The sequence below is a fragment of the Tepidimonas sp. HKU78 genome, assembly GCF_049860815.1.
Lineage (GTDB): Bacteria > Pseudomonadota > Gammaproteobacteria > Burkholderiales > Burkholderiaceae_C > Tepidimonas.
Window position 1 is genome coordinate 1,779,088 of record NZ_CP187547.1, and the last position, 222,996, is coordinate 2,002,083.

Here is a 222,996-nt window from a genome sequence, read left to right on the forward strand (position 1 = left end):
GGGGCGTTGGTCTTCACGCTCGCCCACCAGGGCGAACCGGTGTTGGGCAGCCGCTTCGAAGTACGCATCGACGAGTTTGCCGAGGCCTGGCAGCGGCATCCGGACCCCGCGGTCGATTTGGCCGCGCTGCCCTTGGCCCCACTGCAGCAGGCCGCCGAGCAACAAGGGGCGACGCTATACGTGCAGCCGATCGCCAGTGATCGCCTGGCCGACGCGGCGCGCCTGGCGCAGCTTGACGCGCTGGAGGAAGTGTGGCTCGTCGGCTATCCCAGCGGCGTATGGGACAGCGTGCACGCGCTGCCGATCCTGCGCCGTGGTACCACCGCCACGCCGCTGGCGGTCGATTTCGAGGGACAGCCCGCCTTCCTGGTGGACGCGGCCGTCTACCCCGGCTCCAGCGGCTCTCCGGTGTTCGTGCGCGCGGCCGATGGCTCGGGGTTGTGGCTGGCCGGTGTGGTGGCGGCCGTGTTTTTTCGCGAGGAATCGCTACGCCTGACGCCCGCGCCAGTTCCGGCGGCGGCTGGACTGCAGGCCATGGGGTCCGAGATGATCGACCTGGGGCTGGTCATCAAGGCCGAGGCCCTGCAGACCCTGCTGCACGAGATGCTGCGGGCTGGTCCGGGTTAGGTTGCGCCGGATACCATTCGGTCTGCCGTGCACGACGCGTGAATCCTAGGAGCTGAGCAATGACGTTTGACCCGATCGTCCTGTTTTTTCTGCTGGGCATTGTGGCGGGACTGAGCAAGTCCGACCTCAAGATCCCTGCCGCCATCTACGAGGCCTTGTCTATCTATCTGCTGCTGGCCATCGGGCTCAAGGGCGGCGTCGAGCTGTCCAAGTATCCGTTGAGCCAACTGGTGTCCGCGAGCGCCGTGGTGCTGGCGGTGGGCATGGTCATTCCGCTCGTTGCGTTTCCCGTATTGCGTTTTTTGGGGCGGCTGTCGCACTACGATGCGGCGTCGATCGCGGCGCACTACGGCTCGGTCAGCGTGGTGACGTATTCGGTGGCGGTGGCCACGCTCGCCGAGCGCGACGTGTCGCACGACGGCTACATGGTCGTGTTTCTGGCGCTGCTGGAGATGCCAGCGCTCATTTTGGGCGTGGTATTGGCGCGGCTGGGCGATCAGCGCGAAGGCGGCGCGGGCGGGGGGCTGGCGGCACTGGCGCGTATCCATTGGGGACGACTGGCGCACGAAGTGTTCTTCGGCAAGAGCATTTTGCTGCTCATCGGCGGGCTGCTCATCGGGCTGGTCGCCGGCGAACGCGGCTACGAGCCGATCGCACCCGTCTTCAAAGAAGCGTTCAAGGGACTGCTGGCGCTGTTTTTGCTGGAGATGGGGTTGGTGGCCGCATCGCGCATCGCCGCGTTTCGCTCCTACGGGGCGTTTTTGGTCGGTTTTGCGGTGGTCATGCCGCTGTTGTCGGCCATGCTGGGTATTGCCACCGCGCGCTATCTGGGCTTTTCGGCGGGCAATGGCGCCTTGCTCGCCACGCTCTACGCCAGTGCGTCGTACATCGCGGCGCCCGCTGCGATGCGCATCGCCGTGCCGCAGGCCAACCCCGCGCTGTCCATCGGTGCCTCGCTTGGCGTAACATTCCCGTTTAATCTGTTCGTAGGCATCCCGATTTACCTGTGGATGGCCCAAACCTTTTTGCCCGCGTGAGGTGCTATGGCCAAGGCATACAAACTGGTGACGATCTACTGCGAGGCGGTGCTCGAATCGCTCGTGGTTCGGGAGTTGGACAAGCTGGGTATCGTGGGCTATACCGTGAGCGACTGCCGCGGCCGTGGTACGCACGGCGTGCGCAGCGGCAATTGGCGCATGAGCTCGAACGTGCGCATCGAGGTGATGTGCGACCTGCCTACCAGCGACCGGCTGTTGGAGGCGTTGCAGCCCTACGACCGCGACTACGGTTTGCTGGTGGTGCGCAGTGACGTGGAAGTTTTGAACTGACGCGGGAGTCGCCACCGCGCGCTCAGAGTTGGTCAATGCGCTGCCGGACATGGGCAGCGTGCGCGCGCAGCGCGTTTAGCGCGTCGGGCACCATGCGGTCGAGCTGGCGTACGCATGACGGCCATGCGCGGGTTGGCGGCCAGGCGCTCGCGGTGGCGGGCCAGAAAATCCCAGTACAGCGCGTTGAACGGGCAGGCCGTGGGGCCGGTGCGGGCCTTGGGGTCATAGGGGCAGGCACGGCAGTGGTCGCCCATGCGCTGCAGGTAGGCCGCGCTGCTCACATACGGTTTGGTGGCCATCAGGCCACCGTCGGCCCACTGGCTCATGCCTAGCGTGTTGGGGGCTTCCACCCACTCCACCCTGTGTGCCCTGCGTGAACGGCTGCCCCCGGCGGTCGAATTGTGGGTCGGTGGGGCGGGGGTGCGTCGCGAGCAGCGGCGGCTGCCGCCCGGCGTGTCGGTGCTGGCGCGGGCGTCGGATGTCGCGCTGCAGGTGCGCGCGTGGCGTCAGCGGCGCGGTGTGGCTCAAGTCGGCGGCGACAGCGGCAGCAGCGCGCCGTAGCGCTCGGCCAAGAAGCGCTCGCCTTGCTCCAGCACGAAGTAGCGAAACGCCTCGGCCGCGGGCGACAGCAGCTTGGCCAGCGTGTGCACGATGTGCCAGGCGCGCACGATGGGAGTGCCTTCGACGTCCAGGCGGGCGATCAGGCCATGCTCGAGCTCCAGGCGCAGGGTGTGTAGCGACAGCAGGCCCAGTCCCAGCCCGGCCATGACCGCCTGTTTGATGGCTTCATTGTTGGACAGGGTCATGGCGATGCGCGGCTCGGCGCGGTGCCGCTCGAAAAATCCGTTGAACACGGCGCGCGTGCCAGAGCCGGGCTCGCGCACGATGAAGCCGTAGGGCAGCAGCGCCTCCACCGTCGGGTGGCCAATCCGCAGCAGTGGATGGTCGATGGATGCAACGAAGACGTGTGGGTGCGCGCCGAACGGCTCGGCGCGCACGTTGAGCTCGGTGGGCGGGCGGCCCATGATGGCGATGTCCACTTCCGCGTTGCGCAGCATCTGCACCAGTTGCTCGCGGTTGCCAATGGCCAGGCGCACGTCCAGTCCGGTGTGCTCGCGCGTGAATTCCGCCAGCAGCGCCGGCACGAAATATTGCGCGGTGCTCAACAGACCGATGGTCAGCGTGCCGGTCTCCAGCCGCTGCAGGCGCGCCGCGGCGTCTTCGGCGTCCTTGAGCGTGGCCAGCACCTTGCGCGCGTAGACCAGCATGTACTCGCCCGCCGTGGTCAGCGACACGCGGCGGCCCTGGCGCTCGAACAGCGGCAGGCCCACGTGGCCTTCCAGCTCCTTGATCTGCATGGTCACGGCCGGCGGCGTCAGGTGCAGCGCCTCGGCGGCGCGCGCAAAGCTCAGGTGGCGCGCGACCTCGGCAAACACCCGCAGCTGGCGAAAAGTGGCGTTGCGCATAGCTTCAGTAAAAGCTGAAGTGAAAGTCAAACAATCGTGAATTTACCTTATGTAAGCCTGTGCTTATAGTGAGCGGCATCGCCACCCGGACGGGGTGTCCGGGATTCGAGGCGCAATGGAGTCCGCACCATGCTGTCTGCGCTGATCTTCGATGTCGATGGCACGCTGGCCGACACCGAGCACGCCCATCTGGCGGCGTTCAACGCCGCCTTCGCCGCCGAAGGCTTGGGCTGGCAGTGGGATGTGCCGCTCTACACCGAGCTGCTGACCGTCTCCGGGGGCAAGGAGCGCATCCGCCACTACTGGCAGCAGGTCAACGGCGACGTGCGCGACATCGACGGCACGGCGCTGGATGCCTTGATCGACCATTTGCACGCTGTCAAGACCGCCGCCTACGAGCAGGCGGTGCGTGACGGGGCGGTGCGGCTGCGCCCCGGCGTGCTCGAGCTGCTCGAGCAGGCGCGCCGCGAGGGGCTGACGCTGGCGATCGCCACCACCACCTCCCCCGTCAACATCGCCGCGTTACTGCGCACCGCCATCGGGCCGGATTGGTCATCGTATTTCGCCGTCATCGAAGACGCCTCGACCGCCCCGCTCAAAAAGCCCCATCCGCAGGTGTACCGCCAGACGCTGCAGCGCTTGGGCCTGCCAGCGGCACAGTGCCTGGCGTTCGAAGACTCTGCCAACGGTCTGCAAGCCGCGCGCGGTGCTGGACTGGCCACGATCGTCACGCCCAACGATTTCACGGCGCACCACGACTTCACCGGGGCGCTGCGCGTGCTGCCGTCGCTGGCTGGCGTATCCGTCGCCCAGCTGCGCAATTGGCATGCGCAGGCGCGCCGATGAGACCCCCATTCGACCGATAAAACGAGACCCGAGGAGAATCCCGATGCCATTGGACCGTCGCACGACCTTGACGCAGTTCCTGATCGAGCAACGCCGCCGCTACCCGAGCGCCAGCGGCGATTTCAACGCGCTCATCCTGGACGTAGCGCTGGCGTGCAAAGCCATCGCGCGCAGCGTGGCACTGGGGGCGCTGGGTGGCGTGCTCGGCGCCCAGGCCGGCTCGATCAACGTGCAGGGCGAAGAGCAAAAAAAGCTCGACGTGCTCAGCAACGACTTGTTCGTGCGCGCCAACGAGTGGGGTGGGCACCTGGCCGGTATGGCGTCCGAGGAGATGGACGAGCCCTACAACATCCCCTCGATGTATCCGCGCGGTAAATACTTGCTGGTTTTCGATCCGCTGGATGGCTCGAGCAACATCGACGTCAACGTCTCGGTGGGCAGCATCTTTTCGGTACTGCGTGCGCCGCAGGCCGTCATCGACAGTGGGCGCGATGTCACCGCGCAGGACTTTTTGCAGCCCGGCTGCCAGCAGCTCGCCGCCGGCTATGCGCTCTACGGCCCGTCGACGATGTTGGTGTTGACCGTGGGCACTGGGGTGCACGGTTTCACGCTCGACCCGAACCTGGGCGAGTTCTTTCTGTCCCACCCCGATATCCGCGTGCCCGAAGACACGCAAGAGTTCGCCATCAACGCCTCCAACAGCCGCTTCTGGGAGCCGCCCATCCGGCGCTATGTGGACGAGTGCCTGGCGGGCAAGACGGGGCCGCGTGGCAAGGACTTCAACATGCGCTGGATCGCCTCCATGGTGGCCGAGGCGCACCGCATCCTGATGCGCGGCGGGGTGTTCATGTACCCGCGCGACACCAAGGACCCGACCAAACCGGGGCGGCTGCGCCTGCTGTACGAAGCCAACCCGGTGGGCTTTCTGATGGAGCAAGCCGGTGGGCGTGCCAGCACCGGGCGCGAGCCGATCCTGCAGGTCCAGCCCACGTCGCTGCACCAGCGCATCGGGCTGGTATTCGGCTCGCGCAATGAAGTCGAGCGCATCGAGCGCTACCACCGCGAGCCCGCGCCGCTCAAGGACGACAGCCCGTTGTTCGGCGAGCGCACCCTGTTTCGTGATTGACCGCCGTCTGGAGTTTTGACCCATGTCCGAAAAACACCCCATCATCGCCATCACCGGTTCCTCGGGCGCTGGCACCTCCACCGTCACGCGCACGTTTCAGAACATCTTCCGCCGCGAGGGGGTCAAGGCCGCCATCATCGAAGGCGACAGCTTTCACCGCTACGACCGCAAGGAAATGCGCCAGCGCATGGCCGAGGAGGAGGCGCGCGGCAACCGCCACTTCAGCCATTTTGGGCCGGAGGCCAACCTGTTCGAGGAGCTGGAGGCGCTCTTTCGCACCTACGCCGAGACGGGCCGCGGGCGCTGCCGCAAATACCTGCACAACGAGGAGGAGGCCGCCCCCTACGGCCAGGAGCCCGGCACCTTCACGCCATGGGAAGACCTGCCCGACGACACCGACATGCTGTTCTACGAGGGCTTGCACGGCGCGGTGGTGACCGACAAGGTCAATGTGGCACAGTACCCGGACCTGCTCATTGGCGTGGCCCCCTCGATCAACCTGGAGTGGATCCAAAAGCTCATTCGCGACAAGACGCAGCGCCGCTACAGCCAGGAGGCAGTGGTCGACACCATCCTGCGCCGCATGCCCGACTACGTCAACTACATCTGCCCTCAGTTCGGCGTCACCCACGTCAATTTCCAGCGCGTGCCGGTGGTGGATACGTCCAACCCCTTTATCTCGCGCGATATCCCCACTGCCGACGAGAGCGTGTGCGTGATCCGCTTCGCCAAGCCCAAAGGGATCGACTTTCCCTATCTGTTGTCGATGATCGATGGCTCGTGGATGAGCCGCGCCAATACCATCGTCGTGCCGGGCGGCAAAATGGAGCTCGCCATGCAGCTCATCTTTACGCCGTTCATCTGGCGCATGATGGAGCGCCGCAAGCGCGCGCTGGGCGTGGCCTGAAACGGCGTCAACACGAGAGACAATAGGGCATATGAACAACGATACCCTCTACATCCGACCGGCGCCGAAGCCCGAGACCCAGCGCCGCATGAGCAACGCGATCCGCATGCTGGCCATCGACGCGGTCGAGCAAGCCAAGAGCGGCCACCCAGGCGCGCCCATGGGCATGGCCGAGATCGCCGAGGTGCTGTGGAACCGGCACTTGCGCCACAACCCCACCGACCCCGCCTGGCCCGACCGTGACCGCTTCGTGCTCTCCAACGGCCACGGCTCGATGTTGCTGTACGCGCTGTTGCACCTCACAGGCTACGATCTGCCGATCGAGGAGATCAAGGCCTTTCGCCAGTTGCACAGCAAAACCCCGGGCCACCCCGAGGTGGGCATTACCCCCGGCGTGGAGACCACGACTGGGCCGCTGGGGCAGGGCATCGCCAACGCCGTGGGCATGGCCCTGGCTGAAAAGCTGCTCGCGGTCGAATTCAACCGACCGGGCCACACCATCGTCGACCACTTCACCTACTGCTTCTTGGGTGATGGTTGCATGATGGAGGGCATCAGCCACGAGGTGTGTTCGCTCGCCGGCACGTTGCGTCTGTCCAAGCTGATCGCGATTTATGACGACAACGGCATCTCGATCGACGGCCACGTCGAGGGCTGGTTTGCCGACGACACGCCGGCACGCTTCGAAGCCTACGGTTGGTACGTGATTCGCGACGTCGACGGGCACAACCCGGACGCGGTGGACGCGGCGCTGCGCCTGGCGCGCACGCAGGCCCTGCGTCCGGACGGCAAGCCCACGCTGATCTGCTGCAAGACCGTCATCGGTCAGGGTTCGCCCAACAAGGCCGGCACGCACGACGTGCACGGCGCGGCGTTGGGCGCCGCCGAGGTGCAAGCCACGCGCGAGGCGCTGGGCTGGCCCTACGGGCCGTTCGAGATCCCGGCCGACATCTATGCCGCGTGGGATGCGCGCACCCATGGCCAGCTGCTGCAGGCGCAGTGGCAGCAGCGCTTCGACGCCTATGCCCAGGCCTACCCCGATCTGGCCGCGGAATTCACGCGTCGCATGCGCGGCGAGCTGCGCGGTGATTTGGCCGAGCGCCTGCCCGCGCTGCTGGACGCTGCCGCGCAGCGCACCGACGCGGTGGCCACGCGTAAGGCCAGCCAACTGGCGCTCGATGCGCTGGCGCCACTGGTGCCCGAATTCTTCGGCGGCAGTGCCGACCTGACCGGCTCCAACCTCACCAACTTCAAGGGCTGCACGATCGCTGGGCGTGACCGTTGGGGCAACCACCTCAGCTATGGCGTGCGCGAGTTTGGCATGGCCGCCATCATGAACGGCATCGCCCTGCACGGCGGCTACATTCCCTACGGCGGCACGTTCCTGACGTTCAGCGACTACTCGCGCAACGCCATCCGCATGGCGGCGCTCATGCGCCAGCGCGTCATCCACGTCTTCACGCACGACTCCATCGGGCTGGGCGAGGACGGCCCCACCCACCAGAGCGTGGAGCACGTGCCCAGTCTGCGCCTCATCCCGCAGTTGGACGTGTGGCGCCCGGCCGATGGGTTGGAGACGCTGGTGGCGTGGGCCGCGGCCGTGCAGCGGCGCGATGGGCCATCGGCGCTGTGCCTGTCGCGGCAAAACCTGCCGGTGGTCACACAACGTGCGCACGCCGAAGGCGCGGCACGCGGTGGCTACATCTTGAGCGACATGCCGGGCGCACGCGCGGCCATCATCGCGACCGGGTCGGAGGTGTCGATCGCGCTCAAGGCGCAGGCGGCGTTGGCGGCCGAGGGGGTGCCCACGCGCGTGGTGTCCATGCCCAGCACCAGCGTTTTTGACCGCCAAGATAGGGTGTGGCAAGACGCCGTGCTGCCTCCCGATTTGCCCGCCGTGGCCGTCGAGGCGGCGCACCCGGACGGTTGGTACAAGTACGTGGGGCGGCGCGGCCGCGTGGTGGGTATCGACCGGTTTGGCGAATCTGCCCCGGCGCCGGCGCTGTACAGCTATTTCGGCATCACCCCGGAAGCCGTGGCGCAGGCCGTGCGCGAGGTGCTGGTGTGAACGCGGCGGACATGACGGGCGCAGCGGCACTCCCGTTCGACCTCATTTTGTTCGACTTGGACGGCACCCTGGTGGAGACCGCGCCCGAGATCGCCGATGCGGTCAACGACACCCTCGCCGAGCTGGGGCTGCCGGCGGCGACGTTGGATGAGGTGACGCGCTGGATCGGGCACGGTACGCGCGAGCTACTGGTTCAGGCGTTGGCGTCGCGGCGCGGCAGCTCGGCCGATGCCGTGCGCGCGGACCCCGACTTCGCAGCGGCCGAGGCCATTTTCCAGCGCCACTACGAGGCGCGTTGCGGCACGCGTAGCCATCCCTACCCCGGTGTCATCGATGTCCTGCAGGCGCTGCAGGCCGCGGGTGTACGCCGCGTGGTGGTGACCAACAAAGAAGACCGCTACACCCAGCGCGTGCTGCAGGCGCACCAGATGCAGGCGCTGTTCGACCGCGTCATCAGTGGCGACACGCTGCCGGTGAAGAAGCCCAATCCGCTGGCCGTGGCCGACAGCCTGTTACGCTACGGGGTGCAGCGGCAGCGCGCGCTGTTGGTGGGCGACTCCAGCATCGACGTGGCCACGGCCCGCAACGCCGGCATCGCCGTGTGGTGCGTGCCCTACGGCTATAACATGGGGCAGCCCATCGAGGCGTGCGCCCCGGATCGCGTGATCGCCGACTTTTCGGCGCTGTTCCCCCAGGCATTGACCCAGATGGCCCCTGCCGCCTGACCCCTTGGGCGCGGCGGTGATCTGACGGACGAGATCGTCAACTTTTGCAAAACAAGGAGAACCTTCCCATGACCCTGCGCGTTGGTATCAACGGTTTTGGCCGCATTGGCCGCATGGTGTTTCGTGCTGCGGTGCGCCACTTCGACGACATCGAGATCGTCGGCATCAACGACTTGCTCGAGCCCGACTATCTGGCCTACATGCTCAAGTACGACAGCGTGCATGGGCGCTTCCAGGGGCAGGTGGCGGTGGAGGGCAACGAGCTGGTCGTCAACGGCCGCCGCATCCGCCTGACCGCCGAGCGCGATCCCGCCAACCTGCGCTGGGGGGACATCGGTGCCGACGTCATCATCGAATCCACCGGCATCTTTCTGGATGACGCGGGGGCGCGCAAGCACCTGCAGGCGGGCGCCAAGCGCGTCATCATGAGTGCGCCAAGCAAGGACGACACACCGATGTTCGTCTACGGCGTCAACCACACGGCCTACCAGGGTCAGGAAATCATCTCCAACGCCTCGTGCACCACCAACTGTCTGGCCCCGCTGGCCAAGGTGGTGCACGACCAGTGGGGTATCAAGCGCGGCTTGATGACCACCGTGCACGCCGCCACCGCCACGCAAAAAACCGTCGACGGGCCCAGCAACAAGGACTGGCGCGGTGGCCGCGGCATCCTGGAAAACATCATCCCCAGCAGCACCGGCGCCGCCAAAGCCGTGGGCAAGGTCATCCCCAGCCTGAACAAAAAGCTCACCGGTATGGCGTTCCGCGTGCCGACCAGCGACGTGTCGGTGGTGGATCTGACCTGTGAGCTCGAGCGCCCGGCCAGCTACGATGAGATCTGCGCCGCCATGCGTGCCATGGCCGCCAAACCCGTGGCTGAGGGCGGTTTGGCCGGCGTGCTGGGCTATACCGAGGACAAGGTGGTGGCCACCGACTTCCGCGGTGAGGTCTGCACCAGCGTGTTCGATGCCGAAGCCGGCATCCAGCTCGACCCGACGTTCGTCAAGCTGGTTTCCTGGTACGACAACGAGTGGGGCTATTCCAACAAGTGCCTGGAGATGGCACGCGTGGTGGGCCGCTCGCTGTAAGCCGACGTGATTTCGAAGATCCCGGTGGCGGTGCCCCGTCGCCGCCACCCCACCGCCTGACCGACCATGGACTTCATCCGCTTTGCCGATCTGTGCGCCCAGGGTCAAGCCCAGGGCAAACGCGTCTTCATCCGCGCTGACCTGAACGTGCCGCTCGCCTTCGAAGACGGGCGCGCGCGCATCACCGAGGACACCCGTATCCGCGCCTCGATTCCGGCCATCCGCATGGCGCTCGACGCTGGTGCGGCGGTGATGGTGACGTCGCATCTGGGGCGCCCGACCGAAGGCGCGCCGAAGCCCGAAGACACGCTCGCCCCGGTGGCCGAGCGCCTGAGCGAGCTGCTGGGCCTGCCGGTGCCGTTGATCCAGCGCTGGGCCGATGGCGGCTTCAGTGTCGCGCCCGGCCAGGTGGTGCTGCTGGAGAACTGCCGCCTCAACAAAGGCGAGAAGAAAAACGACCCGGCGCTCGCGCGCAAGATGGCTGCGCTGTGCGACATCTTCGTGCACGATGCGTTTGGCACCGCCCACCGCGCCGAGGCCAGCACCTACGGGGTGGCCGAATACGCCCCCGTGGCTTGCGCCGGCCCGCTGCTGGCAGCCGAGATTGATGCGCTCACGCGCGCACTCGAGCAACCGGCGCGGCCGCTGGTGGCCATCGTGGCGGGCTCCAAGGTGTCGACCAAGCTCACCATTTTGCAGTCGCTCGCGCAAAAGGTCGATCGCCTGATCGTGGGCGGCGGCATCGCCAACACGTTCATGCTGGCCGCGGGGCTGCCCATCGGCAAAAGCCTGGCCGAGCCCGACCTGGTGGGCGAGGCGCGTGCGGTCATGGACGCGATGGCCGCGCGCGGCGCCCAAGTGCCCATCCCGACGGACGTGGTGGTGGCCCCCGAGTTCAAGCCCGACGCGCCGGCCACCGTCAAGGCGGCGACCGACGTCGGCGCCGACGACATGATTCTGGACATTGGTCCGCAGACCGCGCAGGCGCTGGCTGCGCTGCTGGAGCAGGCAGGCACCATCGTCTGGAACGGGCCCGTGGGGGTGTTCGAGTTCGACGCCTTCGAGCACGGCACCCGCGCGCTGGCACAGGCGATTGCGCGCTCGAGTGCGTTTTCTATCGCCGGCGGTGGCGACACGCTGGCGGCGATCGCCAAATACGGCATCGAGGCCGACATTGGCTACATCTCCACTGGCGGCGGCGCCTTCCTCGAGGTGCTCGAAGGCAAGACGCTGCCGGCGTTCGAGATTCTGGCGCGGCGGGCGAAGGGCTGACGCGTCACCGCAGCCCCAACCCCGCTTTTTTCGTCCTGTTTTACCCTGAGGAGACTCCATCATGGCACTGATCACCCTGCGACAGCTGCTGGACCACGCGGCCGAACATGGCTACGGCTTGCCGGCCTTCAACGTCAACAACATGGAGCAAATCCACGCCATCATGCAGGCGGCCGACGCGGTGAACAGCCCCGTCATCCTGCAAGGCTCGGCGGGTGCGCGCTCTTACGCGGGCGAGCCGTTCCTGCGCCATCTGGTGGCGGCGGCAATCGAGATGTATCCCCATATTCCCGTCTGCATGCACCAGGACCATGGCGCGTCGCCCGGCGTGTGCATGCGCTCCATTCAGTCGGGCTTCAGCTCCGTGATGATGGACGGCAGCTTGTTGGAAGATGGCAAGACGCCGGCCGACTATGAGTACAACGTTCGCGTGACCCGACAGGTCGCCGACATCGCCCATGCCTGCGGCGTGTCGGTCGAGGGTGAGCTAGGCTGTCTGGGCAGCCTGGAGACCGGCAAGGCCGGCGAAGAGGACGGCCACGGTGCCGAGGGCGAGCTCGACCACTCGATGCTGCTGACCGATCCCAACGAGGCGGCCGATTTCGTGGCCAAGACGCAGGTGGATGCGCTGGCGATTGCGATTGGCACCAGCCACGGCGCCTACAAATTCACCCAAAAGCCCACGGGCAAGGTGCTGCGCATCGACCGCGTCAAGGAAATCCATGCCCGCATCCCCAACGTCCATCTGGTCATGCACGGCAGCTCCAGCGTGCCCGAGGACTGGCTCGCCATCATCAACAGCTACGGCGGCGATATGGGGCAGACCTACGGGGTGCCGGTGGAAGAGATCGTCGAGGGCATCAAGCACGGCGTGCGCAAGGTCAACATCGACACCGACCTGCGCATGGCGGCCACGGGCGCCATCCGCAAGCACCTGGCCGAGGACCGCAAGAACTTCGACCCGCGCAAATTCCTCAAGGAAGCCACCAAGGCCATGAGTGCGATCTGTAAGGCGCGCTATGAGGCGTTCGGCAGCGCGGGCATGGCCAGCCGCATTGGCAAGATCTACAGCCTCGACGAGATGCGCCGCCGCTACGAGAAAGGCGAGCTCGCGCCGCGGGTGTCGTGAATCGCTTTTGGCAAGCTCGCGCGGTTTCGGTGACAATCGCGGGATGATCCCGATCAAGACCGAATCCGCTTGGCGTGGCACGGCCGACTGCAAATCGTGCGGGATCCGCGACATGGTGCTGTTCGCGGATCTGAACGAACAGGATTTCAACCTGATTCACGCCCCCATCGATGACTTGGTCTTCTCGGCGGGGCAGTCGCTGTATCAGGAGGGGGACGCCGCCTTCGGCGTCTTCACCCTGCGCTCGGGGCTGATCAAGTTGGTGCGCAGCACACCGGGCGGGCGCCAGCGCGTGCTGCGCGTGCTGCGCCCCGGCGACGTGGTAGGGCTGGAGGCGCTGGCCACCAGCCGCTACGACAGCGAGGCGGTGGCGCTGACCGAGGCGTCGCTGTGCCGCATTCCGACTGACGTCATCCACCGGCTGGCACAAAACTCGCCACGCCTGCACTGGCGGCTGCTGCAAAAATGGCAGCAAGCGCTCAAGGAGGCCGACGATTGGCTGGCGGCCCTCAATTTTGGCACCGCGCGCCAGCGTGTGGCCAACTTCATCCTGAAGATGCGTCATGCGACCGATCCCTCGGTCGTGACGCTATTCTCGCGCGAGGACATGGGTGCCATGATGGATCTCAAACTCGAGACCGTCAGCCGCGAGATCAGTGCGTTGGTGCGCGCCGGCGTGATCGAGCCGCTGGACCGCGTCGGGCGGCTCTATCGCATCGTGGACGAGGCGGCGCTCGGCGCCGTGGTGGCGGGATGAGGGCCGGCGAACGTCGCGCATGCCTTGCCGTGCGCCGCGCGGCGGCGCTCACAGCTCCTCGATGCGGCGTGGGGGATAGGTGTCCCAGCCTTGGCAGCCGGGGCAGTGCCAAAAATACTGGCGCGACTCGAAGCCGCAGGCGGCACACCGATAGCGCTTGAGGGGCTCGCACGCGCGCTCGAGCGCCCGCCGCACCAGCCGCTCCTCGTCACTCGTGCCCAGGGGGGCACCGGCCAGCCACAGGGTGGCCGCCACCAACGACGGCTCCTGACGCAAATGATCGATGTAGCGCTGCCGCGCCAGCGCTGGGTCGTCGTCGAGCGTGGCCAGTGCCTGTGTCACATCCAGCGACGCGGGGTGGTCGGCCGCCCACGCCTGCAGCCGGTCACGGGCACGCTGTGGCGCGCCGATGCGCTGTGCCCATTGGGCCAGGCTGTGCGCGACCAGTGGCACGTGGGTGGGACAGTGATCGGCCAGCGCCTCCAGCGCGGCCAGCCCGCCCTCGACATGGCCCAGGGACTGGCGCAGATCCGCCAGGGAGGCCCAGGCATGGGCGGATGTCGGCACCTGCGCCACGGTGGACTCCAACACGGCTAGCGCCTCGGTCGTGTGCCCGTGGCGTTGCAGGTCGGCGGCTTGCTCGCAGCGGTGGTGTGCCCAGCGCAGCCGAAAACTGCCCCGCTCACCACCGTCGAGCGCCTGCGCCATCTCGGCCGCCCGCACCCAGTCGCGCGAGCGTTCATAAATACCCAGCAGCGCGAGCCGGGCGTCGGTGTCGTAGCGCGTGCCCAGCAGGGCGGTGAACGCGGCTTCGGCCCGGTCCAGCAGCCCCGCCTTCAGAAAATCGAAGGCCAGCGCGTGCTGGGCCCGCTCGCGCTCGGCCGCTGGCAAATCGGCGCGGGCGAGCAAGTGCTCATGCACCCGCACGGCGCGGTCGTAGTCCCCCCGCCGGCGAAACAATCCCCCCAGCGCGAAGTGCAGCTCGGCCGCGTCCGGGTCGTGCCGCACGGCTTCGATGAAGGCGTCGATGGCTTGGTCCTGCTGCTCGTTGAGCAGGTGATTGAGCCCGCGAAAGTACGCGCGCGGTGCCTGCCGCCCCTCCAGGCGCCATTGCCGCACGTCCCAGCGCGAGGCCAGCCAGCCCAGTGCAAACGCCAGTGGCAGCGCCCACAGCAGCCAGGACAAAGAAAGATCAAATCCCATGGGGCGGTTCGTCGGCAGTGGCTTGAGGCGGGGCGGGCTGCGCGGCGGTGCTCGCGGGCTTGCGCCGGGCCGCTTGCCGCGCACGCCACCACAGCGGTGCCATCACCGCCATGCCTAGCAGCACCCCGGCAAACAGCGCCATCAGCAGCACCAGTACGAGCGGCGCCTCCCACTGGGTGCCAAAGAGGCCGTGCACACGAACCGGTGCCTGGTTGTTGAGCGCCAGCGCAAAGATCAGCAGGAACACGGCCGCCTTGAGCAGCCAGCCCAGCACCTTCATGCCCGACTCCGGGCGGCTTGGTCCACTGCTTCGCGTAAGGCCTTGCCGGGTTTGAAGTGGGGCACGCGTTTCGGCGGCACGGCGACACGCTCCCCGGTGCGGGGGTTGCGCGCCTGGCGCGCGGCGCGCTCGGCGACGCTGAAACTGCCAAACCCACGGATTTCGATGCGCTGACCCGCGATCAGGCTCTCGGCCATGGCTTCCAGCAGGGTCTTGACGGCGACTTCGGCATCGGTCGCGGTCAGATGGGGGTGGCGCTCGGCGAGCGCTTCGAAGAGGTCGCTGCGGTTCATGGCGTCATTATGCCCAGCTGCGCGTGACACGAGCAGCCGTCGGCCGTGCGGAAGCGGCGGCGCCATGAAAAAAGCCCGGCAGGGATTCCCGTCCGGGCTCCGGCTTCGCCCCGGGTCGAACCGGGGGCGAGAGGCGGCGTCAGCCGTTGTTTTGGCTGTCGAGCTTGGCACGCAGCAGCGCCCCCAGGTTGGTGGTGCCAGCGTTGCCCGTGGCTTGGCTCAGGCTGGCCATCGCTTCTTGCTGGTCGGCGGCGTCCTTGGCCTTGATCGAGAGCTGGATGTTGCGGTTCTTGCGGTCGACGTTGACGATCACGGCGGTCACTTCGTCACCGACCTTGAGCACGTTGCGCGCATCTTCCACGCGGTCACGCGAGATTTCGGAGGCGCGCAGGTAGCCCACCACATCGTTGCCCAGGTCGATTTCCGCACCCTTGGCATCGACGCTCTTGACGGTACCGGTGACGGTGGCACCCTTGTCGTGAACCGACACGAAGGTCGTGAACGGATCGGCGTCGAGCTGCTTGATCCCGAGGCTGATACGCTCGCGCTCGACGTCCACGCCCAGCACCACCGCCTCGACTTCCTGGCCCTTCTTGTAGTTGCGCACGGCCACTTCGCCCGGCTCGTTCCACGACAGGTCGGACAGGTGCACCAGACCGTCGATGCCGTTTTCCAGGCCGACGAAGACACCGAAGTCGGTGATCGACTTGATCGGCCCTTTGACCTTGTCGCCACGCTTGTGCGTGTCGGCAAATTCTTGCCAGGGGTTGGGCTTGCACTGCTTCATGCCCAGGCTGATGCGGCGCTTGTCTTCGTCGATGTCGAGCACCATGACCTCGACTTCGTCGCCGATGGAGACGACCTTGTTCGGGGCCACGTTCTTGTTGGTCCAGTCCATCTCGGAGACGTGCACCAGGCCCTCGATGCCGGGCTCGAGCTCGACGAACGCGCCGTAGTCGGCGATGTTGGTGACCTTGCCGAACAGGCGTGTGCCGGCCGGGTAGCGGCGCGCCACACCCAGCCAGGGGTCGTCACCCATTTGCTTGAGGCCGAGGCTGACACGCTGGCGCTCGGCGTCGAACTTGAGCACCTTGGCGGTGACTTCTTGGCCGACCTGCACCACCTCGTTGGGGTGGCGCACACGGCGCCAGGCCATGTCGGTGATGTGCAACAGGCCATCGATGCCGCCCAGATCGACGAAGGCACCGTATTCGGTGATGTTCTTGACCACGCCGGTGACGATAGACCCTTCCTTGAGGGTCTCGAGCAGTTTGGCGCGTTCTTCTCCCATCGAGGCCTCGATCACCGCGCGGCGCGACAGCACGACGTTGTTGCGCTTACGGTCGAGCTTGATGACCTTGAACTCCATGGTCTTGCCCTCGTAGGGCGTGAGGTCCTTGACCGGGCGCGTGTCGACCAGCGAGCCGGGCAGGAAGGCGCTGATGCCGTTGACCATGACCTTGAGGCCGCCCTTGACCTTGGTCGTCGTGGTGCCGGTGACGAACTCGCCCGACTCCAGCGCTTTTTCCAGCGCCATCCACGAGGCCAGGCGCTTGGCCTTGTCGCGCGACAGAATGGTGTCGCCATAGCCGTTTTCGACGGCCTCGACGGCCACGGCGACGAAGTCGCCGACCTGGACCTCGAGTTCGCCCTGATCGTTCTTGAATTCGCTCAGCGGGATGTAGGCTTCCGACTTCAGCCCGGCGTTGACGACCACATGGTTGTGGTCGATGCGCACGACTTCGGCGGTGATGACCTCGCCGGGGCGCATTTCGGCGCGCTTGAGCGATTCTTCGAACAGGGCGGCAAACGATTCAGACATGCAAGTTTCCTGGGTGCCGCGGTCGTCCGCAACCGGCGGCGGTTGGGTGTTCACCCGAATGGATTCCGGGTGGTGGGTGGATGATCCCGCGGGCGCGCGAAGACGGGTTCGGCGGCGCCGTTGGGGCCCTCGTGGGGCCAGCCCGAGCGCCCGAGGCGGACGTCCTCAGGCGGCAAAAGGCCGGCGGCTCTGCCACCACGACAGCACGGTTTGCACCGACTCGTCCAGCGACTGGTCCGAGTTGTCGAGCAGCAGCGCGTCTTCGGCTGGCTTCAGGGGCGCACTCGCGCGCGCTTGGTCGCGCGCATCGCGCGCCTCCAAATCAGCCAAAAGACTGTCAATGCTAGCAGCTTCGCCGCGCGAAATCAACTGCTCGTAGCGCCTGCGCGCGCGCGTGGCGGCGCTGGCGGTCAAAAAGATCTTCAGCGGTGCATCGGGAAAGACCACCGTGCCCATGTCGCGCCCGTCGGCCACCAAGCCAGGCAGGCGACGAAAGCCGCGCTGCAGCGCCAGCAGCGCCGTGCGCACCGCCGGCAGCGCCGACACGCGCGACGCCGCCATGCCGATCGCCTCGGTGCGTACGTCAGCGGTCACATCATCTCCTGCCAACCAGATGCGGCCGTCGGCAAACCGCACGGGCAGCGTCTCGGCCAGCGTGGCCAGCGACTGCACGATCGCCGGATCGGCCAGGGCAGCATCGTCGGTCGGGATGCCTGCACGCTCGGCGGCCAGGCCCACCAAACGGTACAAGGCGCCCGAGTCGAGCACGTGGTAGCCCAACCGCTGCGCCACGGCGGCGGCCAACGTGCCCTTGCCCGAGGCGGTAGGCCCGTCGATGCAGATCACGGGGATGTGCGCGGGCTCGGTTTTCACCACCGACCACAGGGTTTCGAAATAGTCCGGAAAGGTCTTGCCTACGCACTGCGGGTCGAGAATGCGCACCGGCAGCCGTGCTGGGTTGAACGCCGCCAGCGACCCGCACATCGCCATGCGGTGGTCGTCGTAGGTGTGCAGCGCCACTGCACGCCAGCCCTGGCCATCGGGGGGCAGGGGGTGCACACGCAGCCAGTCGGGTCCCTCGTCGACCGTTGCGCCCAGTTTGCGCAGCTCGCAGGCCATGGCCGCGATGCGGTCGGTTTCTTTGACGCGCCAGCTGCCGATATGGCGCAGCGTGCACGGCCCGTCGGCATACAACGCCATCACCGCCAGCGTCATCGCCGCGTCGGGGATGGCGTTGCAGTCCAGATCGATGGCGCGCAGCGGCCAGGCATCGCGGCGCACGTGCAGCCGGTTGGCTTCGCCCTCGACCTCGGCGCCCATCGCGCGTGCCGCGTCGACGAAGCGAATGTCACCCTGGATCGATGCCAGCCCCACGCCCTCGATGGTGACGGGTGCCTGTGCGGCCGCCAGCGCCCCGAGCGCGATGAAATAGCTGGCCGACGACGCATCGCCCTCGACGTGGATGCGGCCCGGCGTCGTGTAGCGCGCGCCCGCCGGGATGGTGAAGCGCTGCCAGCCGTCGCGCTCCACCTCGACGCCAAAGCGTTGCAGCAGGCGCAGCGTGATCTCCACATACGGTTTGGAGATCAGCTCACCCTCGACCTCGATGACGATCGGCTGGTGCTCGGCGGCCAGCGGCAGCGCCAGCAGCAGCGCGGTCAGAAACTGGCTGGAGACGTCGCCGCGCACGCGGATCGGTGCGGCCAGTTGCAGCGCGACGGGCTCGCCTCCGCCCACTGCCAGCGGCGGATAGCCGGGCTGCCCCAGGTAGTCGATGACACCACCCAATTGCCGCAGCGCATCGACCAGGTCGCCGATCGGGCGCTCGTGCATGCGCGGCACGCCCGACAGTTCGAAGCGTCCCCCGTGGCGCGCGGTCAAAACGGTCAGCGCGGCCGTCAACGGTCGCATGGCCGTGCCCGCGTTGCCCAGAAAGAGCGCGGCCTCGCGCGTGGCCAGCCGCCCACCCAGGCCACGCACGCGCACCGTCGCTGGGCCCAGGCGCTGCAGCCCGCAGCCCAGCGCGGCCAGCGCATCCAGCATCACGCGCGTGTCGTCCGAGTCCAGCAAGTCCTCGATCACCGTCTCGCCGTCGCACAGGGCGGCGAGCAGCAGCACGCGATTCGAGATGCTTTTGGAGCCCGGCAGGCGCACCGTGCCGGCGGCCCGCATCAGCGGGGGGATGTCGAGGAAGGCGGTTCGGTACATGGGGTCTCGGTGGCCACGGCATAGGCGCCCGCCGCCCAGCGGGTGCGGGTGCGGCTGGCGTCGGCGATCAGGTCGTGCAACGTCTGGGCGTCGCCACGCGCCAGGGTTGCTTCGAACGTGTCGAGGGCAGCGCGGAAGTGCCGCGCCTGTTCGCGCACCTGGGCCGCATTGGCCAGCAGGATGTCACGCCAGACGTCGGGGTCGCTGGCGGCAATGCGCGTGAAATCGCGAAAACCCGGGCCTGCCAGCGACAGGTATTGCGCCCCCCCCGGTTGCTGGGCGAGCGCCCGCACGGCGGCAAAGGCCAGCAGGTGCGGCAGGTGGCTCACCGCGGCATAGGCGGCGTCGTGCTCCTCGGGCGAGAGGGTGCGCACGCGCGCCCCCAGCGCCTGCCACAGGGCGCGGGCGCGCGCGAGCAGCGCCGGGTCGGTTTCGGGCACCGGCGTCAGGATCACCTGGCAGCCGCGGTACAGGTCGGCGCTGGCGTGCTCCACCCCCGCGCGCTCTTTGCCGGCGATCGGATGGGCGGGGACGAACTGGGCCAGCCGCTCGCCCAGCGCGTCGCGGGCGGCCGCCACCACGTCGCCCTTGGTCGATCCCACGTCCATCACCAGCGTCGAGGGGCCAATGAGCGGGCGGATGGCGCGCAGCGTGTCGCCGGTGGCCGCCACCGGCACCGACACCAGTACCAAGTCGGCACCCGATGCCGCCAGCAGCGCCGATGGCGCTTCGACGTCGATGACGCCCAGCGCGCGGGCGCGCGCCAGCGTTTGCGGCGAGCGGGCATAACCGACAACGCGCTGCACCAGCCCGGCCGCCTTGAGTGCCAAGGCAAACGAGCCGCCCATCAGGCCGCAGCCGATGACGGCCAGTTGCTCGAATGTGGGGGCGGGCATGGCGGTATTACTCCGACACCGGATACGCGCCCAGCATCTTGTAGAACGCGCACAGGCCCTGCAACTCTTGCAGCGCGGCGGCCACGTGCGGCTGTGACGGATGGCCGGCGATGTCGATGTAGAAGTAATACTCCCACTGCCCGGACTTGGCGGGCCGTGATTCGAAGCGAGTCATCGACACGCCGTGTTCCTTGAGCGGCTTGAGCAAGTCGTGCACCGCCCCGGGGCGGTTGGGCACCGACACCACGATGCTGGTGCAGTCGCGTCCGCTGGCTGCCGGCATGGCCATGGTTTGTGGAAGGCAGATGATGGCAAAGCGCGTGCGGTTGTACGCTTCGTCCTGGATGGCATGGGCCACGATATGCAGGGCGTACTGCGCGGCGGCGCGTTCGCTGGCGATCGCCGCCCAGGCCGGATTCGTGGTGGCCAGGCGCGCGCCCTCGGCATTGCTGCTCACCGCCCGCCGCTCGGCGTGCGGCAGGTGGGTCGACAGCCAGCCCTGACATTGGGCCAGCGCCTGGGGGTGCGCCATCACCACCTCGATGCCCTCCAGGCTGGGCGACTGCCGTAGCAGGTTGTGGCGCACGAGCAGGCTGATCTCGCCCACGATGTGCACGGGCGAGCGCAGGAACAAGTCGAGCGAGCGTGCCACGACGCCCTCGGTGGAGTTTTCTACCCCCACTACGCCAAACTGGGCCGTGCCCGCCGCCGTGGCATGAAAGACCTCGTCGAAACTGGGGCAGTAGATCAGGTCAGCCGCGCTACCGAAGTAATCGATCGCGGCCTGTTCACAGAACGTCCCCTCGGGGCCGAGCACCGCCACGCGCAGGGGCGCCTCCAGCGCCAGACAGGCGGACATGATTTCGCGCCAGATGGCGGCCACGTGCTGGTTACGCAGGGGGCCGCGGTTGGCGGCTTCGATGTTGGCGATGACCTGGGCCACCCGATCCGGCCGGAAGAAGGGCGAACCCTCGGCGCGTTTGACCTCGCCCACCTGCTGGGCGATGCGCGCACGCTCATTGAGCAGCGCCAACAGTTGGTGGTCGATGGCGTCGATCTGTTGCCGCAACGCCAGCAGGCGCGGGCTGGCGACGGGCGGCACCGGTTGGCCGGGGGGGCTCGTTGGGGGGGTGGATTCGGTCATAGAAGACGGTGGCGGTGCGTTCGCCGCAATTTACGCGCGGCGCTCGAACTCTTGCATGTACTCGACGAGCGCCTCCACCCCCGCCATCGGCATGGCGTTGTAGAGGCTGGCACGCATGCCTCCCACCGACTTGTGGCCCTTGAGCTGCAGCAGTCCGCGCGCCTGGGCCCCTTGCAAAAACGCCTGGTTGCGCGGGTGAGAGGCATCGCGCAGCGGTTGCCCATCGTCGCCGCGCAGAAAGAACGGGACGTTCATGCGCGAGCGACACGAGGGATCAACCGGGTTGATGTACAGCGCCGAGCGGTCGATGCAGTCGTACAGCCGTTGGGCGCGTTTGCACGCCCGCGCCTCCATGGCGGCTACGCCTTGCAGGCCGTCTTCTTGCTGTGCCAGTAGCCAGCGAAACACCAGCCCGGCCATGTAAATGGCATAAGTGGGTGGCGTATTCGCCATGGACTGTTGCTCAGCCAACACCCGGTAGTCGAATACGGTTGGGCAGATAGGTAAGGCGTGGCCGAGCAGATCCTCGCGCACCACGACCAGCGTCAGCCCTGCGGGCCCGATATTTTTTTGCGCCCCACCAAAGGCCAGCCCCACACGCGACCAGTCGATCGGTCGCGACAGCACGTGCGATGAAAAATCGATGACCAAGGGCGCGTCGCAGCCCAGCGCGGCCAAGTCAGGTAGGGTGTGAAACTCCACGCCGTGGATGGTCTCGTTACTGCACAGGTGCACATAGGCGGGCTGGGTGCGCAGCTGCCAGGTCGCGGGGTTGGGGATGTGCACGAAGCCTTCGGCCTGGCCGCTGGCGGCGATGTGGACATCGCCGTAGCGACGCGCTTCCTGCGCCGATTTTTGGCTCCACGCACCGGTGACGACGACGTCGATGGCGCGCTGCGGGTGTCGGCCCGCCAGGTTGAGCGGCACCATCGCGTTGTGCGCCAGCGCGCCGCCTTGCGAAAACAGCACCTTGAAGTGCGCCGGGATGGCCAGCAGCGCGCGCAAGTCGGCCTCGGCCTGCGCCAGGATTTCGCCAAAGTGCACGCCGCGGTGGCTCATCTCCATCACACCCATGCCGCAGCCATGCCAGTCCAGCATCTCGGCGGCGGCTTGTTGCAGCACGGGCTCGGGCATGGTGGCGGGCCCGGCCGAAAAGTTGTAGGGGCGGGGCATGGCGTCAGGTCTCCACCGGCTCGACATCGGCCGCGGGGTCGTCCCCGGCGTCGCTGTCGGCGATGCGTTGTAGGCCGCTCAAGCGGTCGCCGTCGTCCAGACTGATGAGTGTGACACCCTGCGTGGCGCGGCCCATCTCACGGATTTCGGCCACGCGCGTGCGCACCAGCACGCCACGGTCGGTGATGAGCATGATCTCGTCCTCCGGCCGCACCAGCGTGGCCGCCACCACGCGGCCGTTGCGCTCGCTTTGCTGGATGGCGATCATCCCCTTGGTGCCGCGGCCGTGGCGCGTATATTCAGCGATCGGGGTGCGCTTGCCGTAGCCGTTTTCGGTGGCGGTCAGCACACTTTGCGATTCGTCCTCGGCCACCAGCATGGCGATGACGCGCTGACCTTCTTCCAGCGTCATGCCCTTGACCCCGCGCGCCTGCCGGCCCATCGGGCGCACGTCGTTTTCGTCGAAGCGAACCGCCTTGCCACCATCGGAGAACAACATCACGTCGTGCGCTCCGTCGGTTAGCGCCGCGCCAATGAGGTAGTCACCCTCGTCCAGATCGACGGCAATGATGCCGGCCTTGCGCGGGTTGGAAAACTCATCCAGCGCCGTCTTTTTGACCACCCCCTGTGCCGTGGCCATGAAGACGTAACGATCCGCGGGGAAGCGGCGCGACTCGCCGGTCAGTGGCAACACGACGGTGATCTTTTCCCCTTCGGCCAGCGGGAACATGTTGACGATGGGTCGGCCCCGCGAGCCGCGCGAGCCCGACGGCACCTCCCACACTTTGAGCCAGTACAGCCGCCCCCGGTTGGAAAAGCACAGGATCCAGTCGTGCGTGTTGGCGATGAAGAGCTGGTCGATCCAGTCGTCCTCCTTCGTTGCGGTCGCCTGTTTGCCACGGCCGCCGCGGCGCTGCGCGCGGTACTCGGACAGCGGCTGGGCCTTGATGTAGCCCGCGTGCGACAGGGTCACCACCATGTCCTGCGGGGTGATCAGGTCTTCGGTGTCGAGCTCCTGGGCGTCGTGCTCGATCTGGCTGCGCCGCGCGCCGGCGGGGGTTTGGCCGAACTCGGCGCGGATGGCGCGCAGCTCCTCGGCAATGATCTGCGTCACCCGCTCGGGCCGCGCCAGGATGTCGAGCAGGTCGTCGATGTGCGCCATGACCTCCCGGTACTCAGCAACGATCTTGTCTTGCTCCAGCCCCGTCAGCCGCTGCAGCCGCATCTGCAGGATCTCCTGCGCCTGCGTCTCCGACAGCGCGTACAGCCCGTCGGACTGCAGACCGTACTGGCGCGGCAGGCCCTCGGGGCGGTAGTCATCGGCGTTGACCACGCTGCCGTCGGCGCGGGCGCGGGTGAGCATCTGGCGCACCAGCGCGCTGTCCCAACGGCGCGCCATCAGCTCGGTTTTGGCCACCGGCGGGGTCGGGCTTTCGCGGATGATGCGGATGAACTCGTCGATGTTGGCCAGCGCCACCGCCAGGCCTTCGAGCACGTGGCCACGCTCGCGCGCCTTGCGCAGCTCGAACACCGTGCGCCGCGTCACCACCTCGCGCCGGTGCTGCAGGAAGATGTCGAGCAGCTGCTTCAGGTTGCACAGCTTGGGCTGGCCATCGACCAGCGCCACCATGTTGATGCCGAACGTATCCTGCAGCTGGGTGTGCTTATACAGGTTGTTGAGTACCACCTCCGGCACTTCGCCGCGCTTGAGCTCGATGACCACGCGCATGCCGGACTTGTCGGACTCGTCCTGGATGTGGCTGATGCCCTCGATGCGTTTGTCGCGTACCAACTCGGCGATGCGCTCGAGCAGCACCTTTTTGTTGACCTGGTACGGGATCTCGTCGACGATGATGGCCTGCCGCTGGCCGCGGTCGATGTCCTCGAAGTGGCAGCGCGCACGCATGACGACGCGGCCACGCCCGGTGCGGTAGCCCTCGCGCACGCCCTGAATGCCATAGATGATGCCGGCGGTGGGAAAGTCCGGCGCCGGGATGATCTGCATCAGGTCGTCCACCGACGCGTCCGGGTGCGCCAGCAGGTGCAAGCAGGCGTCCACCACCTCGTTCAGGTTGTGCGGGGGGATGTTGGTGGCCATGCCCACCGCGATGCCAGCCGAGCCGTTGACCAGCAGGTTCGGCAAGCGCGTCGGCAGCACCAGTGGCTCTTTTTCGCTGCCATCATAGTTGGGGCCGAAATCCACCGTTTCCTTGTCGATGTCGGCCAGCATCTCGTGCGCGATCTTGGCCAGGCGGATTTCGGTGTAGCGCATGGCGGCGGCAGCGTCGCCGTCGACCGAGCCGAAGTTGCCCTGGCCATCGACCAGCATGTGGCGCAGCGAAAAATCCTGTGCCATGCGCACGATGGTGTCGTAGACCGCGCTGTCGCCGTGCGGGTGGTATTTACCGATGACGTCGCCGACGATGCGGGCCGACTTCTTGTACGGCCGGTTCCAGTCGTTGCCCAGCTCGTGCATGGCATAGAGCACGCGCCGGTGCACGGGCTTCAAGCCGTCGCGGGCGTCGGGCAGCGCGCGCCCCACGATTACGCTCATCGCGTAATCGAGGTAGCTGCGGCGCATCTCCTCTTCGAGACTGACGGGGAGGGTTTCTTTGGCAAACGAGGTCATGGCAACGCCGCATGAGGGCGGGTAGCGCCGCACGGCCGTGGCGACCCGCCAAATACCGCCGGAGGGCCCCGGCGACTGATGCTGCGTATTGTAAGGAACACGATCACCGGCCCATGGCTCGTGTGCCGCCCGCTCGGCGGGGCGAAACGTTGCCTGCATGCAACAGACGAGGGCACGAAAACGCGCGCGGGTCGCGTGGGCGTCGCTGGCGCTTGGCAATCGGTTCGTTTGTGGCAAAATGAACTGACAGCCAGTCGATTCGCCCATTCCCTTTGGGTAACGGGTCTTTACTGGCTCGATCCATCCACGATCCGTCCCCTAGACCAAGAGGAATCCAATGAATAAACTCACCCGCATCGCAGCGCTGTTCGCGACGGCCGCCATGGCTTCTGGCGCCGGCGCCCAAACCATCGACAACTGGCGCAACGGCACCGGTGATCTGGTGTGGAAAAACGGCACCAACGAGCTGTGCTGGCGCAACTCCAGCTGGACCCCTGCGACCGCGGCCAAGGGATGTGATGGCGCGATCGTGCCGGCTCCGGCGCCGGCTCCGGCGCCTGCCCCTGCGCCCGCACCGGCTCCCGCTCCGGCTGCTGCGCCCGCCCCGGCTCCTGTCCCTGCGCCGGCCCCGGCACCTGCCCCGGCGGCGCCGGCCAAGGTTACCTATGCGGCCGAGGCGTTCTTCGACTTCGACAAGGCTGTCCTCAAGCCTGAGGGCAAAGCCCGCCTGGACGACCTGGCCGAGAAGGTCAAGGGCATCAAGCTGGAAGTCGTGATCGCGGTGGGTCACACCGATGCGACCGGGCCTGAAGGCTACAACCAGAAGCTGTCGGTGCGCCGCGCCGAAGCGGTCAAGGCCTACCTGGTCAGCAAGGGTATCGACGCCAACCGTATCTACACGGAGGGTAAGGGTGAAACCCAGCCGGTGGCCGACAACCGCACTCGCGAAGGTCGTGCCAAGAACCGTCGCGTCGAAATCGAAGTGGTCGGCACCCGCTGATTCGGGTCCGCCTTCGGCCAGAGCCCCGCTGCGGCGGGGCTTTTTGTGTGCGCCCGGCACGGGCGCACTCTTGTGGGTGAAAGTCCCACCGTAAGTTGATCACAGCGAACGAAGCGAAGCGCAACTGCATGAGGGCGACCGAGTGTGGGGAGGAAGCGTGGAGCGAAACTGCGAGCCGATGGACAAGAACCGGATAGAAGGCGCTGCCGAGCAGGGCGAGCGGGCATGAATCCGCGAAGCTCTCGTGATCAAGGCGAAGCGGCGTAAATCCGGCGGTTGTGCAGTGAAGGAGTGCGTTCTTACCCGGGGAGATCTCGCCTTATGCCTGAAAGGGCGACGTGGTGACACGGAGCGAGAAGTCAGCAGAGGCCATAGTAGCTGCCAGTCGTGGGCGAAGGGCCGAACGAGAAGGAGTGCTTGAGACCATGTCGATGCTGGAAGCAAGGCGTCAGAAGTCTGCGCAAGCAGAGCGGGCGGGGGTAGCGCACGGTGAAGCCGGGCGGGAACCTGTCAGCGACGAAGCGGCCGGCCCGCGACGGGACACCGAGAGCACAGGGCCGGGACTGCTGCAAGCGGTTCTGGCGAGAGAGAACCTGCGGCGAGCATGGAAGAGAGTCAAAGCCAACAAAGGCGCAGCCGGCGTGGATGGGCTGGACATTGACCAGACCGCCCGCCATCTGGTGACGGCGTGGCCATTGATTCGGGAACAACTGCTGCAGGGGAGGTACCGGCCCAGTCCGGTACGACGGGTAACGATCCCGAAGCCGGACGGTGGCGAGCGCGAGCTCGGCATTCCGACGGTCACGGATCGGCTGATCCAGCAAGCACTGCTGCAAGTGCTGCAACCGCTACTTGACCCGACATTCAGCGAGTGCAGCTACGGCTTCCGGCCGGGCCGACGAGCCCACGACGCGATACTGGCGGCGCAGGGCTACATCCAGTCCGGACGGAAGATCGTGGTTGATGTCGATCTGGAGAAATTCTTTGATCGAGTCAACCACGACATCCTCATCGACCGCCTACGGAAACGCATCGACGATGCTGGAATCATTCGGCTGATACGGGCGTACCTGAACAGCGGCATCATGAGCGATGGCGTAGTGTTTGAGCGGTATCAAGGCACGCCGCAAGGTGGGCCGCTGTCGCCGCTGCTGGCGAATGTGATGCTGGACGAAGTGGATAAGGTACTGGAGAAGCACGGCCACTGCTTTGCGCGCTATGCCGACGACTGCAACGTCTATGTCCGTAGTCGGAAAGCTGGCGAACGGGTCATGGCGCTGCTGCGCAAGTGTTACGGCAAGCTGAGGCTCAAGATCAATGAAGCCAAGAGTGCGGTGGCCAGCGTCAAGGGAAGGAAGTTCTTGGGCTACAGCTTCTGGTTTGGCAAGGAGGGCGTCAAGCGCAGGGTGGCCGACAAGCCGATGGCGACGTTCAAGCAGCGGGTGAGGCAACTGACCCGGCGCTCAGGCGGACGCAGCATGGCGGAGGTCATTGAGCGACTGAAACCTTATCTGTTGGGATGGAAAGCCTACTTTGGGCTGGCGCAAACACCGGGCGTCTGGCGATCGCTGGACGAATGGCTGCGCCACCGACTACGGGCGATCCACCTCAAGCACTGGAAGCGGGGTAGCACGATCTACCGGGAACTGCTCAACCTAGGCGCGTCCGAACACGTGGCAAAGCGGGTGGCAGGCAATTCCCGCTGCTGGTGGCGGAATAGCGCGGGCGAGCTCAACCGGGTGCTGACCATTGCCTACTTCGACAAACTTGGCGTTCCCCGTCTCTCATGACCTCAACTTCTCGAACCGCCCGGTGCGGACCCGCATGCCGGGTGGTGTGGGAGGGGCCCGGTCAGGTATCCTGACCGCCCCTATCTCGATTGTCCGCGCGCGCCGACGTGGGTCGTGGCACGCCATAATCGGCGCATGGACACCCCGCTGAATGCCGATGCGGCCGAGCTGGCCAAATTTTCCGAACTGGCCCACCGCTGGTGGGATCCCGACAGCGAATTTCGCCCCTTGCACCAGATCAACCCGCTGCGCTTGGCCTGGATCGAATCGCTGGTTGGTCCATTGAAGGGACGACACATCGTGGATGTCGGCTGCGGCGGCGGCATCCTGGCCGAGGCGATGGCGCGGCAAGGGGCGCAGGTGTTGGGGATCGATCTGGCCGACAAAGCCCTGAAGGTCGCGCAACTGCATGCGCTGGAGCAGGGCGTGCAGGGGGTGAGCTATCGCCCCGTCAGCGCCGAGACGCTGGCGGCCGAGCAGCCCGCGCAGTTCGACGTCGTGACCTGCATGGAAATGCTCGAGCACGTGCCCGATCCTGCGTCCGTCGTTCAAGCCTGCGCCACGCTCGTCAAGCCGGGCGGGTGGGTCTTTTTCTCCACGCTCAACCGCAACCCAAAGTCGTTTCTGTTTGCCATCGTGGGCGCCGAGTATGTGCTGCGCTTGTTGCCCCGGGGCACGCACGAGTACCGAAAATTCATCCGCCCCAGCGAACTGGCGGCCGACTGCCGACGCGCGGGCTTGCAAATCCAGGCGATGCGCGGGCTGGGCTACAACCCGCTGACGCGCCGCTACTGGCTGCACGACGACACCAGCGTCAATTACCTGGTGGCCACCCGGCGGGAGGGCGCATGATCGGTCGCACCGGCTTGCGCGCGGTGTTGTTCGACCTGGACGGCACGCTGCTCGACACCGCCCCTGACTTGGGACACGCGGCCAATGTGATGCGCGAGCGGCGGGGCATGCCACCGCTGGAGGAGGCCATCTACCGCCCACGTGCGAGCAGCGGCGCGCGCGGCATGATCGAAGCCGCCTTTGGCCTCACGCCCGCGCACCCGGAATACGAGGCGTATCGCACCGAATACCTCGACCTCTATGGCGAGGTGATGAGGCGGCGCACACAGCCCTTCGATGGCGTGCCCGAGCTGATCGAGGCGCTGGCGCAGGCATCGCTGCCGTGGGGAGTGGTGACCAACAAGGTGGAGCGCTTTGCCTTGCCGCTGACGGCGTCATTGCCGCTGTTCGCGTCCGCCGCGACGATCATCGGCGGTGACACCACCCCGTACGCCAAGCCGCATCCGGCGCCGCTGCTGGAGGCGGCGCGGCGGCTGGGGGTGCCCGCGCAGGCATGCGTCTACGTCGGTGATGACGAGCGCGATATCGAGGCTGGCCGCGCCGCCGGTATGCCGACCGTGGCGGTACGCTGGGGCTACCTGGGCGTGGGCGCGGATGTCGATGCCTGGGGCGCGGACGCCGTGATCGACGCGCCGCTCGACCTGTTGAACTTTCTGGAATTGGCTTACACTAAGTAAGCACGGGGCTGCATTGGTTTCGACGTGGGTTCGGACACGCAGCAGGGCATGTCGAGGTGCTGTCACCTCGTTAAACCGCAGCAAAAAAGTAACTGCGAACGACGAACGTTTCGCCCTCGCCGCCTAATCCGGCGAGCCTTGCACCGGTCGGCCGAGCGGCCGGGCTGTGAAGACCGTCAGGTTTTCCAGCAGCAAGGAACACTCATTTCGGCTGGTCGTGCGGCGGGCAACTTGCCGCACGGCGAGATCCAAGGTTGCTGGTCACGGGCGTAGCGTGCCGCTGCGCGACGCCCGGGACGAGACCCAAAACAGACGGCTACACATGTAGAACTGCGCGGAGAAGGCTTGCGGACGGGGGTTCGATCCCCCCCAGCTCCACCAAACACAAGGGCTCGGATGGCCTCCGGGCCCTTTCTCTTGCTGAAAACTCCCGCGTCGCGCGGGGTTCCTGCAACCGGTGCGGCGGGCCGCCATCTGCCCAAACGATCGGCACTGGCCACTTTCTCGGCCAGTGCCGTCTCTTTTCTCTGATTGGCCTGCGGGTGAGGCGCAGTTTTAGCACTATACGAATCAACAACTTACGCTCGGCAGTTCATCGTCAACCAAGGCGATCAGCCAGGCATCAAACCTGTCGCGCTGGCAGAATAGTAACTTATACGTTACCATTCAAACCATGAGCTACCAGATCAAAGAACTACTGCTGGACGATGGCGACAGCCCCTTTGCGGAGTGGTTTGGATCGCTGGAAGCCGTTGCAGCCGCCAAGGTACGCGTAGCCGTGAGCCGGATGGAACAGGGCAACCTGTCCAACGTTGAGTGGTTCCGTGGCATCGGTGAGTACAAGATCGATTGGGGGCCGGGCTTGCGCATCTACCTGGCCAAGGATGGTCTGAAGATCATCATCCTGATCGGTGGCGGCACCAAGAAGCGTCAGCAGCAGGACATCGACCAGGCGGTGGCGCTGTGGGAAGACTACAAGCGCCGCAAGACATCAACCCAGAAAGGAAAGTAAACATGGCACTGACCCGTGATTTCAAAGAAACCGTGGCCGCGCGCGTGCAAAACGATCCGGCCTTTGCACAGGCGCTTCTGGACGAAGCCATCACCCTGTTCGTCAATGGTGAGCCCGAATCGGCCAAACTAATCCTTCGCGACCTGGTGAACGCCACAGTTGGCTTCGAGGCGCTGGCCGAGGAAATTCACAAGCCTGCCAAGAGCCTGCACCGGATGCTGTCTCAGTCGGGCAACCCGACCATGAGCAACATCTCTGCGGTGTTTGCAGCCATCAAGCGCGCACTCAAGGTCGAGGTGCGCACGCAAGTGGTGATGGCGTGACTTCTGATCTTGCCCCCATATCTCCGGCCCCATCCTATTCGCAATGTAACACCGCTTCCTGGACGGTTGAGCGGCGTGCCTGGGCGGCCGGATGCCGCCGAAACTCTCGGGGTGGGCGCATTTTCAACGACGAGTGCGGATGCACCTCGTTGAAGTGCTCGAAGGCCGTCGGTAACTGCGCCAGCACCGTGGCCGCATTGCTCAGATCCACGCGGGCGACATCGCATCGGCCAGATGGAGGACGGCGCCGCACTGCGCAAACAGCGCTTCAGGCGCCGTTTTTGTTGGATGACATTCAGCGAATGTCTTCGTCGAAGTAGTCGGAGTCGAAGCGCGGCACTTTGAGCACCTGCGCGCTCACACCGACCTCGTGCTCGATCATCAGCGCAGCCAGTCGCGCGCCGTCGACCAGAACGATGTTCTCGACCGAGCGCGCGAACTCCAGCGCTTGTACCGTGTAGCCCGAGGTGGTGATGAACACACCTTTGCGCGCACGCTGCCCGGCCAGCGCGCCGTAGAAGGCTTGAATTTCGGGGCGACCCACCGTGCCCTGCCAGCGTTTGGCTTGGACATAGACCTTCTCGAGTCCGAGCTTGTCGAGCGAGATGATCCCGTCGATGCCGCCGTCGCCGCTGCCACCGACACGCTGCAGATCGTCGCGGCTCGCGCCATACCCCATGCGCAGCAGCAGTTCGAGAACGATACCCTCGAAGTCGGTGGGTGACACCCGCGACAGAGCCTCGAGTAATTCGGCAGCGACGGCACTGCGCAGTTCCTGCAGCGCACCGTCGAGCCGATCCTGCGGGCTTGCCAGCGCCGGGGTCTGCGGTGGCGCTAAGTGGTCGCCCTCTTTGGCAGACCCCTCGGCACCGGTACGCAGGCGCACGTCTACGTTGGCAATCGCGATGCGCTCGATTTCTTCCGGCGGTAAAGGCTGGGCATGCTGCGCGAGCGCGAGGCCTTCAGGGGTGATTCTCCAAAAGCCACGACGCGGGCTCGAAGAGAGCCCCGCGCGCTTGAGACGGTCATGCGCCCAGCCCGCTCGATTGCGATACACCGCCTGCATGCCGCTGGGCAGCATCGCCAGGCGGTCGGCCTCGGTCAGGCCAAGCGCATCGGCTGCCGCCTCCATCGCATCGCGGGCACGAGCGCCCTCGGGGTGCGCCGCAAGAAATCGCAAAATCGGCTCGATGAACTGGTCGTAGCTGGGAATGCTCATGATCAGCGGCGGACGGTCAGCACAGTGTCGATGGCATTGTGCCGCAGGGTTTCCTCGCTACAGCAGTGACCTGCCCCGCACCCAAGCATCGTAACGTCCAGGCCGCGCTTGTCGATGGCCCAGCCAGCCGCCTGCCCTACAGTACGGCCCCTGTTCCGTCATCCGCGCCTGCCCCATGCCCCATGACCCTCAACCCTGATGCACTCACGGCCCTATTGCGCCAGTCGGCTGGATCGCCTTGGTATGACGACGCCACGCAGGCGTTTGGGCCGCTCTCGCCGCAAGCGGCCGGGTGGCTCAACGAGCGCGGCTCGCTCACGCAGCGGCTGCGCGACGCCTTTGGGCCGGTGACGGTGGAGCGTTTGTTCGAGGGCGCTCGAGGAGCGGAGGCGGCGGCCGGCTTGGCCGAGGGCCGGCCGGTCTGGGAGCGGTGCGTGCGGCTGGTCGCGGCGGGTCGGCCGCGCATCGCGGCGCGCACCTGCATTCCCGGCTGGGGCCCCGACAACCCGTGGTGCGAGGTGCAGCAGCTGGGCGATCGGCCCTTGGGCGAGTTGCTGTTCGAGCTCGGCGACATCGAGCGCGGGCCTTTGCGCTTCGCGCGACTCGGTGCCGATGCCCGCGCGCCCCACGCGCGACGCTGCGTGTACCGTCGCGCCGGCGCGGTGCTCGAACTGACGGAGGTGTTTCTCGATGGCGTCTGGGCAAATGGGTGGTGAGCAGATGGTGTAGCGGTGCGTGGCCGGGCGGCAGCGGCATGGGGGCGGTCGCGGGGGAGGGCAAGGCGACGGCGCGCATGGGGTACGAGCGCGTCTGCGCGGTATTTGCAGAATGGGCCGCTGCGCCGCCGGCCACGCACACGAGAAAAACGACACCTTTCGCTCCCATCCGCGCGGCTCGACGCCGATGGCATCCCCCACCGCGCCCGCGGCGAACCCGTCCCTTGCTGGCGGCGCGGCGATGCGGGCGTGGGGGTTTGCGCGAGTGACTGAGAAAGGTTTCGACCTGCCCCCCGTTGATCGTTCCAACGGATGGGGGACGCCCGGGGTTGACGCTTCATCAAGGTGCTACGGACTCCTGGCTGGCGTCATCCGCTATCGGAACCGCTCGCACGGCAGGTTTGACCCTGACGACATCCTCGAGGATGGGGGTGTCCAGGGGGGCATCGACCGACCGTTTCTGGAACCTGCGTCGTTCGTATCCGTCAGTCTTCTGAATTGATGAGATTTACCCGTTGACCATGGTACGGCTGGCGGGGGGGGGATGTCCTGTTTTTTGTGTGTGGGGCGGTTTCTGAATCTGTCCTCGTGTCGTTCAGCGTGGTGCGAGGGTGAAGCGGTCGCCGTATAGTATCGCGAACTGGTTCATCGCCGATTTCCACTCCTTGCTCGCCCGCTTCCAGTCCGCGGTGATGTTGCGCAAGGCCAGCCAGATCAGCTTGGTGGCCGCCTCGTCGCTTGGGAAGTGCCCGCGGCTCTTGATGATCTTGCGTAACCGCGAATGCACGCTCTCGATGGCGTTGGTGGTGTAGATGATCCGCCGCACTTCGGGCGGGAACGCGAAGAACGGGATCACCCGGCTCCACGCCCGCCGCCAGGCCGCGACCACGGTCGGGAAGCGCTGGCCCCACGGCCCTGCCTCGAACGCGTCCAGCGCGCGCTCGGCGGCCTCCGCGCTCGGTGCGGTGTAGATCGGCTTGATCGCCGCGGCCAGCGCCTTACGGTCCTTCCAGCTCGCATAGTCGAGGCTGTTGCGGATCAGGTGCACGATGCAGGTCTGCAGGGTCGTGGCCGGAAACACCGCCTCCAGTGCCTCCGGCAGGCCCTTCAGGCCGTCGGCCACGCCGATCAGCAGGTCCGTGACCCCGCGGGTCTTGAGATCGTTGAACACCTTCATCCAGAACTTCGCGCCTTCGGTGTTCTCGATCCAAAGCCCCAGAATGTCGCGGGTCCCGTCCGGCAGCACGCCCAAGGCCAGATACACCGCCTTGTTGCGCACCACGCCGTCCTCGCGGATCTTCACCCGCAGGGCATCGAAGAACACCACCGGGTACATCGGCTCCAGCGGCCGGGCCTGCCAGGCCCCCACCTCGGCCATCACCGCGTCGGTGACGGCGCTGATGAACTCCGCTGACACCTCGATGGCGTACATCTCGGCCAGATGGCCCTGAATCTCGCGCACCGACATGCCGCGGGCATACATCGAGATGATCCGGTCGTCAAAGCCGGCAAACCGGCGCTCATGCTTCGGGATCAGCTGCGGTTCGAAGCTGCCGGCCCGGTCGCGGGGCACCTCGATCCGCAGCGGCCCGCCGTCGGTCAGCACGGTCTTGCCGCTGCGGCCGTTGCGATGGTTCCCGCAGCCGCCCTCGGGGCTGGCCAAGTGCACGCCCAGCTCAGCCCCCAAGGCGCGCTCGATCACGGCCTTCTTCAGCTTCTGGAACACGGCCTCGACGCCGGCGGCGTCCATCGGTCCGGGGATCAGCTTCTCAAGCAGCTCGTCGGGAAGAATGGCGTCCGGCTTCGCGGCGGGGGTGGTCTTCTTGCGTGGCATGGGGGCTCCTGAACATCGTCATGGTAGGCCCCTCACACAAAAATCCTGACACCCTCCGCGGGGGCAGGTCACACCCCCGCGCGTCGGCGATAATGCGCGGCACCCATGGGTTCACTGACAGATCTGCCGATGAAGCCTCCCCATCTTCCAGAGTCCCCCGAGTCTCCCCTCGAGACCTTCCGGCGCGAGTGGGCCGTCATGAGTTTTTACGAGCGCTTCGAGCAGGTGGTGGCGCTGGCGCTGTCCGGGGTGATCGCGGTCATCGTGGTGGTGTCGCTGCTGCAGTTGGTGCAGGTGGTCTTTACGCTGCTCGTGCTCGATGCCTTCAATCCGTTGGACCACAAGGTGTTCCAGACGGTCTTTGGCATGATCATGACGCTGCTGATCGCGATGGAGTTCAAGCACTCCATCATCCGCGTGGCGCTGCGGCGTGACAGCATCATCCAGGTCAAGACGGTCGTGTTGATCGCGTTGCTGGCGCTGTCGCGTAAGTTCGTCATTCTGGATCCCGATATCGGCCCGGGCAAGATTGCCGCGCTGGCCGGCGCGACCCTCGCACTCGGCGTGGTCTATTGGTTATTGCGTGAGCGCGACGATCGTCTCCAGCGCATGAACCCTGCCAACGAGGCCCATTGATCGGGCCGCCCCGTCGTTTCTTCACTCCCCAGATTGGCCACCCCAGGGGTGGCAATCCCCCATGCTTGAAGCGTTGTTCGTATCCACGGGCGTTGTCGCCCTGGCGGAGATGGGTGACAAAACCCAGTTGTTGGCGTTTTTGTTGGCGGCACGCTTCAAGCGGCCGTGGCCTATCGTCTGGGGCATTTTGGTGGCCACGGTGGTCAACCATGCGTTGGCGGGGGCGCTGGGGGCTTGGATCGTGGCGTCCATTTCGCCGGCGGTGCTGCGTTGGGTGTTGGGCTTGTCGTTCATCGGCATGGCGGTCTGGACGCTGATCCCCGATCGGGTGGACGATGACGAGGTGTCCTTCGCGCAACGGCTCGGTGTGTTTGGTGCCACGGCGGTGGCGTTTTTCCTGGCCGAGATGGGGGACAAGACCCAGGTGGCCACCGTGGCGATGGCGGTGCACTATGTCGCCCCGTTACTGGTGGTCGTCGGCACGACGCTGGGCATGATGCTGGCCGACGTGCCTGCGGTGTTCGTCGGCGATCGGCTGGCCGATCGGATACCGATTCGCTGGGTGCATGGGGTGGCCGCCGCCATCTTCGCCAGCCTGGGGCTGTGGACATTGTTGGGCGGGGCCTCCGCCTTCGGGCGCTAACGTCCCTCTGCCGCGCGAGAGACGCGCGGCAGTGGACCGCTGCCGTCCATCCCTGTATGCTTATTGTCTCATCGTGGCGAGTCGTACCGTGGGCTCGCTGAAAAGGAGACAACATGACTTCGAATGGTTTGTCGCGTCGGCGCTGGCTGCAGCTCACCGCAGGTGCGGGCATGGTCGGCGCCGGGTTGGCCGCCGTGCCCGAGGTGCGGCTGTTTGCCCAGCAGTTGCAGGACTTTATCGAGGGGCCGCCGGTGCCCGATGTGAAGCCCGAGCGCATCGCCCCCCACGTTTGGATGATTTACGCTCAGGACGGCTTTCCCACGCCGGAAAACCGCGGGGTGATGGCCAATGTGGTGTTCGTCGTGACTTCGGTGGGGGTGGTGATGCTCGACGCCGGGTGCTCGCTGCAGCACGGCGAGATGGTCGTCCGCATGATCCGCACCGTGACCGACAAGCCCGTGGTGGCGATCTTCAACAGCCACTACCACGGCGACCACTGGCTGGGCAATCACGCCTTCGTCAAGACGTACGGCGAGGCGCTGCCAATCTACGCCTTGCCGCACACCATCGAGCAGATCAAAGGGGCCGAAGGCAGCCTGTGGCGCAGCTTGATGGAGCGCTGGACCAACCAAGCCACGATGGGCACACAGGTGGTGGCGCCCAACCGGCCGGTGCAGCACGGGCAGACGTTCACTTTTGGCGATGTCACCCTGCGCATGCACCACTACGGCAAGGCGCACACGCCGTCCGATCTGTGCGTGGAGGTGGTGCAGGATCGCTTCACCTATGTCGGCGACATTGCGATGGAAAACCGCATCGCCAACATCGACGATGGCTCCTACCCGGGGACGTTCAAGTACTACGAAGCGCTGCAACAGGCCGCCGGCGACCAAGTGTGGTGGCCGGGGCATGGGCGCGGCAGCAAGACGCTGCTGCGCGACTACGGCACTTTCCTCAAGGGCATTTGGGAGCCGTGCGTGCAGGCCGTCAAGGACGGCGTGCCGCTGGAAAAGGCCAAGGAACTCGTGCTCAAGGACCCCCGCGTGGCCGCACGGGCGCGGGGGATGGCGGGGTTCGACTCCAATATTGGCAAGTACACCAGTTTGGCGTACTTGGAAGCCGAGCGGGAGCTATTCTGACCCCACGGCCTTCCTGGGCCGGCGCTTTGGCGGCAGCCGCCACCACGGCAGCGTCGCGGTCAGAGAGAGCACGGCGCCGCAGTCCTGCGGCGCATAGCCTGGAATGCCGGCCAGTCGCGCCTGCCAGGCGGGCGTGGTCAACACGTCGCGCAGGGCGCGCAGCCCGGGTTGCTCCAGGGCAGTTTCGAGGCAGGCGAGGGCATAGCGTTCGCGCACCAAGGGGACGAAGCCCAGCCCCAGCCGCTGCGCGGCCGCCTGTGTACCCAAGCCCGCATCGGCGCTGCCGCTGGCCACCGTCTGCGCAACGGCGGCGTGCGAGGGCTCGCAGCGGTCGTAGCCCGGCAGCTCCTGCGGTTGCAGGCCCGCTTCGCGCAGCAGCTCATCCAACAGCAGCCGGGTCCCGGTGCCTTCGGGCCGATTGACGTAACGCAGCCGCCAGCGCACGACGTCCGCCAGACCGCGCAGCCGGCGGGGATTGCCTGGGGGGACGATCAGGCCCTGCCAGCGCTGCGCAAAGCCCAGCAGCTTGTGCCGCCCCGGGGCGAGCAGCGGCCGGTAGGCGCGCGCAGCGGGGCTGTCGATGCCTGGCTGCTCACGCGTGTGAAAGCCAGCGACCACGCAGCGCCCGTCGTCGAGTGCGCGCAGCGCTTCCACGCTGCCGCAAAAGCGGATGTCCAGGTGCAGGCGCGCGTGTTCGGCCGCGTGTGTCTGCAGCAGCGGCAGGGCGTCGTCGTGGCTGGCGTACAGCGGCAGCACATGGCTGTCCGGGTCGAAGGCCAGCGCGAAGGTGCGCTCCAACTCGGCCCGCAGGGCCTCGATCTGTGGCATCAGGCGGGCCTGCGCCAGCCGCTCGGTCCAGATGAGTTTTTCGGCAAACGGGGTGAGGGTGGCGGCCTGGCCCCGCTCCCAGTGCACGAGCGGTTGACCGAGCCGGTCTTCCCACGATTTGAGCTGTCCCCACGCATGTCGGTACGACCACCCCAGCGCACGCGCCGCCGCTGCGATCGAGCCGCCAGTGCGCACGGCGTACAGCAGATCCATCAAGGGGTTGCGCAGCGGGGCGGCATGGTCGCTGCCCGTGTCGTCCAGAAGGTAGTGAAGCCCAATCCTGCGCATGCCCACAGTGTGCCCGATGTGACGGGGGCACCGCCTGCGCTGCCGGTGTCCCCAGGCCTATGCACGCCGCTGCATACCGGGAAAGCCACGGGCGCTTGCCGTTTGCTCGGCCGCTACGATGCACGGTCATGGAGTCTTTTGCGCAGGGGTTGGCGGTTGCCTGGGGGTTGGTCCTGTCGGGGGACGCGACGTTGTGGCAGATCGTCGCGCGGTCGTTGGCGGTCAGTGCGACCGCTTGCGGGTTGGCGTGCGTGCTGGGGTTGTCGATCGGAACATGGCTGGCCGTGGCGCGTTTTCCGGGGCGCGCTGCCGTCGTGACGCTGGTCAATACGCTGCTGGCGGTTCCATCGGTGGTGGTCGGGCTGGTGGTGTACCTGCTGCTGTCCCGCTCGGGGCCGCTGGGCTTTCTGGGGTGGTTGTTTACGTTTCAGGCCATGGTGCTGGCGCAGACGGTGCTGGTGTTGCCGTTGGTCATCGGGCTCACGCGCCAGGTGGTGGAGGATGCGGAATCGCAGTACGGCGAGCAGTTGCGCGCGCTGGGCGCCGGGACGGTGTGGCGCGGCTGGCTGCTCGCTTGGGATGAGCGGTACGCGCTGCTGACGGTCGTGATCACGGCGTTTGCGCGCGCGGTCTCGGAGGTGGGGGCGGTGATGGTCGTGGGCGGCAATATCGATGGCTTTACCCGCGTCATGACGACGGCGATTGCGCTGGAGACCAGCAAGGGCGATCTGCCGCTGGCGCTGGGGCTGGGCATCGTCCTGCTGGGGGTGGTGCTGATCCTGAATGCCCTGGTGGCGCTGCTGCGACGCTGGCGCGAACGGGCGGATGGGCCTACACTGCTGGAGGCGCGCGCATGACGCCGCTATATGACTTTCGCGGGGTGCACGTCCGTCTGGGCCCTGCGGGGCAGGTACACGCCTTGCGCGGGATCGACCTGCGCGTGCAGCCTGGCGAGCGCGTGGCGCTGGTGGGCAGCAACGGCAGTGGCAAGAGTACGCTGTTGCGTACGCTCATGGGTCTGTTGCCGGTGGGGGGCGTATTGCACCGCGCCCCGGGGGTGCGTGCGGCCCTGGTGTTCCAGCGGCCGTACCTGATGCGCTCGAGCGCGTTGCACAACGTGGCGATTGCGCTGTGGTTGCAGGGGCAGCGCTGGGCACAGGCGCGGGTGCTGGCCCTGCAAGCGCTGGAGCGGGTGGGCCTGGCGGCCTACGCGGGGCGCAACGGGCGGACCTTGTCGGGGGGGCAGCAGCAGCGGTTGGCCCTGGCCCGGGCCTGGGCGCAGCACCCCAATGTCTGGCTGCTCGATGAGCCGACCGCCAGCCTCGATCCGCAGGCCCGGCTCGAGGTCGAGGCCTTGATCCGCACTTTCGCCGCTCCTGGCGCCTCACCAGCGCAGGAGGGGGGAGGGACTCTGATTTTCAGCAGTCACCAACTGGGGCAGGTGCGGCGCCTGGCCAGCCGCGTCGTCTATCTGGAAGCAGGGCGCATTCTGGCCGATCTTCCTGTGGATGATTTTTTCGACCCCGATGTCCTGGCGCGGCATTCGCCTCAGGCTCGTGCTTTTGTCCTTGGAGAAACCCCATGAAGTTGCTATCCTGGTTACTGACGGCTGTCGGCTGTCTCGTGGCGTGGACGGTTCACGCGCAGCCCCTCGTCGTGGCTTCCACCACCTCGACGGAGCAGTCGGGTCTTTTCGGCCACCTATTGCCACGGTTTCGACAGGCGACAGGGATCGAGGTCAAGGTGGTGGCGCTGGGGACCGGGCAAGCGATCGACATGGCGCGCCGCGGCGATGCCGATGTGTTGTTCGTGCACGATCAGGCGGCCGAGGAGCGCTTCGTTGCGGAAGGCTGGGGGGTGCAGCGGCTGGAGGTCATGTACAACGATTTCGTGCTGGTGGGGCCCAAGACGGATCCCGCCGGTGTTCGGGGGCGCGACATCGTGGAGGCGCTGCGTAAGGTGGCGGCAGCCGGCGCGCCGTTCGTCTCACGCGGCGACAGGAGCGGAACCCACGCCGCCGAATTGCGGTTTTGGGCGCAGGCGGGGCGACCCGAGCCTGGATGGAGCGGCTATCGGCCATGCGGCTGCGGCATGGGGGCCGCGCTCAACATGGCCGCCGCCACCGCTGCCTATGTGTTGACGGATCGCGGCACTTGGCTGAACTTCAAAAACCGCGCCGATTTGGCCGTGCTGGTCGAGGGGGACCCGCGCCTGTTCAATCCCTACGGGGTGATTCGAGTGAACCCCGAACGACACCCACACGTCAAGACGGCAGCGGCACAAGCGTTTGTGGATTGGATCACCGGGCCTATGGGGCAAGCAGCGATTGCCAGTTATCGGATCGGGGGGGAGGCGGCCTTCTTCCCGAGCGCGCGGCGCTGATCGGCGCGGCAGGTGTTGCCGGCCTCAGCGCTGGGCCAGCTTGCGATAGACCGTGGCCCGGCTGATCCCCAGTTGCCGCGCCGCTTCGGCCACATTGCCGCCAGCTTGCGCCACGGCGTGGCGGATGAGGGCCGCCTCCCGGCTTTTGAGAGGTAAGCTGGGGCCGTGTTGGGTGTCGTCGCCCCCCGACTGCGCCAACACCAGCAGCCGCAGCCCCAGCCAACTGGGTACTTCGAGCGGCCCGCGCCCCCGTCGCGCGGCGCTGAACAGGTCGCCATACGGCACGGCAAACACCTCGTCGGCGTGGGGCCAGCCGCCCGCGCTCGCCCCGATGTTCGCCCGCAGGTCCAGCATCTCGGTGGCCGTGCGGTTGGCGCCCACGATGCGCCCGTCGGCGTCGAGGATCAGGAGGCCATCGTCGTCATCGCCCGGCAGATGCCCGGGCCACGTCAGTCGCAGGCTCAGGGCATGGGGGCGCAACAGCACCAGGGCGTTTTCGATGCGGCGCGCCGTCACGCTGACCAAGTGCTTGAGGGCGCGGCGCTCCGGCGCCATGACACCGGTTAGATCGAGCATGCCGATGCATGCGCCGTCGGGGTCGAACAGCGGTGCCCCGGCGCAGCTGTAGACCGCGGTGTCGTCGAAGAAATGTTCCCCCCGGTGCAGCCAAACCGGCATCCGCTCGGTCAGCGCGGCGCCGATGGCCGAGGTGCCGATGGCCCCTTCCGACAGATCTACGCCGATGCGTGCGATTGCATGGATATGCCGGTTGCCGGGATCGACCGGGCCGTGCACGTCGATGACGATTCCGTTCGGATCGGTCAGCAGCGCAAAGTAGCCGGTGTCGGACATTGCCCGACCCAGCGTGCGGTCGATGATGGGGGTGGCTGCCTGCCTCAGGGTCTGGCTGGCTTCCAAGGTCCGCCGCATGACGGCGGCGCTGACACTGTCGAACACCACCCGCTCGCCTGGGCGTTGCCCGCGTGCCAGGCAGCGGCGCCACGAGGACGCGATCCACGGCTCGAGGCCCGGCACATCCCCGTCGAGCTGCGGGTCGTCGAGCATCCGGCGCCGGGCTTGGTCGATGGCGACGGTGCGGGCGTGCGGGGGGATCGGCCGCGGGCTGACCGATTCGCCGGGGCGGGTGGGGGCAAGGGCCAAGGTCGTCTCCTGATCGTTTTGGGGCTCCGCCGGGGCAATTGGACGGCAAATGCCGATTCGGCGCGACGCCCGTCGTACACGTTCACTGTCGCATTTTGAGAAATTCCGCACGCCTCCCCGGCCGACTAGGGTTATCCCCAAGGATGGCAGGGGATTCTCCTACAACAATACCAAAGCGGTGAACTTCACAAGGGCGTCCTTGCGGCCCCGCTACCCAGGAGACCAAGCATGCAAAAAGTGCTGCACATCGACCCGGGCAAGTGCACGGGCTGCCTCCAGTGCGAGATGGCCTGCTCGTTCGAGAACTACGGCGTCTATGCCACCTCGAAGTCCCGCATCAAGGTATTCGACTTCCACCACACGGGGCGCAAGGTGCCTTACACGTGCACCCAGTGTGACGAAGCGTGGTGTCTGCACGCCTGCCCCGTGGAGGCCATCACGGTGGACAAGGTCACGGGCGCCAAGGTGGTCAACGAGACCACCTGCGTCGGCTGCAAGGTGTGCACCATCGCGTGCCCGTTTGGCACCATCAACTACGTCGAGGCCACGGGCAAGGTACAGAAATGCGACCTCTGCGGTGGGCAGCCTGCGTGCGCCGAGGCCTGCCCGACGGGGGCCATCACCTTCATCGATGCCAACTGGACCGGCATCGAGCGCATGAAGCAGTGGGCCGACAAGCTCGGCAACCAAGTCACCGCCTGATTTCCTCGCAGGAGCACGAACATGTCTTGGGCCGGAAAAATCCTTCGCGTCAACCTCACCGCAGGTACTTGCACGCCAGAGCCGCTGAACATGACCTGGGCGCGCCAGTATTTGGGCTCGCGCGGGCTGGGCAGCAAATACCTGGTGGAGGAGGTCGACCCCAAGGTCGACCCCTTGTCACCCGACAACAAAATCATTTGGGCCACCGGGCCGCTGACGGGCACCATGGCCTCCACCGGTGGGCGCTACACCGTCATCACCAAAGGGCCGCTGACCGGGGCGATTGCCTGCTCCAACTCCGGTGGCTACTGGGGGGCGGAGCTCAAGATGGCGGGCTGGGACATGATCATCTTCGAGGGCCGCTCGCCCAAGCCCGTGTACCTGTACGTCAACGACGACGTGGCCGAGCTGCGCGACGCCTCGCACCTGTGGGGTAAGTCCGTGTGGCAGACCGAGGAAATTCTCAAGACCAGCCTGCAAGATCCGCTGCTGCGCATCTCCAGCATCGGCCGTGCCGGCGAAAACCAAGTCCTCTTTGCCTGCGTGGTCAACGACCTGCACCGTGCGGCCGGCCGCTCCGGCGTGGGTGCGGTGGCCGGCAGCAAAAACCTCAAGGCCATCGCGGTGCGCGGCACCAAGGGCGTCGGCAACGTGCGTGACCCGAAGGCCTTCATGGCCGCCACGCGCGCCGCCAAAAAGGTGCTGGCCGACAATGCCGTCACGGGCCAGGGCCTGCCCAAATACGGCACCCAGGTGCTCATGAACGTCATCAACGAAATCGGCGCGCTGCCCACGCGCAACCACCGCGACGTGCAGTTCGAAGGCGCCAAGGACATCTCGGCCGAAGCGATGCTCACGCCCCGGCCCAGCGATGGCAAAACCCACCTGGTGACCAACCAGGCCTGCTTTGGCTGCACCATCGCCTGCGGGCGCATCAGCAAAATCGACGAGACGCACTTCAGCGTGCAAAACAAGCCGCAGTACTGGGGTGCGAGCGGCGGTCTGGAGTACGAAGCCGCCTGGGCGCTGGGCGCGGCCAACGGCGTCAACGACCTCGAGGCGCTGCAGTACGCCAACCTTATCTGCAACGAGCAGGGCATGGACCCGATCAGCTTCGGCGCCACCGTCGGTGCGGTCATGGAGCTCTATGAACTGGGCGTGCTGACCAAGGAGCAAATCGGTATCGAAGCGCCCTTTGGCTCGGCGCGCGCGCTGTGCGAGCTGGCCGATATGACCGCCAACGGCGTGGGCTTCGGCAAAGAAATCGCACTCGGCTCCAAGCGCCTGTGCGAGAAGTACGGCCACCCCGAGCTGTCCATGAGTGTGAAGGGGCAGGAGTTCCCCGCTTACGACAGCCGCGGCATCCAGGGCATGGGGCTGGCTTATGCCACGAGCAACCGTGGCGCGTGCCACCTGCGCGGCTATACGGTGGCGTCGGAAGTGTTGGGCATCCCCATCAAGACCGACCCGCTGACCACCGAGGGCAAGCCCGAGCTGGTCAAAGCCTTTCAGGACGCCACCGCCGCCTTCGACTCCGCGGGCATTTGCATCTTCACCAGCTTTGCCTGGACGCTGGCCGACGTGGCTCCACAAGTGGCGGCGGCCTGCGGCGAGGAGTTCACGGTGCAGGAGCTCGAGCGCATCGGTGAGCGCATCTGGAACATGGAGCGCGCCTTCAACAACGCCGCGGGCTTTACCGCCCGCGATGACACACTGCCGCCGCGGCTGCTGACCGAGCCCGCCAAGACCGGCCCAGCCAAGGGGCTGACCAACAAGCTGCCGGAGATGCTGCCCAAGTACTACGAGGTGCGCGGCTGGGATGCCGAGGGTCGGCCCAAGCCGGAAACCCTGGCGCGGTTGGGCCTGTGATCGGGCGCACCGTCTCGAGCACATCCGCACGTGCGAGCGGCCTGCCTGGCCGCTTACCGCTTGGTGGAGAGCATTGACATGACGCATCACGTCATTCTGGGTGCGGGTCCTGCCGGCGTCATCGCCGCGGAGACCATCCGCAAACATGCGCCGGCAGACCGTATCACCCTGGTGGGCGACGAGCCGGAGCCGCCATACTCGCGCATGGCCATTCCCTACCTGCTCATTGGGCAGATCGACGAAGCGGGAACCCATCTGCGCAAGGCGCCCGACCACTACGAGCGGCTGGGCATCGAGCGCGTGTTCGCCCGGGCGAAGTCGGTCGATGCGCAAGCGCGCACGGTCACGCTCGACGACGGGTGGGCGTTGCCGTTCGATCGGTTGCTGATCGCCACCGGATCGCGCCCCGTGCGTCCGTCGATTCGCGGCATCGACCTGCCCGGCGTGCACCACTGCTGGACGCTCGCCGATGCGCGCGCCATCATGGCGCGCGCGCAGCCCGGGGCGCGCGTGCTGCAGCTGGGGGCGGGCTTCATTGGCTGCATCATCATGGAGGCGCTGCAACAGCGCGGCGTGACGCTGACCATCGTCGAGATGGGCGACCGCATGGTGCCGCGCATGATGGGGCCTGCTGCCGGCGGCATGATCCGCCAGTGGTGCGAGGCCAAAGGCGTGGCGGTGCATACCAGCACGCGGCTGGAGGCCATCGAGCGCGCCGAGCCACTGCGCGTGCGTCTGTCCAACGGGCAACATATCGACGCCGACTTGGTCATCATCGCCGCCGGGGTCAAGCCCGCCATCGAATTTCTCCAAGACAGCGGCATCCGTTGCTTACAGGGGGTGCTGACCGACGAACAGATGCAGACCAACGTCTCCGGCATCTATGCCGCGGGCGACTGTGCCGAGGCCTTCGACAAGATATCGGGCACCACCATCGTGAGCGCCATCCAGCCCAACGCGGCCGAGCAGGCGCGCGTGGCCGCGCTCAACATGGTGGGGCAGCACGCCGAGTTGCGCGGTGTGACCCAGATCAACGTGCTCGACACGCTGGGGCTGATTTCGGCCAGCTTTGGCAACTGGCAGGGGGTGCCGGGGGGCGAGCGCGTGGAGCGCGTCGATGCGCAGCACCACAAGGTGTTGAGCCTGTGCTTCGACGGTGACGTGATGGTGGGCTGCAACAGCGTGGGCTGGACGCAGCACATCGGCGCCTTGCGTGGCTTGGTCGAGGGGCGTGTGCGGCTGGGCGAATGGAAAGACAAGTTGATGCACGACCCCACGCAGTTCATGGCCGCCTATTTGGCGGCTGCGCAGGCGCAGGCGCACTGGAGCGCGGCGGCCGATGCCCGGCGGCGTTGAGGTTGGCGACCCGATGCGCATCACCCTCAAACTGTTTGCCACGCTGGGCGACTACTTGCCCGCCGGGGCACGCTTCAACCAGGTCGAGCTCGACGTGCCCGAGGGCAGCACGGTGCAAGCCCTGATCGAGCGCTACCAACTGCCACCGCGCCTGGTGCACCTGGTCTTGGTCAACGGCGTGTTCGTGCCACCGGCCGACCGTGCACAGCGCGCCTTGGCCGCCGGTGACGTGGTGGCCGTGTGGCCACCGATTGCCGGGGGATGACCTGGTAGGCCAGTCCGGTGAATACGGCCAGTGACGAGACCTTCGAACGCGAGATGGGCTGCACGGTGCACGAGTGGCTGCGCTGGCTGCCCGTGGCCGTGGGGCCGCACCGGTGGACCCAGACCAACGACGGCGCTCAGGTGGAGATTGGCGCCGGCCGCTTGACGCTGACGTGGCAGCCCCTGCCACCGAGGGCCATCGCACAGCTGCGCTTGCCTCGCCTGTGGGTACGATTTCGGTTTGAGAGTGTGGTGGGCCGCGAGCGCGAAGCATTCATGCGCCACTTCGATCTCATCATGCGTCGCGGAGGCGGATGAGGTCGCCCGCAACGCGGCGTTTCCGGCATACTGTCACCATGGAAACTTCCGCTCCTGTCACCGTCGTTCGACGCGACGGCTACCAATTCGACATCGACTTCGGGCTGGGTACTCCCGGCTGGATCAGCGACGAGCCCCCGCCGTTAGGGCAGTCCGCTGGCCCGTCGCCCAAGCACCTGCTGCTGGCCGCTGTGGCCAACTGCCTGTGTGCCAGCCTTACCTTTGCGCTGTCCAAATTCAAGCAAGAGCCTGGGCGCCTGAGTGCCACCGCGCACGCCACCGTGGGCCGCAACGCCGCCAACCGGCTGCGCATCCAGCACATCCAGGTGGATCTGCGTCTGGAGCGCCCCGGTGCGGCCTACGAGCACCTGGACCGCATCCTCGGGCAATTCGAGGAATTCTGTACCGTCTCGATGAGCGTGCGCGAGGGCATCCCGATCGACGTGCGTGTCATCGACGCCGACGGGCAGGTGCTCAAGGGGTGATTTCCTGCGGCTGCGTGCCACCGAGCGCCGCGATCAGGTCGCCAAGCAGCGTCGACAATTCGCCCGTGGTGATCGCCGCGTCGCCGTCGAAGCCATCGGTCTCTGCGGCGTCGTTGTCTTCGAACACGCCGTCCTGAAACGCGATGCGGCGCAGTTGCCAGGTCTCGGTCAGCACGAAGCTGACGCGACCGTCCCAATCGAGCGCGAGGCGGGTGGGGCGTTTGCCCTGCGCCAGGTGGCGTTGCATCTCGTCACCGTCGAGCACGTGGCGGCTGTAGCGCACCACGGCCGGGCTGTCGCCGTCCGCTTTGAGTTCGACTTCGCGGCCCGGGGCGAAGTGCGCCGGCCAATCGTCGGCAGGCGACGCGAGCCAGCCCGCCATGGCGGTGGCGGGCGCTTGCGCGGTCTGCAGCGGCTCCACGCGCAGTCCGTCCAGTGCCTTGACCAGCGCCGTCACCACCGCATCCACGCGTTTGGTGCTCGTGGTGTCGAGCGCCACTCGGCCTGCCGCGACATCCATCCAAACCAGCACATCCACCGTCTGTGCAAACGCCATCGGCAGCAGCGCCTGCACGATTTGCTCTTTGAGCTCGCGCTGCTCGCGCCGGCCCGGCTGACGCCCCTCGGTGGCCTCGATCTGCGCGCAGCGCCCCTGCAGCTCGCGCTTGACGACGGCAGCCGGCACGCGCTTGCTCTCGATGCGAAAGCGCATCAAGCGGTGCCCGGCCACCGATTCGACCAGCGGCGCATGCGGTTGCCCGCGCGGCGGCACCCAGCCCTGGCTGTGCATTTCGTTGGGACCACAGGGGTGGAAGGGCTGGGTGGCCAGCGCCTGCTCCATCGCCTCCAGTGGCGCGACAAAACCGCCGCCCAGCCGAAATACCGTCAGATTTTTGAACACGTCGGGGCAGGAGGAAAAGAGGGCCGGAGAGGGGGCGGCCAGATCAGCCAACCGCCGGCGAGCGGGGTAGCAGCGGCCGAAAGAAAAGGGGGTGTGGAGCGGGCGATGGGAATCGAACCCACGTCTTGAGCTTGGGAAGCTCAGGTCCTACCATTGAACGACGCCCGCGTCACCCTCTATTGTAGGGCATAGGCGCGGCCCGGCCGCGCCCGGTGTGGGGTTACTTCAACACGTCGCCGATGCAGACGTACTTGAGCTCGACGTACTCGTCGATGCCGTGGTGCGATCCCTCACGCCCTAGGCCCGATTGTTTGACGCCGCCGAAGGGAACGTGCTCGGTGGCCAGGATGCCGACGTTGACACCGACCATGCCATATTCCAGCGCCTCGGCCACGCGGAAGATGCGCCCCACGTCACGGCTGTAGAAGTAGCTCGCCAGTCCGTATTCGGTGTTATTGGCCAGGCGGATGACTTCGTCCTCGGTGCGGAACTTGAACACCGGCGCAAAGGGGCCAAAGGTTTCCTCGCGCGCACACAGCATGTCCGGCGTGGCGTCGGCCACCACCGTTGGCGCATAAAACAGACCGCCCAGCCGGTGGCCGCCGGTGAGCACGCGGCCGCCCTTGGCCAGCGCATCGTCCACGTGCCGTTGGACTTTTTCTACCGCGGCTTCCTCGATCAGCGGCCCCTGATTCACGCCTTCGTCGAACCCGTTGCCCACCTTGGCCGTGGCCACCTTGGCGGCAAATTTGTGCACGAAGGTCTCGTACACCCCCTCCTGCACGTAGATGCGGTTGGAGCACACGCAGGTCTGCCCCGCGTTGCGGTACTTGCTGGCGAAGGCACCGTCGACCGCGCTGTCGATGTCCGCGTCGTCGAACACGATGAAGGGCGCATTGCCACCCAGTTCCAGCGAGAGCTTCTTGACCGTGGGGCCGCTTTGCGCCATGAGGATGCGGCCCACTTCGGTGGAACCAGTAAAGCTCAGGTGCCGCACCACGTCGCTGTCGCACAACACCCGACCGATGGCGATGCTGCCCGGCCCATCGCTCGTCAGCACGTTGAGCACACCCGCGGGGATGCCGGCGCGCAGCGCCAGCTCCGCAGCGGCCAGTGCCGTCAGCGGGGTTTGCTCGGCCGGTTTGATTACCACCGTGCAGCCGGCCGCCAGTGCTGGAGCGACTTTGCGCGTGATCATGGCCAGCGGAAAGTTCCAGGGCGTGATCGCCGCGCACACGCCGATGGGCTGCTTGAGTACCAACAGGCGGCGGTTGTTGTCGAAGGGGGGAAGGGTTTCGCCGTTGACGCGCTTGGCCTCCTCGGCAAACCACTCGACGAAGCTGGCGCCATAAGCCACCTCGCCCTTGGCCTCGGGCAGGGGTTTGCCCTGCTCAGCGGTCATGATGCGCGCCAGATCGTCCTGATGGGCCATCAGCAGGTCGTACCATCGACGCAGAATGTTGGCGCGCTCCTTGGCCGTCTTGCTCCGCCACGCGGGCCACGCCGCGTTGGCCGCATCGATGGCACGCTGGGCATCGCCCGGGTCCAGCTTGGCTACCCGCGCCAGCTCCTGCCCGGTGGCGGGGTCGGTCACGGCAAAGCGCTCGGGTGCGGCCACCCAATGGCCATCGATCAGCGCGTCGGTTTTGAGCAAGCTCGGATCCCGCAGCTGTACCAGCGGGGTGGCTTTCATGTCCATCGTCGTCTCCGTCGAAAACCGTGGTCAACCACTACTGTAGCGCGTCGTGCACAGTGAGACCGGTACAGCGGGTGACACGGCTTGCCAGGCTGTGTCGGATGGCGGGCCGGTACAGGCCCATGTCACCGCCACCGTGCCTCATCCGTCCCCAGTGCCGGTGGCGCGCGATCGGCGGTGGGACGCTGGCCGTCGAACCGGATGGGGTGCGCCACCATCGGCGGGCGGTCGGCGGTGCCCGGCAGCAGCAGCTCGCGTGCGTGCACGTGGGGGTGGGCCATGACCTGCGCGATGTCGTTGATCGGGGCACACGGTACGCCCGCGGCGTCGAGGGCGCGTACCCAGTCGGCCGTGTCACGCTGGCGTGTCCACTCGGCGATTTGCGGCACCAGCAGCGCGCGGTGTTCCACCCGCGCCGGGTTGGTGGCAAAGCGCGGGTCCTGCGCCACGTCTGGGTGACCCGCCACGTCGCAAAAGCGTTGAAACTGGCCGTCGTTGCCCACGGCCAGCACCAGATGCCCGTCGCGCGTGGGGAAGGCCTGGTACGGCACGATGTTGGGGTGCGCATTGCCCATGCGCCGTGGTGTGCGCTGCCCGATGAGTTGGTTGCTGGCCTGGTTGGCCAGCATGGCCACCTGCACGTCGAACAGCGACGCATCCAGCACGCGGCCGCGGCCGGTGCGGTCGCGCTCGACCAGCGCTGCCAGGATGGCGGTGGCGGCATATACCCCGGTCATGAGGTCGGTCACGGCCACCCCCACCTTCTGTGGTTCACCGTCGGGCTCGCCGGTGATGCTCATCAATCCTCCCTCGGCCTGGATGGCAAAGTCGTAACCCGCCTTGTGCGCCAGCGGCCCGTTTTGCCCGTAGCCGGTGATGGAGCAGTAGATCAACCGCGGGTTGACGGCCTGTAGATTGGCGGCATCCAGTCCATACTTGGCCAGTTGCCCGACCTTGTAGTTTTCGATCAGCACATCGGCCTCGCGGGCCAGCGTGCGTACCTGCTCGGCGCCCTCTGGGGTGGCTAGGTCGATGGTGATCGAGCGCTTGCCGCGATTGGCGCAAATGAAGTAGGCCGACTGGCGCCGTTCGGGTTGGGCGGGGTCAGGCTGCCACCATGGCGGCCCCCAGGTGCGGGTGTCGTCGCCGCTGCCGGGGCGCTCGACTTTGAGCACATCGGCGCCATAGTCGGCCAGGATCTGGCTCGCCCACGGTCCAGCCAGCACGCGCGACAAATCGAGCACGCGCACCCCCGCCAGCGGCCGGGGCGGGGTGGCGTTGGGGCGGTTCTCGGTGCCGGGTGCCGCGGCGGGGCAGGGGGCAGCAATGGGCGCGTTCATGCGGTGGCCTTAGTTGGCGAACGCCGCGATGCCGGTGATGGCGCGGCCCAGAATGAGTGCGTGGATGTCGTGCGTGCCTTCGTAGGTGTTGACCACTTCCAGATTCACCAAGTGGCGCGCCACGCCGTATTCGTCGCTGATGCCGTTGCCGCCCATCATGTCGCGGGCCATGCGCGCGATGTCGAGCGCCTTGCCGCAGCTGTTGCGCTTGAGGATAGACGTCAGCTCCACCGGCGCCTTGCCCTCGTCCTTGAGGCGCCCCAGCCGCAGGCAGCCCTGCAGGCCCAGGCTGATTTCGGTCAGCATGTCGGCCAGCTTTTTTTGGATGAGCTGGTTGGCGGCCAGTGGCCGGCCGAACTGCTGGCGATCCAGCACATATTGCCGCGCGCGGTGATAGCAGTCCTCGGCTGCGCCCAGCGCGCCCCAGGCGATGCCGTAGCGCGCGCTGTTGAGGCACGTGAACGGCCCCTTGAGCCCCCGCACGCCGGGGAAGGCGTTTTCCTCGGGGCAAAAGACCTGGTCCATCACGATTTCGCCGGTGATGGATGCGCGCAAGCCCACCTTACCGTGAATCGCCGGGGCAGACAACCCCTTCCAGCCTTTTTCCAGGATGAAGCCACGGATCTGTCCCTCGTCGTCCTTGGCCCAGACCACGAACACGTCGGCGATGGGGCTGTTGGTGATCCACATCTTGGCGCCGGTGAGCGTGTATCCACCCGGCACCTTGCGCGCGCGGGTGATCATGCCAGCCGGGTCGCTGCCGTGGTTGGGCTCGGTCAGGCCAAAGCAGCCGACCCACTCGCCTGTGGCCAGTTTGGGCAGGTATTTTTGTTTCTGCGCCTCGGTGCCGAATTCGTGGATCGGCACCATCACCAGCGAAGACTGCACGCTCATCATGCTGCGGTAGCCGCTGTCCACCCGCTCGACTTCGCGCGCGATCAGACCGTAGCTCACGTAGTTGAGCCCGGCGCCGCCGTACTGCTCGGGGATGGTGGGGCCGAGCAGGCCGATTTCGCCCATTTCGTTGAAGATTGCGCGGTCGGTTTTCTCGTGCCGGAACGCCTCTTGCACACGTGGCAGCAGCCGCTCTTGGCAGTAAGTGCGTGCCGCATCGCGCACGGCGCGCTCATCGGGCGTGAGTTGATCGTCCAGAAAAAACGGGTCGGCCCAGTCGAAGGCAACCTTGGGTTGGCTCATGGTGTGTCCTTGGTGTGATGAAAAGAGGGGGCGTGTCGCACGCCAGTCGAAGGCATGGTAGTGGCTGGCTCGCGCCCGCGCAAACGAATTTTTCTGCGCCGGTTATGATCTCAACGCATATCTGAAAGGACCACTGTGCGTCGCCGCCTGCCCTCCACTCAGGCCCTGCAATGCTTCGAGGCCGCTGCGCGCCACCAAAGCTTCACGCGCGCCGCGCAAGAACTGGCGCTCACCCAAGGGGCCGTGTCGCGCCAGGTGGCGGCGCTGGAGGCGTTTTTGGGCGTGCGGCTGTTTCGGCGCACGCAGCACGGCATGGTGCTGACCCCCGCGGGGGAAGACTACGCACGCCAAGTGCGTGAACGGCTGGATGCGCTGGAGCGCGACGTGGTGGACGTGATGGGGCGCCAAGGGCAGGGCGACAGCGTCACGCTGGCCACCGTCCCCACCTTTGCCACGCGCTGGCTGATCCCGCGCCTGCCGCGGCTTGCCGCACGTCAGCCCCACTTGCTGGTGCACCTGGAGACGCGCACGCGCCCGTTTCTGTTCCCCGACAGTGGCCTGGACGCGGCCATCTGGGCCGGCACGCCGCAGCAGTTGCAGCAATGGGCCGGCACGCGTGCCACTCCCCTGCTGGACGAGGATGTGCTGCCCGTGTGCAGCCCGCGCCTGCTGGTAGCGGCGGGGGCCGACGTGGGTGAAGGCGTCGATCCCGAGGTGTTGGCCCACTGGCCGCTGCTGCAGCAAGCCACCCGACCCGAGGCATGGCGCCAGTGGTTTGACGCGCAGGGCGTGGACGCCCCGCGCGCGATGGCAGGCCCCCGGTACGAGTTGTTTTCCATGCAGGCGGCTGCGGCCATCGCGGGGCTGGGCGTGGCCCTCATGCCCACGCTGCTGGTGCAGGACGAATTGGCCAGCGGTGCGCTGGTCGTGGCCTGCCCGCGGCCGCTCAAAGCGCAGCGCGCTTATTATTGGGTGCAACCCGACGGCCCCGAACGGGCCGCGCTGGGCGTGTTCAGGGCGTGGTTATTGGAGGAATGTTCCCACGCCGGGGACATGGCTCGCCAGCACCCGGGTCGCGGTGAGTTGCCTCCAGTCGGCGGCCGTTCCATCTCGGGGGCGTGAGCGGGGCGACGCGCCCCAAGGCCGGTTCGGTTGCGGGATTGCCGACCATGTGCACAGCCTCCACCAGCTCTGTGATGCGTACTTACGCGAGGTGGTGCGCGGCGAGCGAGAGCGCCGATGATCTGCTGGACGGACTGCACACCACGGTGGTGATCCCTTTGCGCCGGCTCGATACCATGAGTGGTATGGCGCCACCCGAGCGACTGATGCCCGTCTTCGATGTCGGGGGCATCACGGTGGTTCTGGAGACTCCCAAGTTGGCCGCCGTACCCCGCCGCGTGCGGCGGCAGCGGGTAGGCAATCTCGCCGACCACCATGACGCCATCGCGTCAGCGCTCGATTTCCTGTTTCACGGATTTTGACCGCTCCTCTTTGCCGCCTTCAGCGCCTCGCCCATGATGGCCAGGCCCTCGTCCAGCAGTGCGTCGCTGGCGGTCAGTGGCACCAGAATGCGGATGACGTTGCCGTACAAGCCGCACGACAGCAGCACCAAGCCGCGCTGCAGCGCTTCGGCGCACAGGCGCTTGGTCAGATCCGCCGCCGGGCGGTTGATGTCGCCGTCTTCGAACAGCTCGATGGCGACCATGGCGCCCAGCCCGCGCACGTCCAGGATCTCGCGGTGCTGTCCCATGAGCGCCGTCAGCCCCGCACGCAGCCGCTCGCCGATGGCGCGCGAGCGGGCCAGCAAGTTTTCTTCCTCGAACACGTCGAGCACCGCCAGCGCGGCCACGCAAGCCAGCGGGTGGCCGGCGTAGGTGCCGCCGAGCCCCCCGGGCAGGGGCTTGTCCATGATCTCGGCCTTGCCGATGACCGCGGCGATGGGAAAGCCGCCCGCCATGCTCTTGGCCATGGTGATGAGGTCGGGCGCCACGCCCCATTGCTCGCATGCCAGCCAGGTGCCGGTGCGACCCGCGCCGGTTTGCACCTCGTCGGCGATGAGGACGATGCCGTGGCGGTCGCACAGCTCGCGCAAGGCGCGTGCAAACTCGAACGGCGCGACGTAAAAGCCGCCTTCGCCCTGCACGGGCTCGAGGATGATGGCCGCAACACGCTCGGGCTCGATGTCGTATTTGAACAGGTGGTGCAGGCTGCGCAGCGCGTCATCGACCGAGATGCCGTGCAGCGGATTGGGAAACTCCGCGTGGTAGATCTCGGCCGGGAAGGGGCCGAAGCCCGCCTTGTAGGGCGCCACCTTGCCGGTGAGCGCCATGCCCAGCAGCGTGCGGCCATGGAAGCCACCGCCAAAGGCGATGACGGCCTGTCGCCCAGTAGCAGCACGGGCGATCTTGACGGCGTTTTCGACCGCCTCTGCCCCCGTGGACTGGAAGAACGCTTTCTTGGGGAAATGACCGGGTGCCTTGGCGCACAGGCGCTCGGCCAGCTCGACGTACGGTTCGTAGGCCAGTACCTGAAAGCACGTGTGGTGCACCTTGTCCAGTTGGGCCTTGACGGCTTCGACGATCTTGGGATGCCGGTGGCCGGTGTTGAGCACGGCGATGCCGCCGGCAAAGTCGATGTAGCGCTTGCCTTCGACATCCCAGACTTCGGCGCCTTCGGCACGCTCGGCAAAAACTTCGTAGGTCTGTCCCAGCCCCGCGGGCAGGGCGGCGCGGCGGCGCGCCATCAGCGTGGCGTTGGTTTTGGCGGCGGTGGACAGTTGGGGATCGCGGTGCATGAGGTGTCTCCGGGGGTGCGGGGCGTCAACGGCGGGTCGGGGGGCGGCGCGGGCATGAAAACGCGCGGCCCTGGTCGAGCCTTGACTGTAAAGGGGTGGGCGGCCCCGATACCATATACAGCCGATGGGCGGCGGTCGATGCACTGTACTGCCGCCGTGCCCGATACAGCCCCCAACACGATGTTCACGCTCGACCCCCAACACCCCACGCCCCTGGTGCAACAAATCGTCGATGGGTTTCGGGACCTGATTCGCAGCGGGGCGCTGCGCCCGGGCGCCAAGGCGCCTTCGATTCGGCAATTCGCGCATGCGCACGGGGTCAGCGTCTATACCGTGGTCGATGCCTACGACCGGTTGGTGGCCTTGGGCTACTTCGTGTCACGGCCGCACTCGGGATTTTTCGTGCGCAGCCGCGACAGCCACGCCGAACCGTCGGCCGACCGCGGCCCGCAGTACCACTTCGACTCGATGTGGTACCTGCGCCGGGTGTTCGAAAACCGCAACTTGCGGCTCAAGCCGGGTTGCGGCTGGCTGCCCGGTGATTGGCTGTTTGGCGATGGCCTCAAACGCAGCCTGCGCGCGCTTGCCGGGGACACGGTCGATCTGGGCGGCTATGGCGAGCCCAAGGGCTTGACCCCGCTGCGCCAGTTGGTCCGTGACCTGTTGGCCGAGCAGGAAATCGTGCTGACCAGCGATCAGGTGCTGCTGACGCACGGCTCCAGCCAGGCGATGGACCTGGTGGCGCGCCGTCTGGTGCAGCCGGGCGACGCCGTGCTGGTGGACGAGCCGGGGTATCCGAACCTGCTGTTTTCGCTGCGTTTTTTGGGGGCGCGCCTGATCGGCGTACCGCGCACCCCGCAGGGTTGGGATCTGACGCTGCTGGAGGAGCGCATTCAGGCGCACCGACCCAAAGTGTTTTTTACCCAGCCGCGGCTACAAAGCCCGACGGGATCGGTGGCACACCTGTCGCATCTGCACCGCGTGGTGCAACTCGCCGAGCGTCACCAACTGTGGGTGGTGGAAAACGACATCTACGCCGACCTGGACCCGGAGCCGCGCCCTTCGCTGGCCAGCCTGGACCAGCTGCAGCGCGTGGTGCACATCGGCAGCTTCTCCAAAACCATTTCGCCCAACCTGCGCGTGGGCTACGTGGCGGCGCACCCGGACGTGCTGGAGGATCTGGCGCAGCTCAAGATGATCTCGGGCCTGACGTCGTCGGAGTTTGCCGAGCGCCTGGCCTATGGGGCCCTGATCGACGGGCGTTGGCGCAAGCACCTGCGCGCGCTGCGCCAGCGCTTGGCCGAGGCGCACCAGCGCACCACAGAGCGGCTCGAGCGCCTCGGATTCCACCTCTTTGCGCAACCCCATGCGGGCATGTTTTTGTGGGCACGCCATCCGGCCATCGAGAATGCCTCGACCCTGGCCTATCAGGCCGCGGAGCAGGACATCCTGCTGGGGCCCGGGCACCTGTTCGGGCTGGACCTCTCGCCCAGCCCCTGGCTGCGCTTCAATGTCGCCTTCTGCGAGGATGAGGCGCTGTGGCGCTTTCTGGCCGAGGCCACGGGCACGGGGTGCCCACCCGCGTGAGTAGCGGCGCTCGCCGACACGCGTTTACACCGCCCAGGTGGCGCCGTGCTCCGGCACCAGCGCTGGCCAGCGCAGTTCGCGCTCGATGCGGCAGCGCAGGGCGTCGGCGGCATCGGCTTCGCCGTGGGTGACGAAGACGCGGCGCGGTGTGCCGGGGATGGCGCGCAGCCACGCCATCAAGCCGTCCGCGTCGGCGTGGGCCGAGGCGGTCATGAGCTGAACCACTTCAGCCTGCACGGGCCAGTCTTGGCCGTGGATGCGCAGCGTGGTTGCACCGCGCAACAGGCTGTCGCCCCGGGTGCCGGGAGCCTGGTAGCCGGTCAGCAGCACCATGTGGCGGTGATCGCCCAGGTAGAGCTTGAGGTGGTGCAGGACCCGCCCCCCCGTGGCCATGCCGCTACCGGCCAGGATGACCTTGGGGCCGTGGTGGCGCGCGATCGCTTTCGACTCGTCAGGGGTGCGGGCCGCGTGCACGGCCTGCGTCATGTGCTGCACCTGCGCCGCACTCAGGCGGTGCTCGCCCAGGTGGCGGGCCAGCAGCGCGGTGGCCTGGATGGCCATGGGGCTGTCCAGGTACACGGCCAGTGCCCGGGGCAGCCGTTGTTGGCGCTTGAGGACATCGATCGCGTGCAGCAGCGCCTGCGCGCGCCCCACCGCAAAGACCGGCACGACCACCGTGCCGCCGCGGGCGGCCGCGCGCGCGAGTGGGTCGGCGATTTCATCGATCAGATTCCCCGCGGGGTGCAGCCGGTTGCCGTAGGTGGACTCGACCACCACCGCATCCGCCGCTGGCGGGGGGTCGGGCGGAAACATCAGGGTGTCGTCCGCCCGACCCAGGTCGCCCGAAAACAGCAGCCGGCGGCCACCCACCTCGATCAGCACCGACGCCGCGCCCAGAATGTGGCCCGCGCCAAAGAACTGCACCTGCCAGCCTGGGATCGGCTCGAAACGCTGGTACAGCGGCTGCGGCCGCAGCAGCCGCAGTGCGCGTTGGGCGTCTTCTACTGTGTACAGGGGCAGTGCCGGCGAGTGCTTGGAAAAGCCATGCCGGTTGGCAAAGGCGGCGTCTTCTTCCTGCAGGTGCGCGCTGTCGGGCAGCAGGATCTCACACAGGTCGCGTGTGGCGTGGGTGCACCAGACTTTGCCGTGAAACCCCTCGCGCGCCAGCACCGGCAGATAGCCACTGTGGTCGATGTGGGCGTGCGTGAGCACCACGGCCCGGATCTGGTTGGGCACGATCGGCAACGGCGTGCGGTTGCGCAGGCGCAGCGCTTTGTAGCCCTGAAACAGTCCGCAGTCCACCAGCAGCGCGTCACTGCCGTGTTGCACCAAGTACTTGGAGCCGGTGACGGTGCCGGCGCCGCCTAGAAACTGTATGCGCACGTCCATGCGTCCATGGTAACGCACGGCGCAACAGCGCCCGTGGCTGCGTCAGCGTGGCGGCGGGCGCCACAGGCGGCGCAGGGCAGAGGAGGCCCGCCGTTGGACCTCGTGCCCCTTTACCCGAAAAAATCGCGGGCCTTCTCGAACCAGCCCTTTTCGTTCGGGCTGTGTTTGTGGCCGCCTTTTTTGAACGACTCGTCCAGCTCCCGCAGCAGGCGGCGCTGGTGCTCGGTCAGTTTGACGGGCGTCTCGACCGCGATGTGGGCGTAAAGGTCACCAGGGTAGCTGGAGCGCACGCCCTTGATGCCGCGGCCGCGCAGGCGGAAGGTCTTGCCATGCTGCGTGCCTTCCGGGATGTCGATGGTGGCCTTGCCGTCCAGCGTCGGCACGTCCACCTCGCCGCCCAGGGCTGCCGTGGTGATGCTGATGGGCACCTGCACGTGCAAGTCGTCGCCATCGCGCTCGAACAGCTCGTGCTTGCGGATGCGGATCTCGATATAGAGGTCGCCCGGTGGGCCGCCGTTGCGCCCCGGCTCGCCGTTGCCGCTGGAGCGGATGCGCATCCCGTCATCGATGCCCGCGGGAATCTTGATCTCCAGCGTCTTGTGGCGCTTGATTTTGCCCTCGCCATGGCAGGTCGGGCAGGGCTCGGGGATGATCTTGCCGCTGCCGTGGCAGTGCGGGCAGGTCTGCTGCACACTGAAGAAGCCCTGGCGCATCTGCACGACGCCATTGCCGTGGCAGGTGGGGCAGGTCTTGGCGCTGGTGCCGGGCTTGGCACCCGTGCCGCGGCACGTGTCGCAATCCTCCCAGCTCGGGATGCGGATCTGCGCCTCCTTGCCGCGGGCGGCTTCCTCCAGCGTGATCTCCATCGCGTACGACAGGTCACTGCCGCGGTACATCTGGCGGCCGCGCGCTCCGCGCGGGGCGCCAAAGATGTCGCCAAAGATGTCGCCAAACGCTTCCGAGAAGCCTGCGAAACCGTCACCACCGCCCGCGCCACCGCGCAGGTTCGGGTCGACCCCGGCGTGCCCGTACTGGTCGTACGCGGCGCGCTTTTGTGGGTCGGACAGCATCTCGTAGGCTTCCTTGACCTCCTTGAACTTTTCCTCCGCCGCCTTGGCCGCCTCGCCCTGGTTGCGGTCGGGGTGGTATTTCATGGCCAGCTTGCGGTACGCCTTCTTGATGTCGTCCTCGCTGGCGTTGCGGGCCACGCCCAGGATTTCGTAGTAGTCACGTTTGGCCATGTCGGTCCACGGGTGTCATTAGGACGAAAGCCGCGCCGGGGGACGAGCCCCCTGCGCGGCGCTGAGTGGGCGAGCAAGCGGGATCAGTCGCGCTTGACTTCCTTGACCTCGGCATCGACGATGTCGTCGGCCCCGGCAGCGGCGCTGGCGCCGCCCGCCGCGCCGCCCGCGCCAGCGGCCCCGCCGCCGGCCGCCTGCGCGGCAGCCTGGCTGTCGGCGTACATCTTCTCACCCAGCTTCTGGCTGGCCTGCATCAGGGCTTCGGTCTTGGCCTCGATCGCGGCCTTGTCGTCGCCCTTGACGGCCTCCTCCAGGCTCTGGATCGCCGCTTCGATCTTGTCCTTCTCGCCCGCCTCGAGCTTGTCACCGTACTCCTTGAGGCTCTTGCGCACGCTGCTGATGAGCGCATCGGCCTGGTTGCGCGCCTGCACCAGCTCGACCTTCTTCTTGTCCTCGGCGGCGTTGAGCTCGGCGTCCTTCACCATGCGCTCGATCTCCTCCTCGGTCAGGCCGGAGTTCGCCTTGATGGTGATCTTGTTTTCCTTGCCCGTGCCCTTGTCCTTGGCGCTGACGTGCAGGATGCCGTTGGCGTCGATGTCGAACGTGACTTCGATCTGCGGGATGCCGCGCGGCGCCGGCGGGATGCCCTCCAGGTTGAATTCGCCCAGCAGCTTGTTGCCCGCCGCCATTTCGCGCTCGCCCTGGTAGACCTTGATCGTCACCGCCGGCTGGTTGTCCTCGGCGGTCGAGAACACCTGACTGAACTTGGTCGGGATCGTGGTGTTCTTCTTGATCATCTTGGTCATGACGCCGCCCATGGTCTCGATGCCCAGCGACAGCGGGGTGACGTCGAGCAGCAGCACGTCCTTGCGCTCACCGGCCAGCACCGAGCCTTGGATGGCCGCACCCACGGCCACCGCCTCGTCGGGGTTGACGTCCTTGCGCGGATCCTTGCCGAAGAACTCCTTGACCTTCTCCTGCACCTTGGGCATGCGCGTCATGCCGCCAACCAGGATCACGTCGTCGATGTCGCTGACCTTGATGCCCGCGTCCTTGATGGCGATGCGGCACGGCTCGATGGTGCGCTCGATGAGGTCTTCCACCAGGCTCTCCAGCTTGGCGCGGGTGAGCTTGATGTTGAGGTGCTTCGGCCCCGTCGCGTCCGCCGTGATGTAGGGCAGGTTGATGTCGGTCTGCGAGCTGTTGGACAGCTCGATCTTGGCCTTCTCGGCGGCCTCTTTCAGGCGCTGCAGCGCGAGCACGTCCTTGGTCAGATCGACGCCTTGCTCCTTCTTGAACTCGGTGATGACGTAGTCGATGATGCGCTGGTCGAAGTCCTCTCCACCCAGGAAGGTGTCGCCGTTGGTCGAGAGCACCTCGAACTGCTTTTCGCCATCGACGTCGGCGATCTCGATGATCGAGATGTCGAACGTGCCGCCGCCCAGGTCATAAACCGCGATCTTGCGGTCGCCTTTGCCGGCCTTGTCCAGACCGAAGGCGAGCGCGGCCGCCGTCGGCTCGTTGATGATGCGCTTGACCTCCAGCCCCGCGATGCGGCCGGCATCCTTGGTGGCTTGGCGCTGCGCGTCGTTGAAGTACGCCGGCACCGTAATGACGGCCTCGGTCACTGGCTCACCCAGGTAGTCCTCGGCGGTCTTCTTCATCTTGCGCAGCACCTCGGCGCTGACCTGCGGCGGCGCGAGCTTTTGGCCCCGCACCTCGACCCAGGCGTCACCGTTGTCGGCCGGCACGATCTTATAGGGCATCAGTTCGATGTCCTTTTGCACCTCTTTTTCGGTGAACTTGCGGCCGATCAGGCGCTTGACGGCGAACAAGGTGTTCTTCGGGTTGGTGACGGCCTGGCGCTTGGCGGGCGCGCCCACCAGGATCTCGCCATCCTCCATGTACGCGACGACGGAGGGCGTGGTGCGCGCGCCCTCGCTGTTTTCGATGACCTTGGGCGTGCCGCCCTCCATGACGGCCACGCACGAGTTGGTGGTGCCCAGGTCGATACCAATGATCTTGCCCATGAAAATGCTCCTGAATGTGTGGAAATGGCGGTTCAATCCGCGATCTATGAATTAGATGAGGGCACCCGCGTCGGATTCAAGGGGAGGCGCGGGCCCGCAGTGCGCTTCGCGTTACTGCGGAGCCGCCACCGTGACCAGCGCGGGACGCAACACGCGCTCGGCCATCAGGTAACCCTTTTGCAGCGTCGCGACCACGGTGTTGGCCGGCTGGTCGCTGGGCACCATGCCAATGGCCTGGTGCTGATGGGGGTCGAAACGGTCGCCCGGCGCCGGCACGATGGGGGTGATTTTGTGCCGTGCCAGCGCGGCGAGCAACTGCTGCAAGGTGGCTTGCGTGCCCTCGCGGATTTGCTCCAGCGTGGCGTCTTGTGCGGCCAAGCCGGCCTCCAGGCTGTCCACCACCGGCAGCAAGCTCTCGGCCAGGGCCTCGACGGCAAACTTGCGCACCTTGGCGATCTCCTCCTCGGCGCGGCGGCGGGTATTTTCGGCGTCGGCCAAGGCACGCAGCACTTGCTCGTTCAGCTCGGCGTTGCGCTGGCGCAACTGTTGCAGCTCGCTTTGCAGGTCGGCGCCGTTGCCGGTGGCGGATGCGCCGGCAGACGCGTTCGTGGCACCGGCGGCCGGTGCGGCGTCGGCGGTGGACGGGGATTCGGTGTTTGGGGTTTGCGTATCGGTCATGGTGTCGCGACAATCCGTAAAAAAGGACGAAACTATCGATCCTGTATGGGGGCGCTTGGGCCCTTTTTCAAGGGCCCCCTGGCCCGCGGAGTAAAGACATGAAACTGTTTCGTTACGGCCCACCGGGTGACGAGCGCCCGGGGATGCTGGACGCCAGCGGGCAGCGGCGCGACCTCGGTGGCATCATTGGTGACCTCACTGCCTCGACCCTGACCCCGGATGCACTGGCGCGGCTGGCGCGCATCGATCCCACCCGGCTGCCGTTGGTAGCCCCCGACGCCCGCCTCGGTCCACCGGTGGGCGGCATCGGCAACGTGCTGGCAATTGGCCTCAATTATGCCGACCATGCCGCTGAGGCGGGTTTGCCGCTGCCGCGGCAGCCCATCGTGTTTAGCAAGCACACGGGCGCCGTCAGCGGCCCGGATGACGACGTGTGGCTGCCACCGGGGGCGGCCAAGCTCGACTGGGAGGTGGAGCTGGCCGTCGTGATCGGGCAGCCCGCCTGGCACGTGCCCCCCGACGCCGCGTTGCGGGTGGTGGCCGGCTACTGTCTGGCCAACGACGTGTCCGAGCGCGCCCACCAGCTGGAGATGGAGGGGCAGTGGATCAAGGGCAAGAGCTACCCTACGCACTGTCCGCTGGGGCCGTGGCTAGTGACGACGGACGAGATCCCCGATCCGCAGGCCGTGGATCTGTGGCTCGACGTCAACGGGGCACCACGCCAGCGCGGCAGTACCCGCACGATGGTATTTGGCGTGGCCGAGCTGGTCAGCTATCTCAGCCGCTTCATGCGCTTGCAGCCCGGCGACGTCATCTTGACCGGTACCCCACCGGGCGTGGGCATGGGGCAGCGGCCCCCGGTCTATCTGCAGCCGGGCGACGTCATCACACTGGGCAGCCCGTTGCTGGGGCGGCAATGCCAGCGGGTGGTCGTGGCGCCGATGGGGCCGGATTGACGCCAGCACGGCCATCGCCACCGGCGGTAGGGTGGACTGCGGCATCGGGGCCGGATTGGCACCACGATCCGAGTGGGCGCGCAGGGCCGGCGGCTACCATCGTGCCACCATGCCAAACACCGCTGACGATCGCCAGCCGGCGAATCACGCCCCCACCGACGTGCTCGTGTTGCAGCACACCCTCGAAGATCCCGCAGGGTATCTGGCTACGTGGCTGGATGCCGTGGGTGCGCGCTGGGACGTCTTCTGTGCGGAAGCGGGCGAGCATTATCCGGAAACGGTCGCCGGCTACCGGGCGCTCGCGGTGCTCGGCGGTGAGTGGAGCGCCAACGACGACCGACCGTCGCTGCGCCATGCCGAGGCGTTGATTCGTGAGGCCGATGCGCTCGGCATCCCCGTCATTGGCCATTGCCTGGGCGGACAGTTGATGGCGCGTGCCCTGGGCGGGCGTGTGCAGCGCCTGCCGCAGCCCGAAATCGGGTGGCTGCCCATCCGGCACGGTGGCAGTGCCGCCGCCCGCGAATGGCTGGGCGACGATCCGCAACCCGTGGTGTATCAGTGGCACTACGATGGGGTGGTCGAGCTGCCACCCGGGGCAACGGTGCTGGCCGCCTCGCCTGCGTGTGCGGTGCAGGCCTACACCCTCGGTCCCCATCTGGGCATGCAATTCCACATCGAGATCACGCCGCTGAAGATCGAGAACTGGTTAGGGGATCCGGGCCCGGTCTATCCGCACGCGGTGGGCGCACATCCCGATACCGTGCAAGACCCGGCGGCGATGCGCGCGGCGACGGCGGTACACCAGGCCGCGAGCTACCGCCTGGCCGACCACCTGTACCGCGCATGGCAGCGGCGTTGGCGCCCGGCGTCCCGGGTGTGAGGCGCATCGATCGCGCCTTCGGGGCGTCGGCCCGCGGCATACTCCGCACATGCACGACGACGGCACTCCCCCTTTGTTGACCGTGGACGGTGGCGTGGCCACGATCACGCTCAACCGTCCCCGCCACCACAACCGCTTACACGACGAGGACTTGCGGACCCTGATCGGGCACGTGCAAGCCGTCGATCGCGACCCCGTGGTGCGCGTGCTGGTGCTGGCGGCACGCGTGCGCTCGGACGCACCCGTGTTCAGCGCGGGTTTTCACGTGGGCGCCTTCGGCGACGATGCCGGGGCTGCCGTGCGGGCGTTCGCTGCTGCGGCCGACGCGGTGGCGGCGGCCCGGCCGGTGACGATGGCAGCGCTCAACGGCAGTGTCTATGGCGGCGCGACCGATCTGGCGCTGGCGTGTGACTTTCGCCTCGGGGTGGAGGGCATGGAGCTGCGCATGCCCGCCGCGGCGCTGGGGCTGCACTACTATCCCAGCGGCTTGCGGCGTGCGGTGGCCACGATTGGCCTGCGGGCGGCGCGGCGCCTTTTTTTGCTGGGGCAGCCGCTCGATGCCGCCGCGCTGCAGGCGTTGGGTTTTTTGGACGAGTGTGTGCCGGCCGAGGACTTGCCTGCGGCCGTGCGCCAACGCTGCGAGCAGGTGCTTGCACTGGCGCCGCTGGCGGTGCAGGGCATGAAGCAGACGCTGCAGGAAATGGCGTTGGGTGAGGATCAGCCCGCGCGGTGGGAGGCACGTGCGGCCGCGACCTATGCCAGTGCCGACTTCGCCGAAGGGCGGGCTGCGTTTGGGCAGCGCCGCGCGCCCCGTTTTCTCGGTCGTTAGGGCCGCTCGAGTTCGGGTGAGACCGCACCCAACCGCGCCGACAGCCGCTCACCGGCGGCCTGCAGCGCCTGCGCTTGGGCGCTACCCGGGGCCAAATCCAGCCAGGCACTGGGGCCGATGGCCGCCATGACCAGCGCCAACCGCCCCAAACCATCGAAGACCGGTACCGCCATGGCGCTGATGCCCGGCAGCAGTTCGTCGCGCACGCGGCTGACGCGCTCGCGCCGGATGGCTGCCAGCTCGGCCTGAAACCCCGCATCGTCCAACGCGGCGGCCTCGCCCTCACGCGCCAGCGCCGCCGCCACCGCCTCCGCGGGGGCGAAGGCCGCAAACACCTTGCCCGTGCCGGTGTGCCGCAGCGATGCGGGCGTGCCGTGCCGCACGGCCACGTGCACCGGCGTAGGGCCGTGTTCCACATGCACGATGATCGGCCCCATCGGCCCCCACACCGCCGCCGATACCGTGCAGCCGACCGCTTGCGCCAGCGCCGGCAGTTCACTCACGGCCAGGCGCACCGGATCGACCTGCTGCAGCCCGATCAACCCCAGCTGCAACGCCAGGGGCCCCAGCCCATAGTGGCCGCTGACGCGGTCTTGCTCGATCAGCCCCAGCTTGCCAAAGCTCACCAGGTACGGGTGTGCCTTGGCGGGCGTCATGCCCGCGGCGCGTGCCAAATCCTTCAGCGGCAAGGCGGTGCCGCTGCGCACGAGAGCCTTGAGCAGTTGACCGCCCACCTCCACGCTCTGGATGCCGCGCGAGCCGCGCGCTTCCGAGCCGTCGGCAGGGATACCGCTCGTCGCCGGGCGCGTGCGTTTGGGGGGGAGCGTGCTCATGATGGGACCAATCGTATCGACTCACACGCGCTGAGCACGCGCGTGATCCTTGGGTTCGGGTTTATACGGAGTCAAATTCGTTGGACATGGTACAACATGGTCGCGTATGATGTGCGTTGTTGTATGACAAATGCGTTTGGCATGCGTGAACGACGATGCCAGCGCCCACGGAGTTCTCCATGAGCCGAAAAGCTTTTGCCAGCCAGGCCGACCTCGAAGACAAACCGGTCAGCTTCACCCGCCTGTCCGAGCACGCGTACGCCTACACCGCCGAGGGCGACCCCAACACCGGGATCATCATCGGCGACAACGCCGTGATGGTGATCGACACGCAGGCCACCCCCGTGATGGCGCAAGACGTGATCCGCCGCATCCGTGAGGTCACGGACAAGCCCATCAAGTACGTGGTGCTGTCGCACTACCACGCGGTGCGCGTGCTGGGGGCATCGGCCTACCAGGCCGAGCACATCATCGCCAGCCAGGACACCTACGACCTGATCGTCGAGCGCGGCGAGGCCGACAAAGCCAGCGAGATAGGGCGCTTTCCGCGTCTGTTCCGCGCCGTCGAGTCGGTGCCGCCGGGCCTGACGTGGCCGACCATCACCTTCACCGGCAAGATGACGATCTGGCTGGGCAAGCTGGAAGTGCAACTGCTGCAACTGGGGCGTGGCCACACCAAGGGCGACACCGTGGCGTGGCTGCCGCAAGAGAAGATCCTGTTCTCGGGTGACTTGGTCGAGTTCGACGCCACGCCCTACGCGGGAGATGCGTACTTTCGTGACTGGCCGCGCACGCTCGACAACATCGCCGCGCTGCAGCCCGAAAAATTGGTGCCGGGGCGCGGGGCGGCGCTGGTCACGCCCGAGCAGGTGCAAGCCGGTTTGGCCGGAACACGGGCTTTCATCTCGGACGTGTACGCCTGCGTGCAGGAGGGGGTGGCCGCCGGCAAGGACCTCAAGACCGTCTACCGCGAGACCTATGAGCGCCTCAAGCCCAAGTACGGCCACTGGGTGATCTTCGACCACTGCATGCCCTTCGACGTGACGCGCTGCTACGACGAGGCCACGCAATATCCCGACCCCCGCATCTGGACCGCCGAGCGCGACCGCCAGATGTGGGAAACCCTGGAAGGCTGATGCCGCCTTCGCCACCCGAGAGGAGACCGATCATGCAGATTCAACGCATCCACCACGTCGCCTACCGCTGCAAGGACGCGAAGGAAACCGTCGAGTGGTACGTCAAGCACCTGAACATGAACTTCGTGCTGGCGATCGCCGAGGACCAGGTGCCCTCCACCAAGGCGCCGGATCCGTACATGCACGTGTTCCTCGACGCTGGGCAGGGCAATGTGCTGGCGTTTTTTGAGCTGCCCAACTCGCCGGCCATGGGGCGCGACACCAACACCCCCGAGTGGGTGCAGCACATCGCCTTCAAGGTGGACAGCGTGCAGACGCTGGAGGAGACCAAGGCGCGGCTGGAGGCCGCCGGCATCCCGGTGGTCGGCATCACCGACCACACGATCTTCAAGAGCATCTACTTCTTCGACCCCAACGGTCACCGCATCGAGCTGGCGGCCGACGTCGGCACGCCGGACATGTACGAAAAACTCGACGCCGTGAAGTGGGAGATGCTGGACGAATGGGCCCGGACCAAGCGGGCGCCCAAGCACGCCGCCTGGATGCACGAAAAAGAGTTCCACGCCGTCGACTGAACATGTTGCACACCTACACCTATCCGCAGTACGCCTACCGGCAAAGCGACGAGCAGCGCGATGGCCTGCGGGTGCGCCACCCGGTCGTCGTCATCGGCGCCGGCCCCGTGGGCATGACGCAGGCCCTGGACTGTGCCGCCCGCGGCATCCCCACCGTCGTGCTCGACGACAACAACACGGTCAGCGTGGGCTCGCGTGCGGTGTGCTATGCCAAGCGGCCGCTGGAGATCTGGGATCGCCTGGGGGTGGCCGAGGACTTCGTCGCCCAGGGCATTCAGTGGAAGGTGGGCAAGGTGTTCTTCCGCGACGAGCTGGTCTACCAGTTCGACCTGCTGCCGGAAGACCACCACAAGATGCCGGCGATGATCAACCTGCAGCAGTACTACCTGGAAGAGCGGCTGGTGCGCGCCTGCGACGAGTCGCCCCTGGTGGACTTGCGCTGGAAGCACAAGGTGCTGGCGCTGGAGCCGCAGGCCGACCACGTGGTGCTCACGATCGAGACGCCCGACGGCATCTTCAAGACCGAGGCGTCGTGGCTCATCGCCTGCGATGGCGCCAGCAGCGACACGCGCCGCCTGATCGGCGCGGATTTCACCGGCCAGTTCTTCCAGGACCGTTTCCTGATCGCCGACGTGGTGATGAAGGCGGACTTTCCGACCGAGCGCTGGTTCTGGTTCGACCCGCCGTTCCACCGCGGCCAGAGCGTGCTGCTGCACAAACAGTGCGACAACGTCTGGCGCATCGACTTCCAGCTCGGCTGGGACGCCGACCCCAACGAGGAGAAAAAGCCCGAGCGCGTCATCCCGCGCATCCAGGCCATGCTGGGGCCGGACGTGCCGTTCGAGCTGGAGTGGGTGTCGGTGTATCAGTTCGCCTGCCGGCGCATCGACCGCTTCCGCCACGGCCGCGTGATCTTCGCGGGCGACGCGGCGCACCAGGTCTCGCCGTTCGGTGCGCGCGGGGCCAACAGCGGCGTGCAGGACTGCGACAACCTGAGTTGGAAGCTCAAGGCCGTGCTGGACGGCGACGCGCCCGAGGCCCTGCTGGACACGTACCACGACGAGCGCGCCTTTGCCGCCGACGACAACCTGCGCAACTCCACGCGCTCGACGGACTTCATCACGCCCAAGAGCCGCACCTCGCTGCGCCTGCGCAATGCGGTGCTGGAGCTGGCGCGCACCGAGCCGTTTGCGCGCCCGCTGGTCAACAGCGGGCGGCTCTCGACGCCCACCCCGTATATCAACTCCCCGCTCAACACCCCGGATGCGGAGCCGTTTGCCGGGCGCATGACGCCGGGCACCAATTGCGCCGATGCCCCGATCGACGTTGACGGTCGACCCGCATGGCTGCTCAACCAGTTGGGCGATGGCTTCGTGCTGCTGGCCTTTGGGCCCGCTGAGCCGGTGCGCGTGGGCGGCGTCGAGGCGCGGGTGCTGCAGGTGGGCCGCGACCTGCACGACCCCACGGGCGTGCTCGCGCAGCGCTACGACGGCCAGCCCGGCACGGTCTACCTGATCCGGCCCGACCAGTACGTCGCCGCGCGCTGGCGCCGCTTCGACGCTGCTGCTGTCCAGGCCGCCCTGGCGCGTGCGCTGGCGCATGTGCGGGTTTGAACCGGGCTGTGCGCCGCGCCCTCATTCGGAGCTTGTCATGCCGCTGAACCGCCAACCCCACATCCCCGAGCCCGACGCCTTTTACGAGGAATTGATCAACGCCCAGCGCGACCTCACCGACGAGCAGGCGGAGATGTTTCTGGCCAAACTGGTGTTGATCCTGGCCAACCACGTCGGCGACCGCGCCGTGCTGTCCGAGGCGATCACGCTGGCGCGGGCCAACACCCTCGCCACCACTGCCGCTTGACCCTGTCATGTCCCTGATCAACGAAACCCACGATCCCGCCCTGCGCAGTTGGGTCGCCAGCGCCAACCAGCCCGGCCACGACTTTCCCATCCAGAACCTGCCGTTTGCCAGCGTACGTCGCCGTGGCACCGGAGAGCCTTTCCGCGGCGGCGTGGCCATTGGTGACGCCATCGTCGATCTCGCCGCGCTGCACCGCGCACATCCGTTCGACGGGCTGGCGGCCGAGGCCCTGGCGGCGGGGGCCGAGCCCCAGCTCAACGCGCTGATGGGCTTGGGCCCCGCGCACTGGAGCGCGCTGCGGCTGGCGCTGTCGCACGCGCTGCGCGAGGGCAGTGCGCTGCGCGCCGTCGTCGAGCCCTGCCTGATGCCGCAGGCCGAGGCCGAGTACGGGCTGCCCGCCCGCATCGGCGACTACACCGACTTCTACACCTCCATCCATCACGCGACCAACATCGGGCGCCTGTTTCGGCCCGACAATCCGCTGCTGCCCAACTACACCTGGGTGCCGATCGGCTACCACGGGCGTAGCTCCAGCATCGGTGTGTCGCCGCAGGCGTTTCGCCGCCCGCGCGGCCAGATCAAGGCCCCCGACGCTGCAGCGCCCGTGCTGGCACCCAGTCGGCGGCTGGATATCGAACTCGAACTCGGCGTCTTTGTGGGCCCTGGCAACGCGCTGGGCGAGCCCATCCCCGTGGCCGAGGCCGAGGCGCACGTGTTTGGCATCGTGCTGCTCAACGACTGGTCAGCGCGCGACATTCAGGCTTGGGAATACCAACCGCTGGGCCCGTTCCTGGCCAAAAACTTCGCCACCACGATTTCGCCTTGGGTGGTGACGCTGGAGGCGCTGGCGCCGTTTCGCGTCCCGTTCGAGCGCTCAGCCGATCACCCCCCGCCCTTGCCCTACCTGGACCATCCCCGCCTGCGCGAGCAGGGGGCTGTCGACATCCAGCTCGAGATCGCGTGGCAGACGGTGCGCATGGCAGAGCAAGGCCTGCCGCCGCACCCCGCTGCGCAGACCAACTACCGCCATGCGTACTGGACGCTGGGGCAGATGGTGGCGCACCACACCGTCAACGGCTGCAACCTGCAGCCCGGCGACTTGTTGGGCACGGGCACCCTCTCGGGCCCGCAGCCCGAACAGGCCGCCGCTTTCATCGAGCTGACGCAGGGCGGCAAACAGCCGCTGACGCTGCCCAGCGGCGAAGCGCGCACCTTCCTGGAGGACGGCGACACTGTCGTGCTGCGCGGCTGGTGCGAGGCGTCCGGCGCAGTGCGCATCGGCTTTGGCGAATGCCGGGGGACCGTGTTGCCCGCCCGGTCTGGCGATCAGGACCAGTAAACTTCGTCGCCCCGGGCGCGTGTGCTCGCCTCGGGCGTTCCATCGGCATCGGCGGGGCCCCCGGCCTGGGGGGCCGGGTTTTTTCACGGAATACCATGATGACGGATTGGGTTTTTCGGCTGGCCCGCTGGTCGGCCTTGACCGGCGGTTTGGTTCTCGTGGCGATCACGGTCATGGTCGTCATCAGCGTCACGGGTCGCGCGCTCACTGGGCTGGGGCTGGGCCCCGTGCCGGGCGACTTCGAACTCGTCGAGCTGGGCACGGGTGTGGCGGTTTTTTGGTTTCTGCCGTGGACGTTTCTGCGCGGCGGACATGCCACCGTCGACCTGCTCTACCACCACTTGCCACGCGCCGTTCAGCACGTGCTGACCTTGGTGTGTGACGTGCTCATGCTGTTGCTGTGGGCGGTGCTGACCTGGCGGCTTTGGGATGGCATGCTGGAGAAGCGCGAATACCTCGAGACCACCTTCATCCTGCAGCTGCCCGTTTGGTGGGCGTATGCCGCGTGTGTGGTCGGTGCTGCCATTGGCTGCCTGGCCTACGCGGCCAAGGTAGCGATCGATCTGGGGCTGGCGCGCTACCCGCAGGGTTGGCCGGTGGCATCCGCGGGAGCGCATTGACATGACGGGGATCGAACTGGCCGCATGGTCGTTTCCGGTCTTGTTGGCGCTCATTTTCATTCGCGTGCCCATCGGGCTGGCCATGGCCCTCTGTGGGATTGGCGGGGCGGTGCTCATCTACGGCACGCCGGCGCCCCTGCTCAATCAGCTCAAGCAGGTCACGTTCACCACGTTTTCGAACTACAACCTTTCGGTCGTGCCGCTGTTTTTGCTGATGGGGCAGTTCGCGGCACTGGGCGGCCTGTCGCGCGCGCTGTTCAAGGCGGCCGAAGCCTGGATTGGCCACTGGCGCGGTGGCGTGGCCATGGCGGCCGTCGGTGCCTGTGCGGGTTTCGGCGCCATCTGTGGCTCGTCGCTGGCCACGGCCGCCACCATGGGGCAGGTGGCCTTGCCCGAGCTGCGCCGCGCCGGTTACTCGGGGGCGCTGTCCACGGGCTGTCTGGCTGCCGGCGGCACGCTCGGCATCTTGATTCCCCCCTCCGTGGTGCTCGTCATCTACGCGATCTTGACCGAACAGAACATCGCCAAGCTGTTCCTGGCCGCCTTCATCCCTGGCGTGCTGGCGGCCGTGGGCTACCTCATCGTCATCTCGCTGTACGTGCGGGCTCGGCCGAGCAGCGCCGGGCGCATGGCGCCCGCGCCCATGGCCGAACGCTGGAAGGCACTCGTCCAAACGTGGCCGGTGATCGTGATTTTTTTGGCCGTGGTGGGGGGTATCTACAGCGGCATCTTCACCCCCACCGAGGGGGCGGCCGTCGGGGCCTTCGGAACAGGGTTGGCGGCCTGGCTGGCCGGTGGCCTCAACGCCCGCACCCTGCGCGAAGCCATTTATGGCACCGCGGTGGCCACGGGCATGATCTTCATGATCGTGCTCGGTGCCGGCCTGTACAACACGTTTTTGGCGCTGTCGCAACTGCCGCAGGAGCTGGCGCAATGGGTCATCGGCCAGGGCCTTAGCCCGTGGGTGGTGCTGGCGGCGGTGCTCGTGATCTACCTGTTGCTGGGCTGTGTCATGGACTCGCTGTCCATGATCCTGCTGACCATCCCGATCTTTTTTCCGATGATCATGGGTCTGGATTTCGGCTTGACGCCCGAAGAGACGGCCATCTGGTTCGGCATTCTGGTGTTGATCATGGTCGAAGTGGGCCTGATCACGCCGCCTGTGGGCATGAACCTGTTCGTCATCAACAACTTGGCGCGCGATGTGCCGATCCAACACACCTACCGCGGGGTGCTGCCGTTCGTTGTCAGCGACCTGGTGCGTACGGCGATCTTGGCCGCGTTTCCTGGTATTACCTTGTTTGCGCTATGGCTGACGTCGTGAAGCCCACCATGCCCGCAGACGGTGCGGGTGTGCATTCGACCGCACCCTCGATCTCGCGTGTCGGGTTGGTCGGGCTGGGGCCTAGAGCGCGTGCCGGAACATCCGGTGTGCACCGCCGCTACCGTGCCCGCTGCGGTGGCAGCAATACCGTTAAGATCGGCAACCGCTGGCTCTACCCCGATGCACGCTCAAGGAGCTGCGGATGCTGTTCGCGGCGCACGGCATGGGCTTGATCAAGCGGGACACCGAGAATCCGGCCGACAGCCAGATGTTGTTTCCAGCGCGCTTTCGGGTCCGCTGAGCGCTGGATCCGCTGCCCAACGGCCGTCCGCCAAGGGGCGATGGCCCCTCGGACGTCACGGGTTATCGAGGAAGCTGCGCAGCTTCTCCGAGCGGCTGGGATGCTTGAGCTTGCGGATCGCCTTGGCCTCGATCTGGCGGATGCGCTCGCGCGTGACGTCGAACTGCTTGCCCACCTCCTCCAACGTGTGGTCGGTGGACATTTCGATGCCGTAGCGCATGCGCAGCACCTTGGCCTCGCGCGGGGTTAGGGTGTCCAGGATTTCCTTGACCACCTCGCGCAAGCCAGCCTGCATGGCGGCATCGACCGGTGCCACGTTGCTTGTGTCCTCGATGAAGTCGCCCAGGTGGCTGTCGTCGTCGTCGCCGATGGGGGTCTCCATCGAGATCGGCTCCTTGGCGATCTTCATGATTTTGCGGATCTTGTCCTCCGGCATCCCCATTTTTTCCGCCAGGATCGAGGCGTCGGGCTCCACGCCAAACTCCTGCAGGTGCTGGCGCGAGATGCGGTTCATCTTATTGATGGTCTCGATCATGTGCACCGGGATACGGATGGTGCGCGCCTGATCCGCGATCGAGCGCGTAATGGCCTGCCGGATCCACCAAGTGGCATAAGTGGAAAACTTGTAGCCGCGCCGGTACTCGAACTTGTCCACCGCCTTCATCAGGCCGATGTTGCCCTCCTGGATTAGGTCCAGGAACTGCAGGCCGCGGTTGGTGTACTTCTTGGCAATCGAGATTACCAGCCGCAGGTTGGCCTCGATCATCTCGCGCTTGGCGTCGCGCGACATGGCTTCGCCTTCGTTCATGCGCTTGTGGATCGCCTTGAGCTGCTCCAGCGGCACCACGACTTGCGTTTGCAGGTCGATGAGTTTTTGCTGCAACTCCTGGATGGCGGGGATGTTGCGCCCCAGCACCGCGCTCCACGGCTTGTTGGCCGCGGCTTGGCGTTCCACCCACTGCAGGTTGAGCAGGTTGGGCGGAAACTCGGCGATGAACTTCTCTTGCGGCATGCCGCACTTGTCCACGATGATGCGGCGCAGCTCGCGCTCGATGCGACGCACGGTCTCGACCTGCTGGCGTACTTTGTCGCACAGCGTCTCGATCGCCTTGGCGGTGAAGCGGATCGTCATCAAGGTCTCGGTGATGCGCGCCTGCACCGCTCGGTAGCGCGGCGTGCCCCAGCCCTCGGCCTCGTAGACTTCGCGCAGCTCGTCGAACTGCGCGCGGATGGCGTCGAAGCGCTGTAGCGCCTCGCGCTTGAGCTCCTCCATCTTGCGCGTCAGCGCCTTGGAGCCGCCCTTGCCATCATCGTCGTCCTCGTAGTCGTCGAAATCTTCCTCGGCGACGTAGTCGTCGGCTTCGTCGGCGTCGGTAAAACCGTCCACCACCGCCGAGATGATGGTCTTGCCCTCGCGGATTTCGTCGGCCATGACCAGGATGTCGTGGATGATGGCAGGCGACTCCGAAATGGCTTCCATCATCTCGTGCAAACCGCGCTCGATGCGCTTGGCGATCTCGATCTCGCCCTCGCGCGTGAGCAGCTCTACCGTGCCCATTTCGCGCATGTACATGCGCACGGGGTCGGTGGTGCGGCCAAATTCGCTGTCCACGGTGGACAGCGCGGCTTCGGCTTCTTCCTCGGCCTCTTCTTCGGTGGTGACGGCGGTGGGGGCGCCGGTCAGCAGCAGGGTTTCGGCGTCGGGCGTCTGGTCATAGACGGCCACACCCATGTCGTTGAGCAGCGAGACCACGACCTCCAGCGTCTCTTGCTCGACCAGTTTGTCGGGCAGGTGGTCATTGATCTCGGCGTGCGTCAAGTAGCCGCGCGTCTTGCCCAGCTTGATGAGCTGCTTGAGCTTTTCGCGCCGCAGCTTGGCCTCTTCTTCGGTCAGAACGGTGTCGTCCAGGCCGAACTCCTTCATCAAGGCGCGCTCTTTGGCCTTGCTGAGTTTCATGCGCAGCGGCTTGGCCTTCTCGGCTGCTTCGGCCGCGCTGCCGGTTGGGTCGTCGGCCACGGCCTCGACCTCGTCGTCGATCAGCTCGTCGTCGAGGTCGTCGGTCAGGTCAGCGTCGTCGAAGACGTCGTCCTCAGCCTTGGCTGCGGCGGGCTTGCGGCCACGCGCGGCGCCACCTTTGGCCGCGCGGGCTTTGGTGGTACTGGCTTTGGCCGCACCGGATCGGGACTTGCTGCCCGTGGCCTTGGCGGGGGCGGCCTCCTCGGCGGCCAGGGGCGCGGTGTCGTCGCTCTCGACGGCAGTGGCAGCGGGGACCGGCTTGGCGGCCTTCGGGGTGCGCTTGGTGGGTTTGGGTGCGGGCGAGGCCGCAGGGGTGGCCACCGCGGCGACCTCGGCGTTGACGGCTTCGGCGGTGTTCTGGGTTTTTTTGGAACGGGTACTCACGGCAAACGCTTTCTGCCCGGCGTGGGGGCGGGCCTGACGGAGAAGAAAAAGACACGAGAAAACGGCTCCGCGGAGCCATGCCCATGTGGGGTTGGCCCGTCGGCTTCGCAAGAGGGGTGGGCGAACATTTGGTGTGCAGTCCTTGCGGGGGCGGACGCGCCGTGGGCGTCCTGGCCAGCGGGGGAGCGGCCCGCGTGACCGACTGACCGGTCGACATGGGTGGCGGTGCACGGGGTGCCTGCCATCGACGGGTCGGGCTGTCGGCTGGCCCTGTCCGGAGGTGCTGCTGTCGCGCTTGCGAAACCTCTCATTATAGCAGAGTGTCGTCTTTCTGTAGCAAACGACGTTCGGCGTTCACCTCGCGGTAGCGAGCCAGCGCTTGCGGGTCGGTCGCGGCGCGGGCGATCAGCTCGGTCTCCAGCCGCATGAGCGCTTCGATGCGGATGCGGCGCAGCAGTTCACGCAGCTCGTGCCGGATCTCCTCGTCTGCGGGGGCGGCATCCGCCGCCGCGCCATCGCCCGATGGGGCGTCGAAGCGCTCCAGCCACGGTCCGCTGTCGTGCAGCGCCACCGCCAGCGCCTCGAACGGCTCTCCCCGCAGTGCTTCGCGCAGTGCGGCCCAGGGCTGAGGGCCATGTTCCAGCCACTGGCGCTCCAGCCAGGCGAACAGCGGCCCGTGGGGAGGCGGTTCGGCGGCCAGCAGCGCGTGGTCGTCGGCGGTCAGCCAATCCCACGCTTGCGGTGTGCCCAGCACGATGCGCGCCACCCGGTCGGCGCGGCCCAGCAGTCCGCGCACGGTGCGGCGCGCACGGGGGGTAGAGCGGGGCTGGGTGGGAGCGGCGCCCGTCGGCGGCAGCGGGCGGCGCGGCGGCGCCGCCCGCTCGGGCGCCTGTGCGCGGGTGGCCACCGCGCCGTGCCGGCCGGGCGCCGCCCATAGTTGCGCCAGCTCGCGCGCCTCGAGTCCAATGGCGTCGGCCAGTTCCTGCAGCAATTGGCGCTTGAGTGCACCGTCGGGCATGGCGCTCCACAGCGGCTGCGCTTGCGCGCTCAAGCGTGCCCGACCCTCCGGCGTGTCCAGGTCGCAATCGGTGGCGGCCACCTCCAGCAAAAAGCGGCTCAGCGGCGTCGCGTCGCGCACCGCTGCGGCAAAGGCGTCGGCGCCGCGCTCGCGCACGAAGCTGTCCGGGTCATGTTCTGGCGGCAGAAACAGAAAGCGTACGCTGCGCGTATCGGTGGCCAGCGGCAGGGCGGCTTCCAGCGCGCGTCGTGCCGCGCGTCGGCCGGCCGCGTCGCCGTCGAAGGCGAACACCACCGTGTCGCTGAAGCGAAACAGCTTGCCCACGTGCTCCGGCGTGCACGCGGTGCCCAGCGTCGCCACCGCGTGCTCGAACCCCCACTGTGCCAGCGCCACCACGTCCATGTAGCCCTCAGTCACCAGCACGCACCCGGCTTGGCGGATGGCGCTGCGGGCCTCGAACAGGCCGTAGAGTTCTTCGCCCTTGTGAAACACGGGTGTCTCGGGGCTGTTGAGGTATTTGGGCTCACCCGCGTCGATCACGCGGCCACCAAAGCCGATCACTTCGCCTTTGACGTTGCGGATCGGAAAGACGATGCGGTCGCGAAAGCGGTCATAGCGGCGCTGGCCTGGGGCGTCGGCCACGCCGGTGTCGTCGCTGGTGATGACCAGCCCGGCTTCCACCAACCGCTCGTCCTGGTAGTCGGCAAAGACGGTGGACAAAAAGCGCCAGCCCGGCGGCGCATAGCCCAGCCCGAAGCGCTTGGCCACCTGCCCGGTCAGGCCGCGGCGTTTGAGGTAGTCGATGGCGCGCGGCGACGTTTTGAGCTGCGCTCGATAGGCGCGTGCCGCCAGTGCGAGCACTTCGGTCAGTGTGGCTTGTCGCTGGCGCTGCGCTGCGGCGCGCGCGCGCTCCTGCGGCGAGCGCTCGTCATCGGGCACGGTCAGCCCTGTTTGCTGCGCCAAGTCGCGCACCGCTTCGGGGAACGAGGCGCCCGTGTGCGCCATCAGGAAGTCGATCGCGTTGCCGTGCGCGCCGCAGCCAAAGCAGTGATAGAACTGCTTACTGGGGCTGACGGTGAAGGAGGGCGACTTTTCGGCGTGGAAGGGGCACAGCCCGACGAAATTGGCGCCCCCCTTGCGCAGCGGCACATAGCGCCCGACGACCTCGACGAGGTCCACGCGCGCCAGCAGCGTCTGCAAAAATTCGCTCGGGATGGCCACAGGCCGGGATTATCGCGTGCCGCTGTCGTTGCCGCCGTCATGGCTCGCGCCGGGGCGCTCGCGCACCAGTGCCTCGAACGCCTCGACGGGCATGGGCCGCCCGTACAGATAGCCCTGCAATTGGTGACAACCGTGCTCGAGCAGGTACTGGGCCTGCTCGGGCGTTTCCACGCCTTCGGCCAGCACGGTCATCCCCAAGCGGCGCCCGAGCGCGATGATGGTGGTCACGATGGCTTCGAAGTGGCGGTCGTGTTGTTGTAGCCGGGCCACGAAGCGCTGGTCGATCTTGATGACGTCGAACGGCAGCTCGGCCAGGTAGGCCAGCGAGGAATAGCCGGTGCCAAAGTCGTCGATCGCCAGCGACAGGCCGTGCCGGTCCAGTGTCTGCAGCACCCGTCGTGCCTCTTCGATGTCGCCCAACAAAACCGATTCGGTGATTTCCACTTCCAGCCGCTGGGGCGATATACCGGCCTGCCGCAGCGCATGCAGCAGCCCGTTGGCGAAGTCGGGCTGCGCAAACTGGCGCGCGCTGATGTTGATGGCCAGCCGCAGGCGCGACAGCGCCGGGTCGTCGCGCCAGCGCGCCAGCAGCGCCAGGGCTTGCGCCAGCACCCGTTGCCCCAGCGGTACGATCAGGCCGCTTTCCTCGGCCAGCGGGATGAACTCGCTGGGGGGGATGAAGCTGCCATCCGCCTGCGGCCAGCGCACCAGTGCTTCGGCGCCGACGATGCGCCCCTTGGCATCGACCTGGGGTTGCAGGTACAGGCACAGCCTCCCCGTGTCGATGGCATCGCGCAGCGCGTCCAGCCGCTGCTGGCGCTCGCGCATGGCGGCCTCCATCTCGGGGTCGAAGAAGGCCACGCCGTTGCGCCCCCCTTGCTTGACGCTGTACATGGCCAAGTCGGCGGCGCGCAGCACGGCTGCCGCGTCTTCCGCCTGGGCATCGTCGTCACCAAAGAGCGCGATGCCCACGCTGCACGTCAATCGGGTCGACTGGGCTTGCCCAGGCAATTCCGGTGGTGCGGTCACACCGATAACGATTTTGTCGGCCACGGTGCGCGCCGCGTCGGCAGCGCTGGCCCGGCTGGGGTGTGCGGCGGGCAGCAGCACCAAAAATTCGTCTCCCCCTAAGCGCGCCGGGGTGTCTTGCTCGCGCAGCGCGGCGCGCAACCGCTGGGCCACCGCGCGCAGCACGGCATCGCCTGCATCGTGGCCGTGCACGTCGTTGATGGCCTTGAAATGATCCAAATCGACGAACAGCACTGCGCCCCAGCGCCCGTCGCGCCGCGCGGTTAGGATGGCTTGTTGCAGCCGATCCAGCGCCAGGCGGCGGTTGGCCAGGCCGGTGAGCGCGTCATAGAAGGCGAGTTGTTGGATCTGTGCCTCGGCCTGTACACGCCAGCCAATGTCGCTGAAGATGGCCACGTAGTGCCGGACTTTCCCGACCGCGTCGGTGACCGCGCTGATGGTCAGCCATTCGGGGTAAATCTCGCCGTTCTTGCGGCGGTTCCAGATTTCGCCCTCCCAGTGGCCGTCGCGCTGCAGTGCCTCCCACATGGCGCGGTAAAAGTCTGCCCCGTGGCGGCCCGAGCCGAGCAGCTCGCCGGGCTTGCGGCCCTGCGCTTCGGCCTCGGTGTAGCCGGTGATGGCGGTGAACGCCCGGTTGACGCGTATGACGCGCCCGCTAGCGTCCGTGATGAGCACGCCCTGCGCGCTGTCGAACGTCTTGGCCACGACCGCCAACTCGTCCAGCAGGGTTGCCTTGTCGCGCAGCAAGCCTTGCAGGCGTTGGCGCTGGTGGGCCATCCAGCCTGCGAGTGCGCCCAGCGCCACGATGCCCCCAGCGGCGGCCGCCCAGCCCGGCGCGTTGAGACGCAGGTTTTCTTGCCACGTCAAGCGCGGGGTGCCGAAAGGTTCGGCGCGCAGCTCGCGCAGCAGGCGCTCGATCGGGGCATAGGTCAGCGCCGGTGTAAAGCCCGCGATCTCACCGCCGGCCAGCCGGGCGTCGCCGCGCAGGGCCAACAGGGCTTGCGTGATCAAACCCCGCCACTCGGTGTCCACGTGCGGCAGCGCCAGCACCGCCCATTCGGGGTACAGCGGGGTGCTCACCGCCACGGGGTAGCCCGGCAGGTCTTGCCGTTGCAACACCCGCAGGCGGTTCGGGGGGATGGCGCCGCTGGCCAGCAGTGCTTCCCACACGCCGTCACGCACGAAGGCGGCGTCCGCTTGGTCGTCGAGGACGGCGCGCACGGCACGGTCGTGTGGCATGCCGGTGTAGACCCAGTCGATCTCGCTGTCGCGCACGCCACGGCGGTGCAGTTCGAAGCGCTGCAGGTGCAGTCCGCCCAGCGATTCCTTGTGCACCGCCGCCACGCGGTGGCCGCGCAGATCGCGTCAATGCTGTAGCCGGCTGTGGCTGGCCACCAGCACCACCCCACCAAAGGCGGTCGTCTCGATGCCGCGACGGCGGCGTACCAGCGTGGCCATGGGGGTACTGGCCCCCTCGCGCACCGCCAACATGACCGCGTGCGCCGGGTTGGTGATGACGAGATCGACGCGCCGTGCCGAGATATGGGTGTCGAGTTCGTCGTACGGCAGCAGTTGGGCCTCGACGGTCAGCGGAGCGAGTCGCTCGTCGAGGGCTTGCAGCAGTGGTCGCCAGGTGCGCTGTTCGACGTCCAGCGGGCGGTAGATCAGAATCCCCAACCGTACCGTCTGGCGCGGGGGATGCGCCGCGCGCGCGGCACTGGCGGCCAGTGCCAGCCCGCCCAGCAGCCAGCTGCGCCGCGTCAGGGCGGCGCTACCCGCATTGGGGGGAGGGCGCAGGGGGCTCATGTCGGGGCTTCGGTTCCGATGGTATCGGGCCACACCAGGGGGGTGTCGACTTCGGTGCCCGACAGCAATCCATTGCGGCGCATCAGGTCGCGCAGCGCGTCGGCCACGGCGGGCAGGCGCGCTTCATCGCCCACCAGCCAGTCGCGGTTGTCGCGCCAGCCGGTCAGTCGCAGGCCGGCAAAAAGCGCGAAGACCTCGTCGCGCGGCACGTCTAGCCAGGGCGCGAGTCGGTAGCGGCTGTCCTCCGGCAGTTCGTTGAGGTGCCGCTGGGCCGCCCACACGCTGGCCAGCAGTGCGCGCCACTGGGGGGTGTGCCGACCCGTGGCAAAACGCGCATGGACCGCCAGCACGTCCACGATAGCCCAGGGCGCGGGCAGTTGCGCACTGTCGAAGATGGGCACGGCCCCGCGATGGCGCAGGCGGCCTGCGGTGGGCTCGAAGGTCACGAGCAGGTCGACCTCGTGTTGGTGCCAAGCGGCCTCGTGCCGGTCGAACGGGACGTGCACCATCTGCACGTCGCTGGCTTGCAGCCCCGCGGCCTGCAGCCACGCCACGGCCATCAGTTCGCCCACGGCGTTGTTTTCGTGTCCCAGGCGCGCGCCGCGCCACTGCGCAGGGTCGGCATGGCTGGGGCGGGCCAGCACTTGGTCGGCCCCCAGCGAGATGTCGAGTATCCCCATGACCCGCAGCGGCAGTCCTTGGTGGCGGGCGCCGATCACTTCGTCGAGCGTGAGCGCGGCCGCCGCGACGCGCCCTTCACGCAGCGCTTGCAGCGATGCCGACGCCGCGCCGGTGCGCAGTGCCTGCACGGCAGCCTCTTCCCACCAATCCAGGCTGCGGGCCAGCTCCAGCGGCGCATAACCGGGCCAAGGGTGGTAGGCCACCCGTAGCAGCTCACGCGCCGCGCACCCGGTGCCGCCGCCAGCGGCCAGCACGGCCGCACTGGCCAGCGCGCCCCGCAGTATCCCACGACGATTCATCATGATGGCAGAAAGTGTTTGGGGGGCCGACCCGACGCGCTGAGCTGCGGAATGAGCCGAAATGTTAGCCAATCTCGACCCGGTTTTTACCGGCGCGCTTGGCACGGTACATGGCAGCATCGGCGCGGGCGATGGCATCGGCCACGGGTTCGTCCGCGCGCAGCTCGGTCACGCCAGCGCTGAAGGTAATGAGCACGTGCTGCTCGCCTTGCAAAAACAGGTGCGTGCTCAGGTCACGCTGCAGGCGGCGCACGACCTCGGCCGCCTCGGTCGGCTCGGTGTCGGGCAGGATGATGATGAACTCCTCGCCGCCGTAGCGCCCGATGGTGTCTTGCGGCCGCAGGCTGCGGCGGCTGACGTCGGCCAGGTGCTTGAGCGCCGCGTCACCGGCCAGATGGCCCAGGGTGTCATTGAGGCGTTTGAAGTTGTCGACGTCCAGCAACGCCAGGCACAAGTGCGTTCCCTGGCGCTCGGCACGCCGGCTTTCGCGGTCGATGGCGGATTCCAGCCCCTTGCGGTTGAGTACGCCAGTCAGCAGGTCGTGCGTGACGAGCTCGGCCATCTGATCCAGCTCCCGCTGCAGCCGTTGGACTTCGGCTTCGGCGCGGTTGGCGCGGTCGCGCAAGTCGATCAGCTCGTCGGCCACGCGCTGGGTGTCGGTGGCGAAGGCGCGCGCGGTCTGGATGGCTTCTTGCACCACCGGCGCCATGTCGGCCAGGCTGGTCGCTTGCTCCAGGCGCTGCGCGCAGGCTTCGAATTTGCTGTGGTACTGGCTGGTGGCGTCGGCCGTCTGCGCCAGCCGCTCCAGAAAGGTGGCCAGCGTCTGGCGCATCAGCTCCTGGGCTTGCAGCGTCTGCTCACGCGCCTGCACTTGCTTGGCGGCGATGTCCTTGAGCCGGCTGTGCAGGTCCTCCAGCCGGCGTTGCGACAGCGGCGGCTGCACGGCTTGCACCAGCGCTTGCAACTGCTGGCGTAGCCATGGGTTGTCGGGGCTGAGCGCATCGAGCTGTTCGAGCACTTGGCGCAGCAGCGCCAACAGCCCCTCGCGTACGCCCAATTGCTCTTCAACCCCAAACGACAGTCGCCATGCGTAATCGGCCAGCAGGCGCCGCAGGGTCGGTGTGTGGTGATCGGGCAGGCGCAGGTACTGCACCAGTTCGCTGCCCAGTTGCTGCAGCCGGGCGTCGTCAGCCGCCACCAGCGGCTGGGCGATGTCGATGATGCGCGCCGTCTGCTCGGCGATCTCGGGCGCGATGGGCGGCGCAGCGTCTGCCGAAGCGGCTGGCGCGGTGGGCGCAGCGGGTGGGGCGTTATCGCGTTCCTCGCGGGTGCTACCGACGGGTGGTGGGGCAGCCGCCGCGCTGGCCAGGTGCTGCGTCAGCAGTTTTTCCAGGTCTTCCCAACTGTGGCGCGAGACGGCCTTGTTGAACAGCGCCTTGAAGCGCACTTGAGCCGGGGTGCGCTCCGGCAACGCTTGGCCGATCTGGCGCAATTGCAGCAGCGGAAACGGCTGCAGCGGCCGGGTGCCCGCGACCTCATGGTAGGCGCTCTGAAAATTGTCGGGCGTGGGCGGCAGCCGACGCGCCGCCAGTAGCTTGACGGCCTCGCGGGCGATTTCTTGTGGAGTCGGGGTGGCCATGGTTGCGGGTCAGCCGTGTAGACGCGCGGACAGCCGCCAGTGTAGCGCTCCCCGGGGACGAGGGCCTCTCCTTTAGCGCGGCTGCAAGCGAATCGCGCCGTCGAGGCGGATCACCTCGCCATTGAGCATATCGTTTTCGATGATGTGCTGCACCAGCTTGGCGTAATCGTCGGGACGCCCCAAGCGTGACGGGAAGGGCACCATGGCCGCCAGCGCGTCTTGCACTGCTTGCGGCATGCCAAACAGCATCGGTGTACCAAAGATGCCCGGTGCGATCGTCATGTGGCGGATGCCGAGTTTGGCGAGGTCGCGCGCAATCGGCAGCGTCATGCCGACCACACCACCCTTGGACGCGGCATAGGCCGCTTGGCCGATTTGCCCTTCGAACGCGGCCACCGACGCGGTGGAGACGATGACACCGCGCTCACCGGTGGGCTCGGGTTCGTTGGCACTCATGGCGTGCGCGGCAAGCCGGATCATGTTGAACGTGCCCACCAGGTTGACCTGGATGACCTTGTTGAACAGCGCCAGCGGGTGCGGGCCGTTTTTACCGACCGTTTTTTCCGCCGGGGCGATGCCGGCGGAATTGACGAGCCCGCCCAGCTTGCCCAGTGCGACCGCCTGGTCGATGACGGCTTGGGCGTCGGCCTCTTGGCTGACGTCGCAACGCACATAGCTGCCGCCAATCTCGCGCGCCACCGCCTGCCCGCGCTCGTCTTGCAGGTCGGCGATGACGACGCGGCCGCCGGCGGCTGCCAGTCGGCGTGCCGTGCCTTCGCCCAGGCCCGACGCGCCGCCCGTGACCACAAATACCTTGCCCGCGATTTCCATGGCCGATCTCCTGTGTTGAATTGACGTTGACGTAAACGTCAATCATAGGCGAAAAAAGCGCCCACCAGCGGTGGGCGCGTCAAGCACCATGGGGTGCACTCTACCAGGAGTCGGTGCGCGGCCGCTCTGTATGGGAGCGGCACACGTGCATCACTTGTAGCCGGCGCGGTCGAGCATTTGCTGCACCTTGGTCAGATTTTTGGCCACGACCGCGAGCGGAATGGTCTCGCGCTTGAAAGCGTCGCCGCCGATGGCCTTGAGCGCGGGGTTGTCGATCTTGACGCCGCGCGCCGCCGGGTACTCGTTGTTGCCGTTGGCGAAGTAGTCTTGTGCAAACGGGCTGGCCAAAAATTCCATGAACTGCACCGCGGCGTCCAGGTTCTTGGTGTGGCGCGCCACGGCGGCGCCGGCGATATTGATGTGCGTGCCCGTGGTGGCCTGGTTGGGGAAGACCACGCGCACGCGCTCGATCACCGTGCGGTCTTCGGGCTTGTCGGATTTGACCAGCCGCGCCAGATAATAGCTGTTGGTCAGCGCCACACCGCACTCGCCGCTGGCCACGGCGCGGATCTGGTCGGTGTCGCCCCCTTTGGGCGGGCGCGCCATGTTGGCGACCAACCCGTTGAGCCAGGCTTGGCCTTTTTCATCCCCCAAGCGCTCGATGACGGTGGCAAACAGCGACAGGTTGTACGGGTGCGAGCCGCTGCGTGTGCACAGCAGGCCTTTGAGCTTGGGGTCGGCGAGTTGCTCGTAAGTGGCGACGTCTTCGGCCTTGACGCGCAGCGGGTCGTAGACAATGACGCGCGCCCGCGTCGAAAAGCCGGTCCAGGTTACGCCTTCGGGTGTGCGCGCGGCACGCAGCTCGGGCGGGATGGCCGCGTCGAGCTTGGCCGACCGGATGGGGCGGAACAGCCCCTGCGCGTCGGCGGCGGCCATGCGCGCGGCATCGACCAGCAGCACCACGTCGGCAGGGGAGGCGGCGCCTTCAGCACGCAGCCGCGCGACAATGCCGGCGTCGTCGCTGTCGACACGCTTGATGGCGATGCCCGTGGTGCGGGTGAAGGTGTCGTAGATGACTTCGTCACCGGGGTAGTGGCGCGCCGAGTACAGGTGCAGCACCTTGTCCTGCGCCGCGGCGATCACGGGCATGAGCAGCGGGGTGGCCAGTGTCAGGGCGGCCAGCGTGCCTTGTACGAAGCGGCGACGCAGCGGTGAAGGACGGTTCGACATGGGTAGAGCTCCTTGTGGCGATGAGGGTCTGACAGTGCATCGGCCACGGCGATCGATGCAGCCGGTGCGATGACGAGAGGGATAATACCACAAACAAGAATCATTATCGTTATGGAGAGAGAAAAGCAAACTTTTTTACCGATGCCATCTCGGCGGCAGTGGCTGGCAGGGAGCGCTGCGGCACTGGCGGCCTGGATGTTAGGCGGCTGCGCAACACCGCCCCCTCCGTCGCCACCTGCTGTTCCGGCGCCACCGCTCGAGCCGCCCCTGCGGCCGCCGCGCATCGGGTTGGCGCTGGGCGGGGGCGCGGCACGGGGGTTTGCCCACGTGGGGGTGATCCAGGTGCTCGAGCGCGAGGGCATCCGCCCCGACTTGGTGGTGGGCACGTCGGCGGGCAGCCTAGTGGCGGCGCTGTATGCGCATGGCTTGGGCGGTGCGGCGCTGGAGCGTGCAGCGCTGGAGATGGAGGAGGCGACCATCGCCGATTGGACAGTGCCGATTTTCAACCGCGGGCTGCTGCGCGGCGAGGCGCTGGCGCGCTACGTCAACCGCATGGTGCAGGGGCGGCTGATCGAGGCGATGCCGCTGCCGCTGGGCATTTTGGCCACCGACCTAGCGACGGGCCACCCGGTGCTGTTTCGGCGCGGCGACACGGGCTTGGCGGTGCGCGCCTCGAGTGCGGTGCCGGGGGTGTTTTCGCCTGTGGCCATCGCTGGTCGCACCTATGTCGATGGCGGCCTGGTGGCGCCGGTACCGGTGGAGCAGGCGCGCGAGATGGGCGCCGAGCTGGTGTTGGCGGTGGACATCTCCAGCCCTGCCGAGCCGCTGGTGCAGACCGATCCGGTGCGGGTGCTGCTGCAAACCTTCACCATCATGGGGCAGACCATCAACCGGCATGTGCTGGCGCGCGCCGACGTCGTGGTGCGCCCAGCACTCGACGGGGTGGGCAGTGCCGACTTTGCGGCGCGCCAGCGCAGCATTGCGGCTGGACGCGCGGCCATGCAGGCCGCCTTGCCCGCGCTGCGCGAGCGGCTCGTCGCGCTGCGCCAGCCGCTGCCCTCGGGCCGGGCGTAAAACGTCACCCGTTTCGCGGGCGTTTCTGCCATTGCGGCGGCACCCATGATGTCATCTCGCCGTCAATCCGGGCGCGGTTGTTGCGCTCCCTGCTAGGTTGGTCTACCATGGGCTCATTGTGGAGACGAGCGTATGAGGCCTTCGGAAGCCTTGGTCTTGAACCGTGCGGCCATTCGGCAAGTGGTCGAGTCGCACCGCGCCTGCAACGCTCGGGTGTTTGGTTCCGTCCTGCGTGGCGAGGACACCGACGGCAGCGACTTGGACATCCTGATTGATCCCACGCCGGAGACCACCCTTTTCGACATCGGAGCCATCCGTCACGAACTCAGCACGCTTCTGGGAGTGCCTGTCGATGTGCTGACGCCCAACGCACTGCCCGACCACTTCCGGGCTTCGGTGCTGGCACAGGCTCGCCCGGTATGAACCGCGATCGGCAACGCCTGGTGGACTATCTAGGGCACATCGCGCAGGCCATCGAGCGCATCGACCGCTATACCCGAGACATCGACGAGGCCGAATTTCTGAACCATGATCTGGTTCAAGACGCGGTGATTCGAAATGTCGAGATCATCGGCGAGGCCAGCAACAAGATCCTGACATACTATCCCGAATTTGCGGCTGCCCACCCGGAGCTGCCGTTGTCGTTTGCTTACCAAATGCGCAACGCCGTTGCGCACGGCTATTTCAAGGTGGACTTTGAAATCGTCTGGAGGACGATTCACCGCGATCTGCCGGGGCTGTACGAACGGGTGCGCTCGCTGGTGGACCACCCTCAGGCACCGCCGGCTGCGGACGTGGCGAAAAAAAGCCCCGCCAGCGGCGGGGCTTGAAGGGTCCCTGAATCCGATTTCGAAGAGACCCGAGGAGACAACTCGTGACAATGGCCCCGGGCGTCAGCCCGCGCTGCTGCTGCGGCGCGGGCGCGCCGGTGCCTTGGCGGGGGCGGCCGCCGTGGTGTTCGCGTGCAGGTGTTGCTGGGCCTGCTCGGCGGCCTGGTGAAACTGCTGGGCCGCCAGCTCGTTGGCCTGCCGCACGGCTTGCTGGATGGTTTCCATGGCCGAGGTGGCGGCGTTGACCGCGTTGCGCATGGCCTCGACGGCGGCTTCGGTGCCAGCCGGGGCATTCTTGGCGATGTTGTCCATCACCGCCTGCGCCTTGTGCTGCACGTCGGCGGCGTTGTGCTCGGCCAGTTCGGTGAAGGCACTGCTGGTGCTGGCGGCGATGTCATACAGCTGGCGGCTGTAGGCGATGGCTTTTTCGGCCAACGGCTGCAGTAGCGCGGCCTGGCGCTGCAGCAGTTCTTGTGCATCTTTGGCCGACAGCAGGGCCTGCGTCTGATCGGCGGAGTCGCGCAGCGCGGCACGGGTGGCTTGCAGGTTGAGTTCGACCAGCTTTTCGACCCCCTCGAACGCCTTGCGGGTCAGCCCGAAGAGCATGTCGATGTTGGCCTTGTGGGCGGCCGCCAGTTGTTCTGGGGTCAGCATGGTTTCCTCCGAAAGTGGGTGACTGCTTTTGCTGCGCTGCAGCATGCGTTGATTATCACGCATTGCAGGCACCTTGGCAATCCCCCTGTGTGAGGCTAGTGCTTGTGTCGATGATGAATGTCCGGAAAATGCGGATGTCGGTGCGTGATGGCCTGGTGCCGATGCACATGCACATGGGGCTCTCGCCCATCCCAGGCAAAGGCATGTTCATGCTGGTGGTGCTCGTCGTGGACATGGGCATGGCTGTGTTCTAGTGGCTCATGTGTGTGTTCGTGTTCGTGTCGCTCGGTCAGGTGCAGCCAGATGCCCAAAACCATCAACCCGCACGCTACCCAGAACCCGGGTCCAACCGATTCGCCCAACCACCACAATGACACCAAAGCGCCAATGAACGGTGCCACGGAGAAATACGCACCGGCGCGGGCGGTACCCAGGCCTCTGAGCGCAAGCACAAACAACACCAGGCTGATGCCATAGCCCAACAGCCCCACCACCATCGCAGCCAGCACGCCGGGTAGCGTGGGCCAAAGCGTACCCAGGGCCATGGCCGCAGTGACGTTCACACAACCGGCCACAAGCCCCTTGCTGCCCGCGATGAACAACGCATCGGATGCGGATACCTTGCGCGTGAGGTTGTTGTCGATGGCCCAACACAGGCAGGCCAGCACGATCAGCCCCGCGCTCCAGTTCATTCCGGTCTCTGCCGCCCCTTGGGCTGGCCACGACAGAATCAAGCCGCCTGCCACGATGGCCATCATGCCCGCCACCACCCGTCGATCGGCATTTTCCTTGAAGATCACCCAGGCCAAAACGGCAGTGAGCACCGTTTCAAGATTGAGCAGCAAAGAGGCCGTGGCCGCGGCTGTGTGCTGCAGGCCTAGCATCAGGGCTACGGGACCCAACACACCTCCAAACAAGATCGCGCCTGCCAGCCACGGCCAATCGTCCGGTCGCATTCCGGTGGTATGCCAGCCTTGGTCACGCCACAGCCGCGCGGCCATCAAGCCAATACCGCTGCCCAGGTAAAGCAGCCCACCCAGCAAAACTGGCGACACCGACCCCAGTAATAGTTTGGCGAATGGCGTGCTCAAACCGAACAGGACTGCCGCGCCGAGCGCGAACCAAATACTGGCTTTCATGGGGTTGGGGAGAGTTTGCGCAACGGTACGCTGTCGTGAGTATTCCACACGCCGGGCGCGCACTGGCAGCCATCTCCCCGCGGGCGGATGCCGGCGGATCTTCCTGGCACACTTGGCGTCATGCAGGTGTTTTATGCCACGCAGTTCGTGTTGCCGCTGCCCGCGGGTCACCGCTTTCCGATGGCCAAGTACGCGCTGCTGCGCGACGTGTTGGCCCGCGAGCCGGACATCCGGCTGCGGCTGGCCGAGCCGGCCAGTGACGGCGAGCTGGCGCTGGCGCACACGCCTGCGTACGTCGATGCCGTCGTGCACGGCGCGCTGAGCGCGGCGCAGCAGCGCGAGATCGGATTTCCGTGGAGCCCGGCGATGGTCGAGCGCGCACGCCGTTCTGTGGGGGCGACGGTGCAGGCGTTTCGCGTCGCGCTGGCGGGCGAGGGAGTGGCGGCCAATATCGCGGGCGGCACCCACCATGCCTATCCAGACAAGGGCAGTGGGTTTTGCGTCTTCAACGACGTGGCGGTGGCGGCCCGCCTGTTGCAGGCGGAGTGGGCGCGGCGGGGCGCAGCCCAGCGTGCGCGGCCGCTGCGTGTGGCCATCATCGACCTGGATGTGCATCAGGGCAACGGCACGGCGCGCATCTTCCGCGACGACCCGTCGGTCTTCACGCTGTCGCTGCACGGGGCGCGCAATTTTCCGTTTCGCAAGGAGCCCAGTGACTGTGATGTCGAACTGCCCGACGGCTGCGGCGATGCCGAGTATTTGGAAGCGCTGGAGTGGGCACTGGGCGAGCTGGAGCGGCGCTTCGCCGCAGACGCGGTGTTGTACCTGGCGGGGGCCGATCCGCACGAGGGCGATCGGCTGGGCCGCCTGAAGCTGACCGACGACGGTATGGAGGCGCGCGACCGGCGCGTGTTCGAGTGGGCGTGGCAGCGCCGATTGCCGCTGGCGATGGTCATGGCGGGCGGCTACGGGCACGACATCGCCACCACGGTGCGCGTGCAGTGCAACACCTACCGTGTCGCACTCGCGTACTGGCGGCGCTGGCGGGCGATGGCAGAATCGGGCGAGACCCGTCGACAACAGGAGTATTCCCCGTGACGCATGGCAGCACTGCCACTGAACGGCCCCAGCCTTTGCCCCGATCCCATTACCGCGCCTGGGTGCCCATTGGCACGCGCTGGGCGGACAACGACATTTACGGCCACGTCAACAACGTGGTGTACTACAGTTGGTTCGACACGGCGGTCAACGGTTACTTGATCGGCCGCGGGGCGCTAGACATCCATGTGGGGGACGTGATCGGGCTGGTGGTCGAGACGCAGTGTCACTACTTTGCGTCGCTGGCGTTTCCGCAGCCCGTGGAGGCGGGGCTGCGCGTGGCGCACATCGGCCGATCCAGTGTGCGTTACGAGGTCGGCATCTTTGCCACGGGCGCCGACACCTGCGCCGCGCGGGGGCACTTCGTGCACGTGTACGTGGATCGCGTCAGCCGGCGTCCAGTGCCGGCGCTGCCCGCCGCGCTGCGTCGCGTTTTGGAGGAATTGCAATGAACGCTTCAGTACCCGCTGCGTCGGGGGTCGCCCAAGGCGAACCAGAAATCGCGCTGCCGCGGCTGGAGCTCGATCCGCTGCGTGCGGCGGCGCGCGCCATCGACCCCGCGCAGGTGGAGGCGGCCATCGTCGGGCGGCGTTCGGTGCGCGCCTTTTTGCCGCGGCCGGTGCCGCGGCCGCTGATCGAGCGGCTGCTGCAAGTGGCGGCGCGCGCGCCATCGGGCACCAACACCCAGCCGTGGAAGGTCTATGTGCTGCAGGGCCGTGCGCGCGACACGCTGGTCGAGCAGGTGTGCGCCGCGCACGATGCGATCCGTGCCAACCCGGCGCTGGCGGCCGACTATCAGGAGGCCTATGACTACTACCCCAGCCAGTGGGTTAGCCCCTACATCGACCGCCGCCGCGAAAACGGCTGGGGGCTGTACGGGCTGCTGGGCATCGGCAAGGGCGACAAGGACAAGATGCACGCGCAGCACCAGCGCAACTTTCGCTTCTTCGACGCGCCGGTGGGGCTGATGGTGACGATCGACACCGTGATGGGACGCGGCTCGCTCGTGGACACGGGCATGTTTTTGCAAAACCTGATGATCGCCGCGCGCGCGCACGGGCTGGATACCTGCCCGCAGGCGGCCTGGAATGCCTATGCCCGCATCATCCTGCCGCACATCGGCGCCAGCGAGCACGAGATGCTGGTGTGCGGGATGTCGCTCGGCTATGCCGACCCGGACGCGCTGGTCAACCGGTTTGTCACCCCGCGCGAGCCGATCGAGCGCTTCGTGACCTGGGTGGAGTAAGTGCGATGGACGGACATCCGTGCGCATCGGCAAGCGGCGGCCGACCCGCAGTATTGGTGGCGCGGGCGGTCTTTCCCGAGGCCGTCGAGCGCCTGCGCCAGCACTTCGACGTCGAGGACAACCCCACGGACGAAGAGTGGCCGCGCGAGGCGTTGATCCGTCGCCTGCAGGGCAAGGCCGGTGTGCTGCTGACGGGCACCCAGCGCGTCGATGACGCGCTGCTGCGCGCCTGCCCCGCGCTGCGCATCGCGGCCAACATGACGGTGGGCTATAACAACTTCGACGTCGAGGCGATGGATGCGCACGGTGTGGTGGGCACCAACACGCCAGGCGTGCTGACCGAGACCACGGCCGACTTTGGCTTTGCGCTGCTGCTGGCCGCGGCGCGGCGCGTTACCGAGAGCGAGCGCTTTTTGCGCGCCGGGCAGTGGACGCGCTGGTCATACGATTTTTTCGTCGGCGCCGAGGTACACGGCACGACGCTAGGCATTTTGGGCATGGGCCGCATCGGGCAGGCGATCGCGCGCCGGGGCGCGCACGGCTTTGGCATGCGCGTGCTCTACCACAACCGGCACCGGCTGGATGCAGCGGTGGAGGGGGCGTGCCGCGCCACCTGGGTGGACAAGGACACGCTGCTGCGCGAGTCGGACCACTTGGTGCTGGTGCTGCCCTATACACCGCAGAGTCACCACACCATCGGTGCGGCGGAGCTGGCGCGCATGAAGCCCAGCGCCGTGCTGGTCAACCTGGCGCGCGGCGGCATCGTGGATGATGCGGCGCTGGCCGAGGCGCTGCGCGAGCGCCGCATCGCCGCCGCGGGGCTGGACGTGTTCGAGGGCGAGCCGACGGTGCACCCGGGGTTGCTTTCGGTGCCCAACGTGGTGCTCACGCCCCACATCGCCAGCGCCACGCTGCGCACGCGACGCGCCATGGTCGATCTGGCGGTGGACAATCTGATTGCGTATCTGACAGAAGGGCGGGCGCTGACGCCGGTGAACCAGCCGCCCGCGCCGCGCGCGTGACCTGGCGTGCCGGGGGGCTGGCGCACTTGCCTACAATCCGGGGCGTCATTCATCCTGCGGTGGTCGCCCTTCGGGGGTGCCCGCCCGTGCCTTGAGTCCATGCGATGACTCTGCTGTTGATCGTTTTTTTGCCCCTGCTGTTGGGGACTGCGCTGACGGGGGTGCTCGGCGGGCGCTCGCGTCGTGCCGCGGCGCTGGCCGCCGCCGCCGTCACCGTCGGCAGTCTGGTGTTGCTGCTGCTGCAGGCCCCGGCCGCCTGGAGCGGGGTGGGGGAGCGGGCATTTTTCCCTTGGGTGCCCGAGATCGGCCTGCACCTGAGCCTGCGGCTGGACGGGCTGTCGTTGATGTTCGCCGGGCTGATCACGGCCATCGGCCTGCTGATCATCCTGTACGCCAGTTACTACCTGTCGCCACAGGACTCGGCGGCCAAGTTCTACGCGCTGCTGATGCTGTTCATGGCCGCCATGCTGGGCGTGGTGCTGTCGGACAACCTGCTGGTGCTGGTCGTGTTCTGGGAGCTGACCAGTGTGTCGTCCTTTTTGCTGGTGGGCTACTGGAGCCATCGGCCCGATGCGCGCAGCGGTGCGCGCCAGGCGCTGGCCGTCACGGGTGGCGGTGGGCTGGCGATGCTGGGTGGCTTTGTGCTGCTTGGGCTGATCGCGGGCACCTTCGAGATCAGCGAGATGACGGGGCGCGCGGCGGAGATCCAGGCCGATCCACTGTTCCTGCCGGCGCTGCTGTTGATTTTGCTGGGCGCGTTCACCAAGAGCGCGCAGTTTCCGTTCCACTTCTGGCTGCCCGACGCGATGGCGGCGCCCACACCGGTGTCGGCGTACCTGCACTCGGCCACCATGGTCAAGGCAGGCGTTTTTTTGCTGATGCGGCTGCACCCGGTGCTGGCGGGGTCGGGCTGGTTCGAGGCGATCGTGACCACGGTGGGGGCGGTGACGCTGCTGTTTGCGGCCTTCATCGCCCTGTTCAAGCATGATCTCAAGGGGCTGCTGGCGTATTCGACGGTCAGCCACCTGGGGCTGGTGACGTGTCTGGTGGGGCTGGGCTCGCCGCTGGCGGCGGTGGCGGCGGTGTTTCACGTGCTCAACCATGCAACGTTCAAAGCCTCGCTGTTCATGGTGGCGGGCATCGTGGACCACGAGACGCACTCGCGCGATATGCGTCAGCTCGGGGGCCTGTGGGCCTTCATGCCGTGGACGGGGGCGCTGGCGCTGGTGGCCGCCGCCGCCATGGCGGGGGTGCCGCTGACGAATGGCTTTTTGTCGAAAGAAATGTTTTTTGCCGAGGCCGTGACGGCGGCGACATCGCCGTGGGGCGCGCTGCTGCCCGTGGTGGTGACGCTGGCCGGGGCGTTCAGCGTGGCGTATTCGCTGCGGCTGGTGCACGATACCTTCTTCAACGGCCCGCTGGGCGAAGTGCCCAACGCCCACCCGCACGAGCCGCCGCTGGGCATGAAGCTGCCCGTGGCGCTGCTGGTGCTGCTGTGCCTGCTGGTGGGGGTGCTGCCGGCGCTGGTGGCCGGGCCGCTCGTCGATGTCGCCGCCCGCGCCATGGTGGGGGGCGCGTTGCCAGCGTATCACCTGTCTTTGTGGCACGGGTTCAATGTACCGCTGCTGATGAGCGCGCTGGCGCTCGTCGGTGGGGTGGCGCTGTACGCGGCGCTGGTGCGGGGGCGGCGCCTGCACCGCATCGTGTCGGAAGACTGGTTTGGCCGCTGGACGGGGCGTGCGCTGTTCGAGTCGGCCGTGGACGCGCTGTTCGGTGTCGCTGGACGCCTGACGGTGGCGCTGGAAAACGGCTCGCTGCAGCGCTACCTGGTGTGGTTGTTGGGGGCGGCCATCGTGGTGGCGGCCGCGCCATTGGTGGGGCAGCCCATCGGCACGGGTGGGCGCACGCCGTTGGATGCCAACGTGCTGGCCGTGGTGGTGTGGCTGTTGCTCGCGGCGACATGTATCGCCTTGGTGCTGACCCACCACCAGCGCTTCCTGGCCGTGGTGCTGGTGGGGGTCGTGGGGTTGGTGACGTCGCTGACCTTCGTCAGCCTGTCGGCGCCCGATCTGGCGTTGACGCAGCTGTCGGTGGAGCTGGTGTCGACCGTGCTGTTGCTCATTGGGCTGGCGCTGCTGCCCCAGTACACGCCGCGCGAGTCGTCGGCCAACCGCCGGCTGCGCGACGCGGCACTGGCGCTGGCTGCGGGCGCTGGTATCGCCTGGATCGCCTGGGTGATGCTCACGCGCGATCACGCCTCCATCGCCTGGTACTTTTTGGAGCAGTCGCTGCCCAAGGGCGGTGGCAGCAACGTGGTCAACGTGATCCTGGTCGATTTCCGCGGCTACGACACCTTTGGCGAGATCACCGTGCTGGCCATCGCGGCCATCGGCGTGCTGGCACTGATGGAGGGCATGCGCGTGCACCGCCCGCCGGTCGACGAACAGGGGCGGCGCTGGACGTTTGCGCAGCATCCCTTGCTGTTGCGGGTGGCGGCGTCGGTGGTGTTGCCGGTGGCCTTGGTGGTGGCGCTCTACATCTTCATGCGTGGCCACAACATGCCGGGCGGGGGCTTCATCGCGGGCCTGGTGACGGCGGTGGCCATCGTGCTGCAATACATGGCGATGGGGCAAGGTCCCGCCGAAGCGCTGTTGCGTGCCCAGGGCGGACGGCGTTACGTGCGCTGGATCGGATCGGGGCTTGCCATCGCGGGGTTGACGGGGGCGGGGGCCTTCGTTTTTGGTCGGCCATTCCTGACCAGTGCGCATGGGCACCCCTATGTTCCGCTGCTGGGTGAGCTGCCGCTGGCATCAGCCGCGCTGTTCGACCTGGGGGTGTATGCGACCGTGGTGGGCGCCACGTTGTTGACGATCTCCGTCCTCGGGGCGGCGAGCGTCGACGGGCCCCAGTCGGCCGACGGACACCAGGAGCAACGCTCATGAGCATGGAATTTCTCGTCGCCACCGGCATTGGCATGGTGACCGCGTGTGGCGTGTACCTGCTGTTGCGCGGGCGCACCTTCCCCGTCGTGCTGGGCCTGTCGCTGCTCGGCTACGCGGTCAACGTCTTCATTTTCGTCATGGGGCGGCTGTGGACCGATGCCCATCCCATCCTGATCGGCAACGAGCCAGTGGCCGATCCGCTGCCGCAGGCTCTGGTGTTGACGGCGATCGTGATCGGCTTTGCCACCACGGGGTTCGTCGTCGAGCTGGCCCTGCGCAGCGCGCACGAGGCGCGCAGCGATCACGTCGATGGCGCCGAGCCGGGCGGCCGCGGTGGCGCGGCGGGCCGTGATGGGGGGGCGGGTTGATGCAGGCCCTGCTGGCATTCTGGGGGACGCATGCGCCCGTGCTGTCGGTGCTGCTGCCGTCGTTGACGGCGGTGGCCTTGTTGTTGCTGGGCGACCACGATGGCCTGTCGGCCCAAGGTGGACCGCACGGCGGCGCGCGCGTGCGCTGGCGGCGCGCGCTCAGCCTGGCGTCGGCCGCGTTGGGCCTGGCCATGGCCGTGGGGCTGGTGGCGCGCGCGGCCAGCGGCGAGCTGATGGTCTACGAGCTGGGCGAGTGGCCCGCGCCGTTCGGCATCGTGCTGGTGTTGGATCGACTGTCGGCCCTGATGGTGCTGCTGACGCAAGCGGTGGCCGTGCCCGTGCTGTGGTATGCCTGCGGCGGCTGGGACGTGCGCGGGCGACATTTCCACGCGGTGTTTCACTTCCAGCTCATGGGGCTCAACGGCGCCTTCCTGACCGGCGACTTGTTCAACTTGTTCGTCTTTTTCGAGGTGCTGCTGATCGCGTCCTACGTGCTGATGCTGCACGGCCTGGGGCGCGAGCGCCTGCGCATGGGCGTGCACTACGTGGTGCTCAACCTGACGGCATCGGCGCTGTTCCTCATTGGGTTGGCGATGTTTTACTCGGTCACCGGCACGCTCAACATGGCCGATGCGGCGCTGCAGGTCGCGCGCCTGGAGGGCGATGCGCTGCGGCTGGCACAGTCGGCAGCGCTGATTCTGCTGGTGGTGTTCGGGCTCAAGGCCGCGCTCGTGCCGCTGTACTTTTGGTTGCCGGGCACCTACGCCGCGGCCAGCGCGCCGGTGGCGGCGCTGTTTGCCCTCATGACCAAGGTCGGGGTGTACAGCATCGTGCGCGTGCACTGGGTGATTTTCGGGGTCGACGCCGGGGCGGCGTCGTTGACGGCGCAGTCGTGGCTGTTGCCGGCGGCGCTGCTGACCAGTGTGCTGGGCGTGCTGGGGGCGTTGGCGGCGCACACCCTGGCACGCATGGTGGCGTACCTGACCGTGTCTTCCGTGGGCACGATCCTCACCGGGGTGGCGCTGTTTACGCCGGCCACGCTGTCCGCGGCGCTGTACTACACGCTGCACAGCACTGTGGTGATCGCGGGTTTGTTCTTGTTCACCGAGCTGGTGGCCGCCCAGCGCGGGACGATGCACGACCGCCTGCAGCCCGCCCCTGCCGTGCGCGAGCCCGTGCTGCTGGGAGTGATGATGCTGTTTGGTGCTGCGTCGGCGGCCGGTCTGCCGCCGCTGCCCGGTTTTTTGGGCAAGCTGATGCTGCTGCAGAGCACGGCGGATTTGCCCGTGCAGCCGTGGGTGTGGGCCGTGGTGCTGGGCGTGGGGTTTATGACCCTGCTGGGCTTGGCGCGGGCAGGGGTGGTGATGTTCTGGCACGTGCAGCCCGATGACGGCAGCGTCACTGCGGCGGGCAGTAGCGCGCGGTTGCTGGCTGCACCGTGGATTTTCATGGGGCTGACGGTGGCGATGGCACTCGCGGCAAGTCCCATCAAGGCCTATACCGATGCGCTGGCCCAGCAGTTGACCGACAAGGATCATTACGCGGCCACCGTGCTGCAGCGCCAAGGTGGCGCGGACGTGCCGACGACGCGGCCGTACGACGGCCGCCGCGTGCTGCCGAACGACGCGGCGCCGACCGGTGCCGCGCAGGAGGACCGCCCATGACCACGCCGACCCCGCGCGCGCCTTTCCACCCCGCCGACGGGACGCCCCGCTGGCGCGTCTGGTTTCCCCATCCCGTGCTGTCGCTGTTGCTGGCGGCGACCTGGCTGGCGTTGTCGCACAGCGTGGCGCTCGTGCACCTATTGACGGCGGTGCTGCTGGGTTGGGGGCTGCCGCGACTGTTGGCCCCGTTTTTGGGTGCGGCCAGTTGCATCCACTGGCCCGGCGCCGTGCGATTGTTCTTCGTGGTGTTGTGGGACATCGTGGTGGCCAATGTGACGGTGGCCCGGTTGACGCTGGGCCCCCTGCAGCGCGTGCAGCCAGCGTGGCTGCGCGTGCCACTGGCCAGCACCCACCCGAGCGTGAACGCTTTGTTTGCCAGCATCATCACGATGACGCCGGGCACCGTATCGGCGGTGGTCGACGAGGAGCGGGGCGAGATCCGCGTGCACGCACTCAACTGCGACCATGCCGCCGCGATGGTGGCGGACATGAAGGCGCGCTACGAGGCGCCCCTGCTGCGGATATTCGGGGTCGATGACGATGCGCATGGTGCATCGGGACGAGGAGGTCGGGGATGAGCAGTGCGCTGTTGGCATGGGCGCTGGACGTGGGCGCGGTGACGGTGGCGGTCTCGGTGCTGCTGTGTGGCTGGCGTCTGCTGCGTGGGCCCGAGCGGCTCGATCGCATCCTGGCGCTCGACACGCTGTACATGGGGATGGTGGCGCTGGTCATCCTGCTGGGGATGCGCTACGACACGCCGCTGCTGTTCGAGGCGGCGTTGATCGTCGCGATGATGGGCTTCGTCTCCACGGTGGCGCTGGCGCGCTACGTGACCCGTGGTGACGTGATCGAGTGAAGGGGAGCGACATGACCGTTTGGCTGGAACACCTAGCTGGGGTGCTGATCCTGGTGGCCTCGTTCTTTTTGCTCGTGGGCTCGATTGGACTGGTGCGCTTTCCCGACTTTTACATGCGGCTGCACGCCCCGACCAAGGCCTCGACCCTGGGCGTGGGGGGCGTGCTGCTGGCGTCGATGCTGGTTTCGCTGGTGCATGGGCGGCCCGGCATCGCCGAGCTGTTGATCACGCTGTTCGTGTTTGTGACCGCGCCCGTGTCGGCCAATCTGATGGCGCAGGCCGCACTGCACTTGCGGCTGGCGTCGCGCGCGCCGGTGCCGCGCGACGCGGTGCCCGAGCGCCGTCACGAGCGCTAAGCGCTGGCGTCAGGTACGCAGGCGGTGGGCAGGTCGTAGAAGGCACGGATGCCGTTCCACGCCGCTTCCGGGGTGTCCACGTAAGTAAAGAGCTCGAGGTCCTCGGGCGAGATGACGCCCTCGTCGACCATCACCTCGAAGTCGATCACCCGCTTCCAGTAATCGCTGCCGTACAGGAAGACCGGCACCGGCTTGGCCTTGTGCGTCTGCACGAGCGTGAGCACCTCGAACAGTTCGTCCAGGGTGCCAAAGCCGCCGGGGAAGGCGACCAGCGCCTTGGCGCGCATCATGAAATGCATCTTGCGCAGCGCGAAGTAGTGAAACTTGAAGCGCAGGTGCGGGCTGATGTAGGGGTTGGGCTCCTGCTCGTGCGGTAGCAGGATGTTCAGTCCCACGTTGGGTGCGCCCAGGTCGTGCGCGCCGCGGTTGGCCGCTTCCATGATGCCAGGGCCGCCACCGGTCACGATATAGAGCTTCGCGGCGTCGGGGCAAGACTGGCTATAGGCAGCCACCAATTGCGCGAAGCGCCGGGCTTCGTCGTAGTAGCGCGCGTTACGGCGAATCGCCGCCGCCCTTCGCACGGCCACCGCATCGCCGCTGGCTTGTGCCTCGGCCCACATGGCCTCGGCCTGGGCCGGCTCGCGAAAGCGGGCGCTGCCGAAGACGACGATGGTGTTGTCGATGCCCGCCTCGGTCTGCGCGAGGTCGGGCTTGAGCAGCTCGAGCTGAAAGCGGATGCCGCGCGTTTCGCGTCGTAGCAGGAATTCGGGGTCGACAAAGGCCAGCCGATAGGCGTCGGGTGCGGGTCGGCTGCCCTCGTCGGACAGCAGGTGCATCTCGACGGCCGCGTCGGCCAGCCGCTGCGTCTGCAGGTCGTGCTCGGGGTCGTGCACCATCAGACGCGCTTGCGGTATTCGCCGGTGCGGGTATCGATTTCGATTTTGTCGCCCTGCTCGACGAAGATCGGCACCATGACCTCGAAACCGGTGGCAATCTTGGCCGGCTTGAGCACCTTGCCTGAGGTGTCGCCCTTGACGGCCGGCTCGGTCCAGGTGACCTCGCGCACGACGGAAGTGGGCAGCTCGATCGAGATGGCCTTGCCCTCGTAGAACACGACCTCGGCGGTCATGCCGTCTTCGAGGTAGTTGAGGGCGTCGCCCATGTTCTCGGCCTCGACTTCGTACTGGTTGTACTCGCTGTCCATCCAGACGTACATCGGGTCGGCGAAGTAGGAGTAGGTGCATTCCTTCTTGTCGAGGATGATGTTGTCGATCTTGTCGTCGGCCTTGAAGACGACTTCGGTGCCGCTGTTGTTGAGCAGCGCCTTGAGCTTCATGCGCACGGTGGCGGCACCGCGGCCGCCGCGCTGGTATTCGGTCTTGAGGACGATCATCGGGTCCTTGCCGTGCATGATGACGTTGCCGGCGCGGATTTCTTGAGCGAGTTTCATGGTAGCTTTGGCGGGAGTTCGTCGAACAAACCGAACATTTTACCCCGCCGAGGTGACGGTTGGGGCGCCGCCCGTTTTGCGCTTGGCCCGCACGAAGGCCAGCAGCCGGGTCAACAAGTCGTCTTGAGCCAGCAAGCGCGTGCGGGCGGTGTGCACCGCGTCGCGCCAGCGCCGCAGGGTGCCGGTGGTCAACGGCGGCGGTTCAACGCCGGGCACGCCGTTCCACACGCGCATCCAGGCGCGCCAGTCGTCGGGCGCGTCCAGCCAGTCCAGAAAAGCGTCCAGCTTGGCGTGGTGGGCGCCGTCGTCCTGGGGGTAGAGTTGCCACAAAAAGGGCTGGCCCGCCCACAGCGCCCGCACGAGCGAATCTTCACCGCGCACCAAATTCAGGTCGCAGGCCCACAGGCGCTCATCGAACGCCGGTTGTGGCACGCTCTCCAGCACGCGCATTCGCGCCCCCGCAGGCAGCGCAGGGGCCAACGCCTGCCACGCCGCGGCGCTGCGGCCCGCGGCCACCAGCCACTGTGCGTGTGTCAGCGCTGGCTGTGCCACCAGCCGCGGCAGGGCGGCTGGCTCGTAGCAAAACAAGCTGACCCACGGCCCGCAGGGGGCGCTGCTCTGGCGGCAGGTGTGGGCGCGCCAGGCCGCCGCGTCGAACGCCCGTTGGCGCGCCATCAGGTCGGCCTCGCGCAGCAGCCCGCCCGTGACGGGTGTGAAACCGGGGAAGAAAAACCACTTGGTTCGGCCCGCCAGCAAGCCATGACAAACGGGCGAGGGCAGTCCATGGCTGCGCGCGACCCACGGCTCGGCGCTCAAGTATTCCAGGTTGAGCCAGACGCTGGGTTGGCCATCGCGGGCCAGCGGGGGCAGCAGGGCCGCGACCCATTCGTCGGGTACGTGGCAGCCAAAGGCCTCGATCAGCACGTCGCCTGGCGGTACGCCCGGTGGTGCGGCGGGTGGTTGGCTCGCGGTGTGCGCCGCCGGCCATTCGTGCACGGTCACGCCCGCCACGCCACCCGTGCGCGCGCCGGGTGCCATCCAGTCCAGGGCGCAGGCGTCGTCGATCCACAGGCGCACGCGCTGGCCCGCAGCGGCGAGTTGGCGGCACAGGCGCCAGCACACGCCGACGTCGCCCCAGTTGTCGATGACGTGGCAAAACACGTCCCAGGTGAGCGCACAATCGGCGGCGGTGTCAGCATCGAGATCGGACATGTCAGGGCAGCATTCGGATGCATTGTTGCGGGCAGTGGCGGCGTTGCCGTCGCTGCCTGGGGTTTACCGCTACTACGACGCGGCGGGAAACCTACTGTACGTGGGCAAGGCGCGGGACCTGAAAAAGCGGGTCAGCAGTTATTTTCAGAAAACGCACGACGGCACCCGCATCGGGCATATGGTCAGCCAGATCGCGCGTCTGGAGACCACGGTGGTGCGCTCCGAGGCCGAGGCGCTGCTGCTGGAAAACAACCTCATCAAGACGCAGCAGCCGCGCTACAACATTCTGTTTCGCGACGACAAGAGCTACCCCTATCTGCGGCTGAGCGCGAGCACCTGGGTGCCGGAGGCGCCGCAGGCGGGACGAGTGCCGGGAGTGCCCAACCCTGACCATTATCCGCGCATGTCGTACTACCGGGGGGCGGTGGATCGACGGCACCAGTACTTCGGCCCCTACCCGAGCGCTTGGGCGGTGAAGGAAACCATCGCGCTGCTGCAGAAGGTCTTTCGGCTGCGCACTTGTGAGGACACGGTGTTTGCGCACCGCACACGGCCGTGCCTGCTGTACCAGATCAAACGCTGCAGCGGCCCGTGCGTGGGTTTGATCAGTCCGGCCGAGTACGCCGCCGACGTGCGCGCGGCCAGCGCCTTCCTCAACGGTGAGAGTCAGGCGGTGCTGGCCGAGTTGGAGGCGCGCATGTTCGCGCACGCCGAGCGGCTGGCATTCGAGCAGGCGGCCGAGGTGCGCAACCAGATCACGGCGCTGTCGCGGGTGCTGCACCAGCAGGCGATGGAAAGTTACGACGACCAGGATGTGGACATCCTGGCGGTGCGGGTGCAGGGCGGGCGCGCCTGCGTCAACCTGGCCATGGTACGCGGCGGCCGCCACTTGGGCGATCGGCCGTCGTTTCCCACCCACGTGGAGGATGGCGCGGCGCTGGCCGACCCGGAGCAGTGCGCATCGGTGGAGCAGCGGGTGCTGGAAGCCTTCATCGCCCAGCACTACACACAGGTGCCGCCTCCCCCCGTGCTGGTGTTGGGTGCGCCGGTGGACGAGGCGCTGCTGGCCGCGCTGTCGGAGCAAAGCGGCGTGCGCGTGCGCGGGGTGTGGCACCCGCGCGAGCAGCGCCGGCAGTGGCTGGAGATGGCGCAGCAAAACGCCGACTTGCAATTGGCCCGGCTGCTGGCCGAGGAGGGGTCGCAGCAGGCGCGCACGCGTGCGCTGGCCGAGGCGCTGGGGCTGCCCACCGACCCGCCCGAAGCGCTGGCCGCGCTGCGCATCGAGTGCTTCGACATCTCGCACACCGCGGGCGAGGCGACCATGGCGTCGTGCGTGGTGTTCGAGGGGCATCAGATGCAGCCCGCGCAGTACCGGCGCTACGCGATCGAGGGCATCACCCCGGGTGACGACTACGCGGCCATGCGCCAGGTGCTGCAGCGCCGCTACGGCAAGTTGGCCGCCGCGTTGGCGGATACCGGCGGCGATGGCGCATTGGGCGCCGAGCCAGCGCGCGTGCGCGGCGAGGCGCGGCTGCCCGATATCGTGCTCATCGATGGGGGCGTGGGCCAGGTGGGCGTGGCGCGCGAGGTGTTCGTGGCGCTGGGGCTGGACCCGGCGCGCCTGGTTGGCGTGGAAAAGGGCGAGGGACGCAAGGTGGGGCGGGAGGAACTCGTTTTCGCCGATGGGCGCGACAAAATCACGCTCCCCCCCGATTCGGCGGCACTGATGCTGGTGGCCCAGATTCGGGACGAAGCGCACCGGTTCGCGATCACCGGTATGCGCGCGCGCCGGGCCCGCACGCGCACCGGCGGCAGCCGGCTGGAGGATATTCCGGGCGTCGGCCCCAAGCGGCGCGCGCGGCTGCTGGCGCGCTTTGGCGGCGTGCGCGGGGTGGCCGCGGCCAGTGTCGAGGACCTGGCCAGCGTCGAAGGCATTTCGCTGGAGCTGGCGCAGACCATCTACCGCGCACTGCACGGATAAACCCGCATAATCCGAGTCCATGTTTTTCAACCTGCCCACCCTGCTGACCTGGGCGCGCATCGCGGCCATTCCGCTCATCGTGGCGGTGTTTCACTGGCCGGGGCTGTTGCCCGTGACGCAGAACCTGCTGGCCACGGGGCTGTTCATCGTGTTTGCCCTGACCGACTGGGCCGACGGTTACTTGGCGCGGCGGCTCAACCAAACGTCGGCGTTCGGCGCCTTTCTGGACCCGGTGGCGGACAAGTTTTTGGTCTGTGCCTGTGTGCTCGAGCTGGTGCATCTGGGGCGCGTGCACGTGTTCGTGGCGCTCATCATCATCGGGCGCGAAATCGCCATCTCGGCCCTGCGCGAATGGATGGCGCAAATCGGCGCGGTGCGCAGCGTGGCGGTGCACATGGTGGGCAAGGCCAAGACGGCCACGCAGATGGTGGCCATCCCGTTTCTGCTCTATGACGGCGTGGTGCTGGGGGTGGACACGCGCTGGTGGGGGACGGTGCTGATCTGGGCCGCGGCCGTGCTGACCGTATGGTCGATGGTGTACTACCTGAGCAAAGCCATTCCCGAGATCCGGGCCCGTACCCGCTGAAGCCCCGCGCCCCGGCTGACCATGACCGCCGCCGACTCCCCCTGGATCCGCGCCATGCCGGCGGTGTTCGTGCTCATTTGGAGCACGGGCTTCATCGTGGCGCGCTACGGCATGCCGCATGCGCCGCCAATGACGTTTCTGGCCTGGCGGTATGCCTTGTCGATCGCATGTTTTGGCGTCTGGATCGCGCTGGCGCGGGTGGCGTGGCCGCGCGGCTTGGTCCAGTGGGGGCATCTGGCCGTGACTGGGGTGCTGATGCACGCGGGCTATTTGGGCGGCGTATGGGCGGCGGTCAAGGCGGGCATGGGGGCGGGTCTATCGGCTCTGATCGTGGGTCTGCAGCCGGTGCTGACGGCGTTGTGGTTGGCCGGCACCGGCGGGCGCGTCTCGGGGCGGCACTGGTTGGGACTGACGCTGGGCTTCGTGGGGCTGGTGCTGGTGGTGTGGCACAAGCTGGGGGCTGGGTCGCCCGGTGATACCGCCAACGCGGAAAATCTGGCGTACGCCATTGGCGCGTTGCTCGCGATCACCAGCGGCACGTTGTATCAAAAGCGCTTTTTGGCGCCCTGCGACGTGCGCACCGCCAATACGGTGCAGCTGGCGGCGGCACTGCTGGTCACGCTGCCGCTGGCGTGGGCCGAGGCCGAGCCGATGCGCTGGAATGCCGAGTCTGTCGGTGCCATGGCGTGGTCGGTGCTGGGGCTGACGTTGGGGGGCAGCTCGCTGCTGTACCTGCTGATCCAGCGCGGCGCGGCGGCGTCCGTCTCCAGCTTGATGTACCTGGTGCCACCGTGCACTGCGGCTTTGGCCTGGCTGTTGTTTGGTGAGCCGGTCACGCTGACCACGCTGATCGGCACGGCGCTGACCGCTGCCGGCGTCGCACTGGTGGTGCGCGCCAGCCGGGGATCCTGAGCGTTCGATCTGGAGGGGCCCATGCCCATGTCTGCACCCCATCGCATCGCCGTCATCGCCGGAGACGGCATTGGCGTCGAAGTCATGCCCGAAGGGCTGCGCGTGCTGCAGGCCGCGGCCGAGCGCTTCGGCATCGCGCTGGTGTTCGATCACTTCGACTTTGCCTGTTGGCCCTACTACGAGCGCCACGGACAGATGCTGCCCAACGATTGGCAGGAGCGCATCGGCGGACACGACGCGATCTTCTTCGGCGCCGTCGGCTGGCCCGAAAAGATCCCGGACCACGTATCGCTATGGGGCTCGCTGCTGCAGTTTCGGCGCACCTTCGACCAGTACGTCAACCTGCGCCCAGCGCGGCTGATGCCGGGCATACGGTCACCCCTGGTGCGGCGCGACGGCAGTGCGCGCGCGCCGGGTGAGATCGACATGTTGATCGTGCGCGAAAACACCGAGGGCGAATACTCCAGCATTGGTGGGCGCATGTTCGAGGGCACCGAACGTGAGATCGTGTTGCAAGAGACGGTCATGACCCGCCACGGCGTCGACCGTGTGCTGCGCTACGCGTTCGAGCAAGCGCGCCGCCGCCCGCGCAAACGCCTGACCAGCGCCACCAAGTCCAACGGCATCGCCATCACCATGCCGTACTGGGACGAGCGGGTACGCGCGATCGCGGCGGAGTACCCGGACGTGACGGTCGATCAGTTTCACATCGACATCCTGACGGCGCACTTCGTGCAGCGGCCTGAGCATTTCGACGTGGTGGTGGCGAGCAACCTGTTCGGCGACATCCTCAGCGATTTGGGGCCGGCGTGTACCGGCACCATCGGCATTGCCCCGTCGGCCAACCTGAACCCCGAGCGGCGCTTCCCCTCGCTGTTCGAGCCCGTGCACGGCTCGGCACCCGACATCGCGGGCCGCGGCATCGCCAACCCGATCGGCCAGATTTGGTCCGGCGCGCTGATGCTGGATTTTCTGGGCTACCGCGACGCACACGATGCCATCGTGCGCGCCATCGAGGCGGTGCTCGACCCGGGCAGCGGTGGGCCGCGCACCCCGGACATCGGTGGCAGCGCCCGCACGCAGGATGTCGGGCGGGCCATCGAGGAGGCATTGCGCAGTGGCGTTTGATGCGTGCGCTCGATGCGCGTGCCGTGGGTAGAATACGCGGCTTTTTGCGGCGCCACGGTCCGCGCCGTCTGCAGGAGCAACCCCGCATGAACAAAGCACAACTGATCGACCACATCGCCGAAAAAGCTGACCTGACGCGCCAGCAAGCCGCGCGGGCGTTGGATGCCTTCACCTCTGCCGTCACGACGGCGCTGGCCCAGGGCGGCGACGTGACCCTGGTTGGATTTGGCTCGTTCGTGGTGGACGAACGCGCTGCGCGCAAGGGGCGCAATCCGAAGACGGGCGAGACGGTCGAGATCGCTGCGGCTAAAATGCCGAAATTCCGTCCGGGCAAGGCGCTCAAGGACGCCGTGAACGGATGACTGCTGCCGCGGCCGGTGTGCAGTGACCGGCCCGCGATGCAACGGGTGCTTAGCTCAGTTGGTAGAGCGTCGCCCTTACAAGGCGAATGTCGGCGGTTCGAACCCGTCAGCACCCACCACCCAACCCCCGAGCGCAGGCCATGTTCGACGTTTTCCGCAACAACATGAAAGTGCTGATGGCGCTGCTCATGTTGTTGATCATCCCTTCGTTCGTCTTCTTCGGCATCGAGGGGTACACCCGTTTTCGGGACGCCTCCGAACCCGTGGCGCGCGTCGGCAGCGAGCGCATCACCCGCACCGAATGGGACGCAGCCCACCGGCGCGAAGTCGAGCGGCTCAGTGCCGCCATGCCGGGGCTGGATCGCGCCTTGTTGGAGGGCGACGACAGCCGACGTGCGACGCTGCAGCGCTTGCTCGATGAGCGCGTGCTGGCCCGCGCGGCGCAGGACATGCGGCTGGTGACCACCGATCGCCGGCTGGCGGCCGAATTGTTGCGCGACCCCACCATCGCGCAACTGCGCAAGCCCGACGGCAGCCTGGACGTGCAGCGCTACCAAGACCTGTTGCGGTCGCAAGGCCTGACGGCCGAGCAGTTCGAGGCCAGCGTGCGCGCCGAGCTCGCGCGCGACAGCGTCACCCGCATCGTGCGCGACAGCGCCTTCATGCCCAGGGCGCTGGCCGACTGGGCGGCGCAGGCCTTTTTCGAGCGGCGCGAGGTGGCGCTGGCGACGTTCCGGCCGGCAGATTTTGCAGCCGCCGTGCGTGTGACGGATGACGAGCTACAGGCGTTTTATCAACAGCACGCCGACGACTTTCGCACCCCCGAGCAGGCGCGCATCGAGTACGTGGTGCTTGATCTGGAAGCGGTGGCCGCGCGCGTTGCCGTCACCGAAGACGATCTGCGCGCCTATTACCAGCAAAATGTGGCCGATACCACGCGCGCCGAGCAACGGCGCGCCGCGCACATCCTGCTGCAGCTCGACCCCAAGGCGTCGGAGGCGGACAAGACGCGGGTGCGCGCTGAGGCGCAGCAACTGCTGGCCGAGCTGCGCCGCGACCCGAGCCGCTTTGCCGAGCTGGCGCGTGCCCGCTCGCAAGACCCGGGTTCTGCAGCCAAAGGGGGCGATTTGGACTGGTTTGGGCGCGGGGCAATGGTCAAACCCTTCGAGGACGCCGTCTTCGCGCTGCAGAAGGGGCAAATCTCGGACATCGTCGAGACCGACTTCGGTCTGCACATCATCCAGTTGATCGATGTGCGACGGCCCGCGCCCGAGCCGTTCGAGAAGGCGCGCCCGCGCATCGAAGCCGAGCTGCGCCGCCAGCTCGCACAGCGGCAGTTTGCGGAAAGCGCCGAGCGCTTCAGCAATCTGGTGTACGAGCAGGCGGACTCCCTGGAGCCGGTGGCGCGCGAGCTGGGCGTACCTGTGCGGCAGGCGACCGTCGAGCGCACGGGGCCGGTGGGGGAGGCAGACGCCGTGCTGCGCGAGCCGGCCGTGCTGCGTGCGGTGTTCAACGAGGAGGCCTTGGGTCAAAAGCGCAACAGCCCCGCGATCGAGCTCGGCGGCAACCGCCTGGTGTCGGTGCGCGTGGTCGAGCACCGGCCGGCGCAGCGCCAGCCCTTCGAGGCCGTGGCGGCCCAGGTGCGCCAGCGCATCGTGCAGGAGCGCGCGCGTGCCGCGGCGCTGGAGGCCGCACGGCAGGCGCACGCGCAATGGTCGGCGCAGCCGAACGCGGCCAGCGGACTGCGGGCGCCGGTGCTCGTGTCCCGTCAGGCGGCGCAGGGCTTGCCGCCCGCCGCCGTGCGGGCCGCGCTGAGTGCGCGACTCGATGGCGACGCCCCGGCCTGGGTGCTGGTCGATCTGGGGCCGGAGGGCGCTGCGGTGATGCGCGTGCGGCGTGGCCCGGCGCGCGATACCCCGGACGCGTTGCAGCAACGCAACGAGCGGCAAGAACTCGCCCGCCTGTGGGGCGAGGGGGCTGCGCGCGCCTACCTGGCCGCGTTGCGTCAGCGCTATGAGGCGGAAATCCTGGTCAAGTAAGACGAGACCCAGGTCCCGGGCCGACGAGGCCCAGATCGGCGCTATAATTTCGGCTTCTACGGTGGCTGTAGCTCAGTTGGTAGAGTCCCAGATTGTGATTCTGGTTGTCGTGGGTTCGAGTCCCATCAGCCACCCCACCGATTTCCATCAGACAAAAGCCCCATTAGGGGCTTTTTTTGTATCTCGACGCTGCACACCATCATGGCCAAAGGCATGATCCTGGCCGCGGGACAGGGAACCCGCGTGCGCCCGCTGACCAAAGACCTCCCCAAACCGATGGTGCCGATCCTCGGCAAACCGGTCATGGAGTATTTGATCGAGCAGCTCGCCGCGCACGGGGTGCGCGAGATCATGGTCAACGTGGCGTGGAATCACCACAAGATCGAGCAGTATTTTCGTGATGGGCACCGCTGGGGGGTCGAGATCGGTTACTCCTACGAAGGGGTGTACGAGCACGGCGACATCCTGCCGCGGCCGCTGGGCTCGGCCGGTGGCATGAAGCACATACAGGATTTCAGCGGCTTCTTCGACGAGACGACCATCGTGCTGTGCGGCGACGCGCTGGTCGATCTGGACATCACCGCGGCGCTGGCCGAGCACCGCGCCAAAGGGGCGCTGGCCACGGTCGTCACGCTGGACGTGCCGCGCGACCAGGTCAGCAACTACGGCATCGTGGTGGCCGACGCCGACGGACGCGTGCGCTCCTTCCAGGAAAAGCCCCGGCCCGAGGAGGCGCGCTCGACCCTGGCCAGCACCGGTATCTACATTTTCGAGCCGGCCGTGCTGGACTTGGTGCCGTCCGGTCAGGTGTTCGACATCGGCAGTCAGCTCTTTCCGCTGCTGGTGGAGCGCGACTTGCCGTTTTATGCGCAGAGTCGGCCGTTTCACTGGATCGATATCGGTCGGGTGAGCGACTACTGGTCGGTGCTGCAGCGCGTGCTGCGCGGCGAGATCGAGCGCATGCGCATGCCGGGCAAAGAAATCCGCCCGGGCGTGTGGGTCGGGCTCAATACCCGCATCGATGTCGACCGGGTGCAGATCACGGGGCCGGTCTACATCGGGTCGAGCACGCGGCTCGATCCCGGCTGCTCGATCGTGGGCCCCGCGTGGATCGGCCATGGCTGCCACCTGAGCGCGGGTTCGCGGGTCGAGCGCAGCGTGCTGTTCGAGTACACCCGCATCGGCGCAGGCATGTTGTTTCAGGACATGATCGTCTCGCCCAGCTACTGCGTGGACCGCCATGGCCGCGCCACCTACGTGGGCGACGACCGCTGCCCGCTGCGCTGGGGCGACGCGCGCGCCTGATCAATCGCGCGCTGGACGCAGCACGGTCCACGCCAGCGTGACCGTGCTCGAGGCCAGCAGCGCGCCCACGAAGGGGGCCAGCGTCGGCACGTTGGCCGGGAAGGTGGCGGCGTGGATGCCCGCGGCGACGCTGCCGCTGGCGATCGCATCGGGCAGGACGGCGCCCACCAGACCCGCCAGTGCTCCCGTCAGGGCCGCGCCGCGGGGCGTGCGGCGCCACAGGGCCAGCAGCAGCGGAACCACGGCTGTGGCGCACAGCAAGTCGGCGATCAAAAACAGCCGCAGCACCGACAGCCCTTGCCAGGCGACGGCGATCACTGGCACCATGAGCAGAACCGTGGCCCAGCGCGCCCCAGGCAGCGATGCGTCGCGCCGTTGCGAAACCAGCAGCGCCGCGATGGCGTTTTGCAGCGTGTCCACCGACGAGGCGACGAGCGTGACCGCCAGCAACAGCACGGGGGCGACCACCCAGGCGGGGGCGTGCTGGACGAGCGCGAAAAACGGCATGGGCGGCTGGCCCAGTGGCAGGCCCTGGCGCGCCGCCCACATGCCCAGTGCGCCGACCAGCGCGATGGCCGCCGCCGTGCCCAGCGCCCCCAGCCACGCGCCGCGGTGCAGCGCGGCCGTGCTGTCGGCCGACCAGACCCGCTGCCAATAGCCCTGGTGAAAGACGTTGGCGGCGGTGACGGCGATGACGAGGGTCAGCGCGACCGACAGTCCCACCGACAGGGGCGCCGAGGCAGGGGCGGTCGGCTCGCCGCGCGGCTGCGGCGGCTGCTGGCCGATGACCAGCGCGACCAGGGCCAGCAGCGCCAGCAGCAGCCAGCCTTGCCAGCGGTCGGTGGCCAGGCTGGCGCGCAGGCCACCCCAGGTGGTGTAGGTCAGCGTCACGGCGGCCACCGCCAGCACCGCCCAGCGGCCGTCGGCGCCGGTCAGCAGCGTCACGATGGCGCCCACGGCGGTCAGCTCCGCGGTCACGAAGCACAGCATGTACAGCAGCGACAGCACCAGCACCCAGCCGCGCATGAGCGGGCCGAAGCGCTCGCCGGCCAAGTCTGTCAGGCTGCGTCCCGTGGGCAGCGAGCGTCGGATGGCAGCCCCGCACCACGCCAGCACCAAAAAGGGCAGCGCCGCGCCGATGGCGTAGCCCGCCAGCGCCACTGGGCCGACGAAGGCCCCGATTTCGGGGGGTACGAACAGGATCCACGCGCCCAGCCCCGAGGCCAAAAACGACCACGCCAGCGTGCCCGCGCGCTGCGAGCCGCGGGCGGTCAGGTAGTCGTCGAGGGGGGCGTTGGCGGTGCGGGCGCGCAGCCCGACCCACAAAAAGACAATCAGAGCCGCGCCCACGGCGGCCATCGGCATCCAGGTCATGTCGCGCTTCCTCCGCCGGTGCGAACCGGATCAGGTTCCAGGGTCTGGGCGTCGGCCCCCATGGCCTGCGGCCCACTCTCAGCCCGTACCGTCCCGGCTAGGACGCACCGCGGGCTCCCCTGGCGACTGTCGAAGCCCCATTCTAGGGCGTGTTGCGCAGCACCAGCTTCCCCATCACCCGGCGCTGGGCCATCAGAGCGTAGGCCTGGGGCAGTTCGGTCATTGGCAGCACGCGATCGATGACCGGTTTGATGTGCCCTTGGAGATACCACTGTGCCAGCGTCTGCAGCATGGCTGCGTTGGCCGTGGGCTCGCGGCGGGCGAACTCACCCCAGAATACCCCGACCAGCGATGCCCCCTTGAGCAGTGGCAGGTTCAGCGGCAAGCTGGGGATCGGGCCGGCGGCAAACCCGATGACCAGATAGCGGCCACGCCAGGCGATCGAGCGCAACGCCGGCTCGGCCAAGTCACCCCCCACTGGATCGACGATCACATCCGGCCCGTGGCCTTCGGTCAGGCGCTTGAGCTCGTCGCGAAAGCCACCGCTGGCGCCGTGCAGGGAGTAGTCGATGGTCGCGTCGGCCCCCAGGCGTTGCGCCAGCGCGCATTTTTCAGCGCTGGAGGCGGCGGCGATGACGTGCGCGCCCGCGTGTTTGGCGATCTGGATCGCCGCCGTGCCGATACCGCCAGCGGCACCGAGCACCAGCACCGTCTCGCCGGGCTGCAGCGCGCCGCGGTCGAGCAGCGCGTGGTACGACGTCCCGTAGGTCATGATGAAGGCGGCGGCATCGGTCAGGTCGAAACCCTCGGGCAGCGGGATGCAGCGCTGCGCCGGTGCCAGCGTATGCGTGCCAAAGCCCCCCGTGCCCGTCAGGCAGGCGATCGGCTGGCCAGGCTGCAGCCCGGTGACGCCCGGGCCTGTCGCGCGCACGATGCCGGCGTACTCCGACCCCGGCACGAAGGGCAGCGGAGGCTTGAACTGGTACTTGTTCTGCACGATGAGCAGGTCCGGGAAGTTCAGGCTCGCTGCGGCGATCTCGATCAGCACCTCGCCGGGCCCGGGTGTCGGGGTGGGCAGTTCTTTCCATTGCAGCGCGTCGACGCCGACGGGGTTTTCGCACAGCCAAGCGTGCATGGGAGTCTCCTTCGGATGATGGGTGGGCGCGATCATAGGGCGCGCGCCCGTCGCGGCGCTGTCGCACAGGTGCATGGCATGGGCCCTACAATCGACCGGCATGAAGATCCTGCTCTGCAACGACGACGGCTACCAAGCGCCGGGCATCGTGGCGCTGGCGCAGGCGCTGTCGGCGTTCGCCGAGGTCGAGGTCGTGGCGCCCGAGCACAACAACAGCGCCAAGTCCAACGCGCTCACCCTCAACGCGCCGCTGTATGTGCACCGGGCGGCCCCCGGGGTGCGCTACGTCAACGGCACACCGGCGGACTGCGTGCACATCGCGCTCACGGGCCTGTTGGACTACCGGCCGGACTTGGTCGTCTCGGGCATCAACAACGGCGCCAACATGGGCGACGACACGATCTACTCCGGCACCGTCGGCGCAGCGATGGAAGGGTATTTGTTCGGCATTCCCGGTATCGCGTTCTCACTCACCGAAAAGGGCTGGGCGCACCTGGACGGCGCGGCGGCGCTGGCGGCCGAGCTGGTGCGCACGCTGCAACCCGCGGCCGAGGCGCACCGGCGTGCCATGGCCGATACGCCGCCCGATGCGGCGCACCCAGGACCGTGGCTGCTCAATGTCAACATCCCCAGTCTGCCGCGCGCGGCGATCCGCGGCTTCAAGGTCGCGCGCCTGGGGCGTCGGCACGCGGCCGAGCCCGTCATCACCCAAGTCAACCCGCGCGGCGAGACGATGTACTGGATCGGTGCCGCCGGTCCCGCCAAGGACGATGCGGAAGGCACCGACTTTCACGCCACGCGGCAGGGCTACGTCTCGATCACGCCGCTGCAGATCGACCTGACCGACCATGCCCGCCTGGCCTACTGGGCGCAGACGGCGGCCGCGCTTTCTGCTGCGGGTGGATACGGTGACGCGCGCGAAGGGGCGGCGGCACGGGCTGCTGCGGGAGACGCCCGCCCATGGTGATGCCCAGGCCGCCGCGCCCCAGCCCGACGGCGCCCAGCGGGGGGCGGCCGCCGCGGCCGCGCTTCCCGGCGACCTTGCCCGTGGGGCCCAGCGTGGGGATGGGCGGCCGCCCGGCGTCCGCCGCAGCGGCGCGGGCCCAGACCGCCGTGCCGCCCGCGGTGGCCGGGGTGGGGTTGGATTCTGCGGCCGTGCGCCAGGCCATGGTGCGCCGGTTGGCGCAACAGGGGGTGACGCAGCCGGCGGTGCTGCAGGCGTTCGAGCGGGTCGAGCGGCATTGCTTCGTCGATTCCGGCTTGGCCGCCCAGGCGTACGAGGACACGAGCCTGCCCATCGGCTGGGGGCAGACGATTTCCAAGCCCAGCGTGGTGGCCCGCATGCTCGAATTGTTGTGCGAGGGGCAGACCCTGCCGCTGGGGCGCGTGCTCGAGATCGGCACGGGTTGCGGCTATCAGGCGGCGCTGCTGTCGCACCTATGCCGCGAGGTCTACAGCATGGAGCGGCTGCGCGCGCTGCACGAGCGCGCGCGCGACAACCTGCGCCCGATGCGCATTCCCAACGTCCATTTGATTTTTGGCGATGGGATGCTGGGCTACCCGAAAGGGGCACCGTATGCGGGCATCATCGCCGCGGCGGGTGGGGAATCCATCCCGGCGGCATGGCTGGAGCAGCTGGCCGTGGGGGCGCGGCTGGTCGCGCCCGCCGAGCTGCAGTCGGGTCAGCAAAGCCTGGTGGTGGTGCAGCGCAGCGCGCACGGTTTCGAGCGGCGCGTGCTCGAGGGGGTCCGGTTCGTCCCCCTAAAATCGGGGACTGCATGACCGAGGACGAAAACGCTGCGATGAATGCCCTACGCCCCCCGTTTGTGGCCGTGATCACCCCTTTGCTGCCTGCGCGTGTGCTGGGCGCGTCCTTGGCCGCGCTGGTGGTGCTGTTGGCCGGTTGCGCGGCGCCCCAAAAGCCCGTGCCGCGGCAGGCACCGGTGGTCGACCGGGCGCCAGGGGTGGCCGGCGGCCCGGCGAGCGCGTCTGCGGGGGCGTCCACCACGCCGGCCGCTGCCGCGCCCGGCAGCGAAAACGCTGGCAAGCCGGGGTACTACACGGTGCGACCTGGCGATACGCTCTATCGCATCGGGCTGGAGCACGGGCAGAGCTGGCGCGACATCGCGGCCTGGAACGGCCTGACCAACCCCAACCTGATCGAGGTGGGGCAGGTGTTGCGCGTGGTGCCCCCCGGAGCCGTGCCCGCAGCCGCAGGTGCGAATACGGCAGGCACGAATACCGCTGGCGTCACCACCCAGCCCGTGCCAGGGGCCAGTGTGCAGCCGCGGCCGCTGGATGCGAGCCCGGCGGCCCCATCTGCCACTGCGGCCCGCACGCCCGCGGCGCCGGCGACGACGGCGGCAAATGGTGGCAGTCCACCGGCTCCTGCGGCGTCCGCGCCCGCAGCCACGGGTACCGATACGATCGCGCTCATCTGGCCGGCCAAGGGGCCCGTGCTCTACACCTTCGATGAGACGCGCAGCAAGGGGGTTGGCATCGGTGGGCGCGCGGGCGACCCCGTACTGGCGGCCGCTGACGGGCGCGTGGTCTATGCCGGCTCCGACCTGCGTGGCTATGGCAACCTGATCATCCTCAAGCACAACAACACCTACCTGACGGCCTATGCCCACAACCAGGCGTTGCTGGTGCGTGAGGACCAAACCGTGCGCCAGGGGCAAAAGATCGCCGAAATGGGCAGCAGCGACGCCGATCGGGTGAAGCTGCACTTCGAAGTCCGGCGCCAGGGCAAGCCGGTCGATCCGCTGACCCTGCTGCCGAGCCGCTGATGAACCCCACCCCTGATCTGTGTGCCGGCGCCGACGCCGGTCTGCCCGCCAGCACCCCGAACGAACCACCCAGACCCGCGGGTGTGCCCACGTCTGCGCTGTGGATTCAGGCACTGGATATCGAAGCGCAGGGCATCGCACGCCGCCCCGACGGCAAGGTCGTGTTCGTGGAGGGGGCGCTGCCCGGTGAGTGGGTCGATGTGGTGGTAACCCGGCGCAAGAACCAATGGGAAGCGGGACAGGTGCAGACCATCCATCGTGCATCGCCGTGGCGCGTCACGCCGCGCTGCCCGCACTTTGGCCTGCACGCAGGCGCATGCGGTGGGTGCAAGATGCAGCACCTGGAGCCATCGGTGCAGGTGGCGATCAAGCAGCGCGTGCTCGAGGATAACCTGTGGCGGCTGGGCAAGGTGCGGCCGGAGCAGGTGTTGTCGCCCATCGTCGGCCCCGCCTGGGGCTACCGCTGGCGCGCGCGGCTGTCGGTGCGGTATGTGGCCAAAAAGGGGGACGTGCTGATCGGCTTTCACGAGCGCAAGAGCCGCTATGTGGCTGACATGGGCTCGTGCGCGGTGTTGCCAGCGCCGGTGAGCGCGCTGCTGCCATCCTTGCGCGGTTTGCTGATGGCGATGGACGCGCGCGAGACCTGCCCGCAGATCGAGCTGGCGTGTGGCGATGGCGTGACCGCTTTGGTGCTGCGGCACTTGGAGCCGTTGTCGGACGCGGATCGGGATCGCTTGCGTGCGTTCGCCCGCGCCCATCCGTCGGCCACGCTGCAGTGGTGGCTGCAGCCCAAGGGGCCCGAGAGCGTGCACCGTCTCGACCCCGACGACGGCACGCCCGAGCTGTCTTATGCGCTGCCGGAGTTCGGTCTGCGCATGCCGTTTCGCCCGACCGATTTCACCCAGGTCAACCCTCACATCAACCGTGTACTGGTCGGGCGCGCGCTACGCTTGTTGCAGGGGCAGCGGCACGAGCGGGTTATCGACTGGTTTTGCGGGCTGGGTAACTTCACGCTGCCGATTGCCACCCAGGCGGGCGAAGTGCTGGGTGTCGAGGGCAGCGAGGCGCTGGTGGCACGGTCCCGGGATAACTGGGCGCGCAACCAACGGGAGCGCGGGGGCTTGGCGCCCACCACCTTCGTCGCGCGCAATTTGTTCGAGATGACGCCGGCGCAATTGGTGGCCGACGGGCGGGCGGATCGGTGGCTGGTCGACCCGCCGCGGGAGGGGGCGTTTGCCCTGGTCAAGGCCCTGGCCGATCTACACCAGGCGGCCCTGTCGGGTGCGCCGGCACCCACGACGCCCGAAGGGCAGCCGTGGCGACCGCCGCAGCGCATCGTCTATGTGAGTTGCAACCCGGCGACCCTGGCGCGCGACGCGGGCTTGCTGGTGCACCAAGCAGGCTACCGCTGCACGGCGGCGGGCGTGGTCAACATGTTCCCCCACACCGCGCACGTCGAGAGCATCGCGGTCTTCGAGCGCGACGCAGCGCTGGCTTGACGCGGCGGACGCATCAGCGCCCAGCGGGCGCGACGATCTCCTCCTTGACGGCATCGCTGTCGGCCACCTTGGGCGGTGCCGGCGGCGCGGGGGGGATGTCGTTTTCCCGCATGTACTCGTCCATCTCGCGCCAGCCGGCAAAGATGGCGGCCTTGGAAGCCTTGGGGTTGCTCGCGTAGCAATCTTCCAGGCTGCGCTGCGTGTGGCGGCAGGCTGCACCAATGGCCTTGCCTTCGGCTTCGCGGCGCTGGGCTTGCTTGGCAGGCGTGTCGATGCCGAGCGCGTCGCATCCCGTCAGCATGGTGGCCGCGGCCACCAGCGCCAGGCCGGTGCGGGCAGGCAAGCGATAGGCGGTGGAGAAGGCAACAGGGGGGAGCGACCTCATGATCCGATTGTCGGAGAAGGGGGAGGGATCGGCCACCCCCACGAGGCACGAAAAAAACGATGCCCGGACCGTCATTTTCGCGGTTCGGGCATCAGACGGCGCTGGCCGATCGGGTGTCAACCGTTACGCAGCCAGCGAAACCGCCGCAGAAGGCGTCATTCGCGCTCGCCGCCGAAGATCCCCAGCAGCGCCAACAGACTCTGGAAGACGTTGAACAGGCTCAAATACAGCGCCAGCGTGGCGGAGATGTAGTTGGTCTCGCCGCCGTCGATGATGCGCTTGAGATCGACCAGCAAGAAGGCGCTGAAGATGCCGATCGCCATCACCGACAGCGCGGCCATGAACGCCGTGCTGCCGACGAATACGTTGATGATGCCGCCGATGAGCAGCACGATGGCGCCGAAGAACAGCCACTTGGCCAACCCTTCGAGGTCACGCTTGACGACGCTGGCCAGATTGGCCATGACAAAAAACACGGCAGCCGTCCCGCCGAAGGCGGTCATGACCAGCTGGGCGCCATTGCCAAAACCCAGCACCACGGCCAGCAGCCGCGACAGCATCAACCCCATGAAGAAGGTGAACGCCAGCAGCACCGCCACGCCAGTGGCCGAGTGTTTGGTTCGCTCGATGGCGAACATGAATGCGAATGCGCCACCCAGAAAGACGAGCAGGCCAATACCGCCGGACAGCGCGGCGGTGATGCCCGTGCTGACCCCAATCCACGCCCCCAGCACGGTGGGCACGAGGCTGAGCGCGAGCAGCCAATAGGTGTTGCGCAGAACGCGCTGGCGCGATGCGTCGCCAACCAGAGCGTCAGAGCGACGGATAGCGGTGTCGAAGTTCATGGCAGACGTCTCCTGTCATCGAGGCGGTCTAGGGTGGGGAATCTTCCGCAGTGTAGGATCGGTCGTCGGGGGAGCAAGTTCCCGGTACTCGGGCTGGATGACCGTGGCTGCGAATCGAACGGCACGTATCTTCGCACGTCTTGCACTCTTACCGCTCGGGCTCGGTCACGAAGCCCACGCTGCGCACGCCGGCACGCTGCGCGGCTGCCAGCGCTTGTGCCACGCGTTCGTAGCGTACCTCCCGGTCTGCCAGGATCTGCAGCGGCAGCTGGTTGTCAAGGGCGCCGATGGTTTGCAGGCGTTGCTCGAGGGTGGCGTCATCGACGTCCTCGTCGTCCCAGCGGTAGCTGCCGTCGGCGGCGATGCTCAGCCGCACGGCCTGGGGTGGTGGCGTCTGTGGCGTGGCACTTGCCTGGGGTAGGTTGACGGAGACGGCGTGCTTCATGACGGGAATGGTGATCATGAACACGATCAGCAGCACCAGCATCACGTCGATGAGCGGGATCATGTTGATTTCGCTCAGCAGCTCGCCGTCTTGGTCGTCTTGGATGGAAAAGGCCATGGCTTGAGTCTCCACTTGGCGCTCAGCGCGCTTCACTGCGCAAGGGCCGCACTTTGCTGTCGTCGGCTTGGCGGCTCATCACCCGTGCGCCGGTCACGAAGTAGGCATGCAAATCGTGCGCGAAGCGGTTGACGCGATGCACCAGCGCCTTGTGCCCGCGCACCAGGGCGTTGTAGCCCAGCACGGCCGGGATGGCCACGGCCAAGCCGAGTGCGGTCATGATCAGCGCCTCACCGATGGGGCCCGCCACTTGATCGAGGGTGGAGGAGCCTGAGATGCCAATCCCGATCAAGGCGTGGTAGATGCCCCAGACCGTGCCGAACAGCCCCACGAACGGCGCGGTCGAGCCCACTGACGCCAAGATCCACAGGCCCGATTGCAACCGCGCGACGAAATCGTCGATGGCGTGGCGCAGGCCGCGCTGCACCCATTCGCTCAGGTCGAGCTGGTCGTGCAGTTGAGGCGTGCGGGGTGACCCGTCTTGCCCCTGGAGGTGGGCGGCTGCATCCCGACCGTGCACCGCCAGCAGTCGGAATGGGTTGTCCACCTCGCGCCCGAGGCGCTCCAGCCCGTCGGCGAAGTCGCTGGCGTGCCAAAACGCCTCGACCCGGCGCGCCTGGGCGCGGTAGCGGCGCAGGTCCAGCGCCTTGAGGACGATGACCACCCAAGAGGCCACCGACATCAACAGCAAGAGGATGGCGATGGCGCGAATGACGCCGTCGCCTTGCGACCACAAGTGGGCGAGTCCGAAAGCGGTGGGCATTGCTGTGGTTTCCATGGTGGATCGTTTCCTATCTTCAACGAGTCGGTTTCGAATATCGGTAGGGCGGGTGGCTTTGTCAGCGCAGCTCAAATTGGATCGGGATCAAAAACCACATGGCTTCTGGCACGCCGTTGCGCTTGCCCGGCACGTAGCGCCACGACAAGACCGCCTGCCGGGCTGCCTCGTCGAGCCGCTCGTAGCCGCTGGAAGTGCGGATTTCGGCGGCGGAAGCGGTGCCATCGGGCTCGATGCGCACGCGCAACACCACGCGGCCTTGCTCGCCCAAGCGGCGAGATAGCGCCGGATACGCCGGTGGCGGGTTGTTGAGGTACGCGGCGCTGGCCGAGGGCAACTCGATGCGCGGCGGTGCTGGAGGGGCCGCGGGTGCCGACGCGGCGGCCTCCGTGGCGATGGATGGCCCGCCCTGGGTCGCCGCTGCGGCAGTGCTCACGGGCGTGGAGGCGGCGATGGGCACGGAGGTTTCGGTTGCCGCCTCTGCGGGGGCAGGTGTTGCGACGGGGGCGGGCGCAGGCGGCGTCGCTTCTGGCGCCGTCCACGAGCGCGGGACTGGTTTGGGCCATTGACGCGGCACCGGCTCGCGCCGGGAGGGTGGCGTGATCGGCGCAGGCTCTGGCACCGGTGCAGGGGCGGTAACCGCGGCCGGCGCGAGGGAGACTTGCACCACGCGTGGCGGGGTAACTTGGGGCGATACCGGTCGCTGCCACGCTTGCTGCAGCGCCCAAAGTGCCAACCCATGGCCTGCGGTCACCGCAAGCGTCACACCCCAAACCCGAGCGCGCACGGGATGGCGCCGTGCCACGGGTGTCGCGGGGGTGGCTGCAGGCGAGGAGGGCAGGAACGCAAAGCGCATTACCGAGTTGTATATCGTTTTCTCTGCACGTGCCGCTTTGCGCCACTAGCGGGCTGGTTTGCTGGGCAGGCGGCGCAGGTGGTCAATGGCGCGTCGCGCGGGCCGCACGTGCCACAGCAGCGATGCGCATGATACCGAGTTGAGTCGATTGGTGAATCCATACTTTACCACAAATAAGAGTGAGTCGTATTACGTATACATAGCGCGAGTCGATGCGGACAATAGAAACTATCAATACAGCGTAACGATTGTTTATGTCTATAATATCGGTGTTGGTACGGATGTCCCGTACCGCTATCGTGGTTGTCAGTGTTCAACCCGTCTCAAGAAAGGAAGCGCTCTATGAGCATCATCAACAAGCAAGTTCAACCCTTCAAAGTGCAAGCGTTTCACAATGGCAAGTTCGTCGAGATCACGGACCAGTCGCTCAGGGGCCACTGGTCGGTGCTGATCTTCATGCCCGCGGCGTTCACCTTCAACTGCCCGACCGAGGTGGAGGACGCGGCGGAGCACTACGCCGAGTTCCAAAAGCTGGGCGCCGAGGTGTACGTCATCACCACTGACACGCACTTCTCGCACAAGGTGTGGCATGAAACGTCGCCTGCCGTGGGCAAAGCCAAGTTCCCCCTCATTGGCGATCCGACGCATCAGCTCACCCGTCAGTTTGACGTGCACATCGATGAGGAAGGTCTGGCGCTGCGCGGCACCTTCATCCTCAACCCCGAAGGCGTGATCAAGACGGCCGAAATCCATGACAACGCCATCGCGCGTGATGTCAAGGAGACGCTGCGCAAGCTCAAGGCCGCCAAGTACGTGGCCGAACACCCGGGTGAAGTCTGCCCGGCCAAGTGGAACGAAGGCGCCAAGACGATTGCGCCGTCGCTGGACCTGGTCGGCAAGATCTAAATCGTCAAGCCCCGGCCAACTGCGCCGGGTGCATGGTGGGGCGCCATCGCCCCGCCGGCTGACCCAGTCCACCCGCCCCATCGCCCCCCCAGGAGAGAACCCATGCTCGACGCCCAACTTCAGACCCAATTGCAGTCTTACCTTACACACGTCAAGCAGCCGTTCGAGCTGGTGGCGACGCTAGATGACTCGGCCAGCTCGACCGAGCTGCGGCAGTTGCTCGACACCATCGCCCGCCTGTCGGACGGGAAAATCACTGCCCGCTTCGACGGACAGGCGTCGCGCCGCCCGTCGTTCGCGCTGCGTCGCCCCGACGGCGGCCCGGACCTGACCTTTGCGGCGGTCCCGCTGGGGCACGAATTCACTTCGCTCGTGCTCGCGCTGCTGTGGACCGGCGGTCACCCACCGAAAGTGGCGCCAGAACTGATCGAGCAGGTGCGTGCGCTGCCCGGCGAGCACCACTTCGAGGTGTACATGTCGCTGTCGTGCCACAACTGCCCGGACGTGGTGCAAGCGCTCAGCCTAATGGCGATTCTGAACCCGCGCGTGCACACCGCCGTCATCGATGGCGCGCTCTTCCCCGCCGAGGTGGAGCAGCGCAACGTGATGGCGGTGCCGCTGGTGCTGCGCAATGGCGAGGTGTTTCTCTCCGGCCGCACGTCGCTCGAGGAGATCGTGGCCAAGCTCGACACCGGTGCGCAGGCCCGCGCGGCCGCGGCGATCGCGGCCAAGGACCCATTCGACGTGCTGATCGTGGGCGGCGGGCCGGCCGGGGCAGCGGCGGCGGTGTATGCGGCGCGCAAGGGCATTCGCACCGGACTCGTGGCCGAGCGCTTCGGTGGCCAGGTCAACGACACGTTGGCGATCGAGAACTACATCTCGGTGCTGGAAACGGATGGCCCCCGCTTTGCCGCGGCGCTGGAAGCGCAGGTGCGCCACTATGAGGTGGACCTAATGAACGGACAAGCGGTGGCGGCACTGCAGCCCGCCGAGCCACCCGGTGGCTGGATCGGCGTGCGTCTGGCCAACGGGGCGGCACTGCAGGCCCGCAGCGTCATCTTGGCCACGGGCGCGCGCTGGCGCAACCTGAATGTGCCGGGCGAGGCCGAATACAAAAACCGCGGCGTGGCGTACTGCCCCCACTGCGATGGTCCGCTGTTCAAGGGCAAACGCGTGGCGGTCATCGGCGGCGGCAACTCTGGTGTGGAGGCGGCCATCGATCTGGCAGGCATCGTGCAGCATGTGACGCTGTTGGAATTTGCCGATCAGCTCAAAGCCGATGCGGTGTTGGTCAGCAAATTGCGCAGTCTGCCCAACGTGACCGTGCTGACGCAAGCGCAGACGCTCGAGGTGCAGGGCGACGGCCAGCGGGTGACGGGCCTGCGCTGGCGCGACCGCGCCAGCGGCGCGGAGCACGTGCTGCCGCTGGAGGGGGTCTTCGTGCAGATTGGCCTGGTGCCCAACACGGAATGGCTCGACGGCGTGGTGGAGCGCAACCGCTACGGCGAAATCGTCGTCGACGCCAAGGGCCACACCAACGTGCCGGGCGTCTTCGCCGCAGGCGATTGCACGACCGTGCCGTATAAGCAGATCGTGATCGCCGCGGGGGAGGGTGCGAAGGCGGCGCTGTCGGCGTTCGATTACCTGATTCGCACGCCGCAGCCCCAACCAGAGGTGGCAGCGGCTGCCACCTGAGCGCCGCCCATCACTTCATGTCCGCCGCCAGCAGCTGCACGATGCGTTGCGCGGCGGGCGAACGATCGGGTTGGCCATTGGCGTCGAGCACGGTGACGGTGCTGCGCTCGCCGCTGGTGGCGACCCGGATGCGGTAACGCGCGGGTGCGCTGGTGCTCGAATCCGAGCGGCTGAACCAGCCGGTGATACGCCCGAAAAAGCCGGGCTCTTTGCCCGCACTGCCTTCGTCGGGCGGCACGTAGCGCACGAAGTACATGCCCTCGGCGCGGTTGCGGTCTTCGACGGTGAAGCCGCTGCGATCGAGACTCAAGCCCACACGCCGCCAAGCACGGTCGAAGTTTTCGTCGATGACGACGGCGGGCATCCCATCCACCGTTTCGACGCGGGCCACCGGCGGATTGGCCTGGGCAGCCATCGTGGCCTTGGCCTGTTCCTGGCTCACCCCCAGCTTGACCATCAGGCGGCGCAGAAATTCAGCCTCCAGCTCCGGGTCGGCTGGGCGTGGCTGCCAGACGGTGTTGTCCTTGCGGTCGGTGGTGTAGACCTCGACCATGCCGCGGTGGCTGATGTAGATTTCGCTGCCGCCAGCGGCGTTGCGCTCGACCCGGGTGCGGAATTTGTCGCGCTCGCCGGTCGAATACAGGTTGTCGAACAGCTTGCCGATGGTCGAGCGGATGATGTCTTGCGGAATCTTGGCGCGGTTTTCGGCCCAGTCGGTCTCCATCAGGCCGAGCTGCGGCTGATCCAGTGTGAGCAGGAAGCCGTTTTCTTGCCAGAAATCGCGCAGCGCGGGCCACAGCACCTCGGGCGCTCGGTCGACGACCAGCCAGCGCTGGTTGCCGGCGCGCTCGATGCGCACGTCGCCGATTTGCACGGGGGCGGCGACCCCGGAGGGCCGGGCCGCTGCCGTGGCCTGATAGCCCGATGCCGTGACAGTGGCCCCTGGCAGCGCGTAGCGCGAGTCGCGCGCCAGTTGGGTCAGGTCGGGAGGCACCTCCAGCGTGTTGATCTGTTTGGCGCTTTTGTAGTCGATGCGGGTTTCTTCGAGCACCGAGCAGCCGCTGGCCAAGAGCGCGGCGAGCGTCAAGAGGGCGGGCCGCCACGCGGCAGCGAAACGGGGACGGTGGGAGGCGTGCATGTCGGTTCCCTTGGGCTGGGCGTTTCGGGCGAGTCGGGCTCAGATCAGACCGCTGGCGCGCAGCGCCGCCTCGACGGCAGGCTGGTGGGTGGCGGACAGTGGCGTCATGGGCAGGCGCAGCGTCGGCCCGCACAGGCCCATGCGCGCCATCGCCCACTTCACGGGAATCGGGTTGGCCTCGACGAACAGTTGTTTGTGCAGCGGCAGCAGCTGCATCTGGATGCGCATCGCGGTGCGCACGTCGCCTGCAATGGCCGCCATGCATAGCTCGTGCATCAGCCGCGGGGCCACGTTGGCCGTGACGCTGACGTTACCCTGGCCGCCACACAGCATGAGCGCGACGGCGGTGGCGTCGTCGCCGGAGTAGACGGCGAAGTGGTCGGGCTTTTCGCGGATGAGCCACTGGGCGCGCTCGATGTTGCCGGTGGCTTCCTTGATACCGACGATGCCGGGCACCTGGGCCAGCCGCAGCGCCGTTTCGGGCAGCAGATCGGCCACGGTGCGACCGGGCACGTTGTACAGCACGATGGGCAGGTCACCGGTGGCTTCGGCGATGGCCTTGAAGTGCTGGTACATCCCCTCCTGCGTGGGCTTGTTGTAATACGGCACGACCTGGAGCTGGCAGTCGGCGCCGACCTTGCGCGCGAACTCGGCCAGCGCGATGGCCTCGCGCGTGGAGTTGCCCCCACAGCCCGCCATGATCGGGCACCGCCCCGCCGCCTGCTCGACCGCGACGCGGATGATTTCGCAGTGCTCCTCCACGCTGACGGTGGGGGACTCACCCGTGGTGCCCACGACACCGATGCAGTCGGTGCCTTGGTCGATGTGCCAGTCGATGAGCTGGCGCAGGGTGTCGTAGTCGACGCTGCCGTCCTCGTGCATCGGGGTGACGAGGGCGACGATGCTGCCGGTGATGGGCTTCATGGCGTGTTGTGGCGGGTGACGTTCGAAAATCCAGCGGACATTCTAACCAGCCCGCGGGGCGGAATCGGTCGGTCAGTCGAGGGGGTAGCGGGGCGGGGCGTCGGGCGGCCACGGGCGCTCGCGCACGGCGGCAATGCGTTGCACGAAGCGTGGTGGGGCGTGCAGGTAGCCGTCTTCGTAGGCGATGACGCGCAACCCCGCGCACGCCTGCAGCAGTTCACCCGGTGCGAGCAAAAAATCGGGACGCGCGGGCCGTCCCACCGTCTGGTTGCCTTGGGCGAACGTCTCGTACAGCAGCACGCCGCCGATGGCAACCGACTCGACGATACGCGGCAGCAGCGGGCGCCACAGATAGTTCGTCACCACGACGATGTCGAAGGTGCGTCCCGGCAGCGGCCAGGGGGCGTTTTCGAGGTCGGCTTCCAGGCATGTCAGCATCGTCGTCCCGGCTTGGCCGACCCGATCGGCCAGGCGGGCCAGAGCGGCGGCATCACGGTCGACGGCGGTGACGTGGCAGCCTTGCGTCAGCAGCCAACGCGTGTGGCGACCGCTGCCGCAGGCCAGATCGAGTGCTTGCAGCGGGGCGTGGGACGGCTGCGCGAGCGATCGCAACACGGGCGCGAAGCGCGTGATCCAGTCCGAGGGCGGCAGGTCGTCGGCGTGCGGCATCGTCAGAAGCAGTTCCAGAGCCGGTCGGCCAGGGTGAACAGAAAATCCGGTTGCTGGTACCAGGTAAACACGAGGCCACACACGCCCAGTGCGACCCCCCAAGCCAGCAGCCGCGGCGCGGCCACACCGGCGACAGCGGCGGGCGGGCAGGTGGCGCGAGGTTCAGACATGGGACGACGATGATGAAGGAAAAGAGCGGACAGGCGCCTGGGCACCCACCGCGCGGCGGGTGTCAGGCTGCCGCCTGACCCACCAGCGGCACCGGGCCGCGACGGATCGGTTCCTCTCGAATGGGCCAGTTGACGGCCGCGGCGAAGACGCCCAGCGCGATCGATATCCACCACACGATATCGTAGCTACCCGTGCGGTCATAGAGCAAGCCCCCGAGCCACACCCCCATGAAGCTGCCGACCTGGTGACTGAAGAAGACGAAGCCGCCCAGCATCGACAGGTGCGCCACGCCGAACACCTGTGCCACGATGGCGTTGGTGGGTGGCACGGTAGACAGCCACAGCACCCCCATGGCGGCGGCGAAGAGGTACACGCTCCAGGGCGTCAGCGGGGCGGTCAAAAAGAGCACGATCGCCACCGAGCGCAGCGCGTAGATGGCCGAGAGGATTTTGCGCTTGGCCATGCGCTGGCCCAAGGCGCCGGCCGCATAGGTGCCCAACACGTTGAACAAGCCGATGAGCGCCAGCGCCGTGCTGGCCACTTGGGGCGACAGGCCCTGATCCTTGAGATAGCTGGGCATGTGCACGCCGATGAACACCACCTGGAAGCCGCAGACGAAGTAGCCCGCCATCAGCAGCTGAAAGCTGCGGTAGCCGAACGCCTCGCGCAGGGCTTGCGCGATGGTCTGCTCCCGGGGCGCGGGGGACGCGCCAGCGGCGAAGTCCGGCTCGCGCAGCCCCCAGGCCAGCGGGGCGATCAGCAGCACCGCTGCCGCCAGTGCCAGCAGCGCGGCTTGCCAGCCGAGCGTGGTGATCAGCCAGCCTTCCACCGGCACCATCAGAAACTGCCCGAACGACCCGGCGGCCGCTGCCACGCCCATGGCCCACGAGCGCCGTTCGGCCGCGATTTGCCGCCCGATCACACCATAGATGATGGCGTAGGTCGTGCCTGCCTGCGCGGCACCGATGAGCACGCCGGTGGTCAGCGCGAACACGAGGGTGGACGTGGCGAGCGCCATCCCCAGCAGCCCGAGCGCGTACAGCGCCGCGCCCGCGACCAGCACGCGAAACGCCCCGAACCGGTCTGCGAGCATGCCCGCGAAGATGCCGAATGCGCCCCACGCTAGGTTCTGGATGGCCATGGCGAGCGCGAAGGTCTCGCGCGACCAGCCTTGGGCTTGCGTGATGGGCTGCAGCCACAAGCCAAAGCCGTGGCGGATGCCCATGGAGAACGTGACGATCAACGCGCCGCACAGCAGGACCTGCACGGCGCCCAGGCGGGCGCGAGAAGACATCCGCGCAGTCTAGCGCAAGCCCCCCGTGGCCGGGTGGGCAAGCTGTCGCGCCCGTCCATCGAGGCGGGATTTGGCGCCACCGCTGCAGATTCGATGTCAGCGATGCGCGGCAAGTCCTTGTGTCGTTGGGCGTCTTCGCCGTTGTCCCAATTTCTTGTGGATAACTTTGTGGGCAAGCCGTGGCCAGCGATCGCAAAGCCGCATCCGTCAAGGCCTTGAACAGATTGCCTATTTTTTGAGCATCAAAAAATACCAAATAAAACAACGTGGTGCAATATTCTCCGAGTGCGCTGCGGTGCAAACAAGGGGCGTCCAGCGCATCGATACGCGTACAGCCGGTGTCGCGTTTCTGTGCACAACACCATCGGTTGGGGCGCTGTCAAGCCCCCCGGACGGGGCCGAGCGCGCCCCTACAATCGGCCGCCATGGTTGCATCCTCCCCTGCGCCGGGCGCCACTCCCGGCTATGCCGAAGCCTCGATCCGGGTGCTCAAAGGGCTGGAGCCCGTCAAGCAGCGCCCGGGCATGTACACCCGCACCGACAGCCCACTGCACATCGTGCAAGAGGTGATCGACAACGCCGCCGACGAAGCGCTGGCGGGGTTTGGCAAGCGCATTCGTGTCACGTTGCACGCGGACGGCTCGGTCAGCGTGGAAGACGACGGGCGCGGCATCCCGCACGGCCTGCACCCGCAGGAGGGCGTGCCGGTGCTGGAGCTGGTGTTTACCCGGCTGCACGCGGGGGGCAAATTTGACAAGGGACAGGGGGGCGCGTACAGCTTCTCGGGCGGGCTCCATGGCGTGGGCGTGAGCGTGACCAACGCGCTGGCGGCGCGGCTGGAGGTGGCCAGCCACCGCGACGGGCATGTGGCACGCATGGCGTTTGCCGGGGGAGAGGTGGTCGAGCCGCTCACCCGCCGTCCGCTCGAAGCTGGGGAGCGCCGCCAAGGCACCACGGTGCGTGTATGGCCGGATGCGCGCTATTTCGACAGCACGGCGCTGCCGTTGGCGGAGTTGACCCACCTGCTGCGCAGCAAGGCGGTGCTGATGCCGGGCGTCAGCGTCACGCTCGTGAATGAAAAAACGCGCGAGACGCAGACGTGGCAGTACAAAGGGGGCTTGCGCGACTACCTGCTGCAGACGCTGGCTGCCGAGCCGATCATCCCGCTGTTCGAGGGTGAGGGCTACGCCGAGGCGGGACACGAGAGTTTTGCCGAGGGCGAAGGCGCGGCCTGGGCGGTCGCGTTCACCGAGGACGGCCCATTGGTGCGCGAGAGCTATGTCAACCTGATTCCGACCCCGGCCGGCGGCACGCACGACAGCGGGCTGCGCGAAGGGCTGTTCCAGGCCGTGCGCAGCTTCATCGAGCTGCATGCCCTATTGCCCAAAGGGGTCAAGCTACTGTCCGAGGATGTGTTCGCGCGCGCCAGTTATGTGTTGTCGGCCAAGGTGCTCGATCCTCAGTTTCAGGGGCAGATCAAGGAGCGGCTCAATTCACGTGACGCGCTGCGGTTGGTGGCGTCGTTCGTGCGCCCGGCGCTGGAGTTGTGGCTGCACCAGCACGTGGAGCACGGCAAGCGCCTGGCGGAGCTGGTGATTCGCACCGCGCAAAGCCGCCAGAAAGCCGCGCAGAAGGTGGAAAAGCGCAAGGGCTCGGGCGTGGCGGTGCTGCCGGGCAAACTCACTGACTGCGAAAGCCGCGATTTGGCGCGCAACGAGCTGTTTCTGGTCGAGGGCGACAGCGCTGGCGGCAGCGCCAAGATGGGCCGCGACAAGACGTTTCAGGCGGTGCTGCCGCTGCGTGGCAAAGTGCTCAACACCTGGGAGGTAGAGCGCGAGCGGCTGTTTGCCAACACCGAGATCCACGATATCGCGGTGGCCATCGGCGTGGATCCGCACGGCCCTGGTGATGATGTGGATCTGAGTGGCCTGCGCTACGGCAAGGTCTGCATCCTGAGCGACGCGGACGTGGATGGCTCGCACATCCAGGTGCTGCTGCTCACCCTGTTCTTTCGCCACTTTCCCAAGCTCATCGAGGCGGGGCACGTCTACGTGGCCCGGCCGCCGCTGTACCGGGTGGACGTGCCCGCGCGCGGCAAGAAGCCCGCGGGCAAGTTCTACGCGCTGGACGAGGGCGAGCTGGCTGCGATCCTGGACAAATGCGCCAAGGAGGGCGTGCCGCGCGAAAAGTGTCAGATCAGCCGCTTCAAGGGGCTGGGAGAAATGAGCGCCGAGCAGCTGTGGGACACCACACTGAACCCGGACACGCGCCGGCTGTGGCCGGTGACGTTGGGGGCGCTGGACGCCGCGGGCACTGCCGAGCGCTTTGGCCAGCTCATGGGCAAGGGTGAGGCCGCCGCGCGCCGGGAGCTGCTGGAGCGCTATGGGGATGCGGTCGAGGTCGACGTTTGAGCGGCGCCGGGTGTCGCGGGCCCATCGGGCAGCCGCTCCAGCAGCACGACGCCGCCACGCCGGTCGTGCTCGCGGGCAGGCCACGGTGGATCCCGGTCGCTTCGGGTCAGGGCCCATTCGCCCACGGCGGGCTCGCGCCGTGGCGTGACGGCTTGCCGATAGACGCTGAAGCTCGGGGCGTCGAAGCGCCACGTCACGGCGGACACACCAGCAGCACGCGTTTGCAGCCCCGCTCGTTTGACCGCGCCTTGTAACACCTCCCCCGCCCAAGGCGCGACGGCCAGCGCCAGCACCAGCGTGTGCAGCGCGGCCAGCGCCATCATGCGCGTCGCCGTGGACCCGCGGCGCCAGGCGAGCAGCGCCAGACCGAGCGCCGCAGCGCCCAGCGTCACGACCCAGTACCCGGGACCCGCCAGCGCCAGTGCCAGCTGCAGTTGATCGGCGTAGTAGCCGTTGCTCGCGCGCTCGGCCAGCATCACGGTCAGCCACGGCAGCGCTGGCCAGAGTCCCAGCAGGGCCACGGCACCGAAGAGGGGTAGCCGTCCGCCGCTGCCCCAGTGGCGCGCCAGCAGCAGAAACAACGGCGTGCTGCCGTAGAGCACGTAGTGCGGCAGCTTGGTGCCCGACAGCGAGAAAAATGCCAGCACAAACAACGCCCAACCCCACAGGTAAACCGCCAAGGGGTCTTGCCAGTCCTGCCGCAGGCGCGCGATCGTGCCGGGCAGGCGCAGGCTCCAGGGGGCCAACAGCAGCGGCAGCATGACCACGTAGTACACGAGGCTGCCGCCGTGGCCCTCGAGCGTGTGGGTAAAGCGCTGGACATTGTGTTTGAGGATGAAGCCGTCGATGAAGGCTTGACCATGCGTGGCCAGGATGGCGGCATACCAGGGACCGGCGATACCCAGCAGCAGCAACCAGCCCCAGGGGTCGCGCGCGGCGACCCACAGCGGCCGTAACTCGCGCCGCGACAGGCAGTACACGGCGGCCGCTGCGGCCGGCACCAGGGCGGCCACAGGCCCTTTGGTCAGCAGGCCCAACGCCACCCAGGCGTAGGCGCGCCGCAAGGCCACGCGGTTTTCCCCGGGGTGGACTTCGAGGTAGCGCCAGATGTCCAGGCCAGCGAGTGTCAACCACAGATTCAACAGCGCGTCGGCCGTCGCCGCGCGGCCGATGATCCACGGCCCCCACGCGGTGCAGACCATGGCCAGTGCCAGCCGTGCAGCGTCATGGCCCAGACGCGGGCGGGCAAAAACCCACACTGCCCATGCCCAAGCACAGGCAGCCAGCGCGGACGGGGCGCGAAACGCCCATTCGCTGGGACCCAGTACCGCCACGGCCAGTGCCTGTAACCAATAAATCAAAATGGGCTTGTCGTAGCGTGGTTGGTCGTTGAGCCAAGTGGCGATCCAGTCGCGCCGCTGCAGCATTTCGCGCGTGGCTTCCGCGAATGCGCCTTCGTCGACATCGAACAGCGGGGGCCAGCCGAGACCCAGACCGAAAGCCAAGAGCGGCAACAAAATGACCCAGGGGTCAAGGTGCGAGCGGACGCGGGCGGCTGGCTCAGTCGGCATAGACAGTTGGATGCGGGCGCAAACGGTGCGACATTTTCCATGCACCCCAGCCCGCGAGCAACGCGCCCAGGGCGTGTGAGACCAACACGACATCGGCAGGAACTGGCCGCCACCACAGAGACACGGCCAGTGCCAGTGCGACCACGGGGCCAGTCCGTTGCCACGAGAGACGGGGCCACGCATGGCCCCAGTGCCGCTGGCCCAGCCAACCCAGCGCAGCACCCCATATCCCCACCACTGCGCCTGCCAGCACGTCCGCCCACCAGTGCGCGCCCACTGCCACGCGCGACAAGCCGACGGCGGCGGCCACTCCGACGGCCAAGCCCCAAGCCCATCGTTGCCGCCGTCCGGGGCCGACCGACAAGGCCCACGCCGCGGCCAGATAAAAGGCCGTGGCCGTGTGTCCGGAGGGAAAGCTGCCCATCTTGAGCACGGGGCCGATGACGTGCAACAGCCCCTCGGGCATGACGGCGGCGGGGCGGGGCGAGGTGACCCAGGCTTTGGTGACATGTACCATGGTAATGGTGGGCAGTGCGCCCCAGGCGGCGATGCCCAGCGCCTGCCGCGGCTGCCCGATCCAGGCGAGCGACAACCACCACAGCGCCAGTGCCCAATGGGCGTCACCCAACCAGGTGAGAGCGTGCCACCACGTGTCGGGCACCAGGCGCGTCCACGTTTGCGTGGCCAGTAGGCTGGCCTGTGCCAGCGGGGGCTGGCGCAGCCATGCGATGGCCATGATGAGTGCCAGCCAGGTCAGGCCGACCCACAGGGTGCGGTGGCGGGAGGTGGGCCAGGATGGGCGTGATGACATGGGATGGGTGTGATGGGCGGCGCGCGGGTAGGCATCGTGCCGGGCCCGTGTGACAATCGGATGGCGCGTTAAGGACATTGCAAAGCCATGGCCTTAAACCCGCCTTAAACGACCTTCGACTTCGATGGCATGCGCATCCTGATCGTGGAAGACGACGCCGCCGTGGCACAGGGCTTGGCCGCGCTGTTGCGGGCCGAGGGCTACGCGTGCGACGTGTGCGCGACGCTGGGGTGTGCAGAGGCGGCACTGGCGGTGGAGTCGTTCGATGCGGTGCTGCTCGATTTGGGGTTGCCAGACGGCGATGGGTTGGTGGGCCTGCAACGCTGGCGTGCCGACGGCCGAACGACGCCGGTGCTGGTGCTGACCGCGCGCGATGCGCTGCCGCAGCGCGTGGTGGGGCTGGATGCCGGTGCCGACGATTACTTGGTCAAACCCTTTGCACCGGAGGAATTGCTGGCGCGGTTGCGGGTGGCGCTGCGCCGCGGTGCCGGACAAGCGCAACCGCTGTGGCGCATCGGGCCCTTGGTGCTGGACCCGGCGGCGCGCGCCGTCTCGCTGCATGGACGGCCCGTTGCCCTGCGGGCCAAGGAATACGCCCTGTTGTGGGCCCTGCTGCGGGCGCGTGGCCACGTCGTCACCCGAGAGCGGCTGCAGCAGGCGCTCTATGGTTTCGACGAGCTGGTGGACAGCAACGCGCTGGAGGTGCACATCCACCATCTGCGGCGTAAGTTGGGCAGTGGGTGGATCGAAACCGTGCGCGGTGTGGGGTATCGCATGCCCGCAGCGCAGGAGGCGATGCAGTCGTGAGCGGGGTGGGCCCAGGGTCTGACGGAGCGCCGGGGCGCGCGCCACGGTTGTGGCGGTACCTGTGGGCGTGGGTACTGGGAGCGTTGTTGCTCGCATGGGTGGTGCTGGTGGCTGCGGCCTACGTCACGGGCGTGCACGAGGCCGAAGAGGTCACCGACGGTCAGTTGGCCACGATGGCACGGCTGTGGCTGCAGGCGCCCCTGCCGTCATCTGCAGACCGAGTAGCGTCGCCACGGTTCTCCGATGCCGAGCCGAGCATGCCCCAGCCGCCCCAGCGTTATGCGCCCGACGTCCACGTGGTGTTGTGGCAGCAGGGCGATCTGGTGTGGGACTCGCACGGCTGGGCCCCCCGTTTGCCCGCCGACGCCCCTGTGGGCTACCACACGTGGGAACTGCCGGACGGTGATCGGCGTCGTCCTTGGCGCTGGTTGGTGGCACAGCAGGGGGCGCGCCGTGTCGCCGTCGGGTTGGACGCCAGCCGCCATCCTGCGCTGGGGCGCGACATCGCGACGCACTTGGTCCGCCCGGCAGTGGTGTTGCTGCCCGTGCTGGCGCTGCTGCTGGCGTGGGCGATCCGGCGCGGCCTGCGGCCGCTGACGCGGCTGGCCGAGCGGCTGCGCGGCTCGGAGCCCGGGCAGCCCATGGACTGGCCCGTGCAGTGCCATGAGGAGCTGTTGCGGGTGCAGCGCGCACTACAGGATCTGGTGCAACGCTTGCATGCCTTGTGGCAGCGCGAGCGGCGTTTTACCTCCGACGTGGCACACGAGCTGCGCTCTCCGCTGCAGGCGCTGGTGTGGCAAGCGCGCCTGGCGCGCACCCAGCCACACATCCCCGAGGGTCAGGCGGCGCTGGTGCAAGTCGAGCAAGAGGCGCTGCGCGCGGGCGAGCTGCTCACCCAACTGCTGGCGTTGGCCCGAGCGGACGCGCCGGGTGCCGAGCCGGCCGAGCCGGTGGATCTGGCGGCACTGGTGCGTGAGGTGGTGGCACGCTTGCAACCCATGGTCGACGCGCGCGGCCAGCATGTGCAGACGCGTCTGCAGCCCGCCATCGTCTGGGGGCATCCCACGCTGATCCACCTGGCCGTGCGCAATCTGGTGGACAATGCGCTGCGCCATACCCCGAGTGGCTCGCGGGTCGATGTGCGGCTGGGCTGCGAGCCCGACGGGGCGGTGGTACTGCAGGTGGTGGACGACGGGGGCGCGGCGCAGCGCGCGCTGCAGGCGGCGTCCGACCGCGGCGGGCTGGGGGTGGGGCTGGGCTTGGTGCAGCGCATCGCCGAACGCGAAGGCGCCCTCCTGCAGCGCGTCGAGCCACCGCCCTCGTGGACGACGGCATATCAACTGCGCTGGCCGCGGGGGGCAGTGCGTTAAGGCGGCCATAATTCAGTGCGGGCAATCTCGCCGCCATGACCGTACCTGCGCTGACGTTGATGACCGCTACTGCCGATGCTCAACCCAAAGCCGCCCTCGGCTGGCATCCCGCCGTGGCGCTGGCGGTGCTGGCCGTGTGGCTCGCCGTGCCGGGCAATGTGTCGCTGTGGATGGCCGTTTGGGACCACACGGCTGCGTTGGGCATGCGGGCGTGGTGGGTGATGCTGGCATGGGCGGTGGCCCTGGTTGGGGTCAATCTGGCGGTGCTGGCCCTGCTGGCCGCGGGGCCGGTGCGTCGCCCACTGGGGCTCGTGTTCATCATACTGGTAGCCATTCCCAGCTACTTCATGCTGGCGTACGGCGTGGTGATCGACGGCGCCATGGTGACCAACGTGTTGGAGACGGACCTGCGCGAGAGTGCCGATCTGCTCACCCCGGCGTTGGGGGTGGTGGTTGTGGGGGGCGTGCTGCTGCCCGGCTGGCTGTGGTGGCGGCTGCCGTGGCGGCCCTGGCCGTGGCGGCGGGCACTTGCCTGGCGCGCGGCCTTCGCGGTCGGGGGGCTGGTACTGGCGGGGCTGGCCCTGTGGCTGACGTTTGCGGATTTGGCCTCGCTGATGCGCAACGACCGCGGGCTGCGTTATCGCATCAACCCCTACAACACCATCTATGGGGTGGTTCATTACGCCGCTGGGCGGCTACCTGCCGCGGGTGCATCGACGCCCTTGCTCCCGGTGGGGGCCGATGTGCAACCCCTGCCAGCAGCGCCTCGCGCTGATGAAGCACCCTTGGTTCTCCTGGTGGTGGGCGAGACGGCGCGTGCCGCCAACGTCAGCTTGGGCGGCTACCCTCGTCCCACGATGCCGCGCCTGGCGGCGCTACAGGCGCGAGGCGAGTTGGTGTACTTTGCACAAACCACCTCGTGCGGCACCGACACCGCGACCTCGGTGCCCTGTTTGTTCAGCCCAGACGGCCGCGATGCCCGCACGCCACCGCAGCGGCAAGAAAACCTGCTCGACGTTTGGCAACGTGCGGGACTGGCCGTCACCTGGCTGGACAACCAGTCCGGCTGCAAGGGGGTGTGCAACCGAGTGCCCACCCGCCGCACCGATCGCTTGGGGCTGCCCGACCTGTGCCGCGGCGACGAATGCTGGGATGAGGTCTTGCTGCGCGAACTGCCCTCATCGCTAGCGGCGCTCGACCCGGCGCGGCGCCGGGTGGGAACCGTGGCGGTGCTGCACATGATGGGCAGCCACGGACCGGCCTACTACAAGCGAACCCCGCCGGCGTTCAAACCGTTTCGTCCTGAGTGCACGAACAACCAGTTGCAGGCGTGCGACCGCCAAGCGATCGTCAACGCCTACGACAACACGCTGTACTACACCGACCATGTGCTGGCCGAACTCGTCGAGTGGCTGCGCGCGCGCCCCGGGCCGACGGCGCTGTGGTACGTGTCCGACCATGGCGAATCGCTGGGGGAAGGTGGGGTCTATTTGCACGGTATGCCCTACGCGCTGGCGCCGCGCGAGCAAACACACGTACCGATGTTGGTGTGGGCCAATGATGCGATGCGCGAACGACTGGGGCTGTCGTGGGAATGTCTACAGCGGCGCGCGGTCAAGCCAGCCTCGCACGACGACGTCTTTCACACCCTGCTCGGGGTGTGGGACATCCGGACCCACGCCTACCGTTCCGAGCGGGATTTGCTGCGCACGTGCCGGTCGTGAGAGCGTCCGCCTAGGCGCTACGCCACCAGGTCCACAACGCCGCGCCCCACACGCCCCCGGCCAGCAGCAGGGACAGCAGCACCGCGGCGCTGCCCATGTCCTTGGCGCGTTTGGCCAGCGCGTGCCATTCGGGTCCGATGCGGTCGACCACCGACTCCACCGCGGTGTTGAGCAGCTCGACCACCCACACCAGGATCACCACTGCCACCAGCAGCGCCATCTCAGCCCAGGTGCGCCCCAGCAGCCAAGCCGCGGGCAGCAACAGCACGCCAAGCAGCAGTTCCTGCCGGAACGCGGGCTCGTGCCAGCCGGCACGCAGGCCATCGATCGAATACTGGGTGGCATGCCACAGGCGTGACAGCCCGCGGCGCTTGGGTGGAGGGAGTCGAGCCATGGAATTGCGTACCGTGCCGACAGCGGCGGCGATCGGGTGGATGGTGGCGACGCGCTGCAGTGTAGAGCAAGCGGCGGCGTCGATTCGAGGGACAATAAAGCATGTCCATGACCGTGTTGCCCCCCGAGCCGCGCACCGACCGCGCTGACGACCCCGACAGCCTGGCCGCCTACGCCGAGCGCGCCTATTTGGAATATGCGTTGAGCGTGGTCAAGGGCCGCGCCTTGCCCGACGTGTGCGACGGCCTCAAGCCGGTACAGCGCCGCATCCTATACGCGATGCAGCGCATGGGGCTGGGCTGGGGCGGACCCAACCGCACCGCACCACCCAAGCCGGTCAAGAGCGCGCGTGTCGTGGGCGACGTGCTGGGGCGCTTTCACCCCCATGGCGACCAAGCCGCGTATGACGCGCTGGTGCGCATGGCGCAGGACTTCACACAGCGCTACCCCTTGATCGATGGCCAGGGCAACTTCGGCAGCCGCGACGGCGATGGGGCGGCGGCCATGCGCTATACCGAGGCGCGCCTGAGCCGCATCAGCACCCTGCTGCTGGATGAGATTGACCAGGGCACGGTGGACTTCGTGCCCAACTACGACGGCTCGACCGAGGAGCCGCGCCAACTGCCCGCGCGCCTGCCGTTCGTGCTGCTCAACGGCGCCAGCGGTATCGCCGTGGGGCTGGCCACCGAGATCCCGAGCCACAACCTGCGTGAGGTGGCCGATGCGTGCGTGGCGCTGATCAAGGATCCCGACCTCGCAGACGACGAGCTGTTCGCGTATTTGCCCGGCCCCGACTTTCCCGGTGGCGCCCAGATCATCAGCACGCCGGCAGAGATCCGAGACGCCTACCGCAGCGGCCGCGGTAGCCTGAAAGTGCGCGCGCGCTGGACGATCGAGGAACTGGCGCGTGGCCAGTGGCAGTGGGCGGTGACGGAACTGCCGCCGGGGGTGAGCGCGCAGCGTGTGTTGGAGGAGATCGAGGAAGCGACCAACCCGAAAGTGCGCCCGGGCAAAAAGGCGCTCACGCCCGAGCAATTGCAGCTCAAGGCCAGCCTGCTGGCGGTGCTGGACGGCGTGCGCGACGAGTCGGGCAAGGAGGCACCGGTGCGGCTGGTATTCGAGCCCAAGAGCAGCCGTCTGGCGCCGGCCGATCTGATCGCGCCGCTGCTGGCCCACACCAGCCTCGAGACGTCGGTGCCGATCAATCTGACGGTGGTGGGGCGCGATGGCAAGCCGCGGCTGCAGTCGTTGCGGCAGATCCTTGCCGATTGGATCGCGTTCCGGCAGGACACGGTCGTGCGCCGCTCGCGCCAGCGCCTGCAACAGGTGCTCGAGCGCATCCACATCCTGGAAGGGCGGCAGGTGGTGCTGCTGCACATCGACGAGGTGATTGCCATCATTCGCGCCAGCGACGAGCCGAAGCAGGCCTTGATGGCCCGCTTTGCGCTGACCGGGCAGCAGGCGGATGACATCCTGGAAATCCGCTTGCGCCAACTCGCGCGGCTGGAGGCGATTCGCATCGAGCAAGAGCTGCAGGCGCTGCGCGAAGAGCAGGGCCGGCTGGAAGACGTGCTGGGCAACCCGGCCAGCTTGCGCCGGCTGATGGTGCGCGAGATCGAGGCCGACGCCAAAACCTTTGGCGATGCGCGCCGCACGCTCATCCAGCCCGAGAAGAAGGCGGTGGCCGAGATCCGCGTGGTGGACGAGCCGGTGACGGTGGTTGTCTCCGCCAAGGGCTGGGTGCGCGCGCGCACCGGCCACGGGCACGAGGCGATGGCGTTCGGCTTCAAGGCGGGCGACGGGCTGTACGCCACGTTCGAGTGCCGCACCGTCGACACCCTGATCGTGCTGGGCAGCAACGGCCGGGTCTACAGCGTGCCGGTGGCGAGTCTGCCCGGCGGGCGCGGCGACGGCCAGCCCATCACCACGCTCATCGACCTGGAGCCCGGCACGCAACCGGTGCACTTCCTGGCGGGAGCCGCTGCGTCGACTTGGCTGCTCAGCGGCAGTGGCGGTCATGGGTTGTTGGCGACGGTGGAGGACATGACGACCCGTCAGCGCGGGGGCAAGGCCTTTTTGACGCTGGCCGAGGGCGAGGCGCCGTGTCTGCCGTCACCCGTGCGCGGCCACGGGCGGGTGCAGTATCCCGGCGCCGATGGCGCCGCCGTCGTGTCGCCCCCGCGGCTGGAAGGGGAAGACCGTGCGCCCGAGCCCGCCACCCATGTGTGCGTCGTCTCGGCCAGTGGCCGCTTGTTGACGTTTGAGATCGACGAGCTCAAGGTCCAACCCAAGGGCGGCCGCGGCTTGCTGCTGATCGGATTGGAGCGCGGCGATACGCTGGTCGGTGCGGCTGCCTACGCGCGCAGCGTGCGCATCGACGGGGTGGCCCGCAGCGGTCAGCCGCGCGCCGAGGTGCTGGAGGCGCGCAGCCTGCACAACGCGCTGGCCGCGCGCGGCCGCAAGGGGCGCGACGTGCGCTTCGGTTTCAAGCCGCAGCGCGTGTTGCGGGTGCTCTGAGCGCTACCGCGCTGCCGCGCGGATTGGGGACGCTCAGGCCAGCTCGGTGATGAGCTCGATTTCGACGCACGCGCCCAGCGGCAGTTGGGCCACGCCGAAGGCGCTGCGCGCGTGCGCGCCCACCTCGGGGCCGAAGACCTGGCCCAACAGCTCCGAACAACCATTGGTGACCAGGTGCTGCTCAGTGTAGCTTGGGGTGGAATTGACCAGGCTGAGCACCTTGACGATGCGCCGCACGCCGTCGAGCGTGGTGCCCGCGGCGCGGCAGGCCGCCTCCAGCGTGCCCAGCAGGTCGATGGCGACCGCGCGCGCGGCCGCTTGACCCTCTTCGGTGGTCATGGTCAGACCCAGCTGGCCCACCCAGGGTTTGCCATCGCGTTTGGCGATGTGGCCACTCAAAAAGACCAGCCGACCCGTTTGGACGAAAGGCACGTAAGCCGCAGCGGGAACCGCCACGGGGGGCAGGGTTAGCCCGAGGTGTTGCAGGCGGGTGTAAACACTCATGTGTGGTACTCCTTCGCCGCCCGATTCTAGTCACCCGCACTGCCACGGGTCATGGTCTGGCGGCGGTGACGCTGACCGCGACCTCCAGCGTGTGCGCGCCGCCACCCTGTAGCGTGCCGCGCAGTGGCGAGACGTCGCCGTAGTCCCGGCCAAACGCCAAGGTGACGAAACCCTCATCCGGTCGGTCCCAGCCCCAGCGGTGGTTGGTGGGGTCGAGGTGAAACCAGCGCCCCGCATGGGGGACGGCCACCCAAGCGTGCGACGCATCGGCCCCCAGCAGCCGCGGCTGGCCAGGTGGCGGTTCGTTCCAGACGTAGCCGCTGACATACCGTGCCGGCAAGCCCAGCGCGCGCAGCGCCGCGATCATCACGTGCGCGTAGTCCTGGCACACGCCCGCACGCTGGCGAAACGCCTGCAGCGGCGGGGTATCGACCCGCGTGCTACCGGGGGCATACGTCCAGTCGCGGTGCAGCCGCGTGGCCAGATCGCGGCAGCCATCTAACCAGCCGCCCCCCGGGACGAGGCTTTGCAGCGTGTAGGCGCGCAACTCTGGGTCGCCCAGTGCGTCAGGCCCCACATGTGGCGAAGCCATCGTGTACGGCTGCAGCACGCGGGAGGTGGCATCCGCGCCGCGCTGCAGCTGGCGCTGCAGCGCTTCCCACGGCTGATCATCGGTCGGTTGGGCGGGCGGCTGGGTTTCGACCATCGACTCGGCCAGCACGTCCAGCTCGGTGTGGGGCTGCGCGATGGCAAAGTGGGTGCGGCGGTTGCCGTAGGCGTCGATGTCGTCGTGCCGCTGTGCCGGTGCAGGGTCGATCTGTAGGGTGTGCGACAGCCGTCGCTGCCCGAAGCCGTCGCGGGGGCACAACATGGCCACATGTTGCGACGACACCACGGGGTGTTCGTACCGGTAGCGGGTCAGGTGGCGGATCTGCAGACGCATGCCCGCGATAATGCCGCAAACCGCCCGTGGTACCGGCGAGCACCACGGCACGGGGCGGTGGTCGACGAGGGAGGAGGCGCAGTGGTGGTGTCCAGGGGGTGCGTGGCGCGTCGGCTGTGGGTGCCCGCGTTGCTGGGCTGGGTCGCGGGTACCCTAGCGCAGCTGGCACAACCGGCCCTGTGGCCTTTGCTTGCCTACGGCTCGGTAGCGGCAGTGGGGGTGGTCTTGCTGGCGCTGGCGATCGGGCGAGGGCGCCAATCACGCTGGCCCGCCGTTGCCGTGGGGTGCGCCGCGGCGTTGCTGGCGTTTGCCAGCACCGGCGGCCGCGCCGTGGACCACACCCAGCGGGTGTTGGCCCGGGCCTGGGATGGAGCGACGGTGCAGGCCGTCTGGCGCGTTCAAGACCTGCCGGCGCGACACGCCGACGGTGTGGTGTTCGATGCCACCCTGTTATCTGCCCATACCCCGCAGGGAGATGCCGTGCCGATCGCCGGCGTCGTTCGCTTGACATGGCGCCTGGCGCCGGGTGGCGACTCGCGCGCGGGGCCGCCGCGCGTCATGCCGGGGCAGGCGTGGCGCGGCTGGCTGCGGCTGCGGGCACCCCGGGGGTTGGCCAATCCGTACGGCTTCGATGCCGAGACATGGCTGTGGCGCGAGGGCGTGGCCGCCACCGGTAGCGTGCTCCACAGCGGTCGCTGGGCGGCGCCGCACCCCTTGCACGATGAGCAGTGGCGCCACCCGGTCGCGCGGGCGCGCACGCTGGTGCGCGACGCGATTGTCGAGCGGTTGGCGGCGCCCCACGGCGCTGCCGCGACCGGTCTGATCGCCGCCCTGGTCACGGGTGACCAGGGGGCCATCCCGGCGGCCGACTGGGCGGCCATTCGGGCGACGGGCGTGGCACACTTGGTCGCCATTTCCGGCCTGCATGTGACGATGTTTGCTGTGCTCGCCACGGCGGTCGTGGGGGTGGTGTGGCGCGCGGTCGGGCGCCGCTGGCCGCGGTGGCTGTTGACTTGTCCCGTGCCCGTCGCGGCGGGCGTGGGCGGGGTGGGGCTGGCGCTGGCGTATGCGCTGTTTGCGGGCTGGGGGGTACCGGCACAGCGCACGGTGACGATGCTGGCGGTGGTGGTGGCGCTGCAGCTCAGCGGTCGTCGTTGGCCGTGGCCGGCGGTCTGGCTCGCGGCCATGGCGGCGGCCCTCGCGATCGACCCTTGGGCCGTGCTGCAGCCGGGGTTTTGGTTGAGTTTCGTGGCGGTGGGGGTGCTGTTCGGCTTGGGTCCCGCCCCCGCGCCAGAGGTCAGCATGGCGGCGCGGGCATGGCAGGCGCTGCGCCAGTTGCTCACCGTGCAGGTGCTCATCACGGTGGCGCTGGCGCCGCTGACCTTGTTGTTGTTCGGACAGGTCTCGCTCGTCGGGCTGGTGGCCAATGCGGTGGCCATACCGTGGGTGACGCTGGTACTGACGCCGCTGGCCTTGGCGGGCGTGATGCTGCCCCTGCTGTGGGATTGGGCCGCGTGGCTGGCACGGGCACTGATGGTGCTGTTGCATGGGATGGCGCAGTGGCCCTGGGCGGTGTGGGAGCGCCCCGCGGTGCCGCTGCCGCTGGCGGCGCTGGCGTGCCTGGGCGCGGTGTTGCTGGTGTGGCGGCTGCCCTGGCGCTGGCGCGCGTGGGGCGCGTGGTTGCTGTGGCCTGCGCTAGCGTTTCAGCCGCCCGCCCCCGCACACGGGGCGTTCGAGGTGCTGCTGCCCGATGTCGGTCAGGGCGGTGCCGCCATCGTGCGCACGGCGCGCCACACGCTGGTGTTCGACAGCGGCCCGCCGCTGGGGCGCAGCGATGCGGCCGAGCGTGTGCTGCTGCCCTGGCTGCGCGCGCTGGGTGCGCAGCCAACGGCGATCGTCATCAGTCACGACGACAGCGACCATGCCGCAGGGATGGCGACGCTGGCGCGACGGTATCCCGGCGCGCAATGGTGGGCCTCGTTCGACGCCGCCCCTCGGGTGTCGATTCCAGTGCAGCACTGCGCCGCGGGCGCCAGCTGGGAGTGGGATGGGGTGCGGTTTGTCTTTTTGCATCCACCGACACCAGAGTATGGTGCACCCGGGCCCGATGGCGACAATGCCCGCTCGTGCGTGCTGCTGGTCGGCAGCGGTGAGCAGGCCGCGTTGCTGACCGGTGATATCACGCAGGCGGAGGAAGCGGCGTTGATCGCCGCCTATCCGCACCTGCGCGCGGGCTTGCTGGTGGCGGCCCACCACGGCAGCCGCACCTCGACCAGTGCGGCGTGGCTGGACAGGCTACAGCCGGCGGCGGTGGCCATTCAGTCGGGCTGGCGCAACCGCTATGGACATCCCCACCCGGATGTGGTGCAACGTTTGCAGGAGCGCTCGCTCACCTGGGCCAACACGGCCACCTGTGGCGCGATTACCTGGCGCAGCGAGGCCAGCGCCAGCTTGTCGTGCGAGCGCCAGCGGGTGCGCCGCTACTGGCTGACGTCAGCGCCGGACTGAGCGGGTGCGTGTCCCCCGGCCGTCGCGGGCTCGGGCGCTTGTCCGTCCGGCGCCGCCCGCTCATCCAGCACGTAAATGCCCAGTCGGGCCTGCTTGGCGTGGTGTTTGGCAACGGCGGCGGTGTTGGCCACGTCCTCTGCGCTGCGCAGGCGGCCAGGGTGCACCACCACGACGCCGATGCTGACCGTGGTAAAGCCATGAAAGCGCATCACACCGTGCCGATCCTCGGCATGGATGCCGCCAGCCTCGATCGCCTCTTCGTCGTAAAGCTCGCGCGCCGCCTGGTTGAACTGCTGCACCGCGCGCTCGAGGCGCTCGCGCCAGTCGGGGCTTTGCATCAGCAGCACGAAATCGTCGCCGCCCACGTGGCCGATGAAGTCGCGCCGCGGATCGCACGCCTCGCTCAAGCAGCGGGCCTGGGTGCGGATCATCTCGTCGCCGCGCCAGTAACCGTAATGGTCGTTGAACGCCTTGAAGTGATTGAAGTCGGCGTAGCAGGCCGCAAACGGTGCGCCGTGTTGGTGCAGGCGCTCGATGTGTTGGGTCAGCGGCACGTTGCCCGGCAGGAAGGTCAGTGGGTTGGCGTGGCGCGCGGCCTCGATGCGCGCTTCGGTGACGCGCCGCACCAGCTGTTCACCCGTGCCCATGCCGACGTAGTGACCGTTTTCGGTGATGATGAAGCCGTCGCGCAGGTAGCGCTGGTCGGGCGACATCAGCACTTGAGTGAGCTGCTCGATGGGGGTGTGGATGTCCACGCACAACGGGTCTTTGTTGGCATGCACCCGGCACGGTCGGCGTCCGTACAGCTCGCGGAAATAGCGGTTTTGCAGCGCCAGCTCCTGCATGGTCTGGCGCGTGATCAACCCGATCGGGCGGCCTTTGTCCACGAGGGCGAACGCATGCAGGTCCGGGTGGCGTCGAAACATCGCCATCGCTTCGTCGTGGCTGGCATGGGCGTCGAGCGCCGGTGCGTCGATGAGCAGGGACCGTGCCGTCAAGCCACGATTGCCGATCTGGCGCTCCTGTGGCAGGACCGCGATCTCCCGGCTGCGCAGCACGGTGAGCGCTTCCTCCGGCACCAGGGTGCGCGGCGTGGCTTGGGGCCGCCCCAGCAGGTAGCCCTGTACCAAGGGGATACCCATGTCGCGCAGCACCATCAGTTCGTCGGTCTCTTCCACCCCCTCGGCGATGAGACGCGAGCCAAACGTTTCGGCCAGCTGCTGCAGCGCGCGCAACGTCTTGAGCTTGTGGCTCTCCAGGTGCACGTGGCGTACGAAATATTTGTCGATCTTGACGAACTCGGGCCGCAGCTCCGACCACAAGCGCAGGCTGGAGCGGCCGTCGCCAAAATCATCCAGTGCCAGGGCGGCACCGGCGGCACGCCACTCCGACAGCGCCTCCTGCACCGCGTCGACGTCGTGCACCAGTTGGTGCTCGGTCAATTCGAGCACGACGCCCGACAAGTCTCCCGCCGTCCCGCCGCCAGCATTGGCCGTCATCGTCGAGGGTTCTGCCGGGCCACCCCGCCACTGTTGCAGCGCACCGTGCACGAGCGCATCGGCGCTGAGGTTGACGAACAACTGCCCGATGCCGGGTTCCGTGCTGCGCCGTGCCAGCGCCAGTTGTACACAGGCGTGTTCCAACTCGAGCGTGCAGCCCTCGCGGCGCGCCGCTGCGAACAGGGTGTCGGGGCTGCGCCAAGCGCAGCCGGGCGGCGTGCGAACCAGCGCCTCGTGGCCCACCACCCGCCGCGCGGCCAGATCGACGATCGGCTGCACGTGCGTGTGCAGCCCACCCGCGCTCAGCAGGGCGCGCACGCTGTTGGGGTCGGGAGGCGCCGATGGTGCAGGCACGCTCAGTATCATGGGAGCACGGTTCGAAACAGACCAGCCATCACGATAATGCGCCTGGATGTCAGTTTCATGAATCAGCCGCGGCGCGCGCCGCACCGGGTCTGGCGCGGTTTTTGCTGCCGCCCCGGTGAGGTCGACCCCAAGTACGGATGAAAGAGAACCGACGGCACCCAATGCCCCGAGCGAGCCTGCGATGACGAGACTGTCCCCTGCCCCCGATGAAATGACGGCTGCCGACGGCAGCGTGCGCGCCCACTACGCCGCCTACGCCCGCTGGTTGCAGCAACAGCCGCCTGAGCGCATGGCTGCTCGCCGCGAGGAGGCGGAGATGATGTTTCGCCGCGTCGGCATCACGTTCGCCGTCTACGGCGACAAGGACGAAGACGGTGCGGGCACTGAGCGTCTGATCCCGTTCGACGTCATTCCACGCATCATTCCTGCGCACGAGTGGCAGCAGCTACAGCGCGGACTGGTGCAGCGCGTCACCGCCCTCAACCGGTTCCTCCACGACCTCTACCACGAGCAGGAGATTCTGCGCGCGGGCATCATCCCGCGCGAGCCCGTGCTGCACAACCCGCAGTTTCGCCCCGAAATGGTGGGGCTGGACGTGCCGGGCAGTGTGTATGCCCACATTGCGGGCATCGACGTGGTGCGTGCACCGTTACCGGGCGCAGCGGGCGAGGCGCAGTACATCGTGCTCGAAGACAACCTGCGCGTGCCCTCCGGCGTGAGCTACATGCTCGAAGACCGCAACATGATGATGCGACTGTTTCCCGAGCTGTTTCGCGAATACCGCGTCGCACCGGTGGCGCACTACCCCGACCTGCTGTTGGAGACCCTGCGCTCGGTTGCGCCCAGTCAGGTGGCCGACCCGACGGTCGTCGTTTTGACGCCGGGCATTTACAACAGCGCCTATTTCGAACATGCCTTTTTGGCGCAGCAGATGGGGGTCGAGCTGGTGGAAGGGCAGGACTTGTTCGTGCGCGACGGCCGCGTCTACATGCGCACCACCAGCGGGCCGCAGCCCGTCGATGTGATCTACCGGCGCATCGACGACGATTTTCTCGATCCGCTGGCGTTTCGCGCCGATTCGCAACTCGGCTGCGCGGGCCTGCTCGATGCCTACCGGCGCGGCCACGTGACGCTGTGCAACGCGATCGGCACCGGCGTGGCCGACGACAAGTCGATCTACCCCTATGTACCGTGCATGATCGAGTTCTACTTGGGCGAGCGCCCGATCCTGGCCAACGTGCCCACCTACCTGGGCCGCGAGGCCGATGACCTGGCCTACATGCTGGACCATCTGGAGGAGCTGGTGGTCAAGGAGGTGCATGGCGCGGGCGGCTACGGCATGCTGGTCGGCCCGGTCGCGACCCGGGCCGAGATCGAGCACTTTCGCGCCGCGATCCGGGCGCGCCCCGAGCACTACATCGCGCAGCCGACGCTGGCGCTGTCGACCTGCCCGACCTTTGTGGAGCAGGGCGTCGCCCCGCGTCACATCGATTTGCGGCCCTTCGTGCTGTCGGGCAAGACGGTGCAGATGGTGCCCGGCGGGCTGACGCGGGTGGCGTTGCGCGAGGGCTCGCTCGTCGTCAATTCGTCACAGGGCGGCGGTACGAAGGATACGTGGGTCCTGGAGACTTGATTCCGTCAACCCCAACGCCACCGGAGACTGTCATGCTGTCCCGCACCGCCGATCACCTGTTCTGGATGGCGCGCTACACCGAGCGCGCTGAAAATACCGCCCGCATGCTCGACGTGCACTACCAGACTTCGCTGCTGCCACAGCCCGACGCGGTGGCGCGGCAGGGCTGGGAGGGGTTGCTGCGCATCAGCGAGCTGATGCCGGCGTATCAGTATCAGTATGGCGAGGTCAGTGCGCGTGACGTGTTGCAGTTCATGGTGCGCGATGAATACAACCCATCGAGCATCTATTCGTGCCTGCGCGCGGCGCGTGAGAACGCGCGTGCCGTGCGTGGGGTGCTGACCACGGAGTTGTGGGAGGCGCACAACCAGACGTGGCTGGAGCTGCAGCGGCTGCTGAAAGCGGGCGAATTCGAACGTGATCCGGCGCGCTTCTTCGAGTGGGTGAAATTTCGCTCGCACGTCTCGCGCGGGGTCGCCTACGGCACCATGCTGCAGGACGAGGCGTTTCACTTCCTGCGCATGGGCACGTTTTTGGAGCGTGCCGACAACACGGCGCGCATGCTCGATGTCAAATTCCATGCCGCCCCTGCCGAGGCCGCGACGCCGGGTGCCGCCGCGGGCACGGACGCCACGCTCGATTTCTACCACTGGAGCAGCATTCTGCGCAGCGTCAGCGCGTTCGAGATCTACCGCAAGGTGTATCGCAGCGTGATCACGCCCGAGCGCGTCGCCGAGCTGTTGATTCTGCGCCCCGATATGCCGCGCAGCCTGAGCGCCTGCGTGGAAGAAGTCGTGCGCAATTTGGAGGCGGTGCGCAACGCCCAGTCGGCCGAGACCGAGCGCCACGCGGGGCGCTTGCGCGCCGAGTTGCGGTTTGCCCGCATCGACGAGATTCTGGCCAATGGGCTGCACGCGTTTCTGACGCAGTTTCTCGAGCGCATCAACGCCTTGGGCACGCGCATCAGCCAGACGTTTTTGTTGCCGGTGCCGGCGTGAGCGACACACCCGTCGCCGGGCAGACGCGCAAACGTACCACGCCCTCGGGCGGCGGCGTCTGCGGCAACCACGCGGTCAGTGGGCGGCAGTGCGCATCCAGGCAAAGCGTGTAGTCTGCGGCATGGGGCGAGCGCATCAGGCGCAGCGCCGACACGGGCAACGCGGGCGGCGCCCACTCGTAGCCGCCATCCCGCCACGTGGCGGGCGGGGCGGGCTCCATGCCGGCCCCCGAGCCCTGCACGCGCACCCAGCGCGGGCACAGCGCCCCGTGTGGCACGGGCGCGCACGGACCGTCGGTGTCGTCCGGGCCGACGAGGTCGTAGCGCTCCTCCCAGCGCGTGCGCTCGATGGTGTGCATCCAGGCCAGTGTGATCTGGCGCGCGGAATGCACCGCCTCGTGCGCGGTGGGCGGCGCGCCGTCGGTGTTCGGCGGCAAGGTGGCTGCGGAGGCCGCCCACAACAAGCACAGGGCCCAGCCGCCCGCCATCGGCACATCCGCGTCAGGAGCGGCCGGTCGCTCGCGCAGGCCGCCGGCGCTGGCGCCAGCCATGCCATACGAGCAACGCGACCGTGCCGGCCAGGCCAGCCTCGTCGGTGACCGGCAGCGCCGCCACCAGCAGGCTGGCCGCGCCGATCGCCCACAGGCGCTCCCACCAGGCCAGCGGCCCCCACAGGTGTCCGATCGCCCCCGCGCCCCAGAGTCCGATCGCCACCAGCGCCTTGAACACGATCCACGCCACCGCCCACACCGTCGGGTCGCCCTGCAGCATGAGTGCCGGGCTGTAGACCGCCATGTAGGGCACGATGAAGCCGGCGATGGCCACGCGCACCGCGTTGAGGCTGATGAGCAGGCCCCGCTCGCGCGCGATGGGCGCGGCTGCGAACGCCGCCAGCGCCACCGGGGGGGTCAGGTCGGCCATGATACCGAAATAGAAGACGAACATGTGCGACACGATCAGCGGCACGCCCAGCTCCAGCAGCACCGGCGCGGCCAGCGAACTGGTGATGATGTAGTTGGGGATGGTCGGGATCCCCATACCCAACACCAAGCACGTCAGCATGGTCAGCACCAGCGCCAGCAGCAGGTTGTCGCGCCCGATGGCGATCACGTGCCCGCCGATTTCCGCCGCCACGCCGGTGAGGTTGATGACCCCGATGATGACCCCGACCAACGCACAGGCGGCCGCCACCGGCAGCGCGTGGCGTGCGCCGTCGACCAGCGCCTGCAGGGCCAGCGCGCGCGCTTGCTGGCCGCAGCGCAGTGCGTAGGTCAGCGCCACCAGGGCGGCCGTGATCACGAAGAAGGCGCCGGCGCCAAAGCGGAAAAACCCGCTGCACGCCAGTGCCAGCAACACCCAGAACACGAAGCGCAGGGCGCGGCCACGCAGTCCCTGCATCACCGCCGCGCCAAAGATCAACACCACGGTCAGCGCCAGCCCGACCGTACCGGAAAACATCGGCGTGTAGCCTGAAAACAGCAGCACCACCAGCCCCAGCAGCGGCAGCAGCAGATACCAGCGCTCGCGTACCGCCGTCCACGGGTTGGGGCATTGCTCACGCGGCAGCCCCACCAACCCTTTGCGTCCGGCTTCCAGGTGCACCATCCAGAACACGGTGACGAAATACAGGATGGCGGGAATCAGCGCCGCCTGCACGATGGCCAAGTAGGGCACGTTGATGGTCTCGGCCATGATGAAGGCCACCGCGCCCATCACCGGCGGCATGATCTGGCCGCCCATGCTGGAAGTGGCCTCGACCCCGCCTGCGAATGCGGGGCTGTAGCCGAAGCGCTTCATGAGCGGAATGGTGAACTGCCCAGTCGTGACCACGTTGGCCACGCCTGAGCCGTTGATCGTGCCCATCAGGCCCGACGACAGCACGGCCACCTTGGCCGGGCCGCCGCGCGTGTGACCCACCGTGCCCATCGCAAAGTCGGTGAACAGGCGCACCATGCCCGCCTGTTCCAAAAACGCGCCAAACAGGATGAACAAAAAAATGTAGGTCGACGACACGTAGGTGGGCGTGCCGTAGATGCCCTCGGTGCCAAAGCCGAGCGTGGCGATGAGGATTTCCCAGTCGTAGCCACGGTGCGCCAGGGCGCCGGGCAGGTGCTGACCAAACGCCGCGTAGGCCAAAAAAACCGCGCAAATGATGGGCAGACCCCAGCCCATGACGCGGCGCGCCGCCTCGAACACGAGCGCGATGGCGGCGATGCCGACCCACCAGTCCCAGCCCTCGAGTTCGCCCGCGCGCTGGGTCAGGTCGGCCTCGAACACCCACTGGTACAAGCCGGTGCCAAAGCCGGCGACCCCGAGCACCCAACCCAGCGCACGCCCGGCCTGGGCCAGCCGCGGACCGCGACGCTGAAACGGCGGATACAGCAAAAAGATCAGCCACAGCACGAATCCGACGTGCAGGGCACGGATGACCTGGCTGGAGAGCGGGTGAAAGGCCGCCATCCAGAGCTGGAAGGCCGCAAACGCCAGCGCCACCCAGGTGGCGGGCGCGCGCCAGTCGGGCCCCGTGGCGCCGGACGGGGCCGGGTGAACCGGTTCGGCTTGCATGTATCGTGGTGGGGCGTCAGCGTGGGCCCACAGTGGTTACTTGATCAAGCCCACTTCGCGGTAGTAGCGCTCGGCCCCGGGGTGCAGCGGCACCGGCATGCCCTTGAGGGCGTTGTCGCGCTTGATGGCGCGCGCGGCGTTGTGCGCGGCGTACAGCGTGTCCAGGTTGTCATACATGGCCTTGGTCATGCGGTAGACCAAGTCCTCGGGCACGCCGCTGTGCGTGACCAAAAAGTTGGGGATGGCCGCCGTCGGTATGTCCGTCGTTTGGCCGGTGTAGGTGTTGGCGGGAATGACCGCAGGCTGGTACGCCGGGTCGCCCACCTTGGCCACGACTTCCGGGGGTACCGGGATGACGACGATCTTGATGGCCGTGGCCAGATCGCGGATGGAGGCCACGCCCAACCCGGCTGACTGCAGCGTGGCGTCGAGTTGGCGACCTCAGGGGAAACCCCGTGGCGGCGACGCCCGGGTGACATCCGGTGCAGGGGCGCCGACGGCGCGCGCCTGCTCGACGGCATGGCCCAGCGCCAGCACGGCCATCGCGTAATAGCTGCTCTGGTTGTAGCGGGTGATAGCGTAGAAATTATCGGTACCCAGCACATAGGTGGCGGGGGCGCCGCCACGCGTGGGGTCACCGTTTTGCAGCTCGACCAGCGCCAGCAACCCGTCGGTGTGCGCCTCAGCCTCGGGCGCGGGGCGCGCGCCCAGGGCGCGTAATTGGTCCAGCGTGAACGTGGGGCGGATGTCTGGGGCCAGCAGCGTGGCCAAATGCTCGCCATCGGCAGGGGGCGTGACGGCGTACGTCGGTGCCAGACCGGGCCGCCAACCGTGGGCGCGCAAAAAGCGGGCCACGGACGCGATGGCATCGGGGGCGCTGGCCGTCAGGTCCACGTGGCCATCGCCGTCGGCATCCACACCGTAGGCCAGCCAATTGCTGGGCATGAACTGCGGCAGCCCCATGGCGCCCGCGTAGCTGCTGCGCCACGCATCGGGGGCGGTGCCCTCCAGCCGCGCCAGCCGCAAGAAGGCGCGCAGCTCTTGCTGAAAGTACGCCTGGCGGGCGGCGGCGCGCGGGTGGGCGGCCGGGAAGTCCAGCGCCAGCGTGGTGAGCGCGTCGAGCGTGCGGTGCTGACCCAGGTGGCGGCCGTAGAGGGTCTCGACGCCAATGATGCCCACGATCAGCGCTGCCGGGACGCCGTATTCGGCTTCGGCGCGTGCCAGCGCAGCCTCGTGCGCCGACCAAAAGCGCACGCCGGCTTGGATGCGCGTCGGCTCGACGAAGCGCGCGCGGTAGGCAGCCCAATCTTTGAATGCGGCGGGTGGTGGGGGCAGGATCAAGCGCGTGACGCGCTCGTCACGCCGGGCGCGGGAGAGCCACCGCTGCGCCCAGCCGTCCGTCCAACCCTCGGCGGCGTCGATGGCCGCGGCCAGCGCTTGGGCATCGGTGCGCGCGGCATAGGTGGGGTCGGCAGGCGCGGGCGGGCGGGCCTGGCCCACGCTTGGGGTGCCGGCCCCGGCCAGCACGGTCAGTCCGGCCATGACGAGCAGGGTGCGCCGACGCAGGGCCGGCGCGTTGTCCGGCGCTGCCTTGGGTGGCAGGGGCAGTGTGGAGAGTCGGCGCGCGAGCGTTGGCAGATCGGGCATCGGGGGTCGGGAAGGCGTCGTCACGCGTGCATCGTAGCGCACCGCTTCCAGCGCCAGCAGCCATTCGGCCCAGGCGCGCCGCATGTCGGCATCGCTTTGCACGGTCGGGTGCTGTTCGATGCGGGCCAGCAGTCGGCGCGGGGTCAGCGGCGGCGGGCATGCTATCCCCGCGCGCGCCCAGCGCCGAGCGGCGCGCGCCAGCAGGTGCTGCCACGGGTCGCGGCGGGGCCGGTGCCACACGAGGGCCGCGGTGCCCAGCAGCGCCAGCGCGGCCAGCGCGATGCCCAGTGCGCGCGCGGCGTCGCGCCAGTCCGACGCGTCCAAGCCCAGCCGCCGCAGCATATCGAGCTGGCGCGTAGGGCCATAGTCCAATACCCAGTCGTTCCAGCGCTGGTTGGCGGCGTCCCAGACGGCGCGCAGCGTGGTCAGCAGCCGCGGGTCGAACCGGACCACCGCGGCCGCAACGGGGCCGGGCGGGGGGCTGAGCCGCTGTGCGGTGGTGGTGCGATCCGGGCTGACGTAGGCGGTGGGGTCGATACGCACCCAACCCTTGCCGGGCAGCCAGACCTCGGCCCAAGCATGGGCGTCGCTCTGGCGCACGGTCCACCGCCCGTCCAAGGGGTTGGGCTCACCACCCTGATAGCCGGTCACGATGCGCGCGGGGATGTCGAGCGCACGCATCGCGATCACGAACGCCGAGGCAATGTGCTCGCAAAAGCCCTCGCGCCGGTCGAACCAAAATTCGTCGGCCGTGTCGCGTCCGTAGGGGCCGGGCTCGAGCGTGTAGCGGTAGCCGCCATCGCGCAAGCGGCGCAGCACCGCGTCGACCAGCACGTGCGGCGGCGGCTCGCCCAAGTCGCGGCGCAGCTGCTGTGCCCAGGCCAGCGTGCGTGGGTTGTAGCCCGGCGGCAGCTCGCGGTCCACCTGCAGCGCCAGCCGCTGCGCGTTGGTGCCGCGCTGGTGCGCGGGGTAGGCGTGCCCCTCGTAGCGCAGCACGTCGGTGACGGGGCGCGCCAGCCACCACTGCCCATCCGGCGAGGATTGCGGCGTCAAACCCGCCAGACTACCGGCGGCGGCAGTGATCACCGGGGCGGTGGGCGTGGCGTCCAGCGTCAGCAGCCACGGGCGCAGACTGGGCTCCATCGTGACCTGATAGCGCACAGCCGACCCGAGCGGTGCGAAATCGCCTCCGGTGTCGTGCAACAGCAAGCCGACGGGCACATCGGTGGCGGCATCCGGGCCGTGCACCGGTCGCCAGCGTCGCCCGTCGAAGACCCGCAGCACCGGCCCCCGAAAATACAGCGCCTCGCGCGGCGGTGCGCCATCCGGAAACGCCACGCGCAGCGCCACCCGCTCGTCCAGCGCCAGCCGGGCCACGTCGCCGACCTGCATCTGGCCCGACAGACCGCTGCGCCCCAGGGCGGTGTCGGTGGGGATACCCCACAGCGGCGGCAGGCGCGGAAACAGCGCAAACAGCAGCGCCATGATGGGCGCCCCCAGCAGTGCCATGCCACCGGCCGTGCGTGCCGCCTGCGCCAGGGGCGGGCGGCCATGGGGGCGGTGGGCCAGCACCAGCCCCGTCAGCAGCCCCCACACCGCCAGCACGATGCCCAGCGCCATCGGCAGCGACTGCGATTGCAGCAGTGGCGTGAGCAAGGCGAAAAAGCCCAGGAAGAACACCACGAACGCATCGCGGCGCGCGCGCAGCTCCAGGGTCTTGAGGGCCAGCAGCACGACCACCAGCGTCACGCCGGGCTCCGGGCCCAGCAGCGTGCGGTGGGTGTAGACCGTCAAGCCCACGGCCACCGCTGTGAGCGCGAGCCGCCACGGCCAGCCCGGCAGCGCGCGCCCCCGCCAGGCCAGCCAGCCGCGCCAGGCCAGCACGCCAAAAGCCAGCGCGCTGGTCCACCCCGGCACGTGGCCGGCCTGCAGCACGACGATCCCGCCGATCACCGTGAGCAGAAACAGGGTGTCGCGGGCCTCGCGCGGCAGGGCAGCGAGGCGCGGAAACAGCGCCGACGGGGTCAGTGGCATGCCAGGGCCTCCAGGCAGCGGCGGCGGTGGGCAGGCCCATGGTCCGGCTCGATGACGATAGCGGCTAGCCGCAGGCCGTAGCGCCGACCCTCGGCGTCGGCGCGCAGCACCCAGGCCGCCAGGCGTGAGCGCCGGGCTTCCAGCGACCCCAGGCCGCAGCAGGCCTCGTCGAGCCAGAGGTCGGCGGATGGCGGGGTGGGCTCGGCGGCGCGCACCAGCCAGCCCGCTGGGTTGCCATCGGTGCGCGCCGCCTTCTTCCACAGCACGCGAGTGGCGGCGTCTCCAGTGCGGTACGGACGCACGGCCTGTGGTGTCGCGTCGCCCGTGGCGGTATGCCGGATGGGTAGCGCTACGGGCTGTAAAGGCGCCGGCGTGGACAGCGAGGCCGTGGGCAGCGCCGGGGCGTCGGGTTCCGGCGCGGGGTAGACCGTGACGCTGCCTGCGGGGCGCCACACGCTCCAGAAGCGGACGACGCCCAGCGGGTACAGGGATTCGACCCGCAGCGGCGGCAGCGCGTGCCGTCCGCGCGTGGGCAGCACCAGCGGCAGCTCGATCGCCGTGCGGTCGCCCGCGGCGACGTCGGTGCCGGCCGCTGCCGCGCCGGGCTGCAGCCACTGCAGCGACACCGCCCAGCGCGGGTGGCGCCCGGGTGCCTCCAGCCACACCCGGGCCGGGATGAGGCGCCCGGCCCACGCCTCGCCGTCGATCGAAACCTGCAGCCGCAGCCCGCGCAGGTTGCCATGCCCGACGTGCACGCTCGCGGCGATGCTGCCGGCCAGCAGAAATGTCAGGCCGTAGCCCAGGTTGAGTTGGTAGTTGATGCTGCCCACCAGCAACAGCAGTAGTGTCAGCCCCAGCATCCAGCCCGCCCGAGTGGGCCACAGATACAGGTTGCGGTGCGTCAGCACGTGCTGCGCGGTGACGGGCAGGCGGGCCAGCCACCAGGCGCGCCATCGCTGCCGCCAGCCGCTGTGGGGTTGGGAGGGGGCGGCCATCGGGCTCACGGCAAGGGCAGGGCCTGCACCAGCGCGTGCAGTTGGCCGGCCGCATCGCGCCCCGCGCCGCTGACGGGCACGAGTCGGTGTGCGGCCACCGGCACCAGCACGTCGATCACGTCGTCCGGCACCACGTAGCGGCGCCCCTGCAGCAGCGCGCGGGCGCGCGCGGCGCGCAACAGTGCCAAGCCCGCCCGGGGGCTGAGCCCGTGCACGAACCAGCGGCCGTCGCGCGTGGCCTCGAGCAGCGCCTGCACGTAGTCGAGCAGGGCGTCGCTGACCGTCACCGCCCCCGCGGCCTGCTGCAGTGCCCGCAGTCGGGTGCCATCGAGCAGCGCAGGCAGCCGTTGCAGCATGTCGCGCCGGTCTTCGCCCGCCAACAGCGCACGCTCGGCGCGGCGGTTGGGGTAGCCGAGTGATAGCCGCATCAAAAACCGGTCGAGTTGCGATTCGGGCAGCGCGTGCGTGCCGATTTGCTCGAACGGGTTTTGCGTGGCGATGACGAAAAATGGCTCGGGCAGCGCGTGCGTGACGCCATCGACGCTGACCTGACGCTCTTCCATCGCCTCCAGCAACGCGCTTTGGGTGCGCGGGCTGGCGCGGTTGATCTCGTCGGCCAGCAGCACCTGGGCGAACAGCGGGCCCGGGTGAAAGACGAATTCTTGCCGCTGCCGGTCATAGACGGCCGCACCGGTGAGGTCGCTGGGCATCAAATCCGACGTGAACTGCACGCGCGCGAAGCGCAGCCCGAAGGTGCGCGCCAGCGCGTGCGCCAGCGTCGTTTTGCCCACGCCGGGCATGTCCTCGATGAGCAAGTGGCCACCTGCCAGCAAACACGTGACGGCGTCGCGCAGCACGTCGTCTTTACCCACGATGACCGTGGTAAGCTGATCGAGTAACGAGGCAATGAGGGGCCGGTTCGCATCCATGACTGCACGATACCGGAAAGCGTCACGCCGCGACGGCCCCGCGACAGACAAGCCATGAAACCGACCGGCTACTTCACGCACCCCCTCTGCGTCCGCCATGACATGGGGCCGGGGCACCCCGAGTGCCCGCAGCGCCTGGGCGCGATCGACGACCGCTTGCTCATCACCGGGGTGCTCGACGCGCTGGAGCAGCGAACCGCGACGCCGGCGGCGGTGGCCGAGTTGGAGCTGGCGCACGACCGGCTGCACATCGCCGCCATCCGCGGCCTGAGTGACGAGTTGCGCGAGCGCATTGCCGCCGGTGGGCCGTCGCACCTGTCGCTCGACCCCGATACCGCGCTCAACGTCCACACCTGGGAGGCGGCGCTGGCCGCGGCAGGGGCCGCGATCGACGCTACCGAGGCCGTGGTGGCCGGCGAGCTGGCCAACGCCTTTTGTGCCGTGCGCCCACCCGGGCACCACGCCTGCCGCAACCGCGCGATGGGCTTTTGCTTTTTCAACAATGTTGCCGTGGCGGCCAAATACGCGTTGCAGCGGCTGGGGCTGCAGCGGGTGGCCATCGTAGACTTCGACGTGCACCACGGCAACGGCACCGAGGACATCGTCGCGGGTGATGAGCGCATTCTAATGTGCAGCTTTTATCAGCACCCCTACTACCCCGAGTGGGACCACCGCGATGCGCCCAACCTGGTCAACGTGCCCGTGCCGGCCTACACCAAGGGCATGGACGTGCGCGAAATCGTCGAGATGATGTGGCTGCCTCGGCTGCAGGCGCACCGGCCGCAGCTGATCTTGATCAGCGCCGGGTTCGATGCGCACCGCGAGGACGACCTGGGTCAGCTCGCGTTGGTGGAGCAGGACTACGTCTGGATCACGCAGCGGCTGATGGAGGTGGCCAAGCGCCATGCCAAGGGCCGTATCGTCAGCGTGCTCGAAGGCGGCTATAACCTGAGTGCGCTGGCGCGCAGCGTCGAGGCACACGTGCGCACGCTGGCCGAGTTGTGATGGCTTTGCCGAGGAGACCCCCATGACGACCGATGCCCCCATCCTGTTGCACACCCGCGACGCGCGCGGCGTGCATACCCTCACACTCAACACGCCGCAATCGTTCAACGTGCTCAGCGAGGCGATGCTCGCCGCGCTGTCGGCCAAGCTGGACGACATCGCCGCCGACGAGGGCGCGCGCGTGCTCGTCATCGGCGCGGCGGGCAAGGCGTTTTGCGCCGGGCACAACCTCAAGGAAATGCGGGCTCGCCCGGAGCTTGCGTACTACCAGCAGCTCTTTGCCCAGTGCTCGCGCATGATGCTGCAGATCCAGCGCTTGCCGGTGCCGGTGATCGCCCGCGTGCAAGGGTTGGCGACGGCGGCGGGCTGCCAACTGGTGGCGCAGTGCGACTTGGCCGTGGCGGCGCAAGAGGCGCGCTTTGGCGTCAACGGCATCGACGTCGGGCTGTTTTGTGCCACGCCCAGCGTACCGCTGGTGCGCAACGTGCCGACCAAGGTGGCGATGGAGATGCTGCTCACGGGCGAGTTCATCAGCGCCGAGGAGGCGCGCCTGCGCGGGCTGGTCAACCGGGTGGTGCCAGCGGATGCGCTGGACGCCGAGATCGAGCGGCTGGTCAGCGCCATCCTGGCCAAGCCGCGCGCAGCCATTGCGATGGGCAAAGCGGTGTTCTACCAGCACCGCGAGACCGGCATCGAGGCCGCCTACCAACTGGCGGGCCAAACCATGGCTTGCAACATGATGCACGAGGTGGCCCAAGAAGGCGTGCAGGCCTTTATCGAAAAGCGTCCGCCCGCGTGGCGCGCGTCGGCCTGACGCGTCGCTGCCGACCGCCCTCCTTTTCAGCGTTGTTCGACCGACCGAGTCACCCATGAGCCGACCCCCCGCTCCCGCCCCGATCGACGACATCGGCGCCTGGTTGCAGACCTTTTTGCAGCCCGGCGCCCTGATCGAGCTGTCTGCGCTGGCCGTGTGTGTGGCGCTGAGCTGGGGCGTCGCGCGAGGCTTGAAACATGCGTTCAATCCCGACGCCGAGCGCTCGATTTGGTTTGGCCATCGCGGCATCGATGGGGTGCTGTTTCCGTTGCTATTGCTCGTGCTGGCGTATGCAGCGCGTGCGCTGACCGCGCTGTGGGCGCCGCCCGCGGTTTGGCGTGTCGCCGTTCCGGCGCTGCTGGCGCTGGTGATCATTCGCATCGGCGTCAAGGTGCTGGAAGTGGCGTTCCGCGGGGCGGCGTGGCTGCGCCCGGTGGAGCGCACCGTGTCGTGGTTGGCGTGGCTGGCGGCGGTGGCCTGGATCACGGGGTTGCTGCCGGTGGTGCTGGCCGAGCTGGACCAGATCACGTGGAAACTGGGCGGCACGACGATGTCGGTGCGCACCCTCATCGAGGGGGTGCTCAGCGCCGGCGCGGTGTTGATCGTGGCGTTGTGGATCTCGTCGGCCATCGAGGCACGGTTGCTGCAAGACGCGAGCGGCGAGTCGCTGTCGCTGCGCAAGGCCGCCAGCAATGCCACGCGCGCGCTGCTCCTGTTCGTCGGGTTGATGCTGGCGCTGTCCGCGGTCGGCATCGACCTGACGGCGCTGTCGGTGCTGGGCGGCGCGATCGGCGTGGGCATCGGCTTTGGCTTGCAAAAGCTCGCCGCCAACTACGTCAGCGGCTTCGTCATCCTGACCGAGCGCAGCCTGCGCATCGGCGACATGGTGCGGCTCGACACCTTCGAAGGGGTGGTGGCCGACATCAAGGCGCGCTACACCGTCATCCGCTCGGTGGGCGGGCGGGAATCGATCGTGCCCAACGAGCTGCTGTTGACGCAGCGCGTGGAAAACCTCTCGCTGTCCGATCCCAAGGTCTGGCAGTCCACGGTGGTCGGCGTGGCCTATGGCAGTGACGTCGAGCTGGTGCAGCGCCTGCTCGTGCAAGCCGCCCTAGAGCAGCCTCGCGTGTTGCGTGACCCGGCGCCGCTGGCGGCCCTGTCGGCCTTCGGTGCCGACGGGCTCGAGTTCACGCTGGGCTATTGGATCGCCGACCCCGAAAACGGCCAGCTCGGCCTGCGCTCGGCCATCAATCTGCGCATCCTGGCGCTGTTTCGCGAGCACGGGGTGGAAATCCCCTACCCGCAGAGGGTGTTGCATGTGCGCCCGACGGAGGGTGGCGCGGGGGCGGCCATGCCGGTGCTTGCCGCGGCTCCCCAGGCGCCCGGCCACTGACGGGTTTGTGACGCGCGGGTTGGGGGCTTGTGACGTCCGCGCGCTCCCCCTATAATGCACGAAAAACGAACGATCGTTCGTTTTTTCACGGGGTCCTCCCCGTACAATGCGAACGATTGACGTTGACGTAAACGTCAAGTCGGCGTCGTTCTCCACCACCCACAGGAGCCAGCATGAAGATTCTCGTCCCCGTCAAGCGCGTGGTCGACTACAACGTCAAGGTGCGCGTCAAAGCCGACGGCACTGGTGTCGACATTGCCAACGTCAAGATGAGCATGAACCCGTTCGACGAAATCGCCGTCGAGGAAGCCGTGCGCCTGAAGGAAAAGGGTGTGGCCACCGAGGTGGTGGCGGTGTCGTGCGGCGTGGCGCAATGCCAGGAGACGCTGCGCACCGCCATGGCCATCGGTGCCGACCGCGCCATCCTGGTCGAGACGGACGAGGAGCTGCAGCCGCTGGCAGTGGCCAAGATCCTCAAGGCCTTGGTGGACAAAGAGCAGCCGGGCCTGGTGATCCTGGGCAAGCAAGCCATCGACGACGACGCCAACCAGACCGGGCAGATGCTGGCGGCACTGGCGGATTGGCCACAGGCGACGTTTGCCTCCAAGGTCGAGGTGCAGGGTGAGGCGGTGGAGGTCACGCGCGAGGTCGACGGCGGACTGGAGGTGTTGCGGCTGACGCTGCCGGCCATCGTCACCACCGACTTGCGCCTCAACGAGCCGCGCTACGTCACGCTGCCCAACATCATGAAGGCCAAGAAAAAGCCGCTGGAGACCGTCAAGCCCGCCGATCTGGGCGTGGACGTGACGCCGCGCCTGAAGACCCTGAAGGTTGCCGAGCCACCCAAGCGCAGCGCGGGCATCAAGGTGCCGGACGTTGCCACGCTGGTGGACAAGCTCAAGAACGAAGCCAAGGTCATCTGAGGAAAGGACACGCGCCATGACCATTCTCGTCATCGCCGAACACGACAACGCCACCCTCAAGGGCGCGACCCTCAACACCGTGGGGGCGGCGCTGAAGCTGCAAGCCGCCGGGGCCGGCGACATCCACGTGCTGGTGGCCGGGCACAACGCCGCAGGGGCCGCGCAAGCTGCCGCCCAGATTGCCGGCGTAGCCAAGGTGCTGCACGCCGACGGGCCCGCGCTGGCGCACGGTTTGGCCGAAAACGTGGCCGCTCAGGTGCTGGCCCTGGCCGCGGGCTACAGTCATATCCTGTTTCCGGCCACCGCGGGCGGGCGCAATGTCGCACCACGCGTGGCTGCCAAGCTCGACGTCGCGCAGATCAGCGACATCACCGCCGTCGTCGATGCGCACACGTTCGAGCGCCCGATCTACGCAGGCAACGCGATCGCGACGGTGCAAAGCGGCGATGCGCAGCATGTCATCACGGTGCGCACCACCGCCTTCGACCCCGCGGGCAGCGGCGGTGCGGCGCCCGTGGAGCCGGTGCCGGCGGTGGCCGACAGCGGCAAGAGCGCCTTCGTCAAGAGCGAGCTGGCCAAGAGCGACCGCCCGGAGCTGACAGCGGCCAAAGTCATCGTCTCGGGCGGGCGGGCGCTGGGCAGCGCCGAGAAGTTCAACGAGGTGATCACGCCACTGGCGGACAAGCTGGGTGCGGCGATCGGCGCTAGCCGCGCCGCGGTCGATGCGGGCTACGCGCCCAACGACTGGCAGGTGGGGCAGACAGGCAAGATCGTCGCGCCACAGCTCTACGTCGCCGTGGGCATCAGCGGCGCCATTCAGCACCTGGCGGGGATGAAAGACTCCAAGGTGATCGTGGCGATCAACAAGGACCCGGAAGCGCCGATCTTCAGCGTCGCCGACTACGGGCTCGAGGCCGACCTGTTCCAGGCCGTGCCAGAACTGGTCAAGGCGCTGTGACGCCGTGTTCGATGGCTGGGCATCCGCGGGATGCCCTTTTTTTGCCCGAGGAGTGACCCCATGACTTTCAAAGCCCCCGTCAAAGACATGCTCTTTGCGATGGCGCACCTGGCGCAGCTGGACCAGATTGCCCAGATGCCTGGCTTCGAGGACGCCAACCTGGAGACGGCCCAGGCCGTGCTGGAAGAGTGCGCGCGTCTGAACGAGGAAGTGATCGCGCCCCTGAACTGGGAGGGGGACAAGAACCCCTCCTGGTGGCAAGACGGCGCGGTGCGCACCACACCCGGGTTTGCCGACGCCTTCCGCCAGTACGCCGAGGGTGGCTGGCAGGGCCTGCAACACCCGGCCGAGTTCGGTGGTCAAGGCTTGCCCAAGACGATCGGCGCAGCGTGTACCGAGATGCTCAATGCCGCCAACCTGAGCTTTGCCCTGTGCCCGCTGCTGACCGATGGCGCGATCGAGGCGCTGCTGACCGCCGGCTCGGACGCGCAGAAGGCGACCTACATCCCGCCGATGATCGAGGGCCGCTGGACTGGCACCATGAACCTGACCGAGCCGCAGGCGGGCTCGGACCTGTCGCTGGTGCGCACGCGCGCCGAACCCCAGCCCGACGGCACCTACAAGATCTTTGGCACCAAGATCTTCATCACCTACGGCGAGCACGATATGGCCGAAAACATCGTGCACCTGGTGCTGGCGCGCGTCACGGGGGCGCCGGAGGGCGTCAAGGGCATCAGCCTGTTCATCGTGCCCAAATTCTTGGTCAACCCGGACGGCAGCCTGGGCGCGCGCAACGACGTGCACTGCGTCAGCATCGAACACAAGCTGGGCATCAAGGCCAGCCCGACGTGCGTGCTGCAGTACGGGGACCACGGCGGGGCGATCGGCTATCTGGTCGGTGAAGAAAACCGCGGGCTGGAGTACATGTTCATCATGATGAACGCCGCGCGCTACGCCGTGGGTCTGCAGGGCATCGGCCTGTCCGAGCGGGCCTATCAGAAAGCGGTGCAGTACGCGCGCGACCGCGTGCAAAGCCGCCCGGTCGACGGCAGCGTGGCCGGCCCCGCGCCCATCATCCACCACCCGGACGTGCGCCGCATGCTCATGACCATGCGCGCGCTCACCGAGGGCTGCCGCGCGATGGCGACGGTGGCCGCTGCCGCTTATGACGCCGCGCACCACCACCCGGACGAATCGGTGCGGCGCCAGAACCAGGCCTTCTACGAATTCATGGTGCCGCTGGTCAAGGGCTACAGCACCGAGATCAGCCACGAGGTGACCAGCCTGGGTGTGCAGGTGCACGGCGGCATGGGTTTCGTGGAAGAGACGGGCGCGGCGCAGCACTACCGCGACGCCAAGATTTTGACGATCTACGAGGGCACGACGGCCATTCAGGCCAACGACCTGGTGGGCCGCAAGACGGCGCGCGACGGTGGAACGACGGCGCTGGCCATCGCCCGGCAAATCCAGGCCACCGAAGCGGCGCTGGCCGCCAGTGGCAGCGACGCCGCGCGCGCCGTGCAGGTGCGCCTGCAGGCGGCCCGCGAGGCCTACGAGCAGGTGGTGGCGTTCATTGCTGCGCAAGCCAAGGCCAACCCGGTGGCGGCGTACGCGGGCAGCGTGCCCTATCTGATGCTGGCGGGCAACCTGATGGCGGGCTGGCAGATGGCGCGCGCGCTGCTCGTGGCCGAGCGTGAGCTGGCCGCCGGGCGGGATGTCGCGTTCATGCAGGCCAAGATCGCCACTGCCCGCTTCTACGCCGACCACATCCTGACCCGCTGCGGCGGCTGGCGCGACAGCATCGTTGCGGGTCACGACGCCATCGCCGACATGGCGCTCGATACGTACTGAAGGAGCTTTCATGTCCCGTTTGCCCACTGTTTTGCAGCGCGTGCCGTTTCCCGTCATCGGCTCGCCGCTGTTTATCATCAGCAATCCCAAGCTCGTCATCGAGCAGTGCAAAGCCGGCATCGTGGGCGCCATGCCAGCGCTCAACGCGCGCCCGGCCTCGCAGCTCGATGAGTGGCTGGCCGAAATCACCGAGGCGCTCGATGCGCACAACCGCGCGCACCCAGATCAGCCCGCCGCGCCGTTTGCCATCAACCAGATCGTGCACAAGAGCAACGACCGGCTGGAGCACGACATGGCGCTGTGTGCCAAGTACAAAGTGCCCATCGTCATCACCAGTCTGGGCGCACGCGAGGACGTCAACCAGGCCGTGCATGGCTGGGGCGGCGTCGTGCTGCACGACATCATCAACAACACCTTCGCCCGCAAGGCGATCGAGAAAGGCGCCGACGGCCTGATCGCGGTCGCCGCCGGCGCGGGGGGGCACGCGGGTACCAAAAGCCCGTTTGCGCTCATCCAAGAGATCCGCCAGTGGTTCGACGGGCCGCTGGCCCTGTCGGGATCCATCGCGACGGGCGGTGCGGTGCTGGCAGCGCAGGCGATGGGGGCCGATTTCGCTTACATCGGCTCGCTGTTCATCGCCACACACGAGGCACGTGCCAGCGACGCGTACAAACAGTGCATCGTGGAGTGCAACTCGGACGACATCGTCTACACCAATCTGTTCACCGGCGTGCACGGCAACTACCTCAAGCCCTCGATCCGTGCGGCGGGGTTGGACCCGGACCATCTGCCCGAGAGCGATCCGAGCAAGATGAATTTCGCCTCGGCAGGCGCCAAGGCCTGGAAGGACATCTGGGGCTGTGGTCAGGGTATTGGTGTGGTGGATGCGGTGCGCCCGGCGGCCGAGGTGGTGGCGCGCCTCAAACAAGAGTACGACGAGGCTCGCGCGCGCCTGTGCGCGGGGGCGTGAGCCGGGTTGACCGCCGCGCTGGTCTGTATCAGGCCAGTGTCGACAGCGGCAGAGGAGCGCTGCCCTCTGGGCCCCAGGCGGCACGCACGGCGGCCAGCAGCTCGGTCTGTGCCGTCAGGGGGTCATCGATGGCGATGACGTGCCTGTGCGGCATCGAGCGCAGCCAGGTGAGCTGCCGCTTGGCCAGTTGGCGTGTGGCGGCGGCCCCACGCTCTTGCAGCGCGCGCCGTTCGTCAGCGCTCAGCGTGTCGCGCCCGTGCGCGGCGGCGGCGTCGAGCGCCTCCCACGCCTGTCGGTAACCCACGCATCGCATCGACGGCAGCCCTGGGTGTACGTCGCCGCGCGCGCGCAGGGCGCGCACCTCATCGAGCAACCCATCGTCCAGCATGGCGGCAAAGCGGGCCTCGATGCGCTGATGCAGCCAGGCGCGCTCGCGCGGCTCCAACGACAGCAGGTGCCCCGGCAGGCTATCGATGAGCAGCGCGGGGCGAGCGTCTCTCTGCTCGCCGTGCTTTCGCTCCTCGCCCCCCCAGCGCCGCTGCAGTGCCGACAACGGCTGACCAGTGGTGTACCACACCTCCAGCGCCCGACCGATGCGTTGCGCGTCGGTCGGCGGCAGCCGCGCCGCGGTGAGCGGATCGACCCGCGCCAGTTCGGCGTGCAACGCCGGCCAACCGTACTGCTGCGCCCGTGCCTCGATCGCTGCGCGTACGGCCGGTTGGGCCGGGGGCAGGTCGTCCAACCCCTCGAACAGCGCCTTGAAATACAGCATCGTTCCCCCGACCAACAATGGCCATCGCCCGCGGGCGCGGATGTCGGCCAGCAGCCGCCGCGCATCGCGCACGAACTCGGCGGCGCTGTAGGCGTGCGTCGGTTCCAGAATGTCGATCAGGTGGTGCGGCACCGCCGCGCGCTCGACTGCCGTTGGCTTGGCCGTGCCGATGTCCATGCCGCGGTACACCAACGCCGAGTCCACGCTGATGATCTCCACCGGCCAGCGCGTGGCCACCGCCAGCGCCGCTGCCGTCTTGCCGCTGGCCGTGGGCCCCGCCAGTGCCAGCCAGGCAACGCTCGGTGCGGCATCGGTGGGGTGGAGGGGAGGGGCAGTCATGGGTCCGCGATTATCGCGGCCGCACTGGCGAGCGAACCTCCCCATGGCGCTGCACCAGTGTCCAGGCCACGGTGGCGATGACCACGGACCAGAACCACAGACCGTTGGTGAGCGGGTACACCCCACCGTCGGGGCCAGTGGACATGTGCTGGCCCAGCCAGGTGCCCATGCCAAAGGCGGTGAGCATCATGATGAAACCCGCCAGCGCCGACGCCGCCCCGGCCGCCTGTGGGAATGGCGAGACGGCGCCGCTTTGGCCGCAGGGCTGGTGCACGCCGTGTGCCAGGATGAACAGGTAGTACGGTCCCATGATGGCCCAGGTGTGGTGCCAGCCCAGCAGCGCCAGCACGCCGCACAGCGTCCCGCCGGTGAGGGTAAAGCCCGCCGCCAGCGCTACCGTGCGCCGCACACCCCAGCGTGGAATCAAGTGCCGGCACAACACGGTGCCCGCGATGTAGACGGCTGACATCGACAGCATCAGCAAGCCGTACTGGGTTTTGCTGAGACCCAAGACGGTGATGAAGACGAACGACGAGGTGGCGAGAAACGTAAACAGTCCGCCATACGAGGTGGCGGCCAGCAGCGCCCAGGCCCAAAACGTCGGGTGACGCACGATGCGAGCCCAGATGCGCAGCATCTCGCGCGGTTGCAGGGCACGCGGGTTGGGGGCGGGCAGCGTCTCGCGAAAGCGCAGCGCCACCAGTGCCAGCGCCAACGCCGAGAACACCGCCAGTGCCCCGAGCGTGACGCGCCAGCCGTAGTGCTCCGTCAGCCAACCGCCCAGAGGGCCGCTGATGCAGGCGAAGATGCCCAGCCCGGTCAGGCCACGCGACATCATGCGCGCGCCTTCGGTCGGGCCATACAGGTCGCGCACGATGGCGCGCGCGCCCATGACCGAGGCACCCATGGCCGCCCCCTGAACGATGCGCCACAGAATGAGCTGCTCGATCGTGGTGGCCAGTGTGTTGCCGATCGAGGCCAGCGTGTACGCCGCCAGACCGACCAGCAGCACCGGGCGGCGGCCGAAGCGGTCGGAAATCGGCCCCCACACGAGCTGGGCGGCACCGAACGACAGCAGCAAGGCGGTCAGCGTCGCCTGGACCTGGGCCATGGGGGCACCAAAGGCGGCCGTGACGGCCGGCAACGCGGGCAGGTACAGGTCGGTGGCCAGCGGCTGGATGCCCAGCAGCAGCGAAAGGAAGACGACGACCCACCCCGGTGTCATGGGGGGCGTGCCGGTAGCGGATGCGTGCATGACAGGATGCTACCAAACCCAGCCCGCGTGCAGGCCTGGGCGCGAGCCGTCCGGCGTCGCCTCAGCGACCGCGCAGAAACAGCGCGTCGAGCTCTTGGAGGCTGAGCTGGCGCCAGGTCGGGCGCCCATGGTTGCACTGGTCGCTGCGCTCGGTGGCTTCCATCTGGCGGAGCAGGGCGTTCATTTCCTCCACGGTGAGGCGGCGGTGGGCGCGCACCGCGCTGTGGCAGGCCATGGTCGCCAGCAGCTCGTTGCGCGCACGCTCCAGTACCCAGCGGCCGCCGCCGTGCTGCTCCAGTTCTGCCAGCACCGCACGCGCCAGGGCCACCGCATCGGCGTGGGCCAGCAGCACGGGCACGGCGCGCACCGCCAGCGTCTGTGGCGACAACGGCACCACCTCCAGCCCCAACCGCTGCAGGTCGTCGGCGCAGCGCTCGGCGCAGGCCACCTCCAGCGGGGTGGCGGCAAACGTGGCCGGGATGAGCAGCGGCTGGCTCGGCATGGCCGTCTCGCCCAGCTGGTCGAACTGTGCTTTGAGCCGCTCGTACACGATGCGCTCGTGCGCGGCGTGCATGTCCACCAGCACCAGGCCGTGGGCGTTTTCGGCCAGGATATAGATGCCGTGCAGTTGCGCCAGTGCTCGGCCCAGCGGCCATTCGCCGTTCGCTGGGGCGTCCGTGGCGACCGCGGCGGTGGGGGTCGGCGGGAATGTCGGGGCGGCGGGCTCGGATGGGCGCGGCGGCGGGTCGGGCCAACCCGGCAGGCGCGGCAGCGGCTCGCGCACGCCCAGGTCGAGGCCGACCGGCCGCTGGTAGCGGGTGGTGTCCCAGTCCCCGGGGCCGCGCGGCAGCGGGGAGGGCACGGGTGCGGGTGCAGCGGGCGCGGGGGTGGCCGTGGGGCCGATGGTGCGGCTGCGGGGGGTGGCCAAGGCGGCTTCGACCGCGCGCTGCACCGCTTGGTGCACGGCGCCGCTGTCGCGAAAGCGCACCTCGATTTTGGTCGGGTGCACATTCACGTCCACCGCACGCGGATCGAGCGTGAGGAACAGCACGTACGCCGGCTGGCGCTGGCCGTGCAGCACGTCGTCGTAGGCGCTGCGCACGGCGTGCGTGATCACGCGGTCGCGCACGTAGCGGCCGTTGACGTAGGCAAACTGGCGGTCGGTGCGTGCGCGGGCTGCATCGGGCAGGCCGATCAGGCCGTGCAGCGACAGTGGCCCGGCACTGGCCTGCAGCGGCAGGCTGTCGCCCACGAAATCGCTGCCCAGCGCGTCGGCGATGCGGCGCTGCCACGCGAGTGTGGCGTCCAGATCGGTGCACGCGCGCCACTGCTGCACCAGCCGCCCCTCGTGCCAGATGGCAAAGCCCACGTCGGGGCGCGCCAGGGCGTGGCGGCGCACGGCTTCGATGCAGTGGGCCAGCTCGGTGGCGTCGCTTTTGAGAAATTTGCGCCGCGCGGGGGTGGCGTAGAACAGCTCGCGTACCTCGACCGTGGTGCCGGGTGGGCGGGCCGCCGGCCGCAGTTCGCCGCTGCGGGCGTCCAGGCTCCACGCATGGCCATCGGGGTCGTCGGCCGGGCGCGACACCAGCGTCACCTCGGCCACCGAGGCGATGGCGGCCAACGCCTCGCCACGAAAGCCCATCGTGAGCACGGATTCGAGTTCCGCCAGGTCGCGGATTTTGCTGGTGGCGTGGCGTTGCACGGCGGCGGGCAGTTCCTCGCGTGGGATGCCGATGCCGTCGTCCTCCACCGCGATCAGGCGCACACCGCCACCAGCCAGGCGCACCGTGATCTGGCGCGCGCCCGCGTCGAGGGCGTTGTCGACCAGCTCGCGCACGACGGAGGCGGGCCGCTCGACCACTTCGCCCGCAGCGATCTGGCTGATGAGCTCGTCGGGCAGGGGGCGGATGGCGCGGCGTGGGATGGGGGCGTCGGGGCTCATCAGGTGGACCGATTGCGCGCCAGTGGCGGGTTGCGCTCGAAGTAGCGCCGGATGCCGCGCTCCAGCGCTTCGGCGATGCGGGCCTGAAACGCCGGGTCGCGCAGTCGGCGCTCTTCGTCGGGGTTGCTAATGAAGGCGGTCTCCACCAGCACGCTGGGGATGTCGGGCGCGCGCAGCACGGCAAAGCCGGCTTGTTCGACGCGTGGCTTGTGCAGGACGCTAACTCGCTCGATCTCGCGCAGCAGGGTGGCGCCTAAGCGCAGGCTGTCGTTGATCTGCGCGGTCATGCTCATGTCGAGCAGCGTGCGTTGCACGGTCACGTCCTTGACGTTGACGGGTAGGCCGCCGATGCGGTCGGCGGCGTTTTCGCGGTTGGCCAGCCAGCGCGCGGCGGCGCTCGACGCCCCGCTGTCGCTGAGGGCATAGACGCTGGCACCGCGTGGGCGCGGGGTAAAGAAAGCGTCGGCGTGGACGCTCACGAGCAGATCGGCTTGCACGCGGCGCGCCTTTTGCACGCGCACGTGCAGCGGCACGAAGAAGTCGGCGTCGCGCGTCATGAACACGCGCACCGGGTTGCCCTGGATGCGCGTGCCATCCAGGCGTTCGCGCAGGCGGTGCGCGATGGCCAGCACGACGTCTTTTTCCCGGGTGCCGTCGGGGCCGATCGCGCCGGGGTCTTCTCCCCCGTGGCCGGGGTCGAGGGCGACGATGATGAGGCGCTCGCTGGGTGCGCGGCGGGGGCCGTCGGGGCTGGGCGTGGGGCGGGCCGCCGGGGCGCGTTCAGCCGGCGGTGGCGCCGGGGGCGGGGCGACTTCTTGCCGTTCGCGGCGCGCAATCAAGTCGGCAATGGGGTCTTCGTCCACAGCGGGCGGCCCAGCGGTGTGGGTGGACGGTGATATGGCCGCGTCGGCCCCGGACGTTGGCGCCGGGGCGCGTGCCACGTGGCGTGCGATCAGCTCTTCCAGGGGGTCCGGCGGGGTCAGCGGGTACAGGTCCAGCACCAGCCGGTGCTGGTACGCGGCCACCGGCTCGAGCTGGAATACCTGCGGCCCGACCGGTTGTTTGAGGTCGAGCACCAGCCGCACCGTGTCAGGGTCGTAGAGTCCCACGCGCACGCGCGCCACGAATGGGTCGTCGGGCTGGATGCGCTGTACCAGCTCTTGCAAACTGGGCAGCAGGTCGGCACCCCGGATGTCTACCGCCAGCCGCGGCGGGTCAGCCACGTACAGGGTGGTGGCCTGCAAGGCGGTGTCGGACTCGATGGTGACACGCGTGTAGTCGCGTGCGGGCCACACCCGCACGCCTACCACGCGCGCGGCCCAGGCGGGCCAGCTGCCCCCCAATCCTGCCAGCACCAGCAGTGCGTGCAGGTGTCTCATCAGGGCGCGGCGTTCGGCGTTCAGCGATCGGCTCATGCAGCGGTGTCGAGCAGGGCCACGCCACGCGCGGAGCGGGCGCTGAGGGTGATGTATCGGCCACCGTCGTCGGTGTGCCGCAACAGCAGGTCGAGGTCGGGCATGGGCAGCAGCGGGCCGGCCTTGTCCGGCCATTCGACCAGCTTGAGCCCGCGCCCGGCGAACAGTTCCCGCAGGCCCGCGTCCTCCCACTCGCGCGGGTCGTCGAAGCGATATAGATCGGCGTGCCAGGCGGGCAGGGGGCCGCCCCACGCAGGGGTGGCGGGCAGCTCATAGGGCTCGACCAGGGCATAGGTCGGGCTCTTGATGCGCCCCGTCACGCCCAGCGCCCGCAGCAGGTGGCGCACGAAGGTGGTCTTGCCCGCGCCCAGCTCGCCGCGCAGGGTCAGCAGCGCGTCGGCCAGCGACGCGTCGGCCTGCATGGCTGCAGCCAGCCGTTGTGCCAGGCGCGCGGTGTCGTCCTCGCTGGCGGCAAGCCAGTCGCGCGTGGCGGTGGGCGGGGGCGTGGGGGACGAAGACATGGATCTTTCTCGGGGACTTCCTACAATCGCGGCGCATGCAGCCAATACCCACGCCGAGCGGGGCCGATGCGCCCGCCCAGCCGACACCGGACACCGGCGTCGCTTGGGTCGAGCGCATCCGCGGCTGGGCGCGCGCGCTGGGATTTTCCCAGATCGGCGTCAGTGCCGTCGACCTGTCGCATGCCGAGCCTGGGTTGCTGGCCTGGTTGGCCGCAGGCTTTCATGGCACGATGGACTACATGGCGCGCCATGGGCTGCGGCGCGCCCGCCCGGCGGAGTTGGTGCCGGGCACGCTGAGCGTGATCACGGCGCGCATGGACTACTTGCCGCGTGACGCGGGCGAGGACTGGCGCGCGCGCGAGTGGGCGCGGCTGGCCGACCCGGACGCTGCCGTCGTCTCGATCTACGCCCGCGGACGCGACTACCACAAGGTGCTGCGGCGGCGGCTGCAGCAGCTCGCGCAGCGCATCGAGGCCGAGTGGGTCGCGGCGGGGCAGCCCGCGCCCCAGACGCGCGTGTTTACCGACTCGGCACCGGTGCTGGAGGTGGAGCTGGCCACGCGCAGTGGCCTGGGCTGGCGCGGCAAGCATACGCTGGCGTTGCACCGCGACGCGGGGTCGATGTTTTTTCTGGGCGAGATTTTTATCGACCAGGCGCTGCCGCCCACGCCTGCGCACCCGGCGCACTGCGGCCGCTGCCAGGCGTGCATCGACGTGTGCCCGACGGGTGCCATCGTCGCGCCCTACCGGCTCGATGCGCGCCGCTGCATTTCGTACCTGACGATCGAGCACGAGGGGCCGATCCCCGTGCCGCTGCGCCGCGCGCTGGGTAACCGCATTGTCGGCTGCGACGATTGCCAGTTGATTTGTCCCTGGAACAAGTACGCGCGCCGCAGCCCGCTGCCGGATTTCGACGCCCGCGAGGCCCTGGCCGCCCCGCGACTGCTGCCGCTATGGGCCTGGTCGGAGGACGAGTTTTTGCGCCACACCGAGGGCAGCGCCATCCGGCGCATCGGCTACCAGCGCTGGCGGCGCAACCTGGCCGTGGCGCTGGGCAATGCGCGCGCGGCTGCCCGTGCGCGGGGCGACACTGCGCAGCAAGCCGCGATCGAGTCGGCGCTGGCCCCTGCGCTGGCCGACCCCGACACGCCCGTACTGGTGCGCGAGCACGTCGCCTGGGCCCTGATGGACTAGGATGACGCCATGAGCGCCGATCGCCGTGATCCCTTGGTCGCCATCCCCGCCCGGCGTGGGCCCCTGGCCGCGCTGGCCCACTGGGGCGAGTGGCTGCGCTTGACGGGCCGGGTGCTGGCGTGGGCGTGCATGGCGTCCAGCTACCGCGGCGCGCGCTGGCACGCGCTGGCCGAGCAACTGGTCGCCGCTGCCGTGCCCGCGGTGTGGTGGTATGCCGTGCTGTCGGCGCTGTTCGGGCAAGTGCTCATCCGTATCGTGGTCGTCACCGCCATCAGCTATGGGCTGACGCAGTATGCGGTCGAGATGGTGGTGCGGGTGCTGGTGCTGGAGCTCATTCCCCTGACGGCGGCGTTGTTCGTCTTGTTGCGCGTCACGGTGGGCCACGGGCGGGCGCTGCAAGCCCTGCGCGACGGCGGCACGTTCGATGCACTGCGCCGCGCTGGGCAGGATCCGCTGCGCGAGCTGGCCTTGCCGCGCGTGCTCAGTGGGGTGTTTGCCACGCTGCTGCTCGTGATGCTGAGCGCCGTGCTGGCGCTGGTGCTGGCCTATCTCAACCTGTACGGCTTCACGCCGTGGGCCCTGGCCCCCTACACGCGCGCCGTCGGACATGTCTTTTCGCCCGCGGTCGCGTTGATCTTCGTGTTCAAGACGCTGGGGTTTGCGCTGGCGATCTCGCTGGTGCCCATGGTGGCGGCGTTCGAGTCGTCGCCCCAGGGCGACGTGCGGGCGCTGGTGCGCACCGCCGCCGTTCTGTTGCTGGTGGAGCTGCTGTCGCTGATCGGCAACTATTATTGAGCCCATGAACCCGGTGTCCGACTCCCCGCCGCCAGCCCATGCCGATCGGGAGCCGCCCGCGATCGCGGCGGCCGTCGAGCGCCGCGCGCGCGGCCTGCTGGTGCTGCTGGGTGTGCTGCTGTTGGCCTCGACGCTGTATGTGCTGTACGCGCGTGGCGTGTTCGAGCCGACGCAGACCCTGGTGCTGACCGCCGACGACGCCGAGGGCGTGGCGGTGGGCATGGACCTGACGTTTTCGGGGTTTCCCATCGGGCGCGTGCGCCGCATCGAACTGGCCCCCGACGGGACGGTGCGCATCGTGATCGACGTGGTGCGGCGCGAGGCGCATTGGCTGCGCGAGGGCAGTGTCTTCACCATGGAGCGGGGGCTGGTCGGCGGTGTGCGCCTGCGGGCTTACACCGGTGTGCTGGAGGGGCCGCTGCTGCCCGACGGGGCGAAGCGGCCGGTATTGCGCGGCGACGCGCTGGCCGACTTGCCGCGCATGGTCAACACTGCGCGCGAGCTGCTGGAGCAGATCAAAGCCATGACCGCCGCCGACGCACCGCTCAACGCCAGTCTGCGCGAGCTGCAACAGCTGCTCGCCCGCGCCAACGGGCGCGAAGGGGTGTTGGGCGTGCTCATGGGCAACGATGCCGACCGCCAGCGCGTGACCGCAGCCGTGGACGATGTGCGACGCCTGTTGCAGCGCCTGCAAGGGGTGGCCGAGCGCGCAGAACGCCTGGTGCAGCAGGCCGATCAGCGCGTCTTTGGCGCGCAAGGGCTGGCCGACGACGTGCAGGGCGGTGTGCGGCAGGCGCGCGAGCTGCTGCTCGATTTGCGCGCCACGCTGCAGCGGGTGGATGCGGTGCTGGTCGAGGCGCAGGGTGTGGCGGCCAACGCGCGCACCGCCACCCAAGACCTGGACGCGCTGCGCGCCGAGGTCGAAACCACGCTGCGCCGCGTGGACGGCATGATCCTCGACATCCAGCGCCGCTGGCCGTTCGGCGCCAACCCGGAGCTGCGTCTGCCATGAGCCCGCGACAAGCCCCCTGGTCGATGCTGACCCGTTGGCTGGCCGTCGGCGTCATGGCCGCCCTGACCGGCTGTGCGGGCACGCCGCCGCCCGTTTGGCAGCTCGACGTGCGCCAAGCCGTCGAGCAGGCAATGGCCGCGACGCTGGCGGGTCAGGCAAGGGTGGCTCAAGCCCAGTGGCACCGGGCACTCCAGGCCGCCGCCGCCACCGGCCGCGCCGACGTGCTGGCCCACGTGGCGTTGTCGCGCTGCGCCATCGAGCAAACCGCGCTCGTGTGGGATGGGTGCGCCGCCGCGCAGCCCTACCTGCCCGATGCCAGCCCCGCGCTGCAGGCATACGCCGCGTGGCTCGCATGGCCCGATGTGCCCACGACTGCGCCGACCGTGACCGCGCTGCCGCCCGCCCACCAGCCCGTGGCCCAGCGGCTGCTCCAGGGGGCGCCTCCCGGTGAGTTGGTGCTGGCGTTGCAGTCGGTGCCCGACCCGCTCGCTCGGCTGGTTGCGGGCAGCGTCGTGTGGCGGGCAGGCCGGCTCGATGCGGCCGGCGTGGCCGTTCTGGTCGATACCGCTTCGGCGCAGGGCTGGCGGCGGCCGCTGGCGGTCTGGTTGGGGGTACAGGCCCGCCTGGCTGATGCCGCCGGGGACGCCGAGGCTGCGGCGCGTGCCCGTCGTCGGCAAGCATGGGTCCTGGGGCCAGAGGCGCCCCCGACGGACCAGGGGCGTTGAGCTCCCCGGGCCCCTGTGCAGCCCGCACTTGCGGCACAATCCGCGTGTGGCAACCTTTGCATTCGCCACGCCTTTTGGCTTTCTATCGTTTCAGTCGGCTGGTGTGACTCTGCCGCTGAACATACCTCCCCATCGGATCGTTCTTCATGAAAACCAAATACCACCTCAATAAGCGCTCCCCCCATCGTTTGGGGTCGTCCGCGTCGTCGGCAGCCACGGGTGGGTCGGTCATCGCGCTGGTCGATGAACGCTACTTGGTCTGGCTCGCGTCTCAGGTCACCGGAACGCAGCACAACACGCTGCAGCGCGGATCGCTGGCTGGCGTGCTGGCGCACCTGGCCCGGCTCGCGGGCGCCGAAGCCCCCTTGCTGCGCACGCTACTCTTCAGCGACGCGTCGCCGACCGAGCTGCACGACGACATCGTGGTGCGGCTGGTACCGCGACACTCGACCGACGGTGGGCTGTCGCTGGTGCGCGCGCTGGGGCAAGAGATCGTCCAGTTGGCGCGCCACGGCGCGGGCTGGCTGCTCGTCGCCAGCGATGACGAGCGCCTGATTCCCTATCTGGACGAAGCGCAGTCCTGGGGTGCGCGGGTGGTGCTGGTGGCGGATGACGCGGTGCACGACTTCGGCCACTTGTCGAAGGAAGACCCGAGCTGGGCCCGGCTGCTGATGCAGGCCGACCGCCGTGTGGCCGTGCCCATGGGCGCCTGGAGTGCGCTGACCACACCGGGTGTGGGCTACGCTGTGCCGCGCGCCAGCGGGGCAGAGGGCGACGACATCGATGCCGGCCAGCGCTCGGTGCCGCCCTCGCGCGCCCCGGCCGAGCCCGACGACCACTGGCGTGCGGAGATTTCGCGCATCATCCAGTCGTGGTGGGACGACGAGCCTGAAGACGGACGGCAAGAACTGGCCGATGCCATGCGCGGGCAGATCGGCGTGCCGCCCGAAGCCGACCGACGCATCCTGATGCGTGTGCGGCACGAACTGGGGCGCAACCTGACGTTCCCCGAAAAGCGCGCCATGCGTGAGATGGTGCGCGCCGTGGTGTTGGGCCAGCCCGACGCCGATACCGATGCGGCGCCGGCACCGGCGCTGGCCGCCGCCGCCGACTGACCGTCGTCGCTGTCGGCCATGTCCGATGATCGTGCCGCCGAAACGCAGCCGCAGCGGGCCAGCGACGAGGCGCAGGCGCTCGGGGCGGAACTGGCCGCTTGGTTCCAGACCCCGCCAGGGCGCTATCTGCTCGATTGGGAGCGCGCCCGGTTTGCCGACGCGGTCGCCGATGCGTTTGGATACCATGCGCTGCAACTGGGCCTGCCGCCACTGGACGCGCTGGCCAACAACCGCATGCCGCATCGCTGGCTGGCACTGCCCGAAGCGCCCGGCGGCGTTGCCTGGTCGACGGAGGGTGGCCCGGCCCGTCCGGTCGACCTGGTCACGCACGCGGCCGCGTTGCCGTTTCCAGCCGCCAGTCTCGACCTCGTGCTGCTGCCCCACACCCTGGAGCTCAGTGCCGACCCACATGCCGTGCTGCGCGAGGTCGAGCGCGTGCTGGTGCCCAACGGCCGCGTCATCGTCAGCGGCTTGAATCCCGCCAGCTGGTGGGGCATGCGGCAGTTCCGCGCGCATGCGGCGACGCGCCTGGGGTTAGGCCAGACGCGCCTGGCGCGGCTATACCTGCCGGAGGCGGGCGCCTTCATCGGCCCGTGGCGCTTGTGCGACTGGCTGCGCCTGCTCAGCTTCGAGGTCGAGGCCATCGAGCGCGGCTGCTACCGGCCCGCCGTGCGGTCCGAACGCTGGTTGCAGCGCTTCGATTGGATGGACCGGCTCGGGCCGCGCTGGTGGCCGCTTTTGGGTGCGGTTTATTTCATCGTGGCGGTCAAGCGCGTGCGCGGCATGCACCTGCTCGGGCCCGCGTGGCGGCCTACCCGCGCCGCCGCGGCGCCGGCGGTGGTGGCACGGCGCGACCGCGACACCCCGAGTTTGTCATGACCGAAGTCACCATCTACACCGACGGCGCCTGCAAGGGCAACCCCGGCCCCGGGGGCTGGGGGGCGCTGCTGCGCGCCGGTGGCACCGAAAAAGAACTTTGCGGCGGCGAGTCGCTGACCACCAACAACCGCATGGAACTGCGCGCTGTTATCGAGGCGTTGGCATTGCTCAAGCGCCCCTGCCACGTGCACGTTTATTTGGATAGCGAGTACGTGCGCAAGGGCATCACCGAATGGCTGCCCGGTTGGAAGGCCAAGGGCTGGAAGACCGCGTCCAAGCAACCGGTCAAAAACGCCGACCTGTGGCGCCAACTCGACGAGCTGGTGCACACCCGCGGGCACCGCATCGAATGGCACTGGGTGCGCGGCCACACCGGCGACCCGGGCAACGAGCGCGCCGATGCACTGGCCAATCGGGGGGTGCCGCGCTAGTGGCGGTGTTTGCCTCGGGTTTACACGCGAGCAACGTGGCTGGGCTACAGTTGAGACTCGCCGGCTGATACGGTTAGCCCTGCTCATTCACGGGAGATGCCCATGCCCCAGGTCCGTCCGCGCATCCATGCCATCGTGGCCGTCGTCGTGCTGGCCGTGGTAGCTGCGGCGGGCTGGTGGTGGCAGAGGATGCCTGCGGCGACGGCTGGCGCCGGGACGGCGGCGGGGTCGGCGGGTGGCGCGTCAACAGCGGCCGCTGGCGCCGCGTCGGGAGCCCCGCGTGGCGGCGCGGGCACAGGCTCTGGCCCGGGTGCCGCTGGTGGCCCCGGCCGCGGCGGGCCGCCAGCGGTGGAGGTGGCCATCGTGCAGGCGGTCCCGCTCGTGCAAGAGGCGCAGGCGGTCGGCACGCTGCTGGCGCGCCAGCGGGTGGCCATCCGGCCGGAGGTGGCCGGGCGCATCGTGGCCATCGGCTTCGTTGACGGCGCGCCTGTGCGCAAGGGGCAGGTGCTGTTCCAGCTCGACGACGCGCTGCAGCAGGCCGAACTGGCCCAGGCGCAGGCGCAACTGGCGGTGCAGCAGGCCAACCTGCGCCGCAACGAGGAGCTGGTGGCACAGGGGTTCGTGGCGCAGCGGGTGCTGGATGAGAGCCGCGCTGCGGTGCAGGTGGCGCAGGCGCAGGTGGCCTTGGCGCAGGCGCGGCTGCAGCGCATGCGGCTGTTGGCGCCGTTCGACGGCGTGGCGGGCATCCGCCAGGTGCACGTGGGGGAGTATGTGAAGGACGGCACCGAACTGGTGCACCTGGAGGACACCTCGCGCCTCGTCGTTGATTTTCGTTTGCCGGAGCGTTGGCAGCCGCAAGTGCGGTTGGGGCAGACGCTGCGCCTGCGCGTGGATCCCCGGCCCCAGCAGGACGTATTGGCGCGCGTGCAGGCCATCGACCCGGCGCTTGATGCCGACGGGCGCGCGCTCATCGTGCGCGCGCAGCTCGAGCAGGGGCAGCAGGGCCTGCAGCCCGGGATGTTCGCGCGCGTGGCGCTCGAGCTGGGGCGCGACCCCGCGGCGCTGATGGTGCCAGAGGAAGCCATTGTGCCGCAGGGGCAGCAGTTTTGGGTGTGGCGGCTGCGCCCGGCACAGGGCGACGCGCCGCCGCAGGCGGAGCGGGTGTCCGTGCGCCTGGGCGTGCGGCGCGACGGCCGCGTGCAGGTAACGGAGGGCCTGCAGCCCGGCGATACCATCGTCGTGGCGGGGCAGCAGCGGCTGCAAAAAGATGGCACCCCGGTGCGGGTGATCGACCCCAACCGGCCGCCGCGCGCGCCGCAGGCCGCGTCCTGACCCCCCGGGAGCTGCCCGATGCCACTGCCCGAAATCGCCATCCGCCGCCCGGTGTTTGCCACCGTGCTGTCGCTGTTGATCGTGCTCGTGGGCTGGGTGGCGTTCACCCAGCTGCCGGTGCGCGAGTATCCCAAGATCGACGAACCCGTGGTCACCGTCACGACGCGCTTGGCTGGCGCGTCCAGTGAGGTGATGGAGTCCACCGTGACCAAAGTGTTGGAGGACTCACTTGCCGGCATCGAGGGGGTGGACGTCATCACCTCGATCAGCCGCCCGGAGCAGAGCCAGATCACGGTGCGTTTTCGCCTGGAACGCGACCCTGATGCGGCGGCCGCCGAGGTGCGCGATAAGGTGGCTCGGGTGCGCGGGCGCCTGCCGCAGTCGGTGGACGAGCCCGTGGTGGCCAAGGTCGAGGCCGACGCCTTCCCCGTCATCTGGATTGCGCTGTCGTCCGACCGTTATTCGCCGCTGGCGCTGACCGATTTGGCCAACCGCATCGCCAAACCGGTGCTGCAAACCGCCACCGGCGTGGCCGAGGTGCGCGTCTTTGGGGAACGCCGCTTCGCCATGCGCGTGCGGCCCGACCCAGACCGCCTGGCCGCCTACGGGCTGACGGTGCAGGATCTGGAGGACGCGCTGCGCCGGGCCAACTTGGAGGTGCCCGCCGGCCGGGTCGAGAGCCAACTGCGCGAGTTCAACGTCACCGCCGCCACCGACCTGCGCAGCGCATCCGCCTTTGCCGACGTGGTCATCCGCACGGCGGGTGGGTTGCCGGTGCGCATCGGCGATGTGGCCGATGTTGCCGAAGGGGCAGCCGATGAACGCACGTCGGTTCGGCTCAACGGCCGCGATACGGTCTCGCTGGGCGTCATCCGCCAGGCGACGGCCAATCCGCTGGAACTCTCCGCCAGCGTGCGCGGGCTGCTCGAGCGCGTGCAGGGTGACCTGCCCGCCGGCGTCGACGTGCAGGTGGCCAACGACAACTCGGTGTTCATCGACCGCTCGATCCGCGCGGTGTACCAGACCATCCTCGAAGCAGTGGTGCTCGTGACGCTGGTGATCGTGCTGTTTTTGCGGACGTTGCGCGCATCGATCATTCCGCTCGTCACCATCCCGGTCAGCCTCATCGGCGCGTTTGCGCTGATGGCGCTGTTTGGCTTTTCCATCAACACCCTGACGCTGCTCGCGCTGGTGCTCGCCATCGGCCTGGTGGTGGATGACGCCATCGTCGTGCTGGAAAACATCCACCGCCACATCGAAGCGGGTATGACGCCGCTGGCGGCGGCGATCCGTGGCTCGCGTGAAATCGCCTTTGCCGTGGTGGCCATGACGTTGACGCTGGCCGCGGTGTATGCGCCGCTGGCGCTGACCCCGGGGCGCACCGGACGCCTGTTTGCCGAGTTTGCGCTCGCACTCGCCGGGGCGGTGCTGGTGTCGGGCTTCGTGGCGTTGACGCTGTCGCCCATGATGTGCGCCAAACTGCTGCGCCACCAGCAGCGACGCGGATGGTTTGACCGCAGCATGGAGCGCGTGCTGCAAGCGTTGGTGCATGGATACGGCCGCGCGCTGGACGTGGCGTTGCGCTGGCGCTGGGGGGTGGTGGGCCTGATGCTGGCCAGCGCTGCCGCCAGCGTGTGGTTGCTGCGCACCACCAAGCAAGAGCTCGCGCCGCTGGAGGATCGCGGCGTGATCCTGACCATCGTGAACGCCCCCGATGGGGCGACCGCTGCCTACACGTCGCGCTATGCGGCGGCCATCGAGCGCATCGGCAGCGACTACCCGGAGTTCGACCGCATCTTCGCGCTCATCGGCAACCCCACCGTCTCGCAAGCCACGGTTTTTTTCCGTGCCAAGCCGTGGGAGGAGCGCGAGCGCAGCACGCTGGCACTGGTGCGCGAGATGGCGCCGCGCATCGCTGCCGTACCGGGCGTGACGGCCTTCCCCATCACGCCGCCGTCGCTTGGGCAGGGGTTTCGCGAGCGGCCGGTCAACTTCGTCATCACCACCAACGACAGCTACGCCAGCCTGGCGCGCGTGGTGGCGGAGTTTCAGCGCCGCATGGCCGACTTTCCTGGCTTTTTGCAGGTGGACACCGACCTGCGCATGAACAAGCCCGAGCTGCGCCTGGAGGTGGACCGCGAGCGCGCCGCCGCTTTAGGGGTAAGTGTGGATGCCGTGGCGCGCACGGTCGAATCCATGCTGGGCGGGCGCGTCGTGGGCCGCTACAAGCGTGAGGGCGAGCAGTACGACGTGATCGTGCAGACCAGCGCCGACGAGCGCCGCGCCCCGCAGGACATCGAGCGCTTGTACGTGCGCGGGCGCAACCACACGATGGTGCCGCTGTCGGCCGTGGTGCGGGTGCAGGAAGTGGTCGCACCGCGCGAGCTCAACCACTTTGCGCAGCGTCGCAGCGCCACGCTCACCGCCAACCTGGCGCCCGACTTTGCACTGGGCGAGGCGCTGCGCACCATGGACCAGATCGCGCGCGAGGTGCTGCCCGAGGGCTACACCACCGACCTCAACGGTGCGAGCCGCGAGTTCCGCGCCGCCTCCGGGTCTCTGGCGGTGGTCTTCGTGCTGGCGCTGGTGTTCATCTACCTGGTGCTGGCCGCGCAGTTCGAGAGCTTTCTCGACCCCTTCATCATCATGCTGTCGGTGCCGCTGTCGATGCTGGGGGCGCTGGCGGCCTTGCGCTGGACGGGTGGCACGCTCAACGTGTTCAGTCAGATTGGCCTGGTGACCCTGGTAGGGCTGATTACCAAGCACGGCATTTTGATCGTGGAGTTTGCCAACCAGCTGCGCCAGCAGGGCTTGGCCCTGGGCGAGGCGGTGCGACGTGCGGCCGAGCTGCGCCTGCGCCCGATTCTGATGACCACGGGTGCGATGGTGCTGGGTGCGCTGCCGCTGGCGCTGGCCACCGGTGCCGGGGCCGAGAGCCGTCAGCAAATCGGCTGGGTCATCGTGGGCGGCATGAGCGTGGGCACGCTGCTGACGGTATTCGTCGTGCCCACGATGTATGTGCTGCTCGCGCGCCGCCGCGTCCCGGGGCCAGACCGGACGCCAGTGGCGGAGTCCGTGCTTACAGCACCTCGCTAGCAAAATCCGCCAGGCGCGAGCGCTCGCCGCGGGCCAGCGTCACGTGCCCCCCGTGCGGCCAGCCCTTGAAGCGGTCGACCACATAGGTCAGGCCGGACGAGCCCTCGGTCAGGTACGGTGTGTCGATCTGCGCCAGGTTGCCCATGCAGACCAACTTCGTGCCGGGGCCGGCGCGCGTGATCAGCGTCTTCATCTGCTTGGGCGTGAGGTTTTGCGCCTCGTCGATGATGACGTATTTGTTCAGAAACGTACGCCCGCGCATGAAGTTCAGGCTCTTGATCTTGATGCGGCTGCGGATCAGATCTTGCGTGGCTGCGCGGCCCCAGTCGCCGGCCGGGCTTTGGCCGCCCTTGGCCAGAAACTCCAAGTTATCATCGAGCGCGCCCATCCAGGGGCCCATTTTTTCTTCCTCGGTGCCGGGCAAAAAGCCGATGTCCTCACCCACGCTGACCGTGGCGCGTGTCATGATGATTTCGGTGTAGCGCCGCTCGTCCAGCACCTGGCTCAGGCCCGCGGCCAGCGCCATCAGCGTCTTGCCGGTGCCCGCGGTGCCGGCCAGGGTGACGAAGTCGATCTCCGGGTCCATCAGCAGGTTGAGGGCGAAGTTTTGCTCTCGGTTGCGCGCGGTCACGCCCCAGACTGCGCTCTTGAGGTGTGTATAGTCGCGCAGCGTGCGCAGCACGGCCGACTTGCCGCGCAACTCGACCACCCGTGCGTACAGCGGCGGCTCACCCGGTGCTTCGTAGTACACGAACTGGTTCAGGTAGAGCTGCTCGGCGATCGGCCCCGAGATGCGGTAGAAGGTATGCCCACCCTGCTGCCAGCTCTCCACCGTCTTGCTGTGGCGGCTCCAGAAGTCGGTCGGCAATGCCAACATGCCACTGTAGAGCATGTCAGCATCGTCGAGCGTCTTGTCGTTTTCGTAGTCCTCGGCGGCCAGACCCAGGGCGCGCGCCTTGATGCGCATGTTGATGTCTTTCGACACCAGCACGACGTCGCGCTCGGGGTGGCGCTGGGTGAGCGCCTGCACCACCGACAAAATCTGGTTATCCGCTTTGCCCTGAGGAAGATCGGCGGGCAGCGCGTGCGGCAGCAGCTCGGTCTGGAAGAACAGGGTGCCGCTGGCCTCGGTGTTGCCGAGTGCGGACAGGGGAAGTCCGGCGCGGATGTCACCGTTGGCACAAGCGGCCAGTGCGTCCAGCGAGCGGCTGGCCTGGCGCGCGTTGCGCGCCACCTCGCTCATGCCCTTTTTGTTGTTGTCCAGCTCTTCCAGCACGATCATCGGCAGGAAGATGTCGTGCTCCTCGAAGCGAAACAGGCAGGACGGGTCGTGCATCAGCACATTGGTGTCGAGCACGAACAACCGGCGCCGACCGTCGGACGCCGCCCGCCGGCGGGTCGGCGAGCGCCGCGTGGCCTCCCGCTGCGCGCGCGCGGGTAGGGCGGTCTGGGGGGGCGCCGCTGGCGCGGGGGGGGCCACGGCGACACTTGCGGTAGCAATCGCGTCAGCGCCTGGGGCCTCAGCCGGGGTCTCGGCTCGCACGGCGCCGGTGGAGCGACGCCGACCCCGCCCGGTTCGGGCCGTGGGCGTCATGGCCGATGCGTCTGCCGCCAGGGGGGGCGGCGGCGTCACCTGCGGCTCTTCAGCGGGCGCATCGTCGGCTGCGGGGGTGGCGGTGGCGGAGAGTTTTTTGAGGTCGACGCGGTCGGCCTTGCGGCGTGGTGGAGGTGGCAAAGGCATACGGCGATGATGCCAGAAAAATCGCGTCGCCTCCCGCTTGATATCTCTTGTCTCATACCCATCTGCCCACCAGGCGCTACCCGATTTGCGGGCACTTGATTTTGCGCGGCAGCCTGTTGCCGCCGCCAGATTGGCGTCGTCTCGACAACAGCAACAACGGAAGGATCGACGATGAAAACCTCACTCAAAACCCTCAAACCCAGCCACCTCGCGCTCGCGGCTGCGCTGGCCTTTGGCGGCGCCTCGGCCTATGCAGCCGATGCGGCACCCGCCGCCACCAAGCCAGTGCCCGGCGCCAACGCCGATGTCCAGACCCAGGCGCGCAAGCAGACCGAGGGCGGCAAGTCCGGCAGCGGCTGGTTAGCCAACGCCACCCAACGTTGATCGAGGAGCCCCATCATGACGGATAACCTTGTGAAAACGTCCGACGACGGCGTCACCCAAAACGCCTCCGTCTCCCTGATCCAGACGAACTGGAAGTGGCTGGCGCTGCGGGGCGTGCTGGCGCTGCTGTTTGGCGCCATTGCGCTGTGGTCGCCGCTGGCGGCCGTCTACGCGCTGACCTTCGTCTTTGGTGCTTATGCGCTCGCCGACGGTGTGTTGTCGGTGGGCCTGGGCATCCATCACGCGCGCCAGAAGACCGACCGATGGTGGTCCTGGGTGCTGCGTGGCGTGATTGGCATCTTCGCTGGCATCGTGGTGGTCGTCGTGCCCTGGGCGGCGGCCATGGCGCTGGTCGTCTTCAACTGGGTGCTGCTGTCGCTGTGGGCGATCGCCACCGGCGTCTTCGAATTTTCTGCCGGCCGTCGCCTGCAGCGCGAAGGCGGCCGAGGCTGGATCCTGATGCTCAGCGGCGCCATCAGCGTCGCCCTCGGCGCTGCCGTTCCGGTCGTGCTGGCCTTGTATCCCGATGCCGGCATGGTGACCATGGGCCTGATGATGGGTGTATACGCCCTGATCGCGGGCGCCCTGTTGCTGGCTTTGGCGCTCCGACTGCGCAAGAGCGCCTGAGCGTCCGGCAAACCCGAACGCAGGGCTGAGCGTCCCGCACCGGTTCAGGGCGACCGACTCAGCCTTGCGTCGACTCGACGCTTCCGAAAGCAACCCTAGAGAAAGAGAAACACAACATGACCGAACTCGATTCATTGACCCAAGACCTGCAGTCCGCGTTTGGCGGCGCAGGAGCCCCTGTTTTGTCCATTTATGCGGACATCAACCCCGCACGCCCTGAAAACGCGGGCCGCGCGTGGGCCAAGCGCATCAAAAACGCCCTCAAGGACCTGCCCGAAATCCGCGACGCTCACGGCAAGCGCGACACGCCGCTGTATGACGAAGTCCTGGCGCTCATCGACGAGGAACGGCCGGCTGCACGCACGCTGGCGCTGTTTGCCACTCGCGGCTTGCGCGGCCGTCTGGTCGTGCGCCGCATCGACCTGCAGCTGGATCTACCGGTGGTCGACCTGGCCCAGGGGCGCGTGGAAGCGCGCTGGGGCGAGCCGTATCTGACGCCCATTTTCTTCGCCGCGGACGAATACGAGCGTGGCGGTGTGCTCCATCTCGAAGGCGCGAAGTGGCGCTTTTATGAGTTGTTCCTGGGCGAGTTGCGTGAAGACACCGCCGTATTCGCCGACATCAGCGCCGACGAATGGCGGGAGCTCAAAGATCTGGCCGAGCGCATCGAAAACGCCGCAGCGCTGCGCCGTGCGCACACGGGTGGCAGCTTCGACAAGCTCTCGCCGAAAGAGCGCGAAGCCGCGAAAGTCAGCACCTGGATGCACAAGCTCTACACGCGCCTCGCCCAGGCGCTCGACAAGACGGTCGACCGCTTGGGCGTCGAGCGCCTCGTCCTCATGGGCGAACCGTGGCAGGTGTCGCATTTCGAGGGTTACCTCAGCCGCGGCCTGCGCAACCGGGTGGTCGCTCGCGTGCCCCAGCCCGGCAACGCATCGAACCCGACACCGGCCGACTTGCTCGAACGTGTGACGCCGGCCCTCGAAGCAGCCGAACGTCAGGCCGAATTGGCGCTGCTGGAACGCATCAAGGAGCAGCCGGGCGTCTGGGGTCTGGACCCCGTGCTCGACGCGCTGCAACTGGGCCGTGTGGAAACGCTGGTGCTGCCCTGGGCGCTGGATGCACGCATCTGGCGCTGCCCTGAGGGCGCTGTGGGCGGCACGGCAGAAATGGCCAAACTCTTTTGCGACCAGCCGCAGGAAGTGGCTTTGCGCGACCATGTCTGGCAGCTCGCGCGCGACTATGGCGCGCGCCTCGAGTTCGTTCGTGGTGAGGCCGAGGGCCGACTGCTGCGTGACTTCCAAGGCGCGGCGGCCTCGCTGCGCTGGTAAGCTCGGCGGCGTTCCTCTAATCCACCGAGATCACCATGAGAATCAAACTCCATTACGAAGGCACCTCGGCGCAGGATGCGCCGGGCTGGGCCCACGCCCTCGAGGCGCAGATGTCCAAGCAGCTCCAGCCTCTGCTGATCAAGCACGGCGCTGAGGACAGCGTGCTGCACGCGACGCTGGGCAAGCCCAAGCGGGGCGGCAAGGCTTTTACCGTGCGGCTGCACATGCACCTGCCGGGCAAGAAGATCATCGCTGCGAGCGCCGAGGGCGCTGACCCGGTCGTCGCGAGCGAAGCCGCGATGGCGCGCCTGTTTCGCGAAGCCAAGAAGCACTTTGAGCTCCTGCGCGGCCAGGATCAGTACAAGCGCAAGGCGCGCCGCGAGCGGCTGCATGCGCTCAAGGAACAGATCGCCGCGCTGCCCGAAGCCGTGGCGACGCAGGCGCAACAGGGCATCGAGGCGTTGCTGCAACGCCTCGAAGCAGTGGCGCGCCGTGAACTTGCCTACTTGCGCGCCGTCGGCGACCTGCCCTCGGACTACCCGACCGTGCGCGATGTCGTCGACGAGGCCGCCGCCGCGACCAAAGCCGCGTGGCAGCCCGGTGCGGACCCAGACGCGGTCTATCGGCAACTGCTGAAGAACCTCTTCAAGGCCATCGACCGCGAGGTCGCCGCCAGCCGCCCATACGGCGAGGCCGTCTCGCTCGACGCTCCGGTGCCGACGGACGCGCAGGACGACGCCGAGTCGATGGTCGAAGAAGAACTCTACGAGTACTACCAACCGGATGACACGCTCAGCATCGCCGATGTGCTGCCGGAGATGGTCGAGGCTGCTGCCGAGAGCACCGATCAACCCGCCACCGCCGAGCGGGCTGGCGAACAAGCCTACGTGGTCGATGTGCTCAAAGACCTGCCGGTGGCGTGGCGCCGCGCCTTGCTGCTCGCCGAACTCGACGCGCTGGCCCATGCCGCCATTGCCGAAGTGCTCGATACCTCCGAGCGCAGTGTGGTCGGCTGGATCGAGCTGGCGCAGAGCTTCGTCGAGGCGCGCCTCGAAGATGCAGGCATTGTTCGGCCCACCGGCGAAGGCCGGGTGCGGCTGACCCTGTGGTTGCAGGGTGGTGGTCGATGAGCCGCTGACACGCTGAGCGATCGCCTCTGGGTCAGTCACGGTCGACCATGCCTATCCTTGACGGAAATACCTGGACCCTGAGCGCCCTGGTGGCTTCGGCCATCGTGGCGCCCTTCTTTATGGGCCACGCGCTGCTGCACAAGCGCGAGCCGCGCTCGGCCACGCTGTGGCTGATCGTCATCGCCGTGCTGCCCCTGGCGGGATCGACGCTCTATCTCCTGTTTGGAATCAATCGCATCGAGCGACGGGCGCGGCGTCTGCGGGGTTCGGTACACCGTGGTGCCGTGGCCGCGCAGCCCAGCCATGATACGCCGCCTCCCGTTCCGCTCACGTTTAAGGAACCTCTGCACTACCCCGCCCACTCGTTCGTGGCGACGAGTTCAGGGTCAATATCGTTTCGTAGGATGGGATCGAAACAGATGCTGAACGGTTCTTGGGCTCCAGCAAGCCCCTTCGTGGGCCCTCTGCAGCCTCATCCGGCCCCAGTGAGCCCACTGCGGGCGCACTTATCCCGTCGCAGCCAGCAAGGCTTTGCGCGCCAGCCACAGATTGACCAGCGCAAACAGGACGTTGAGCTGCGCGCCGTTCTTGGCCAAGCCTCGATAGGGCGTCTTGCGGTAGCCAAACTGGCATTTGAGTACCCGAAACGGATGCTCACCCTTGGCACGAATGCGCGCCTTGGTGCGTTCCAAGGCATCCATCACCTGGCCAAGAAAAGTGCGCTTGTCCAATGCCCGGCGCTTGCCCGGCCGCATGGCCACGTGCCAAGCGACTTGCTTGCCCTGGTTTTCCGCTCGCTTGTCCACTCCCTGATAGCCCGCATCGGCAAAGACGTCGGTCTCTTGCCCGTGCAAGAGCCGATGCGCCTGCGTCACATCCGAGACGTTGGCAGCGGTGGCCACCACCGTGTGTACCAGCCCTGTCTCGGCGTCGACCCCAACGTGCGCTTTCATGCCGAAGTACCACTGGTTGCCCTTCTTCGTCTGGTGCATCTCAGGGTCGCGCTCACGGCGGGCGTTCTTGGTCGAGCTGGGAGCAGCAATGAGCGTGGCATCCACGATGGTGCCGCTCTTGAGCATGAGGCCACGCTCGGTCAGGATGCGATTGACCGTCTCGAGGATACGCTGGCTCAGGCCGTGTTGCTCCAGCAGGTGGCGAAAGCGCAGGATGGTGCTCTCATCCGGCACGACATCCACCCCCAGGTCCAGACCAACAAAGCTCGCCAGCAGCGGCGTGTCGTACAAGGCTTCCTCCACCGCCGGGTCCGACAGACCAAACCACTGCTGCAAAAAATGAATCCTCAGCAGCTTCTCTACCGCAAAGGGTGGCCGCCCACCCTTGGGACCCGCCTTCGGCGCATACGGCTCGATGAGTGCGACCAACTCTGCCCACGGCACCACACGGTCCATCTGCTCCAAAAACGCACGCTTGCGGGTGCGCTTGGCGCGCAGCTCAAAGCCCGTATACATCGGCGCCTCCAGACTCATCTGCTTCATGTCGCTATTGTCCCATCCCGGCAGTCTGGCAGGAAGGTTTTGCAGACCTTCCCAAGGAGTGGAAATCGGCGATGAACCAGTTCGCGATACCCCCGGCGGCCGCTCCCGCGGAGGCTGGACCACCAAAATTCATATGGCTGCCGCGGATTCCCGCTGCGCGTTAGCCTTCTCGCTTTCGCCGGGCCAGGCGGGCGATGCCCCAGCCGGTCGCGCCCTGCTGCATGCCCTGCCACCCCTGCCCGCGCGCTGCCATCTGGTCATGGATCGCGCCTACGAGGGCAATGAAACCCGGCAGCTCGCGCCGGATCTGGGCCTGGATCCGGTCGTGCCCCCGCATCCGCTGCGGGCCCAGCCATGGGCGTACAACACCGAGATCTACAAGCGCCGCAACGAAATCGAGCGCCTGTTCCGCCGTCTGAAAGGGTTCCGCCGCATCTTCAGCCGCTTCGACAAGCTCGACGTCATGTTCGCGGCCTTCATCCACTTCGCACTGATCGTCGAATCGTTGCGATAGTGTTAACAGGCCCTAGGGGACGGGGGGGTTCGCCACCTCGTGGGCGAAGTGAGCGGGAGCGTGTTGCAAATGGCGAGAAGTCTGGCATCAGCCGCGCCAAGGTGTACCGCAAGCTGCAGTAGCGCGAAAGGGGCCCGGTGCCCGCTGTATGCAAGACTGACAGCGACCCAGTGAGGGCTTGTACGCCCGCTGTATAGCAGGCTGCATCAGGGCGCTGTCAATGTCAATCCATGTTGCCGAAAAATGGCCAGCAATTCGCCCGAGCTGCGCAGTTGCTGCATAGCTGCCTCAAGCGCTTGGCCGAGTTCCTTGTGGCTAGCCTTGATAGCCATACCTACGGGCCAGCCGCGATCCAGGATATTGCCCAGCACCAGCTCAGTGAGCTGGAAGTGTGCCGGCCGCGGGTTGAGTGTAGCTAGCACCGATTCGGCCTGCGCCCGTGTAATGTATGCGGCAGCAGCCTTGCCCTCGACAACCTGCTGTGCGGCTGCAGGCCCACTGATCTGTATGGACACTTGATCGCGCAGCATACCTCCACGATAGCCCATGAGCAGACTGGCCTGCGCCGTGCCCCGTTCGACCGCCACTGGCAACCCTTTGAGGTCCTCCGGCCCGCGGATCCCGGCCAGCCAGTGTGTGTCAAACAGCAGAACCGGCACCTGTCGCATGTAGGGCGCAAAGATCAATACTTGTGGGTTCTCGTTCATTAAGAAACGGTCCACCGGTACCTGCAGCATCACGTCGGCCGGCCCGTAGCCTAAATAATGTCCGCGCCAGACCATGTTGCGCAGATCATCGTTCATGTTCTCGCCAGCATCAAAGGGCAGCAGCGACAGTGACACCCCGAGCTGCCGTGCCAGTGCCTGCGCCAGGCTGACATCCAGCCCAGTCATCGCACCCGCCGGACCGGAGGAGAACGGGGGGTTGTCCTTGTAAACGGCAACCTTGAGCACACCATTTGCCCGGACGCGGGCAAGGTCAGTGAGCTCCTGCGCCTGCAAGGTAGGCGCAAAGGGCATCAGGGGTAGAAGACTCACCGCAGCCAGACAGCGGCGGCGCAGGCGATCGGAGGTTTTTAGGTTGTCGGGTCTCGGCGGCATGAGGGCTGTCTCTCCACTATCTGTTCTAAGGGGTTGGCCTCAGCGGCTCTCAGGGCTCGCGGCGCGTTTCGATGTAGGTGCGGATCGCCCAGATGGCTTCCTGCGTAAGCGTGCCCTCGAAAGGGGGCATGTATACGCGACCGTCGCGTACACGGCCGCTGCGCACGGTGGCCACGAAAAAGGAGTCCATTTCCTTGAAGCAGGCTTGCTGCTTCGCCTTGTCGGCTAAGCCGATGCAGTCGCTGTCGAACTTTCGTAGGTCGGGGGCGATGCCGCCCGAGATGGCCTCCAGACCATGACAACGGGCACAGTTCTGATTGTAGGCCGAGGCACCGATACGCACCGCCTCGCTGCGCGCCGGGCTGGTCTGGTCGTACGGATTGGCATCGAGCCACTTTGCACCCAATTTCGGCAGCGTGCTGGTGTCCACCGCCTGCGGCACCACGTCGCCGTGAGCGAAGACGATCGCAGCGACGCCGGTGGCCAGACCGAATGCGAGTGAGCTGCGCAGAACGCGTCGAAGCAGGCGGGAGCAGTGGGTGTTCATGGGGTTTGTCTCCGTGTACAAGTTGGGTGAAAAACGTTCTCGTGCCACTTTGCAAAAAGCTTGCCACCGCCGGTCTGCGACGCGCGATAACCGTCAACGCCACATTTCACAGGTGACGGTGCTCCAAATTGCAACACTACGTGTCAAGCGACACGAAGATTTGACCCCCTGACGACATCTGGAATTGACCCCCGGGTTAATCAACTCTCTGACGTGATCGGGGTGGGGGCAGCGGCCTTGTGCAGAAGGCCGCTGCGGCGCTTGTCGCGCAGCCGATAGCTGTCGCCCCGGATCGTGATGACCTGGCTGTGGTGCAGCAGCCGATCGAGGATGGCGGTGGCGGCGACCGCGTCGCCAAACACCTGCCCCCATTCGCCAACCGGCCGGTTGCTGGTGATCAGCATGCTGGCCCGCTCATAGCGCCGCGACACGAGCTGGAAGAACAGGTGCGCGGCCGCCGGCTCAAGTGGCAGGTAGCCCAGTTCATCGATGATCAGCAGCTTGGGCTTGGAGAGCTGCAACAGCTTCTCCTCGAGCCGGCCATCGGCGTGCGCCTTCGTCAGCCCGGCCATCAGCGCCGCCGCCGAGGTAAAGAGCACCGTGTAGCCGCGATCCACCGCTTCGCGCCCGAGGGCAATCGCCAGGTGCGTCTTGCCCACGCCGGGCGGGCCGAGCAGCAACAAGGCCTGACCGTGGCCGATCCAGCGCCCGGTGGCCAGATCCCGGATCTGCCCCGGATCGATCGAGGGCTGGGCGTCGAAGTCGAAGCCGTCGAGCGTGCGCACGCACGGGAAGCGGGCGAGCTTCATGCCCATCTGGATGCGCCGCGTGTCGCGCCGGGCGACCTCGCGCTCAGCCAGGAACAGCAGCGCCTCGCGCAGCGTCATCTGCGCCCGGCCGGCTTCGTCGAGCAGGCTGTCGAGCTGATCGCGAATTGCCGTCAGCCGCAGCCGGGTGAGCAGTTCGTCGAGTCGGTCGGTATCGATCATCACCAGCCTCCTCCGACGAGCGCTTCGTATTCGGCCAACGGACGCAGCAGCGCATCGGTGGGCGGCGGCACTTCGATTGCGGCCGGCGGCGGTGACCCACCCAGCAGATGGCTACGCTCGATGCTGCGCCCGCGACTGCCGCGCAGCTGCGCGTGGCGGGCCACTTCCTCACCGGCGTACTCGACCACCACCGTGTCGGCGCTGACGATGACTGTCACCGTCTCGCCGATCAAGCGCCACGGCACGCTGTAGGCGTTGGTGTCCAGTTCGATGCAGCCCTCGGCATTGACCCGGCGCACGAGCTCGCGCACCTGCAGGAAGGGGGCGATGCCGGCGATCGGGCGCAGATGCGCACGCTCCAACTCGAAGCGCTCAGCGGGCGTGACGCCCGTCGTGCCGTGGATGCGCACATCGGCCACCTCGCGCTGCCAGCGCGCCAGGTGCGCCTGCATCGCCGCCCAGCTCTCGAAGGCGTGACCGGCGATGGCGTTGTTCTTCACGTAGCCCACGCCGTTCTCGGTCTTGCCCTTGGTGCGGGCGCGAAACGGCGCGCACGCCCGGGCTGCGATGTCCCAGTGGCGGCAGAACGCCTCAAAGCGGCTGTTGAGCCGAACCTGGCGCGTGGGCGTGTCGTGCTTGTCGACCAGTGCCTTGGCATTGTCGATGAGGAGCGTCTGCGGCCGTCCGCCGAAGTGGGCGAACGCCGCCTCGATGCCAGCGAACCAGGCGCTTTGGCGCTCGTGGCGGAATGCGCAGGCAAACCCCTTGCGTGAGTAGCCCAGTGTGGCCACAAAGAGGAACACCCGTACCGACTCGCCGCCGATCATCACGCGCGTCTGCCCAAAGTCGATCTGCATTTGCTCACCCGGCGCGGTCTCGAAGCGGATCGTCGCACGGCGACTCGCTTCGAGTTCCTGGCGGAACCCTCGGCACGCGCGCTCGACCGTGCGCAGGCTCGTGTCGATCCCAAGCTCCTTGCTCAACTGCTGACGCACCACGTCGCAGTTACCCCGGTGCTGCAGGAAGCGCTCCCGCAGCCATGCTTCATGACCGACCAAAACGCCGGTGCGCTGTGGCCGCTTATACGGCACCGGCCCACCCGCGTTCAGATACCGCCGCACCGTGTTGCGCGCGACGCCCAACGTCCTGGCGATCCGCTTCGCGCCCCACCCCGACTGCCCCAAGCGAACGATCGTCGTGATCGCTTCCGGCTCCAACATCTCCTGCACTCCGCAAACCACACGGCGCACAGGATCTACCTCAATGTGCTTCGTTTCCAACGATGGCCTCCTTGCGAACGAGGGGGTCAGTTCCTCGTGTCGCTAGGGGGTCAATTTACGGTGTCGCCTGACACTACGTGACGCCCCGCTGTGCCCGTGTGGCCGAGTCCTTACGCAGGTGTTGGGGGAGATCACAGGGTTTCTACCGATGGCCGTCGAATTGCTTGTAACCGCTTGTGCTACCTCGGTACAGACCGTTCCGTCACGGGGCGCCCGACGGTTGACGTACAACCGAGATCTGAAGATAATTGCATGACATCGATAAATAGCAGTGCAGACCCGTTGGCCATGGATAATCCGATGCGGGAGGCATCGTAGGCCATGGACTACTGGGTGGGTCTTCCACCAGACCCAGGAGACAACATGACAGCCGCGACGCAAACCCCGGGTCCGGTTCAACAGGGCCCGTTGTTTTCACTAGGCGGCCCAACGGCCGACCTAATCAGCCGGTCACACCGGCGTTCGGCCTCGTTCGGCCTGCGCGAGAACGACAACCCCGATTTCTCCAGCCCACTGCGCGGTGACCTGCGCGATGCGTTGGATGAAAACCGCTTCCTGTTCCAGCATGCGGCCCCTGTGATGGAGACGCTGTACGGCCAGATCGCCAATACCCACAGCATGGTCATACTGACCTCGGCCAGCGGCATGGTGCTTCACACGCTGGGAGACAACGACTTTCTGGAAAAGGCTTCGCGCGTGGCCCTGACCACCGGCGCCGACTGGTCCGAGCGTAGCAAGGGCACCAATGCCATCGGCACCGCGCTGGAGGAAAAGGAAGCGCTCACTGTGCACGGAAGCCAGCATTACCTCAACGCCAACAAGTTTCTTGCCTGCTCGTGCTCGCCGATTTTCGACCCCTATGGTGAGGTGATCGGTGCGTTGGACGTGACCGGCGACCACCGCAGCTTCCAACAGCACACGCTGGCGCTGGTGCGCATGTCGGCCCAGATGATCGAGAACCACATGTTTGCGGACGTCTTCCACAAGGACATCCGCATCCACTTCCACACGCGCTCCGAGTTTCTGGGCACGCTCGTTGAAGGCATCGCAGTCTTTTCGCGCGAAGGGCGCTTTATCGCGGCCAATCGCAGTGCGCAGTTCCAAATCGGCCTGTCGGTGTCGGCCCTCAAGGCCCACACTTTCACTTCGCTATTCGGTATCCCGATCTCGTCGCTGTTCGAAATGTTTAGTGGCACCATGCCCATGCCCAAGCAACTGGTGCTGCACAACGGGGTGACTGTCTGGTGCCGTGTCAAGCTCAAGGCGCCGTCTCTCTGGTCTTTTGGCCGCGGCGACACCGCTGCGCCTGTCACGCCCGCGGTGGAGGCGCTTGCGCCGTCAGCGCCCCCGCGGAAAGATTTGGCAATGCATCACACCCAGCCGCGCAAGCCGCGCATGTCTACGTTTCATTACCTCGATACCGGTGATCCGAAGGTGGCCGCCGTCATTCACAGGCTTCGGATGGTGTCTGGCAAGGACATCCCGATCATGATCCTGGGCGAGACAGGTACCGGCAAGGACGTGCTCGCGCAGGCCATCCACTACGAATCGCCGCGTGCGGGCCAGCCCTTCGTCGCGATCAATTGCGCCGCGATTCCCGAGACACTGATCGAGTCGGAACTTTTCGGCTACGAGGAAGGCGCTTTCACCGGGGCGCGCAAGAAAGGCGCAGTCGGCAAGATCCTGCAGGCCAACGGGGGCACCCTGTTCCTCGACGAGATTGGCGACATGCCCAAGCACCTGCAGGCGCGCCTCCTGCGCGTGCTGCAGGAGCGCCGCATCAGCCCACTGGGTGCCGGCAAAGAAGTGGAAGTCGATATCGCGGTCATCTGTGCTACGCACAAAAACATCAAGGAGATGATTGCGCGCGGTGACTTCCGTGAGGACCTTTACTATCGCCTCAACGGTCTGGTGGTGCGCCTGCCGGCGCTGCGCGACCGTAGCGACTTCGAAGTGGTAGTGCGCAAGGTTCTGCTGTCGCTGTGCGAGAACGGTCAGACCGTTGGGCTTTCGCCGGAGGTGATGGACCTGTTCAAGCGCTACCACTGGCCTGGCAACATCCGTCAGTTGCATAACCTATTGCGCACCGCAGTGGCCATGGTCGGTTGCAGTGGCAACATTGAGCTGGCTCACCTGCCCGACGATTTTCTCGAAGAGCTGCAATCGACACCGCCGAGCCATCCGCTGCCTGCGGGCACGAAGCATTTGTCATCCTCTACGGCACTGCCGGTCTCGCCGACCGATCTGACCGCCGCCGTCCAAACAGATGGCTTGCGGTTGCAGGACGTGACCATCACCGCCATGGCTCAGATGCTGCGCCTGCACAAGGGTAATGTGTCGGCGGCCGCCAAGGCACTGGGCGTCTCGCGCAACACCATCTACCGCAAGCGGGACCAGCTACCGCCCGACGTCCTGCGGAGCTGAGACAGGCCCGGGGCCGCGTTCCATCCATATCGGCTCGAGTTCGCGCCAGGCCCGCTGGGCATTGAGGCCCTGGCGTTCGGCATATCCCGCCCAGCTGGTATAAGCGGGCAAGGCGAGACTGTCTGCCTCATGAGCTTGTTTGCCGATATCCATGGCTTCCAGCACAGCGGCGCGCAGATCAGCAAGGTATTGCCGCGTGGAGACCAGCGCTGGCGGTAGCGCGTCGGGCTCAGTTGCCACCGACACGGTCTTGCCCACCACCACCATCGGACGAAGCTCAGCCACCCGGTCCAGAGCGGCCAGCCAGCCGTCCACACTGCCCTGGGCGAGTTCAGGCAAGCGCTGACCATACACCAAGCCACCAACCCACAGCAGGCGCAGCCGAGGCTCCCACAACAGCAGGTCACCATCCGTATGACCCTTCTCGGTGGGCAGCACTTTCAGACGGTACGGTCCCAGGCGTAGCACTTCCCCTTCGCCCAAGATGCGTGAAGGCAGCACGATGTGCGTATCCGCCATGGGCACCTCGCCCAACCGGGCGGTGAGGCTGGCCAGGCAGTCCGAACAGCGTTGCGCCATGGCCGCGCGGGTGGTCGCGTTGGCGAGGATTTCCAGCCGCCCGCGGGCTAGGCGATCAGCAAAAGCCGCATTACCAAGCACGTTCTCGGCATGAGCGTGGGTGTTGATGATCCAGCGCACTTGGGCACCGAAACGGCAGGCCACCGACCGGCGCACGCGCAGGCCATGCGCACGGCTGGGGCCTGGATCGATCACCAGGGCCTGCCTGCCGTGCACGATTACCGTGGTCGGCACGACATGGCCGGCGTTGGTTGGACCGATCTCGCCATCGACTGCGGGCGGCCAGACCCACACGCCCGGCGCCAGCGCCTGCCACGGAAGCTCATCCCTGCAGTTGGCGCGGGCTGCCGACGGCAGCGTGCACGACAGCATCGTCAGCAGGGCCGCCACGCACGGCCAGGGTAGGCACCAGTGCGCGGCCATGCGCCTCATGCGCCGCCCCTTACCACGGCGCGTAGCGCCGCCACCAACGCGGGCTCGTGGCCCAGGTGGCCAGCCAGTGGCAGCCTAAGCCGACCGCCTACCGCTGCCCAACGATGGCTGTTGGCCGGTGGGCAGACGGCATCGCAGCGGCCGTGCACCCATTCGATGGGCACACCCTGCTGCGTGAGCTCTCGCACCGCCCGGTCGAGTTGCCCCGGTCGCACGAAACCGCGGTGGCGCAGGTAGTGGACCTGAATGCGGTATTTGCGCAGGGCGGCGTGGTCGGCCGGCAAGCGGCGCGGCTGCCGGGCCTGGGCCTGCGCGCTACGCAAGCGCCGGTGCAACACGGCCCACTCCCGGTGAATGGCCGCTGCCAGCGCGAGATCACCATCCAGCCGCGCTAGGCGCTCGCTTCGTTTCATCCCATGCTCGGCCAACCCTGCTTCCAGCACCGCCCAGCGACGGGTGACGCGCAGCGCTGCAACACCGAGTGTTCCAGTTTGAAGCACCTGCGCTAGGCGACGCAGTGCCACGGGCAGTGGCGTACCCACCTGAATGGGCCAAAACGGCTCGTTGCCCAGGCGCTGTCGGGTCTGCGGCGTGGGCAGCAACAAGCCACCAATCTCGCGCCAGCGCAGGGCAAAAGCCCCACGCAGCACCAGGCGCTGCACACGCTGGGGGTGCCGCTGCGCATAGGCCAGCGCCAGCACCGTGCCCCAGGATCCGGCCAGCACGGCCCAGCGCTCTAGGCTCAGGTGCACGCGCAAGGCCTCCAGATCGGCAACGAGAGCCTGTAGGTGGTTGCCCCGCGTGCTGCCGCGCGGGCGGCTGGCTCCGCTGCCGCGTTGGTCGGGCACGATGGCGCGCTGGCAGTGCAGGTCCAGCGGTGTCACAAGGCCGGGCTGTGCTCCACTGCCCGGGCCGCCGTGCAGCACCAGCCACGGCTCGCCAGCTGCGGCACCCAGTCCGCGCCAAGCGATGCGGTGACAGCGCCCGACCGGCAGGAGGCTCGGTGGCGACCAGATCACTGGCGTGGGGTTTTCCCTAGGCGGATCCGAGGTGGCACAGATATTGCGATACATTGGTGCTGCTCGTGATGCTGTTGAGCAGTCGGGCAGCAATCACTTTCCGTGCCAACCTTCTTCTGGAGACACATATCATGCAATGGACCACTCCCGCTTTTACTGATCTGCGCTTCGGGTTTGAGATCACCATGTACATCGCTAACCGGTAACCCTCCTTTCTGCGTCGCTGGCTTGCCTTCTAGTCCGACGGGAAAGATGGGGGAAGCGTCCCCTGTGGCCCGGCAGGGCCGGCCTCAGGGGCGCCTGCGACAGGGCTCTGCAGACCGGCGTCGAGTGCGGATTCCGATGTTTGGCATGTTTCGCTTCTCTTGCGGCGCTTGGTACCGCTCTCGCGTTTTGTTTCTTGTCCGCTGACCGATAGTCCATGCGCATCCGGGTTTTGGGTTCATCGGCGGGCGGCGGTTTCCCGCAGTGGAATTGCAATTGCCCCAACTGCGATGGTGTGCGACGTGGTACGCTGCGCGCAACACCACGCACGCAATCGTCCATTGCGCTGAGTGCCGACGGCACTAATTGGCTGCTGGTCAACGCCTCGCCCGACATCCTAACCCAGATCCAGCGCACCCCGTCCCTGCAGCCGGGCCGAGCGATCCGCGACAGCGGCATCGCCGCCGTGCTGCTAATGGACGCTCAGATCGACCACGCGACCGGCCTGCTGATGCTGCGCGAGCACAAGACGCCGCTGGCCCTTCTGGCCACGCCGGAGGTGTTTTCGGACATCTCCAGCGGCTTTCCGATCACCGGCATCCTCTCGCACTACTGCGGCATCGAGCGAAAGGAACTACCCATCGATGGCAGCGCTGTCCACATATCGGCCCTGCCGGGTCTGCAGCTGCAGGCCGTGGCGCTGAATTCCAAGCCGCCACCGTACTCGCCTTTTCGCGACGCGCCCCGCCCAGGGGACAACATCGGCCTGCTGATGACCAACCGGGCCACCGGCGCCAAGGCCTTCTATGCCCCCGGCTTGGCTGAAGTCACACCGGAGCTTATTGCGCTCATGAGCAGCTGCGCGGTGGTGCTGGTCGATGGCACGTTCTGGGCGAACGACGAGATGCAGCGCCTGGGCCTGTCCACGAAGTCCGCGCTGGATATGGGCCACCTGCCGCAGAGCGGACCGGGCGGCATGATCGAACAGCTCGACCGCCTGCCCGCGTCCGTGCGCAAGATTCTCATCCACATCAACAACACCAATCCCATACTGGTGGAGGACTCGCGCGAGCGCGCGCTTCTGACGCAGCACGGCATCGAAGTTGCTTTCGACGGTCTGGAAATCACATTCTGAGACCCATGGAAATCGCTCAACCCTTGCGTACCGACGATCACCTGCCGCCCTGGGACCGCGCCGAATTTGAAGCCCAGCTGCGTGCCAAGGGCAAGGCCTATCACATCCACCATCCGTTCAATGTACGCATGAACTCGGGCGGTTGCACGCCCGACGAGATACGCTGTTGGGTGGCCAACCGCTTTTACTACCAAATTTGCATCCCGCGCAAGGACGCCGCCATCCTGGCCAACATGCCCGACCGCGAGCACCGACGCCTATGGATCAATCGCATACTCGACCACGACGGCTATGGCGATTACCAGGGTCCAGCGGCCGGCGGCATCGAGGCTTGGACCCGCCTGGGTGAGGCTGTGGGTATCCCGCGTGAAGAACTGTGGTCCCTGCAGCATGTGGTGCCTGCGGTGCGCTTTGCCTGCGATGCCTACGTGCACTTCGCCGCCACCGCCCCCTGGCAGGAAGCGGTGTGCGCCTCGCTGACCGAGATGTTCGCGCCGCAGATTCACAAGGATCGTCTGGCTAGCTGGCCTGCACACTACCCCTGGATCGATGCTGACGGCCTGGCCTACTTCCGCAGCCGCATCCCATTGGCCAGCCGCGACGTAGAACACAGCCTGCGTGTGACGCTGGACCATTTCCGGACCCGGGCGCAGCAGCACCGCGCGCTGGATATTCTGCAATTCAAGCTGGACATTCTTTGGACCATGCTCGACGCCATCGAGAAAGCGTGTCAGTGACACGTGCCCGCCCTGCGTCGCTTCGCTTCTCTGCTGCGCGGAGGAGCGCCTGCGGCTGGGCAAAGCAAGTGCCACGGTGCGCCCCGAAGGACGGTCTCTCTGATCCACCGCTGCTGTCGACATGAGCTCTCTTCCCTTACAACCCAAGCTATCCCGCCGTTTCCGGCTGCAGTATGAAGAGGCGCAGTCGCGCTGGGTGCTGCTCTACCCGGAAGGTATGGTGCAGCTCAATCGGAGTGCAGCTGAAATCCTAAAGCGCTGCAACGGCGAGCAATCCATCGACGCGATCGTGGCTGAGCTGGAGGCCGCGTTTCACGTACAGGGCATTGAAGCGGACGTCCGTAACCTGCTGGAGGAGGGCAAACGCCGTGGTTGGATCGAGTGATCTCTTGAGTGCAAACCCGACCCCGGCCGGTCCGCCGCTGTGGCTGCTGGCGGAGTTGACCTACCAGTGTCCGCTGCACTGCGTGTTCTGTTACAACCCCACGCGCCATGCGTTGATCACTGACGAGCTATCGACAGCTCAGTGGGTGGACGTGATCACACAGGCGCGCAAACTTGGCGCCGCGCAGCTAGGTTTTTCAGGGGGTGAGCCGCTGTTGCGCGACGACTTGGAGGAATTGGTGCAAGAGGCGCACCGCCTGGGCTACTACACCAACCTGATCACCTCGGGGGTGGGCCTTACGCCAACGCGAGCGCAGCGGCTCAAGGATGCGGGACTGGATCATATTCAACTTTCATTCCAGGACTCCACCAGGGAGCTGAACGACTTTCTCAGCCACACGAGAACCTTCGATCTCAAGCAGCGCGTCGCCAAACTCATCAAGGCGCATGACTGGCCCATGGTGATGAACTGTGTATTGCACCGGCACAACCTGCCGCATGTGCGAAAGATCATCGACATGGCGGTGGCGCTCGAAGCCGAGTATCTTGAACTGGCCAACGCCCAATACTACGGATGGGCCTGGGTCAACCGTTACCACCTCATGCCAACGCGTGAGGAACTTGCGCAAGCCGAAGCCGAAGTGAATGCCTTTCGCGCCGAGCAGAACGAGAGGACGGAAGGCCACAAGACCCGTGTGCTTTTCGTTGTGCCTGACTATTTCGAAGAGCGCCCTAAGGCCTGTATGAACGGCTGGGGCGCGGTGTTTCTTTCGATTGCGCCTGACGGGCTGGCTATGCCCTGCCACAACGCGCGCGATCTTCCGGGCCTTCATCTGCCAAACGTGAGGGATATGCCACTCGCCGACATCTGGTATCGCAGCGATGCTTTCAATGCTTTCCGTGGCGACGCTTGGATGAAGCCGATCTGCCGCAACTGCGATGACCGCCACAGGGACTTCGGCGGTTGCCGCTGCCAGGCCTTCTTGCTGACTGGCGATGCGACCGAAACCGACCCGGTGTGCAGCAAGTCGGCTCACCATGAAAAGGTGGTGGCCGTTGTCCGCGACGCGCCCATGCGCCGGAACACCCCGATCGTATTCCGTAGCGACGCCGCTTCACGCGCCTTGCACCCGCTGCCGTGAGCAACCTCATTCAAGGCCTGAGCGGTGTGGGCACGTTTGCGTTGAAAGCTGTCTCGGAGCAATCGAGCGGCTGCCCCTAGATTCCTTACGCTGCCGCCCACTGCATGATCAACCGGTTTGACTTATCCGAGCGAGTTCGCTTTGCCGGCCGGCTTCATGGCCTCGAGTCGCTGTAGCGCCTTTAGCGCCTCGGTCTGGAAGTCTGGCCCGTCGGCCATCGCGGTAAAGGCCGTGACCTCGCCGTCAAAGCGCACCGTGCCTCGGTGCAGCAGCAGCAGGCGGTCGGCGCACCTGACTTCCTCGATCAGGTGCGTGGCCCATAAAACGGCCACGCCCTGCTCGCGGCACAGACGCTGAACGGTGCCCAGCAACTGCTGACGCGAGGCTGGGTCCAGTCCCACGGTGGCTTCGTCCATCAGGAGTACGCGCGGGCGGTGGAGCAGGGCGCGCGCCAGCTCCACTTTGCGCCGCGTGCCACCGGAGAGGCTGCGCACGACCGCACGGGCCTGATCCTGCAGGCCGATGGCTGACAGCTGCGCCGAAATGCGTTCGCGCGCCACCGAACGCGGCATACCGTGCAGGTCTGTGTGAAACAGCAGGTTGGCCATCACCGTCAGGTCGAGGTCGAGCGCGCACTGCTGAAACACCACGCCTAAGCCCGCCAACGCGCGCGCCGGGTGCTGGCGAATATCGTGGCCTAACACCCATATCGTCCCCTGGTCGGGTGTAAACAAGCCAGTGAGCAATTGCAGCAGGGTCGATTTGCCTGCGCCATTTGGACCCAGCAAGGCCAACAGTTCGCCGGCCCTCAGTTGCAGGCTGACGCTTTGGAGCGCGGGTTTGCCGTCGTAGGCTTTGTACAGGTTATCGGCGCGCAGTACCGTGTCACAGCTGAGAGCGGTCATGAGGCGGGAGCGGCCAGCAGGTTCATACGGGCGAGCAATTTTTTTTCGCGCTCAATGGTGGCCAGCACAGCCATGCGGTAGTCGTGGGTGTTGAGGTAATCCAGCGACTGATCGAAGCGGGCCAGGGCTTCGATGTGACGGGTACTGAACATGGCCTTATAAAAGACACCGTGTAGTATCTGGATCACCGACGGTGGCGTGCCGGCCGGTGCGGCGAGTCCCCATGGGGACGTATAAACCGCCTGCGGATAGCCCAGCTCGCGCATCGTCGGCGCGTCGGGCCAGCGTGGGTTGCGGGCGGCACTGAATATTGCCAACAAGCGCACTTGTCCCTTTTCCACCCAAGGCGCAAAACCCGAAGAGTTGACCCCACCCATGATCTGTCCGGTGGCGATGGCGAGCATCTGATCGGCCGTGCCTTTGTAGGGAACGTGCACGTATTTCACGTTGTGCTGGGTTAGGATCTCTTCCATCGCCAGGTGGGACGTGGTGCCGATGCCAGTGGAGCCCAGGATGAGTTCGCCCGGGTGCTGGACAGCCCAGCCGATCAGGTCAGCCACAGAGCGGAACGGGCTGTTGGATGGTACCAGCAGGCCGAAGTGCACGCTTGAGACCTGGGCTATCGGTGCAAGGTCCTTCACCGGGTCCCAGGCCACATGATGCATCAGCGCGTGTCGGTAGACCGTGATGGGCACTTGGCCAATGGTGTGGCCGTCGGGTTCCGCGGCCTTGAGCAGGGGCACCACCAGTGTGCCCGCGGCGCCAGGCTTGTTGACGATGACCACCGGCTGTCCCAGTAAAGGCGCGGCCTCCTCGGCCAAGATGCGCATGGTCAGGTCGGTCTGCCCGCCGGCTGGCCAGGGCACGATCACCTGTACTGGCTTACCAGGAAAAGATAGCCGGGCATTGGCCATCGGTGTGGCAGCCAAGGCTAGACTCCACTTCAGCCAGTGTCGACGTGTAACACTCGAGTGTTGCGCAATTGAGCAGTAACAGGCTGTGGTGTTTTGTCGGGCCATGACGGTAGCGTGTTGTCTCAGGGTTTACCCGGTCGTTTTGCATGCACCAGAGTGTTTTATTGGTTGTCATACGCAATATCCATTCCTGCAGCGGACTGGCACCGAAATTGCTGAATAGAAACGATCCGCCAACCATTCTAGGAGACGCTTCGTATGGCCCTTTGCACCGCACGATCTCTTCGTCCGCTTTTTCTAGCACTGTGTGTCGCTGCCGCAGTGACCGCAGGCCCCGTGCGGGCGCAGAGCAAGGTCTATGTGTCCAGCGAGAAGGACAACAAGCTCTATGTGTTCAATACGGCAGGCGAGCGGCAGGGTGCGATCGATGTGTGCAGGCGCCCGCGTGACATGAAGTTCAGCACCGACGGTTCGCAGATCTACGTGATCTGCGGCGATAGCAACGCCATGGGCGTGGTGGACGTGACCGGTGGCAGACTGGCCGGCACCGTGCCGCTGGGCGAGAGCCCGGAAATGTTCGGACTGAGTCCCGATGGCAAGACCGCATATGTCTCGCTTGAGGACAACGGTGCGTTAGGCGCGTACGATATCGCCAGCAAGAAAGCGTTGTTCGAGGTAAAAACCGGCGGCGAGCCCGAGGGCGTGCTGATCGCCCCCGATGGCAAGACGGCCTACGTGACCTCTGAGGTAGCCAATATGGTCCACGTGATCGACTTGGGCACGAAGAAGGTGACGAAGAACATCAAGGTCGGCAAGCGCCCGCGCCGCTTTGTCCTGTTGGCTGATATCAGCGAGCTGTGGGTCACCAACGAGCTGGACGCTTCGGTGAGCGTGGTCGACATCACGACCCATACTGAAAAGCAGAAGATCAAGTTTGAGGTCAAGGGCATGCGTGCTGCAGACATCACACCCGTTGGCATGGCAGTCAGTCCCGACGGCAAGCGCGTGTGGGTTGGCCTGGGCCGCGCCAACCACGTGGCCGAAGTGGACGTGGCCACCAAGGCGGTGAAGAATCTGGTGCTGGTAGGCAAGCGGCCATGGGGTCTCGATTTCTCGCCGGACGGCAAGACGCTGTTCGTGGTCAATGGTCTCTCAGATGACATGACGCTAATCAACGTGGCGTCGGCAAAGGCCGTCAAGACTGTGCCCGCTGGCCGGGTGCCGCACTCAGTCCTTGTCGCCAAATGACACGTTGGCTGACCGCAGCTCTGCGCGCCCTTTTGGGCATATTGGCGCTTGCGGCGGTGCTGCCAGCGTTGGCGGTCACCAAGGTCACGCTTGCCGTGATCTCACTCGAGGGGGACCCGCGACACGCGCCGCGCCGCATAGAAAAGGCGTATCCGGGTCACCCCACGGGACGCGCCATCGACGGTGTACGGCTGGCGGCAGAGGACTCGGCTTTCGAGCTGGACGCCGCTGGTATCGCTCTAGAAGTGAAAGACATCGTACTGCCGAGCAGCGCCGCGCTGAGCAAGGCGCTGGCTGATCTCAAAGCAGCCAAGGTGCAGTACATTGTGGCCGACCTGCCCGCTGCCGAGATGCGCGCGCTGGTGCAGGCGGTCCCAACTGTGCTGGGCGGGGCCATCGTGTTCAATGTGGCAGCCGACGACGACGCGCTGCGCGGCCCGCACTGCGCACCTTACCTTCTGCATACCTATCCGAGCCGTGCCATGCTCAGCGACGCGCTGGCGCAGTATTTAGCTGCCCATAACTGGCGCAAGGCGCTGGTGTTGCGGGGCCCGCTGTCGGGCGACGCGCTGCAGCTTGACGCCTTCAACCGAGCGGCCAAGCGCTATGGCATCCGCACCGTTTCGCTCAAATCGTTCAAGCCGACCGGCGACCCGCGCGAGCGCGATTTGGGCAATGTGCGCTTACTCACTGGCGCCGACCTCGAGTACGAGGTGGTCGTTGTGCTCGACAGCGATGGCGAGTTCGCCCGTACCGTTCCCTATGCTACGCAGCTGCCGCGCCCGGTGGTTGGGGCTGCTGGACTGGTAGCCGTGCCTTGGCACCCCCAGTGGGAGCGTAACGGTGGCCCGCAGCTCTCACGCCGTTTCGCCAAGTCCGCTCAGCGCCCGATGACCGGTCACGACTGGGCTGCTTGGATCGCTGGCCGCGCGGTGGCGACCGTATTGTTGGAACTGCCTAAGGCGCCTGTAGCTCAGCAGCTCAAGGCTCTGCGCGGTGGTTCGCTGGGGTTGGACGGCTTCAAGGGGCCGCGCCTGAGTTTTCGCACTTGGGACGGCCAACTGCGCCAGCCGATTTTTCTGAGCCATGTGGATGGCGTGATCGGCGTGGCGCCACTCGATGGCGTGCTGCACCCGAAAGATGTCCTGGACACCCTTGGGGTGGATGAGGCGGAGAGCGCATGCAAGCAGCGACCCTGAACACCGCTGACCCGACTCCCGCCCTGCTGCCGCACCTGCTGCGCGCGCTGCGCGCGGTGGTGGGTCGCGAGATCGCGCGCTTTGTGCGTCAGCCCTCACGTCTTGGCTCTGCTCTGGTGCGGCCGCTGCTGTGGTTTGTGGTGTTCTCGGCCGGCTTTCACAATGTGTTCGGTGTGGCCATCGTCCCGCCGTACGAGACGTACATCGAATACAAAGTCTACATGGTACCGGGCTTGCTGGGCATGGTGGCCCTTTTCAACGGCATGCAGAGTTCGCTGTCCATGGTTTACGACCGCGAGATGGGTGTGATGCGCCTTTTGCTGACGGCGCCGCTGCCTCGCGGCTGGCTTCTAGCCTTCAAGCTGCTGGCGGGTACGGCGCTGTCGGTGCTGCAGATGGTGGTGTTCCTCGGTATTGCCGGGGCCTTTGGCGTGGACGTCGCGGTGGCGCACCTGCCAGCCCTGTTATTGGCCATGGTGTGCGGTGCGGTCATGCTGGCCTCGGTCGGGCTGGTGCTTTCGGTCTACGTCAAGCAGCTGGAGAACTTCGCCGGCACCATGAACTTCGTGATCTTCCCGATGTTCTTCATCAGCCCCGCACTATACCCGTTGTGGAAGCTCGAAGAGTCCGGCGCCTGGTGGCTGTTGAAGCTGGCTCAGGTCAACCCCTTTACCCACGCGGTAGAAGCCATGCGTTTTGCCATGTACGGGCAATTCAACAGCGCGGCCTGGGCGGTGGTGCTGGGCTGCACGGCGGTTTTCTTTGGCCTGGCCCTGTGGGGCTATGACCCGCAACGGGGCTGGATACGTAAGAAGCCGGGTGGTTGAAACGGGGGCAGCAGCGATGAACACGAGACGCCAATGGATGAAGGCCGCGGCCTTAATCGCCATACCGGCCTGGGCACAGGAAGACCACACCGGCGGCGATCCGCTGGGCTCGATGCAATACCCCAGTCTGCGCGAGGAGACCATCGGTAAAGTCGTTGCCCGCTTCACCGACGCGGTAATCGTCAAAGGACCGGCTTTCGCCGAGGATGCGATGAACGTACCGCTGTTGGTGGACGCGCGCGGCCTGGCCAGCGTGGGCGGCGGCGTGGCGCGCATCCGCGTCGCGGTGGACCGGAACCCGGTACGCCAGGTGCTGGACTATGAGCCACTGCGTGCGCTGCCCCTGCTGGCCTTCCGCATCCGCCTGGAGCAGGCCTCGCCGGTGCGTGCCTTCGTGCAAACGCGAGACGACCAGTGGCACGTGGGCAGCACCTGGGTGCAGGCCGCCGGCGGTGGCTGCACGGTGCCGGGTATCACCCGCACCGACGGTTCGTGGAGCCGTACCCTGGGCCAGGTTCAGGCGCGCTTTTTCAACAACGTCATCGAGGGCAGCCGCCGCCTGCGCCTGCGGGTGATGCATCCCATGGACACCGGGCTGGTCGCAGGCATTCCGGCTTTCTACATCGAGCAGATGGAGCTGCTGGACCCCGGCGGCCGGGCATGGTGGCGCATCGCACTGCATGAGCCGGTGTCGGAAAACCCGTTGATGACCTTTGAGCTGCCCCTGACCTCGCCGACGGTTTTTCGACTTATCGGTCGTGACAATAACGGCAACCGCATTGACGCGGAGGTGAGGGCATGAGGCGCCTTTTCGAAGCTGCACTGTGGACGCTGGCCGCAACCGCAGCATTGGCACAGTCGGTTGCCCCAGGACCCCCCTTTGTCTCCAAGCCCGACCTGGCCCGGCTCGATTACGACCTAAAGCCCCGCCAGATCGCACCCGACACCTGGGTGATCGAAGGGGATGTAGCTGACTTTTCGCGGGCCAACGGTTGCAACATCATCAACACCGCTTTCATCGATACCGGAGAAGGCGTGGTCGTGATCAACACGGGGCCGTCTCGTCTGTACGGCGAGCAGCAGCGGCGCGCCATCGAACAGATCACCCGAGCGCCGGTGCGTAAAGTGTTTCAGCTGAACCTGCATCCCGACTATTACTTCGGCCACCAGGCTTGGGCCGACCGGCCGACCGAGGCGCTGAGCGGCACCATTGCAGGCTCGCGCGCCGAGGGGAATGGCTACGCCAACAACCTTTACCGGCTTTGTGGGGACTGGATGCGCGGTACTGAATCGACTCCCTCGCGGCAGGCTATCGATCCCCGGAGCTTGCCGCAGACCCTGCAAATGGGCCGTCACCAGCTGGAGCTAATGCGCTTGAGTGGCCACACCAGCGATGACCTGGTCATCCTCGACACGAGCACCGGCGTGCTCTTCGCGGGCGGTTTGGTGTTTGCCGAGCGCGTACCGACCACGCCGCACGCCCAGTTCGCAGCCTGGCTGGCGAGTCTGGACACGCTCGAGCAGTTGCTGACCAGCGGCCGCGCCAAGACGGTGGTGCCCAGCCATGGTCCGGTGCATGAGGGGACGGTCGGCGTGCGGCAGACGCGCGACTGGCTACAGTGGCTGACTACGCTGATGCAAACGTCGGCGGAGCGCGGGCTGGATCTTGGCGAGGTGCTGGATACGCCCGTGCCCGAGCGTTTCGCGAAGTGGGCGGCGCAGCCGGCCGAACTGCAGCGCACGCTAACACAGTGGTACCCCCGTTACGAGCAACGTGTCATGGAGGCCTCCGCCAAGTGAGACATTTTTGAACAGTGTCACAGCGCTGTCCCGGCCCCGTTGCGTGCTTGACGCATTCCCCGGGGTTTTCGGGGCGCTTCCCAATAGTCAATCGTCGGTGATAACCCTAGGCACGAAGCCCTGCGAGCGCTGGCACAGAAGTTGCACTAGGTCTCACGTGATGTGCACGCAGGTGAGACCGGCGGGGCGGAGCCACCAGAGCGGTCCAGCGGCACCCACTGCTGAAACGCCATTAACCCTTCAATGAGCAGGAGACCGACAGTGAAACGCATCCTAATGAGCCTCATGGTCATGGCAACCGCGGCGCACGTCAGCGCCCAGGGCGTGACCGACGCCATGATCGCCAACGACGCGGCCACCCCCGACGACGTTCTGACCTGGGGCTTGGGCACGCAAGGCCAGCGCCACTCGCCACTCAACGGCATCAACACCAAGAACGTCCATCGCCTGGTGCCGGTGTGGTCGATGTCCTTTGGCGGTGAAAAGCAGCGCGGACAGCAGAGCCAGCCATTGGTGTACAACGGCAAGATGTTCGTCACCGCGTCCTACTCGCGCATTTACGCATTGGATAGCAAAACCGGCAAGAAGCTTTGGAAGTACGAACACCGCCTGCCTGAGGGCATCATGCCGTGCTGCGACGTGATCAACCGCGGCGCCGCGCTGTACGACAACCTTGTCATCTTCGGCACGCTGGACGCGCAGCTGGTGGCGTTGGACCAGAACACCGGCAGGGTGGTCTGGCGCGAGAAAATCGATGACTATACTGCGGGCTACAGCTACACCGCTGCGCCACTGATCGCCGATGGCCTGCTGCTGACGGGTGTTTCCGGCGGCGAATTTGGCGTGGTCGGCCGCGTGGAAGCGCGCGACCCTCGTACCGGCAAAATGGTCTGGTCCCGTCCAGTAGTCGAGGGCCACATGGGTTATGTCTGGGACAAGGACGGCAACAAGAAGGAGAACGGCATCACCGGCACTACCAACGCCACCTGGCCGGGCGAGACGTGGAAGACAGGCGGTGCGGCCACCTGGTTGGGCGGCACCTACGATCCCAAGACCGGTCTGGCCTACTTCGGTACCGGTAATCCTGGCCCGTGGAACAGCCATGTGCGCAAGGGTGACAACCTGTACTCTGCCTCTACCGTGGCCATCGACGTGAAAACCGGCCAGATCAAATGGCACTACCAGTCTACGCCGAACGATGGCTGGGACTACGACGGCGTCAACGAGTTTGTGATCTTTGATATGGACGGCAGGCGCGTCGGTGCCAAGGCCGACCGCAACGGTTTCTTCTATGTGAACGACGCTGAAACTGGCAAGCTTCTCAATGCCTTCCCCTTCGTGAAGAAGGTCACCTGGGCCACCGGCATCGATCTCAAGACTGGCCGTCCGAACTTTGTGCCGGAAAACCGCCCGGGTGACCCGACTGCTGCTGGTGGCGACGGAACCAAGGGTAAGGCCGTATTCACCGCGCCGGGCTTCCTGGGTGGCAAGAACCAGATGCCCATGGCCTACAGCCCCAAAACTGGTCTGTTCTACGTGCCCACCAACGAATGGGGCATGGAAATCTGGAACGAGCCCGTCACCTACAAGAAGGGCGCGGCCTACCTGGGCGCCGGCTTCACCATCAAGCCGCTGTTCGACGACCACATCGGCTCTTTGCGTGCCATCGATCCGAAGACCGGCAAGGTTGAGTGGGAAGTCAAGAACGAGGCTCCGCTCTGGGGTGGCGTGCTGACCACAGGCGACCTGGTGTTCTGGGGCACGCCCGAGGGCTACCTGAAGGCCGCGGACGCCAAGACCGGCAAGGTGGTCTGGCAGTTCCAGACAGGCTCCGGCATCGTCGCGCCTCCGATCACCTGGACGCAGGATGGTGAACAGTACATCGCCGTCGTCTCCGGCTGGGGAGGGGCGGTGCCGCTGTGGGGCGGCGAGGTGGCTAAAAAGGTCAATTTCTTGGAGCAAGGCGGTTCCGTCTGGGCTTTCAAGCTCATGAAGTGATGTCCTAGCCGCGACAGAGGACTTTCCCGGCCCTTGGGGGGGGCGATGTGGCCCTGCCAAGTTGGGCGGTTTCAGCCGAGGCACGGTATGCGAACGGTTGAAACCGCCTTCTATTTGAATGTTTTGTTTTCTTGCGGAGAATTTGCCATGCGCACCTTTTTTTTCATTGCTTCACTGCTGACTGCAGCCAGCACCTTCGCGTATGCCGAGGACGGGGTCGCAGCCATCGAACTGGCTAAGGTCAATGGCTGCCTGTCCTGCCATTCGGTGCAGGAGAAGGTGGTCGGCCCGGCCTTTGTCGCCATCTCCGCCAAATACAAGGATGACAAGGATGCGGTTGCAGGTCTGATGCAATCCATCCAGTACGGTAGCAAGGGCAAATGGGGCCGTATCCCGATGCCAGCACATCCGAACATGAGTATCGCGGACATCAAAACGCTGGCCCAGTGGGTGATGAGCATCCACTGAAGTTGCAGCCCCACCGGCGAAACTGCTCAGCTCTCCCTGGTTAAATGTACATCTTTCGTATACCGCGTACGTTCTGCGGAGACGCACCGCTCAGGCTGAGGCGTGACGGTCCATCCCGCCGGCTGGTGAGTGCGATCACCCAGTCACCGGTTGGTGAGCCCGGTGCCGCCCCTATTAAGAAACATGGCGGCTACTGTACCGCCCGCAATTGATTGGACACAGATTTGCAGTTCATGCGGCCTTCCGGATGGCATAAGACTGCCGGGCTTCAAGGGGTGACATGAAGCCCAGTTTCTCGAGACGCCAGTGACGATTGTAACGATCCCTGAATTCGGTGACGGCCTGCCGGACTGCTTCGAGGTTGCGGAAGATGCGGCCATGGATGGCCTGCTCCTTCAGCGTTCGATTGAAGCGCTCGGCCACGCCGTTGGTCTGGGGTTCGGCAACAAAGGCGAAGCTCTTGTCGATACCCCAGTGACCTGCCGGGTGATTTTCGGTCCAGTTGAAAGTTGAGAGGATGGCTCCCGACGAAGACGAGGAGCCTATGCGAAAGTCCCGATTTACCGAAGAGCAGATGGTCAAGATCCTGCGGGAGGCCGACCGGTCACCCGTGGCGGAGGTGGCCAAGAAGCACGGCGTCAGCGAGCAGACTCTGTACCTGTGGTGGCAAACGCTACGGGCAACTGGAGGCTGCGGACGTGAGACAGCTGCGCACCCTGCAGCAAGAAAACGCCCGACTGAAGAAGCTGCTGGCCGAGCGAGACCTCGAGATCGAGGTCATGAAGGAGATCACCGCAAAAAAGTGGTGAGCGCGCCGGCACGGCGCGCACTGGTTCCGGCAATGGTCGAGCGTGGCATCAGTGCCCGGCGGGCGTGCTCGCTGCTGGGCGTGTCGCGCTCGACGCTGGGCTATGAGGCCAAAATGCCGCAGAAGGACGCCCCGGTGGTCGAGCGGATGCGGCACTACGCCGCGCTGTACCCAAGGTTCGGCTACCGCCGAATCCATGTGTACTTGGAGCGGGAAGGCATTCAGCTCGGCTGGGATCGTATGCTTCGGCTGTGGCAGCAGGCCAAACTGCAGGTGCCCAAGCAGCGCAGCCGGCGGCGTGTCTCGGCCTCGCGACCGCGTCGGCCAGGATGACCATGCCGGCGTGTTCACGCGTCTGGCCCATGAGGTATTCCATGATGGGGCGGGCGTGGGCCAGCAGCTCGTGCTGGCGCTCGGTGGCGCGGGCCACTTCCAGGCGGGTCAGCGGCGCGGGCGGGCGGGCGCGAAAGGCGTTGAGCCCGGCATCCAGGCTGCGCCGCCATGAGCGCGAGACATGCGCCAGCGCTGGAGGCAGCAGGTCTTCAGCAGCCAGCGCGCCCGCTTGCAGGGCCTGGCGTGCTTGATGCAACAGTGCGTCGGCGCCAACCGCGCCGGGAGAAGGCTGATTCCACATGGGGCGTTTTTCTCCTCAAGCCCGGGCATGCCGCATGACGGGTTGCCCGCGCCCTCTGGGGGCAGTTTAGGTGTGCGCTGTGTCAGCGTGTGCGGTGTCATTGTGACGCAGGCGCAGCTGTGTCAAATCGGGATAAAACCCGTATGCCGTCACCCCCCCGGGCAGCCTAATGCCACCGAGCGGCAGCCGCACCCGACCCGCGATCGCGCCAGAGATCAGGACAAACCCGCAAAACGCCGCTCCCGGTCCACGATTGGTACGCTTGTTGCTTCTGATGCCGCGGCCCGCCAGCACGCTCAAGCGTTAACGGCGGTCTTTTTCCCAACCATCAGAGGAGAAAACGGGCATGAACGCCGACGACCTCAAGCGCCATGGCCTTGACATGGCATTTCCTTACCGCGCCAGCTACGACAACTACATTGGCGGCAAGTGGGTGCCGCCGGTCAAGGGTGAGTATTTTGAAAACGTCTCGCCCATTTCCGGCAAGCCGTTTTGCAAGGTCGCCCGCTCGGGCGTGGACGACATCAACCTGGCGCTGGATGCCGCGCACGCGGCTTTTCCCAAGTGGGCCGCCACCTCGCCCATGGAGCGCGCCAACGTGCTGCTGCGCATTGCCGACCGCATGGAGCAAAACCTCAAGCTGCTGGCCGTGGCCGAAACCATTGACAACGGCAAGCCCCTGCGCGAGACCATGGCCGCCGACATTCCGCTGGCGATTGACCACTTCCGCTACTTCGCGGGTTGCCTGCGTGCGGAAGAAGGCAGCATTTCCGAGATTGACAAAGACACCGTGGCCTACCACTTCAACGAGCCGGTGGGCGTGGTGGGGCAAATCATTCCCTGGAACTTCCCGCTGCTGATGGCCGCGTGGAAGCTGCCCGTGGCCCTGGCCGCAGGCTGCACCGTGGTGCTCAAGCCCGCTGAGCAAACACCGGCATCCATCATGGTGCTGATGGAGCTGATCCACGAGCTGCTTCCGCCCGGCGTGGTGAACGTGGTCAACGGCTTTGGCAAGGAAGCGGGCGAGGCGCTGGCCACCAGCAAGCGCATTGCCAAAGTGGCCTTTACCGGCTCTACCCCCGTGGGCAAGCACATCCTCAAGTGCGCGGCAGAAAACCTCATCCCCAGCACCGTGGAGCTGGGCGGCAAAAGCCCCAACATCTTCTTTGCCGACGTGCTGGACAAGGACGACGCCTTTTTGGACAAGGCGCTGGAAGGGCTGTCCATGTTCGCGCTCAACCAGGGCGAGGTCTGCACCTGCCCCTCGCGCATCCTGGTGCAAGAGTCCATCTACGAAAAGTTCATCGAAAAAGCCGTCAAGCGCGTGCAGGCCATGAAGCTGGGCCACCCCCTGAGCGCCGACACCATGGTGGGCGCGCAAGCCTCGCAGCAGCAGCTGGACAAGATCCTCGGCTACATCGACATCGGCAAGCAAGAAGGCGCGCAGGTGCTGATCGGCGGCGCGCGCAACCGTCCCGGCGGCGGCATTGACGATGGCTACTACGTGCAGCCCACCATGCTGTTTGGCAAGAACGACATGCGCGTGTTCCAGGAAGAAATCTTCGGCCCCGTGGCGGCCGTGACCACCTTCAAGGACGAGGAAGAAGCCCTGCACATTGCCAACGACACCATCTACGGCCTGGGCGCCGGCGTGTGGACGCGCGACGGCACCCGCGCCTACCGCATGGGCCGGGGCATCCAGGCCGGGCGCGTGTGGACCAACTGCTACCACCTGTACCCCGCGCACGCGGCCTTCGGCGGCTACAAGCAATCGGGCATCGGGCGCGAAAACCACAAGATGACGCTCAAGCACTACCAGCAAACCAAGTGCCTGCTGGTCAGCTACAACCCCAACGCGCTGGGCTTTTTCTGACGGCTGCGCCCCAGGCCCCCAGGGCCTGGCCTCGTGCGTGGGGCCGGCCCTGCCCTTGGGGGCTTTGGGATATTCACCCAACAAAGGCACACCCATGCCCCCAGACCCCACCTGCGGGCAAGACCCCGGCTTTGGCGTATTTCATGCGGGCGAGCTGCAAGCGCAGCAACGCTACGGCGCAGGCCGCCTGACACGCGGGCTGGCCGCCACCGTGCGCGACCGGCTCAACCCCGCGCCATACCCCTCATCGACTGCAAACCACGCTGACGCTGGTGTCCGGCTGGGGTGGCGCCGTGCCGCTGTGGGGCGGCGAAGTGGCCAAGAAGGTGAACTTCCTGGAGCAGGGCGGCTCGGTCTGGACCTTCAAGATCATGAAGACGGGCCTTTGACGCCGTGGGGCCAGGGCGTGCCCGCCCGGCCCCTTCTTTTTCTGCCCCATGGCCACCGACGGCGCTCGCCCGCCGGGCCGTGCAACCACCGCACCCCCATGACAAACACCCTCTTCAACACCCTCTTCAGGCCCCGCCGCCTCTGGCTGGCCGTGGCGTCCACCTTTCCGGTGGTGGCTGCGGCGCAGGCCGTTGACACCGACAATGTCCACCGCCTGCCCGTGGTGGAAGTGGTGCACCAGGCACCGCTGCCCGGGCTCGACGTGTCGGTGGAGCAATACCCCGGCAATGCGCAGATGCGCAGCGACGCACAGATCGAGCGCTCCGGCGCGACCAACCTGGCCGATTTCCTCCAACGCAGCATGCCCGGCGTCATCGCCTCCGACATCCAGGGCAGCCCCTACCAGACCGACCTGAGCTACCGCGGCCACCGCCTGTCGCCCCTGCTGGGCTCGCCCCAGGGCCTGTCGGTGTACCTGGATGGCGTGCGCATCAACCAGCCGCTGGGAGACGTGATGGACTGGGACCTGGTGCCCGAGATGGCGCTGGCCAACGTGGCCCTGATTCCCGGCACCAACCCGCTGTACGGGCTCAACACCCTGGGCGGCGCGCTGGTGCTGGGCACCAAGTCGGGCTTGACGCACCCGGGCACGGAGGTCGATATGTCCTTTGGCAGCCACGCGCGCAGGCGCCTCGAATTCGGCCATGGCGCGCAGTGGGGCGAGGGCTGGCACGGCTACGCCGCCGGCTCGTGGTTCGAGGAAAACGGCTGGCGCGAACGCTCGCCGGGCCACCTGGGCAACGTGTACCTCAAGCTCGGGCGCACCCGGGGCGACACGGCCTGGGCGCTGAGCTATAGCTATGGCCGCAGCAACCTGATCGGCAATGGCCTGCTCAACCAGAGCCTGTACGACGTCAACCGACGTGCCGGCTATACCTTCTACGACCAGACGCGCAACCGGGGCGCGCTGCTCAACTTCCAGCTGTCGCACTCCATCACCCCGAACGACCAGATTTCGCTGGTGGCATGGCACCGTTCCTCGCGGCGCAACGGCAGCAACGGCGACGTCAGCGAAGACTGGGCCGAGTGGATCGAGGATTGCGAGGAATCCGGCGCCGCCGATTGCGCCACCCCCTCGGCCCCGAGCAGCGCCGTGTTCAACAGAAGCCAGGCACGGTATGCCGAGGACGGCGCGACGCTGCAATGGACGCGCCAGGCCGGCGCGCACCAGCTGGCCCTGGGTCTGGACCTGGCACGCAGCACTTCCGACTACGACCAGTACCAGCAGGAAGCGCTCTTCGACGACAACCGCGTCGCCCAGCCCCTCCCCGGATCAGACCTGGAGCACGAGGTGTCGCTGCGCGGGCGCGGCACGCGCCTGGGGCTGTTCGCGGCCGACACCATCCAGCTCGCAGAGCACACGCAGCTGAGCCTGTCGGCGCGCTGGAACCGCAGCCGCGTGCGCAACGACCTGGGCCACCCCGCGCCGCACGCGCGCGAGAGCTTCACCTACAGCAGGCTCAACCCCGCCATTGGCATCACCCACGCCTTCACGCCGGCGGCCATCGGCTTTGCCAGCCTGTCGCAGGGCACGCGCATGCCGACCGCGCTGGAGCTGGGCTGCGCCGATCCGGCCCAGCCCTGCACGCTGCCGACCGGCCTGCAGGCCGACCCCTATCTCAAGCAGGTGGTCACGCGCACCCTGGAGCTGGGCCTGCGGCTGCGCCCGGCCGGGGGCGTGCAGCTGACCGGCGCCCTGTTCCGCTCGGTGAACAGCGACGACATTGCCTTCATGCGCGCGGGCGTCTCGCAGGCCGGGTTCTTCGACAACATCGGCAAGACACGCCGCCAGGGCCTGGAGCTGGGCGCCCATGTGCAGCGCGGCGCCTGGGACGTGCGCGCCAGCTACGTCTACCTGGATGCCACCTACCAGAGCAGCGGCGTGCTCTTCGGCCCCTTGAGCACGGCCTCCAAGCCCAACACCTTCCAGCCCGGCACGCGCATGGCCGCCTTGCCGCGCCATGTGTTCAAGCTCTCGGTCGACTGGCGCGCCGCGCCCGGCGTAGTGCTGGGCGGCGACTGGCTGGCCACCAGCTCCCAGGTGGTGGCCGGCAACGAGAGCGGCTCGCGCCCCGAGCTGGGCACCGTGGCCGGCTACGGCCTGTTCAATGCCCGCGCCAGCTGGCAGGTCCACCCGGGCTGGAAGATCTATATGCGCGTCAACAACCTGCTGGACAAGCGCTACGTGAGCTACGCCACGGGCAACGAGGACGCCTTCCCCGGCGGCGTTATGGTCCGGCCCGGCGACGACATGGGCGCGGCGCGATTCGTCGCGCCCGGCGCGGGCCGCAGTTTCACCGTCGGCATGCGCTATGAGTGGCGTTGAGCCATGGCCTGCGCAATCGCTACGCTTTCAATAGCTTCCAGCGATTGATGGACGACGGGTTCAAGCCAATTTGGCTTCACACCTACCAGCCATCGGGATAGGGGCGGTCAGGATACCTGACCGGGCCCCTCCCACACCACCCGGCATGCGGGTCCGCACCGGGCGGTTCGAGAAGTTGAGGTCATGAGAGACGGGGAACGCCAAGTTTGTCGAAGTAGGCAATGGTCAGCACCCGGTTGAGCTCGCCCGCGCTATTCCGCCACCAGCAGCGGGAATTGCCTGCCACCCGCTTTGCCACGTGTTCGGACGCGCCTAGGTTGAGCAGTTCCCGGTAGATCGTGCTACCCCGCTTCCAGTGCTTGAGGTGGATCGCCCGTAGTCGGTGGCGCAGCCATTCGTCCAGCGATCGCCAGACGCCGAGGGTGTCAGGATTTTTGTGTGAGGGGCCTACCATGACGACTTCCAGGAGCCCCCATGCCACGCAAGAAGACCACCCCCGCCGCGAAGCCGGACGCCATTCTTCCCGACGAGCTGCTTGAGAAGCTGATCCCCGGACCGATGGACGCCGCCGGCGTCGAGGCCGTGTTCCAGAAGCTGAAGAAGGCCGTGATCGAGCGCGCCTTGGGGGCTGAGCTGGGCGTGCACTTGGCCAGCCCCGAGGGCGGCTGCGGGAACCATCGCAACGGCCGCAGCGGCAAGACCGTGCTGACCGACGGCGGGCCGCTGCGGATCGAGGTGCCCCGCGACCGGGCCGGCAGCTTCGAACCGCAGCTGATCCCGAAGCATGAGCGCCGGTTTGCCGGCTTTGACGACCGGATCATCTCGATGTATGCCCGCGGCATGTCGGTGCGCGAGATTCAGGGCCATCTGGCCGAGATGTACGCCATCGAGGTGTCAGCGGAGTTCATCAGCGCCGTCACCGACGCGGTGATGGCCGAGGTGGGGGCCTGGCAGGCCCGGCCGCTGGAGCCGATGTACCCGGTGGTGTTCTTCGATGCCCTGCGGGTGAAGATCCGCGAGGACGGCGTGGTGCGCAACAAGGCGGTGTATCTGGCCTTGGGCGTGCTGCCGGACGGGACCCGCGACATTCTGGGGCTTTGGATCGAGAACACCGAAGGCGCGAAGTTCTGGATGAAGGTGTTCAACGATCTCAAGACCCGCGGGGTCACGGACCTGCTGATCGGCGTGGCCGACGGCCTGAAGGGCCTGCCGGAGGCACTGGAGGCGGTGTTTCCGGCCACGACCCTGCAGACCTGCATCGTGCACCTGATCCGCAACAGCCTCGACTATGCGAGCTGGAAGGACCGTAAGGCGCTGGCCGCGGCGATCAAGCCGATCTACACCGCACCGAGCGCGGAGGCCGCCGAGCGCGCGCTGGACGCGTTCGAGGCAGGGCCGTGGGGCCAGCGCTTCCCGACCGTGGTCGCGGCCTGGCGGCGGGCGTGGAGCCGGGTGATCCCGTTCTTCGCGTTCCCGCCCGAAGTGCGGCGGATCATCTACACCACCAACGCCATCGAGAGCGTGCATTCGCGGTTACGCAAGATCATCAAGAGCCGCGGGCACTTCCCAAGCGACGAGGCGGCCACCAAGCTGATCTGGCTGGCCTTGCGCAACATCACCGCGGACTGGAAGCGGGCGAGCAAGGAGTGGAAATCGGCGATGAACCAGTTCGCGATACTATACGGCGACCGCTTCACCCTCGCACCACGCTGAACGACACGAGGACAGATTCAGAAACCGCCCCACACACAAAAAACAGGACATCCCCCTCAATGACCTCCGCCATGCTGCGTCCGCCTGAGCGCCGGGTCAGTTGCCTCACCCGCTGCTTGAACGTCGCCATCGGCTTGTCGGCCACCCTGCGCTTGACGCCCTCCTTGCCAAACCAGAAGCTGTAGCCCAAGAACTTCCTTCCCTTGACGCTGGCCACCGCACTCTTGGCTTCATTGATCTTGAGCCTCAGCTTGCCGTAACACTTGCGCAGCAGCGCCATGACCCGTTCGCCAGCTTTCCGACTACGGACATAGACGTTGCAGTCGTCGGCATAGCGCGCAAAGCAGTGGCCGTGCTTCTCCAGTACCTTATCCACTTCGTCCAGCATCACATTCGCCAGCAGCGGCGACAGCGGCCCACCTTGCGGCGTGCCTTGATACCGCTCAAACACTACGCCATCGCTCATGATGCCGCTGTTCAGGTACGCCCGTATCAGCCGAATGATTCCAGCATCGTCGATGCGTTTGCGTAGGCGGTCGATGAGGATGTCGTGGTTGACTCGATCAAAGAATTTCTCCAGATCGACATCAACCACGATCTTCCGTCCGGACTGGATGTAGCCCTGCGCCGCCAGTATCGCGTCGTGGGCTCGTCGGCCCGGCCGGAAGCCGTAGCTGCACTCGCTGAATGTCGGGTCAAGTAGCGGTTGCAGCACTTGCAGCAGTGCTTGCTGGATCAGCCGATCCGTGACCGTCGGAATGCCGAGCTCGCGCTCGCCACCGTCCGGCTTCGGGATCGTTACCCGTCGTACCGGACTGGGCCGGTACCTCCCCTGCAGCAGTTGTTCCCGAATCAATGGCCACGCCGTCACCAGATGGCGGGCGGTCTGGTCAATGTCCAGCCCATCCACGCCGGCTGCGCCTTTGTTGGCTTTGACTCTCTTCCATGCTCGCCGCAGGTTCTCTCTCGCCAGAACCGCTTGCAGCAGTCCCGGCCCTGTGCTCTCGGTGTCCCGTCGCGGGCCGGCCGCTTCGTCGCTGACAGGTTCCCGCCCGGCTTCACCGTGCGCTACCCCCGCCCGCTCTGCTTGCGCAGACTTCTGACGCCTTGCTTCCAGCATCGACATGGTCTCAAGCACTCCTTCTCGTTCGGCCCTTCGCCCACGACTGGCAGCTACTATGGCCTCTGCTGACTTCTCGCTCCGTGTCACCACGTCGCCCTTTCAGGCATAAGGCGAGATCTCCCCGGGTAAGAACGCACTCCTTCACTGCACAACCGCCGGATTTACGCCGCTTCGCCTTGATCACGAGAGCTTCGCGGATTCATGCCCGCTCGCCCTGCTCGGCAGCGCCTTCTATCCGGTTCTTGTCCATCGGCTCGCAGTTTCGCTCCACGCTTCCTCCCCACACTCGGTCGCCCTCATGCAGTTGCGCTTCGCTTCGTTCGCTGTGATCAACTTACGGTGGGACTTTCACCCACAAGAGTGCGCCCGTGCCGGGCGCACATGAAAAACCCCGGAGCGCCTGCACGGCGCTCCGGGGTTTTTCTCCAATTTTCCCGTCAGGGTGCGGTGAACGTCAGTCCATGCTGCTTGAAGATCGCCAGCAGCTCGCCGCTGCCGCGCAGCGAATCGAGCGCCTGCTGCAGCGCCCGGCCCAGTTCATCGTTCTTTGCCTTGATGGCCATACCCACCAGCCAGCCCTGGGCGGGCAAGGTGGCCGCCCAGGCGCGCGAGCAGGCCGCGCGCCTGGCGGGGCAACTCGAAGCCCTCACCATGGTGGTCCTTCGTCATTTCGTGTGGAACCCAACAGTCACAATGACTCCTGGTCGTTGAGCCCGGTGTGCATGTGTGCAGGCCGCTGGCCGGCCTGTGCACATGTCCACGAGGCGTGTTTGATCAGGAGGATGAGTCCATGGGCATTGCCGTAGAAGCTCTGTTCACCAGCGCGCTGGGCTTGCAGCCGCCGTGGGTCGTCGATGACGTCAGGCTCGACACCACCAAGCGGCGTATCGACTTCGAGATCGGCTGCCACACCAGCAGGCTCGCCTGCCCGGCATGCGGTGCGGCCACGCAACCGGTGCACGACCGGCTGCGCCGATCCTGGCGGCACCTGGACTTCTTCCAGTTCGAGGCCTGGCTGCACTGCGACGTGCCGCGCGTGGCCTGCGGTGCCTGCGGCAAGACCACGCAGGTGGCCGTGCCCTGGGCGCGTCCGGGCTCGGGCTTCACCGCGGCGTTCGAAGCGCTGGCGCTGACCTTGTGCCTGGACCTGCCGGTGCGCCAGGCCGCCGAGTTGCTGCGCTGCAAGGACAAGCGGCTGTGGCGGCGCATCGAGTTCTACGTCGCGCAGGCGCGTGCGCTGGAAGACTTCGCCGGCGTGCGCACGGTGGGCATCGACGAGACCAGCCTGCGGCGCGGGCAGCACTACATCACCGTCGTGCACGACCTGGATCGCAAGCGGCTGCTGTTCGCCACCGAGGGGCGCGAGCACCGCACGGTGATGGAGTTCGCCGAGGATCTGAGGGCCCATGGCGGTGATCCCGCCCAGGTGCGGCACGTGTGCATGGACATGAGCGCAGCCTACGCCAAGGGCGTGGCGCTGGCGCTGCCCGAGGCGCAGATCAGCTACGACCGCTTTCACGTCGTCTCGATGGCCATCGAGGCGATGGACCAGGTGCGCCGCGCGGAGATGGCCACCGACGCGCAGGCGGTGCGAGCCGCGCTGGGCGCTGGCGGCCGCAAGACGCTCAGGCAGCTGCTGTGGGGCATGCGGCGCAACCCCAGCACCTGGAGCGCCCGCCAGCTCCAGGCGATGCACTGGCTGCAGCGCTCGACGCTCAAGAGCGCGCGGGCGTGGCGGCTGAAGATGGCGCTGCGCGCGGTGTACGCGCGGGCCACAGCGCACAACAGCATCGAACAGGCCGCATCCGACCTCAGGGCCTGGCTGAGCTGGGCGCGGCGCTGTCGGCTCGAGCCGTTCAAGAAGCTGGCCGCCACGCTCAAGGAGCGGTTCGACGCGGTGGTGCGCGGCATGGTCGATCACCGCAGCAACGCCTTCGTCGAGGCGATGAACGGGCTGCTGCAGCAGGCCAAGCGCGCCGCGCGCGGCTTCAGGACGAGCCAGAACTTCATCGCCATCGCCTACCTGCGCATGTCCAAGCTCAAGCACCTGCCGGCCAGCCCGTTCGCGCCGGCGATGCCCCAGTGACGGTGTTGCTTTCCACACGAAACGACATGGAGCCCGCTCGCGGCCCCGTGGCCCATTTGGCGAAGCCTTTTCAGGCTTTCGGGCGCACTCATCCCCGCGCTCCCATGTTCAAAAGTCGCTTGCGCACCATCCACAGGTTGGACAGCGCTGTCGGGTCCCGGATGATTGGTTGCTGCATAATCGACGAGGCCTGCTGATGGGCCGCGAGGTGCTGCGGGCCGTGATGGCAGGATCATCCGTCCGGGGAGGGGTAGCATGCTGATCACCTTGCACAAGAACGCCACCACGACGCCGGCCGTGCGCGCGGCCATCCAACAGTCCTCGGCCAGTGAGTACGAGCTGGCTCGCCAATACGGCGTGAGCCGCCAGACGATCCGGCGCTGGCGCAAGCGCGACAGCGTGCATGACGCCAGCCACACCCCGCACCGCTTGCAGACCACACTCAATGCCGCCCAGGAGGAGCTGGTGATCTACTTGCGCACGCAACTGCGGCTGTCGCTGGACGATCTGCTGGCGGTGGTGCGCGAGTTCATCGAACCTGGCATGAGCCGCTCGGCGCTGGACCGCCTGCTGCGCCGACGAGGCCATTCGCGCCTGCCGACCCCGCAGGTCCCTGCGCGCTCGCCCAAGCCCTTCAAGGCCTACGAGCCGGGCTATGTGCACCTGGACGTGAAGTGCCTGCCGCAGATGGCCGACGAGACGGCCCGGCGCTATGTGTTCGTGGCCATCGACCGGGCCACACGCTGGGTGTTCATCGCCATCAAGAGCCACAAGACGGCGGCGGCAGCCAAAGCCTTCCTCAACGCGCTGCACAAGGCCGCGCCGTTTCGTATACACACCCTGCTCACCGACAACGGCAAGGAGTTCACCGACTGCCAGTTCGGCTCCAAAGCCAAGGACGCCTCGGGGCAGCATGCGTTCGACGCCCTGTGTGAAGCCCTGGGCATTGAGCATCGCCTGACCCGCCCAAAACACCCGCAGACCAACGGCATGGTTGAACGCTTCAACGGGCGCATCGCCGACATCCTGCGCACCCATCACTTCCATTCCGGCGAAGAACTTGAGGCCACCATCCTGCGGTATGTCTGGCTGTACAATCACCAACTGCCACAGAAAGCCTTGGGGCATGTCAGCCCCATCCAGGCCATGAAACAATGGCAGCGATCACACCCCGAACTGTTCAACAGACGCGTTACCAATCAGCCGGGACACGACAGTCACGCGGCATGGCGTGAATGCCCTCGGCCAGCGCCGTGCGCTGCACGAGCCGCGCAGCGTGGTCGCAGTCGTCGTCCTCGTGCACCTCGAAGCCCACGATCTTGCGGCTGTACACGTCCATGATGAGGTACAGGAAGAACCAGCGTCCGGCGACATCCCTTGGCAGGAACGTCATGTCCCAGCACCACAGCTGTCGCGGCGCGGTGGCCACGTGAGTGGTCGGTGGCCGGCCCTTGCGTGGTGCCTTGGCGCGCCCGCGGTGACTCATTTGCCCCTGCGCACGCAGCACGCGGCGGAAGCTGGACTCGCTGGCGATGTAGACGCCCTCGTCAGCCAGCGTCGGCACGATGCGCGCCGGCGGCAGATCGGCCAAGCGCGGCTCGTTGGCCACGCTGACGATCTGCGCACGTTCGCGATCACTCAGCGCATGGGCTGGCGCCGGCCGCACGGCCTGCGGCCTGCCATCGCCCGATTCCAGGCCTTGGCCCGGCCTTCCAGCGCTGCAAGGTACGCGCGCTGATCCCCATGAGTTCGCACGCTGGCTTCAGGCGCGCACCGGCATCGCAAGCCGCTTCGATGTCTCGGGCAATTTCCTGGCGATCTTCGAGGCCGATCATTCGTCCTCGCCCTTGTTCCTGTTGAAGATCGCCTCGGCTTTTTTTGACAGCACCAGCAGCGCCGCCGCCTCGGCCAGGGCCCTGTCCTTGCGGCGTACCTCTGGCTCGAGCTCTTTGATGCGGCGCCGATCCTCCTTGGTCTGCGAGGGGCTGGCACGTACTTGCTCGGGTGCAGCCAGTGCCCGCACCGCGTTGTCTCGCCATTGCTGCAGTTGCTGCGCGTACACGCCGTTCTCGCGGCACCAGGCGCTGCGCGAGGCATCGTCCATCGCCGCGGTCGTGATCACCGCCTCCAGGCGCGCGGCAGCTGTCCACACGCGCTCCTTCGCCGGCCTGGCCAACGACTCAGCGCGCCAGCGCTCCAGCGTGTCCACGCCCACTCCGATCTCGCGCGACACCACCTGCGGTGCGGCGCTCTCCGGCGGCAGCATGCGTGCCACCGCCCGGTCCTTGAATGCTTGTCCGTATCGGGCCAACTTCTTCTCTCATCCGCGCCCCCGTGTCGATGAAACGATGGTGTGCGGGGGGCGGCGCCTTCGGCGCCGCACAGGCTGTGCATTTGTGGACGATGCGCTTCGCGCACCGGCCAGCTTGCCGTGGACAACGCATCCGCGTTGCCCACCGCGCCGGCCTTCGCCCACAAGCTCCACAGCCTCCCACCACCATCAATGAACCAGTCTCACAGCTCTGGTCCTATCGGGGCGACAAGTATTCTGACGCGGGGGGCGCCGGCGGCGTCCATCGGTCCGGGGATCAGCTTCTCAAGCAGCTCGTCGGGAAGAATGGCGTCCGGCTTCGCGGCGGGGGTGGTCTTCTTGCGTGGCATGGGGGCTCCTGGAAGTCGTCATGGTAGGCCCCTCACACAAAAATCCTGACACCCTCGGCCGTGCTCGCCGCCGTGCTGAACACCAGCCTGTCAACGGTGCAGAAGTGGGAGGTGGGTGACAAGAAGCCCAGTGGTCCGTCCTTGAAACTTCTCAACCTGATCGAACGCAAGGGGCTTGAAGCCGTGCTGTAGGCTAAACCAGATGGACGAGCCGCCCTGCGCGGGAGGGCAGGGGAGGATTCAAGTGAAGGTTGGCGGGTGCGCTTGGCAACATACAGCAGCGACAGGCATCGGCAAGGGGATGATTCGCAATGGTACTTTTGCTGGTATCCGGTTATGCCAGCAGAGTAATGTTCATACGAATCAATATCTTACGTTTCTAATTGGTCGCCCCTGAAATATTCATAACCGCATGATTTTTCTTGTGTTATTGTCTGTTTGCGAGTACAATTTCCCCCAGATTTGATGGTCTGATGCGCCGTTTTCTGGGAGTTTTGCGATGTTTGCCTGCCCCGCCACCGAGGACTTCTTCCGCGCCCGGCTCGATCAGATGATCGACCTGCGCCATCCGCTGGCGGTGTTGTCCTCACGCATGCCGTGGCAGGAGTTGGAAGCAAGGCTGTCGCACCTGTTCATGCGCAAAGCGCGCTCTGGGGTGGCCATGCCCGATCTGGACCTCTTTGGCGAATCTCCGGTGCGCGCAGCTCGGGCGTCCAACGCAGGCCGACCCCGCGTGCCGCTGCGCGTGATGATCGCGCTGCTGTATCTGAAGCACGCCTTCAACGAGTCGGACGAAGGGGTGGTGGAGCGTTGGCGCGACACGCCGCGCTGGCAGTACTTCTCGGGTCTGGCCTACTACGAGGACCGGCTGCCGTGTGACGCCACGACGCTGGTGAAGTTTCGCCGGCTGCTGGGCGAGGAGGGGGTGGAAGAACTCCTGGCGCAGACGATCAACGTGGCGGTGGAAACCGGACTCATCAAGCCGCAGGAACTCAAGCGCGTGGTGGTGGACACCACCGTACAACCCAAGGCGGTGGCGCACCCCACCGACAGCCGGTTGCTGCAGACCGCACGCACCAAGCTGGTGGAGGCGGCCAAGGCCGCCGGCATCGCCTTGAAGCAGACCTTTGCCAAGGAAGGCAAGGAGCTGGCCCGCAAGGCTGGGCGCTATGCGCACGCGCGGCAGTTTGCGCGCATGCGCCGGGTCATCAAGCGTCAGCGCACGATCGTGGCCAGGCTGCAGCGCGAGATCGAGCGCAAGGCCAGCCGCCTGGGGCAGGCCATCCAGAGCGCTCTTGGCCACACCCTCAACAAGGCGGCGCGTCTGGTGGCGCAGACTGCCAACCGAAAGACCGCCGACGGGACTCGAAAGCTCTACGCCTGGCACGCGCCGGAGGTGGAGTGCATCAACAAGGGCAAGGCCCGCTGCCCTTACGAGTTCGGCGTCAAGGTCGGCATTGCCAGCACCCTGAAGCACAGCCTCATCGTCGGAGCCCGGGCCTTCCATGGCAACCCCTACGACGGGCACACGCTGCAAGCGCAGCTGGAGCAGGCCACGATCCTGATGCAGGACAGCGGCATCAAGCCCAACACGGCCTATGCCGACTTGGGCTACCGCGGGGTGGAGGCCGACATTGCGGATGTGCGCCTGGTGCACCGCGGCAAGATCAAGCGCCTGACGCACGAGGAGCGCAGACTGCTCAAGCGCCGCCAGGCCATCGAGCCGGTCATCGGGCACTTGAAGCAGGATCACCGCATGGACAGGTGCCACCTCAAGGGCGAGCAGGGTGACCGGCTGCACGCGGTGCTGTGCGCGGCGGGCTACAACATCCGCTGGCTGCTGCGCATGATCGCCAACAAGGGCGTGCCCTTCTTGAGGCGAGCTTTTTTGCGCCTCATTGCGGCCGTGCGCCTCATCGGCCGGTGGCTCGCCCAGCGGCGGCCAACCGAGACCAGTGGCGCCAACCCTGCCCAGCTGCGGCTAAGGGCGGCGTGAAAATGAATTTTTCAGGGACGACTAATTGATGAGTGAGTGGGAGTGAGTAAAGGCAATTGCCGGGCATGTGCGATTCGGGTATCTGGTCGTCGCCGATAGAAAACCGGAAGCGCAGAGCACGGCAACAAACAAAAGCGGGGGGCGTTACTGAGGCCCTTGTAGCCGTCCGCCTTGCCCTGCGCCGCCGCGGGTTTGCTGGGGTTTATATTGACGAGCGGCCTGAACCAGTTTGTTGTAGGCGTCGAGGAAGGCGGCGGCGACAATCTTTCCCTGCGGCGTGCTCGCATAGGCGTTGACCCCGGCCACCAGGCCGCCGAGGATGCCAATGCCCGCTCCCAGGTTGTAATTCTTGGCGCTGCCTTGGGCCGCCACGATTTGCGCGCCACTGGCGTTGTCGATGAGACGCAATGTGGTGGAGGCGCC

The 222,996-nt window shown here is 67.3% G+C and carries 198 protein-coding genes, 3 tRNA genes, 1 other RNA gene and 10 pseudogenes (2 of these 212 cut by a window edge); 126 read left to right on the forward strand and 86 right to left on the reverse strand.

Annotation, left to right across the window (positions count from 1 at the left end; all coding sequences use genetic code 11):
- The 3 genes in view from ACPYIS_RS08930 to ACPYIS_RS08940 are tightly spaced (at most 59 nt apart) and all read left to right on the forward strand, a layout consistent with a single transcriptional unit that may run on beyond the window.
- Nucleotides 1-627 carry the 3' portion of a S1 family peptidase gene (locus ACPYIS_RS08930; protein WP_424859503.1) on the forward strand. 198 nt of this gene lie to the left of the window's left edge, so only the last 627 of its 825 coding nucleotides appear in the window; the start codon falls outside the window, past its left edge; the stop codon is at nt 625-627.
- Between the two features lie 59 nt (nt 628-686).
- A complete protein-coding gene (locus tag ACPYIS_RS08935; RefSeq protein ID WP_299021796.1) occupies nt 687-1,664 on the forward strand; it encodes a sodium-dependent bicarbonate transport family permease in 978 nt (325 codons plus the stop codon).
- A gap of 6 nt (nt 1,665-1,670) precedes the next feature.
- Complete coding sequence (locus ACPYIS_RS08940; protein ID WP_299021798.1) at nt 1,671-1,955, forward strand: P-II family nitrogen regulator; 285 nt, start codon at nt 1,671-1,673, stop codon at nt 1,953-1,955.
- Nucleotides 1,956-1,977: 22 nt separating this feature from the next.
- Here ACPYIS_RS08940 and ACPYIS_RS08945 read toward each other — a convergent pair.
- Nucleotides 1,978-2,311, reverse strand: a pseudogene (locus ACPYIS_RS08945) (cryptochrome/photolyase family protein); the annotation flags it as partial.
- Between ACPYIS_RS08945 and ACPYIS_RS08950 the strand changes: the two are divergent.
- Complete coding sequence (locus ACPYIS_RS08950) at nt 2,280-2,516, forward strand: hypothetical protein (RefSeq protein ID WP_424860208.1); 237 nt, start codon at nt 2,280-2,282, stop codon at nt 2,514-2,516. The pseudogene ACPYIS_RS08945 and the gene ACPYIS_RS08950 overlap by 32 nt on opposite strands.
- On the opposite strand, the gene ACPYIS_RS08955 is transcribed toward ACPYIS_RS08950, so the two are convergent.
- Nucleotides 2,480-3,421, reverse strand: coding sequence for a LysR substrate-binding domain-containing protein (locus ACPYIS_RS08955; RefSeq protein ID WP_424859502.1), 942 nt, complete (start codon nt 3,419-3,421; stop codon nt 2,480-2,482). The two genes, ACPYIS_RS08950 and ACPYIS_RS08955, sit on opposite strands and share 37 nt — an antisense overlap.
- 129 nt (nt 3,422-3,550) lie before the next feature.
- Here ACPYIS_RS08955 and ACPYIS_RS08960 point away from each other — a divergent pair, with 129 nt between their 5' ends.
- From ACPYIS_RS08960 to ACPYIS_RS09000, 9 genes are all read left to right on the forward strand, one after another.
- Nucleotides 3,551-4,267: an HAD-IA family hydrolase gene (locus tag ACPYIS_RS08960; RefSeq protein ID WP_424859501.1), complete on the forward strand. Its 717-nt coding sequence runs from the start codon at nt 3,551-3,553 to the stop codon at nt 4,265-4,267.
- A 43-nt stretch (nt 4,268-4,310) separates the two neighbouring features.
- Complete coding sequence (locus ACPYIS_RS08965) at nt 4,311-5,393, forward strand: class 1 fructose-bisphosphatase (RefSeq protein ID WP_424859500.1); 1,083 nt, start codon at nt 4,311-4,313, stop codon at nt 5,391-5,393.
- Between the two features lie 22 nt (nt 5,394-5,415).
- The gene (locus tag ACPYIS_RS08970; protein WP_299019387.1) at nt 5,416-6,300 is read left to right on the forward strand and encodes a phosphoribulokinase; all 885 of its coding nucleotides are present in this window, start codon (nt 5,416-5,418) and stop codon (nt 6,298-6,300) included.
- 31 nt (nt 6,301-6,331) lie between these two features.
- Nucleotides 6,332-8,368: a transketolase gene (gene tkt / locus ACPYIS_RS08975; RefSeq protein ID WP_424859499.1), complete on the forward strand. Its 2,037-nt coding sequence runs from the start codon at nt 6,332-6,334 to the stop codon at nt 8,366-8,368.
- Nucleotides 8,365-9,093 carry a phosphoglycolate phosphatase gene (gene gph / locus ACPYIS_RS08980; protein ID WP_299019389.1) on the forward strand — a complete coding sequence of 243 codons (729 nt, stop codon included), beginning with the start codon at nt 8,365-8,367 and terminating at the stop codon, nt 9,091-9,093. The genes tkt and gph overlap by 4 nt, the downstream gene beginning before the upstream one ends.
- 68 nt (nt 9,094-9,161) lie before the next feature.
- Nucleotides 9,162-10,181 (forward strand): type I glyceraldehyde-3-phosphate dehydrogenase, encoded by a 1,020-nt coding sequence (gene gap / locus ACPYIS_RS08985; protein ID WP_299019390.1) that lies wholly within the window; start codon nt 9,162-9,164, stop codon nt 10,179-10,181.
- 66 nt (nt 10,182-10,247) lie between these two features.
- Nucleotides 10,248-11,453 carry a phosphoglycerate kinase gene (locus tag ACPYIS_RS08990; protein ID WP_299019393.1) on the forward strand — a complete coding sequence of 402 codons (1,206 nt, stop codon included), beginning with the start codon at nt 10,248-10,250 and terminating at the stop codon, nt 11,451-11,453.
- 61 nt (nt 11,454-11,514) lie between these two features.
- Nucleotides 11,515-12,582 carry a class II fructose-bisphosphate aldolase gene (gene fba / locus ACPYIS_RS08995; RefSeq protein WP_299019408.1) on the forward strand — a complete coding sequence of 356 codons (1,068 nt, stop codon included), beginning with the start codon at nt 11,515-11,517 and terminating at the stop codon, nt 12,580-12,582.
- 43 nt (nt 12,583-12,625) lie between these two features.
- Nucleotides 12,626-13,339 (forward strand): Crp/Fnr family transcriptional regulator, encoded by a 714-nt coding sequence (locus ACPYIS_RS09000; RefSeq protein WP_424894725.1) that lies wholly within the window; start codon nt 12,626-12,628, stop codon nt 13,337-13,339.
- A 48-nt stretch (nt 13,340-13,387) separates the two neighbouring features.
- Here ACPYIS_RS09000 and ACPYIS_RS09005 read toward each other — a convergent pair whose 3' ends face one another.
- From ACPYIS_RS09005 to gyrA, 9 genes are all read right to left on the reverse strand, one after another.
- The gene (locus ACPYIS_RS09005; RefSeq protein WP_299019413.1) at nt 13,388-14,542 is read right to left on the reverse strand and encodes a lipopolysaccharide assembly protein LapB; all 1,155 of its coding nucleotides are present in this window, start codon (nt 14,540-14,542) and stop codon (nt 13,388-13,390) included.
- Nucleotides 14,532-14,822 carry a LapA family protein gene (locus ACPYIS_RS09010; protein ID WP_424894724.1) on the reverse strand — a complete coding sequence of 97 codons (291 nt, stop codon included), beginning with the start codon at nt 14,820-14,822 and terminating at the stop codon, nt 14,532-14,534. The genes ACPYIS_RS09005 and ACPYIS_RS09010 overlap by 11 nt, the downstream gene beginning before the upstream one ends.
- A complete protein-coding gene (locus ACPYIS_RS09015; protein WP_299019424.1) occupies nt 14,819-15,115 on the reverse strand; it encodes an integration host factor subunit beta in 297 nt (98 codons plus the stop codon). Before ACPYIS_RS09015 ends, ACPYIS_RS09010 begins: the two co-directional genes overlap by 4 nt.
- A gap of 139 nt (nt 15,116-15,254) precedes the next feature.
- On the reverse strand, nt 15,255-16,991 hold the full coding sequence (rpsA, locus tag ACPYIS_RS09020) for a 30S ribosomal protein S1 (RefSeq protein WP_299019426.1): 1,737 nt from the start codon (nt 16,989-16,991) through the stop codon (nt 15,255-15,257).
- Nucleotides 16,992-17,102: 111 nt separating this feature from the next.
- Nucleotides 17,103-19,145 carry a bifunctional 3-phosphoshikimate 1-carboxyvinyltransferase/cytidylate kinase gene (locus tag ACPYIS_RS09025; protein WP_424894723.1) on the reverse strand — a complete coding sequence of 681 codons (2,043 nt, stop codon included), beginning with the start codon at nt 19,143-19,145 and terminating at the stop codon, nt 17,103-17,105.
- Entirely contained in the window at nt 19,109-20,041 is a 933-nt protein-coding gene (locus ACPYIS_RS09030; RefSeq protein ID WP_424894722.1) for a prephenate dehydrogenase, read from the reverse strand. The genes ACPYIS_RS09025 and ACPYIS_RS09030 overlap by 37 nt, the downstream gene beginning before the upstream one ends.
- 7 nt (nt 20,042-20,048) lie before the next feature.
- Nucleotides 20,049-21,185 (reverse strand): prephenate dehydratase, encoded by a 1,137-nt coding sequence (gene pheA, locus ACPYIS_RS09035; RefSeq protein WP_299018472.1) that lies wholly within the window; start codon nt 21,183-21,185, stop codon nt 20,049-20,051.
- A gap of 30 nt (nt 21,186-21,215) precedes the next feature.
- A complete protein-coding gene (gene serC / locus ACPYIS_RS09040; protein WP_299018470.1) occupies nt 21,216-22,358 on the reverse strand; it encodes a 3-phosphoserine/phosphohydroxythreonine transaminase in 1,143 nt (380 codons plus the stop codon).
- A gap of 4 nt (nt 22,359-22,362) precedes the next feature.
- The gene (gyrA, locus tag ACPYIS_RS09045) at nt 22,363-24,987 is read right to left on the reverse strand and encodes a DNA gyrase subunit A (protein WP_424859496.1); all 2,625 of its coding nucleotides are present in this window, start codon (nt 24,985-24,987) and stop codon (nt 22,363-22,365) included.
- Nucleotides 24,988-25,324: 337 nt separating this feature from the next.
- Between gyrA and ompA the strand changes: the two genes are divergently transcribed.
- From ompA to ACPYIS_RS09080, 7 genes are all read left to right on the forward strand, one after another.
- Nucleotides 25,325-25,987: an outer membrane protein OmpA gene (ompA, locus tag ACPYIS_RS09050; protein WP_425973499.1), complete on the forward strand. Its 663-nt coding sequence runs from the start codon at nt 25,325-25,327 to the stop codon at nt 25,985-25,987.
- A 425-nt stretch (nt 25,988-26,412) separates the two neighbouring features.
- A complete protein-coding gene (ltrA, locus tag ACPYIS_RS09055) occupies nt 26,413-27,777 on the forward strand; it encodes a group II intron reverse transcriptase/maturase (protein WP_424859842.1) in 1,365 nt (454 codons plus the stop codon).
- 135 nt (nt 27,778-27,912) lie between these two features.
- Nucleotides 27,913-28,629, forward strand: coding sequence for a bifunctional 2-polyprenyl-6-hydroxyphenol methylase/3-demethylubiquinol 3-O-methyltransferase UbiG (ubiG, locus tag ACPYIS_RS09060; RefSeq protein ID WP_299018464.1), 717 nt, complete (start codon nt 27,913-27,915; stop codon nt 28,627-28,629).
- Entirely contained in the window at nt 28,626-29,306 is a 681-nt protein-coding gene (locus ACPYIS_RS09065) for an HAD-IA family hydrolase (RefSeq protein ID WP_299018462.1), read from the forward strand. Before ubiG ends, ACPYIS_RS09065 begins: the two co-directional genes overlap by 4 nt.
- Nucleotides 29,307-29,310: 4 nt before the next feature.
- Nucleotides 29,311-29,687: a transfer-messenger RNA gene (gene ssrA, locus ACPYIS_RS09070) on the forward strand.
- Between the two features lie 292 nt (nt 29,688-29,979).
- Nucleotides 29,980-30,318, forward strand: a complete 339-nt coding sequence (locus ACPYIS_RS09075) for a type II toxin-antitoxin system RelE/ParE family toxin (protein ID WP_299018460.1) — start codon at nt 29,980-29,982, stop codon at nt 30,316-30,318.
- Nucleotides 30,319-30,320: 2 nt separating this feature from the next.
- Nucleotides 30,321-30,641, forward strand: a complete 321-nt coding sequence (locus tag ACPYIS_RS09080) for a DNA-binding protein (protein WP_299018458.1) — start codon at nt 30,321-30,323, stop codon at nt 30,639-30,641.
- Nucleotides 30,642-30,675: 34 nt separating this feature from the next.
- Here ACPYIS_RS09080 and ACPYIS_RS09085 read toward each other — a convergent pair.
- Nucleotides 30,676-30,861: pseudogene (locus ACPYIS_RS09085) on the reverse strand (integrase core domain-containing protein); the annotation flags it as partial.
- Nucleotides 30,862-30,936: 75 nt separating this feature from the next.
- Nucleotides 30,937-31,860, reverse strand: coding sequence for a restriction endonuclease (locus ACPYIS_RS09090; protein ID WP_299018455.1), 924 nt, complete (start codon nt 31,858-31,860; stop codon nt 30,937-30,939).
- A gap of 182 nt (nt 31,861-32,042) precedes the next feature.
- On the opposite strand from ACPYIS_RS09090, the gene ACPYIS_RS09095 reads away from it, so the two are divergent.
- Nucleotides 32,043-32,576, forward strand: a complete 534-nt coding sequence (locus ACPYIS_RS09095; protein WP_299018452.1) for a chorismate--pyruvate lyase family protein — start codon at nt 32,043-32,045, stop codon at nt 32,574-32,576.
- A 595-nt stretch (nt 32,577-33,171) separates the two neighbouring features.
- Here ACPYIS_RS09095 and ACPYIS_RS09100 read toward each other — a convergent pair.
- Entirely contained in the window at nt 33,172-34,410 is a 1,239-nt protein-coding gene (locus tag ACPYIS_RS09100) for an IS256 family transposase (RefSeq protein ID WP_132963481.1), read from the reverse strand.
- A gap of 198 nt (nt 34,411-34,608) precedes the next feature.
- Here ACPYIS_RS09100 and ACPYIS_RS09105 point away from each other — a divergent pair, with 198 nt between their 5' ends.
- The 3 genes from ACPYIS_RS09105 to ACPYIS_RS09115 all read left to right on the forward strand — a co-directional run bounded on the left by ACPYIS_RS09105 (nt 34,609) and on the right by ACPYIS_RS09115 (nt 36,828).
- The gene (locus tag ACPYIS_RS09105) at nt 34,609-35,046 is read left to right on the forward strand and encodes a phosphate-starvation-inducible PsiE family protein (RefSeq protein WP_299018476.1); all 438 of its coding nucleotides are present in this window, start codon (nt 34,609-34,611) and stop codon (nt 35,044-35,046) included.
- A 61-nt stretch (nt 35,047-35,107) separates the two neighbouring features.
- Nucleotides 35,108-35,689: a TMEM165/GDT1 family protein gene (locus tag ACPYIS_RS09110; RefSeq protein WP_424859494.1), complete on the forward strand. Its 582-nt coding sequence runs from the start codon at nt 35,108-35,110 to the stop codon at nt 35,687-35,689.
- Between the two features lie 113 nt (nt 35,690-35,802).
- Nucleotides 35,803-36,828 carry an MBL fold metallo-hydrolase gene (locus ACPYIS_RS09115; protein WP_424859493.1) on the forward strand — a complete coding sequence of 342 codons (1,026 nt, stop codon included), beginning with the start codon at nt 35,803-35,805 and terminating at the stop codon, nt 36,826-36,828.
- Here ACPYIS_RS09115 and ACPYIS_RS09120 read toward each other — a convergent pair.
- Complete coding sequence (locus ACPYIS_RS09120) at nt 36,820-37,944, reverse strand: substrate-binding domain-containing protein (RefSeq protein WP_068607599.1); 1,125 nt, start codon at nt 37,942-37,944, stop codon at nt 36,820-36,822. The two genes, ACPYIS_RS09115 and ACPYIS_RS09120, sit on opposite strands and share 9 nt — an antisense overlap.
- Before the next feature lie 128 nt (nt 37,945-38,072).
- On the opposite strand from ACPYIS_RS09120, the gene ACPYIS_RS09125 reads away from it, so the two are divergent.
- The 3 genes from ACPYIS_RS09125 to ACPYIS_RS09135 are packed head-to-tail and all read left to right on the forward strand — an operon-like array spanning nt 38,073 to nt 40,326.
- Nucleotides 38,073-38,801 carry an ABC transporter permease gene (locus ACPYIS_RS09125; RefSeq protein WP_143969082.1) on the forward strand — a complete coding sequence of 243 codons (729 nt, stop codon included), beginning with the start codon at nt 38,073-38,075 and terminating at the stop codon, nt 38,799-38,801.
- A complete protein-coding gene (locus ACPYIS_RS09130) occupies nt 38,798-39,529 on the forward strand; it encodes an ATP-binding cassette domain-containing protein (RefSeq protein ID WP_143969083.1) in 732 nt (243 codons plus the stop codon). The genes ACPYIS_RS09125 and ACPYIS_RS09130 overlap by 4 nt, the downstream gene beginning before the upstream one ends.
- On the forward strand, nt 39,526-40,326 hold the full coding sequence (locus ACPYIS_RS09135) for a substrate-binding domain-containing protein (protein ID WP_068607593.1): 801 nt from the start codon (nt 39,526-39,528) through the stop codon (nt 40,324-40,326). Before ACPYIS_RS09130 ends, ACPYIS_RS09135 begins: the two co-directional genes overlap by 4 nt.
- Nucleotides 40,327-40,350: 24 nt before the next feature.
- On the opposite strand, the gene ACPYIS_RS09140 is transcribed toward ACPYIS_RS09135, so the two are convergent.
- Nucleotides 40,351-41,487, reverse strand: a complete 1,137-nt coding sequence (locus ACPYIS_RS09140) for a helix-turn-helix domain-containing protein (protein ID WP_424859491.1) — start codon at nt 41,485-41,487, stop codon at nt 40,351-40,353.
- A 228-nt stretch (nt 41,488-41,715) separates the two neighbouring features.
- Between ACPYIS_RS09140 and ACPYIS_RS09145 the strand changes: the two genes are divergently transcribed.
- The 6 genes from ACPYIS_RS09145 (at nt 41,716) to ACPYIS_RS09170 (ending at nt 46,481) form a co-directional block, all read left to right on the forward strand.
- Nucleotides 41,716-42,189, forward strand: coding sequence for a 4Fe-4S dicluster domain-containing protein (locus ACPYIS_RS09145; protein WP_424859487.1), 474 nt, complete (start codon nt 41,716-41,718; stop codon nt 42,187-42,189).
- A 21-nt stretch (nt 42,190-42,210) separates the two neighbouring features.
- On the forward strand, nt 42,211-44,058 hold the full coding sequence (locus ACPYIS_RS09150) for an aldehyde ferredoxin oxidoreductase family protein (protein ID WP_424894720.1): 1,848 nt from the start codon (nt 42,211-42,213) through the stop codon (nt 44,056-44,058).
- A gap of 78 nt (nt 44,059-44,136) precedes the next feature.
- Entirely contained in the window at nt 44,137-45,414 is a 1,278-nt protein-coding gene (locus ACPYIS_RS09155; RefSeq protein WP_299020406.1) for an NAD(P)/FAD-dependent oxidoreductase, read from the forward strand.
- Nucleotides 45,415-45,427: 13 nt separating this feature from the next.
- The gene (thiS, locus tag ACPYIS_RS09160; protein WP_299020403.1) at nt 45,428-45,679 is read left to right on the forward strand and encodes a sulfur carrier protein ThiS; all 252 of its coding nucleotides are present in this window, start codon (nt 45,428-45,430) and stop codon (nt 45,677-45,679) included.
- Between the two features lie 17 nt (nt 45,680-45,696).
- Nucleotides 45,697-45,996, forward strand: a complete 300-nt coding sequence (locus tag ACPYIS_RS09165) for a hypothetical protein (protein ID WP_299020400.1) — start codon at nt 45,697-45,699, stop codon at nt 45,994-45,996.
- A gap of 38 nt (nt 45,997-46,034) precedes the next feature.
- Nucleotides 46,035-46,481: an OsmC family protein gene (locus ACPYIS_RS09170; RefSeq protein WP_299020398.1), complete on the forward strand. Its 447-nt coding sequence runs from the start codon at nt 46,035-46,037 to the stop codon at nt 46,479-46,481.
- Here ACPYIS_RS09170 and ACPYIS_RS09175 read toward each other — a convergent pair.
- From ACPYIS_RS09175 to ACPYIS_RS09195, 5 genes are all read right to left on the reverse strand, one after another.
- The gene (locus tag ACPYIS_RS09175) at nt 46,471-47,382 is read right to left on the reverse strand and encodes a recombination-associated protein RdgC (RefSeq protein ID WP_424859485.1); all 912 of its coding nucleotides are present in this window, start codon (nt 47,380-47,382) and stop codon (nt 46,471-46,473) included. The two genes, ACPYIS_RS09170 and ACPYIS_RS09175, sit on opposite strands and share 11 nt — an antisense overlap.
- A 94-nt stretch (nt 47,383-47,476) precedes the next feature.
- A tRNA-Gly gene (locus ACPYIS_RS09180) sits at nt 47,477-47,550 on the reverse strand.
- Between the two features lie 52 nt (nt 47,551-47,602).
- Entirely contained in the window at nt 47,603-49,081 is a 1,479-nt protein-coding gene (locus tag ACPYIS_RS09185) for an NAD-dependent succinate-semialdehyde dehydrogenase (protein ID WP_424859484.1), read from the reverse strand.
- Nucleotides 49,082-49,203: 122 nt separating this feature from the next.
- Nucleotides 49,204-50,418 (reverse strand): CaiB/BaiF CoA transferase family protein, encoded by a 1,215-nt coding sequence (locus ACPYIS_RS09190; protein WP_424859483.1) that lies wholly within the window; start codon nt 50,416-50,418, stop codon nt 49,204-49,206.
- A gap of 9 nt (nt 50,419-50,427) precedes the next feature.
- Nucleotides 50,428-51,615: an acyl-CoA dehydrogenase gene (locus ACPYIS_RS09195; protein ID WP_424859482.1), complete on the reverse strand. Its 1,188-nt coding sequence runs from the start codon at nt 51,613-51,615 to the stop codon at nt 50,428-50,430.
- Nucleotides 51,616-51,750: 135 nt separating this feature from the next.
- Here ACPYIS_RS09195 and ACPYIS_RS09200 point away from each other — a divergent pair, with 135 nt between their 5' ends.
- Both ACPYIS_RS09200 and ACPYIS_RS09205 read left to right on the forward strand, forming a co-directional pair.
- Entirely contained in the window at nt 51,751-52,737 is a 987-nt protein-coding gene (locus ACPYIS_RS09200) for a LysR substrate-binding domain-containing protein (RefSeq protein ID WP_424859481.1), read from the forward strand.
- Between the two features lie 47 nt (nt 52,738-52,784).
- Entirely contained in the window at nt 52,785-53,099 is a 315-nt protein-coding gene (locus tag ACPYIS_RS09205) for a CcdB family protein (RefSeq protein WP_299021587.1), read from the forward strand.
- On the opposite strand, the gene gabT is transcribed toward ACPYIS_RS09205, so the two are convergent.
- Complete coding sequence (gene gabT / locus ACPYIS_RS09210) at nt 53,087-54,412, reverse strand: 4-aminobutyrate--2-oxoglutarate transaminase (protein WP_299021585.1); 1,326 nt, start codon at nt 54,410-54,412, stop codon at nt 53,087-53,089. The genes ACPYIS_RS09205 and gabT overlap by 13 nt on opposite strands.
- A gap of 180 nt (nt 54,413-54,592) precedes the next feature.
- On the opposite strand from gabT, the gene ACPYIS_RS09215 reads away from it, so the two are divergent.
- A complete protein-coding gene (locus ACPYIS_RS09215) occupies nt 54,593-55,999 on the forward strand; it encodes a PLP-dependent aminotransferase family protein (protein ID WP_424895253.1) in 1,407 nt (468 codons plus the stop codon).
- A 24-nt stretch (nt 56,000-56,023) separates the two neighbouring features.
- On the opposite strand, the gene ACPYIS_RS09220 is transcribed toward ACPYIS_RS09215, so the two are convergent.
- From ACPYIS_RS09220 to grpE, 4 genes are all read right to left on the reverse strand, one after another.
- Complete coding sequence (locus ACPYIS_RS09220; RefSeq protein WP_299019832.1) at nt 56,024-57,388, reverse strand: MBL fold metallo-hydrolase; 1,365 nt, start codon at nt 57,386-57,388, stop codon at nt 56,024-56,026.
- Between the two features lie 110 nt (nt 57,389-57,498).
- Entirely contained in the window at nt 57,499-58,629 is a 1,131-nt protein-coding gene (dnaJ, locus tag ACPYIS_RS09225) for a molecular chaperone DnaJ (RefSeq protein WP_424859478.1), read from the reverse strand.
- Nucleotides 58,630-58,712: 83 nt separating this feature from the next.
- A complete protein-coding gene (gene dnaK / locus ACPYIS_RS09230) occupies nt 58,713-60,659 on the reverse strand; it encodes a molecular chaperone DnaK (RefSeq protein WP_299019828.1) in 1,947 nt (648 codons plus the stop codon).
- Nucleotides 60,660-60,770: 111 nt separating this feature from the next.
- Nucleotides 60,771-61,337, reverse strand: a complete 567-nt coding sequence (grpE, locus tag ACPYIS_RS09235; protein ID WP_299019826.1) for a nucleotide exchange factor GrpE — start codon at nt 61,335-61,337, stop codon at nt 60,771-60,773.
- 98 nt (nt 61,338-61,435) lie between these two features.
- Between grpE and ACPYIS_RS09240 the strand changes: the two genes are divergently transcribed.
- The 3 genes from ACPYIS_RS09240 to ACPYIS_RS09250 all read left to right on the forward strand — a co-directional run bounded on the left by ACPYIS_RS09240 (nt 61,436) and on the right by ACPYIS_RS09250 (nt 64,002).
- Nucleotides 61,436-62,293, forward strand: coding sequence for a fumarylacetoacetate hydrolase family protein (locus tag ACPYIS_RS09240; RefSeq protein WP_299019824.1), 858 nt, complete (start codon nt 61,436-61,438; stop codon nt 62,291-62,293).
- 109 nt (nt 62,294-62,402) lie between these two features.
- A complete protein-coding gene (locus tag ACPYIS_RS09245; RefSeq protein ID WP_299019822.1) occupies nt 62,403-63,173 on the forward strand; it encodes a type 1 glutamine amidotransferase in 771 nt (256 codons plus the stop codon).
- 49 nt (nt 63,174-63,222) lie between these two features.
- Nucleotides 63,223-64,002, forward strand: coding sequence for an enoyl-CoA hydratase/isomerase family protein (locus ACPYIS_RS09250; protein WP_299019819.1), 780 nt, complete (start codon nt 63,223-63,225; stop codon nt 64,000-64,002).
- Here the strand turns inward: ACPYIS_RS09250 and ACPYIS_RS09255 are convergent.
- Nucleotides 63,999-64,835: an IclR family transcriptional regulator gene (locus ACPYIS_RS09255; protein ID WP_424859477.1), complete on the reverse strand. Its 837-nt coding sequence runs from the start codon at nt 64,833-64,835 to the stop codon at nt 63,999-64,001. The two genes, ACPYIS_RS09250 and ACPYIS_RS09255, sit on opposite strands and share 4 nt — an antisense overlap.
- 179 nt (nt 64,836-65,014) lie before the next feature.
- Here ACPYIS_RS09255 and ACPYIS_RS09260 point away from each other — a divergent pair, with 179 nt between their 5' ends.
- The 7 genes from ACPYIS_RS09260 to ACPYIS_RS09290 all read left to right on the forward strand — a co-directional run bounded on the left by ACPYIS_RS09260 (nt 65,015) and on the right by ACPYIS_RS09290 (nt 71,689).
- On the forward strand, nt 65,015-65,971 hold the full coding sequence (locus ACPYIS_RS09260; RefSeq protein WP_424859476.1) for an MBL fold metallo-hydrolase: 957 nt from the start codon (nt 65,015-65,017) through the stop codon (nt 65,969-65,971).
- A 32-nt stretch (nt 65,972-66,003) separates the two neighbouring features.
- Nucleotides 66,004-66,546, forward strand: a complete 543-nt coding sequence (locus ACPYIS_RS09265; protein ID WP_424859475.1) for a VOC family protein — start codon at nt 66,004-66,006, stop codon at nt 66,544-66,546.
- A 2-nt stretch (nt 66,547-66,548) separates the two neighbouring features.
- The gene (locus ACPYIS_RS09270; protein ID WP_424859474.1) at nt 66,549-68,159 is read left to right on the forward strand and encodes an FAD-dependent oxidoreductase; all 1,611 of its coding nucleotides are present in this window, start codon (nt 66,549-66,551) and stop codon (nt 68,157-68,159) included.
- A 37-nt stretch (nt 68,160-68,196) separates the two neighbouring features.
- Complete coding sequence (locus tag ACPYIS_RS09275) at nt 68,197-68,406, forward strand: DUF2783 domain-containing protein (protein WP_299020588.1); 210 nt, start codon at nt 68,197-68,199, stop codon at nt 68,404-68,406.
- A gap of 7 nt (nt 68,407-68,413) precedes the next feature.
- A complete protein-coding gene (gene fahA, locus ACPYIS_RS09280; protein ID WP_424859473.1) occupies nt 68,414-69,745 on the forward strand; it encodes a fumarylacetoacetase in 1,332 nt (443 codons plus the stop codon).
- A gap of 98 nt (nt 69,746-69,843) precedes the next feature.
- Nucleotides 69,844-70,365, forward strand: coding sequence for a TRAP transporter small permease (locus tag ACPYIS_RS09285; protein WP_299020584.1), 522 nt, complete (start codon nt 69,844-69,846; stop codon nt 70,363-70,365).
- A 1-nt stretch (nt 70,366) separates the two neighbouring features.
- Complete coding sequence (locus ACPYIS_RS09290) at nt 70,367-71,689, forward strand: TRAP transporter large permease (RefSeq protein WP_424859471.1); 1,323 nt, start codon at nt 70,367-70,369, stop codon at nt 71,687-71,689.
- A 356-nt stretch (nt 71,690-72,045) separates the two neighbouring features.
- Here ACPYIS_RS09290 and rpoD read toward each other — a convergent pair whose 3' ends face one another.
- From rpoD to ACPYIS_RS09330, 8 genes and pseudogenes are all read right to left on the reverse strand, one after another.
- On the reverse strand, nt 72,046-74,391 hold the full coding sequence (rpoD, locus tag ACPYIS_RS09295) for an RNA polymerase sigma factor RpoD (protein ID WP_424894716.1): 2,346 nt from the start codon (nt 74,389-74,391) through the stop codon (nt 72,046-72,048).
- 310 nt (nt 74,392-74,701) lie between these two features.
- Nucleotides 74,702-76,630, reverse strand: coding sequence for a DNA primase (gene dnaG / locus ACPYIS_RS09300; RefSeq protein ID WP_425973505.1), 1,929 nt, complete (start codon nt 76,628-76,630; stop codon nt 74,702-74,704).
- A 9-nt stretch (nt 76,631-76,639) separates the two neighbouring features.
- Nucleotides 76,640-78,436, reverse strand: coding sequence for a putative bifunctional diguanylate cyclase/phosphodiesterase (locus ACPYIS_RS09305; protein ID WP_425974113.1), 1,797 nt, complete (start codon nt 78,434-78,436; stop codon nt 76,640-76,642).
- Between the two features lie 168 nt (nt 78,437-78,604).
- A pseudogene (locus tag ACPYIS_RS09310) lies at nt 78,605-79,465 on the reverse strand (phosphate/phosphite/phosphonate ABC transporter substrate-binding protein); the annotation flags it as partial.
- Complete coding sequence (locus tag ACPYIS_RS09315) at nt 79,462-80,448, reverse strand: ABC transporter substrate-binding protein (protein WP_424859466.1); 987 nt, start codon at nt 80,446-80,448, stop codon at nt 79,462-79,464. The gene ACPYIS_RS09315 and the pseudogene ACPYIS_RS09310, both read right to left, overlap by 4 nt.
- Nucleotides 80,449-80,509: 61 nt before the next feature.
- Nucleotides 80,510-82,084, reverse strand: a complete 1,575-nt coding sequence (locus tag ACPYIS_RS09320; RefSeq protein ID WP_424859465.1) for a diguanylate cyclase — start codon at nt 82,082-82,084, stop codon at nt 80,510-80,512.
- A 72-nt stretch (nt 82,085-82,156) separates the two neighbouring features.
- Nucleotides 82,157-82,915, reverse strand: coding sequence for a 3-hydroxyacyl-CoA dehydrogenase (locus ACPYIS_RS09325; protein ID WP_424894582.1), 759 nt, complete (start codon nt 82,913-82,915; stop codon nt 82,157-82,159).
- Between the two features lie 150 nt (nt 82,916-83,065).
- The gene (locus tag ACPYIS_RS09330) at nt 83,066-84,145 is read right to left on the reverse strand and encodes an extracellular solute-binding protein (RefSeq protein ID WP_424894583.1); all 1,080 of its coding nucleotides are present in this window, start codon (nt 84,143-84,145) and stop codon (nt 83,066-83,068) included.
- A gap of 141 nt (nt 84,146-84,286) precedes the next feature.
- On the opposite strand from ACPYIS_RS09330, the gene ACPYIS_RS09335 reads away from it, so the two are divergent.
- The 3 genes from ACPYIS_RS09335 to ACPYIS_RS09345 all read left to right on the forward strand — a co-directional run bounded on the left by ACPYIS_RS09335 (nt 84,287) and on the right by ACPYIS_RS09345 (nt 86,049).
- The gene (locus ACPYIS_RS09335) at nt 84,287-85,219 is read left to right on the forward strand and encodes a patatin-like phospholipase family protein (RefSeq protein WP_424859462.1); all 933 of its coding nucleotides are present in this window, start codon (nt 84,287-84,289) and stop codon (nt 85,217-85,219) included.
- A 132-nt stretch (nt 85,220-85,351) separates the two neighbouring features.
- Complete coding sequence (locus ACPYIS_RS09340; protein ID WP_299019526.1) at nt 85,352-85,642, forward strand: nucleotidyltransferase family protein; 291 nt, start codon at nt 85,352-85,354, stop codon at nt 85,640-85,642.
- Nucleotides 85,639-86,049 (forward strand): HepT-like ribonuclease domain-containing protein, encoded by a 411-nt coding sequence (locus ACPYIS_RS09345; RefSeq protein ID WP_299019525.1) that lies wholly within the window; start codon nt 85,639-85,641, stop codon nt 86,047-86,049. Before ACPYIS_RS09340 ends, ACPYIS_RS09345 begins: the two co-directional genes overlap by 4 nt.
- 63 nt (nt 86,050-86,112) lie before the next feature.
- On the opposite strand, the gene phaP is transcribed toward ACPYIS_RS09345, so the two are convergent.
- Together phaP and ACPYIS_RS09355 are read right to left on the reverse strand one after the other, a co-directional pair.
- Complete coding sequence (phaP, locus tag ACPYIS_RS09350) at nt 86,113-86,703, reverse strand: TIGR01841 family phasin (protein ID WP_424894584.1); 591 nt, start codon at nt 86,701-86,703, stop codon at nt 86,113-86,115.
- A 95-nt stretch (nt 86,704-86,798) separates the two neighbouring features.
- Nucleotides 86,799-87,842, reverse strand: coding sequence for a DMT family transporter (locus ACPYIS_RS09355; protein ID WP_299019528.1), 1,044 nt, complete (start codon nt 87,840-87,842; stop codon nt 86,799-86,801).
- 120 nt (nt 87,843-87,962) lie between these two features.
- Here ACPYIS_RS09355 and ACPYIS_RS09360 point away from each other — a divergent pair, with 120 nt between their 5' ends.
- From ACPYIS_RS09360 to ACPYIS_RS09405, 10 genes are all read left to right on the forward strand, one after another.
- Nucleotides 87,963-88,940 (forward strand): histone deacetylase family protein, encoded by a 978-nt coding sequence (locus ACPYIS_RS09360; RefSeq protein WP_424859460.1) that lies wholly within the window; start codon nt 87,963-87,965, stop codon nt 88,938-88,940.
- Nucleotides 88,941-88,975: 35 nt separating this feature from the next.
- Nucleotides 88,976-89,392 (forward strand): acyl-CoA thioesterase, encoded by a 417-nt coding sequence (locus ACPYIS_RS09365; protein ID WP_299019522.1) that lies wholly within the window; start codon nt 88,976-88,978, stop codon nt 89,390-89,392.
- Entirely contained in the window at nt 89,389-90,186 is a 798-nt protein-coding gene (locus tag ACPYIS_RS09370) for a nitroreductase (RefSeq protein ID WP_424859459.1), read from the forward strand. The genes ACPYIS_RS09365 and ACPYIS_RS09370 overlap by 4 nt, the downstream gene beginning before the upstream one ends.
- A gap of 5 nt (nt 90,187-90,191) precedes the next feature.
- A complete protein-coding gene (locus tag ACPYIS_RS09375) occupies nt 90,192-91,208 on the forward strand; it encodes a 2-hydroxyacid dehydrogenase (RefSeq protein ID WP_299019520.1) in 1,017 nt (338 codons plus the stop codon).
- A 104-nt stretch (nt 91,209-91,312) separates the two neighbouring features.
- A complete protein-coding gene (locus ACPYIS_RS09380) occupies nt 91,313-94,150 on the forward strand; it encodes a monovalent cation/H+ antiporter subunit A (RefSeq protein ID WP_299019519.1) in 2,838 nt (945 codons plus the stop codon).
- Nucleotides 94,151-94,152: 2 nt separating this feature from the next.
- On the forward strand, nt 94,153-94,518 hold the full coding sequence (locus ACPYIS_RS09385) for a Na+/H+ antiporter subunit C (protein WP_424860205.1): 366 nt from the start codon (nt 94,153-94,155) through the stop codon (nt 94,516-94,518).
- Nucleotides 94,518-96,182, forward strand: a complete 1,665-nt coding sequence (locus tag ACPYIS_RS09390) for a monovalent cation/H+ antiporter subunit D (protein WP_299019518.1) — start codon at nt 94,518-94,520, stop codon at nt 96,180-96,182. Before ACPYIS_RS09385 ends, ACPYIS_RS09390 begins: the two co-directional genes overlap by 1 nt.
- Nucleotides 96,179-96,760: a Na+/H+ antiporter subunit E gene (locus tag ACPYIS_RS09395; protein WP_424859458.1), complete on the forward strand. Its 582-nt coding sequence runs from the start codon at nt 96,179-96,181 to the stop codon at nt 96,758-96,760. The genes ACPYIS_RS09390 and ACPYIS_RS09395 overlap by 4 nt, the downstream gene beginning before the upstream one ends.
- Nucleotides 96,757-97,038 carry a K+/H+ antiporter subunit F gene (locus ACPYIS_RS09400; RefSeq protein WP_299019516.1) on the forward strand — a complete coding sequence of 94 codons (282 nt, stop codon included), beginning with the start codon at nt 96,757-96,759 and terminating at the stop codon, nt 97,036-97,038. The genes ACPYIS_RS09395 and ACPYIS_RS09400 overlap by 4 nt, the downstream gene beginning before the upstream one ends.
- Before the next feature lie 11 nt (nt 97,039-97,049).
- On the forward strand, nt 97,050-97,394 hold the full coding sequence (locus ACPYIS_RS09405; protein ID WP_299019515.1) for a Na+/H+ antiporter subunit G: 345 nt from the start codon (nt 97,050-97,052) through the stop codon (nt 97,392-97,394).
- On the opposite strand, the gene ACPYIS_RS09410 is transcribed toward ACPYIS_RS09405, so the two are convergent.
- From ACPYIS_RS09410 to earP, 3 genes are read right to left on the reverse strand one after another with little or no spacing between them, the layout of a single operon-like run.
- Nucleotides 97,391-98,290, reverse strand: a complete 900-nt coding sequence (locus ACPYIS_RS09410) for a TIGR00730 family Rossman fold protein (protein WP_424859457.1) — start codon at nt 98,288-98,290, stop codon at nt 97,391-97,393. The two genes, ACPYIS_RS09405 and ACPYIS_RS09410, sit on opposite strands and share 4 nt — an antisense overlap.
- On the reverse strand, nt 98,290-98,844 hold the full coding sequence (efp, locus tag ACPYIS_RS09415; protein WP_299019511.1) for an elongation factor P: 555 nt from the start codon (nt 98,842-98,844) through the stop codon (nt 98,290-98,292). The genes ACPYIS_RS09410 and efp overlap by 1 nt, the downstream gene beginning before the upstream one ends.
- Nucleotides 98,845-98,883: 39 nt before the next feature.
- Nucleotides 98,884-100,056, reverse strand: coding sequence for an elongation factor P maturation arginine rhamnosyltransferase EarP (gene earP / locus ACPYIS_RS09420; RefSeq protein ID WP_424859456.1), 1,173 nt, complete (start codon nt 100,054-100,056; stop codon nt 98,884-98,886).
- Between earP and uvrC the strand changes: the two genes are divergently transcribed.
- The 9 genes from uvrC to ACPYIS_RS09465 all read left to right on the forward strand — a co-directional run bounded on the left by uvrC (nt 100,055) and on the right by ACPYIS_RS09465 (nt 108,369).
- Entirely contained in the window at nt 100,055-102,037 is a 1,983-nt protein-coding gene (gene uvrC, locus ACPYIS_RS09425) for an excinuclease ABC subunit UvrC (protein ID WP_424859455.1), read from the forward strand. The two genes, earP and uvrC, sit on opposite strands and share 2 nt — an antisense overlap.
- Nucleotides 102,038-102,056: 19 nt before the next feature.
- Nucleotides 102,057-102,623 carry a CDP-diacylglycerol--glycerol-3-phosphate 3-phosphatidyltransferase gene (pgsA, locus tag ACPYIS_RS09430; protein WP_299019932.1) on the forward strand — a complete coding sequence of 189 codons (567 nt, stop codon included), beginning with the start codon at nt 102,057-102,059 and terminating at the stop codon, nt 102,621-102,623.
- A gap of 21 nt (nt 102,624-102,644) precedes the next feature.
- Nucleotides 102,645-103,535: a DMT family transporter gene (locus tag ACPYIS_RS09435; protein ID WP_424859454.1), complete on the forward strand. Its 891-nt coding sequence runs from the start codon at nt 102,645-102,647 to the stop codon at nt 103,533-103,535.
- Between the two features lie 27 nt (nt 103,536-103,562).
- The gene (locus ACPYIS_RS09440) at nt 103,563-104,663 is read left to right on the forward strand and encodes a tartrate dehydrogenase (RefSeq protein ID WP_299019953.1); all 1,101 of its coding nucleotides are present in this window, start codon (nt 103,563-103,565) and stop codon (nt 104,661-104,663) included.
- 68 nt (nt 104,664-104,731) lie between these two features.
- The gene (locus ACPYIS_RS09445) at nt 104,732-105,025 is read left to right on the forward strand and encodes an HU family DNA-binding protein (protein WP_299019956.1); all 294 of its coding nucleotides are present in this window, start codon (nt 104,732-104,734) and stop codon (nt 105,023-105,025) included.
- 43 nt (nt 105,026-105,068) lie between these two features.
- Nucleotides 105,069-105,144: transfer RNA gene (locus ACPYIS_RS09450), tRNA-Val, on the forward strand.
- 21 nt (nt 105,145-105,165) lie between these two features.
- Nucleotides 105,166-107,064: a SurA N-terminal domain-containing protein gene (locus ACPYIS_RS09455; RefSeq protein WP_424859453.1), complete on the forward strand. Its 1,899-nt coding sequence runs from the start codon at nt 105,166-105,168 to the stop codon at nt 107,062-107,064.
- Nucleotides 107,065-107,125: 61 nt separating this feature from the next.
- Nucleotides 107,126-107,201: transfer RNA gene (locus tag ACPYIS_RS09460), tRNA-His, on the forward strand.
- A 64-nt stretch (nt 107,202-107,265) separates the two neighbouring features.
- On the forward strand, nt 107,266-108,369 hold the full coding sequence (locus tag ACPYIS_RS09465) for an NDP-sugar synthase (RefSeq protein WP_299019941.1): 1,104 nt from the start codon (nt 107,266-107,268) through the stop codon (nt 108,367-108,369).
- Here the strand turns inward: ACPYIS_RS09465 and ACPYIS_RS09470 are convergent, their stop codons facing one another.
- Together ACPYIS_RS09470 and ACPYIS_RS09475 are read right to left on the reverse strand one after the other, a co-directional pair.
- On the reverse strand, nt 108,370-109,743 hold the full coding sequence (locus ACPYIS_RS09470) for a sodium:solute symporter family transporter (protein WP_299019943.1): 1,374 nt from the start codon (nt 109,741-109,743) through the stop codon (nt 108,370-108,372). It lies immediately after the preceding gene.
- 142 nt (nt 109,744-109,885) lie between these two features.
- Complete coding sequence (locus ACPYIS_RS09475; RefSeq protein ID WP_424859452.1) at nt 109,886-110,878, reverse strand: NADPH:quinone oxidoreductase family protein; 993 nt, start codon at nt 110,876-110,878, stop codon at nt 109,886-109,888.
- A gap of 100 nt (nt 110,879-110,978) precedes the next feature.
- Here ACPYIS_RS09475 and surE point away from each other — a divergent pair, with 100 nt between their 5' ends.
- The 4 genes from surE (at nt 110,979) to rlmD (ending at nt 115,166) form a co-directional block, all read left to right on the forward strand.
- A complete protein-coding gene (gene surE / locus ACPYIS_RS09480; RefSeq protein ID WP_299019949.1) occupies nt 110,979-111,845 on the forward strand; it encodes a 5'/3'-nucleotidase SurE in 867 nt (288 codons plus the stop codon).
- The gene (locus ACPYIS_RS09485; RefSeq protein WP_424859451.1) at nt 111,839-112,660 is read left to right on the forward strand and encodes a protein-L-isoaspartate(D-aspartate) O-methyltransferase; all 822 of its coding nucleotides are present in this window, start codon (nt 111,839-111,841) and stop codon (nt 112,658-112,660) included. Before surE ends, ACPYIS_RS09485 begins: the two co-directional genes overlap by 7 nt.
- A gap of 62 nt (nt 112,661-112,722) precedes the next feature.
- On the forward strand, nt 112,723-113,667 hold the full coding sequence (locus ACPYIS_RS09490) for a peptidoglycan DD-metalloendopeptidase family protein (RefSeq protein WP_424860204.1): 945 nt from the start codon (nt 112,723-112,725) through the stop codon (nt 113,665-113,667).
- Nucleotides 113,667-115,166 carry a 23S rRNA (uracil(1939)-C(5))-methyltransferase RlmD gene (gene rlmD, locus ACPYIS_RS09495; protein ID WP_424859450.1) on the forward strand — a complete coding sequence of 500 codons (1,500 nt, stop codon included), beginning with the start codon at nt 113,667-113,669 and terminating at the stop codon, nt 115,164-115,166. Before ACPYIS_RS09490 ends, rlmD begins: the two co-directional genes overlap by 1 nt.
- A gap of 13 nt (nt 115,167-115,179) precedes the next feature.
- On the opposite strand, the gene ACPYIS_RS09500 is transcribed toward rlmD, so the two are convergent.
- The 5 genes from ACPYIS_RS09500 to ACPYIS_RS09520 all read right to left on the reverse strand — a co-directional run bounded on the left by ACPYIS_RS09500 (nt 115,180) and on the right by ACPYIS_RS09520 (nt 118,196).
- Nucleotides 115,180-115,551 (reverse strand): hypothetical protein, encoded by a 372-nt coding sequence (locus ACPYIS_RS09500; protein WP_424859449.1) that lies wholly within the window; start codon nt 115,549-115,551, stop codon nt 115,180-115,182.
- A 155-nt stretch (nt 115,552-115,706) separates the two neighbouring features.
- Nucleotides 115,707-116,396 carry a Bax inhibitor-1 family protein gene (locus ACPYIS_RS09505; RefSeq protein WP_299020603.1) on the reverse strand — a complete coding sequence of 230 codons (690 nt, stop codon included), beginning with the start codon at nt 116,394-116,396 and terminating at the stop codon, nt 115,707-115,709.
- Between the two features lie 148 nt (nt 116,397-116,544).
- Nucleotides 116,545-116,958: an ExbD/TolR family protein gene (locus tag ACPYIS_RS09510; protein WP_424859448.1), complete on the reverse strand. Its 414-nt coding sequence runs from the start codon at nt 116,956-116,958 to the stop codon at nt 116,545-116,547.
- Between the two features lie 22 nt (nt 116,959-116,980).
- Nucleotides 116,981-117,721, reverse strand: coding sequence for a MotA/TolQ/ExbB proton channel family protein (locus tag ACPYIS_RS09515; RefSeq protein WP_424860203.1), 741 nt, complete (start codon nt 117,719-117,721; stop codon nt 116,981-116,983).
- 76 nt (nt 117,722-117,797) lie between these two features.
- Nucleotides 117,798-118,196, reverse strand: coding sequence for an energy transducer TonB (locus tag ACPYIS_RS09520; RefSeq protein WP_424859447.1), 399 nt, complete (start codon nt 118,194-118,196; stop codon nt 117,798-117,800).
- 738 nt (nt 118,197-118,934) lie between these two features.
- Here ACPYIS_RS09520 and ahpC point away from each other — a divergent pair.
- Both ahpC and ahpF read left to right on the forward strand, forming a co-directional pair.
- Nucleotides 118,935-119,498, forward strand: a complete 564-nt coding sequence (gene ahpC / locus ACPYIS_RS09525) for an alkyl hydroperoxide reductase subunit C (protein WP_424859446.1) — start codon at nt 118,935-118,937, stop codon at nt 119,496-119,498.
- A 102-nt stretch (nt 119,499-119,600) separates the two neighbouring features.
- A complete protein-coding gene (ahpF, locus tag ACPYIS_RS09530) occupies nt 119,601-121,193 on the forward strand; it encodes an alkyl hydroperoxide reductase subunit F (RefSeq protein WP_424859445.1) in 1,593 nt (530 codons plus the stop codon).
- 10 nt (nt 121,194-121,203) lie between these two features.
- Here ahpF and bamC read toward each other — a convergent pair whose 3' ends face one another.
- The 5 genes from bamC to ACPYIS_RS09555 form a co-directional block, all read right to left on the reverse strand.
- Nucleotides 121,204-122,331: an outer membrane protein assembly factor BamC gene (gene bamC, locus ACPYIS_RS09535; RefSeq protein WP_424859444.1), complete on the reverse strand. Its 1,128-nt coding sequence runs from the start codon at nt 122,329-122,331 to the stop codon at nt 121,204-121,206.
- A gap of 39 nt (nt 122,332-122,370) precedes the next feature.
- Nucleotides 122,371-123,255, reverse strand: a complete 885-nt coding sequence (gene dapA, locus ACPYIS_RS09540) for a 4-hydroxy-tetrahydrodipicolinate synthase (protein ID WP_424859443.1) — start codon at nt 123,253-123,255, stop codon at nt 122,371-122,373.
- A 72-nt stretch (nt 123,256-123,327) separates the two neighbouring features.
- Nucleotides 123,328-123,924, reverse strand: a complete 597-nt coding sequence (locus ACPYIS_RS09545) for a class I SAM-dependent methyltransferase (protein ID WP_424894586.1) — start codon at nt 123,922-123,924, stop codon at nt 123,328-123,330.
- A gap of 2 nt (nt 123,925-123,926) precedes the next feature.
- Entirely contained in the window at nt 123,927-124,094 is a 168-nt protein-coding gene (locus ACPYIS_RS09550; RefSeq protein WP_299018972.1) for a hypothetical protein, read from the reverse strand.
- Between the two features lie 62 nt (nt 124,095-124,156).
- Nucleotides 124,157-125,389 carry an MFS transporter gene (locus tag ACPYIS_RS09555; protein WP_424859441.1) on the reverse strand — a complete coding sequence of 411 codons (1,233 nt, stop codon included), beginning with the start codon at nt 125,387-125,389 and terminating at the stop codon, nt 124,157-124,159.
- 425 nt (nt 125,390-125,814) lie between these two features.
- On the opposite strand from ACPYIS_RS09555, the gene ACPYIS_RS09560 reads away from it, so the two are divergent.
- The gene (locus ACPYIS_RS09560) at nt 125,815-127,800 is read left to right on the forward strand and encodes a DNA topoisomerase IV subunit B (protein WP_424859440.1); all 1,986 of its coding nucleotides are present in this window, start codon (nt 125,815-125,817) and stop codon (nt 127,798-127,800) included.
- Here the strand turns inward: ACPYIS_RS09560 and ACPYIS_RS09565 are convergent.
- Entirely contained in the window at nt 127,770-129,305 is a 1,536-nt protein-coding gene (locus tag ACPYIS_RS09565; protein WP_424894587.1) for an ArnT family glycosyltransferase, read from the reverse strand. The two genes, ACPYIS_RS09560 and ACPYIS_RS09565, sit on opposite strands and share 31 nt — an antisense overlap.
- A 55-nt stretch (nt 129,306-129,360) precedes the next feature.
- Nucleotides 129,361-130,182: a phosphatase PAP2 family protein gene (locus ACPYIS_RS09570; protein ID WP_299018980.1), complete on the reverse strand. Its 822-nt coding sequence runs from the start codon at nt 130,180-130,182 to the stop codon at nt 129,361-129,363.
- A gap of 129 nt (nt 130,183-130,311) precedes the next feature.
- On the opposite strand from ACPYIS_RS09570, the gene ACPYIS_RS09575 reads away from it, so the two are divergent.
- The 3 genes from ACPYIS_RS09575 (at nt 130,312) to ACPYIS_RS09585 (ending at nt 134,083) form a co-directional block, all read left to right on the forward strand.
- Nucleotides 130,312-130,989: a response regulator gene (locus ACPYIS_RS09575; protein ID WP_424859437.1), complete on the forward strand. Its 678-nt coding sequence runs from the start codon at nt 130,312-130,314 to the stop codon at nt 130,987-130,989.
- Between the two features lie 86 nt (nt 130,990-131,075).
- Nucleotides 131,076-132,359, forward strand: coding sequence for a sensor histidine kinase (locus ACPYIS_RS09580; RefSeq protein WP_424894588.1), 1,284 nt, complete (start codon nt 131,076-131,078; stop codon nt 132,357-132,359).
- Between the two features lie 35 nt (nt 132,360-132,394).
- A complete protein-coding gene (locus ACPYIS_RS09585) occupies nt 132,395-134,083 on the forward strand; it encodes a phosphoethanolamine transferase (protein WP_424894589.1) in 1,689 nt (562 codons plus the stop codon).
- A 10-nt stretch (nt 134,084-134,093) separates the two neighbouring features.
- On the opposite strand, the gene ACPYIS_RS09590 is transcribed toward ACPYIS_RS09585, so the two are convergent.
- Nucleotides 134,094-134,477 (reverse strand): diacylglycerol kinase, encoded by a 384-nt coding sequence (locus ACPYIS_RS09590; protein ID WP_424859433.1) that lies wholly within the window; start codon nt 134,475-134,477, stop codon nt 134,094-134,096.
- Between the two features lie 101 nt (nt 134,478-134,578).
- On the opposite strand from ACPYIS_RS09590, the gene parC reads away from it, so the two are divergent.
- Nucleotides 134,579-136,993 carry a DNA topoisomerase IV subunit A gene (gene parC, locus ACPYIS_RS09595; RefSeq protein ID WP_424859432.1) on the forward strand — a complete coding sequence of 805 codons (2,415 nt, stop codon included), beginning with the start codon at nt 134,579-134,581 and terminating at the stop codon, nt 136,991-136,993.
- A 33-nt stretch (nt 136,994-137,026) separates the two neighbouring features.
- On the opposite strand, the gene ACPYIS_RS09600 is transcribed toward parC, so the two are convergent.
- Nucleotides 137,027-137,497, reverse strand: coding sequence for a RidA family protein (locus ACPYIS_RS09600; RefSeq protein ID WP_424859431.1), 471 nt, complete (start codon nt 137,495-137,497; stop codon nt 137,027-137,029).
- 49 nt (nt 137,498-137,546) lie between these two features.
- Entirely contained in the window at nt 137,547-138,440 is an 894-nt protein-coding gene (locus ACPYIS_RS09605) for a transglutaminase family protein (protein ID WP_424859430.1), read from the reverse strand.
- Between the two features lie 102 nt (nt 138,441-138,542).
- Between ACPYIS_RS09605 and ACPYIS_RS09610 the strand changes: the two genes are divergently transcribed.
- Nucleotides 138,543-140,948: a DNA internalization-related competence protein ComEC/Rec2 gene (locus ACPYIS_RS09610; RefSeq protein ID WP_425973510.1), complete on the forward strand. Its 2,406-nt coding sequence runs from the start codon at nt 138,543-138,545 to the stop codon at nt 140,946-140,948.
- Here the strand turns inward: ACPYIS_RS09610 and ACPYIS_RS09615 are convergent.
- Nucleotides 140,921-142,801 carry a GGDEF domain-containing protein gene (locus ACPYIS_RS09615; protein ID WP_425973511.1) on the reverse strand — a complete coding sequence of 627 codons (1,881 nt, stop codon included), beginning with the start codon at nt 142,799-142,801 and terminating at the stop codon, nt 140,921-140,923. The two genes, ACPYIS_RS09610 and ACPYIS_RS09615, sit on opposite strands and share 28 nt — an antisense overlap.
- Nucleotides 142,802-142,994: 193 nt before the next feature.
- Here ACPYIS_RS09615 and ACPYIS_RS09620 point away from each other — a divergent pair, with 193 nt between their 5' ends.
- On the forward strand, nt 142,995-144,446 hold the full coding sequence (locus ACPYIS_RS09620) for a circularly permuted type 2 ATP-grasp protein (RefSeq protein WP_425973512.1): 1,452 nt from the start codon (nt 142,995-142,997) through the stop codon (nt 144,444-144,446).
- Between the two features lie 32 nt (nt 144,447-144,478).
- On the forward strand, nt 144,479-145,444 hold the full coding sequence (locus tag ACPYIS_RS09625) for an alpha-E domain-containing protein (protein ID WP_299021553.1): 966 nt from the start codon (nt 144,479-144,481) through the stop codon (nt 145,442-145,444).
- Here ACPYIS_RS09625 and ACPYIS_RS09630 read toward each other — a convergent pair.
- The 6 genes and pseudogenes from ACPYIS_RS09630 to ACPYIS_RS09655 all read right to left on the reverse strand — a co-directional run bounded on the left by ACPYIS_RS09630 (nt 145,410) and on the right by ACPYIS_RS09655 (nt 153,613).
- A complete protein-coding gene (locus ACPYIS_RS09630) occupies nt 145,410-145,994 on the reverse strand; it encodes a DUF1850 domain-containing protein (RefSeq protein WP_299021550.1) in 585 nt (194 codons plus the stop codon). The two genes, ACPYIS_RS09625 and ACPYIS_RS09630, sit on opposite strands and share 35 nt — an antisense overlap.
- Nucleotides 145,945-148,008 carry a TRAP transporter permease gene (locus ACPYIS_RS09635; RefSeq protein WP_299021548.1) on the reverse strand — a complete coding sequence of 688 codons (2,064 nt, stop codon included), beginning with the start codon at nt 148,006-148,008 and terminating at the stop codon, nt 145,945-145,947. Before ACPYIS_RS09635 ends, ACPYIS_RS09630 begins: the two co-directional genes overlap by 50 nt.
- 36 nt (nt 148,009-148,044) lie before the next feature.
- Nucleotides 148,045-148,434, reverse strand: a pseudogene (locus tag ACPYIS_RS09640) (TAXI family TRAP transporter solute-binding subunit); the annotation flags it as partial.
- A 15-nt stretch (nt 148,435-148,449) separates the two neighbouring features.
- Nucleotides 148,450-151,689, reverse strand: coding sequence for a lytic murein transglycosylase B (gene mltB, locus ACPYIS_RS09645; RefSeq protein WP_424859425.1), 3,240 nt, complete (start codon nt 151,687-151,689; stop codon nt 148,450-148,452).
- Nucleotides 151,680-152,684, reverse strand: coding sequence for a DUF58 domain-containing protein (locus ACPYIS_RS09650; protein ID WP_424859424.1), 1,005 nt, complete (start codon nt 152,682-152,684; stop codon nt 151,680-151,682). The genes mltB and ACPYIS_RS09650 overlap by 10 nt, the downstream gene beginning before the upstream one ends.
- A gap of 5 nt (nt 152,685-152,689) precedes the next feature.
- Nucleotides 152,690-153,613 carry an AAA family ATPase gene (locus tag ACPYIS_RS09655; protein WP_424894593.1) on the reverse strand — a complete coding sequence of 308 codons (924 nt, stop codon included), beginning with the start codon at nt 153,611-153,613 and terminating at the stop codon, nt 152,690-152,692.
- Nucleotides 153,614-153,667: 54 nt separating this feature from the next.
- On the opposite strand from ACPYIS_RS09655, the gene ACPYIS_RS09660 reads away from it, so the two are divergent.
- From ACPYIS_RS09660 to ACPYIS_RS09690, 7 genes are all read left to right on the forward strand, one after another.
- Entirely contained in the window at nt 153,668-154,618 is a 951-nt protein-coding gene (locus ACPYIS_RS09660; protein ID WP_299020868.1) for a histone deacetylase family protein, read from the forward strand.
- Between the two features lie 22 nt (nt 154,619-154,640).
- Nucleotides 154,641-155,432, forward strand: coding sequence for an enoyl-CoA hydratase (locus tag ACPYIS_RS09665; RefSeq protein WP_424859422.1), 792 nt, complete (start codon nt 154,641-154,643; stop codon nt 155,430-155,432).
- A gap of 55 nt (nt 155,433-155,487) precedes the next feature.
- Nucleotides 155,488-156,825 (forward strand): mechanosensitive ion channel family protein, encoded by a 1,338-nt coding sequence (locus ACPYIS_RS09670; protein ID WP_424859421.1) that lies wholly within the window; start codon nt 155,488-155,490, stop codon nt 156,823-156,825.
- Between the two features lie 173 nt (nt 156,826-156,998).
- Nucleotides 156,999-157,748, forward strand: a complete 750-nt coding sequence (locus tag ACPYIS_RS09675; protein WP_299020864.1) for an electron transfer flavoprotein subunit beta/FixA family protein — start codon at nt 156,999-157,001, stop codon at nt 157,746-157,748.
- Nucleotides 157,749-157,764: 16 nt separating this feature from the next.
- Nucleotides 157,765-158,706, forward strand: coding sequence for an electron transfer flavoprotein subunit alpha/FixB family protein (locus ACPYIS_RS09680; protein WP_424859420.1), 942 nt, complete (start codon nt 157,765-157,767; stop codon nt 158,704-158,706).
- 60 nt (nt 158,707-158,766) lie between these two features.
- Entirely contained in the window at nt 158,767-160,557 is a 1,791-nt protein-coding gene (locus ACPYIS_RS09685; protein WP_299020861.1) for an acyl-CoA dehydrogenase, read from the forward strand.
- 10 nt (nt 160,558-160,567) lie between these two features.
- Complete coding sequence (locus tag ACPYIS_RS09690) at nt 160,568-161,527, forward strand: NAD(P)H-dependent flavin oxidoreductase (protein ID WP_299020859.1); 960 nt, start codon at nt 160,568-160,570, stop codon at nt 161,525-161,527.
- A 28-nt stretch (nt 161,528-161,555) separates the two neighbouring features.
- Here the strand turns inward: ACPYIS_RS09690 and miaA are convergent, their stop codons facing one another.
- From miaA to tsaE, 5 genes are all read right to left on the reverse strand, one after another.
- A complete protein-coding gene (gene miaA, locus ACPYIS_RS09695) occupies nt 161,556-162,638 on the reverse strand; it encodes a tRNA (adenosine(37)-N6)-dimethylallyltransferase MiaA (RefSeq protein WP_424859419.1) in 1,083 nt (360 codons plus the stop codon).
- A gap of 10 nt (nt 162,639-162,648) precedes the next feature.
- Nucleotides 162,649-163,893: a multidrug effflux MFS transporter gene (locus ACPYIS_RS09700; protein ID WP_424859418.1), complete on the reverse strand. Its 1,245-nt coding sequence runs from the start codon at nt 163,891-163,893 to the stop codon at nt 162,649-162,651.
- 61 nt (nt 163,894-163,954) lie between these two features.
- A complete protein-coding gene (mutL, locus tag ACPYIS_RS09705) occupies nt 163,955-165,835 on the reverse strand; it encodes a DNA mismatch repair endonuclease MutL (RefSeq protein ID WP_424859417.1) in 1,881 nt (626 codons plus the stop codon).
- The gene (locus ACPYIS_RS09710; protein ID WP_424859416.1) at nt 165,835-167,250 is read right to left on the reverse strand and encodes an N-acetylmuramoyl-L-alanine amidase; all 1,416 of its coding nucleotides are present in this window, start codon (nt 167,248-167,250) and stop codon (nt 165,835-165,837) included. The genes mutL and ACPYIS_RS09710 overlap by 1 nt, the downstream gene beginning before the upstream one ends.
- On the reverse strand, nt 167,247-167,771 hold the full coding sequence (gene tsaE, locus ACPYIS_RS09715) for a tRNA (adenosine(37)-N6)-threonylcarbamoyltransferase complex ATPase subunit type 1 TsaE (RefSeq protein ID WP_424894595.1): 525 nt from the start codon (nt 167,769-167,771) through the stop codon (nt 167,247-167,249). The genes ACPYIS_RS09710 and tsaE overlap by 4 nt, the downstream gene beginning before the upstream one ends.
- Nucleotides 167,772-167,806: 35 nt before the next feature.
- Here tsaE and queG point away from each other — a divergent pair, with 35 nt between their 5' ends.
- The 9 genes from queG to ACPYIS_RS09760 all read left to right on the forward strand — a co-directional run bounded on the left by queG (nt 167,807) and on the right by ACPYIS_RS09760 (nt 178,349).
- On the forward strand, nt 167,807-168,964 hold the full coding sequence (gene queG, locus ACPYIS_RS09720) for a tRNA epoxyqueuosine(34) reductase QueG (protein ID WP_424894596.1): 1,158 nt from the start codon (nt 167,807-167,809) through the stop codon (nt 168,962-168,964).
- Between the two features lie 9 nt (nt 168,965-168,973).
- Complete coding sequence (locus ACPYIS_RS09725; RefSeq protein ID WP_299018771.1) at nt 168,974-169,759, forward strand: MlaE family ABC transporter permease; 786 nt, start codon at nt 168,974-168,976, stop codon at nt 169,757-169,759.
- Nucleotides 169,760-169,763: 4 nt separating this feature from the next.
- A complete protein-coding gene (locus ACPYIS_RS09730) occupies nt 169,764-170,771 on the forward strand; it encodes an MlaD family protein (protein WP_424859414.1) in 1,008 nt (335 codons plus the stop codon).
- A complete protein-coding gene (locus ACPYIS_RS09735; RefSeq protein WP_424859413.1) occupies nt 170,768-171,496 on the forward strand; it encodes a hypothetical protein in 729 nt (242 codons plus the stop codon). Before ACPYIS_RS09730 ends, ACPYIS_RS09735 begins: the two co-directional genes overlap by 4 nt.
- A gap of 146 nt (nt 171,497-171,642) precedes the next feature.
- Nucleotides 171,643-172,611 (forward strand): hypothetical protein, encoded by a 969-nt coding sequence (locus tag ACPYIS_RS09740; protein ID WP_424859412.1) that lies wholly within the window; start codon nt 171,643-171,645, stop codon nt 172,609-172,611.
- 90 nt (nt 172,612-172,701) lie between these two features.
- A complete protein-coding gene (locus ACPYIS_RS09745; RefSeq protein WP_314225983.1) occupies nt 172,702-173,490 on the forward strand; it encodes a class I SAM-dependent methyltransferase in 789 nt (262 codons plus the stop codon).
- On the forward strand, nt 173,487-173,921 hold the full coding sequence (rnhA, locus tag ACPYIS_RS09750; RefSeq protein ID WP_424859411.1) for a ribonuclease HI: 435 nt from the start codon (nt 173,487-173,489) through the stop codon (nt 173,919-173,921). Before ACPYIS_RS09745 ends, rnhA begins: the two co-directional genes overlap by 4 nt.
- 102 nt (nt 173,922-174,023) lie before the next feature.
- Nucleotides 174,024-175,253, forward strand: coding sequence for an efflux RND transporter periplasmic adaptor subunit (locus ACPYIS_RS09755; protein ID WP_424859410.1), 1,230 nt, complete (start codon nt 174,024-174,026; stop codon nt 175,251-175,253).
- 18 nt (nt 175,254-175,271) lie between these two features.
- Entirely contained in the window at nt 175,272-178,349 is a 3,078-nt protein-coding gene (locus tag ACPYIS_RS09760) for an efflux RND transporter permease subunit (protein WP_424859409.1), read from the forward strand.
- On the opposite strand, the gene ACPYIS_RS09765 is transcribed toward ACPYIS_RS09760, so the two are convergent.
- The gene (locus tag ACPYIS_RS09765) at nt 178,333-180,090 is read right to left on the reverse strand and encodes a PhoH family protein (RefSeq protein WP_424859408.1); all 1,758 of its coding nucleotides are present in this window, start codon (nt 180,088-180,090) and stop codon (nt 178,333-178,335) included. The genes ACPYIS_RS09760 and ACPYIS_RS09765 overlap by 17 nt on opposite strands.
- Nucleotides 180,091-180,261: 171 nt before the next feature.
- Here ACPYIS_RS09765 and ACPYIS_RS09770 point away from each other — a divergent pair, with 171 nt between their 5' ends.
- From ACPYIS_RS09770 to ACPYIS_RS09790, 5 genes and pseudogenes are all read left to right on the forward strand, one after another.
- On the forward strand, nt 180,262-180,474 hold the full coding sequence (locus tag ACPYIS_RS09770) for a hypothetical protein (RefSeq protein ID WP_299021092.1): 213 nt from the start codon (nt 180,262-180,264) through the stop codon (nt 180,472-180,474).
- Nucleotides 180,475-180,489: 15 nt separating this feature from the next.
- Nucleotides 180,490-181,101 carry an HdeD family acid-resistance protein gene (locus ACPYIS_RS09775; RefSeq protein ID WP_299021090.1) on the forward strand — a complete coding sequence of 204 codons (612 nt, stop codon included), beginning with the start codon at nt 180,490-180,492 and terminating at the stop codon, nt 181,099-181,101.
- A gap of 116 nt (nt 181,102-181,217) precedes the next feature.
- Complete coding sequence (locus ACPYIS_RS09780; RefSeq protein WP_299021087.1) at nt 181,218-182,432, forward strand: VLRF1 family aeRF1-type release factor; 1,215 nt, start codon at nt 181,218-181,220, stop codon at nt 182,430-182,432.
- Nucleotides 182,433-182,467: 35 nt separating this feature from the next.
- Nucleotides 182,468-183,562 (forward strand): hypothetical protein, encoded by a 1,095-nt coding sequence (locus ACPYIS_RS09785; protein ID WP_299021085.1) that lies wholly within the window; start codon nt 182,468-182,470, stop codon nt 183,560-183,562.
- A 119-nt stretch (nt 183,563-183,681) separates the two neighbouring features.
- Nucleotides 183,682-183,777: pseudogene (locus ACPYIS_RS09790) on the forward strand (PLDc N-terminal domain-containing protein); the annotation flags it as partial.
- A 291-nt stretch (nt 183,778-184,068) separates the two neighbouring features.
- Here ACPYIS_RS09790 and ACPYIS_RS09795 read toward each other — a convergent pair.
- Entirely contained in the window at nt 184,069-185,058 is a 990-nt protein-coding gene (locus ACPYIS_RS09795) for an IS5 family transposase (protein ID WP_066708478.1), read from the reverse strand.
- On the opposite strand from ACPYIS_RS09795, the gene ACPYIS_RS09800 reads away from it, so the two are divergent.
- The gene (locus ACPYIS_RS09800; RefSeq protein WP_424894598.1) at nt 185,057-185,572 is read left to right on the forward strand and encodes an IS5 family transposase; all 516 of its coding nucleotides are present in this window, start codon (nt 185,057-185,059) and stop codon (nt 185,570-185,572) included. The two genes, ACPYIS_RS09795 and ACPYIS_RS09800, sit on opposite strands and share 2 nt — an antisense overlap.
- 206 nt (nt 185,573-185,778) lie before the next feature.
- Here ACPYIS_RS09800 and ACPYIS_RS09805 read toward each other — a convergent pair whose 3' ends face one another.
- From ACPYIS_RS09805 to istA, 4 genes are all read right to left on the reverse strand, one after another.
- Nucleotides 185,779-186,672, reverse strand: coding sequence for a substrate-binding periplasmic protein (locus ACPYIS_RS09805; protein ID WP_425973519.1), 894 nt, complete (start codon nt 186,670-186,672; stop codon nt 185,779-185,781).
- Nucleotides 186,673-186,721: 49 nt separating this feature from the next.
- Nucleotides 186,722-187,219, reverse strand: coding sequence for a cytochrome c-550 PedF (pedF, locus tag ACPYIS_RS09810; protein WP_424894600.1), 498 nt, complete (start codon nt 187,217-187,219; stop codon nt 186,722-186,724).
- 200 nt (nt 187,220-187,419) lie between these two features.
- On the reverse strand, nt 187,420-188,208 hold the full coding sequence (gene istB / locus ACPYIS_RS09815; RefSeq protein WP_211669398.1) for an IS21-like element helper ATPase IstB: 789 nt from the start codon (nt 188,206-188,208) through the stop codon (nt 187,420-187,422).
- Entirely contained in the window at nt 188,208-189,428 is a 1,221-nt protein-coding gene (gene istA / locus ACPYIS_RS09820) for an IS21 family transposase (protein WP_211669397.1), read from the reverse strand. The genes istB and istA overlap by 1 nt, the downstream gene beginning before the upstream one ends.
- A 423-nt stretch (nt 189,429-189,851) precedes the next feature.
- Here istA and ACPYIS_RS09825 point away from each other — a divergent pair, with 423 nt between their 5' ends.
- The gene (locus ACPYIS_RS09825) at nt 189,852-191,912 is read left to right on the forward strand and encodes a sigma-54-dependent Fis family transcriptional regulator (protein ID WP_424894601.1); all 2,061 of its coding nucleotides are present in this window, start codon (nt 189,852-189,854) and stop codon (nt 191,910-191,912) included.
- Here the strand turns inward: ACPYIS_RS09825 and ACPYIS_RS09830 are convergent.
- Nucleotides 191,886-192,881, reverse strand: coding sequence for an MBL fold metallo-hydrolase (locus ACPYIS_RS09830; RefSeq protein WP_425973521.1), 996 nt, complete (start codon nt 192,879-192,881; stop codon nt 191,886-191,888). The two genes, ACPYIS_RS09825 and ACPYIS_RS09830, sit on opposite strands and share 27 nt — an antisense overlap.
- A gap of 38 nt (nt 192,882-192,919) precedes the next feature.
- On the reverse strand, nt 192,920-193,996 hold the full coding sequence (locus ACPYIS_RS09835; protein ID WP_424894603.1) for an alpha/beta fold hydrolase: 1,077 nt from the start codon (nt 193,994-193,996) through the stop codon (nt 192,920-192,922).
- Between the two features lie 77 nt (nt 193,997-194,073).
- Here ACPYIS_RS09835 and pqqA point away from each other — a divergent pair, with 77 nt between their 5' ends.
- From pqqA to pqqE, 5 genes are all read left to right on the forward strand, one after another.
- On the forward strand, nt 194,074-194,148 hold the full coding sequence (gene pqqA, locus ACPYIS_RS09840; RefSeq protein WP_068167214.1) for a pyrroloquinoline quinone precursor peptide PqqA: 75 nt from the start codon (nt 194,074-194,076) through the stop codon (nt 194,146-194,148).
- A gap of 215 nt (nt 194,149-194,363) precedes the next feature.
- The gene (gene pqqB / locus ACPYIS_RS09845; RefSeq protein ID WP_424894604.1) at nt 194,364-195,281 is read left to right on the forward strand and encodes a pyrroloquinoline quinone biosynthesis protein PqqB; all 918 of its coding nucleotides are present in this window, start codon (nt 194,364-194,366) and stop codon (nt 195,279-195,281) included.
- 5 nt (nt 195,282-195,286) lie between these two features.
- Complete coding sequence (gene pqqC / locus ACPYIS_RS09850) at nt 195,287-196,018, forward strand: pyrroloquinoline-quinone synthase PqqC (RefSeq protein ID WP_424894605.1); 732 nt, start codon at nt 195,287-195,289, stop codon at nt 196,016-196,018.
- A gap of 121 nt (nt 196,019-196,139) precedes the next feature.
- The gene (pqqD, locus tag ACPYIS_RS09855; protein WP_424894606.1) at nt 196,140-196,403 is read left to right on the forward strand and encodes a pyrroloquinoline quinone biosynthesis peptide chaperone PqqD; all 264 of its coding nucleotides are present in this window, start codon (nt 196,140-196,142) and stop codon (nt 196,401-196,403) included.
- Between the two features lie 4 nt (nt 196,404-196,407).
- On the forward strand, nt 196,408-197,544 hold the full coding sequence (gene pqqE, locus ACPYIS_RS09860) for a pyrroloquinoline quinone biosynthesis protein PqqE (protein ID WP_424894607.1): 1,137 nt from the start codon (nt 196,408-196,410) through the stop codon (nt 197,542-197,544).
- Nucleotides 197,545-197,666: 122 nt separating this feature from the next.
- On the opposite strand, the gene ACPYIS_RS09865 is transcribed toward pqqE, so the two are convergent.
- Both ACPYIS_RS09865 and ACPYIS_RS09870 read right to left on the reverse strand, forming a co-directional pair.
- Nucleotides 197,667-198,449, reverse strand: a complete 783-nt coding sequence (locus ACPYIS_RS09865) for an ATP-binding cassette domain-containing protein (RefSeq protein WP_425973524.1) — start codon at nt 198,447-198,449, stop codon at nt 197,667-197,669.
- On the reverse strand, nt 198,446-199,363 hold the full coding sequence (locus tag ACPYIS_RS09870; RefSeq protein WP_425973525.1) for a tripartite tricarboxylate transporter substrate binding protein: 918 nt from the start codon (nt 199,361-199,363) through the stop codon (nt 198,446-198,448). The genes ACPYIS_RS09865 and ACPYIS_RS09870 overlap by 4 nt, the downstream gene beginning before the upstream one ends.
- Nucleotides 199,364-199,621: 258 nt before the next feature.
- Between ACPYIS_RS09870 and ACPYIS_RS09875 the strand changes: the two genes are divergently transcribed.
- The 7 genes from ACPYIS_RS09875 to ACPYIS_RS09905 all read left to right on the forward strand — a co-directional run bounded on the left by ACPYIS_RS09875 (nt 199,622) and on the right by ACPYIS_RS09905 (nt 206,903).
- Nucleotides 199,622-200,611 (forward strand): PQQ-dependent catabolism-associated beta-propeller protein, encoded by a 990-nt coding sequence (locus tag ACPYIS_RS09875; protein WP_424894610.1) that lies wholly within the window; start codon nt 199,622-199,624, stop codon nt 200,609-200,611.
- Nucleotides 200,608-201,810: a branched-chain amino acid ABC transporter substrate-binding protein gene (locus tag ACPYIS_RS09880; RefSeq protein ID WP_424894611.1), complete on the forward strand. Its 1,203-nt coding sequence runs from the start codon at nt 200,608-200,610 to the stop codon at nt 201,808-201,810. Before ACPYIS_RS09875 ends, ACPYIS_RS09880 begins: the two co-directional genes overlap by 4 nt.
- Nucleotides 201,792-202,637: an ABC transporter permease gene (locus tag ACPYIS_RS09885; RefSeq protein WP_424894612.1), complete on the forward strand. Its 846-nt coding sequence runs from the start codon at nt 201,792-201,794 to the stop codon at nt 202,635-202,637. The genes ACPYIS_RS09880 and ACPYIS_RS09885 overlap by 19 nt, the downstream gene beginning before the upstream one ends.
- A 16-nt stretch (nt 202,638-202,653) precedes the next feature.
- Nucleotides 202,654-203,439 (forward strand): quinoprotein dehydrogenase-associated SoxYZ-like carrier, encoded by a 786-nt coding sequence (locus ACPYIS_RS09890; protein ID WP_424894613.1) that lies wholly within the window; start codon nt 202,654-202,656, stop codon nt 203,437-203,439.
- Nucleotides 203,436-204,437, forward strand: coding sequence for a quinoprotein relay system zinc metallohydrolase 1 (locus tag ACPYIS_RS09895; protein WP_424894614.1), 1,002 nt, complete (start codon nt 203,436-203,438; stop codon nt 204,435-204,437). The genes ACPYIS_RS09890 and ACPYIS_RS09895 overlap by 4 nt, the downstream gene beginning before the upstream one ends.
- Nucleotides 204,438-204,713: 276 nt before the next feature.
- Nucleotides 204,714-206,435, forward strand: coding sequence for a PQQ-dependent methanol/ethanol family dehydrogenase (locus tag ACPYIS_RS09900; protein ID WP_424895248.1), 1,722 nt, complete (start codon nt 204,714-204,716; stop codon nt 206,433-206,435).
- An 87-nt stretch (nt 206,436-206,522) separates the two neighbouring features.
- Nucleotides 206,523-206,903, forward strand: a complete 381-nt coding sequence (locus ACPYIS_RS09905; RefSeq protein ID WP_424894615.1) for a c-type cytochrome — start codon at nt 206,523-206,525, stop codon at nt 206,901-206,903.
- 231 nt (nt 206,904-207,134) lie between these two features.
- Here the strand turns inward: ACPYIS_RS09905 and ACPYIS_RS09910 are convergent, their stop codons facing one another.
- Nucleotides 207,135-207,530, reverse strand: a complete 396-nt coding sequence (locus tag ACPYIS_RS09910) for an integrase core domain-containing protein (protein WP_425973528.1) — start codon at nt 207,528-207,530, stop codon at nt 207,135-207,137.
- Between ACPYIS_RS09910 and ACPYIS_RS09915 the strand changes: the two are divergent.
- The 4 genes and pseudogenes from ACPYIS_RS09915 to ACPYIS_RS09930 form a co-directional block, all read left to right on the forward strand.
- Nucleotides 207,448-208,032: pseudogene (locus tag ACPYIS_RS09915) on the forward strand (transposase); the annotation flags it as partial. The gene ACPYIS_RS09910 and the pseudogene ACPYIS_RS09915 overlap by 83 nt on opposite strands.
- Nucleotides 208,033-208,054: 22 nt before the next feature.
- Nucleotides 208,055-208,216 carry a hypothetical protein gene (locus ACPYIS_RS09920; protein ID WP_424894617.1) on the forward strand — a complete coding sequence of 54 codons (162 nt, stop codon included), beginning with the start codon at nt 208,055-208,057 and terminating at the stop codon, nt 208,214-208,216.
- A 475-nt stretch (nt 208,217-208,691) separates the two neighbouring features.
- Complete coding sequence (gene exaC, locus ACPYIS_RS09925) at nt 208,692-210,218, forward strand: acetaldehyde dehydrogenase ExaC (RefSeq protein WP_424894618.1); 1,527 nt, start codon at nt 208,692-208,694, stop codon at nt 210,216-210,218.
- 487 nt (nt 210,219-210,705) lie between these two features.
- Nucleotides 210,706-212,994: a TonB-dependent receptor gene (locus ACPYIS_RS09930; RefSeq protein WP_424894619.1), complete on the forward strand. Its 2,289-nt coding sequence runs from the start codon at nt 210,706-210,708 to the stop codon at nt 212,992-212,994.
- Between the two features lie 181 nt (nt 212,995-213,175).
- Here the strand turns inward: ACPYIS_RS09930 and ACPYIS_RS09935 are convergent.
- A pseudogene (locus tag ACPYIS_RS09935) lies at nt 213,176-213,409 on the reverse strand (group II intron reverse transcriptase/maturase); the annotation flags it as partial.
- Nucleotides 213,410-213,468: 59 nt separating this feature from the next.
- Between ACPYIS_RS09935 and ACPYIS_RS09940 the strand changes: the two are divergent.
- Nucleotides 213,469-214,707 (forward strand): IS256 family transposase, encoded by a 1,239-nt coding sequence (locus tag ACPYIS_RS09940; RefSeq protein ID WP_132963481.1) that lies wholly within the window; start codon nt 213,469-213,471, stop codon nt 214,705-214,707.
- Here the strand turns inward: ACPYIS_RS09940 and ltrA (ACPYIS_RS09945) are convergent.
- Nucleotides 214,688-215,833, reverse strand: coding sequence for a group II intron reverse transcriptase/maturase (gene ltrA, locus ACPYIS_RS09945; protein ID WP_425973529.1), 1,146 nt, complete (start codon nt 215,831-215,833; stop codon nt 214,688-214,690). The genes ACPYIS_RS09940 and ltrA (ACPYIS_RS09945) overlap by 20 nt on opposite strands.
- 434 nt (nt 215,834-216,267) lie before the next feature.
- Nucleotides 216,268-216,483, reverse strand: coding sequence for a hypothetical protein (locus ACPYIS_RS09950; protein WP_424894621.1), 216 nt, complete (start codon nt 216,481-216,483; stop codon nt 216,268-216,270).
- Between the two features lie 137 nt (nt 216,484-216,620).
- On the opposite strand from ACPYIS_RS09950, the gene ACPYIS_RS09955 reads away from it, so the two are divergent.
- Both ACPYIS_RS09955 and ACPYIS_RS09960 read left to right on the forward strand, forming a co-directional pair.
- Complete coding sequence (locus tag ACPYIS_RS09955; protein WP_425973530.1) at nt 216,621-217,916, forward strand: ISL3 family transposase; 1,296 nt, start codon at nt 216,621-216,623, stop codon at nt 217,914-217,916.
- 255 nt (nt 217,917-218,171) lie between these two features.
- Nucleotides 218,172-219,131, forward strand: a pseudogene (locus tag ACPYIS_RS09960) (IS481 family transposase); the annotation flags it as partial.
- A gap of 10 nt (nt 219,132-219,141) precedes the next feature.
- Here ACPYIS_RS09960 and ACPYIS_RS09965 read toward each other — a convergent pair.
- Nucleotides 219,142-220,227, reverse strand: a pseudogene (locus tag ACPYIS_RS09965) (IS3-like element ISAzo10 family transposase); the annotation flags it as partial.
- Between the two features lie 203 nt (nt 220,228-220,430).
- On the reverse strand, nt 220,431-220,577 hold the full coding sequence (locus tag ACPYIS_RS09970) for a hypothetical protein (protein WP_425974144.1): 147 nt from the start codon (nt 220,575-220,577) through the stop codon (nt 220,431-220,433).
- 57 nt (nt 220,578-220,634) lie between these two features.
- Between ACPYIS_RS09970 and ACPYIS_RS09975 the strand changes: the two are divergent.
- Nucleotides 220,635-220,769: pseudogene (locus ACPYIS_RS09975) on the forward strand (helix-turn-helix domain-containing protein); the annotation flags it as partial.
- 307 nt (nt 220,770-221,076) lie between these two features.
- On the forward strand, nt 221,077-222,573 hold the full coding sequence (locus ACPYIS_RS09980) for an IS5 family transposase (protein WP_425973531.1): 1,497 nt from the start codon (nt 221,077-221,079) through the stop codon (nt 222,571-222,573).
- Nucleotides 222,574-222,717: 144 nt separating this feature from the next.
- On the opposite strand, the gene ACPYIS_RS09985 is transcribed toward ACPYIS_RS09980, so the two are convergent.
- On the reverse strand, nt 222,718-222,996 hold the 3' end of the coding sequence (locus tag ACPYIS_RS09985; RefSeq protein WP_132962609.1) for a CsgG/HfaB family protein. The gene runs 480 nt beyond the window's last position; only the last 279 of its 759 coding nucleotides appear in the window; its start codon lies beyond the right edge, outside the window; its stop codon occupies nt 222,718-222,720.

Bases quoted from the DNA above. Each gene is read 5' to 3' on its own strand.
- ACPYIS_RS09400 (WP_299019516.1), top strand. From the start codon at position 96,757: ATGAGCAGTGCGCTGTTGGCATGGGCGCTGGACGTGGGCGCGGTGACG.
- pqqC (WP_424894605.1), top strand. From the start codon at position 195,287: ATGGAAATCGCTCAACCCTTGCGTACCGACGATCACCTGCCGCCCTGG.
- ACPYIS_RS09890 (WP_424894613.1), top strand. From the start codon at position 202,654: ATGAACACGAGACGCCAATGGATGAAGGCCGCGGCCTTAATCGCCATA.
- ACPYIS_RS09205 (WP_299021587.1), top strand. From the start codon at position 52,785: ATGTGCACAGCCTCCACCAGCTCTGTGATGCGTACTTACGCGAGGTGG.
- ACPYIS_RS09170 (WP_299020398.1), top strand. From the start codon at position 46,035: ATGGAAACTTCCGCTCCTGTCACCGTCGTTCGACGCGACGGCTACCAA.
- ACPYIS_RS09245 (WP_299019822.1), top strand. From the start codon at position 62,403: ATGCCAAACACCGCTGACGATCGCCAGCCGGCGAATCACGCCCCCACC.
- ACPYIS_RS09015 (WP_299019424.1), bottom strand. From the start codon at position 15,115: ATGAACCGCAGCGACCTCTTCGAAGCGCTCGCCGAGCGCCACCCCCAT.
- ompA (WP_425973499.1), top strand. From the start codon at position 25,325: ATGAATAAACTCACCCGCATCGCAGCGCTGTTCGCGACGGCCGCCATG.
- ACPYIS_RS09900 (WP_424895248.1), top strand. From the start codon at position 204,714: ATGAGCCTCATGGTCATGGCAACCGCGGCGCACGTCAGCGCCCAGGGC.
- ACPYIS_RS09825 (WP_424894601.1), top strand. From the start codon at position 189,852: ATGACAGCCGCGACGCAAACCCCGGGTCCGGTTCAACAGGGCCCGTTG.
- ACPYIS_RS09185 (WP_424859484.1), bottom strand. From the start codon at position 49,081: ATGGACATGAAAGCCACCCCGCTGGTACAGCTGCGGGATCCGAGCTTG.
- bamC (WP_424859444.1), bottom strand. From the start codon at position 122,331: ATGCACGCCTCCCACCGTCCCCGTTTCGCTGCCGCGTGGCGGCCCGCC.
- gyrA (WP_424859496.1), bottom strand. From the start codon at position 24,987: ATGACCTCGTTTGCCAAAGAAACCCTCCCCGTCAGTCTCGAAGAGGAG.
- dnaK (WP_299019828.1), bottom strand. From the start codon at position 60,659: ATGGGCAAGATCATTGGTATCGACCTGGGCACCACCAACTCGTGCGTG.
- ACPYIS_RS09590 (WP_424859433.1), bottom strand. From the start codon at position 134,477: ATGGCTCGACTCCCTCCACCCAAGCGCCGCGGGCTGTCACGCCTGTGG.
- ltrA (WP_424859842.1), top strand. From the start codon at position 26,413: ATGTCGATGCTGGAAGCAAGGCGTCAGAAGTCTGCGCAAGCAGAGCGG.
- ACPYIS_RS09110 (WP_424859494.1), top strand. From the start codon at position 35,108: ATGCTTGAAGCGTTGTTCGTATCCACGGGCGTTGTCGCCCTGGCGGAG.
- rlmD (WP_424859450.1), top strand. From the start codon at position 113,667: ATGAACCCCACCCCTGATCTGTGTGCCGGCGCCGACGCCGGTCTGCCC.
- ACPYIS_RS09255 (WP_424859477.1), bottom strand. From the start codon at position 64,835: ATGAGCACGCTCCCCCCCAAACGCACGCGCCCGGCGACGAGCGGTATC.
- ACPYIS_RS09190 (WP_424859483.1), bottom strand. From the start codon at position 50,418: ATGAACGCGCCCATTGCTGCCCCCTGCCCCGCCGCGGCACCCGGCACC.
- ACPYIS_RS09220 (WP_299019832.1), bottom strand. From the start codon at position 57,388: ATGGACGTGCGCATACAGTTTCTAGGCGGCGCCGGCACCGTCACCGGC.
- ACPYIS_RS09270 (WP_424859474.1), top strand. From the start codon at position 66,549: ATGTTGCACACCTACACCTATCCGCAGTACGCCTACCGGCAAAGCGAC.
- ACPYIS_RS09730 (WP_424859414.1), top strand. From the start codon at position 169,764: ATGAACCCGGTGTCCGACTCCCCGCCGCCAGCCCATGCCGATCGGGAG.
- ACPYIS_RS09010 (WP_424894724.1), bottom strand. From the start codon at position 14,822: ATGAAGGTGCTGGGCTGGCTGCTCAAGGCGGCCGTGTTCCTGCTGATC.
- ACPYIS_RS09465 (WP_299019941.1), top strand. From the start codon at position 107,266: ATGGCCAAAGGCATGATCCTGGCCGCGGGACAGGGAACCCGCGTGCGC.
- ACPYIS_RS09030 (WP_424894722.1), bottom strand. From the start codon at position 20,041: ATGCCCGCCCCCACATTCGAGCAACTGGCCGTCATCGGCTGCGGCCTG.
- ACPYIS_RS09870 (WP_425973525.1), bottom strand. From the start codon at position 199,363: ATGGCCAATGCCCGGCTATCTTTTCCTGGTAAGCCAGTACAGGTGATC.
- pqqB (WP_424894604.1), top strand. From the start codon at position 194,364: ATGCGCATCCGGGTTTTGGGTTCATCGGCGGGCGGCGGTTTCCCGCAG.
- gabT (WP_299021585.1), bottom strand. From the start codon at position 54,412: ATGCACCGCGATCCCCAACTGTCCACCGCCGCCAAAACCAACGCCACG.
- ACPYIS_RS09250 (WP_299019819.1), top strand. From the start codon at position 63,223: ATGCACGACGACGGCACTCCCCCTTTGTTGACCGTGGACGGTGGCGTG.
- ACPYIS_RS09195 (WP_424859482.1), bottom strand. From the start codon at position 51,615: ATGAGCCAACCCAAGGTTGCCTTCGACTGGGCCGACCCGTTTTTTCTG.
- istB (WP_211669398.1), bottom strand. From the start codon at position 188,208: ATGATCGATACCGACCGACTCGACGAACTGCTCACCCGGCTGCGGCTG.
- ACPYIS_RS09440 (WP_299019953.1), top strand. From the start codon at position 103,563: ATGTCTGCACCCCATCGCATCGCCGTCATCGCCGGAGACGGCATTGGC.
- ACPYIS_RS09510 (WP_424859448.1), bottom strand. From the start codon at position 116,958: ATGGCCTTTTCCATCCAAGACGACCAAGACGGCGAGCTGCTGAGCGAA.
- ACPYIS_RS09875 (WP_424894610.1), top strand. From the start codon at position 199,622: ATGGCCCTTTGCACCGCACGATCTCTTCGTCCGCTTTTTCTAGCACTG.
- ubiG (WP_299018464.1), top strand. From the start codon at position 27,913: ATGGACACCCCGCTGAATGCCGATGCGGCCGAGCTGGCCAAATTTTCC.
- ACPYIS_RS09635 (WP_299021548.1), bottom strand. From the start codon at position 148,008: ATGCAAGCCGAACCGGTTCACCCGGCCCCGTCCGGCGCCACGGGGCCC.
- earP (WP_424859456.1), bottom strand. From the start codon at position 100,056: ATGTCCGATCTCGATGCTGACACCGCCGCCGATTGTGCGCTCACCTGG.
- ACPYIS_RS09655 (WP_424894593.1), bottom strand. From the start codon at position 153,613: ATGGATGCGAACCGGCCCCTCATTGCCTCGTTACTCGATCAGCTTACC.
- serC (WP_299018470.1), bottom strand. From the start codon at position 22,358: ATGCCCCGCCCCTACAACTTTTCGGCCGGGCCCGCCACCATGCCCGAG.
- ACPYIS_RS09600 (WP_424859431.1), bottom strand. From the start codon at position 137,497: ATGAGTGTTTACACCCGCCTGCAACACCTCGGGCTAACCCTGCCCCCC.
- ACPYIS_RS09080 (WP_299018458.1), top strand. From the start codon at position 30,321: ATGGCACTGACCCGTGATTTCAAAGAAACCGTGGCCGCGCGCGTGCAA.
- ACPYIS_RS08990 (WP_299019393.1), top strand. From the start codon at position 10,248: ATGGACTTCATCCGCTTTGCCGATCTGTGCGCCCAGGGTCAAGCCCAG.
- ltrA (WP_425973529.1), bottom strand. From the start codon at position 215,833: ATGTCGATGCTGGAAGCAAGGCGTCAGAAGTCTGCGCAAGCAGAGCGG.
- ACPYIS_RS09710 (WP_424859416.1), bottom strand. From the start codon at position 167,250: ATGAGCCGATCGCTGAACGCCGAACGCCGCGCCCTGATGAGACACCTG.
- ACPYIS_RS09690 (WP_299020859.1), top strand. From the start codon at position 160,568: ATGTCCCGTTTGCCCACTGTTTTGCAGCGCGTGCCGTTTCCCGTCATC.
- ACPYIS_RS09335 (WP_424859462.1), top strand. From the start codon at position 84,287: ATGCCATCTCGGCGGCAGTGGCTGGCAGGGAGCGCTGCGGCACTGGCG.
- tsaE (WP_424894595.1), bottom strand. From the start codon at position 167,771: ATGTCTTCGTCCCCCACGCCCCCGCCCACCGCCACGCGCGACTGGCTT.
- mltB (WP_424859425.1), bottom strand. From the start codon at position 151,689: ATGCCACTGACCCCGTCGGCGCTGTTTCCGCGCCTCGCTGCCCTGCCG.
- ACPYIS_RS09500 (WP_424859449.1), bottom strand. From the start codon at position 115,551: ATGAGGTCGCTCCCCCCTGTTGCCTTCTCCACCGCCTATCGCTTGCCT.
- ACPYIS_RS08955 (WP_424859502.1), bottom strand. From the start codon at position 3,421: ATGCGCAACGCCACTTTTCGCCAGCTGCGGGTGTTTGCCGAGGTCGCG.
- ACPYIS_RS09485 (WP_424859451.1), top strand. From the start codon at position 111,839: ATGGTGATGCCCAGGCCGCCGCGCCCCAGCCCGACGGCGCCCAGCGGG.
- ACPYIS_RS09950 (WP_424894621.1), bottom strand. From the start codon at position 216,483: ATGGTGAGGGCTTCGAGTTGCCCCGCCAGGCGCGCGGCCTGCTCGCGC.
- ACPYIS_RS09665 (WP_424859422.1), top strand. From the start codon at position 154,641: ATGACGACCGATGCCCCCATCCTGTTGCACACCCGCGACGCGCGCGGC.
- ACPYIS_RS09290 (WP_424859471.1), top strand. From the start codon at position 70,367: ATGACGGGGATCGAACTGGCCGCATGGTCGTTTCCGGTCTTGTTGGCG.
- ACPYIS_RS09345 (WP_299019525.1), top strand. From the start codon at position 85,639: ATGAACCGCGATCGGCAACGCCTGGTGGACTATCTAGGGCACATCGCG.
- ACPYIS_RS09800 (WP_424894598.1), top strand. From the start codon at position 185,057: ATGTCGCTATTGTCCCATCCCGGCAGTCTGGCAGGAAGGTTTTGCAGA.
- ACPYIS_RS09735 (WP_424859413.1), top strand. From the start codon at position 170,768: ATGAGCCCGCGACAAGCCCCCTGGTCGATGCTGACCCGTTGGCTGGCC.
- dapA (WP_424859443.1), bottom strand. From the start codon at position 123,255: ATGAAGCCCATCACCGGCAGCATCGTCGCCCTCGTCACCCCGATGCAC.
- ACPYIS_RS09470 (WP_299019943.1), bottom strand. From the start codon at position 109,743: ATGACCTGGATGCCGATGGCCGCCGTGGGCGCGGCTCTGATTGTCTTT.
- ACPYIS_RS09390 (WP_299019518.1), top strand. From the start codon at position 94,518: ATGCAGGCCCTGCTGGCATTCTGGGGGACGCATGCGCCCGTGCTGTCG.
- ACPYIS_RS09405 (WP_299019515.1), top strand. From the start codon at position 97,050: ATGACCGTTTGGCTGGAACACCTAGCTGGGGTGCTGATCCTGGTGGCC.
- ACPYIS_RS09755 (WP_424859410.1), top strand. From the start codon at position 174,024: ATGCCCCAGGTCCGTCCGCGCATCCATGCCATCGTGGCCGTCGTCGTG.
- ACPYIS_RS09155 (WP_299020406.1), top strand. From the start codon at position 44,137: ATGACGCATCACGTCATTCTGGGTGCGGGTCCTGCCGGCGTCATCGCC.
- ACPYIS_RS09355 (WP_299019528.1), bottom strand. From the start codon at position 87,842: ATGAAAGCCAGTATTTGGTTCGCGCTCGGCGCGGCAGTCCTGTTCGGT.
- ACPYIS_RS09630 (WP_299021550.1), bottom strand. From the start codon at position 145,994: ATGGCTGGCGCCAGCGCCGGCGGCCTGCGCGAGCGACCGGCCGCTCCT.
- ACPYIS_RS09105 (WP_299018476.1), top strand. From the start codon at position 34,609: ATGAGTTTTTACGAGCGCTTCGAGCAGGTGGTGGCGCTGGCGCTGTCC.
- ACPYIS_RS09980 (WP_425973531.1), top strand. From the start codon at position 221,077: ATGTTTGCCTGCCCCGCCACCGAGGACTTCTTCCGCGCCCGGCTCGAT.
- pqqD (WP_424894606.1), top strand. From the start codon at position 196,140: ATGAGCTCTCTTCCCTTACAACCCAAGCTATCCCGCCGTTTCCGGCTG.
- ACPYIS_RS08940 (WP_299021798.1), top strand. From the start codon at position 1,671: ATGGCCAAGGCATACAAACTGGTGACGATCTACTGCGAGGCGGTGCTC.
- ACPYIS_RS08965 (WP_424859500.1), top strand. From the start codon at position 4,311: ATGCCATTGGACCGTCGCACGACCTTGACGCAGTTCCTGATCGAGCAA.
- ACPYIS_RS09455 (WP_424859453.1), top strand. From the start codon at position 105,166: ATGTTCGACGTTTTCCGCAACAACATGAAAGTGCTGATGGCGCTGCTC.
- ACPYIS_RS09940 (WP_132963481.1), top strand. From the start codon at position 213,469: ATGCCACGCAAGAAGACCACCCCCGCCGCGAAGCCGGACGCCATTCTT.
- ACPYIS_RS08970 (WP_299019387.1), top strand. From the start codon at position 5,416: ATGTCCGAAAAACACCCCATCATCGCCATCACCGGTTCCTCGGGCGCT.
- ACPYIS_RS09555 (WP_424859441.1), bottom strand. From the start codon at position 125,389: ATGTCTTCTCGCGCCCGCCTGGGCGCCGTGCAGGTCCTGCTGTGCGGC.
- ahpF (WP_424859445.1), top strand. From the start codon at position 119,601: ATGCTCGACGCCCAACTTCAGACCCAATTGCAGTCTTACCTTACACAC.
- tkt (WP_424859499.1), top strand. From the start codon at position 6,332: ATGAACAACGATACCCTCTACATCCGACCGGCGCCGAAGCCCGAGACC.
- ACPYIS_RS09955 (WP_425973530.1), top strand. From the start codon at position 216,621: ATGGGCATTGCCGTAGAAGCTCTGTTCACCAGCGCGCTGGGCTTGCAG.
- ACPYIS_RS09785 (WP_299021085.1), top strand. From the start codon at position 182,468: ATGAGAATCAAACTCCATTACGAAGGCACCTCGGCGCAGGATGCGCCG.
- ACPYIS_RS09505 (WP_299020603.1), bottom strand. From the start codon at position 116,396: ATGAACTTCGACACCGCTATCCGTCGCTCTGACGCTCTGGTTGGCGAC.
- fba (WP_299019408.1), top strand. From the start codon at position 11,515: ATGGCACTGATCACCCTGCGACAGCTGCTGGACCACGCGGCCGAACAT.
- ACPYIS_RS09435 (WP_424859454.1), top strand. From the start codon at position 102,645: ATGACCGCCGCCGACTCCCCCTGGATCCGCGCCATGCCGGCGGTGTTC.
- ACPYIS_RS09265 (WP_424859475.1), top strand. From the start codon at position 66,004: ATGCAGATTCAACGCATCCACCACGTCGCCTACCGCTGCAAGGACGCG.
- ACPYIS_RS09765 (WP_424859408.1), bottom strand. From the start codon at position 180,090: ATGCCTTTGCCACCTCCACCACGCCGCAAGGCCGACCGCGTCGACCTC.
- ACPYIS_RS09150 (WP_424894720.1), top strand. From the start codon at position 42,211: ATGTCTTGGGCCGGAAAAATCCTTCGCGTCAACCTCACCGCAGGTACT.
- mutL (WP_424859417.1), bottom strand. From the start codon at position 165,835: ATGAGCCCCGACGCCCCCATCCCACGCCGCGCCATCCGCCCCCTGCCC.
- ACPYIS_RS09550 (WP_299018972.1), bottom strand. From the start codon at position 124,094: ATGTCTGAACCTCGCGCCACCTGCCCGCCCGCCGCTGTCGCCGGTGTG.
- ACPYIS_RS09090 (WP_299018455.1), bottom strand. From the start codon at position 31,860: ATGAGCATTCCCAGCTACGACCAGTTCATCGAGCCGATTTTGCGATTT.
- ACPYIS_RS09865 (WP_425973524.1), bottom strand. From the start codon at position 198,449: ATGACCGCTCTCAGCTGTGACACGGTACTGCGCGCCGATAACCTGTAC.
- uvrC (WP_424859455.1), top strand. From the start codon at position 100,055: ATGTCAGGGCAGCATTCGGATGCATTGTTGCGGGCAGTGGCGGCGTTG.
- ACPYIS_RS09660 (WP_299020868.1), top strand. From the start codon at position 153,668: ATGAAACCGACCGGCTACTTCACGCACCCCCTCTGCGTCCGCCATGAC.
- ACPYIS_RS09100 (WP_132963481.1), bottom strand. From the start codon at position 34,410: ATGCCACGCAAGAAGACCACCCCCGCCGCGAAGCCGGACGCCATTCTT.
- ACPYIS_RS09930 (WP_424894619.1), top strand. From the start codon at position 210,706: ATGACAAACACCCTCTTCAACACCCTCTTCAGGCCCCGCCGCCTCTGG.
- ACPYIS_RS09770 (WP_299021092.1), top strand. From the start codon at position 180,262: ATGAAAACCTCACTCAAAACCCTCAAACCCAGCCACCTCGCGCTCGCG.
- ACPYIS_RS09585 (WP_424894589.1), top strand. From the start codon at position 132,395: ATGACCGTACCTGCGCTGACGTTGATGACCGCTACTGCCGATGCTCAA.
- ACPYIS_RS09895 (WP_424894614.1), top strand. From the start codon at position 203,436: ATGAGGCGCCTTTTCGAAGCTGCACTGTGGACGCTGGCCGCAACCGCA.
- ACPYIS_RS09760 (WP_424859409.1), top strand. From the start codon at position 175,272: ATGCCACTGCCCGAAATCGCCATCCGCCGCCCGGTGTTTGCCACCGTG.
- ACPYIS_RS09570 (WP_299018980.1), bottom strand. From the start codon at position 130,182: ATGTCATCACGCCCATCCTGGCCCACCTCCCGCCACCGCACCCTGTGG.
- ACPYIS_RS09240 (WP_299019824.1), top strand. From the start codon at position 61,436: ATGAAACTGTTTCGTTACGGCCCACCGGGTGACGAGCGCCCGGGGATG.
- ACPYIS_RS09805 (WP_425973519.1), bottom strand. From the start codon at position 186,672: ATGCCGCCGAGACCCGACAACCTAAAAACCTCCGATCGCCTGCGCCGC.
- ahpC (WP_424859446.1), top strand. From the start codon at position 118,935: ATGAGCATCATCAACAAGCAAGTTCAACCCTTCAAAGTGCAAGCGTTT.
- exaC (WP_424894618.1), top strand. From the start codon at position 208,692: ATGAACGCCGACGACCTCAAGCGCCATGGCCTTGACATGGCATTTCCT.
- ACPYIS_RS08935 (WP_299021796.1), top strand. From the start codon at position 687: ATGACGTTTGACCCGATCGTCCTGTTTTTTCTGCTGGGCATTGTGGCG.
- ACPYIS_RS09325 (WP_424894582.1), bottom strand. From the start codon at position 82,915: ATGGAAATCGCGGGCAAGGTATTTGTGGTCACGGGCGGCGCGTCGGGC.
- pheA (WP_299018472.1), bottom strand. From the start codon at position 21,185: ATGACCGAATCCACCCCCCCAACGAGCCCCCCCGGCCAACCGGTGCCG.
- ACPYIS_RS09385 (WP_424860205.1), top strand. From the start codon at position 94,153: ATGGAATTTCTCGTCGCCACCGGCATTGGCATGGTGACCGCGTGTGGC.
- ACPYIS_RS09740 (WP_424859412.1), top strand. From the start codon at position 171,643: ATGAAAACCAAATACCACCTCAATAAGCGCTCCCCCCATCGTTTGGGG.
- ACPYIS_RS09625 (WP_299021553.1), top strand. From the start codon at position 144,479: ATGCTGTCCCGCACCGCCGATCACCTGTTCTGGATGGCGCGCTACACC.
- ACPYIS_RS09260 (WP_424859476.1), top strand. From the start codon at position 65,015: ATGAGCCGAAAAGCTTTTGCCAGCCAGGCCGACCTCGAAGACAAACCG.
- ACPYIS_RS09970 (WP_425974144.1), bottom strand. From the start codon at position 220,577: ATGCCACGCAAGAAGACCACCCCCGCCGCGAAGCCGGACGCCATTCTT.
- rnhA (WP_424859411.1), top strand. From the start codon at position 173,487: ATGACCGAAGTCACCATCTACACCGACGGCGCCTGCAAGGGCAACCCC.
- ACPYIS_RS09560 (WP_424859440.1), top strand. From the start codon at position 125,815: ATGGTTGCATCCTCCCCTGCGCCGGGCGCCACTCCCGGCTATGCCGAA.
- thiS (WP_299020403.1), top strand. From the start codon at position 45,428: ATGCGCATCACCCTCAAACTGTTTGCCACGCTGGGCGACTACTTGCCC.
- ACPYIS_RS09360 (WP_424859460.1), top strand. From the start codon at position 87,963: ATGCAGGTGTTTTATGCCACGCAGTTCGTGTTGCCGCTGCCCGCGGGT.
- ACPYIS_RS09215 (WP_424895253.1), top strand. From the start codon at position 54,593: ATGTTCACGCTCGACCCCCAACACCCCACGCCCCTGGTGCAACAAATC.
- grpE (WP_299019826.1), bottom strand. From the start codon at position 61,337: ATGACCGATACGCAAACCCCAAACACCGAATCCCCGTCCACCGCCGAC.
- ACPYIS_RS09320 (WP_424859465.1), bottom strand. From the start codon at position 82,084: ATGGCCACCCCGACTCCACAAGAAATCGCCCGCGAGGCCGTCAAGCTA.
- ACPYIS_RS09700 (WP_424859418.1), bottom strand. From the start codon at position 163,893: ATGCACGCATCCGCTACCGGCACGCCCCCCATGACACCGGGGTGGGTC.
- pedF (WP_424894600.1), bottom strand. From the start codon at position 187,219: ATGAACACCCACTGCTCCCGCCTGCTTCGACGCGTTCTGCGCAGCTCA.
- ACPYIS_RS09120 (WP_068607599.1), bottom strand. From the start codon at position 37,944: ATGCGCAGGATTGGGCTTCACTACCTTCTGGACGACACGGGCAGCGAC.
- fahA (WP_424859473.1), top strand. From the start codon at position 68,414: ATGTCCCTGATCAACGAAACCCACGATCCCGCCCTGCGCAGTTGGGTC.
- ACPYIS_RS09285 (WP_299020584.1), top strand. From the start codon at position 69,844: ATGACGGATTGGGTTTTTCGGCTGGCCCGCTGGTCGGCCTTGACCGGC.
- ACPYIS_RS09095 (WP_299018452.1), top strand. From the start codon at position 32,043: ATGACCCTCAACCCTGATGCACTCACGGCCCTATTGCGCCAGTCGGCT.
- ACPYIS_RS09650 (WP_424859424.1), bottom strand. From the start codon at position 152,684: ATGGCCGCCCCCTCCCAACCCCACAGCGGCTGGCGGCAGCGATGGCGC.
- ACPYIS_RS09795 (WP_066708478.1), bottom strand. From the start codon at position 185,058: ATGAAGCAGATGAGTCTGGAGGCGCCGATGTATACGGGCTTTGAGCTG.
- ACPYIS_RS09605 (WP_424859430.1), bottom strand. From the start codon at position 138,440: ATGCGTCTGCAGATCCGCCACCTGACCCGCTACCGGTACGAACACCCC.
- ACPYIS_RS09475 (WP_424859452.1), bottom strand. From the start codon at position 110,878: ATGCACGCTTGGCTGTGCGAAAACCCCGTCGGCGTCGACGCGCTGCAA.
- ACPYIS_RS08950 (WP_424860208.1), top strand. From the start codon at position 2,280: ATGCCTAGCGTGTTGGGGGCTTCCACCCACTCCACCCTGTGTGCCCTG.
- gap (WP_299019390.1), top strand. From the start codon at position 9,162: ATGACCCTGCGCGTTGGTATCAACGGTTTTGGCCGCATTGGCCGCATG.
- ACPYIS_RS09025 (WP_424894723.1), bottom strand. From the start codon at position 19,145: ATGTACCGAACCGCCTTCCTCGACATCCCCCCGCTGATGCGGGCCGCC.
- ACPYIS_RS09275 (WP_299020588.1), top strand. From the start codon at position 68,197: ATGCCGCTGAACCGCCAACCCCACATCCCCGAGCCCGACGCCTTTTAC.
- ACPYIS_RS09075 (WP_299018460.1), top strand. From the start codon at position 29,980: ATGAGCTACCAGATCAAAGAACTACTGCTGGACGATGGCGACAGCCCC.
- ACPYIS_RS09135 (WP_068607593.1), top strand. From the start codon at position 39,526: ATGAAGTTGCTATCCTGGTTACTGACGGCTGTCGGCTGTCTCGTGGCG.
- queG (WP_424894596.1), top strand. From the start codon at position 167,807: ATGCAGCCAATACCCACGCCGAGCGGGGCCGATGCGCCCGCCCAGCCG.
- ACPYIS_RS09515 (WP_424860203.1), bottom strand. From the start codon at position 117,721: ATGCCCACCGCTTTCGGACTCGCCCACTTGTGGTCGCAAGGCGACGGC.
- ACPYIS_RS09315 (WP_424859466.1), bottom strand. From the start codon at position 80,448: ATGATGAATCGTCGTGGGATACTGCGGGGCGCGCTGGCCAGTGCGGCC.
- ACPYIS_RS09685 (WP_299020861.1), top strand. From the start codon at position 158,767: ATGACTTTCAAAGCCCCCGTCAAAGACATGCTCTTTGCGATGGCGCAC.
- ACPYIS_RS09125 (WP_143969082.1), top strand. From the start codon at position 38,073: ATGGAGTCTTTTGCGCAGGGGTTGGCGGTTGCCTGGGGGTTGGTCCTG.
- miaA (WP_424859419.1), bottom strand. From the start codon at position 162,638: ATGACTGCCCCTCCCCTCCACCCCACCGATGCCGCACCGAGCGTTGCC.
- phaP (WP_424894584.1), bottom strand. From the start codon at position 86,703: ATGCTGACCCCAGAACAACTGGCGGCCGCCCACAAGGCCAACATCGAC.
- ACPYIS_RS09905 (WP_424894615.1), top strand. From the start codon at position 206,523: ATGCGAACGGTTGAAACCGCCTTCTATTTGAATGTTTTGTTTTCTTGC.
- ACPYIS_RS09145 (WP_424859487.1), top strand. From the start codon at position 41,716: ATGCAAAAAGTGCTGCACATCGACCCGGGCAAGTGCACGGGCTGCCTC.
- ACPYIS_RS09330 (WP_424894583.1), bottom strand. From the start codon at position 84,145: ATGTCGAACCGTCCTTCACCGCTGCGTCGCCGCTTCGTACAAGGCACG.
- ACPYIS_RS09395 (WP_424859458.1), top strand. From the start codon at position 96,179: ATGACCACGCCGACCCCGCGCGCGCCTTTCCACCCCGCCGACGGGACG.
- efp (WP_299019511.1), bottom strand. From the start codon at position 98,844: ATGAAACTCGCTCAAGAAATCCGCGCCGGCAACGTCATCATGCACGGC.
- ACPYIS_RS09885 (WP_424894612.1), top strand. From the start codon at position 201,792: ATGCAAGCAGCGACCCTGAACACCGCTGACCCGACTCCCGCCCTGCTG.
- pgsA (WP_299019932.1), top strand. From the start codon at position 102,057: ATGTTTTTCAACCTGCCCACCCTGCTGACCTGGGCGCGCATCGCGGCC.
- ACPYIS_RS09620 (WP_425973512.1), top strand. From the start codon at position 142,995: ATGACGAGACTGTCCCCTGCCCCCGATGAAATGACGGCTGCCGACGGC.
- dnaJ (WP_424859478.1), bottom strand. From the start codon at position 58,629: ATGGCCAAACGTGACTACTACGAAATCCTGGGCGTGGCCCGCAACGCC.
- ACPYIS_RS09575 (WP_424859437.1), top strand. From the start codon at position 130,312: ATGCGCATCCTGATCGTGGAAGACGACGCCGCCGTGGCACAGGGCTTG.
- ACPYIS_RS09130 (WP_143969083.1), top strand. From the start codon at position 38,798: ATGACGCCGCTATATGACTTTCGCGGGGTGCACGTCCGTCTGGGCCCT.
- ACPYIS_RS09410 (WP_424859457.1), bottom strand. From the start codon at position 98,290: ATGGTGCACGACCCCGAGCACGACCTGCAGACGCAGCGGCTGGCCGAC.
- ACPYIS_RS09380 (WP_299019519.1), top strand. From the start codon at position 91,313: ATGACTCTGCTGTTGATCGTTTTTTTGCCCCTGCTGTTGGGGACTGCG.
- parC (WP_424859432.1), top strand. From the start codon at position 134,579: ATGTCCATGACCGTGTTGCCCCCCGAGCCGCGCACCGACCGCGCTGAC.
- ACPYIS_RS09065 (WP_299018462.1), top strand. From the start codon at position 28,626: ATGATCGGTCGCACCGGCTTGCGCGCGGTGTTGTTCGACCTGGACGGC.
- ACPYIS_RS09775 (WP_299021090.1), top strand. From the start codon at position 180,490: ATGACGGATAACCTTGTGAAAACGTCCGACGACGGCGTCACCCAAAAC.
- ACPYIS_RS09780 (WP_299021087.1), top strand. From the start codon at position 181,218: ATGACCGAACTCGATTCATTGACCCAAGACCTGCAGTCCGCGTTTGGC.
- ACPYIS_RS09000 (WP_424894725.1), top strand. From the start codon at position 12,626: ATGATCCCGATCAAGACCGAATCCGCTTGGCGTGGCACGGCCGACTGC.
- ACPYIS_RS09005 (WP_299019413.1), bottom strand. From the start codon at position 14,542: ATGGGATTTGATCTTTCTTTGTCCTGGCTGCTGTGGGCGCTGCCACTG.
- ACPYIS_RS09880 (WP_424894611.1), top strand. From the start codon at position 200,608: ATGACACGTTGGCTGACCGCAGCTCTGCGCGCCCTTTTGGGCATATTG.
- ACPYIS_RS09545 (WP_424894586.1), bottom strand. From the start codon at position 123,924: ATGCCGCACGCCGACGACCTGCCGCCCTCGGACTGGATCACGCGCTTC.
- ACPYIS_RS08960 (WP_424859501.1), top strand. From the start codon at position 3,551: ATGCTGTCTGCGCTGATCTTCGATGTCGATGGCACGCTGGCCGACACC.
- ACPYIS_RS09835 (WP_424894603.1), bottom strand. From the start codon at position 193,996: ATGTATCGCAATATCTGTGCCACCTCGGATCCGCCTAGGGAAAACCCC.
- ACPYIS_RS09115 (WP_424859493.1), top strand. From the start codon at position 35,803: ATGACTTCGAATGGTTTGTCGCGTCGGCGCTGGCTGCAGCTCACCGCA.
- ACPYIS_RS09375 (WP_299019520.1), top strand. From the start codon at position 90,192: ATGGACGGACATCCGTGCGCATCGGCAAGCGGCGGCCGACCCGCAGTA.
- ACPYIS_RS09305 (WP_425974113.1), bottom strand. From the start codon at position 78,436: ATGGCCCACCAGCGCCAACGCCTGCAAGGCTTGCTGCGCGACAAGGCA.
- surE (WP_299019949.1), top strand. From the start codon at position 110,979: ATGAAGATCCTGCTCTGCAACGACGACGGCTACCAAGCGCCGGGCATC.
- istA (WP_211669397.1), bottom strand. From the start codon at position 189,428: ATGTTGGAGCCGGAAGCGATCACGACGATCGTTCGCTTGGGGCAGTCG.
- ACPYIS_RS09680 (WP_424859420.1), top strand. From the start codon at position 157,765: ATGACCATTCTCGTCATCGCCGAACACGACAACGCCACCCTCAAGGGC.
- ACPYIS_RS09670 (WP_424859421.1), top strand. From the start codon at position 155,488: ATGAGCCGACCCCCCGCTCCCGCCCCGATCGACGACATCGGCGCCTGG.
- ACPYIS_RS09370 (WP_424859459.1), top strand. From the start codon at position 89,389: ATGAACGCTTCAGTACCCGCTGCGTCGGGGGTCGCCCAAGGCGAACCA.
- ACPYIS_RS09675 (WP_299020864.1), top strand. From the start codon at position 156,999: ATGAAGATTCTCGTCCCCGTCAAGCGCGTGGTCGACTACAACGTCAAG.
- ACPYIS_RS09725 (WP_299018771.1), top strand. From the start codon at position 168,974: ATGAGCGCCGATCGCCGTGATCCCTTGGTCGCCATCCCCGCCCGGCGT.
- ACPYIS_RS09340 (WP_299019526.1), top strand. From the start codon at position 85,352: ATGAGGCCTTCGGAAGCCTTGGTCTTGAACCGTGCGGCCATTCGGCAA.